Source organism: Priestia flexa (genome assembly GCF_021441905.1).
Lineage (GTDB): Bacteria > Bacillota > Bacilli > Bacillales > Bacillaceae_H > Priestia > Priestia flexa.
In genome coordinates this window covers 2586948-2817633 of record NZ_CP090431.1, presented here as the reverse complement: position 1 = coordinate 2817633, position 230686 = coordinate 2586948, and the positions used below count along the sequence as shown (strand labels likewise).

General features: G+C 38.8%; 230 protein-coding genes, 3 pseudogenes and 1 other annotated feature (2 of these 234 only partly in view). Of the genes and pseudogenes, 224 read left to right on the top strand and 9 right to left on the bottom strand.

The genetic code is table 11. The features are described 5' to 3' along the window. From LZP85_RS14470 to LZP85_RS14450, 5 genes are all read left to right on the top strand, one after another. Positions 1-581 carry the 3' portion of a metallophosphoesterase gene (locus LZP85_RS14470; protein WP_224839984.1) on the top strand. 193 nt of this gene lie to the left of the window's left edge, so only the last 581 of its 774 coding nucleotides appear in the window; its start codon lies off the left edge, out of view; the stop codon is at positions 579-581. A 108-nt stretch (positions 582-689) separates the two neighbouring features. Next, a complete protein-coding gene (locus tag LZP85_RS14465) occupies positions 690-1610 on the top strand; it encodes a MerR family transcriptional regulator (RefSeq protein WP_119542506.1) in 921 nt (306 codons plus the stop codon). 122 nt (positions 1611-1732) lie between these two features. Beyond that, entirely contained in the window at positions 1733-2338 is a 606-nt protein-coding gene (locus tag LZP85_RS14460) for a genetic competence negative regulator (RefSeq protein ID WP_061784716.1), read from the top strand. A gap of 313 nt (positions 2339-2651) precedes the next feature. Further along, a complete protein-coding gene (locus LZP85_RS14455; RefSeq protein WP_175384180.1) occupies positions 2652-3920 on the top strand; it encodes a Glu/Leu/Phe/Val family dehydrogenase in 1269 nt (422 codons plus the stop codon). A gap of 158 nt (positions 3921-4078) precedes the next feature. After that, complete coding sequence (locus LZP85_RS14450; protein ID WP_119542507.1) at positions 4079-5047, top strand: YpdA family putative bacillithiol disulfide reductase; 969 nt, start codon at positions 4079-4081, stop codon at positions 5045-5047. Positions 5048-5077: 30 nt separating this feature from the next. On the opposite strand, the gene LZP85_RS14445 is transcribed toward LZP85_RS14450, so the two are convergent. Then, on the bottom strand, positions 5078-6049 hold the full coding sequence (locus LZP85_RS14445) for an asparaginase (protein ID WP_119542508.1): 972 nt from the start codon (positions 6047-6049) through the stop codon (positions 5078-5080). Positions 6050-6178: 129 nt separating this feature from the next. Here LZP85_RS14445 and prsW point away from each other — a divergent pair, with 129 nt between their 5' ends. From prsW to LZP85_RS14395, 10 genes are all read left to right on the top strand, one after another. Beyond that, positions 6179-6829 carry a glutamic-type intramembrane protease PrsW gene (gene prsW, locus LZP85_RS14440; RefSeq protein ID WP_025908365.1) on the top strand — a complete coding sequence of 217 codons (651 nt, stop codon included), beginning with the start codon at positions 6179-6181 and terminating at the stop codon, positions 6827-6829. A 143-nt stretch (positions 6830-6972) separates the two neighbouring features. Continuing rightward, a complete protein-coding gene (gene sleB, locus LZP85_RS14435) occupies positions 6973-7965 on the top strand; it encodes a spore cortex-lytic enzyme (RefSeq protein ID WP_374955872.1) in 993 nt (330 codons plus the stop codon). Positions 7966-7979: 14 nt separating this feature from the next. Then, positions 7980-9329 (top strand): germination protein YpeB, encoded by a 1350-nt coding sequence (gene ypeB / locus LZP85_RS14430; protein WP_119542509.1) that lies wholly within the window; start codon positions 7980-7982, stop codon positions 9327-9329. A 171-nt stretch (positions 9330-9500) separates the two neighbouring features. Continuing rightward, positions 9501-10151, top strand: coding sequence for a flagellar brake protein (locus LZP85_RS14425; protein WP_025908368.1), 651 nt, complete (start codon positions 9501-9503; stop codon positions 10149-10151). A 69-nt stretch (positions 10152-10220) separates the two neighbouring features. After that, on the top strand, positions 10221-10397 hold the full coding sequence (locus LZP85_RS14420) for a YpfB family protein (protein WP_160169862.1): 177 nt from the start codon (positions 10221-10223) through the stop codon (positions 10395-10397). Positions 10398-10517: 120 nt separating this feature from the next. Continuing rightward, positions 10518-11198, top strand: a complete 681-nt coding sequence (gene cmk / locus LZP85_RS14415; protein ID WP_119542511.1) for a (d)CMP kinase — start codon at positions 10518-10520, stop codon at positions 11196-11198. Further along, positions 11195-11776, top strand: a complete 582-nt coding sequence (locus LZP85_RS14410; RefSeq protein ID WP_025908370.1) for a lysophospholipid acyltransferase family protein — start codon at positions 11195-11197, stop codon at positions 11774-11776. The genes cmk and LZP85_RS14410 overlap by 4 nt, the downstream gene beginning before the upstream one ends. Positions 11777-11938: 162 nt before the next feature. Next, the gene (gene rpsA, locus LZP85_RS14405; RefSeq protein WP_206782089.1) at positions 11939-13075 is read left to right on the top strand and encodes a 30S ribosomal protein S1; all 1137 of its coding nucleotides are present in this window, start codon (positions 11939-11941) and stop codon (positions 13073-13075) included. A gap of 12 nt (positions 13076-13087) precedes the next feature. Next, positions 13088-14137 (top strand): type 2 isopentenyl-diphosphate Delta-isomerase, encoded by a 1050-nt coding sequence (gene fni, locus LZP85_RS14400; RefSeq protein WP_226639364.1) that lies wholly within the window; start codon positions 13088-13090, stop codon positions 14135-14137. Between the two features lie 168 nt (positions 14138-14305). After that, the gene (locus LZP85_RS14395; protein ID WP_076512197.1) at positions 14306-15514 is read left to right on the top strand and encodes an MFS transporter; all 1209 of its coding nucleotides are present in this window, start codon (positions 14306-14308) and stop codon (positions 15512-15514) included. Positions 15515-15824: 310 nt separating this feature from the next. On the opposite strand, the gene LZP85_RS14390 is transcribed toward LZP85_RS14395, so the two are convergent. Next, on the bottom strand, positions 15825-15962 hold the full coding sequence (locus LZP85_RS14390) for a YpzI family protein (protein WP_064484030.1): 138 nt from the start codon (positions 15960-15962) through the stop codon (positions 15825-15827). Positions 15963-16081: 119 nt separating this feature from the next. Between LZP85_RS14390 and LZP85_RS14385 the strand changes: the two genes are divergently transcribed. The 35 genes from LZP85_RS14385 to LZP85_RS14215 all read left to right on the top strand — a co-directional run bounded on the left by LZP85_RS14385 (position 16082) and on the right by LZP85_RS14215 (position 46603). Beyond that, positions 16082-16699 (top strand): YphA family membrane protein, encoded by a 618-nt coding sequence (locus LZP85_RS14385; protein ID WP_119542512.1) that lies wholly within the window; start codon positions 16082-16084, stop codon positions 16697-16699. A 251-nt stretch (positions 16700-16950) separates the two neighbouring features. After that, complete coding sequence (der, locus tag LZP85_RS14380) at positions 16951-18261, top strand: ribosome biogenesis GTPase Der (RefSeq protein WP_119542513.1); 1311 nt, start codon at positions 16951-16953, stop codon at positions 18259-18261. Between the two features lie 17 nt (positions 18262-18278). Then, a complete protein-coding gene (locus tag LZP85_RS14375) occupies positions 18279-19319 on the top strand; it encodes an NAD(P)H-dependent glycerol-3-phosphate dehydrogenase (protein WP_119542514.1) in 1041 nt (346 codons plus the stop codon). A 248-nt stretch (positions 19320-19567) separates the two neighbouring features. Continuing rightward, positions 19568-19774, top strand: a complete 207-nt coding sequence (locus LZP85_RS14370) for a DUF2768 domain-containing protein (protein WP_025908377.1) — start codon at positions 19568-19570, stop codon at positions 19772-19774. Positions 19775-19798: 24 nt separating this feature from the next. Then, entirely contained in the window at positions 19799-20524 is a 726-nt protein-coding gene (locus LZP85_RS14365) for a hypothetical protein (RefSeq protein ID WP_061785455.1), read from the top strand. Positions 20525-20752: 228 nt separating this feature from the next. Beyond that, positions 20753-22231: a stage IV sporulation protein A gene (spoIVA, locus tag LZP85_RS14360; RefSeq protein ID WP_025908379.1), complete on the top strand. Its 1479-nt coding sequence runs from the start codon at positions 20753-20755 to the stop codon at positions 22229-22231. A 424-nt stretch (positions 22232-22655) separates the two neighbouring features. Next, entirely contained in the window at positions 22656-22928 is a 273-nt protein-coding gene (gene hbs, locus LZP85_RS14355) for a non-specific DNA-binding protein Hbs (RefSeq protein WP_025908380.1), read from the top strand. A 148-nt stretch (positions 22929-23076) separates the two neighbouring features. Next, positions 23077-23643 carry a GTP cyclohydrolase I FolE gene (gene folE / locus LZP85_RS14350; RefSeq protein ID WP_076512199.1) on the top strand — a complete coding sequence of 189 codons (567 nt, stop codon included), beginning with the start codon at positions 23077-23079 and terminating at the stop codon, positions 23641-23643. Between the two features lie 24 nt (positions 23644-23667). After that, on the top strand, positions 23668-23898 hold the full coding sequence (gene mtrB, locus LZP85_RS14345) for a trp RNA-binding attenuation protein MtrB (protein ID WP_025908382.1): 231 nt from the start codon (positions 23668-23670) through the stop codon (positions 23896-23898). Between the two features lie 220 nt (positions 23899-24118). Continuing rightward, the gene (locus tag LZP85_RS14340; protein ID WP_224839982.1) at positions 24119-24913 is read left to right on the top strand and encodes a heptaprenyl diphosphate synthase component 1; all 795 of its coding nucleotides are present in this window, start codon (positions 24119-24121) and stop codon (positions 24911-24913) included. Between the two features lies 1 nt (position 24914). Next, a complete protein-coding gene (locus LZP85_RS14335; protein ID WP_119542516.1) occupies positions 24915-25622 on the top strand; it encodes a demethylmenaquinone methyltransferase in 708 nt (235 codons plus the stop codon). An 81-nt stretch (positions 25623-25703) separates the two neighbouring features. Further along, positions 25704-26669: a heptaprenyl diphosphate synthase component II gene (hepT, locus tag LZP85_RS14330; protein ID WP_119542517.1), complete on the top strand. Its 966-nt coding sequence runs from the start codon at positions 25704-25706 to the stop codon at positions 26667-26669. Positions 26670-26779: 110 nt separating this feature from the next. Further along, positions 26780-27229 (top strand): nucleoside-diphosphate kinase, encoded by a 450-nt coding sequence (ndk, locus tag LZP85_RS14325; protein WP_025908386.1) that lies wholly within the window; start codon positions 26780-26782, stop codon positions 27227-27229. A gap of 147 nt (positions 27230-27376) precedes the next feature. Next, positions 27377-28150, top strand: coding sequence for a CheR family methyltransferase (locus LZP85_RS14320; RefSeq protein ID WP_025908790.1), 774 nt, complete (start codon positions 27377-27379; stop codon positions 28148-28150). 127 nt (positions 28151-28277) lie between these two features. Continuing rightward, complete coding sequence (aroC, locus tag LZP85_RS14315; RefSeq protein WP_234561768.1) at positions 28278-29450, top strand: chorismate synthase; 1173 nt, start codon at positions 28278-28280, stop codon at positions 29448-29450. Then, complete coding sequence (gene aroB / locus LZP85_RS14310; RefSeq protein ID WP_206782084.1) at positions 29450-30538, top strand: 3-dehydroquinate synthase; 1089 nt, start codon at positions 29450-29452, stop codon at positions 30536-30538. Before aroC ends, aroB begins: the two co-directional genes overlap by 1 nt. A gap of 253 nt (positions 30539-30791) precedes the next feature. Next, complete coding sequence (gene trpE / locus LZP85_RS14305) at positions 30792-32309, top strand: anthranilate synthase component I (RefSeq protein WP_061785462.1); 1518 nt, start codon at positions 30792-30794, stop codon at positions 32307-32309. Then, positions 32302-33324 carry an anthranilate phosphoribosyltransferase gene (gene trpD / locus LZP85_RS14300; protein ID WP_119542521.1) on the top strand — a complete coding sequence of 341 codons (1023 nt, stop codon included), beginning with the start codon at positions 32302-32304 and terminating at the stop codon, positions 33322-33324. Before trpE ends, trpD begins: the two co-directional genes overlap by 8 nt. After that, positions 33317-34084: an indole-3-glycerol phosphate synthase TrpC gene (trpC, locus tag LZP85_RS14295; protein WP_025908795.1), complete on the top strand. Its 768-nt coding sequence runs from the start codon at positions 33317-33319 to the stop codon at positions 34082-34084. Before trpD ends, trpC begins: the two co-directional genes overlap by 8 nt. After that, positions 34074-34715, top strand: coding sequence for a phosphoribosylanthranilate isomerase (locus LZP85_RS14290; RefSeq protein WP_061785465.1), 642 nt, complete (start codon positions 34074-34076; stop codon positions 34713-34715). Before trpC ends, LZP85_RS14290 begins: the two co-directional genes overlap by 11 nt. Continuing rightward, positions 34693-35907, top strand: coding sequence for a tryptophan synthase subunit beta (gene trpB, locus LZP85_RS14285; protein WP_119542522.1), 1215 nt, complete (start codon positions 34693-34695; stop codon positions 35905-35907). The genes LZP85_RS14290 and trpB overlap by 23 nt, the downstream gene beginning before the upstream one ends. Continuing rightward, the gene (gene trpA / locus LZP85_RS14280) at positions 35894-36709 is read left to right on the top strand and encodes a tryptophan synthase subunit alpha (RefSeq protein ID WP_025908798.1); all 816 of its coding nucleotides are present in this window, start codon (positions 35894-35896) and stop codon (positions 36707-36709) included. The genes trpB and trpA overlap by 14 nt, the downstream gene beginning before the upstream one ends. Before the next feature lie 4 nt (positions 36710-36713). Then, positions 36714-37817, top strand: a complete 1104-nt coding sequence (gene hisC / locus LZP85_RS14275; RefSeq protein WP_119542523.1) for a histidinol-phosphate transaminase — start codon at positions 36714-36716, stop codon at positions 37815-37817. Positions 37818-37881: 64 nt separating this feature from the next. Continuing rightward, positions 37882-38982: a prephenate dehydrogenase gene (locus LZP85_RS14270; RefSeq protein WP_234561766.1), complete on the top strand. Its 1101-nt coding sequence runs from the start codon at positions 37882-37884 to the stop codon at positions 38980-38982. A 475-nt stretch (positions 38983-39457) separates the two neighbouring features. Beyond that, positions 39458-40714 (top strand): tetratricopeptide repeat protein, encoded by a 1257-nt coding sequence (locus LZP85_RS14265; RefSeq protein WP_025908802.1) that lies wholly within the window; start codon positions 39458-39460, stop codon positions 40712-40714. Positions 40715-40811: 97 nt separating this feature from the next. Further along, entirely contained in the window at positions 40812-41360 is a 549-nt protein-coding gene (locus LZP85_RS14260) for a ReoY family proteolytic degradation factor (RefSeq protein WP_119542525.1), read from the top strand. Between the two features lie 91 nt (positions 41361-41451). Beyond that, positions 41452-41910, top strand: a complete 459-nt coding sequence (locus LZP85_RS14255; protein WP_119542526.1) for a YpiF family protein — start codon at positions 41452-41454, stop codon at positions 41908-41910. A 207-nt stretch (positions 41911-42117) separates the two neighbouring features. Further along, positions 42118-42627: a Rieske (2Fe-2S) protein gene (locus LZP85_RS14250; protein ID WP_025908805.1), complete on the top strand. Its 510-nt coding sequence runs from the start codon at positions 42118-42120 to the stop codon at positions 42625-42627. Between the two features lie 3 nt (positions 42628-42630). Then, the gene (gene qcrB, locus LZP85_RS14245) at positions 42631-43305 is read left to right on the top strand and encodes a menaquinol-cytochrome c reductase cytochrome b subunit (RefSeq protein WP_025908806.1); all 675 of its coding nucleotides are present in this window, start codon (positions 42631-42633) and stop codon (positions 43303-43305) included. 57 nt (positions 43306-43362) lie between these two features. Then, positions 43363-44133 (top strand): menaquinol-cytochrome c reductase cytochrome b/c subunit, encoded by a 771-nt coding sequence (locus LZP85_RS14240; RefSeq protein ID WP_025908807.1) that lies wholly within the window; start codon positions 43363-43365, stop codon positions 44131-44133. Between the two features lie 119 nt (positions 44134-44252). Continuing rightward, complete coding sequence (lhaT, locus tag LZP85_RS14235) at positions 44253-44861, top strand: lipoprotein heptaprenylglyceryl N-acetyltransferase LhaT (RefSeq protein WP_119542527.1); 609 nt, start codon at positions 44253-44255, stop codon at positions 44859-44861. Positions 44862-44924: 63 nt separating this feature from the next. Beyond that, the gene (gene ylbD / locus LZP85_RS14230) at positions 44925-45338 is read left to right on the top strand and encodes a YlbD family protein (RefSeq protein WP_119542528.1); all 414 of its coding nucleotides are present in this window, start codon (positions 44925-44927) and stop codon (positions 45336-45338) included. Positions 45339-45344: 6 nt separating this feature from the next. Beyond that, complete coding sequence (locus LZP85_RS14225; protein ID WP_025908810.1) at positions 45345-45581, top strand: YlbE-like family protein; 237 nt, start codon at positions 45345-45347, stop codon at positions 45579-45581. 97 nt (positions 45582-45678) lie between these two features. Beyond that, positions 45679-46068, top strand: coding sequence for a hypothetical protein (locus tag LZP85_RS14220; RefSeq protein WP_119542529.1), 390 nt, complete (start codon positions 45679-45681; stop codon positions 46066-46068). Positions 46069-46156: 88 nt separating this feature from the next. After that, positions 46157-46603, top strand: coding sequence for a YlbF/YmcA family competence regulator (locus LZP85_RS14215; protein WP_025908812.1), 447 nt, complete (start codon positions 46157-46159; stop codon positions 46601-46603). A 3-nt stretch (positions 46604-46606) separates the two neighbouring features. Here the strand turns inward: LZP85_RS14215 and LZP85_RS14210 are convergent, their stop codons facing one another. Further along, complete coding sequence (locus LZP85_RS14210; RefSeq protein WP_025908813.1) at positions 46607-46927, bottom strand: hypothetical protein; 321 nt, start codon at positions 46925-46927, stop codon at positions 46607-46609. A 64-nt stretch (positions 46928-46991) separates the two neighbouring features. On the opposite strand from LZP85_RS14210, the gene LZP85_RS14205 reads away from it, so the two are divergent. Next, on the top strand, positions 46992-47267 hold the full coding sequence (locus LZP85_RS14205) for a YlbG family protein (RefSeq protein ID WP_025908814.1): 276 nt from the start codon (positions 46992-46994) through the stop codon (positions 47265-47267). A gap of 335 nt (positions 47268-47602) precedes the next feature. Here LZP85_RS14205 and LZP85_RS14200 read toward each other — a convergent pair whose 3' ends face one another. Then, positions 47603-47992 (bottom strand): DUF7147 family protein, encoded by a 390-nt coding sequence (locus LZP85_RS14200; RefSeq protein WP_025908815.1) that lies wholly within the window; start codon positions 47990-47992, stop codon positions 47603-47605. A gap of 424 nt (positions 47993-48416) precedes the next feature. Here LZP85_RS14200 and rsmD point away from each other — a divergent pair, with 424 nt between their 5' ends. Next, positions 48417-48983 (top strand): 16S rRNA (guanine(966)-N(2))-methyltransferase RsmD, encoded by a 567-nt coding sequence (gene rsmD, locus LZP85_RS14195; RefSeq protein WP_076512214.1) that lies wholly within the window; start codon positions 48417-48419, stop codon positions 48981-48983. 32 nt (positions 48984-49015) lie between these two features. Then, positions 49016-49501 (top strand): pantetheine-phosphate adenylyltransferase, encoded by a 486-nt coding sequence (gene coaD / locus LZP85_RS14190; RefSeq protein WP_025908817.1) that lies wholly within the window; start codon positions 49016-49018, stop codon positions 49499-49501. Positions 49502-49572: 71 nt separating this feature from the next. On the opposite strand, the gene ylbJ is transcribed toward coaD, so the two are convergent. Continuing rightward, entirely contained in the window at positions 49573-50796 is a 1224-nt protein-coding gene (gene ylbJ, locus LZP85_RS14185) for a sporulation integral membrane protein YlbJ (protein ID WP_119542530.1), read from the bottom strand. 233 nt (positions 50797-51029) lie between these two features. Here ylbJ and LZP85_RS14180 point away from each other — a divergent pair, with 233 nt between their 5' ends. Together LZP85_RS14180 and LZP85_RS14175 are read left to right on the top strand one after the other, a co-directional pair. Continuing rightward, positions 51030-51833: a patatin-like phospholipase family protein gene (locus tag LZP85_RS14180; RefSeq protein WP_119542531.1), complete on the top strand. Its 804-nt coding sequence runs from the start codon at positions 51030-51032 to the stop codon at positions 51831-51833. Further along, positions 51817-52848 carry a SepM family pheromone-processing serine protease gene (locus tag LZP85_RS14175; protein WP_025908820.1) on the top strand — a complete coding sequence of 344 codons (1032 nt, stop codon included), beginning with the start codon at positions 51817-51819 and terminating at the stop codon, positions 52846-52848. The genes LZP85_RS14180 and LZP85_RS14175 overlap by 17 nt, the downstream gene beginning before the upstream one ends. Before the next feature lie 25 nt (positions 52849-52873). Here LZP85_RS14175 and LZP85_RS14170 read toward each other — a convergent pair whose 3' ends face one another. Continuing rightward, positions 52874-54082, bottom strand: a complete 1209-nt coding sequence (locus LZP85_RS14170; protein ID WP_025908821.1) for a nucleotidyltransferase — start codon at positions 54080-54082, stop codon at positions 52874-52876. A 165-nt stretch (positions 54083-54247) separates the two neighbouring features. On the opposite strand from LZP85_RS14170, the gene LZP85_RS14165 reads away from it, so the two are divergent. The 4 genes from LZP85_RS14165 (at position 54248) to LZP85_RS14150 (ending at position 56681) form a co-directional block, all read left to right on the top strand. Further along, positions 54248-54769, top strand: a complete 522-nt coding sequence (locus LZP85_RS14165) for a YceD family protein (RefSeq protein WP_025908822.1) — start codon at positions 54248-54250, stop codon at positions 54767-54769. Between the two features lie 61 nt (positions 54770-54830). Further along, the gene (gene rpmF / locus LZP85_RS14160; protein WP_025908823.1) at positions 54831-55004 is read left to right on the top strand and encodes a 50S ribosomal protein L32; all 174 of its coding nucleotides are present in this window, start codon (positions 54831-54833) and stop codon (positions 55002-55004) included. 168 nt (positions 55005-55172) lie between these two features. After that, positions 55173-55943 carry an enoyl-CoA hydratase/isomerase family protein gene (locus LZP85_RS14155; protein WP_234561764.1) on the top strand — a complete coding sequence of 257 codons (771 nt, stop codon included), beginning with the start codon at positions 55173-55175 and terminating at the stop codon, positions 55941-55943. A gap of 132 nt (positions 55944-56075) precedes the next feature. Then, positions 56076-56681: an RsfA family transcriptional regulator gene (locus LZP85_RS14150; protein WP_206782082.1), complete on the top strand. Its 606-nt coding sequence runs from the start codon at positions 56076-56078 to the stop codon at positions 56679-56681. Between the two features lie 96 nt (positions 56682-56777). On the opposite strand, the gene LZP85_RS14145 is transcribed toward LZP85_RS14150, so the two are convergent. Beyond that, positions 56778-57245 carry an N-acetyltransferase gene (locus LZP85_RS14145; RefSeq protein WP_242529394.1) on the bottom strand — a complete coding sequence of 156 codons (468 nt, stop codon included), beginning with the start codon at positions 57243-57245 and terminating at the stop codon, positions 56778-56780. A 233-nt stretch (positions 57246-57478) separates the two neighbouring features. On the opposite strand from LZP85_RS14145, the gene LZP85_RS14140 reads away from it, so the two are divergent. From LZP85_RS14140 to pyrE, 42 genes are all read left to right on the top strand, one after another. Further along, entirely contained in the window at positions 57479-58813 is a 1335-nt protein-coding gene (locus LZP85_RS14140; protein WP_119542532.1) for an acetyl-CoA carboxylase biotin carboxylase subunit, read from the top strand. 16 nt (positions 58814-58829) lie between these two features. Beyond that, positions 58830-59042: an acyl-CoA carboxylase biotin carboxyl carrier protein subunit gene (locus LZP85_RS14135; RefSeq protein WP_076512220.1), complete on the top strand. Its 213-nt coding sequence runs from the start codon at positions 58830-58832 to the stop codon at positions 59040-59042. Between the two features lie 13 nt (positions 59043-59055). Beyond that, complete coding sequence (locus tag LZP85_RS14130) at positions 59056-60600, top strand: acyl-CoA carboxylase subunit beta (protein ID WP_025908829.1); 1545 nt, start codon at positions 59056-59058, stop codon at positions 60598-60600. 210 nt (positions 60601-60810) lie between these two features. After that, complete coding sequence (locus LZP85_RS14125; protein ID WP_206782081.1) at positions 60811-61704, top strand: 2-dehydropantoate 2-reductase; 894 nt, start codon at positions 60811-60813, stop codon at positions 61702-61704. A gap of 6 nt (positions 61705-61710) precedes the next feature. Continuing rightward, positions 61711-62094 carry a DUF3397 domain-containing protein gene (locus tag LZP85_RS14120; protein WP_061784798.1) on the top strand — a complete coding sequence of 128 codons (384 nt, stop codon included), beginning with the start codon at positions 61711-61713 and terminating at the stop codon, positions 62092-62094. A gap of 88 nt (positions 62095-62182) precedes the next feature. After that, positions 62183-63805 (top strand): bacillithiol biosynthesis cysteine-adding enzyme BshC, encoded by a 1623-nt coding sequence (gene bshC, locus LZP85_RS14115; RefSeq protein ID WP_119542534.1) that lies wholly within the window; start codon positions 62183-62185, stop codon positions 63803-63805. A 331-nt stretch (positions 63806-64136) separates the two neighbouring features. After that, positions 64137-65072 (top strand): 16S rRNA (cytosine(1402)-N(4))-methyltransferase RsmH, encoded by a 936-nt coding sequence (rsmH, locus tag LZP85_RS14110; RefSeq protein ID WP_025908833.1) that lies wholly within the window; start codon positions 64137-64139, stop codon positions 65070-65072. A 36-nt stretch (positions 65073-65108) separates the two neighbouring features. Next, entirely contained in the window at positions 65109-65468 is a 360-nt protein-coding gene (ftsL, locus tag LZP85_RS14105) for a cell division protein FtsL (protein ID WP_025908834.1), read from the top strand. A 4-nt stretch (positions 65469-65472) separates the two neighbouring features. Beyond that, positions 65473-67752 (top strand): penicillin-binding protein, encoded by a 2280-nt coding sequence (locus LZP85_RS14100; protein WP_119542535.1) that lies wholly within the window; start codon positions 65473-65475, stop codon positions 67750-67752. A 68-nt stretch (positions 67753-67820) separates the two neighbouring features. Continuing rightward, positions 67821-69737 carry a stage V sporulation protein D gene (locus LZP85_RS14095; RefSeq protein ID WP_119542536.1) on the top strand — a complete coding sequence of 639 codons (1917 nt, stop codon included), beginning with the start codon at positions 67821-67823 and terminating at the stop codon, positions 69735-69737. Between the two features lie 230 nt (positions 69738-69967). Beyond that, on the top strand, positions 69968-71437 hold the full coding sequence (locus LZP85_RS14090; RefSeq protein WP_119542537.1) for a UDP-N-acetylmuramoyl-L-alanyl-D-glutamate--2,6-diaminopimelate ligase: 1470 nt from the start codon (positions 69968-69970) through the stop codon (positions 71435-71437). A 58-nt stretch (positions 71438-71495) separates the two neighbouring features. Further along, positions 71496-72470 carry a phospho-N-acetylmuramoyl-pentapeptide-transferase gene (gene mraY / locus LZP85_RS14085; protein ID WP_025908838.1) on the top strand — a complete coding sequence of 325 codons (975 nt, stop codon included), beginning with the start codon at positions 71496-71498 and terminating at the stop codon, positions 72468-72470. Then, positions 72471-73820, top strand: coding sequence for a UDP-N-acetylmuramoyl-L-alanine--D-glutamate ligase (gene murD, locus LZP85_RS14080; RefSeq protein ID WP_119542538.1), 1350 nt, complete (start codon positions 72471-72473; stop codon positions 73818-73820). It abuts the gene before it with no gap. A gap of 54 nt (positions 73821-73874) precedes the next feature. Continuing rightward, entirely contained in the window at positions 73875-74981 is a 1107-nt protein-coding gene (gene spoVE / locus LZP85_RS14075; protein ID WP_061784804.1) for a stage V sporulation protein E, read from the top strand. A gap of 381 nt (positions 74982-75362) precedes the next feature. After that, on the top strand, positions 75363-76268 hold the full coding sequence (murB, locus tag LZP85_RS14070; protein WP_025908841.1) for a UDP-N-acetylmuramate dehydrogenase: 906 nt from the start codon (positions 75363-75365) through the stop codon (positions 76266-76268). A 131-nt stretch (positions 76269-76399) separates the two neighbouring features. Further along, entirely contained in the window at positions 76400-77173 is a 774-nt protein-coding gene (locus tag LZP85_RS14065; protein ID WP_119542539.1) for a cell division protein FtsQ/DivIB, read from the top strand. A 377-nt stretch (positions 77174-77550) separates the two neighbouring features. After that, on the top strand, positions 77551-78855 hold the full coding sequence (gene ftsA, locus LZP85_RS14060) for a cell division protein FtsA (RefSeq protein WP_025908843.1): 1305 nt from the start codon (positions 77551-77553) through the stop codon (positions 78853-78855). Positions 78856-78896: 41 nt separating this feature from the next. Then, positions 78897-80054 (top strand): cell division protein FtsZ, encoded by a 1158-nt coding sequence (gene ftsZ, locus LZP85_RS14055; RefSeq protein WP_025908844.1) that lies wholly within the window; start codon positions 78897-78899, stop codon positions 80052-80054. Between the two features lie 203 nt (positions 80055-80257). Continuing rightward, complete coding sequence (gene spoIIGA / locus LZP85_RS14050) at positions 80258-81178, top strand: sigma-E processing peptidase SpoIIGA (RefSeq protein WP_025908845.1); 921 nt, start codon at positions 80258-80260, stop codon at positions 81176-81178. A gap of 29 nt (positions 81179-81207) precedes the next feature. Next, complete coding sequence (gene sigE, locus LZP85_RS14045) at positions 81208-81927, top strand: RNA polymerase sporulation sigma factor SigE (RefSeq protein ID WP_025908846.1); 720 nt, start codon at positions 81208-81210, stop codon at positions 81925-81927. A gap of 147 nt (positions 81928-82074) precedes the next feature. Beyond that, complete coding sequence (gene sigG, locus LZP85_RS14040) at positions 82075-82854, top strand: RNA polymerase sporulation sigma factor SigG (RefSeq protein WP_025908847.1); 780 nt, start codon at positions 82075-82077, stop codon at positions 82852-82854. Positions 82855-83044: 190 nt separating this feature from the next. After that, complete coding sequence (locus LZP85_RS14035) at positions 83045-83299, top strand: YlmC/YmxH family sporulation protein (RefSeq protein ID WP_025908848.1); 255 nt, start codon at positions 83045-83047, stop codon at positions 83297-83299. 75 nt (positions 83300-83374) lie between these two features. Then, the gene (pgeF, locus tag LZP85_RS14030; protein WP_234561762.1) at positions 83375-84199 is read left to right on the top strand and encodes a peptidoglycan editing factor PgeF; all 825 of its coding nucleotides are present in this window, start codon (positions 83375-83377) and stop codon (positions 84197-84199) included. 7 nt (positions 84200-84206) lie between these two features. Then, positions 84207-84881: a YggS family pyridoxal phosphate-dependent enzyme gene (locus LZP85_RS14025; RefSeq protein ID WP_035320310.1), complete on the top strand. Its 675-nt coding sequence runs from the start codon at positions 84207-84209 to the stop codon at positions 84879-84881. Positions 84882-84904: 23 nt separating this feature from the next. Beyond that, positions 84905-85378 carry a cell division protein SepF gene (locus LZP85_RS14020; protein ID WP_078989341.1) on the top strand — a complete coding sequence of 158 codons (474 nt, stop codon included), beginning with the start codon at positions 84905-84907 and terminating at the stop codon, positions 85376-85378. 6 nt (positions 85379-85384) lie between these two features. Then, positions 85385-85654, top strand: coding sequence for a YggT family protein (locus tag LZP85_RS14015; protein WP_234561760.1), 270 nt, complete (start codon positions 85385-85387; stop codon positions 85652-85654). A gap of 48 nt (positions 85655-85702) precedes the next feature. Beyond that, positions 85703-86476 carry a YlmH family RNA-binding protein gene (locus tag LZP85_RS14010; protein ID WP_061784808.1) on the top strand — a complete coding sequence of 258 codons (774 nt, stop codon included), beginning with the start codon at positions 85703-85705 and terminating at the stop codon, positions 86474-86476. A gap of 84 nt (positions 86477-86560) precedes the next feature. Beyond that, the gene (locus tag LZP85_RS14005) at positions 86561-87055 is read left to right on the top strand and encodes a DivIVA domain-containing protein (RefSeq protein ID WP_061784809.1); all 495 of its coding nucleotides are present in this window, start codon (positions 86561-86563) and stop codon (positions 87053-87055) included. A gap of 68 nt (positions 87056-87123) precedes the next feature. After that, positions 87124-87346, top strand: a binding site (T-box leader). Positions 87347-87418: 72 nt separating this feature from the next. Beyond that, entirely contained in the window at positions 87419-90190 is a 2772-nt protein-coding gene (gene ileS / locus LZP85_RS14000) for an isoleucine--tRNA ligase (protein ID WP_119542541.1), read from the top strand. A gap of 179 nt (positions 90191-90369) precedes the next feature. Next, positions 90370-90663: a conjugal transfer protein TraR gene (locus tag LZP85_RS13995; RefSeq protein WP_025909059.1), complete on the top strand. Its 294-nt coding sequence runs from the start codon at positions 90370-90372 to the stop codon at positions 90661-90663. Between the two features lie 79 nt (positions 90664-90742). Beyond that, a complete protein-coding gene (gene lspA / locus LZP85_RS13990) occupies positions 90743-91213 on the top strand; it encodes a signal peptidase II (RefSeq protein ID WP_025909058.1) in 471 nt (156 codons plus the stop codon). Further along, positions 91210-92124, top strand: coding sequence for an RluA family pseudouridine synthase (locus tag LZP85_RS13985; RefSeq protein ID WP_119542542.1), 915 nt, complete (start codon positions 91210-91212; stop codon positions 92122-92124). Before lspA ends, LZP85_RS13985 begins: the two co-directional genes overlap by 4 nt. Before the next feature lie 192 nt (positions 92125-92316). Continuing rightward, complete coding sequence (pyrR, locus tag LZP85_RS13980) at positions 92317-92859, top strand: bifunctional pyr operon transcriptional regulator/uracil phosphoribosyltransferase PyrR (protein WP_025909056.1); 543 nt, start codon at positions 92317-92319, stop codon at positions 92857-92859. A gap of 155 nt (positions 92860-93014) precedes the next feature. After that, on the top strand, positions 93015-94325 hold the full coding sequence (locus LZP85_RS13975; protein WP_061784609.1) for a uracil-xanthine permease family protein: 1311 nt from the start codon (positions 93015-93017) through the stop codon (positions 94323-94325). 238 nt (positions 94326-94563) lie between these two features. After that, entirely contained in the window at positions 94564-95502 is a 939-nt protein-coding gene (locus tag LZP85_RS13970) for an aspartate carbamoyltransferase catalytic subunit (RefSeq protein WP_119542543.1), read from the top strand. Then, entirely contained in the window at positions 95465-96754 is a 1290-nt protein-coding gene (locus tag LZP85_RS13965) for a dihydroorotase (RefSeq protein ID WP_234562261.1), read from the top strand. Before LZP85_RS13970 ends, LZP85_RS13965 begins: the two co-directional genes overlap by 38 nt. Continuing rightward, positions 96739-97824, top strand: a complete 1086-nt coding sequence (locus LZP85_RS13960) for a carbamoyl phosphate synthase small subunit (RefSeq protein ID WP_025909052.1) — start codon at positions 96739-96741, stop codon at positions 97822-97824. The genes LZP85_RS13965 and LZP85_RS13960 overlap by 16 nt, the downstream gene beginning before the upstream one ends. Then, on the top strand, positions 97824-101036 hold the full coding sequence (gene carB / locus LZP85_RS13955; protein WP_025909051.1) for a carbamoyl-phosphate synthase large subunit: 3213 nt from the start codon (positions 97824-97826) through the stop codon (positions 101034-101036). Before LZP85_RS13960 ends, carB begins: the two co-directional genes overlap by 1 nt. Further along, positions 101033-101806, top strand: coding sequence for a dihydroorotate dehydrogenase electron transfer subunit (locus tag LZP85_RS13950; RefSeq protein WP_025909050.1), 774 nt, complete (start codon positions 101033-101035; stop codon positions 101804-101806). Before carB ends, LZP85_RS13950 begins: the two co-directional genes overlap by 4 nt. Then, positions 101803-102744 carry a dihydroorotate dehydrogenase gene (locus tag LZP85_RS13945; RefSeq protein WP_078989347.1) on the top strand — a complete coding sequence of 314 codons (942 nt, stop codon included), beginning with the start codon at positions 101803-101805 and terminating at the stop codon, positions 102742-102744. The genes LZP85_RS13950 and LZP85_RS13945 overlap by 4 nt, the downstream gene beginning before the upstream one ends. Beyond that, entirely contained in the window at positions 102716-103438 is a 723-nt protein-coding gene (gene pyrF, locus LZP85_RS13940; RefSeq protein ID WP_025909048.1) for an orotidine-5'-phosphate decarboxylase, read from the top strand. Before LZP85_RS13945 ends, pyrF begins: the two co-directional genes overlap by 29 nt. After that, positions 103435-104088: an orotate phosphoribosyltransferase gene (gene pyrE / locus LZP85_RS13935; protein WP_025909047.1), complete on the top strand. Its 654-nt coding sequence runs from the start codon at positions 103435-103437 to the stop codon at positions 104086-104088. The genes pyrF and pyrE overlap by 4 nt, the downstream gene beginning before the upstream one ends. Positions 104089-104142: 54 nt before the next feature. On the opposite strand, the gene LZP85_RS13930 is transcribed toward pyrE, so the two are convergent. Then, positions 104143-105852: an Rqc2 family fibronectin-binding protein gene (locus LZP85_RS13930; protein WP_234561758.1), complete on the bottom strand. Its 1710-nt coding sequence runs from the start codon at positions 105850-105852 to the stop codon at positions 104143-104145. 142 nt (positions 105853-105994) lie between these two features. On the opposite strand from LZP85_RS13930, the gene LZP85_RS13925 reads away from it, so the two are divergent. The 17 genes from LZP85_RS13925 (at position 105995) to spoVM (ending at position 123739) form a co-directional block, all read left to right on the top strand. Continuing rightward, positions 105995-108673, top strand: coding sequence for a calcium-translocating P-type ATPase, SERCA-type (locus LZP85_RS13925; RefSeq protein WP_206782076.1), 2679 nt, complete (start codon positions 105995-105997; stop codon positions 108671-108673). A gap of 152 nt (positions 108674-108825) precedes the next feature. Then, positions 108826-109701, top strand: coding sequence for a YicC/YloC family endoribonuclease (locus LZP85_RS13920; protein WP_206782075.1), 876 nt, complete (start codon positions 108826-108828; stop codon positions 109699-109701). A gap of 56 nt (positions 109702-109757) precedes the next feature. Continuing rightward, entirely contained in the window at positions 109758-110018 is a 261-nt protein-coding gene (gene remA, locus LZP85_RS13915; RefSeq protein ID WP_025909043.1) for an extracellular matrix/biofilm regulator RemA, read from the top strand. Between the two features lie 13 nt (positions 110019-110031). Then, positions 110032-110646, top strand: a complete 615-nt coding sequence (gene gmk, locus LZP85_RS13910) for a guanylate kinase (RefSeq protein ID WP_025909042.1) — start codon at positions 110032-110034, stop codon at positions 110644-110646. After that, complete coding sequence (gene rpoZ / locus LZP85_RS13905; protein ID WP_025909041.1) at positions 110647-110868, top strand: DNA-directed RNA polymerase subunit omega; 222 nt, start codon at positions 110647-110649, stop codon at positions 110866-110868. Positions 110869-111018: 150 nt separating this feature from the next. After that, entirely contained in the window at positions 111019-112236 is a 1218-nt protein-coding gene (gene coaBC, locus LZP85_RS13900; RefSeq protein WP_119542547.1) for a bifunctional phosphopantothenoylcysteine decarboxylase/phosphopantothenate--cysteine ligase CoaBC, read from the top strand. Next, positions 112233-114647 (top strand): primosomal protein N', encoded by a 2415-nt coding sequence (gene priA, locus LZP85_RS13895; RefSeq protein ID WP_119542548.1) that lies wholly within the window; start codon positions 112233-112235, stop codon positions 114645-114647. The genes coaBC and priA overlap by 4 nt, the downstream gene beginning before the upstream one ends. Before the next feature lie 69 nt (positions 114648-114716). Further along, on the top strand, positions 114717-115190 hold the full coding sequence (gene def / locus LZP85_RS13890) for a peptide deformylase (RefSeq protein WP_061784601.1): 474 nt from the start codon (positions 114717-114719) through the stop codon (positions 115188-115190). A 9-nt stretch (positions 115191-115199) separates the two neighbouring features. After that, positions 115200-116138 (top strand): methionyl-tRNA formyltransferase, encoded by a 939-nt coding sequence (gene fmt, locus LZP85_RS13885; RefSeq protein WP_119542549.1) that lies wholly within the window; start codon positions 115200-115202, stop codon positions 116136-116138. Further along, entirely contained in the window at positions 116131-117471 is a 1341-nt protein-coding gene (gene rsmB, locus LZP85_RS13880; protein ID WP_119542550.1) for a 16S rRNA (cytosine(967)-C(5))-methyltransferase RsmB, read from the top strand. Before fmt ends, rsmB begins: the two co-directional genes overlap by 8 nt. Positions 117472-117473: 2 nt before the next feature. Beyond that, positions 117474-118568 (top strand): dual-specificity RNA methyltransferase RlmN, encoded by a 1095-nt coding sequence (rlmN, locus tag LZP85_RS13875; RefSeq protein WP_234562259.1) that lies wholly within the window; start codon positions 117474-117476, stop codon positions 118566-118568. A 4-nt stretch (positions 118569-118572) separates the two neighbouring features. Continuing rightward, positions 118573-119316: a Stp1/IreP family PP2C-type Ser/Thr phosphatase gene (locus LZP85_RS13870; protein ID WP_025909034.1), complete on the top strand. Its 744-nt coding sequence runs from the start codon at positions 118573-118575 to the stop codon at positions 119314-119316. A gap of 5 nt (positions 119317-119321) precedes the next feature. After that, positions 119322-121283, top strand: coding sequence for a Stk1 family PASTA domain-containing Ser/Thr kinase (gene pknB, locus LZP85_RS13865; protein WP_182840801.1), 1962 nt, complete (start codon positions 119322-119324; stop codon positions 121281-121283). Between the two features lie 13 nt (positions 121284-121296). Continuing rightward, entirely contained in the window at positions 121297-122178 is an 882-nt protein-coding gene (gene rsgA / locus LZP85_RS13860) for a ribosome small subunit-dependent GTPase A (protein ID WP_119542552.1), read from the top strand. Between the two features lie 2 nt (positions 122179-122180). Continuing rightward, positions 122181-122831: a ribulose-phosphate 3-epimerase gene (gene rpe / locus LZP85_RS13855; protein WP_025909031.1), complete on the top strand. Its 651-nt coding sequence runs from the start codon at positions 122181-122183 to the stop codon at positions 122829-122831. 88 nt (positions 122832-122919) lie between these two features. Next, entirely contained in the window at positions 122920-123573 is a 654-nt protein-coding gene (locus LZP85_RS13850; RefSeq protein ID WP_119542553.1) for a thiamine diphosphokinase, read from the top strand. An 85-nt stretch (positions 123574-123658) separates the two neighbouring features. Next, positions 123659-123739 carry a stage V sporulation protein SpoVM gene (gene spoVM, locus LZP85_RS13845; protein WP_016765421.1) on the top strand — a complete coding sequence of 27 codons (81 nt, stop codon included), beginning with the start codon at positions 123659-123661 and terminating at the stop codon, positions 123737-123739. A 55-nt stretch (positions 123740-123794) separates the two neighbouring features. Here spoVM and rpmB read toward each other — a convergent pair whose 3' ends face one another. Further along, positions 123795-123983, bottom strand: coding sequence for a 50S ribosomal protein L28 (rpmB, locus tag LZP85_RS13840; RefSeq protein WP_025909029.1), 189 nt, complete (start codon positions 123981-123983; stop codon positions 123795-123797). 251 nt (positions 123984-124234) lie between these two features. On the opposite strand from rpmB, the gene LZP85_RS13835 reads away from it, so the two are divergent. The 106 genes and pseudogenes from LZP85_RS13835 to LZP85_RS13310 form a co-directional block, all read left to right on the top strand. Beyond that, a complete protein-coding gene (locus LZP85_RS13835; RefSeq protein WP_025909028.1) occupies positions 124235-124597 on the top strand; it encodes an Asp23/Gls24 family envelope stress response protein in 363 nt (120 codons plus the stop codon). 16 nt (positions 124598-124613) lie between these two features. Next, positions 124614-126278, top strand: a complete 1665-nt coding sequence (locus LZP85_RS13830) for a DAK2 domain-containing protein (protein WP_119542554.1) — start codon at positions 124614-124616, stop codon at positions 126276-126278. 232 nt (positions 126279-126510) lie between these two features. Next, positions 126511-127542: a PTS sugar transporter subunit IIC gene (locus LZP85_RS13825; RefSeq protein ID WP_119542555.1), complete on the top strand. Its 1032-nt coding sequence runs from the start codon at positions 126511-126513 to the stop codon at positions 127540-127542. A 197-nt stretch (positions 127543-127739) separates the two neighbouring features. Beyond that, the gene (gene sdaAB / locus LZP85_RS13820; protein ID WP_025909025.1) at positions 127740-128402 is read left to right on the top strand and encodes an L-serine ammonia-lyase, iron-sulfur-dependent subunit beta; all 663 of its coding nucleotides are present in this window, start codon (positions 127740-127742) and stop codon (positions 128400-128402) included. A 117-nt stretch (positions 128403-128519) separates the two neighbouring features. Next, positions 128520-129407 (top strand): L-serine ammonia-lyase, iron-sulfur-dependent, subunit alpha, encoded by an 888-nt coding sequence (sdaAA, locus tag LZP85_RS13815; protein WP_025909024.1) that lies wholly within the window; start codon positions 128520-128522, stop codon positions 129405-129407. Continuing rightward, entirely contained in the window at positions 129400-131448 is a 2049-nt protein-coding gene (recG, locus tag LZP85_RS13810; protein ID WP_119542556.1) for an ATP-dependent DNA helicase RecG, read from the top strand. The genes sdaAA and recG overlap by 8 nt, the downstream gene beginning before the upstream one ends. 116 nt (positions 131449-131564) lie before the next feature. Beyond that, positions 131565-132128 (top strand): transcription factor FapR, encoded by a 564-nt coding sequence (gene fapR, locus LZP85_RS13805; RefSeq protein WP_025909022.1) that lies wholly within the window; start codon positions 131565-131567, stop codon positions 132126-132128. Positions 132129-132149: 21 nt separating this feature from the next. Then, positions 132150-133145 (top strand): phosphate acyltransferase PlsX, encoded by a 996-nt coding sequence (plsX, locus tag LZP85_RS13800; protein ID WP_119542557.1) that lies wholly within the window; start codon positions 132150-132152, stop codon positions 133143-133145. 17 nt (positions 133146-133162) lie between these two features. Further along, positions 133163-134107, top strand: a complete 945-nt coding sequence (gene fabD, locus LZP85_RS13795) for an ACP S-malonyltransferase (protein WP_025909020.1) — start codon at positions 133163-133165, stop codon at positions 134105-134107. A gap of 1 nt (position 134108) precedes the next feature. After that, positions 134109-134849, top strand: coding sequence for a 3-oxoacyl-[acyl-carrier-protein] reductase (fabG, locus tag LZP85_RS13790; RefSeq protein ID WP_025909019.1), 741 nt, complete (start codon positions 134109-134111; stop codon positions 134847-134849). A gap of 105 nt (positions 134850-134954) precedes the next feature. Then, a complete protein-coding gene (acpP, locus tag LZP85_RS13785) occupies positions 134955-135188 on the top strand; it encodes an acyl carrier protein (protein ID WP_025909018.1) in 234 nt (77 codons plus the stop codon). 180 nt (positions 135189-135368) lie between these two features. Continuing rightward, entirely contained in the window at positions 135369-136115 is a 747-nt protein-coding gene (rnc, locus tag LZP85_RS13780; RefSeq protein WP_025909017.1) for a ribonuclease III, read from the top strand. A gap of 100 nt (positions 136116-136215) precedes the next feature. Next, on the top strand, positions 136216-139776 hold the full coding sequence (smc, locus tag LZP85_RS13775; protein WP_119542558.1) for a chromosome segregation protein SMC: 3561 nt from the start codon (positions 136216-136218) through the stop codon (positions 139774-139776). Between the two features lie 18 nt (positions 139777-139794). Continuing rightward, positions 139795-140790 (top strand): signal recognition particle-docking protein FtsY, encoded by a 996-nt coding sequence (gene ftsY / locus LZP85_RS13770; RefSeq protein ID WP_061784593.1) that lies wholly within the window; start codon positions 139795-139797, stop codon positions 140788-140790. A 127-nt stretch (positions 140791-140917) separates the two neighbouring features. Next, positions 140918-141250 (top strand): putative DNA-binding protein, encoded by a 333-nt coding sequence (locus tag LZP85_RS13765; RefSeq protein ID WP_025909014.1) that lies wholly within the window; start codon positions 140918-140920, stop codon positions 141248-141250. A gap of 12 nt (positions 141251-141262) precedes the next feature. Beyond that, positions 141263-142606, top strand: a complete 1344-nt coding sequence (ffh, locus tag LZP85_RS13760; RefSeq protein WP_119542559.1) for a signal recognition particle protein — start codon at positions 141263-141265, stop codon at positions 142604-142606. A gap of 135 nt (positions 142607-142741) precedes the next feature. Beyond that, the gene (gene rpsP, locus LZP85_RS13755; protein ID WP_025909012.1) at positions 142742-143014 is read left to right on the top strand and encodes a 30S ribosomal protein S16; all 273 of its coding nucleotides are present in this window, start codon (positions 142742-142744) and stop codon (positions 143012-143014) included. Positions 143015-143025: 11 nt separating this feature from the next. Further along, complete coding sequence (locus tag LZP85_RS13750; protein WP_025909011.1) at positions 143026-143256, top strand: KH domain-containing protein; 231 nt, start codon at positions 143026-143028, stop codon at positions 143254-143256. Between the two features lie 104 nt (positions 143257-143360). Next, positions 143361-143747, top strand: coding sequence for a YlqD family protein (locus tag LZP85_RS13745; protein WP_061784592.1), 387 nt, complete (start codon positions 143361-143363; stop codon positions 143745-143747). Between the two features lie 9 nt (positions 143748-143756). Next, positions 143757-144275, top strand: coding sequence for a ribosome maturation factor RimM (gene rimM / locus LZP85_RS13740; protein WP_119542560.1), 519 nt, complete (start codon positions 143757-143759; stop codon positions 144273-144275). Further along, the gene (trmD, locus tag LZP85_RS13735; protein ID WP_119542561.1) at positions 144275-145009 is read left to right on the top strand and encodes a tRNA (guanosine(37)-N1)-methyltransferase TrmD; all 735 of its coding nucleotides are present in this window, start codon (positions 144275-144277) and stop codon (positions 145007-145009) included. The genes rimM and trmD overlap by 1 nt, the downstream gene beginning before the upstream one ends. A 189-nt stretch (positions 145010-145198) precedes the next feature. Beyond that, positions 145199-145543: a 50S ribosomal protein L19 gene (gene rplS / locus LZP85_RS13730; RefSeq protein WP_094912604.1), complete on the top strand. Its 345-nt coding sequence runs from the start codon at positions 145199-145201 to the stop codon at positions 145541-145543. A 121-nt stretch (positions 145544-145664) separates the two neighbouring features. Beyond that, on the top strand, positions 145665-146216 hold the full coding sequence (gene lepB, locus LZP85_RS13725; RefSeq protein WP_025909006.1) for a signal peptidase I: 552 nt from the start codon (positions 145665-145667) through the stop codon (positions 146214-146216). Between the two features lie 33 nt (positions 146217-146249). Next, the gene (gene ylqF, locus LZP85_RS13720; protein WP_061784590.1) at positions 146250-147116 is read left to right on the top strand and encodes a ribosome biogenesis GTPase YlqF; all 867 of its coding nucleotides are present in this window, start codon (positions 146250-146252) and stop codon (positions 147114-147116) included. Between the two features lie 116 nt (positions 147117-147232). After that, complete coding sequence (locus LZP85_RS13715; protein WP_025909004.1) at positions 147233-147997, top strand: ribonuclease HII; 765 nt, start codon at positions 147233-147235, stop codon at positions 147995-147997. Between the two features lie 19 nt (positions 147998-148016). Then, a complete protein-coding gene (locus tag LZP85_RS13710) occupies positions 148017-149537 on the top strand; it encodes a hypothetical protein (RefSeq protein WP_226639494.1) in 1521 nt (506 codons plus the stop codon). Then, entirely contained in the window at positions 149534-149812 is a 279-nt protein-coding gene (locus LZP85_RS13705) for an EscU/YscU/HrcU family type III secretion system export apparatus switch protein (protein ID WP_025909002.1), read from the top strand. The genes LZP85_RS13710 and LZP85_RS13705 overlap by 4 nt, the downstream gene beginning before the upstream one ends. 112 nt (positions 149813-149924) lie before the next feature. Then, complete coding sequence (gene sucC / locus LZP85_RS13700; RefSeq protein ID WP_025909001.1) at positions 149925-151085, top strand: ADP-forming succinate--CoA ligase subunit beta; 1161 nt, start codon at positions 149925-149927, stop codon at positions 151083-151085. An 18-nt stretch (positions 151086-151103) separates the two neighbouring features. After that, entirely contained in the window at positions 151104-152006 is a 903-nt protein-coding gene (gene sucD, locus LZP85_RS13695; protein ID WP_025909000.1) for a succinate--CoA ligase subunit alpha, read from the top strand. A gap of 61 nt (positions 152007-152067) precedes the next feature. Next, a complete protein-coding gene (gene dprA / locus LZP85_RS13690; protein ID WP_226639496.1) occupies positions 152068-152958 on the top strand; it encodes a DNA-processing protein DprA in 891 nt (296 codons plus the stop codon). Between the two features lie 154 nt (positions 152959-153112). Then, positions 153113-155187, top strand: a pseudogene (topA, locus tag LZP85_RS13685) (type I DNA topoisomerase). A 240-nt stretch (positions 155188-155427) separates the two neighbouring features. Beyond that, positions 155428-156732 carry an FADH(2)-oxidizing methylenetetrahydrofolate--tRNA-(uracil(54)-C(5))-methyltransferase TrmFO gene (gene trmFO / locus LZP85_RS13680; RefSeq protein WP_025908997.1) on the top strand — a complete coding sequence of 435 codons (1305 nt, stop codon included), beginning with the start codon at positions 155428-155430 and terminating at the stop codon, positions 156730-156732. 64 nt (positions 156733-156796) lie between these two features. Further along, positions 156797-157699, top strand: coding sequence for a tyrosine recombinase XerC (gene xerC, locus LZP85_RS13675; protein WP_119542568.1), 903 nt, complete (start codon positions 156797-156799; stop codon positions 157697-157699). Positions 157700-157717: 18 nt separating this feature from the next. Next, the gene (hslV, locus tag LZP85_RS13670) at positions 157718-158260 is read left to right on the top strand and encodes an ATP-dependent protease subunit HslV (protein WP_025908995.1); all 543 of its coding nucleotides are present in this window, start codon (positions 157718-157720) and stop codon (positions 158258-158260) included. A 15-nt stretch (positions 158261-158275) separates the two neighbouring features. Further along, entirely contained in the window at positions 158276-159676 is a 1401-nt protein-coding gene (gene hslU / locus LZP85_RS13665) for an ATP-dependent protease ATPase subunit HslU (RefSeq protein WP_025908994.1), read from the top strand. Positions 159677-159710: 34 nt separating this feature from the next. Next, complete coding sequence (codY, locus tag LZP85_RS13660; RefSeq protein ID WP_025908993.1) at positions 159711-160490, top strand: GTP-sensing pleiotropic transcriptional regulator CodY; 780 nt, start codon at positions 159711-159713, stop codon at positions 160488-160490. A gap of 480 nt (positions 160491-160970) precedes the next feature. Further along, a complete protein-coding gene (gene flgB / locus LZP85_RS13655) occupies positions 160971-161363 on the top strand; it encodes a flagellar basal body rod protein FlgB (protein WP_025908992.1) in 393 nt (130 codons plus the stop codon). A gap of 2 nt (positions 161364-161365) precedes the next feature. Continuing rightward, the gene (gene flgC, locus LZP85_RS13650) at positions 161366-161815 is read left to right on the top strand and encodes a flagellar basal body rod protein FlgC (RefSeq protein ID WP_119542569.1); all 450 of its coding nucleotides are present in this window, start codon (positions 161366-161368) and stop codon (positions 161813-161815) included. A gap of 11 nt (positions 161816-161826) precedes the next feature. Next, positions 161827-162123, top strand: a complete 297-nt coding sequence (gene fliE / locus LZP85_RS13645) for a flagellar hook-basal body complex protein FliE (RefSeq protein WP_025908990.1) — start codon at positions 161827-161829, stop codon at positions 162121-162123. A 70-nt stretch (positions 162124-162193) separates the two neighbouring features. Next, on the top strand, positions 162194-163783 hold the full coding sequence (gene fliF, locus LZP85_RS13640; protein WP_234561756.1) for a flagellar basal-body MS-ring/collar protein FliF: 1590 nt from the start codon (positions 162194-162196) through the stop codon (positions 163781-163783). Positions 163784-163803: 20 nt separating this feature from the next. After that, positions 163804-164814, top strand: coding sequence for a flagellar motor switch protein FliG (gene fliG / locus LZP85_RS13635; RefSeq protein WP_373688722.1), 1011 nt, complete (start codon positions 163804-163806; stop codon positions 164812-164814). Further along, a complete protein-coding gene (gene fliH, locus LZP85_RS13630) occupies positions 164807-165601 on the top strand; it encodes a flagellar assembly protein FliH (protein ID WP_061784581.1) in 795 nt (264 codons plus the stop codon). Before fliG ends, fliH begins: the two co-directional genes overlap by 8 nt. Further along, entirely contained in the window at positions 165576-166895 is a 1320-nt protein-coding gene (fliI, locus tag LZP85_RS13625) for a flagellar protein export ATPase FliI (RefSeq protein ID WP_025908986.1), read from the top strand. Before fliH ends, fliI begins: the two co-directional genes overlap by 26 nt. Continuing rightward, positions 166892-167335: a flagellar export protein FliJ gene (gene fliJ / locus LZP85_RS13620; protein WP_025908985.1), complete on the top strand. Its 444-nt coding sequence runs from the start codon at positions 166892-166894 to the stop codon at positions 167333-167335. Before fliI ends, fliJ begins: the two co-directional genes overlap by 4 nt. Positions 167336-167343: 8 nt before the next feature. Next, positions 167344-167964, top strand: coding sequence for a MotE family protein (locus LZP85_RS13615; RefSeq protein WP_119542571.1), 621 nt, complete (start codon positions 167344-167346; stop codon positions 167962-167964). Between the two features lie 13 nt (positions 167965-167977). Continuing rightward, positions 167978-169165, top strand: a complete 1188-nt coding sequence (locus tag LZP85_RS13610) for a flagellar hook-length control protein FliK (protein ID WP_226639498.1) — start codon at positions 167978-167980, stop codon at positions 169163-169165. A 9-nt stretch (positions 169166-169174) separates the two neighbouring features. Then, positions 169175-169606, top strand: coding sequence for a flagellar hook assembly protein FlgD (gene flgD / locus LZP85_RS13605; protein WP_025908982.1), 432 nt, complete (start codon positions 169175-169177; stop codon positions 169604-169606). Between the two features lie 25 nt (positions 169607-169631). Then, the gene (gene flgG / locus LZP85_RS13600; protein WP_025908981.1) at positions 169632-170495 is read left to right on the top strand and encodes a flagellar basal body rod protein FlgG; all 864 of its coding nucleotides are present in this window, start codon (positions 169632-169634) and stop codon (positions 170493-170495) included. A 55-nt stretch (positions 170496-170550) separates the two neighbouring features. After that, positions 170551-170760 carry a flagellar FlbD family protein gene (locus LZP85_RS13595; protein ID WP_025908980.1) on the top strand — a complete coding sequence of 70 codons (210 nt, stop codon included), beginning with the start codon at positions 170551-170553 and terminating at the stop codon, positions 170758-170760. 3 nt (positions 170761-170763) lie between these two features. Beyond that, entirely contained in the window at positions 170764-171195 is a 432-nt protein-coding gene (gene fliL, locus LZP85_RS13590; RefSeq protein ID WP_119542573.1) for a flagellar basal body-associated protein FliL, read from the top strand. A gap of 30 nt (positions 171196-171225) precedes the next feature. After that, positions 171226-172221 (top strand): flagellar motor switch protein FliM, encoded by a 996-nt coding sequence (gene fliM / locus LZP85_RS13585; RefSeq protein WP_061784579.1) that lies wholly within the window; start codon positions 171226-171228, stop codon positions 172219-172221. Next, positions 172218-173345, top strand: coding sequence for a flagellar motor switch phosphatase FliY (gene fliY / locus LZP85_RS13580; RefSeq protein WP_061784578.1), 1128 nt, complete (start codon positions 172218-172220; stop codon positions 173343-173345). The genes fliM and fliY overlap by 4 nt, the downstream gene beginning before the upstream one ends. 22 nt (positions 173346-173367) lie before the next feature. Then, a complete protein-coding gene (locus LZP85_RS13575) occupies positions 173368-173730 on the top strand; it encodes a response regulator (protein ID WP_025908976.1) in 363 nt (120 codons plus the stop codon). A 64-nt stretch (positions 173731-173794) separates the two neighbouring features. Then, positions 173795-174427, top strand: coding sequence for a flagellar biosynthetic protein FliO (locus tag LZP85_RS13570; protein ID WP_119542574.1), 633 nt, complete (start codon positions 173795-173797; stop codon positions 174425-174427). Then, entirely contained in the window at positions 174420-175088 is a 669-nt protein-coding gene (gene fliP / locus LZP85_RS13565) for a flagellar type III secretion system pore protein FliP (protein WP_025908974.1), read from the top strand. The genes LZP85_RS13570 and fliP overlap by 8 nt, the downstream gene beginning before the upstream one ends. A 9-nt stretch (positions 175089-175097) precedes the next feature. Beyond that, the gene (gene fliQ / locus LZP85_RS13560) at positions 175098-175367 is read left to right on the top strand and encodes a flagellar biosynthesis protein FliQ (protein ID WP_025908973.1); all 270 of its coding nucleotides are present in this window, start codon (positions 175098-175100) and stop codon (positions 175365-175367) included. Positions 175368-175369: 2 nt separating this feature from the next. Further along, positions 175370-176146, top strand: coding sequence for a flagellar biosynthetic protein FliR (gene fliR, locus LZP85_RS13555; protein WP_206833499.1), 777 nt, complete (start codon positions 175370-175372; stop codon positions 176144-176146). A 2-nt stretch (positions 176147-176148) separates the two neighbouring features. Next, a complete protein-coding gene (gene flhB, locus LZP85_RS13550) occupies positions 176149-177231 on the top strand; it encodes a flagellar biosynthesis protein FlhB (protein WP_025908971.1) in 1083 nt (360 codons plus the stop codon). 38 nt (positions 177232-177269) lie between these two features. Next, positions 177270-179309 (top strand): flagellar biosynthesis protein FlhA, encoded by a 2040-nt coding sequence (gene flhA, locus LZP85_RS13545; RefSeq protein WP_119542575.1) that lies wholly within the window; start codon positions 177270-177272, stop codon positions 179307-179309. Continuing rightward, on the top strand, positions 179306-180385 hold the full coding sequence (locus tag LZP85_RS13540; protein WP_226639500.1) for a flagellar biosynthesis protein FlhF: 1080 nt from the start codon (positions 179306-179308) through the stop codon (positions 180383-180385). The genes flhA and LZP85_RS13540 overlap by 4 nt, the downstream gene beginning before the upstream one ends. After that, the gene (locus LZP85_RS13535; RefSeq protein ID WP_119542577.1) at positions 180378-181247 is read left to right on the top strand and encodes a MinD/ParA family protein; all 870 of its coding nucleotides are present in this window, start codon (positions 180378-180380) and stop codon (positions 181245-181247) included. The genes LZP85_RS13540 and LZP85_RS13535 overlap by 8 nt, the downstream gene beginning before the upstream one ends. 10 nt (positions 181248-181257) lie before the next feature. After that, positions 181258-182310 (top strand): protein-glutamate methylesterase/protein-glutamine glutaminase, encoded by a 1053-nt coding sequence (locus tag LZP85_RS13530; RefSeq protein ID WP_206782070.1) that lies wholly within the window; start codon positions 181258-181260, stop codon positions 182308-182310. A 12-nt stretch (positions 182311-182322) separates the two neighbouring features. Beyond that, positions 182323-184323, top strand: coding sequence for a chemotaxis protein CheA (locus tag LZP85_RS13525; RefSeq protein WP_206782069.1), 2001 nt, complete (start codon positions 182323-182325; stop codon positions 184321-184323). Positions 184324-184370: 47 nt separating this feature from the next. Then, positions 184371-184802 (top strand): chemotaxis protein CheW, encoded by a 432-nt coding sequence (locus LZP85_RS13520; protein ID WP_025908965.1) that lies wholly within the window; start codon positions 184371-184373, stop codon positions 184800-184802. After that, entirely contained in the window at positions 184789-185448 is a 660-nt protein-coding gene (locus LZP85_RS13515) for a chemotaxis protein CheC (RefSeq protein WP_119542580.1), read from the top strand. The genes LZP85_RS13520 and LZP85_RS13515 overlap by 14 nt, the downstream gene beginning before the upstream one ends. Next, on the top strand, positions 185441-185929 hold the full coding sequence (locus LZP85_RS13510; RefSeq protein WP_061784570.1) for a chemotaxis protein CheD: 489 nt from the start codon (positions 185441-185443) through the stop codon (positions 185927-185929). Before LZP85_RS13515 ends, LZP85_RS13510 begins: the two co-directional genes overlap by 8 nt. Before the next feature lie 55 nt (positions 185930-185984). Beyond that, a complete protein-coding gene (locus tag LZP85_RS13505; protein ID WP_025908962.1) occupies positions 185985-186749 on the top strand; it encodes a FliA/WhiG family RNA polymerase sigma factor in 765 nt (254 codons plus the stop codon). 17 nt (positions 186750-186766) lie between these two features. Next, on the top strand, positions 186767-187306 hold the full coding sequence (locus LZP85_RS13500) for a hypothetical protein (protein ID WP_119542582.1): 540 nt from the start codon (positions 186767-186769) through the stop codon (positions 187304-187306). A gap of 158 nt (positions 187307-187464) precedes the next feature. Beyond that, positions 187465-188184, top strand: a complete 720-nt coding sequence (rpsB, locus tag LZP85_RS13495) for a 30S ribosomal protein S2 (RefSeq protein WP_025908960.1) — start codon at positions 187465-187467, stop codon at positions 188182-188184. Positions 188185-188287: 103 nt separating this feature from the next. After that, on the top strand, positions 188288-189169 hold the full coding sequence (gene tsf / locus LZP85_RS13490) for a translation elongation factor Ts (RefSeq protein WP_025908959.1): 882 nt from the start codon (positions 188288-188290) through the stop codon (positions 189167-189169). Positions 189170-189247: 78 nt separating this feature from the next. Then, positions 189248-189970 carry a UMP kinase gene (pyrH, locus tag LZP85_RS13485; RefSeq protein ID WP_025908958.1) on the top strand — a complete coding sequence of 241 codons (723 nt, stop codon included), beginning with the start codon at positions 189248-189250 and terminating at the stop codon, positions 189968-189970. 2 nt (positions 189971-189972) lie between these two features. Then, complete coding sequence (gene frr / locus LZP85_RS13480; protein WP_025908957.1) at positions 189973-190530, top strand: ribosome recycling factor; 558 nt, start codon at positions 189973-189975, stop codon at positions 190528-190530. 139 nt (positions 190531-190669) lie between these two features. Further along, positions 190670-191452 (top strand): undecaprenyl pyrophosphate synthase, encoded by a 783-nt coding sequence (locus LZP85_RS13475; protein ID WP_119542583.1) that lies wholly within the window; start codon positions 190670-190672, stop codon positions 191450-191452. A gap of 17 nt (positions 191453-191469) precedes the next feature. Further along, complete coding sequence (locus LZP85_RS13470) at positions 191470-192261, top strand: phosphatidate cytidylyltransferase (protein WP_119542584.1); 792 nt, start codon at positions 191470-191472, stop codon at positions 192259-192261. A gap of 77 nt (positions 192262-192338) precedes the next feature. Next, positions 192339-193490 carry a 1-deoxy-D-xylulose-5-phosphate reductoisomerase gene (gene dxr / locus LZP85_RS13465; protein ID WP_025908954.1) on the top strand — a complete coding sequence of 384 codons (1152 nt, stop codon included), beginning with the start codon at positions 192339-192341 and terminating at the stop codon, positions 193488-193490. 76 nt (positions 193491-193566) lie between these two features. Beyond that, a complete protein-coding gene (gene rseP, locus LZP85_RS13460) occupies positions 193567-194826 on the top strand; it encodes an RIP metalloprotease RseP (protein ID WP_025908953.1) in 1260 nt (419 codons plus the stop codon). A 117-nt stretch (positions 194827-194943) separates the two neighbouring features. After that, positions 194944-196644 (top strand): proline--tRNA ligase, encoded by a 1701-nt coding sequence (locus LZP85_RS13455; RefSeq protein ID WP_025908952.1) that lies wholly within the window; start codon positions 194944-194946, stop codon positions 196642-196644. Positions 196645-196798: 154 nt separating this feature from the next. Beyond that, positions 196799-200593: pseudogene (locus tag LZP85_RS13450) on the top strand (PolC-type DNA polymerase III); the annotation flags it as partial. Between the two features lie 749 nt (positions 200594-201342). Continuing rightward, positions 201343-203283, top strand: a complete 1941-nt coding sequence (gene ltrA / locus LZP85_RS13445) for a group II intron reverse transcriptase/maturase (protein ID WP_326490227.1) — start codon at positions 201343-201345, stop codon at positions 203281-203283. Between the two features lie 115 nt (positions 203284-203398). Beyond that, positions 203399-203914: pseudogene (locus tag LZP85_RS13440) on the top strand (helix-hairpin-helix domain-containing protein); the annotation flags it as partial. Positions 203915-204307: 393 nt separating this feature from the next. Then, on the top strand, positions 204308-204778 hold the full coding sequence (rimP, locus tag LZP85_RS13435) for a ribosome maturation factor RimP (RefSeq protein ID WP_025908947.1): 471 nt from the start codon (positions 204308-204310) through the stop codon (positions 204776-204778). Positions 204779-204819: 41 nt separating this feature from the next. Next, a complete protein-coding gene (gene nusA / locus LZP85_RS13430; protein ID WP_025908946.1) occupies positions 204820-205935 on the top strand; it encodes a transcription termination factor NusA in 1116 nt (371 codons plus the stop codon). 12 nt (positions 205936-205947) lie between these two features. Next, the gene (gene rnpM / locus LZP85_RS13425; protein ID WP_025908945.1) at positions 205948-206223 is read left to right on the top strand and encodes an RNase P modulator RnpM; all 276 of its coding nucleotides are present in this window, start codon (positions 205948-205950) and stop codon (positions 206221-206223) included. Continuing rightward, entirely contained in the window at positions 206220-206528 is a 309-nt protein-coding gene (locus LZP85_RS13420; RefSeq protein ID WP_078989371.1) for a YlxQ family RNA-binding protein, read from the top strand. Before rnpM ends, LZP85_RS13420 begins: the two co-directional genes overlap by 4 nt. 20 nt (positions 206529-206548) lie before the next feature. Further along, positions 206549-208591 carry a translation initiation factor IF-2 gene (gene infB, locus LZP85_RS13415; protein WP_061784567.1) on the top strand — a complete coding sequence of 681 codons (2043 nt, stop codon included), beginning with the start codon at positions 206549-206551 and terminating at the stop codon, positions 208589-208591. After that, complete coding sequence (locus LZP85_RS13410; protein WP_061784566.1) at positions 208588-208866, top strand: DUF503 domain-containing protein; 279 nt, start codon at positions 208588-208590, stop codon at positions 208864-208866. The genes infB and LZP85_RS13410 overlap by 4 nt, the downstream gene beginning before the upstream one ends. Before the next feature lie 115 nt (positions 208867-208981). After that, positions 208982-209347 carry a 30S ribosome-binding factor RbfA gene (rbfA, locus tag LZP85_RS13405; protein ID WP_025908941.1) on the top strand — a complete coding sequence of 122 codons (366 nt, stop codon included), beginning with the start codon at positions 208982-208984 and terminating at the stop codon, positions 209345-209347. A 101-nt stretch (positions 209348-209448) separates the two neighbouring features. Continuing rightward, on the top strand, positions 209449-210363 hold the full coding sequence (gene truB, locus LZP85_RS13400; RefSeq protein WP_076512248.1) for a tRNA pseudouridine(55) synthase TruB: 915 nt from the start codon (positions 209449-209451) through the stop codon (positions 210361-210363). Positions 210364-210391: 28 nt separating this feature from the next. After that, positions 210392-211348: a bifunctional riboflavin kinase/FAD synthetase gene (gene ribF, locus LZP85_RS13395; RefSeq protein ID WP_025908939.1), complete on the top strand. Its 957-nt coding sequence runs from the start codon at positions 210392-210394 to the stop codon at positions 211346-211348. Positions 211349-211494: 146 nt separating this feature from the next. Continuing rightward, positions 211495-211764: a 30S ribosomal protein S15 gene (gene rpsO, locus LZP85_RS13390; protein WP_025908938.1), complete on the top strand. Its 270-nt coding sequence runs from the start codon at positions 211495-211497 to the stop codon at positions 211762-211764. Between the two features lie 171 nt (positions 211765-211935). Further along, positions 211936-214062 carry a polyribonucleotide nucleotidyltransferase gene (gene pnp, locus LZP85_RS13385; RefSeq protein WP_025908937.1) on the top strand — a complete coding sequence of 709 codons (2127 nt, stop codon included), beginning with the start codon at positions 211936-211938 and terminating at the stop codon, positions 214060-214062. Between the two features lie 120 nt (positions 214063-214182). Beyond that, entirely contained in the window at positions 214183-215154 is a 972-nt protein-coding gene (locus LZP85_RS13380; protein WP_076512249.1) for a polysaccharide deacetylase family protein, read from the top strand. A 71-nt stretch (positions 215155-215225) separates the two neighbouring features. Then, positions 215226-216470 carry a M16 family metallopeptidase gene (locus tag LZP85_RS13375; RefSeq protein WP_025908935.1) on the top strand — a complete coding sequence of 415 codons (1245 nt, stop codon included), beginning with the start codon at positions 215226-215228 and terminating at the stop codon, positions 216468-216470. A gap of 390 nt (positions 216471-216860) precedes the next feature. Beyond that, entirely contained in the window at positions 216861-217094 is a 234-nt protein-coding gene (locus tag LZP85_RS13370) for a YlmC/YmxH family sporulation protein (protein ID WP_035320336.1), read from the top strand. 230 nt (positions 217095-217324) lie between these two features. Next, a complete protein-coding gene (gene dpaA, locus LZP85_RS13365; RefSeq protein WP_234561754.1) occupies positions 217325-218224 on the top strand; it encodes a dipicolinic acid synthetase subunit A in 900 nt (299 codons plus the stop codon). After that, a complete protein-coding gene (locus LZP85_RS13360) occupies positions 218224-218817 on the top strand; it encodes a dipicolinate synthase subunit B (RefSeq protein ID WP_025910560.1) in 594 nt (197 codons plus the stop codon). The genes dpaA and LZP85_RS13360 overlap by 1 nt, the downstream gene beginning before the upstream one ends. A gap of 185 nt (positions 218818-219002) precedes the next feature. Continuing rightward, positions 219003-220046 carry an aspartate-semialdehyde dehydrogenase gene (gene asd, locus LZP85_RS13355; protein WP_061784560.1) on the top strand — a complete coding sequence of 348 codons (1044 nt, stop codon included), beginning with the start codon at positions 219003-219005 and terminating at the stop codon, positions 220044-220046. Positions 220047-220086: 40 nt separating this feature from the next. Continuing rightward, complete coding sequence (gene dapG / locus LZP85_RS13350; RefSeq protein WP_025910558.1) at positions 220087-221313, top strand: aspartate kinase; 1227 nt, start codon at positions 220087-220089, stop codon at positions 221311-221313. A gap of 80 nt (positions 221314-221393) precedes the next feature. Further along, complete coding sequence (gene dapA / locus LZP85_RS13345) at positions 221394-222266, top strand: 4-hydroxy-tetrahydrodipicolinate synthase (RefSeq protein ID WP_025910557.1); 873 nt, start codon at positions 221394-221396, stop codon at positions 222264-222266. 152 nt (positions 222267-222418) lie between these two features. Continuing rightward, positions 222419-224080, top strand: coding sequence for a ribonuclease J (locus tag LZP85_RS13340; protein ID WP_078989376.1), 1662 nt, complete (start codon positions 222419-222421; stop codon positions 224078-224080). Between the two features lie 307 nt (positions 224081-224387). Then, on the top strand, positions 224388-225149 hold the full coding sequence (locus tag LZP85_RS13335; protein WP_025908581.1) for a ClpP family protease: 762 nt from the start codon (positions 224388-224390) through the stop codon (positions 225147-225149). After that, complete coding sequence (locus LZP85_RS13330) at positions 225146-225355, top strand: YlzJ-like family protein (protein ID WP_025908582.1); 210 nt, start codon at positions 225146-225148, stop codon at positions 225353-225355. Before LZP85_RS13335 ends, LZP85_RS13330 begins: the two co-directional genes overlap by 4 nt. Positions 225356-225492: 137 nt before the next feature. After that, complete coding sequence (locus tag LZP85_RS13325) at positions 225493-227847, top strand: FtsK/SpoIIIE family DNA translocase (RefSeq protein ID WP_234561752.1); 2355 nt, start codon at positions 225493-225495, stop codon at positions 227845-227847. A gap of 367 nt (positions 227848-228214) precedes the next feature. Then, positions 228215-228940: a GntR family transcriptional regulator gene (locus LZP85_RS13320; RefSeq protein WP_025908584.1), complete on the top strand. Its 726-nt coding sequence runs from the start codon at positions 228215-228217 to the stop codon at positions 228938-228940. 128 nt (positions 228941-229068) lie between these two features. Beyond that, positions 229069-230148, top strand: coding sequence for a BMP family lipoprotein (locus LZP85_RS13315; protein ID WP_100346939.1), 1080 nt, complete (start codon positions 229069-229071; stop codon positions 230146-230148). A 129-nt stretch (positions 230149-230277) separates the two neighbouring features. Further along, positions 230278-230686, top strand: partial view of an ABC transporter ATP-binding protein gene (locus LZP85_RS13310; RefSeq protein ID WP_206782064.1) — the beginning only. The gene runs 1121 nt beyond the window's last position; the window shows 409 of its 1530 coding nt (coding positions 1-409); the start codon lies at positions 230278-230280; its stop codon lies beyond the right edge, outside the window.

Here is a 230686-nt window from a genome sequence, read left to right as displayed (position 1 = left end):
TAATTGAACAAGTAAAGGGACATATTGATTTTGTTGTTATTGGAGGAGACCTAGCGGAAAAAGGTGTCTCGCCACAACAGATTGAAGCGAATATCAAGCAGTTAAGACAGCTAGGTTCTATTTACTTTGTATGGGGAAATAACGACTATGAAATTAATCAACAGAGTCTAGCTGCTCTTTTCAAAAAGCATGAGGTAGTAGCTTTAAAAAACGAAGCAATTTGTATCGAGAAGGAAGGGGTTTCTTACAATATTGTAGGAGTTGATGACTTGTCAGAAGGGCAATTAAACATTAATCAAGCTTATAACGGTGTAAATCAACAACATTTCACACTGTTGCTTAGCCATAATCCAGATGCAGTCTTTGAAGTGGAAAAACAGCGTGTTGACTTAATGCTTAGCGGTCACACCCATGGTGGACAAATCCGTTTGCTTGGGTTTGGCCCTTATGAATTAGGTGGACTTAAAACGCATAAAGATATAGTTTACTTTGTGAGCAATGGGTATGGAACTACTTCTTTACCTCTTCGTTTGGAAGCCAAAGCCAAGGCGCATGTTCTAACAATTACTAGAGCAAACTAACTTTAAGCGTCTTTTGAACATAGCATATACAGATTTTACACAACGTGTAACTTATCCTATAATGCAAGTAATACGTTATAGTTCACGAAGAGTCGTTGGAGGTTACATATGGCTTCACAAGAAGGAAAGTATAATATTAAAGCCATCTCAAACATGGTCGGAATCCAACCCGGAACGTTGCGTGCATGGGAGCGTCGTTATAAAATATTTAACCCTGTGCGAAACGAGTCGGGTCATCGTTTGTATACAGAGGCAGATTTTAAAAAATTAAAGTGGTTAACAGATAAAGTGAGCAACGGCTTTACTATTAGTCAAGCTGTCTCATTGTTAGAAACAGAGAGCGCAAACGTTCACCAAACTGCTGACCAAAGTGAAGTGGAAACACCTCAACGTTTAAAAGATCAAATTTTACATCATTTATTATCTTTTGAAGAAAGTAAAGCACAAGAACTAATCAATCATGCTTTTAGCTTATATTCCGTGGAGCAAGTAGTAATTGATATACTAGGTTCTTTATTAGTTACAGTAGGAGATATGTGGGAAAAAGGTAAGATTACAAGTGCCCATGAACACTATGCTACGCAGTTACTGAAAACAAGAATCAGCATGTTATTTTATTCTCTTCCTTCAAGTGGTTTATTACCAAAAGCCATCGCGGTGTGCGGTCCAAATGAAACGCATGAAGTAGGGCTGCTTGTTTTTACATTGTTCTTGAGAAGAAAAGGGTTTGAAGTTATTTACTTAGGGAGCAGCATTGAAGAAAGAGATATTTATCTCATTTTAAAAGAAGTGGATCCAACCTTCTTCTTTATGTCCTGTACAATGATGGAGAATGCTAAGAAAACCGTTGATTTGGCATGTGATGTGCAAGGAGAGTTTCCACATTTAAAAATTGGTCTTGGTGGCTTTGTTTTTGAAATGTTAGACGGGAAAGATAAGGAAAGAGTTTCTTCGTTTTTATTAGGTAATTCAAAAAACGAATGGAATGAATGGTTAACTGAAAAATTAGCCGAACATCATAATCAATAGGCTTGTTTTTAACTGTGTAAACCTGTAAACTCGTAAGTAAACATCACGAACCGTTTTCTAGAAGGTACATATACTGCATTATCAAACCATGTGGTTATGAGTGCAAGCGGGGAGGGACGCAAATGAGACTTGAGCGTTTAAATTATAATAAGTTAAAAGTCTTTGTCACGTACGATGATTTAAAAGAGCGAGGGCTCACAAAAGAAGATTTGTGGACTGATACATTTAAGGTTAAACAGCTGTTTCGTGAGATGATTGAGCAGGCGTCCAAAGAATTAAATTTTGAACCGACAAGCTCGCTTTCAGTAGAGATTTTTTCCCTTCAAGCTCAGGGGATGGTCGTGTTTGTGACGAAACAAGATAGTCAAGATGAAATGGAAATTATTGATGAACATGAAGATATGTACGAAGAATTTATCGAGATGCAAGTGATGTTGGATGAAAGTCACGATTTATTCTTTGAATTTCAAACGTTTGAAGACGTTATTCAATTGGCAAAACGAATTAATCAATATTATGATATTGAAACTATTCTCTATTCGTTTGAAAATCGGTTTTATGTATTAGTAGGAGAAGAAAAACTGACGATGAAAGAGATCGGGAATATTATAGCGTTGTTAGCGGAATATGGAAGTCCCTCTACAATTACGAAACATCGGGTACAGGAGTATGGAAAGCAGTTAATTCATAATCAAGCTCTTTCGTACATTGCAGATACTTTTTCATAAACTTAGAGCTAAGGTACATTCAAATGTAACAGCTCCTTTTGTTGCTGTGGGTGTTACGTAAACCTACGGCAATAAAGGGAGTTTTTTTGGGGATTCATCCCACGCAATTCTATAAGAAATGCTAAAAATTATGAGGATTACACAATTAATTGGAAGCGTTTTCGTTTTGTCCTACAAAATATCATAAAACTTTCATATTTCCCTTTGCATAGCAAAAGTAAGGGTGTATACTATGTCATGAAAGATGCACCAAATTAATGAATTACTAATTTTTTGATCCACTTTAGGAGGTTTACAGATGGTAGCCGACAAAATGCAAGAGAGCAAAAGCAATCGACAAGAACAGAAAAATGATGTGTTAAAATCTACTCAAACGGTCATACATAAGGCGTTGGAGAAATTGGGCTATCCTGAGGAAGTATATGAATTGTTAAAAGAACCGCTTCGCATGATGACAGTGAAAATTCCTGTCAAAATGGATGATGGTTCGGTTAAAATCTTTACAGGTTATCGCGCTCAGCATAACGATGCTGTTGGCCCCACAAAAGGTGGAATTCGCTTTCATCCAAACGTAACCGAAAAAGAAGTAAAAGCTCTTTCTATTTGGATGAGCTTGAAATGTGGAATTGTAGATTTACCTTATGGCGGGGGGAAAGGCGGAATTGTGTGTGACCCTCGTAATATGTCATTTGGAGAATTAGAAAAGTTAAGTCGTGGATATGTAAGAGCAATTAGTCAAATTGTAGGTCCAACAAAAGATATCCCAGCACCAGACGTATTTACGAATTCGCAAATTATGGCCTGGATGATGGATGAATATAGTCGAATTGATGAATTTAATTCACCAGGTTTTATCACAGGTAAACCGCTTGTATTAGGAGGTTCTCACGGACGTGAAACAGCAACAGCTAAAGGGGTTACAATCTGTATAAGAGAAGCGGCTAAAAAACGTGGAATTGATTTAAAAGGTGCAAGAGTCGTGGTGCAAGGGTTTGGAAATGCTGGAAGCTTTTTAGCGAAATTTATGCATGATGCAGGTGCTAAAATTATCGGTATTTCAGATGCATATGGTGCTTTGCATGACGAGAACGGTTTAGATATTGACTATCTATTAGATCGACGAGATAGTTTTGGTACGGTAACAAAGTTATTTAATACAACAATTAGTAACAAAGAATTATTAGAGCTGGATTGTGATATTCTTGTTCCAGCAGCAATTGAAAACCAAATTACAGAAGAAAATGCTGATAAGATTCGAGCAAGTATTGTTGTGGAAGCAGCAAATGGCCCAACTACGTTAGAAGCAACCCGTATTCTGTCTGAGCGTGGCATCTTGCTTGTGCCTGATGTATTAGCTAGTGCTGGAGGCGTTACGGTTTCTTACTTTGAATGGGTTCAAAACAACCAAGGGTATTATTGGACAGAAGAAGAAGTAGAAGAAAAGCTAGAAAAAGTAATGGTTAAATCATTCAATACTATTTACGAAACGTCGACAACGCGTAAGGTAGATATGCGCTTGGCTGCTTATATGGTAGGCGTGCGCAAAATGGCGGAAGCATCACGTTTTAGAGGCTGGATTTAATAAGTAGAAAGATTTGCGTATTTATAGAAAATCTCCTATCATAAGATAGGAGATTTTTTTGTGCGTAAAGATAATTAATTTAGTTAGTAGGAAAGAATGGAGTTGGAAAAGAGCTTGGTATAACGCTAAAGTTCGTTGGAAGTAAAGGAGTGAGCAGTTTGAAAAAAGAAACAGCAATTATTATCGGAGGGGGACCCTGTGGACTTTCTGCAGCTTTGGAATTGCAGGCGGTCGGCATCAATGCTCTTATAATTGAGAAGGGGAATATTGTAAATGCTATTTATAATTACCCTACCCATCAAACGTTTTTTAGTTCGAGTGAGAAGTTAGAGATTGGAAATGTTCCGTTTATTACAGAAAACAGAAAACCTGTGCGAAATCAAGCTCTTGCGTATTATCGTGAAGTAGTCAAACGCAAAAATCTACGAATTCACTCATTTGAACTTGTAACACATGTACACAAGAACAACCAAGGACAGTTTGTTGTCACCACCTCAAAGGGTGAATACGAAGCAGAGCATGTTATTGTTGCAACTGGCTATTATGATTCACCAAACTATATGAGCGTTCCTGGTGAAAATCTACCGAAAGTCCATCATTATTTTAAAGAGGGGCATCCATACTTTAATCAAGATGTGGTTGTCATTGGCGGAAAAAACTCTAGTGTGGATGCAGCATTGGAACTAGTAAAGGCGGACGCTCGCGTGACGGTAATTTACCGAGGATCAGAGTATTCAAAGAGCGTAAAACCTTGGATTTTACCAGAGTTTGAAGCCTTGGTTCGAAACGGCACCATCGAAATGATTTTTGATGCAGTTGTAACTCGTATTGATGAGCATACGGTAACGTATTCAAATGGAAAAGAAGAAATTACAATTCCAAACGATTTTGTCTTTGCGATGACCGGTTACCATCCAGATCATTCATTCTTAGAGAAAATGGGCATTGAGATTGATTTTGAATCAGGTCGTCCGCTGTTTGACCCTGATACAATGGAAACGAATGTGCAAGGTATTTTTATTGCGGGAGTAATTGCAGCAGGAAATAATGCAAATGAAATTTTTATTGAAAATGGGCGTTTTCATGGAAGGCAAATTGCTGAATATCTAGCAAGTAGACAACCATAAAGGTATTGTGCCTTTATGGTTGTCTTTTTATTAATGATGAAAGATCTCTTGGATTTCTTCTTGGTTTGAAGAGCTTTGAAGAGCAACTAACAGTTTAATTCGGGCTTTTTGGCCGTTTAGTCCATTTGAGAAGATCATGCCTAATTCTTTTAAATGTTTTCCTCCACCTTCGTATCCATATACATCTTGTGCAATCCCATTAAAGCAACGAGATACCAATACAATTGGAATGTTTTTATCCAATAGTTGCTGTAAACCCTGTAAGGTGCGTGGAGGTAAGTTTCCTTGACCAAGAGCTTCAATAATCAAGCCATCAATATGTAAAGATGCCAGTGATTGAAAAAGTTGTTCATCCATACCCGCATAAGCCTTCAGTAAAACGACCTGCTTGTCAATGTTATCTACAGGGTAAAATTCGTGCTCTGTTGGCATATGATGAAAAGATATTTCTTGCTTTGTCACAATACCAATTGGTCCGTATTGAGGGCTTTGGAAGGTAGCTACATTACTTGTATGTGTTTTAGTCACATTCTTAGCTGTGTGAATTTCATCGTTCATGACAACGAGAACGCCTTTTCCTTTAGCTGCATCACTTGAAGCAACGCGAACTGCAGAAATAAAATTATAAGGTCCGTCTGATCCAATTTCATTGCTAGAGCGCATGGCACCTGTTAATACAATTGGAATATCTGTTTTAGTTGTTAAGTCCAGGAAGTAAGCAGTTTCTTCAAGCGTGTCAGTACCATGTGTAATCACGACGCCATCAATTTGATCGGTCTCAATCTTTTGCTCAATTTTTTTTGCTAACGTAAGCATTTCTTTTGGCGTAATATGGGGCGAAGGTAAATGAAACGCTTCTTCAACAATTACATTTGCTAAGCTAGCGATGGAAGGTGTGGAGTGTTGTAAAGGATTATGATCATCAGGTTTTACTGATCCAGTTTGAGCATCTTCTTTCATTGAAATAGTTCCACCAGTGTGAATGATATAAAGAGTTTTCATAATGACATCCTTTCGTTATCAAATTGTTAAAAGTCTTTGCTACTTTCAATTAGGTAGTAGATAAATGATTTTCTTTCTAACAATAACATGATACGATGGAAAAAAACAGATGAAAAGAGGCGCTGCTTTATGTTGGCGATTTTATCTGCAGGTATTGCGCCTGGACTAGCTTTACTGAGCTTTTTTTATTTAAAAGATGAGTATGAAACTGAACCCATTTCAATGGTCTTAAAAACTTTCATTTTTGGCGCGATGCTTGTGTTGCCGATTATGTTTATCCAATATGTGCTTCAAGAAGAAAATTTACTTCATTCCCCTTTTGTAGAAGCGTTCGTTTCCACTAGCTTCTTGGAAGAATTTTTTAAATGGTTTATTTTATTTTTTACAGTATATCAACACATTGAGTTTGATGAGCATTATGATGGCATTGTATACGGTGTTTCTGTTTCGTTAGGATTTGCTACTGTTGAGAATATTTTTTACTTGTTTGCTAACGGTTTAGAATCAGCAATTGGTCGAGCGATTCTACCGGTTTCTAGCCATGCCTTATTTGGAGTTATTATGGGTTATTACTTAGGAAAAGCAAAATTTTCAAAAGGAAATGAAAAAATAAAATGGACGCTCTATTCAATCGGTACACCATTTTTATTACATGGTATTTATGATTATATTATTATCACCATGGATAATTGGATTTTTATTATTATTCCATTTATGATTTATTTATGGTGGTTGGGATTACGCAAAGTAAAGCAAGCGAAAAAAGTGTTTATTGCCTAATAAAAAGACGTAGCTTCTTCATAAGAAAGCTACTTTTTTTTTGTTTATTTGAGCAAATTTCTCCTAGCCTGTATAAAAAAACATCCTTTACAAAAAATACTCTTATCATCTTATCACTTACATACGATGTAGGAGGTTATGGAATGTTTTTAATGGGACGAATTACAAAGTATATTTGTTCAGCTTGCGTATGTTCTTTATTAGCAATAACAATGATTAATCCGCAATCTTCATCAGCATTTACCAATCAAGTCATTCAACAGGGCGCAGTAGGGGAAGACGTTATTGAATTGCAGTCTCGCTTACAGTACATCGGCTTTTATAATGGGGAAATTGACGGTGTTTTTGGATGGAGTACGTACTGGGCACTTCGAAATTTCCAGTATGAGTTTGGTATAAAAAAGATTGATGGATTAGCCGGAGCGCAAACCAAACAAAAGTTAGCAGACGTAACGAAATACTATGAGTATCATGTAAAGACTGAGTTGAAAAAAGGAAATAAATTTACCCATTACGGTGGAGTTCCAATTGATAAACAAAAAGGTTCTTCAGCAAAGTCTAGTCAGAACAATGTACAAAAAAATGCAAAATCACAATCCAAAAGTCAGCAACAACAGCCGACAGGTCAACAGTCACGAGGACAGCAGCAATCAGAAGGTAGAAATAATAATCAAGCTACTCCTCAACAAAATCAAACTAACAAAGCTGCTACTAATGGAGGCAGTGAACAACAGCAAGAAAAAGCGCAAAAGCCAACAGCTTTAAATGTTCCAAATGGATTTTCACAAAATGATATACAGCTAATGGCTAATGCTGTATATGGAGAAGCGCGAGGCGAGCCGTATAACGGACAGGTAGCGGTAGCAGCTGTTATTTTAAACCGAGTTAACAGTCCAACATTTCCAAACACAGTAGCAGGCGTTATCTTTGAACCGAGAGCCTTTACTGCCGTAGCAGACGGACAAATTTGGCTAGAACCAAATGAAACGGCAAAAAAAGCTGTATTGGACGCAATTAACGGCTGGGATCCAACTGGTAATGCAATGTATTACTTTAATCCAGATACAGCAACTAGCGCATGGATTTGGTCACGACCGCAAATTAAACAAATCGGTAAACACATTTTCTGTAATTAAGAGAGGTGATAATAATGATTCGAACAATTTTAATTACAATTTTAGCAGTTGGTGTGGTAGGAGTCGGATATTGGGGGTATACAGAGCATCAAGAAAAAGATGCTGTTTTATTACAAGCCGAAAATACGTATCAACGAGCGTTTCATGATTTATCGTACGAGCTTGATTTATTAAATGATAAAATCGGCGGGACATTAGCGATGAGTTCTCGAGATCAATTATCGCCAGCGCTTGCAGAAGTATGGCGTTTAACTTCAGAAGCGCATAGCAATGTAGGACAATTGCCATTAGCGCTGTTACCTTTTAATAAAACGGAAGAGTTCTTATCCGATATTGGCGATTTTGCATACGAGGTAGCTGTTAGAGATCTCAGTAAATCACCGCTTACAGATAAAGAGTATAAGACATTGAACTCTCTGTATGAAAAGTCATCTGAAATTCAGAACGAAATGCGTACAGTTCAGCATTTGGTTATTGATAATAATTTAAGATGGATGGATGTAGAGCTAGCTTTAGCAACAAAAGAAAAGCAGGGTGACAATACCATTATTGATGGCTTGAAAACTGTCGAAAAGAGCATGGATTCCTATGCTGAATCAGACTTAGGTATTACAAATACATCAAACGAAGAAGAGAAAAAAGCATTTGGCCAGCTTAAAGGTCGTGAAGTAGATGAAAGAGTTGCCAAAGAAGTAGCACGATCGTTTTTAGATTTAAAAGGAAAAGAAGAAATGCACATTGTGGAAAGTGGTAAGGGGGCTAATTATCCTTTTTACAGCTTAACAATTAAAGACCCTTCAACAAAGCAAGAGATTTATATGGATATTACGAAAAAAGGTGGATATCCGATTTGGGTATTAGAAAACAGAGACGTCAAAAAACAAAATATTAGCCTAAACGAAGCAATGGAAAAAGCCAATAAATTTTTAAAAGATCATCGCTTTGAAAGCCTTGTAATGTCTGAAAGCGCTCAGTACGATAATCTTGGTGTCTTTACATTTGTTGAAGAAACTGAAAGTGGAGTGCGTATTTATCCCGATGCTGTAAAGATGAAAATGGCGTTGGATGATGGAACGGTAGCTGGCTTCTCAGCAAAAGAGTTTTTATTACGACATCGTACAAGGGACATTCCTGAACCAACGATTACAAAAGAAGAAGCTAAATCAAAATTAAATCCAAACCTTAAAGTGATGGAAGATCGCTTAGCCATTATTGAAAACGACTTACAGGAAGAAGTATTGTGTTACGAATTTCTTGGTACAATTAATGACGATACGTATCGAATCTTTGTAAATGCAAAAACAGGATTTGAAGAAAAAGTAGATAAATTACAAAACGCTGAACCAATCTATGACGAAGTTTAATCGAAAAGCCTTCAAGTATGCAAAATACTTGAAGGCTTTTTTATTTTATATAAGGAATCATGTTATTTATTGGAGGTTAAATGAGTATATAAGACTAAAAATATGTTTACAAATTAAGTATATTTTACTATTTTTAATAGTAGGAATACTAATAAAATGGGGGGCTTTTATATGATTAAAGTTGGAATGCCGCTTAACTTAGAAAGTGAAGAAGATCAAATCACCTATCGATGTAAAGTGGTTGATTGTACAGAACACAAACTGATAATTGATTATCCATTTAACGAAAAGACCAAAAAAACAGCTTTCCTAATGAAGGGAACAAAATTAAACGCCATGTTCGTAGGGGAAGATAAAGCCGTTTATGGATTCTCAACAGAAGTAAAAGATCGAGCAATTAAAGATATACCTGTTATTGAATTAGACTATCCGGGAGACGATTCTTTAGAAGCTGTACAGAGAAGAAATTTCTTTCGAGTTCCTGTAACGCTAACGGTAGTTATGGAGAAATATGGTGAAGCGAAAAACTCCTTGCAGAGCTTTACGAGAGACTTAAGTGCCGGAGGGGTTTGTATTAACCTGTCTGAAAGAAGTGATTTTAAAGTGAATGAAGAAGTTAAGGTAGGCTTATTACTAAAGCATGAAGAGGAAGAGGTAACTCTTGAACTGCAAGGTAAGCTTGTTCGTGTTGAACAGCCAATTAACGAACAGCAAGGGCAGCTATCCGTAGAGTTTTTGAGTCCAAATATAAAAGCAAAACAGCTACTAATGCGCTATACGTTAAAGCGTCAGCTCGAGTTAAGAAGAAAGGGATTGTTATAAAGTAAGTATAAATTAAACCTGTTCGTTCCAAACTAGTATGTAAATACAATAATGGAATGAGAGATTAACATGAAGCGGATTGAAAGCTTATTAGTGAAATTTGTTATTGTTCAGTTCTTCTTTTTGTTTGCTGCTCAGGCTCTTTTATTTTACAGCGAACATACAACCTATTTTTCAAAGGTTATACAGTATGAAGGAGTAGCAAAAAATAATTTCAACAAAATTATTGAAACGTTCGACCAGTAAAGCGGCGATATGATAAAATAGAAACAATGATTAAAAAAGCAGGGGGCAACCTGCTCTTTTTTTTCGTGTAAAAAGAAATTAATGAAAAATATGTTCTTGTTAGCACGTCAAGGAGGATTTATGGAAAAGCAAATTTCAATTGCTATTGATGGACCTGCTGCAGCTGGGAAAAGTACAGTAGCAAAGATTATAGCAGAAAATTTATCATATATTTATGTAGACACAGGTGCGATGTATCGTGCCCTTACGTATCAAGCCCAGCAGCAAGGGGTTAAATTAGAAAGCGAAGAAGCGTTACTTCGTTTATTAAATGAAACAGAGATTGAACTTAAACCTTCTGAAAATGGACAGGTTGTTAGTGTAAATGGTAAAGAAGTAACCAACGAGATCCGTTCAGCAGAGGTGACAAATTCAGTATCAATCGTTGCTAAACACCGATCAGTGCGTGAAGAAATGGTCGTTCGACAGCAGAAGTTAGCTCAAAATGGAGGCGTTGTAATGGATGGGCGTGACATTGGTACGCACGTCCTTCCCCATGCAGAAGTGAAAATCTTTTTACTTGCATCAGTGGAAGAGCGAGCTCAGCGTCGTCATGAAGAGAACGTGAGAAAAGGTTTCCCATCTAATCTAGAACAGCATAAAATTGACATTGCTCGTCGAGATAAAATTGATTCAGAGCGTGAAGTCGCGCCTTTGAAAAAAGCAGATGATGCAATTGAAATTGATACAACAGCATTGTCAATTGAAGGTGTCGTTGAAAAAATACTTTCTATTACGCATGAAAGGGTTGGAATGCTGTGAGCTTTTATACATTTGCACGTTCAGTAGTACGCGGTATATTAAAACCTGTTTATCGTTATGAAGTAATTGGTACAGAGAATATCCCATCAGAAGGTGGGGTATTGCTGTGCTCAAATCATATTGATAACCTTGATCCCCCTACCGTAGGGATTACATGCCCTCGTCCGATTTCGTTCATGGCCAAAGCAGAGTTGTTTGATGCACCCGTCTTAAAAACCATTTTACCTAAATTAGAAACATTTCCAGTAAAGCGCGGCGTGGGAGATCGTGAAGCTCTACGAAAAGGATTAGGAATTCTAAAAGAAGGAAAAGTGCTTGGCCTTTTCCCTGAAGGAACAAGAAGTAAAGACGGTAAACTAAAAAAAGGGTTAGCGGGAGTAGGTTTTTTTGCACTGCGTTCTACAGCTGATGTTGTACCGTGTGCAATTATTGGTCCATATAAAGCATTTTCTAAAGTGAAAGTAGTGTATGGAAAGCCATTAGATATGTCAGAGTTTAGAGAACGCCGTGCATCTGCTGATGAAGTGACGGAAGCAATTATGAGTGAAATTGCTAAATTGATTGAAAAATACCAATAGTTAATAAGCTTTTCGCTTGACAAAAGATTCTATTTATTAGAAGTTAGTAACAAAGAGAGTTTTTTCTATACAAAAATAGATACAAGGATATATAGTGATAAGAGCTTCGCTGCTTTTTATCTGAAAATATATTGCTGCTAGATATTGAAGGAGGAAAAGACGATGGTAGAAGATATGAATCAAGTAGAAGTAAAAGCATTAGAAGTTGGCGAAACTGTAACTGGAACTGTAACGAAAGTTGAAGATAAGCAAGTTCTAGTTGAAGTTGCCAACAGCAAGCTAGATGGTGTTATTCCAATCAGTGAATTATCAAGTTTACATATTGAAAAAGCAAGTGATGTAATTAAAGAAGGTACAGAGATTCAAGCAAAGGTAATTAAAGTTGAAGAAGAGCTATTAGTCTTGTCTAAGAAAGCAGTCGATGCAGAAAAAGCTTGGGATGATTTAGAAGAAAAACTAAGCACAGGCGAAGTGTTTGAAGCTGTTGTAAAGGAAGTTGTTAAAGGTGGATTAGTAGCAGACATTGGTGTGCGAGGATTTATCCCTGCATCTTTAGTTGAAGCGCATTTTGTTGATGACTTTGCTAGCTATCAAGACCAAACGTTAACGGTTAAAGTCGTAGAACTCGATCGTGAAAAAAATCGTATTATCCTATCACACCGTGCTGTTGTTGAAGAAGAAAACGCGCAAAAGAAACAAACAGCTCTTAGTTCTTTAGTGGAAGGTCAAGTACTGGAAGGAACAGTGCAGCGCTTAACAGACTTTGGAGCTTTTGTTGATGTTGGAGGCGTTGATGGTCTTGTTCACATCTCTCAACTTTCACACGAGCGAGTAGAAAAGCCTTCTGATGTAGTAAAAGAAGGAGATAGCGTAAAGGTAAAAGTACTATCAGTTGATAAAGGAAACGGACGTATTTCTTTATCAATTAAAGATACGCTTGAGGGACCATGGGACAATATTTCTTCAAAGCTTAAACAAGGTGATGTAGTCGATGGAACTGTTCGCCGATTAGTATCGTTTGGAGCTTTTGTCGAGGTATTACCTGGTGTAGAAGGGCTTGTACACATTTCTCACATTTCTCACAAACATATTGGTACTCCTCATGAAGTATTAACTGAAGGAGAAAAGGTTACAGTAAAGGTATTAGATGTGAGCGAAAGCGAACGTCGAATTTCATTAAGCATTCGTGACCTTGAGGAAGAAGAGCCGGTGGATTATGGTGACTACAATATTCAAGAAGAATCAAAAGGTTTTCAGTTAGGCGACATGATTGGAGATCAATTAAAAAAACTAAAATAATGGTGATGTTTGGTGAGTAGAGCGAAACGAAAAATCGATCACATTCATCATGCGATTCAAACCGGACAACATCGCTTACACGGACTCGACGACATTCAGTTTGTGCATAACAGCTTGCCAGATAAAAGTGTAAAAGATGTCCAGTTAAATACAAAGATTGGCGAACTTTCACTGAGTTCGCCAATTTTTATCAATGCAATGACTGGAGGCGGCGGGTTAGAGACGGAAGAAATTAACCGTTCTCTAGCACGAGTTTCTAGCGCTTGTAATTTAGCGATGGCTGTAGGTTCGCAGATGGCTGCGATTAAAAACGAAGAAGAAGAAAAAACATATCGAGTAGTAAGGCAAGAAAACCCCGCTGGAATCATCCTTGCTAACCTTGGAAGCGAAGCGACAGTGGATCAGGCAAAGCGGGCTGTTGATATGCTTGAAGCCAATGGGATGCAAATCCACTTGAACGTAATTCAAGAGCTAGTTATGCCAGAAGGAGATCGGGACTTTACGGGAGCTTTAAAGCGCATTGAACAAATTGTGAATGCCTTAGATGTACCTGTTATAGCAAAAGAAGTAGGTTTTGGGATGAGCGCTGCGGCAGCGACTAAACTAAAAGAAGTCGGCGTGAGTATTATTGATGTTGGGGGTTACGGCGGTACGAATTTTTCGAAAATCGAAAATGAGAGGCGTGAGAATCATTTTCATTTTTTTAACGATTGGGGAATTTCAACCGCAGCATCTTTAGCAGAAGTATCACAGAGTGTAGGCGGTATTTCAATTATCGGCTCTGGAGGTATTCAAACAGCAATGGATGTAGCCAAATCGCTCGCTTTAGGTGCTTCAGCAACTGGATTAGCTGGGCGTCTACTGTCTGTTTTAATGGATTCAGGTATAGAAGCTGTTATCGAAGAAGTTTTAGAACTCCATGAAGAATTAAGGTTCATCATGGTTGCATTAGGTACTGGTTCTATTTCAGAGCTTCAGCAAGTTCCGCTTGTTATTACGGGAAAAACTTATGATTGGCTATGTCAGCGACCAGTGTCGATTGAAAAGTTTAATAATAGATAGCCAAAACAACAAAACAAGCATACGATACCGTGTGCTTGTTTTGTTGTTTTGAATCGGATTTTCACTATCATAGTAAAAAAAGCAGGCAGAAAACCTGACAACTTGGATGAAATAACAAACGTTTATTATGTATAATAGTCTGAAAATACAGAAAAAAGAGGTGTGGTTATGAAAAAAGGACATCCTGTACTGACCATTTTTCTATTCTTTTTAGGCTGGGTTTTCATGTATGCAGATCGCAATATTTTATCTCCGGTGATGGGAGATATTGGAGAGCAGTGGGGGCTGACAAAAACAGAGCTCGGGTTAATGTCTACGGTGTTTTTTGCCTCCTATGCAGCTATGCAGATTCCCACGGGCTTTTTAGCAGATCGTTTTGGAAGAGTGAAGGTGCTTGTTATTGGATATATCTTATTTGGGGTAGCAACCTTTTTAACTGGCTTGGCTACGACGTTCGGCATGTTTTTACTAATGCGTGCACTAACTGGCCTTGGAGAAGGTACTTATTATGGATCACAGTACGGTATCTCTTCAAGCATCACTTCAGAAAGATATCGAGGGCTTGTGTCGGCATTGATTAACAGCGGTATGGCATTTGGTATTTCACTAGGTTTTATCGGCTCATCGTATATTACATATACGCTTGATAAAGGATGGCAGTTCACTTTTTATCTTTTTGCTGTACCAACTATAATTGTAGCTATTTTAATTGCACTGTTTGTGGAAGATGGGAGAGCAAAGGAGAGTAAGGTACAAGCAAAAGAAAAAGAACCACTGCGGAAACTATTTACGAAAAACCATATTCTAGTGTACATTTTAATCTTTTGCTCACTTTACGGTTTTTTTGGAATGCTAACATGGCTACCGTATTACCTACAAAGCTCTAGGGGTCTTGAAGCTTCGGAAACAGGTATTATTGCTTCATTAGTACCTTGGGCATCTATTCCTGGAGCCATTTTCTTTGGCTACATGTCCGATCGAATTCAAAATAAAAAAGCATTGATTGTTAGTTTGTCAATTGCTGGGGCACTATGTCAATTTTTTATCCCCTACACAAATAGCTATGTTTGGCTGTTAGTTGGACTCATAGTGTATGGGCTGATTGGGAAATTAGCGTTAGATCCAATCCTCATTTCATACATTGCATCTATTACGCCATCTACAATGTATTCTAAAGTGTATGGATTCTTTAATTTTAGCGGGATGCTTTCATCTATTTTTGCACCATATATCACTGGTTATTTTGCTGATCGCTCAGGAAGCATGGAGTTAGGATTTTATCTATCAGGTGGACTTCTCTTAATTGGAGCGCTACTCTTTTTGCTTACAGGACAACAGAAATCTGTTTATTCGGTTTCGAATCCTGTTTTAAAATGAAAATACGAGGCTAGGACATAAGTATTTAAGCCAATATTATATCCAAACTATTGAGGGGTAACCCTTTTTATAGTTTGGCTTTTTTGTTAATTGGAAAACCAATTTAAAAAACTAATGGAATGGAGCGGCGTAGGACAAGTAAATCATGCGGAAACTAGAGGGAAGGCTGAGACCCCGCAGTGCGGCGAGGATGCTCAGACTCCTTCCCGCGGACAGCGAGTGTCTGCAGCGCAATGGAACGGACTGGTTGCTACAACCTAAATTGTTTAGAAACGTCACGATTCGTCTTTGAGAAAGAATCATCAGCCTCTTATCTTTGTCCATTGGTATCTCTCCCTTCTTCAGGGCTTTGTAAACTAGTTGCACCTGGATAATGCAAGCCTTGGTCGCGATCTGATTCAACTCGCTTTGATTTCTTTAGCTTTTTCTCTTGACGGTCTTTTCCCATAATTTTCACCTCCTTATTTAGATTCATTATAGGTTTACCGAAGTTTGTGTTTCTATGCTTATGCAAAGGGTTAATTTTTGTAAAACTGATACATAATGAAGAAATAGGGAGTTGAGAAGATGGAAGGTTTTCTATTCTATTGGTTTGCTTGGATTGGATGGGTCATTTCAACATTTTTTTTGCATAAAACGTGTTTACGGTGGAAGGTGTCGATGTTGTTGTTGATAAGCATTATGCTATCAACAACGTCCGTTTGGATAGGTCCATTTTTCGTTAGCTATACTTATCTTTTCTTATTAGTTATGGTGTGTGTAGATAGTTCAAGGCTTAAAACTTCAAAGCAATTATACGTATTATTTATTTCACTGATTGTCATGTTTGCTTATGTAGGCTTTTGTTTGTTAGAACTGTATGATCCAGTATGGATTTTTGTGAACCGACAATGGCTGTTAACAGCTATTATTTTATATATTGTTTTTCTTCTAGTAAAAGATGATCACATGCGATGTATCGTTATTTTGCTAGGATTGTTAGGGGGAGATTTTCTATATAGCTTAATAGTCACGAATATCTCAATGCCGCATCCTGTGGGACAGCCAATGCTCCTTGACCTTGTAGCTACTGTACTAATGCTTCTTTTTATTTGGAAAGTTGTGCGGTCCCTTGCATCACAGTTCGATTGGTTGTTAGGAAAATTCCAGCGTCAAAAGCATAGTCCGGTCAAGCCTAATAATTGATTTTCTGAAAAATTTGTTGTTGTGAAGCAGCTTTTTTGATAGAATTGTTTGATTGAGAGAGTACTCTTAATTGTTGCATACATGTAAATAACATATTGACTAGTAGGCAATAATTTGAGGTCATGCATGTTTGCATGACCTCGGTTTTTGAAAATGAATGATCTTATCTATTAAAAATATTCAATTGTGAAACGAATAAGCAAAAGGTTGCTATTTATACATAGAACAGATCAAAGAAAGGAAAGATTCGCATGCCAAAACCAATTATTGCGATTGTAGGCCGACCAAATGTTGGGAAGTCAACGATTTTTAATCGAATTGTAGGAGAGCGCGTATCAATTGTTGAAGATATTCCAGGCGTAACGCGCGATCGTATTTATAGCTCAGCAGAGTGGCTTAATATGGACTTTAATATCATTGATACAGGAGGAATTGATATTGGAGATGAGCCGTTTTTAGAGCAAATTAAGCAACAAGCTGAAATTGCTATTGATGAAGCGGACGTTATTATCTTTTTAACAAATGGACGAGATGGTATTACATCAGCTGATGAAGAAGTGGCAAAGATTCTATACAAATCTAAAAAACCTGTTGTATTAGCAGTCAATAAAATTGATAACCCTGAAATGAAAGAATTAATCTATGATTTCTATGCTTTAGGGTATGGAGAGCCATTCCCTATTTCAGGAACGCATGGTTTGGGCTTAGGAGACTTATTAGACGAAGCAGCTAAGCATTTCCCAAAAGATGAAGATGAAGACTATGGAGACGATGTTGTTAAGTTTTCTTTGATTGGTCGACCAAATGTTGGGAAATCATCACTTGTAAATGCTGTGCTAGGTGAGGACCGCGTTATTGTAAGTAATATTGCAGGTACGACTCGTGATGCGATTGATACAAAGTTTACAAAAGAAGAACAAGAGTATGTTGTTATTGATACAGCTGGTATGAGAAAGCGCGGTAAAGTATACGAAAGCACAGAGAAATATAGTGTGCTTCGTGCGTTACGAGCGATTGAACGTTCAGATGTTGTCTTAGTTGTATTAAACGCAGAAGAAGGAATTATTGAACAAGATAAAAAGATTGCCGGTTATGCACAAGAAGCAGGTAAGGCAGTTGTTATCGTTATCAATAAGTGGGACACAGTAGAAAAAGACGATAAGACGATGAAAAAGTTTGAAGAAAACGTTCGTGAACATTTCCAATTCCTAACGTATGCGCCAATTGTCTTTTTATCAGCGAAAACAAAAAAACGTACGCATACGCTTTTACCAGTTATTAATATGGTAAATGAAAATCATGCAATGCGTGTCGAAACAAGTATCTTAAACGATGTGATCATGGATGCAGTTGCGATGAACCCAACACCAACACATAACGGTAAACGTCTTAAAATTTATTACGCAACGCAGGTAGCGATTAAACCACCTACTTTCGTTGTGTTTGTAAATGATCCTGAACTACTTCACTTCTCTTATGAGCGTTTCTTAGAAAACAAACTGCGCGCAGCGTTTGGATTTGAAGGAACACCAATTCGAATTATTGCTCGATCACGAAAATAAAAAGGAGTGCAGATAACATGGAGAAAATTGCGGTATTAGGTGCAGGAAGCTGGGGCACAGCTTTGGGCTTTGTATTAGCGGATAATGGTCATGATGTACGTATATGGGGACATCGCCAAGAAATAATTGATGGTATTAATGAAATGCATGAAAATAAAAAATACCTTCCCGGCGTAGAGCTTCCAATGACTATGCGAGGCTACACATCATTAGAAGAAGCAATTCTTGGAGTAGAAACAGTTATTCTAGCTGTTCCAACAAAAGCAATTCGTGAAGTGTTACAAAGCCTTGGAGAGGTTGCGACCAATCCGTTAACAATTGTTCATGTTAGTAAAGGAATTGAACCAGATACGCTGCTTCGCATCTCTGAAATGATTGAACAAGAAATGGAGCCTGCTAAATTACAGGACGTAGTGGTTTTATCTGGACCAAGTCATGCAGAGGAAGTAAGTAGAAGACAGCCTACTACTGTCACTTCGTCCTCTAAGAATATGAAAGCAGCCGAAAAAGTACAAGATTTGTTTAATAATCACCAATATTTTCGCGTATACACAAACCCAGATGTAATAGGGGTAGAAATTGGTGGGGCGTTGAAGAACATTATTGCATTAGCTGCTGGAATTACTGACGGCCTTGGTTATGGTGATAATGCTAAAGCTGCACTTATGACGCGTGGATTAGCAGAAATTGCGCGACTTGGTAGCGTATTAGGTGCAAACCCACTTACGTTTTCAGGATTGACTGGAATCGGTGATTTAATCGTAACGTGTACAAGCGTACATTCAAGAAACTGGCGTGCGGGGAACATGCTAGGCAAAGGTCATAAATTGGAAGAAGTGCTAGATAATATGGGGATGGTAGTAGAAGGTGTTCGGACAACGAAAGCTGCCCACCAGCTAGCTGAAAAATATGATGTAAAAATGCCAATTACCCAAGCGTTATATGATGTACTGTTTAATGATGTTAGTGCAAAAGCAGCTGTAGATTCTTTAATGTCTCGTACGAAAACTCATGAAATGGAAGATTTAGCGAACATTTTAGGAGAACGAAAGAACTAACTTGCAAAGAAATGTAGAAAAAATAGGCAATTGGTGATGCGGAATCACTTGTAGTTGCATAAAATAACATGTAAATAAAGATGAGTGGAACTCTTCATGGGAATATTTAGTTGTAGCCGAAATAAAGTGCCCCCTTTATTTCGGCTTTTTATTTGGAGTCAATTAATAGAATCCTTAAATTCCCTCTTTTTACACGAAATATGGACTTCCTATGCTATAATGAGAGCAAGAAGGGGAGTGGGTGAGCGGTGTCGCCAGCGTTATTAAAAATGTGGATTTCACTTGGTTCAATTGTATTTATGTTTATTTCTGTGTTTTCTATTTATTTGAGTCGTTACAAAATTAAAAATGTTATATTTAAATATGTACTCGCTTTCATTGCCTATACATTAATGATTATTGCGGGATTCATTATGGTGCTTGTTGTCTTTAGTGGACCAACACCTGGAGCATAACAAAAACTGATAGGGTGAAGTTTAATGAGAAAAATCTTACTATTTATAATTTTTTGTAGCATAACATTCTTATTATCAGCTTGCTTATACCCTGAGGCTAATCTATCTCAAAATCAGGTGCCTTATAAAGATCAGCTTGCAGCTGTGCAACAAGCGGTTGATGACTTTCAAAAAGATAGCGGAGGATTATTACCAATTAAAACAAGGGATAACAATACGCCTATTTATCAAAAGTATCCCATTGAATTTAACAAGCTCAGCCCACGCTATATGCAAGAGCCACCCGGTACAGCGTTTGAAAGCGGAGGCGTTTTTTCATATATGCTGGTGGATGTAGAGGAGAATCCAACCGTTAAATTAATAGATTTACGAATGGCTGAACAAATCAAAGAGGTAAATATTCATCTGAATCTATACAGACAAAAACATAGTGGTTATGCGCCATTTAAAGAGGTCATTGCCGATGGTGTTTTTTCTATTGACTATAAAAAATTAAACATGAAAGAGCCACCTACAGTTGTAAGTCCTTATAGCGGTCAATTACTTCCTCTTGTATTAAATGGGAAAGGTGAGCTGTTTGTAGATTATTCATCGGACTTATATGAAGTATTGCAAAAGCATAAACATACATATAAAGAAGGAGAAGATATCCGGAATCTTCTAGTTGAGCATTCTTCTTTTGTTCCGGCTTATTCATTGCCCTATACCATCGACGAAAAAACAAATGAGCCAATATTTTTAGAAAAATGAGTCATGAACCCTTTCTCGCTGAATAAAATTCAGAGAGAAGGGGTTTTCTCTTTCTTATAAGAAATTTTAGCCTAACTTGTGATTGAGTCAGCATGTGCATGAAAAAAATTATAAATTTTTCTATCGAAAGTCATATTTTAATAGGACAACGTCATAACTATATAATGTCCTAATTTACTCTCGCAATGGATGTCATATCCTATGAACTCATAGATCGGAGGGGATCTTTTGGAAAAGGTAGATGTGTTTAAGGATATCGCCGAACGTACAGGAGGCGATATATATTTAGGGGTAGTTGGTGCAGTAAGAACAGGGAAGTCAACTTTTATAAAGAAGTTTATGGAGCTAATGGTATTACCTCACATTGAAAATGAAGCAGAGCGAGCACGAACGCAAGATGAATTGCCTCAAAGTGCAGCAGGAAAAACGATTATGACAACTGAGCCCAAATTTGTTCCAAATCAAGCGGTTAGCGTACAAGTGGACGATGGGCTAGATGTTAACATAAGATTGGTAGACTGTGTAGGATATACAGTTCCAGGTGCGAAAGGTTACGAGGATGAAAATGGTCCTAGAATGATTAATACTCCTTGGTATGAAGAGCCGATTCCGTTTCATGAAGCTGCTGAAATTGGCACTCGAAAAGTAATTCAAGAGCATTCTACAATCGGTGTTGTTATTACAACAGACGGCACAATTGGAGATATTCCACGCCATGACTATCTAGAAGCGGAAGAGCGAGTAATCAATGAATTAAAAGAAGTAGGAAAGCCTTTTATCATGGTTATTAATACCGTTCAGCCTTACCACCCAGATACGGAGAAGCTAAGAGTAAATCTTAACGAGAAGTATGACATTCCAGTGTTGGCCATGAGCGTGGAAAGTATGCGTGATACAGACGTTCTAAATGTGCTAAGAGAAGCCCTATATGAATTCCCTGTGCTAGAAGTTAATGTTAACTTGCCGAGCTGGGTTATGGTATTAAAAGATAAGCATTGGTTACGTGAAAGTTATCAAGAAGCAGTTCAAGAGACGGTAAAAGATATTAAAAGATTACGCGATGTTGATCGGGTAGTGGCTCAGTTTACAGAATTCGAATTCATTGAGCAAGCTCGATTAGCAGGGATTGAAATGGGGCAGGGAATTGCTGAGATTGATTTATATGCTCCGGATGACTTATATGATCAAATCTTAAAAGAGGTTGTAGGTGTTGAAATTCGTGGTCGAGACCACCTATTACAGCTTATGCAGGATTTTGTGCATGCTAAAATGGAGTATGATCAAGTATCAGATGCGCTTCGTATGGTGAAGCAAACTGGGTATGGGGTTGCGGCACCATCTTTAGCAGATATGAGCCTAGATGAGCCGGAAATTATTCGTCAAGGATCTCGTTTTGGAGTTCGCTTAAAAGCCGTTGCACCTTCAATTCACATGATTAAAGTGGATGTAGAATCTGAGTTTGCTCCAATTATCGGTACAGAAAAACAAAGTGAAGAGCTGGTCCGTTATTTAATGCAAGATTTTGAAGATGACCCACTGTCAATTTGGAATTCAGATATCTTTGGTAGATCATTAAGCTCTATTGTAAGAGAAGGTATACAAGGAAAGCTTTCGCTAATGCCGGAAAATGCACGCTACAAACTAAAAGAAACGCTAGAGCGTATTATCAACGAAGGCTCAGGTGGTTTAATTGCGATTATTTTATAACATTGATTAATAATAGACGGTTGCAGGCTCTTTTAATAAGGAGCCTTTTTCTTATGTTTAAAAGCTGAAGGTTGGAAAATGTTGGATATTATCAGAACGAATAAAGGGTAAAAAGTATGTGAAAGAACATATGTTTCTGTTTTTTACTATATAACGATTTTCTGCTTGCTATGCTATTAGCGATATGTTAATCTTTTAAAAGAAATCGATTGGACATACTAGTTTTGGTATGGAAGTCTCCGAGACAAAATGAAAAACGTTGAATTATTCATAACAATCGTTTATTATTAGGCTTGTTGATACATAGGTTATGTATAATATTCGTTAATTTTGTTAACAAATGAGATATCGTCGATTACTAGATTCCTTTTGTAATGGGATTTTAGTTTTTATATGATCCGATTTTTGGGAGGAGGTGAATGGCATGAACAAGACAGAATTAATCAATGCTGTTGCAGAAGCGAGTGAGCTTTCAAAAAAGGATGCTACAAAGGCAGTTGATGCTGTTTTTGATACAATCTTAGATGCTTTAAAAGACGGTGACAAAGTTCAACTAATTGGTTTTGGTAACTTTGAAGTACGTGAGCGTGCTGCGCGTAAAGGTCGTAACCCTCAAACGGGTGAGGAGATTGAAATCGCTGCAAGCAAAGTTCCTGCATTCAAACCAGGTAAAGCTCTTAAAGACGCTGTAAAATAATATTTACATAAAATGTCTATTTTTATAGTCATAATACAAGAGCTTTGAAAGGTCGCATATTTTGCGACCTTTCTTTTTTGCCTTTAGTACATACATATGCTAGAATTTTTTTAACTACGTCGTAATGCAACGAATGGGAGGCTACAGGATGTCAGCTGTAAATAAAGAACAAATCGAACAAGCAGTAAGGCAGATTTTAGAAGCGATTGGAGAAGATCCAAATCGAGAAGGGCTATTGGATACACCAAAGCGCGTAGCTAAAATGTATGAAGAAGTCTTTTCGGGATTGAACGAAGATCCAAACGAACATTTTAAAACTATATTTGGCGAGGAACACGAAGAGTTAGTTTTAGTAAAAGACATCAACTTTCATTCAATGTGTGAACATCACTTGGTTCCTTTCTATGGAAAGGTTCATGTTGCATATATTCCAAAAGGTGGTCGCGTAACTGGATTAAGTAAGCTTGCACGTGCAGTGGAGGCTGTCTCTAAGCGCCCACAGCTTCAAGAAAGGATTACGTCTACAGTTGCTGATTCTATCGTGGAAACCTTATCTCCTCATGGAGTCATGGTTATTGTAGAAGCTGAACATATGTGCATGACAATGCGAGGCGTTCGGAAACCAGGAGCTATGACCGTTACATCAGCGGTTCGAGGAGTATTTGAGCACGACCAAGCAGCACGCGCAGAAGTATTATCATTAATCAAGTCGTAATTGGCTAGATATGGAGGGAAAATTATGGCACAAAAATCGAATCCGGAATACATCGTCATCAAAGCAGTGGAAGATGGTGTAAATGTTATTGGTCTAACAAGAGGTGCAGATACACGATTTCATCATTCTGAAAAGCTAGATAAAGGCGAAGTGATGATTGCTCAATTCACAGAGCATACGTCAGCAATTAAAATAAGAGGCAAAGCACTTATCCAAACGGTTCATGGTGAGGTTGAATCCGACGTTAAAAAATAAGCAGGAGTTTCCTGCTTTTATTTTTATGGTATACACGACCATTTCAAGTGAAGTGAATAACAACATGTAAAGAATGGAAAAAATAAAAATGCGATAAAATCAAATCATAACCTAGCCGTCGATTATGATTTTAAAGGTTAAATTAACCTTTAGTTATGGTATAATTGACACTATCGAATTTACTTTGGAAAAAGCAGTGACTGAAAGGGAGACAAGGGTGATGAATGTGCAAAACATCTACGATACGGTTGCAGACATGAAAGAACAAATTCATGCTGAGTTGAGTCATCCATATGTTCAAAAATTTATTCATCATCCAACTGTAGATGAAAATAAATTATTATACATATGCTCGTTTTTAACGACTCTTTCACTTGAACAGCAAAAATGGAGTCGCTGTGCGCTGTCAGTTATGCTTGTGCAAACTGCACTAGATACCCACGACCTGGTCTCTACTCAAGATGTTGATAGTGAAGGAACACAACTGCACAAGCGACAGCTAACAGTATTAGCAGGTGATTATTATAGCGGTTTGTATTACTATTACTTAGCACAAACGGGGCAAATTGACTTAATTAAGGTAATTGCTTCGTCTATTAAAGAAATTAATATTGCTAAAATCCACATCTATCATAACCAAACACAAGACGTACAGGATATGATGACGAATTTCTTTACGGTTGAATCATCGCTTATTAATTCCTTATGTGATTACTTTAATTGTCCGGAGTGGCGAGAGCTTTTAGAACATGCCTGTCGTTTAAACGCTATTTCAACCCAGCTAATAAAGTTGGCAAAACAAGAAGCCTCGATTTTATTAGACAATTATTATAAAAATGGAATGAAAAGCATTGGAATTCAAGAAGCGCTTTATGCTTCAAGTGAACCATCAATTGCTGTGGTAAAGCAATACCTAGCAGCAGGTTCACCTTTCATTAATGAGCCGTTAAAAGAGCATTTATACGAGATGATTGGCAGCTTAGAGCGTCTTAAAAATGTTGTAGGAGAAGGATAGTATGCAGCAATCAAAAGAAGAGCGTGTGCATGGAGTTTTCGAGAAAATATATAAAAATTATGATCAAATGAATTCAGTAATTAGCTTTCAGCGTCATAAAGCATGGAGAAAAGATACGATGAAGCGAATGGACGTACAGCCAGGGACAACTTCACTGGATGTGTGCTGTGGAACAGCTGATTGGACATTAGCTATGGCTGAAGCTGTAGGTCCAACTGGTAAAGCTGTTGGGCTTGATTTTAGTCAAAACATGCTGAAGATTGGGCATGAAAAAGTGAACCAATCATCATTTTTAAATGTTGAATTATTGCATGGTAACGCAATGAATTTACCGTTTGAAGATAACTCATTTGATTATGTCACAATTGGCTTTGGTCTTCGAAATGTTCCTGACTATATGGCAGCATTGAAAGAAATGTACCGAGTAGTAAAGCCAGGTGGGAAAGTGGCATGTTTAGAAACATCTCAGCCAACCATGATTGGTTACCGACAAGCGTACCTTTTATACTTTAAATATATTATGCCTGCATTTGGGAAGCTATTTGCTAAAAGCTACGATGAATATTCATGGCTTCAAGAATCAGCGCGCGATTTCCCAGGCCCAAAAGAACTGGCTGAAATGTTTAAACAAGCAGGATTTGAAGACATTGAAGTTAAAACCTATACCGGTGGAGTAGCTGCAATGCATTTAGGGTACAAACGAGTATAGAGACAATTGTAATAAATATTAATGTGTAAAGTAGTGTAACATCGAACGATTGAAATGAATTTATAATGCTAGGTGAGTCCAATGAAATTAAAAATGATGTATACTTTTCTAAACACGGATATTGCACTAATTGAAAAAGAATTAGAGCAAAGGATTGAAACAAAAGAGGCATTAATTACAAATGCATCTCTTCACCTTTTACAGGCAGGGGGAAAAAGAATTCGCCCTGTCTTTGTTTTATTAGCCGGCAAGTTTGGCTCTTATGATGTCAATCAGATTAAGCATGTCGCAGTAGCCCTTGAGCTGATACACATGGCGTCTTTAGTTCACGACGATGTGATTGACGATGCGGATATGAGACGGGGTAAGCCAACGATTAAAGCCAAGTGGGATAATCGAATTGCTATGTATACGGGGGATTATATTTTTGCGCGTGCGCTTGAAACTATTACTAAAATTGAACAAGTGGATGCTCATAAAATCTTATCTGATACGATGGTTGAACTAACGCTAGGTGAGATTGAACAAATTAAAGATAAATATGATTTAAATCAAGACTTGCGTACGTACTTGCGTCGTATTAAGCGAAAAACAGCGTTGTTAATTGCAGCAAGCTGTCAGCTGGGAGCAATCGCGGCCGGTGCTCCAGAATCTATACATAAAAAGCTATTCCTGTTCGGTTACTATGTGGGAATGTCGTTTCAAATTACAGATGATATTTTGGATTTTACGTCTTCGGAAGAAAAGCTTGGTAAGCCGGTAGGAAGTGATTTGCTACAGGGGAACATCACACTGCCTGTTCTTTACGCATTAGAGGATCCAGATTTCCGTCTTAAAGTTGAGAGGTTATTTGTAGCAGACGATCAAACGGAGCTTATTTCTGAAATTATTACGTATATTACTTCTTCTGACGTAATTGATCGCTCTGTTAAAGTAAGTGAGCGTTACCTTGAAAAAGCCATGATCATCTTGAAAGAGTTACCAGATAATAAAGCGCGTAAAGCGTTATACCAGATTGCTAAGTACATTGGTAAAAGAAAATTTTAAAAAAATATTTTTGGTACGTTGTAAAACAACCTAAAGAGTGGTAAGATTTTCTTGAGTGTGATTACGCTTTCATTCGCTTTACATATCATAACTTCAGGGGTGGAGAGAAAATGATACAACAAACTTTTTTAATGGTCAAACCAGACGGGGTACAAAGAAGTATTGTGGGAGAGATTGTATCTCGCTTTGAAAAAAAGGGGTTTCAATTAGTAGGCGCAAAGTTAATGCACGTATCACAAGATTTGGCTGAAACACATTACGGAGAACATCGCGAAAAGCCATTTTTTAAAGAGCTAGTTGACTTTATTACATCAGGACCAGTATTTGCAATGGTATGGGAAGGGGAAAATGTCATTGCAAATGCACGTCAAATGATGGGGAAAACAAATCCTCAAGAAGCGCTTCCAGGTACAATTCGAGGAGACTATGGGCTTATTGTTGATAAAAATGTTATTCATGGTTCAGATTCTCCAGAGAGTGCCCAACGCGAAATTGCGCTGTTTTTCTCAGAGTCAGAGGTAGTATCATATAACAAACAGCTAAATAGCTTACTTTATTAAGCAGACAATTAGACAATTACCACGAAAAAAAGCAAATGAATCTAATTCATTTGCTTTTTTCTATGGAGAAATTTAACATCGATAAACGAGATTCCGATATAATGGAATAAAAAGAAATATGTAATATGATAGATAGGGGTCTTATTTATGACAAATGAATATGAAGAGTTTGTTCGCAAAATTAAGCTGAAAACAGGTATCGACTTGTCGTTATATAAAGAGGCACAAATGAAACGAAGGTTAGTATCTTTATATGAAAAGAAAGGGTTTACTAGCTTCCATACCTATTATCAAGCCCTAGCTTATCAAGAGGATTTATTGACTGAATTTTTAGATAGAATCACAATTAATGTTTCAGAGTTTTATCGAAATCGAAAGCGTTGGGAAGTGTTAGAAGAAACGATTCTACCTCAGTTAACAAAGGGGAACGAAACGCTAAAAGTCTGGAGCGCGGCATGTTCTACAGGAGAGGAACCATACACATTAGCGATGGTTTTATCTTCATACTATCCGCTTTCACACATTAAAATTTTAGCCACAGATTTGGATGAAACGGTTATTGAAAAAGCCAAAATAGGGTTGTATGCAGAAAAATCACTACAAGAAGTGCCGGTACATATAAAAAACAAGTATTTTACTAGTCAAGGATTGTTTTACAAAGTAAACGATGAGATTAAAAAGACGGTTACTTTTAAGAAACATAATTTACTTGCGGATCCCTTTTCACAACAGTTTGACTTAATTGTTTGTCGCAATGTGCTTATTTATTTCACTGAAGAGGCAAAGCATCAGCTTTATCAGAAGTTTTCGGATTCATTGAGAAAGGGAGGCGTCTTTTTTGTGGGAAGTACAGAGCAAGTATTTCAACCTCAGAAATATGGATTGGAAGTAGTAGATACGTTTTTTTATCGCAAATTATAATAGGGGCAGTAAAGAGTGCGTTCGCTTTTTTTTGTGTGGTGAAGTAACATAGAGTATGGTATAGTCATATTTAAAAATAAAAATTCAGACGATTTCCTGAAAAATACATAATAGTGGAGGTAGAAAGATGAGATACTTAACAGCAGGAGAGTCGCATGGCCCACAATTGACGACCATTCTAGAAGGTGTTCCAGCAGGGCTACCTTTAACTGCGGAAGATGTAAACACAGAGCTTGCGCGTAGACAAAAAGGACATGGAAGAGGGCGTCGTATGCAAATTGAAACCGATCAGGTAGAAATTGTGAGTGGCGTTCGCCATGGCTACACGCTTGGATCTCCTATTGCGCTGGTTGTTGAAAATAACGATTGGAAGCATTGGACAAAGATTATGGGCATTGAGCCAATTTCTGAAGAAGAAGCCGAAGACGTAAAGCGAAAAATCTCACGCCCACGACCTGGACATGCAGATTTAAATGGCGCAATTAAATATGGACATCGCGATATGAGAAATGTATTAGAGCGTTCCTCAGCACGTGAAACAACGGTTCGCGTTGCGGCTGGTGCAGTAGCAAAGCAAATTTTAGCTCAGTTTGGAATTAAAGTGGCAGGACATGTGCGTGAAATTGGGGGAATTAAAGCTAATCCTCCAGCATATGAAACTCTTGAACAACTCCAGGAAGTTACAGAGCGATCACCGGTTAGGTGTTTTGATGCAGCTGTTGAAAAAGATATGATGCAAGCGATTGATGATGCAAAAGAAGCTGGAGATTCAATCGGCGGAATTGTTGAAGTCATCGTGGAAGGTATGCCAGCTGGTGTTGGTAGCTATGTACACTATGATCGTAAATTAGATGCTAAAATTGCTGCGGCTGTAATGAGTATTAATGCGTTTAAAGGGGTTGAATTTGGCCTTGGTTTTGAAGCTGCTCGAAAGCCTGGTAGCGAAGTTCATGATGAAATTTTGTGGGATGAAAAAAATGGATACACAAGACGAACAAACCGTTTAGGTGGTTTTGAAGGTGGGATGACTACGGGAATGCCTATTGTTGTTAGAGGTGTTATGAAGCCAATCCCAACGCTCTATAAGCCATTGAAAAGTGTTGATATTGAAACGAAAGAACCATTTGAAGCAAGTATTGAACGTTCAGATAGCTGTGCGGTTCCTGCAGCTAGTGTCGTAGCCGAAGCAGTTGTTGCGTGGGAGTTAGCATCTGCAATCGTAGAACAGTTTGGCCAAGACCAAATTGAAACGATTGCTGAAAATATTAAGCAGATGCGTGAATATGCGAGGGGATTTTAATGGAACAAATTCAAATTGAAACCAAGTCTAAAACATATCCTCTTTATCTAGGTGAAAACATTCTATCTAAACTTCCATCAGTTATCGAAAGCGTAAAGCCAAATGCTTCACAAATTTTAGTGTTAACAGATGAAGCAGTAAACGAGTGCTACGGAGATAAAATGATGGACGCTTTATCTTCGTATTCAACGGTTTATAAATACGTACTGCCTAGCGGTGAACAAGCGAAATCCTTCGAACATTACTATGCGTGTCAAACGTTTGCTTTAGAAAAGCAGCTGGATCGTAATGCTCTTATTATTGCATTTGGAGGAGGGGTAATTGGAGACTTAGCTGGCTTTGTTGCAGCAACTTATATGCGTGGTATCTCATTCATTCAGGTTCCAACAACCCTGCTTGCCCACGATAGTGCAGTCGGTGGAAAGGTAGCAATTAATCATGAACTAGGAAAAAATATGATTGGTGCGTTCTTTCAGCCAGAAGCTGTCTTTTATGACATTGAATTATTAAATACCTTACCTGAAAAAGAATGGCGTTCCGGTTTTGCTGAAGTGATTAAACATGCGTTAATTCATGACGTGGAATTCTATCAATGGATGAAAACAACGATTAAAACGTTAAGTGATTTACGAGAGAATGCATTAATCCACGCGCTTAAAAAAGGAATCTCTGTTAAAGCAGCGATAGTGAAAGAAGATGAAATGGAAGCGGGTGTTCGAGCGCATTTAAACTTCGGACATACGTTAGGTCATGCCATTGAATCAGAATGTGGATATGGGAAAATTAGCCACGGGGAAGCGGTAGCAATTGGAATGCTTTTCGCTATGGATGTAAGCAACGCTTTAGGAAAAACAGCGTTTCCAGTATCCGAAATTGCTTCATGGTTTAAACAGTTTGGTTATCAAACATCGATTCCTTCACACTTAGAAAAAGAACGTTTATTAAAGAAAATGCAGGCTGATAAAAAGTCTAAGCAAAGTGACGTGTATATGGTCTTGCTCGAAGAAATTGGTCAACCTTATGTTCAAAAGGTGGAAGATGATCTTATTTTAAACCTGTTAAGTCAGCAATTAGAGAATTCTAATTAAAAAAGTCTCATGGTTGACAATTTTTAGATGAACGTAATACAATGTAGATAGTTTAGAGTTAGTAATAAGTAGTTTAGTTGAGTTTAGGGTAGACGAGAATGAGATAGTTGAGAAGAGCTGAGTCTAGTTAAAATATGACATTCGTTTACCCAAAGGCATGCTTTTTTTGATATGCCTTTGGGTTTATTTATAATATCTTCTAAAAACACCTCACTATTTCTCATTCTCCATTTGAAATGGAGGAATGAATCACATGACAAACACGTATACTTCCTTTCTGGAAGACTCTTCACACTTTTTAACAATTCCTATCACAAAGACGTTATATGTTGACAGCTTGACCCCAGTTGATCTGTTTCAGCGGGTGCAGGATGAAGCAGTCTATTTACTTGAAAGTAACGATGATACATCACCTTGGTCCAACTATTCATTTATTGGACTAAATCCTTTTTTATATGTTGCGGAAGAAAACGGTGAGTACATCATTAAAGACCGCTATTTACAACCGCGGTTTTCAGCTTCTAGCTTTAAAAATGCTGTTCAAACAGTGGATGAGCATTTTAAAGTAAAGCTTCCTAATCTGCCGCTTCCCTTTAAAGGTGGTGCAGTTGGTTTTATTAGTTATGATGCGGTTTCACAAATTGAAAAAGTACAGGTCAATAAAGAAAATGACTTACAGATGCCAACATTTCATTTTATGTATTGCGAAACGCTATTAGCATACAATCACCAATCAAAAGAGTTAGTTCTTCTCCGCTATGTTCAGCTTAACGAAGGGGATACAGAGGCAGAAAAAAGTAAAAAGTATCAGCTTGCAGTTGAAGATATCAATTCGTATGTTAATCAAATAGTGAATCCCTCAACAAACAAGTTACCGCTTGTCTTTAATTCAGAACAAAAAGACGTAACGTTTAAAGGTGTAACTTCTTCGTACGAGAAAGAGCAGTTTATGAACGACGTTAACAAAATTAAAGAGTATATCAAAAGCGGTGACGTCTTTCAGGCGGTTTTATCCCAACGTTTTCAAGTTCCAACGAAAGCTTCTGGGTTTGATATTTACAGAGTATTGCGACTAGTTAACCCGTCTCCTTATTTATTTTATGTCAAAGTAGACGGTGTGGAATTAATCGGTAGCTCTCCAGAAAAGCTTATTGGAATCGAAAATGGTGAATTAGAAATTCATCCTATCGCTGGAACAAGACGTAGAGGACGGAACGAAGAAGAAGATCAGCATATGTACGAAGATTTAATCCAAGATGAAAAAGAACGTGCTGAACACTATATGCTAGTCGACTTAGCGCGTAATGATATTGGAAGAGTAGCTAAATACGGTAGCGTACAGACACCGGTATTAATGGAGCTGGTTAAATTTTCACACGTCATGCACTTAATTTCTAAAGTAACGGGAACTATTAGCCCAAGCGTTCATCCAATTGATGCTTTGCTAGCTGCCTTTCCAGCTGGGACAGTATCAGGTGCGCCAAAGGTGAGAGCCATGCAAATTTTAAATGAAATTGAACCTGTTGCACGTAATGTATATGCAGGAACCGTTGCTTATTTAGGGTTTGATGGAAATATTGATTCTTGTATTGCCATTCGAACAATTGTCTTAAAAGATGAAGTAGCTTATGTACAGGCTGGTGCTGGTATTGTAGCAGACTCTAAGCCAGAGCTAGAATGGAAAGAAACCCGTAACAAAGCGAGTGCCTTAATTAAAACGATTCAAATCGCTCAAGATATCTACGACAAAAAGGAGAATGTGTATGTTTAAAGAACTGCTATCAAAATGCTTAAATGGCGAAACGTTATCAGCTGTAGAAGCACAAGAGCTTATGAATGACATTATGAATGGGCAAGTTCCACCTACACAAATTGCAAGTATCCTTACTTTGTTAACTTACCGAGGCGAAACAGTTGAGGAAATCGTCGGCTTTGTTAAAGGGATGAGAAATAACATGAACACAATCTCCATTAGGTATGAAAACGTGATTGATACATGTGGAACTGGAGGAGATGGGGCGTCAACGTTTAATATTTCTACAGCAAGTGCTATTGTGGCATCAGCAGCTGGTGTAAAAGTAGCAAAGCATGGCAATCGTGCCGTTTCATCAAAAAGCGGAAGTGCGGATGTACTAGAGAGATTAGGAGTGGATATTCAAGGAGAGAAGACTGAAGTTGAAGAAGCGCTTGAACGTGTCAACATGTCATTTCTATTCGCTCCTCTTTATCACCCAGCTATGAAGCATGTTGCTCAAACACGCCGAGAATTAGGGTTTCGTACAGTTTTCAATGCGCTGGGTCCTTTAGCCAATCCCACAAATTGCAGCAAGCAGGTAATTGGTGTGTATTCAATCGATTTAGCAAGAAAGCTTGCGCAAGCTTTAGTACAGCTTAAAGCTAAACATGTACTGCTAGTTTGTGGTCGAGATGGTCTAGACGAAATAAGCGTAACGACTGAAACAGACGCAGTGGAAGTGAAAGATGGGCGCGTCGTAGAGTATATGCTGTCTCCTGAATCACTAGGTGTCCAAAGGGGAACTATGAAAGAGCTTATAGTAAATGATGCGGCAGAAAGCGCAGCTCTTATTCAATCAATCTTTAAAAACGGTGAGAACAAAATTGCACAGTCAGCGGTTGCTGTGAACGCAGCAGCTGCCATATATGTAAGTGGTGCTGTTCAAACACTAGAGCAAGGAGTCGTTGAAGCGATGCGAATCATCGAAAGCGGTCAGGCATTCGAACAGCTCCAGCGTTTAAAATCTGAAGAGGTGGTTAATCATGCTTAACAAAATTATTGAAACAAAAAAACAAGAAGTAGCAAACTTAGTGCTACCAGATCCTGTTCAAGTAGAGAAAGTGTCATTCTTAGAAGCTCTTGCAAATTCAAACCGCATGCTTTCACTGATTGCAGAAGTGAAAAAAGCATCCCCTTCAAAAGGACTGATTCAACGAAACTTTAACCCTGTTACGATTGCTAAAGCGTACGAAGCAGGAAAAGCAGACGCCCTCTCAGTTTTAACAGATGAGCAGTATTTTATGGGCCACCGGGCATATTTGACTGAAATAAAACAAAACGTAAATCTTCCTGTTTTGAGAAAAGACTTTATTATTGATGAGCTTCAAGTTGAGGAAAGTGCTCGCATCGGTGCAGATGCTATTCTATTAATTGGAGAAGTCCTTGAGCCTGTACATTTAAAGGAGTTATATGAACAAGCAGGTGAGCTAGGGCTTGATTGTTTAGTTGAGGTTCATTCAGCTGAGACATTAGAACAAATTTTACGCGTGTTAACACCACAGATTATTGGCGTTAATAATCGTAATTTGCGCACGTTTGAGACATCCATTACCCAAACAAAGGATATTGCTCCCCTTATTCCAAAGGATAGCTTATTTGTTAGTGAAAGCGGAATTTATGAATATAAAGACCTTACTTATGTAAAAGAAGCCGGTGCAAAAGCAGTTCTAGTTGGAGAGTCATTAATGAAACAAGATAATCAGCAAGCAGCGATTGGAAATCTATTCGGAGAAACCAGTCATGCACATTAAGTACTGCGGTATCCAAACAATTGAAGATTTTCAATTAGCAAAGGCTGGACTTGCTGATTACGTAGGCTTTATCTTTTATTCGAAAAGTAAGCGGTACGTTACGCCAGAAAAAGTTCAGGTTATGAACTGTTCAGGCTTTGAAATGAAAAAAGTGGGCGTGTTTGTGAATGAAGCTCCTAGCGAGGTATTAGAAACAGCGGTGAAAGCAGACTTACAGGTGATTCAATGTCATGGAAATGAATCACCTGAAGAACTTATTTTTTATAAAAATGTTGGCTATGAAGTTTGGAAAGCTTTGCCTCATGGTCCACAGACGCTACAAGCCATGGAGCGTTATAAAGGCGTTGTTGATGGCTATGTAATTGATAGTAAAGTCAAAGAACAATTTGGCGGAACGGGCGTTGCGTTTGACTGGAATTTTGTCCCGGCCTATACCAATACGGCTCGCTCTTATAGCAAGAAATGCTTTATTGCAGGTGGAATCACAGAATCTAATATTGATAGCTTAATGTACTATCACCCAGATGGTATCGATCTATCAAGTGGAATTGAAAGTGACGGTAAAAAAGATCAACAAAAAATAAAGCGTATCGAAAGGAAGATTTTACATGACATACAATCATCCAGATGAATTTGGTAGATTTGGAGAATTTGGTGGAAAATATGTACCTGAAACGTTAATGAAACCATTGGAAGAAGTAGAGAAAGCTTTGGATGAAGCTATGCAGGACCCAGCTTTTAAAGAAGAGTATTTATTTCTTCTTAAAAATTATTCAGGAAGACCTACAGCCCTAACTTATGCAGATAACTTAACAAATAAACTGGGTGGAGCGAAGATTTACTTAAAACGCGAAGACTTGAATCATACTGGGGCTCATAAGATCAATAATGCGATTGGACAAATTTTGTTAGCAAAGCGCATGGGGAAAAAGAAAATCATTGCTGAAACAGGTGCTGGTCAGCACGGCGTGGCTACGGCCACGGTGGCTGCTAAGTTTGGTATGGAATGCAAAGTGTTTATGGGAGAGGAAGATATTGAGCGCCAAGCATTAAACGTATTTCGTATGAAACTATTAGGAGCAGAAGTTATTCCAGCTACTTCAGGCACAAAAACCTTAAAGGATGCAACAAATGAAGCGATCCGTTACTGGGTTCAGCACTGTGAGGATCATTTTTATTTAATTGGTTCCGCTATTGGTCCGCATCCTTATCCAAAAATGGTTCGTGATTTTCAAAAAATTATTGGAGAGGAAGCAAAACAGCAGTTTCTACAGGCGGAAGGCAAGCTTCCTAATACGGTAATTGCTTGTGTTGGTGGTGGTAGCAACGCGATCGGGATGTTCTACGACTTTATTAAGGACGAAAGGGTAGAGCTTGTAGGAGTAGAAGCTGGAGGAAAAGGTGTTCATACACAGCTTCACGCTGCCAAAATGGAAAAAGGAACTAAAGGCGTTATTCACGGGACGTTAACGTATCTACTGCAAGATGAAAATGGTCAAATTACAGAGCCTTATTCGATTTCAGCAGGACTTGACTATCCTGGAATTGGCCCAGAGCACTCTCACTTATCTTCAATAGGAAGAGTAAGGTATGAAAGCGTAACGGATGATGAGTCGATTGAAGCGCTTCAGCTACTCTCGAAAACAGAAGGAATTATTCCAGCAATTGAATCAGCACATGCGCTTGCTAAAGCATTTGAGGTAGCAAAAACTAAGACAAAAGATGAAAGTATTTTGATTTGTTTATCAGGCCGAGGGGATAAAGATGTTCACACTCTTATTAATTTATTAGAAAGGAAGGAAAAAGAATATGAGCACATTTAAGCAGCGATTACCGAAACATGATACGCTATTTATTCCTTTTATTACAGCCGGAGATCCGCATGAAGATGTCACGATAGAGCTAGCTTTAGCTTTGCAAAAAGAAGGAGCTTCTGTATTGGAGTTAGGCGTTCCATATTCCGACCCTTTAGCGGATGGACCGATCATTCAAGCGGCTTCTAGCCGTGCACTTGCTCAGGGAATGTCTATATCAAAAGCAATTAAACTTGTGCCAAAAATGAGAAAAAAAGGAGTGGAAATTCCGATTATTCTCTTTACCTATTTTAATCCTGTGTTACAATTAGGTTTAGAATCCTTTTTCGCTTTAGTGCGAGAAAATGAAATTGATGGTGTATTAATTCCTGACTTACCCTATGAAGAAAGTACAGAGATTCGCACCCTTGCTGAGCAAAACGAAGTAGCTTATATTTCAATGGTTGCTCCAACATCTAAAGAGCGTATTGAAAAAATCTCCAAAGATGCAACAGGCTTTTTATACTGCGTATCATCCCTTGGCGTAACTGGAATTCGAGAAACGCTTCCTGAGGACTTAGATTCATTTTTAAAGGAAGTTAAGGCTTCGACGTCCATACCCGTTGCTGTGGGGTTTGGTATTTCAACAAGCCACCAGGTTGAAGTATTAAAAGAATACACGGATGGTATTGTAATTGGTAGTGCAATTGTTCACAAAGTTGCGGAACTTCAATCGGTACTTTTAAATAAGGAGACAAGGTCAGAAGGAATAGCAAGTTTTCAAGCGTATATAGCGTCCATCGTTTCACCGATACAAAAATGCGAGGTGTAACAAGTTGAAAGTAAAAGAGCAATTATTAACATTATCTCCATATAAGCCAGGCAAGCCCATTGAGGAAGTTAAAAAAGAATACAACTTAGAAACTGTTGTGAAGCTAGCATCTAATGAGAATCCGTATGGCTGTTCAAATCGCGTGAAGGAAGCTATTTACGAAGAGCTTAACCATATGGCACTTTATCCAGACGGCTATAGTGCAGAATTAAGAACAGCACTGGCTGAATATTTACATGTCAAAGATGAGCAGCTTATTTTTGGGAACGGTTCAGATGAAGTTATTCAAATTATTTGCCGTGCCTTACTATCACCAGAAACAAATACGGTCATGGCAACGCCGACATTCCCTCAATACCGTCACAATGCGGTAATTGAAGGAGCTGAAATTCGTGAGGTTCCGCTTCGAAACGGTGACCACGACCTGTCGGCAATGTTAAGCGCAATTGATGAACAAACGACTGTCGTTTGGGTATGTAGCCCCAATAATCCAACCGGTACCTATGTAAAGCAAAAAGACCTGATGGAATTTATTAAGCAAGTTCCAAAGCATACGCTGATTGTTATGGATGAAGCATATTATGAATACGCAGCACAAGAAGAGGACTTTCCACAAACTGTAGATCTACTGGATGAGTACGAGAATTTAATTGTGCTACGTACGTTTTCAAAAGCTTATGGATTGGCTTCACTTCGAATTGGGTACGGCATTGCAAATGAAGCATTATTACAAAGAATAGAACCTGCTCGTGAGCCGTTTAATACAAGTCGTATGGCTCAAAAAGCGGCGGTTGAAGCTTTGAAAGATCAAGACTTTATTAATGAGTGCAAGCGTAAAAATGAAGATGGTTTACAGCAATACTATGCATTTTGCGAAAAGAACGGTTTGAATTACTATCCTTCTTACACTAACTTTGTACTAATTGATTTTGGTCAACCAGGCGATGAAGTATTCCAATTTCTATTGGAAAGAGGGTATATTGTTCGTTCTGGCAACGCATTAGGCTTCCCTACATCTGCACGGATTACAATTGGGACAAAAGAGCAAAATGAACAAATTATTCAATTACTTCAAGAGTATGTGAGTAAACATAAATCATTTGCATAATAATGTAGAAATGAGAGTGTGAGATCACACTCTCATTTCATATGTGAAATACGAGGTGACAAAGGTGACAGGAACAGTTTTTGTAATTGGGATGGGCCTAATTGGTGGTTCGTTAGCGTTAAATATAAAGAATACATATGAATCAATGCATATTATTGGTTACGATATTAATGAAGAGCAGGTAAAGCTAGCAAAATCGCTAACTGTTATTGACGAAATAAGTAGTTCAATTGAAGCCGGAGCTAAAAAAGCTGATTTCATTGTTATTGCTGTGCCTGTTACACAAGCCGTTCAAGTTGTGCAAGAATTAGAAAGTATTCCTTTGAAAAAAGAGGTTATTGTTACGGATGTTGGGAGTACAAAAGAACAAATCGTTCAAACAGCTTCATGCTTACTTTCAAAAGGGGTTCAATTTATTGGCGGTCATCCAATGGCTGGTTCTCATAAAAGTGGTGTCGCAGCATCTAAAGCTCACTTGTTTGAAAATGCAATGTATGTGTTAACTCCTTCTCCTCATACGGAAAAAGAGGCTGTTAATAGACTTAAAAAATTACTGGCAGGTACAAAAGCTAATATCATTGTTCTTTCACCAAAAGAACATGATAAGCTTGCAGGTGTTATCAGTCATTTTCCTCATATCATTGCAGCTAGTCTTGTGCATCAAGCAGAGCATTATCAGCAAGGAAATCCTCTTGTTTCTAAGTTAGCAGCGGGTGGTTTTCGTGATATTACTCGAATTGCATCGAGCAGTCCAGCGATGTGGAGAGATATTTTACTTCATAATCAAGATGCGTTACTTCAAATGTTCGATTATTGGCTAGATGAGATGCACGATGTGCGTAGTATGATTGAGAAGAGAAATGCTGAGAATATCTATGCGTATTTTTCTCAGGCAAAAGAATTTCGCGATCAGCTTCCGGTGCGTTCAAAAGGAGCGATACCCTCTTTTTATGATCTATATGTAGATGTTCCTGACTATCCGGGTATCATTTCAGAAGTAACAGGATACCTAGCAGAAGAAGAAATTAGCATTACAAACATCCGAATTCTAGAAACGCGCGTAGATATCTATGGTGTTTTAAGACTTAGTTTTCAAACCGATGAAGATCGTAAAAAAGCAAAAGTGTGCTTAGAGGGCCGAGGTTATCAAACGTTTATTTCATAATGTAGTTGCAAGAGACTGAGATATAAGTAGTTCAGTCCTTACTATACCTGAACGATTGAGAGTTCATAACTTTTAATCGTTCAGGTTTTTTTGGTTGATTGTGAAAACAATGTTGGAAACAGGGTGGAATGGAGCGTAGGACACTCGACTCCTGCGGGAAAGAGAGGGAAAACGGAGATCCCGCAGCGCAGCGAGGAAGCTCAGGTTCCTCCCCGCGGAAAGCGAGTGACCGTAGCGCAATGGAACGAACGTGTTGAGACAAACCAAAGAGATGGGAACAGCGAGTGTTCGTCTTTTAGAAGCAATCATTTTGTTATGTCCCAAACTCTTATTATTCAATCCGTTTTGTTGAACAAAACAGTAATCTCATTTATTATAGGGACTACTAACAAATTTGTTTATAACCATTAGTAAATACAATCGATCATACTAAGTGATGAAAACATATAGACGAAGTGATAAAGGAGATTATAGGATGACGAAATTAGATCGTGCTATACGATATGTAGAGGAAAATGAAGTTGAAAAAGGGTTAGCGCTTATCAATGAGCTGAAGCATGAAGCAACCGACGAAGAAAAGTTTCTAATGGTTGAGCAGCTTCACGAATGGGGACTTGTAAATGAAGCGTTACCTTTAGTAGACGAGTTAATTAAGAAGTATCCATCTGAAGGTGAGCTCCATTTATTAAAAGCAGAGATTTTAATTGATTTAGAGGAAGAAGAAGAGGCTATTCACATCTTAAGTCAAGTAGCAACGACTGACTCAAATTACGTAGCAGCTTTAATCTTGATGGCGGATTTATACCAAATGCAAGGTTTAACGGAAGTAAGTGAGCAAAAGCTACTTGAAGCAAAACGCCTGTTGCCAACTGAAAAAGTAATTGATTTTGCACTAGGTGAATTCTACAGCAGTCAAGGAATGTATCAGCAATCTATTCCTTATTTTGAAGAGGTATTAAAAACAGATAAAGAACTAAATGGAATTGACTTAAGACAGCGTCTGGCAGAAAGTTTAAGCGGAGTTGGGAAATTCGAAGAGGCTCTACCGTATTTTCATGATGCGTTACAAGACAAGCTAGAAATCAACACGTTATTCGAATACGCATTTTCAGCGTATCAAGCTGGGCATTATCAAACAGCTATTGAGAAGTTTGTAGAGTTAAAAGAGTTAGATCCTCAATACCATTCTTTGTATTTATATTTAGCAAAATCATACGAGCACGAAGAGTTGCTTGAAGAAGCTGCAGCTGCAGTCAATGAAGGAATTTCTCAAGATGAATTTCAAAAAGAACTCTATTTCTTTAAAGGGAAAATTGCGTTGAAGCGCGGTATAGAAGAAGAGGCAGAAGCTGCTTTTAAACAAGCCATTGCATTGGATCCGGGATATGTTGAAGCAATTTTAACATTATCTAAGCTATATATGAGCCAGGAGAAATATGAAGAAGTCATTGAATTAATTACCCATGCTAATGAATACAATGAGCATGACCCAAACTTTGACTGGGATTTGGCAAAAGCTTATCAGGAAACGGAAGAATATGAAAAAGCAGCAACTCATTATGAAGCAGCATCTCGCGTTTTCTTAGATGAATATGCGTTTCTTGAAGAGTACGGCTATTTCCTACTGGAAGAAGGAAATAGAGAAAAAGCCAAAGAAATGTTTAAAAAATTACTAGTCTTAGATCCATCATCAGTTGAAATTCAAGACATATTATTTCAACTGGAAGAATAAATAATAGTTCAAAGGATTTTCTAATTGTCATGTGGAATATTAATCTGTAAAAGGTGTTTAAGACCTGTGATTAAACACAGAGGAGGGAAGTGAGACTATGACGACCCCTGTTACTGTCAACGAAAAGAAAGAATTTGTTCGCTGGTTTTTAACAAATTATCAATTGAAACGCCGAGAATGTGTATGGATTTTAAACTATTTAATGAGTCATGATCAACTGATGCAGCGCGTTCACTTCGTAGAGCAAGCACAGTTTTGTCCTCGAGGAATGGTCATGTCAACACATTGTGTAGAAGACCCACCGTTTCGCTTTTATAAAGAAAACATCATGACAACGGATGCAGAAAAATCATTTCATGATATTCGATTAAATCGTGATGAAGACATTTATATTCAGCTTAATTTTCGCTCATTATATTCATCAACACAATATGTTGCGGTGTTAGAAGAAAACCCATATATGCCCAAAACAGTGCAAACAAATGAAAAGGATCGGCTCTTTGCAGAGCAAGTGTTGGAACAGTCCATTCAACGCTTCCAACGTTCAAAGATTATGGAGCTAATTGATAAAGCATTAGACGAAAATAACAGAGAAGAATTTGAGCGTCTAACGACATATTTAAATAAGCATTACCAAGCAAAATAATTCAAAAAGAGATTGGCTACAGTAGCAGTAAAGTCAATCTCTTTTTCCATATGTAAAAAGAGATGTACAGCAATGACGGGGTGAAATGTAAATGAAATGGCATGTGAAAGACGTTGAATTATATCTACAATCTAAAGAATATGTAGATTCAATTATTATTCCGCTGATTCCAATTGATTTTGGAGCAGCCATGAAAACAACCGCAGCAATGAACGAGTACACAACGATTATTACATCAGAATTAGAAAGACAATTTAAAGGACGAGTTCTACTAGCACCAAGTTTTACATACTTAAAGCAATTAGGAGCTCAACATGCTCTCAAGAATCTGATAGATTGGAAGAATCAAGTGAGTATTAGCGAGACAAAGCATATTTTTTTCTTAACGAATGACCGTGACTGGATTGCTTATGATCAAGAGCTAGAATCAAAGTTAATATGGATTCCAACGCTTCCTTTAGAGCATATGGAAGAAGCTCATAAGCAAAGAGTAGTTGCAGATCAAATTGAACAAATTATTCCAGATTTCTTGGAAAAGTGGAAAAGCTAAACCTTAATAAGATAAGAATGGAAGCGTAAACAAAAAATAACCAAAAAATTTAGAAAAATAAAGGTTATTTCCATGTTTTAGGGGTTGCTTATATTGACCTTGCATGCATATTGATATATCATGAAAATGTCCTAGTTTAATAGAATAAATCATCATGTTTCCACACTATGTTCAAGGGGCTGAGCTTTTAATAGAGGGGGGAATATCATGAGTGAGAAAGACCATCGGGTATCAAGACGACAGTTTTTAAACTATACTCTTACTGGTGTAGGAGGGTTTATGGCTGCCGGTATGCTCATGCCAATGGTAAGGTTTGCGGTTGATCCAGTGTTGAAAAAAGGGGTAGACCAGGATTTAGTGGCTGTCGCACAAGTGGATGACATCACAGCTGAACCGAAGCGTGTTGACTTTAAAGTAAATCAAGTTGACGGTTGGCATGAGTCGGAAGAACCGCGTTCAGCTTGGGTTTACAAAGATAAAGATGGAGAAATTGTAGCTCTATCACCAATTTGTAAGCACTTAGGCTGTACTGTTAACTGGGCTGGTGACAAAGCACATCCAAACCAGTTTTACTGTCCGTGTCATGACGGAAGATATTACAAAGACGGAAAGAACGTAGCAGGCACTCCACCGATGGGTCCGCTAGATGGATACGTACAAAAAGTAAAAGATGGTACATTGTATCTTGGAAAAGCCAAACCACGGGGAGGGGCATAGAGCATGCTAAATAAGATCTATGATTGGGTAGATGAGCGGCTTGATATTACCCCATTATGGCGTGATATTGCCGATCATGAAGTACCTGAACACGTCAATCCAGCTCACCACTTTTCAGCGTTTGTTTATTGTTTTGGTGGCCTGACGTTTTTTGTAACCGTTATTCAAATTTTATCTGGTATGTTTTTAACGATGTACTATGTACCGGATATTAAAAATGCATGGGAATCTGTTTATTATTTACAAAATGAAGTTGCATTTGGTCAAATTGTTCGTGGTATGCATCATTGGGGAGCTAGCCTTGTTATTGTCATGATGTTTCTACATACACTTCGGGTTTTCTTCCAAGGAGCATATAAAAAGCCAAGAGAACTAAACTGGATTGTAGGAGTTTTAATCTTTTTCGTTATGTTAGGTTTAGGATTTACAGGCTATTTATTGCCATGGGATATGAAAGCGCTATTTGCTACAAAAGTAGGGCTACAAATAGCTGAGTCCACGCCAATTATTGGTCAACAAATAAAAACGTTGTTATCAGGACATCCAGATATTGTTGGTGCCCAGACGCTTACTCGATTCTTTGCGATTCACGTCTTCTTCTTACCTGGTGCTTTGCTGGGATTAATGGGTGCTCACTTCTTAATGATTCGTAAACAAGGTATTTCTGGTCCACTATAAGTTAAAAAATTTAATTTATATGTGAGAAATATGTGAAGAAAGGGAGGGAGAATCGGCATGCATCGTGGTAAAGGGATGAAATTCGTCGGTGACTCACGTGTACCTGCTGAAAGAAAACCGAATATTCCAAAAGACTATTCGGAATTTCCAGGTAAAACGGAAGCATTTTGGCCAAACTTTTTATTAAAGGAATGGATGGTAGGTGCGGTCTTTTTAATTGGTTATCTTTGTTTAACTATCGCGCATCCTTCTCCATTGGAGCGGATTGCAGATCCGACTGACACGGGATACCTGCCATTACCAGACTGGTATTTCTTGTTTTTATACCAGCTTTTAAAGTATACGTATGCTTCAGGTCCATATAACGCTATTGGAGCCTTTATTATTCCAGGTATCGCTTTTGGTGCGCTCATGCTTGCACCGTTTCTTGATCGAGGTCCTGAAAGAAGGCCAGCAAAGCGCCCGCTAGCAACAGGCTTTATGTTATTAGGAGTAGCCGCGGTATTTTACTTAACGTGGGAGTCAGTTGTAAGTGTGGATTGGGAAGCAAAAGAAGCTCAGGGAGAAATCCGTGAAGAAGTAGCGATTGATACGGAAGCAGACGGCTACAAAATTATGCAAGAGCAGACGTGCTTAACCTGTCATGGTGAAAATCTTCAGGGAGGACCTGCAGCGCCAGCGCTAACAGGATTAGATTTATCTGCTGAAGAAATCGCAGATATTGCTAAAAATGGTCAAGGTAGTATGCCGGCTGGCATTTTTAAAGGTTCGGATGAGGAGTTAAAGACGCTGTCTGAGTTTATAGCAAATATAGGGAAAGAAGAATAAAAAAATACCTATTTATAGCTTCGCTATGAATAGGTATTTTTTTTTATGGAAAATAACTTTATAATGATGAAGAAATTGTTATATCGTAATTCATATGAAGCGAAAGAGAGGTGTTCACGTTGAGTTGGTTTTGGTATACGTTAAAAGATAAGCGTTTTTTAACACTTTTACTAATCGTCAACATCTTGGGAACAATCTATGGTTATATTTGGTATGGGAATCAGCTGTCACAAACTCCTGCTCGTTTCCTTTTGTTTGTTCCAGATAGTCCGACAGCAAGCTTGTTTTTTGTTATTGTTTTAATTGGTTTTTTATTAAAAAAACAACTTCCACTATTTGAAGCTTTAGCAATGATTACGCTATTTAAATATGGAATTTGGGCAGTTGTAATGAATCTCCTTGTCTATTTGACAACAGGGCAAATGGATGCCATCATGCTTATGCTTATGGGATCACACGGTGCTATGGCTGTTCAAGGTTTATTGTATTCACCGTTTTACAGAATTAAGCTTTGGCATTTAGCAATTGCGGCTGTTTGGACTTTACATAATGACATTATCGACTATGTGTTTTTTATGATGCCAAGGTATAGCATGCTAAATGACTATATCCCTCAAATTGGTTACTTTACGTTTTGGTTGAGCATCTTTTCAATTTTGTTAGCATACATATTAGCGGTTTTACCGCTTCAAAAAAACAGCATGCTTATGAAAAAAATTAAAAAATAGGCGAACCAAACAAGCCCTCATATTCTACACTATAGTAGGCTAATATGTATGAGGTGAGTGACTGTGAACGAGACAAAACGAGAGGTTCATCCATCTGTTGTAGAATTTAAAAACTTTGTTAAAGCACATCCAAAGCTAGTGGAAGAAGTTCGAACGCAAAGAAAAACGTGGAAAGAGCTATATGAAGACTGGTACTTATTCGGGGCTGAAGATTCCATATGGGATACTTATCGCTCTGAAGGTGAGAAAACAGAACCAGAGACGGCAGAAGAAGCAGAGAGTAAAAAAGACATCATGTCCACAATTGTATCATCCTTCAAAAATATGGACTTAGATCAAATGCAAAATCATATTACAAATATTAATTCAGCCATTACCAATATCCAGCAGGTGTTGCAGCAATTTCAATCACCAAAATCATTAACGCGCAGCAAGCCATCTGGTCCAAGAAATCCATTTGGCTTTCGGAAGGACTAGGAGATTATGCGGGAAGATGTATATGAGTATATCCGCTCTAAGCCAAAACTGAATGAATTCATTCGGGAGCAGCCGATGTGGTATCGTCGCTTGACAAGAAACCCAGATGAATTAGAAAAGTTTGACTTAGAGTCAAAAACCTATTATAAGCAGACGATTCCTCATAAAGTTGAAAAATTTTCAAACTCTATTCAGATGGCAAACATGATGTTTCACATGTTTCAGTCGATGAGAAATCAATAATTTGTTAGAAAGCTTCGTCTTTGCGAAGCTTTTTTTTGAGTAAAAAAGAACCCTAGTGCGAAAGCTAAGCATAAAACATTTGCAAAGGATGATCTGAATGCGTGTTATATTATGCTTGCTAGCTTGTATCTTTTCACTTGTAGGGTGTCAGAATGATAAGCCAAAGCCGGAAACAAATAAAGAAATGGTAAGCTTTTCAGGCCAAGCTGCCATGGAAACGATAGGTACAGAGAAACAATTAGTAGTACATCAGCATGTAAGAGGTGCCAATGTATATGTGGAATGTATTATTAACGGATTTTCATTTAACGATGGTAACGGTTTTCTTGAAGTGAAAGTTGACGGTAAAGCAATCAATCCTATTACGCAAGCTGCTTTTGTCATTAAAGCACTGCCAAAAGGTTCTCATCAAATTACGATTGAGCTGATGAAAAATGAGCAAGAAAGTTACGATTTAAAAGAATCTTTTACAATTAAAATTGTATAAATGAAAAGAACATGTAATAAAATGTTGCATGTTCTTTTTCTTTTGAAACTGAAACATGATAAGATAAAGCAGGAGGTGTATATTTACGATGCTCACAACAATGAGAACAATTGAGCTACTTGATGAGTCTGATGCGCTAGCAAATATGGTTTTGCATTCGGACGTAGCTGAACATTATCGCGAATGTTTAAATAGATTAAATAAAGACACAGAAGCACAGAAATTAATTGCTGAATTCGGTAAAATGAAAGAGCAATACGAAGATGTCCAGCGGTTTGGTAAATATCATCCCGATTATAAATCCATTACAAAGCAAATGCGCGATATTAAGCGCTCTGTAGATTTACAGCATACGATTGCTGCGTTTAAAAAAGCGGAAAATGAGCTACAAAAGCTTTTAGATGAGATTAGTGTTATTATTGGACAATCTGTGTCAGAACATATAAAAGTTCCAACAGGCAATCCATTTTTCGATACAGGAAGCAGCTGTGGCGGAGGATGTGGAGCCGGTGGAAGCTGTGGCTGTAGCGCCTAAGCGTTACAACCTCAGTCGCGTACAATCGGTACCGCACACGTTTCCACAACAGAATGATTTTCTTTGAGGAACAAAGAAGCGGTGACGGTAGACGTATATTGAAGTGGCGTGGCGAACAAACTCCGTTTGCCACGTTACTTTTGCATTTGTGGTAGCTGTCTCAGAGGCTATATGAATCCATTTTTCAATTTGATGCCGATCACCTTTGCTTGATGTAATGTAAAGGAACGGAACATGCGTAATTTCTTTTTTTTCTACTTGTTCAATTAATTTATTCCTAGTAAAATGAGAAAAAAAGGAAGACCAAACGTCATCTAACGTCATACATAACTCACCTACTTCAGTTTCATATAAAACTATTTTAACCTATGTAAAAGGGGAAGCTATTATGTTTGTTAATCGTCAAGGACTTATTGCATATGTGCATTCTGTGAAGCAAGCAAAAGCACTTCGTAAGTATGGAAATGTACAGTATGTTTCAAGAGAACTAAAATACGTTGTGTTGTATTGCAATCAGGATGGAATTGAAAAGACAATGGAGCGTATTCAGTCGCTACCTTTTGTGAAAAAAATATTGCTTTCTTACCGACCAGAATTAAAAACTGAATTTGAAAATTCAAAGCCCGATAAAGCAAAAGAGTACGACTACAAGATTGGTATATAGTAAAAAGAGGCTGGGACATAAGTAGTTCAGTCCTTACTATACCTGAACGATTGAGAGTTCATAACTTTTAATCGTTCAGGTTTTTTGTTGATTGTGAAAACAATGTTGGAAACAGGGTGGAATGGAGCGTAGGACACTCGACTCCTGCGGGAAAGAGAGGGAAAACTGAGATCCCGCAGCGCAGCGAGGAAGCTCAGGTTCCTCCCCGCGGAAAGCGAGTGGCCGTAGCGCAATGGAACGAACGTGTTGAGACAAATCAAAGAGATAGGAACGGCTAGTGTTCGTCTTTTAGAAGCAATCATTTTGTTATGTCCCAAACTCTTTTTTATGTACGTTTATTGCAAGGGTGAAATATATCGGTTCATACGCAAAATGCCAATTAAATGTTGGTAATAAAGTTCTGTTTCTGAAAACATTGTAGACGGCTTAACGTCTAATACAATTATATTTTTATCTAAGGAATTAGCTAATTGTTCAAACAGCTCGACGCGTTTATTTGCTTTCGTTTCTGATAGAGTAATTCCTTCTCGACAAACATAAAGAGGCTGGAATTTCCCTTCAGTTGTTGGATGTAACACAACAACGAACGATGCTTTTGGCTGATTGTCTATCACGGTACGCAGCATGATAAAGTGCTGTAGGCGGTGCGTATTGTGCTTTGCAATTTCGAATAGTTCATAGATATCTGAGTAACCTTGTCCAAGCTCAATAAAACGTTGAATCATCCTTAATCTCCTTTCGTTTTATTTACAGTCAAGTTTAATGTAACATTGAATTTTTGCAGAGTAAATAAAAAAAGCCCTGTAACTACGCATCACAGGGTCCTTCAATTAAGCTCATGCAATCTCAGTATAGATTGCATTGTTGCTTACGAAGGCAAAGGGAGAGGAGAAACCGGAGGAAGAACTTATGGGGAAACGTAAGCCTTCTCCGCGGTTGGCAACAACATCGGTTCGATGATGTTGTTGGTAAGTAGTATGTCCTCTAATTCTTGTTTTATACATACTGGGAGTAAAACTTCTATTCCTGTCATTGTTTACGTCGCTTTGTACCATAAAAATGGAAAAAGTTTATTTCCGCTAGTTTTTATAGTTAATTTTGTGTTAGGATAATGAAGAATAAGCAAGTAAAAGTAAGGTAGTGATAGACATGAGAGTAGTAGCTGGAAGCTGTAAAGGGCATTCGTTAAAAGCAGTCCCAGGTAATTCCACTCGTCCTACAACAGATAAAGTAAAAGAAGCTATTTTTAATATGATTGGTCCTTTTTTTGAAGGTGGAATAGCTCTTGACTTATTTGGAGGCAGTGGAGGCTTAGGTATTGAAGCGCTAAGCAGAGGAATAGACCGAGCAATTTTCGTAGATCGAGACGGTAAAGCTATTCAAACGATAAAAAGTAATTTGCAAACATGTAGTTTACAAGAGCAAGCAGAAGTATATCGCAACGATTCTGAAAGAGCACTAAAAGCCATCATTAAGCGAGAGCTACAGTTTGACTTAATTTTACTCGACCCACCGTACAAGGCACAAAAGTTGAAAGCGCTTATCGAAACAATTAGTAAGCATAAACTGTTGCAATCCTCAGGTGTCATCGTTGCAGAACATGCAAATGACGTAGTGCTTCCAGATGAAATTAATGAGTTCGAAAAGATAAAAAGTGAAAACTATGGAATTATCGGTGTATCAATTTATACATATAAGCAACCTGAAGAAGTATAACAATTGTTTTACGTAAGAGAAAGGGGATTTTTATGGGGAGCATAGCAGTTTGCCCAGGGAGCTTTGATCCTGTAACGAACGGTCATTTAGACATTATTAAGCGAGGCTCAAACGTGTTTGATACGTTGTATGTTGTTGTATTAAACAACTCATCCAAGAACCCATTGTTTACAGTGCAAGAGCGAATTGAACTACTAAAGCAAGTAACAGAATCGATTCCAAATGTAGTAGTAGAATCGTATAGTGGCTTGCTGATGGAATATGCAAAACAAAAGCAAGCTAGCACTATTTTACGCGGTTTACGAGCGGTATCGGATTTTGAATATGAAATGCAGATAACATCTGTAAACCGTGTGTTAGATAAAGAGATTGAAACATTGTTTATGATGACGAATAATCAATATTCTTTCTTAAGTTCTAGCATTGTAAAGGAAGTTGCTAAATATGGTGGCAATATATCAGAGCTTGTGCCTCCGGTTGTGAAAGAAGCGCTCTCTAAGAAGTTTTCAGCTAATTGATAGAACGCCATTACATTCTTACGCAAACGTTTATTTTAGCTTGCTATAGGAATGGATGGCGTTTTTGTCGTTTATTTTAGCGGAAAGTGACGTTTCATATATAACAAGGAATAAGTGAATAGCAATAAAATGGTAAACGTTGGCCCATATAGGGTGCAAAATTCAAAGTAGATTTGGCTCCAGCTCGTTGTGCCTTCCTGTAAAAAAGTAGGCAAAGCGTGTGGAGACCACTGAGCCTGAGATAAAATATTTTGTTCAAAAGGCTTCCATGCTAAGATAGCAAGGATACTAGCAAATAGTCCGTGCATCAAGCGTGCACAAAAAAATGGGAAAAATCGGATATCTGTTTCAGCAAGAATACTGGCAACTTGAGCGTGAACAGAAAAACCACTGAAGCCTAGGATAAAGCTAACAATAATGACTTGTTGAAATAGGGTGGATTCTGCTGTTTGGCTAGTCAATTGACTGCCCATTGTGATTTCAAAAAGTCCTGATATAAAGGGAAGGCTTAGTGCCGTTGAAAGTTGAAGTAAACTAAATAAATATGAAAGACTACTGCTTATAAACGTTGTAATGTTCATGACAAACAGCAGCTTGTTTAAAACAGAAAATAAAATAATAAATCCACCGATCATTAATAAAGATTGAACTGATGATAACACAGCATCACCTAAAAGCTTACCAATGGGCCTTTGATCTTTTATGCGGGCTTCGTGCATTTCTTTAAAGGCTTGAATAAGAGACGGACGCTGAGCGGAAGCAGAATATGTTGTATCAGCCTTTTTTCCGTAAAAGCGCATAACAAGTCCTACTAGAATGTTTCCGAGATAGTGTGCAAAAGCAAGGATTATCCCCACTGCTGCGTTGCTAAAAAAGCCGACCGCAACTGCTCCAAAGATAAATATAGGGTTTGAGGAGTTGGTGAAAGAAACAAGGCGTTCAGCTTCCGTTTTTGATAACTGTTCTTCTTGCCGTAATCGAGCGGTGATCTTTGCTCCGGAAGGGAATCCAGAACCCATTCCCATTGCTAACGCAAATCCTCCGACCCCTGGAACTCGGAATAATGGGCGCATCAAAGGTTCTAATATTGATCCGATAAAGCGGACAACTCCGAATCCAATCAATAATTCGGAAAGAATAAAGAAAGGCAATAATGATGGAAATACGACCTTCCACCATGTATTTAATCCTCGCACTGAGGCTTCCAGTGCTTCTTTTGGATAAGTGAGTAAGGCAAAGGTAAGCGTTAAAGCGGTTCCTCCTAACACAATCGTTTTTAACATGGATTTATTCAATTCTATTCCCTCTCCTTTTAAACTGCATACGATACAGCGGGTACATGTCCTATATATCAATATACGAATTGGTTAGTCCAATTTATGCTAGTTAATCGTTTAGACCACGTTTTCTTTCTCTACTTTCTTGGTTAAGCTAAAGATAAAAATGATTATTTACGTGCTCAAGTTTCACTTTATAGCGGCAGACGTATATACTGAATAAAACAAGTGATTAGTAAGGGGGCCTAACTATGAAAAGCCCAACGATTGGATTAGCATTGGGGTCAGGAGGGGCAAGAGGGTTTGCTCACCTTGGGGTCATTAAAGTTCTGGTGGAAAACAATATCCCTATTCACTATTTGGCGGGTAGCAGCATGGGTGCTTTGGTTGCGGCTATGTATGCATCTGGTACGGAAATGAGTCAACTATATAAAATGGCACTTACCTTTAAAAGAAAATATTATTTAGATTTTACAATCCCTAAAATGGGATTTATTGCGGGGAATCGTATTAAATCCTTGGTAAAAGCCCTAACCAAAAATAAAAAGATTGAAGATTTAAATATTCCAGTTGCCATTGTGGCTACGGATTTAAAAGCTGGGGAGAAAGTCATTTTCAAAACGGGCTCAGTTGCACAAGCTGTAAGAGCAAGCATTTCCATTCCGGGTATCTTTGCACCAGAGAATGTAAATGGACGCTTGCTAGTAGATGGCGGGGTCATCGATCGGATTCCGGTATCCGTTGTACGAGAGATGGGAGCAGATATTGTGCTTGCAGTCGATGTCTCTCATGTGAAAAGAAATGCAGAAATCACATCAATTTTTGACGTTATTTTACAGAGCCTAGATATTCTTCAAGACGAGCTTGTAACAAATCGAGCAATTGCGTCTGATGTAATGCTTCGCCCTAAAGTAGAAACGTTTAGTTCGCGAGCGTTTACAAATATTAAAGAAATTATTGAAATCGGTGAACAAGCTGCAATTGAGCAGCTACCGTTTATTCAAGAAGCTATTGAAAAGTGGAAGGAGAATCACACAGGTGAAGAAAAGAGTTAGAATTTTATCCTACATAGCATTAGTGCTAACAATTGCTATGTTATTTTTTTATCCCTTACCTTATTATATTACAAAGCCTGGCATAGCACAGGAGCTAAAGCCTATTATTAATGTGCAAGGAGGGTATGAAGAGCAAGGGGCCTTTATGTTAACCACGGTTCGAATGGGAAGGGCGACGCCTTTATCATATGCTATGGCTCATATTCAAGACTTTCATCACTTGTATCCTGAAGAAGATATTTTGCAGCAAGGAGAAAGTGATAGCGATTATACGGTAAGGCAATTACATATGATGGATACGTCCAAAGATGCGGCCGTCATTGTTGCATACAATGCGGCAAACAAAGAAATTAAGTTTGAGAATAAAGGTGTTTATATTGTTACAGTAGTACCGGATATGCCTGCTTATGGCAAGCTTAAAATTGGCGATATTGTAAAGGCAGTAGATGGTCAAACTATTGAGACAGCAGAGGAGTTAATTGAATACGTAGCGAAGAAGAAAAAAGGGGATAAGGTTGCGATAACCATCTTACGAAATGATGAAGAAAAAATAGTAGAGCTTCCTCTAGCCTCATTTCCAGATGATCAAACGCGCTTTGGGTTAGGAATATCCTTAGAAACCAGTCGCGAAGTGGACGTAGAGCCAGATGTAGAGATTGATACTGAAAAGATTGGTGGACCTTCTGCAGGCTTGATGTTTTCACTTGAAATTTATAATCAGCTTGTAAAAGAAGATATAACAAAAGGACATAAAATTGCGGGTACGGGGACTATTAACGATAAAGGGATTGTAGGTCCTATTGGAGGAATTTCTCAAAAGATTGTGGCCGCGGATAAAGAGGGAGCAGAAGTGTTTTTTGCGCCTAATCAGCAAGGAGCGGCTAATTCGAACTATAAGGAAGCCGTACAGGCGGGAGCAAAAATTGATACCGATATGAAAATCGTTCCAGTTGATACGTTTAATGATGCGATTGAATATCTAGAAAAGTTGGATAAAGTAAAAAAGGCGGAGTGAGTCGGTGCCGACTTACTCCGCCTTTTTAAATCATGATCGGTGGCTGCGTATACTCTTGTTTTAAAAACTGAGAGCGTATGGGCTCTTGTAAAGGTGAACTATAGATATTTGTAGCTTTTATATCAAGTGATAAGTCTACGTGTTTACATTGAGATACAGTGGATACAATAGGAACAGACACGTCTTTTTTTATTTGTTTCATATACAGCCTGCCGATTTGAGATATGCCCAACAATCGAATATAAGCGGTTGAAGGCGACTTGGATAGTTCATTTTTTTTTGTGTTCGTCAAAATGTGAACACACATCCGTTGAAGGCGTGTACGCGTATAGCGCTTTGTCTTTACTTTACTTAAAAAGTCTTCAAAGGATAGTGCTTCTTTTATGGCGTTTAATAAGCGATATTCAATACCTTCTTCAATTTCGTAAATGGCTTGAAGAGACTCGGGTGAATGGGTCATGAGCTGATACTTTAAAAATGGAAAATAGAGCTCCCAGTTATGTAAAAAGCCAATTTGTGTTTGATAATCTTTTAGACCTTGAATAACAGGGTTAGGCATATAGCGTGATAAGTCCTTAACATCAATGATATCTTGGAATAAAGCATGACGAATACTTGTTGCGCTTGTAATTTCCGTCTCAGAAAGCATTTTATCGTGATAATGGGATTGAATTCGAGTAATCGTATGTGGTTTAATAGATGCATGCTGTTTTTCAATAGCCTTTACATAGCTTACGCCTAAAATGTTGTTTGGTTGTTCCATATTTAAACCAATTTGTTCATTAGTAATGTTTTTCATAGCAAGGGAAAGAGCTTTTGGGTAGCTATTTCCAACTTTTAAATAGCTTTGTACATGCTCATCTATAGCGTGTTCATGCTCCTTTAAAAGTCTGCTGAATTTAAGAAAAGACTGCGTGTTTCCATGTTCGCTGCCGAAGCATACATACGAAGCTTTAAGATGTTCTAAGATGGCTACAGCACCGTTTGCAAACGTATCAGCTTGCTGAGTAGAGAATGCATAAGGTAGTTCAATGACAAGGTCGGCACCAGCTTTTAGAGCCATTTTCGTACGAGCCCACTTTGATACGACAGCAGGTTCACCGCGTTGCAAGAAGTGACCGCTCATCACTGCGATAACGCAATCAGCATTTGTTTCTTCTTTTGCACTTTGCAAATGATAATGATGGCCATTATGAAAAGGGTTGTATTCAACTATAATTCCTACAGCTTGCATAATGAGTCTCCTTTTATTAAATTTTCAAGTGCTATTGAACAGTTTTAGCGTAAGGATTATGAAAAGAAAAAAATAAATTTAAGTACATTATAGTGTAAAGAAAAAATATTGACAAATAATCTTGTGAAAGCTATAATAACCTTTGTTGCCTTGAGGTGATTAACAATGAAATGGACAATACATCAGTTGTACCAGTTGCAAAATAAAGGATTAACTTTTGACGAAATCGTAGACGGTAAGGAATTTGTTAATACCGATCCACAGATTCGTCGCATGTCAGATGTACATGTGAAAGGAAGAGCTGATATTAGTTCTTCAAAAGTCACATTTCATCTAAAAATTTCTGGAGAAATGACATTGCCTTGTGCTCGTACATTAGTCGATGTTCCGTATCCTTTTTCTATTGAAGCAACGGAAACTTTTCTGTTCAATAGTGATGCCGATTATGAAGATGACGGTGAAATGAGAGTCGTTGAAGGTGAAGTAGTGGATTTAATTCCACTTATTAAGGAATTAATTATTGTGGAAATTCCTCTTCAAGTTTTTAGTGATGATCAACAACAGAAAGGTGCTGCTCCTCAGTCAGGAAAAGATTGGGAAGTTGTAACGGAAGAAGAGCAACAGGAAAAAGTCGATCCACGTTTAGCGGTATTAGAAAATTTCTTTAAAAACAAAGAAAATAACTAACGAGAAGATCCGGCTTTCGGGCCTTCATATGATTAAAAACTCTTTTAAGGAGGTGGGAATAATGGCTGTACCTTTTAGAAGAACATCTAAAATGAAGAAAAGAACGCGTCGTACGCACTTTAAACTACAAGTTCCTGGTATGGTAGAGTGCTCAAATTGTGGCGAGATGAAACTATCACACCGTGTATGTAAGGCTTGTGGTACTTACAAAGGAAATGACGTAGTAAACAAATAATGCAAAAATAAAAGACCCTTCAACAGGGTCTTTTATTTTTGCATTAAAACGTTCTTTAAGGTTTGTGATGACTGCTTTTCTAAGGGAAGATGCAGGAGTTTATATTTCGCTTCTCGAATTCTTTACTTATGAAAAAGTTGAGTGAAGATGAAAAAGGGGGAACAGACATTGGTAAAGACAAAGTTTTTTGTAGATAACAACGGCATTAGCACATTTGTTATTAATCGCCCCGAGAAACGAAACGCTGTGGATTATGAGGTGATGACTTCTTTAGAGAAGGCTATATCTGAAGTGAAAGCGAATCCTCATATTAAAGCGTTGGTAATTACAGGAGCGGGTTCACAAGCCTTTTGTAGTGGTGGAGACATTTCAGCTTTTCATGCCCTTGAAACAGCGGCTGAAGCGGAGAGTATGTTAAAGAGAATGGGAAGAATTTTATATGAATTGCTTATATTACCAAAACCCACGGTAGCTTTATTAAACGGCACAGCAGTTGGGGGCGGGTGTGAAATTGCGATTGCTTGTGATTTTCGCATCAGCGCAGCTCATAGTGAGTTTGGTTTTATACAAGGAGACTTAGGTATTACAACGGGTTGGGGAGGCGGCACGATTTTATTTGAAAAGCTTCGTTACTCAGATGCAATGGAAATGTTGACAAGCTCTCAAATCTACAGCGTGGAGCGTGCCAAGCAGGTCGGCTTTTTATCTTATGTAACGTCATACCAAGAGCTAGCGATGCGCTGTGAAGAGTGGTTGCTTCCAATTATTACAAAGCCTAGCGCTGTGCTGACTGCATATAAGCAAATGCCGATTGCAAAATGGAGCCAAGTTGGTTTGTGGGAACGAATGGAAGCAGAAATTGATCATTGTAGCTTGCTTTGGGAAAGTGAAGAACACAAGCAAGCGGTTAATAATCGACTTCAAAAGAAGGCTTACTAAAGCTGATTGCATGAATAAAGTATCTTGAAAAAGGCAAGTTAAGAATTTCTGCCTTGAGAAGTTGAACAATAGTCTATCTTATCTAGTAGTTGCATACTTATTTAATAAGTACGGATAAGGAGGGATAGAAAAATGACTTCTTCTCGTCAAGATGCATGGACTCAAGATGAAGATTTACTACTAGCTGAAATTGTATTGCGTCATATACGTGAAGGTGGCACACAACTTGCTGCATTTGAAGAAGTGGGAAAGAAACTTTCGCGAACATCAGCAGCTTGTGGCTTTCGCTGGAATTCTTTTGTGCGCAAACAATACAAAACTGGTATTGACATAGCGAAGATTCAACGCAAACAGCTAAAATCACGCGTGATCACAAAAGATGAAGAACAGCCCGTGCGCTTCTCATATATAGATGGTCAATCGATTACGTCGTTAAGTGAGGTTATTCGTTACTTAGAGTCGATTGAACAAATTCAGCAGCAGTCGAGTGAGTTGCTGGAAGCAAATGAGGAGTTGCAGTATAAACTTGAACAGTTACAGGAAAAAGTAACGGTTCTTGAAAAAGAGAAAAAAGTGTTGGAAAGTAACTTATATACGGTGGAAGAAGATTATAAAGCACTGATTGAAATTATGGAAAGAGCTCGTAAGATGGTTGTTCTAAAAGAAGATGAAAAAAGTAGAAAAGTTAAATTTCAAATGGAGAAAAACGGTAATTTAGAACGAGTTGAAAATAAATAATAAAGCGTAGCACTTCATTTATATAAAAGCCCTTGACTCTTTATCGCGGTGTAGCTCAAAGATAGAGAAGGTTCAAGGGCTTTTTTATATTATCTATTATTTTGAGGTTGATACGCCTTCTGGACACCAAAGCATTGGGTTTTCTCCTAAATCTCGCTCTAAATCATAAGCAGCCGGAACAAAGCCCATTTTTGTCCAAAACTGATTAGAATGAACTCGTGGGTTTGTTTTAATAGGCAAGTTAAAAGATTTAGCGTATTCAATTAATCTCGTACCTAGTCCTTTTGATTGGAATTCTTGGAGTACTTCGAGTTTCCATACTTCAAGGTAAGGCTGGTGTGGCTTGAAGTAGTGATCATGCTTTTTAGACTGTCGGTATAAACTCATTCGAGCTACAAGACGATTTCCAATGTAAATACCGTAGAATGGAGAATGAATTTCGTTTTCAGATATTTGGGCATTTAATTCTTCTAACATGGACAATTCTTGGAGCCCGTATTGCTTAAACTGCTTAAATTCTTCAAGTGTTTTATAGTTAATTCGCAACTGCTGTACCTCATACATTATCAATCACTCCTTAGAAATGAGCTGCTTGTATAGCATATGAATAAATTTTTAAATATAGGATAGATAGATGAGAATAAAAAAAGTAAGCGTTTACAAAAAAACAAAGGGATTTTAAGAAAATTGTAGAATTATACGTTTTGGGAGATTTTTTTCTCTTTTAGTCTTATCATACCATGGTTTTGAATAGACTTGAGAATATTTTATACTGCAGCGAAGGGAGAAGAAATACAATGAAAAAAGTTTTAATCGCTAATCGAGGCGAAATTGCTCATCGTATTATTAAAACTTGTCATACGATGAATATACAAACTGTTGCTGTTCACTCTACAGCCGATGAAAATCTACCTTATGTTAAAGCTGCTACATTTGCTTATGAAATTGGAGAACCTCCTGTTCAAAAATCGTACTTAAATATTGAGCGCTTGTTAGAAATTGCTCATCAAGAAAACGTTGATGCAATTCATCCAGGCTACGGATTTTTATCGGAAAATAGCACATTTGCCAAGCGCGTGGAAGAAGAAGGATTTGTTTTTATTGGACCATCGCCAAAAGTTATAGCGGATATGGGTGATAAAGTAAGGGCTAGAAAAATTATGAAAGAAGCAGGCGTTCCCGTTGTGCCTGGAAGCGAAGGGGCTGTAGCTGATATTGAAGAAGCGTGTGAGATAGCTCAAGCTATTGGTTATCCCGTTATGTTGAAAGCTAGCGGTGGCGGTGGAGGCATTGGAATGGTACGCTGTGATGATGAAAAATCACTGCGTACGACATATGAATCCACAAAAGCGAGAGCTAAAGCATATTTCGGCCATGAAGAAGTATTTATTGAAAAGCTAATCACGGATGCAAGGCATATAGAAGTTCAAATTTTTGGAGACCAGCTTGGAAATGCAGTGCACCTTTTTGAACGAGATTGTTCCGTACAGCGTCGCAACCAAAAAGTGATTGAAGAAGCCCCGGCAACGTCGCTATCTATTGATACAAAACAACGTATGTATGAGACGGCCGTCGCTGCTGCTAAGGCAGTTCAGTATTATAATGCTGGCACTATTGAATTTATTGTGGATGCGCAGGAAAATTTCTATTTCTTAGAAATGAATACTAGACTTCAAGTTGAACATCCCATTACAGAGCAAGTGACGGGACTAGACCTTGTAAAGTGGCAACTCTTAGTTGCTAGAGGCGACGCGCTACCTTTGCAACAAGAAGAGGTTCAGCTTACCAACCACGCGGTAGAGTTTCGAGTATACGCAGAAGACCCTGTAACGTTTTTACCGGCTCCTGGACAAATTACGCAGTTTTCGCTTCCAGAGCGTTCTTATGTTCGAGTGGATGCAGGTTATGATAGCGGAGACAAAGTAACACCTTTTTATGATCCAATGATTGCGAAGGTTATTGTCACTGGTCGTACGAGAGAAAACGCAATTGAGCTTGCTAAAGCATATTTTACTGAGGCATCAATTGAAGGGGTTAAAACAAACTTACCGTTGTTTAAACAATTATTAAATGCAGAGCAGTATGTAGCTGGAAAATACAATACAGCGGTATTGACAGAAGTTTTGAAATAAAAAAGGAGGACTAAAAATGAAAGAAACGACAGCAACGATGGCGGGAATGGTGTTAAATATTCATGTATCAGAAGGAGATTCTGTGACAAAAGGTCAGGTATTAATTATTCTTGAATCGATGAAAATGGAAATTCCAATTGAAAGCAGTGAAGAAGGAATAGTTGATGCAATTTTAGTCGGTGTAGGAGACTTTGTAAATGAAGGCGATGTATTAGTGACAATTTCTTAAAAGGAGTGAGCGTATGATACATACAAATGATTTACAAAAGCGTTATGAAGATAAATGTGAAGAAATTCGAGCAGGTGGAGACGCAAAATATCATGAAAAGTTAAAGCAACAAAATAAACTATTTGTTCGAGATCGTTTGGCTTTATTGTTTGATGAAGGTGAGTATAAAGAAGACGCGATGTTTGCTAATAATCAAGCTAAAGGCTTACCAGCTGATGGTGTTGTTACAGCCATCGGCAAGGTGAACGGTCAAACGGTATGCGCAATGGCGAACGATTCAACAATTAAAGCAGGGTCTTGGGGAGCAAGAACAGTTGAAAAGATTATTCGTATTCAAGAAACTGCTGAAAAGCTGCAGGTACCAATGCTATATTTAGTTGACTCAGCAGGAGCTCGAATTACGGATCAATTAGACATGTTTCCGAACCGACGAGGGGCGGGGAAAATCTTTCATAACCAAGTGCGTATGTCGGGGGTAGTTCCGCAAATCTGTTTATTATTTGGTCCTTCTGCTGCAGGAGGAGCTTACATTCCTGCGTTTTGTGATATCGTCATTATGGTTGATGGAAACGCTTCAATGTATTTAGGATCGCCACGAATGGCTGAAAAGGTTATTGGAGAAAAAGTGACGTTAGAAGAGATGGGTGGTGCTCACATGCACTGTAGTGTGAGCGGTTGTGGAGACGTGCTTGTTTATTCTGAAGAAGAAGCAATTTCAAAAGCAAAATTGTACCTTGGTTATTTTCCTCAAAGCTTTCACGAAAAGCCAGCTGTGCTTGAAGGGAAGTTACCTGTTAAGACGTCCAAAACACTAGGAGAGTTAATTCCTGAAAACCAAAACGTTCCGTTTGATATGTATGATGCAATTGATACGTTAATTGATGAAGGAACATTTTATGAAATTAAGAAGTTATTTGCACCCGAACTCATTACAGGTCTTGCAAGGATGGATGGCAAAGTTGTTGGTATTATTGCAAATCAGCCAAAGATAAAAGGTGGCGTACTTTTTGTTGACTCCGCTGATAAAGGGGCGAAGTTTATCCAGCTATGTGATGCATTCCATATTCCGCTTTTATTCTTAGCTGATGTACCAGGTTTTATGATTGGAACAAAAGTGGAAAGAGCAGGTATTATTCGTCATGGTGCAAAATTGATTTCTGCTATGAGTTCTGCGACTGTTCCAAAAATCTCTGTGGTGGTGCGCAAAGCATATGGAGCTGGACTATATGCTATGGCAGGGCCAGCATTTGAACCGGATTGCTGCATTGCCCTTCCTACAGCACAAATTGCCGTAATGGGACCGGAAGCAGCGGTTAACGCTGTTTATTCCAATAAAATTAATGAGATTACCGATCCAAAAGAGCGAATGCTGTATATTAAGCAGAAGCAACAAGAGTACAAAGAGCATATTGATTTATACACGCTAGCTTCCGAGATGATTATTGACGATATCGTGCCAGCTAATGACCTTCGCCAAACTTTAATTGAACGATTTGCTTATTATGAAACAAAAACAATAGCTGAAGTTCGAAGAAAACACCCTGTATATCCAGTGTAACGAACAAAAATGAATAGTATAGAAAAGCTAGGTGAGTATTTCTTGCCTAGCTTTTTATGTGAAGAGATGTTGTTTTAATGATTAAAAATATTTGCTAAACTAATAGAATCTGTGCTACTTATGTAAAGGTAAGTGTTCAATATCTTACATTGTTCATGAATGGTTTAGGTATATGGTAAGAAAACAAACTAATAGAATGAGGAAAGCCTAATGAAGATAGCAGTAATTGGAGGGGGCGCAATCGGCCTTTTGGTGAGCGCATACTTGGCTGATCATGCTCAAGTTACTCTGTATACGAGAAGAAAAGAGCAAGCAGACCAAGTGCGTGAACATGGAATAAAGCTAAAGCGTAAAAAAAATGTGAAAAAGGTAAAGGTGGATGCGAAGGTTTTAAGACTTGATGAAGCCTTTGTGCATTATGAACTAATTGTGGTAGCAGTTAAGCAATATAGCATTAAAGATATTATTCCTTACTTAATGAAGGCTCCAAAGCATACATCGGTATTATTCCTTCAAAATGGAATGAGTCATGTTACATTGGCAAAACGTCTTCCTCAGCGTACCATCTATTTAGGAGTTGTTGAGCATGGTGCGATGAAAGAAACAGATGATGTGGTGACTCATTCAGGAGTTGGCATCACGCGTGTTGCTTTGTTTAAAGGAGGGGATTTAATTTCCTTTCAACGGTTTCATTCTGATGTGTTTGCATTTATGCAGGAGAATGATTGGTATGAAATGCTTATTCAAAAGCTTGTTGTGAATGCAGTAATCAACCCTTTAACAGCTCTTTACCGAGTGAATAACGGTGAAATCATACATAATTCCTATTTTTATAAAACAGCGAAAGCCGTTTTTAATGAGCTGCATGCTGTGTTACGATTAAAAGACCCAACAGCCTATTGGAATCGAGTAGTAGATGTTTGTGAAAAAACAGCTCAAAATCATTCATCAATGAGGAAAGATCTTCAACAGCAAAGAAAAACAGAAGTTGAATCGATATTAGGCTATATTTTAGAAGAAGCGGCTAAGCGCCAAATTAATACTCCTATTATCCACTTTGTATATAATGGAATATTAGGGTTGGAAGATAGTGAAGGAAGGTGACCGTGAATGGGGAGCTTAGTTGTAAGCATCTTGGCTACGTTTATTACGCTGCCAGTAGTAGGTTTTTTTGTATTATACACTCTACTCAAAAAAGTGATGAAAAATCGGCGTAAAGCAGTTCACATCTCTACATATGTCTCAACAATTTTTTTAATTGTATCCACGCACTACTTTGCGAAGCAAATTTTCAACCAGTCTTTTTTGTGGCTGATTATTTTAGTGCTGCTCGTTTTGGCGATGATTGTGATGCTTATAAACTGGCAGGTGAAGAAAGACTTACAGCTGAAAAGAATGACAAAAGGGATGTTTCGAATCAGCTTCTTTTTCTTTTTGTTTTCACATGTGTTATTAGTTGTTAGCGGCCTAATCTTTGAATTATTAAAGTTATGAAGCATGTTACTAGACGTGTCGAGAAACAATATGGATAATGAAGCTAGGTAAACTGAACAAGTATTAGTTATAGAAAGGAAGTTCTTTCATGGAGATTACAGATGTCTCTTTATCAGCAACGAACAAGTTAACAGAAGAATATATACAAGGTAGCAACCAAGCTATGTCATACTTTCATTACAATATACATAAAAGTGATGTTTATAAAGAGCGCTTACATGATCTGAAAAGCTATACTCATCCAAGAGAAGAGCTTGTTGAGTACTTGACGGGATTCAATAAGAAGCTAAATGCGTCAAACAAAACCTTGGAGAACATTGAACAGCTTCGTGACCAAGACAGTGTTGTCGTGGTAGGTGGTCAGCAAGCAGGGCTTTTGACAGGACCTCTATACACAATCCATAAAGTTATTTCAATCATTTTGTTAGCGAAACAGCAAGAAGAAGCGCTGGGAGTACCTGTACTACCAGTATTTTGGATTGCAGGAGAAGATCATGATTTTGCTGAAATTAATCATGTCTATGTGGAAGAAAAAGGGCAAATGCTTAAAAAAACGTTTAAGCAGTCGCTGAAAACCAAAGATATGGTTTCCAATGTTAACATAAACCAAGAAGCCTGTAGTGAGTGGATTGATAGCTTGTTTCAACTGTTTGGTGAAACAGAGCATACAAAAGAAGTATTGTCCTTTTTAAAATGCTCGCTTCAGCAATCTCAAACCTTTACCGATTTTTTTGCGTATTTAACGACAAAGTTGTTTACGGAGTATGGCTTAATTTTAATGGATGCTGCTTCGGAAGAAGTGCGTAAAATTGAATCCTCGTTCTTTATTCAGCTAATCGAGCAAAATGAAGCCCTTTCTCAGTCCGTTATGGCTCAGCAGAAAAAGTTAAGCGATGACTATAAAAAGGTGATTGACGTTGGAAGTGAAACAGCACATCTTTTCTATTCTCATGAGGGAAACCGTATCTTGTTAGAGAGAGATGAAGCTCAGAATTTTAAAGGGAAGCAAGATGAAGTGTCTTTTTCAAAAGAAAACCTTATTCAGATTGCAAAGCAAAGTCCACATTTATTAAGCAATAATGTAGTGACGCGTCCGTTAATGCAAGAATATCTGCTTCCAACATTAGCTTTTGTTGCTGGACCTGGTGAAGTAGCGTATTGGGCAGAGTTACAGCAAGCGTTTAATATCTTTAACTTTACTATGCCTCCGGTTGTTCCTCGCCTATCTTATACGTTAGTAGAGCGTAACATTGCTAAATATTTAGAAGAACTAAATATTGATTCAGAAAAAGCAGTTGTACAAGGAGTAGCTACAGAGCGAGAAGCATGGCTACATGCAGAAGTTCGTAATCCTTATGAAGGATACTTTAATGAAGCGAAAGAAAAAATAGAAGAAATTCATAAAACTCTTCGTGAAAATGTTCAAAAAGAAGACAAAACGTTTGAAGAAGTTCTATTGAAAAATCGAGCAATTCTTCAAAAGCAAATGGAGACTGTTCAAAAAATTGTCGAATCTAAACAGCTCATTAAGCATGATGTAACGCATACGAAATACAATAAAATTGAGTGTGCGCTTCGTCCTAATGGAGCTCCTCAAGAACGAATCTGGAACGTCGCTTATTATTTAAATAAATATGGCATGCAGTTCGTGTCACAATTACTCAATGAGGAAGTCGAATTTAATCATCATCTAAAGGTCTGTTATCTCTAATAAAATCCTGCTGCAAAGCAGGATTTTTCTTTTATAAAAGAGAAACAGTGTACATACACAAAGCAACCAAACAAATCCTGAACAGTTATTTTTTACAAACTCTAAAACACATCGTAGCACCTTACTTTTTATGCCAGGAATATGTCTCGTGTTTAACAAAATAAAACCTTTTGTAACAGAAAGACAAAATTCTACTTAATTCTTGTATAAATAGCTGAAAAAATGTTGAAATTTGATATATAATGAAATGGTATTAAAAATGTATAAAATTTACCTTTATTTCAAGGTGTTTATACATAATTAAGTAGTTTAAAAAGAAGTAGGTGTCAACATGTTTAATCACACAACTGTTTTGCTAAAAGAAGCAGCAGAAGGCTTAAATATTAAGCCTGACGGAATTTATGTAGACTGTACGCTTGGCGGAGCAGGTCATAGTGAATATATCGTCAAGAAGTTATCTGATGAAGGTAGGTTAATTGCATTTGATCAAGATGACATTGCAATTGAAAATGCAAAGGGAAAATTAGCCCCTTATCTAAATCGAGTAACGCTCATAAAAAGTAATTTTCGCTATTTAAAAGAAAAATTAGAAGAGCATGGAATCACAGAAGTAGACGGGGTTTTATTTGATTTAGGTGTTTCATCTCCACAGTTAGATACCCCGGAGCGTGGCTTTAGCTTTCACCATGATGCCCCTCTTGATATGAGAATGGATACGAACTCAAGCCTTTCTGCTTATCATATCATCAATGAATGGCCTTATGAAAAGCTTGTGAAGATTTTCTTTCAATATGGTGAAGAGAAATTCTCCAAGCAAATTGCTAGAAAAATTGAGTCATATCGTGAGCAAAAGGCAATTGAAACAACTCTGGAGCTTGTTGACATTATCAAAGACGGTATTCCCGCTGCTGCACGTAGAACGGGTGGGCATCCAGCAAAGCGTGTGTTCCAAGCAATTCGTATTGCTGTAAACGATGAACTTCAAGTGTTTGAAGATGCAGTTGAACAAGCAATGAACGTAATCAGCGTTGGTGGACGAGTGAGCGTTATTACTTTTCACTCGTTAGAAGATCGTATTTGCAAAGTAGCATTTAAAAATGCGAGCACAGTCCCACAGCTTCCACATGGATTACCAGTTATCCCAGAAGAATTCCAACCGAAAATGAAGGTAATTACGCGCAAACCAATTGTGCCTTCTGAAGAGGAAGTGGTTGATAATAAGCGAGCTCGTTCTGCGAAGTTAAGAATTATTGAGAAATTAAAGTAAGCGTAACAGGCAAAGAGAAAAAAGGAGGGGATTGTGTTGAGTAATGTAGCGTATCAAGTTAAACCTAACACGCAACATGAACAACAAAAGCAGCCGGTTCGTAAAGTTGTAAAAAAGTCGAAACGAAAGATTTCGGTCGGTGAAAAGTTTGTTTATACAGGTACACTTGCACTTATGCTTTTTGGTGCAGTTCAAATGATTTCTAATCAGGCAACGCTTTACAGTACAAATGCAGAAGTACAGGCGTTGGAATCAAACATCCAAAAACAAGAAACAAAAAACAATGAGTTGAAGCTTCAGGTAACAGAGCTAAGTGCGTATGAGCGAATTTGGGCAAAAGCAAAAGAACTAGGACTAAGTTTAAACGAAAATAACGTTAAAGTAGTCGAAAATTGAACCAATGAAAATGCCTAAGAAAAATAGCAATATTAGTACAGGAGCAGCAATATTGATTGTAATATTTGCATTGCTCTTTTTTGTATTAACAGGAAGGTTCTTTTATATACAGGCCACAGGAAAAGCTGAAGGTCAAGCTTTAGCCGAAATCGCACAAAAAAAATATACGAGAGAAACAACCATTGAAGGACAGCGTGGAACGATTTATGATCGTAACGGAGAAGCTATTGCACACGACACGGGAGCATATACGGTTGTAGCAATTTTAGACCCAGACCAAACAAAAGATAAAGACAAGCCAAAGCACGTAGTAAATACGGAAAAAACAGCAAAAGAATTAGCGCCGTTGCTCAACATGAAAGAGGAAGAATTACAGAGCTTGTTAGATAAAGGTGTAAAAAAAGGCTCGTTTCAAGTAGAACTTGGTCCCGGGGGACGAGATATTAACAATACGACTAAGCAAAAGATTGAAAAGCTTAAGTTACCTGGTATTACGTTCTTGCGAGATGCGAAGCGTTTTTATCCAAACGGAGTGTTTGCCTCTCACATTTTAGGCTACGCACAAAAGAATGATGAAGGAAAAATCGTTGGGAAAATGGGGATAGAACAAGTCTATGATAAGCAGCTAACAGAAGAAGATGGAAAAGTATTCTATCAAGCTGGTCAAAATGGAATTAAGCTTCCAGATCCAAAAGAATCAATTGTCCCTCCAAAAAACGGTGACAATATTTACTTAACCCTTGATGAAAAAATTCAAACGTTTGTAGAAGATGCTTTGACAAACGCTCAAAAGGAATACGATCCAGATAACATTATGGCTGTAGTTGCAAATCCAAAAACGGGCGAGATTCTAGCAATGTCTACGCGACCAACGTTTAACCCAAACGTTCGTGATATTACAAATTATCGAAACCCTATTATTGAAGACAGCTTTGAGCTTGGGTCTACAATGAAAATCTTTACGCTCGCCGCTGCGATTGAAGAAGGTGTTTATAACGGCGAGGATATTTATCAATCAGGAGCTTACAAAGTTAGCGAAAAAGATGCGCCAATTCGTGACCATAACGGTGGTAACGGATGGGGACCCATTACGTTTGACGAAGGCATTCGACGTTCGTCAAACGTTGCCATTGCGATTCTAGCCAACGAAAAGCTTGGGACAGAAAGGCTCTTTAATTACTTAGAGGATTTCGGATTTATGAAAAAAACGGGAATCGATTTGCCTGGAGAAGCTTCTAGTAAACTGATTTCTAAATATCCAAGGGATCGAGTGACGACTGCATTTGGTCAGGGGTCAGCATTCACTCCAATTCAGCAAATTCAAGCTGCTACTGCCATTGCAAACGATGGTAAAATGATGAAGCCTTACGTCATTGAAAAAGTTGTAGATGGTACAACGAACAAGGTGAAAAAAGAAACGAAGCCAGAAGTGGTAGGGAAACCTATTTCAAAACAAACGGCCAATGAAGTACTTGATATCCTTGAAAGTGTTGTATCTGAGGATGATGGTACTGGAAAAGCGTATGCTATTGAAGGCTATGACGTGGCTGGCAAAACAGGAACGGCTCAAATACCAAATCCGAACGGAGGAGGATATTTGCATGGACATGGTAAAAACCTATTCTCATTCATGGGGTTTGCACCAGCGAAAGACCCCGAGCTAGTGGTTTATGTAGCGGTCCAAAATCCAAAACTAACTCCTCAAGAGTCAGGTTCAGCTCCGCTTTCGATGATTTTTAATCCGGTTATGAAAAATAGCTTACAAGCGTTAGGAGTTAAGCCTAAAGAAACAGATGAAGAAAAGCAGAAGCAAAAAAGCACATCTTCTGAAATTAAACTTGATAGTTATGAAGGTAAATCAGTAGGTGACGTCAAGAAAGAATTAGAAGCAAAAGGATTAACGCCTGTCATTGTTGGAGAAGGCAAAAGCATCGATGACCAATTTCCTAAAGCAGCTCACACCGTTATTAGCGGAGAAAAGGTATTTTTACAAACAAAAGGTACACCAACGATGCCCGATATAACCGGATGGTCTCACCGCGATGTGATCCGATTTACTGAGTTTATGAATATAAAAGTTAGTGCATTAGACAGTGGCTTTGTTGTGACTCAAAGTATTAAACCTGGTAAAGCTGTTAAAGAAGGTAGCTATTTAGTGGTAGAGCTTGAACCTCCCGAATCCCTTTCGGAAGCTGTAGAAGTAAAGCAGAAAGAAGAAGAAGAGGTTCAAAGTAAAGAAGAGCAAGATAATTCAGACGAAAAACCAACTGAACCAACTGATTAGAAATACGTTCTATCGAATAGTGTACAAGCATATATTGGAACGAGCCGATTCAGAGGAGGTTCTATTATATGCGGGTATCAGGAGTAACTGTTCGCAAACGATTAGCAGCAGTTTTAATTGCGGGTTTTTTAATTTTTTTAATTATTGACACAAGGCTTGGGTATGTACAACTTTTCATGGGCGATGCGCTCACAGAAAAAGCTAAGGGGCTTTGGAGCAGAAATATCCCTTTTGAACCAGAGAGAGGGAAAATCCTAGATCGTAACGATGTACCACTAGCTACGAATAAAAGCGCTCCGACGGTTTTAATTATGCCAAGGCAAGTTGAAGATCCGGCAAATACAGCTGAACAGCTGGCAAAAGTGTTAAATACAACGAAAGAAAAAGTATATGAACAAATTACCAAGTCCGCTTCTAGCGTCTATCTACGCCCCGAAGGCCGTAAAATCTCACATGCTAAAGCAAATGAAGTGAGAAATTTGAATCTAAAAGGTGTGTATATTGCAGAAGATTCTAAGCGCCATTATCCATTCGGTAGCTATCTCTCGCATGTGTTAGGGTTTGCGGGAGTTGATAACCAAGGTTTAATGGGCTTGGAACTTTACTATGATAAGGAGTTAAAAGGTGAACAAGGTTCAGTTAAGCTCTATTCAGATGCAAAAGGAAAGAAAATGCCCAATATTGCAGATGATTACACAGAGCCGGTTGATGGACTGGATTTAAGGTTAACCATTGATTCTAGAGTAAATACAATTATTGAGCGAGAGCTCGATAATGCACAAACTACCTATAACCCAGATGGGATGATTGCTATTGCAATGAATCCTAAAACGGGTGAAATTTTAGGAATGTCAAGTAGGCCAACATTTGACCCTGCTGATTTCCAAACGGTTGACCCAGATGTTTATAACCGTAACCTTCCGATATGGAGTGCGTATGAACCTGGTTCCACTTTTAAAATCATCACCCTAGCAGCTTCTTTAGAAGAAAAGAAGGTTGATTTATTGAAGGACCAATTTTATGATGATGGAGCTGCAGAAGTGGGCGGTGCGAAACTAAGGTGCTGGAAGCGTGGAGGACATGGACAGCAGACTTTCTTAGAGGTTGTACAAAATTCTTGTAACCCAGGTTTTGTCGAACTCGGGGAGCGTTTAGGGAAAGACACGCTTTTTAAATACATCCGTAACTTTGGTTTTGGTGACAAAACGGGTATTGACTTACAGGGTGAAGCAAGAGGGATTTTATTTCCGCTCGACCGTGTTGGTCCAGTAGAACAGGCAACTACTGCTTTTGGTCAAGGGGTGGCTGTTACGCCTATTCAACAAGTTGCTGCCGTAGCAGCAGCTGTAAATGGTGGGACCTTGTATACGCCTTATATTGCTAAGGAATGGGTTGATCCCAAAACCGGAAATGTTGTTCGGAAAAATGAACCTGAAGCGAAGCGCAAAGTTATTTCTGAAGAAACATCAAAACAAGTTCGATTTGCTCTTGAGAGCGTCGTTGCTCAAGGGTCAGGTAAAAATGCGTTTGTAGAAGGATACAGAGTCGGTGGTAAGACGGGAACAGCTCAAAAAGCAAAAGATGGAAAGTATTTAGAAAATAATCATATTGTTTCATTTATTGGATTTGCTCCCGCCGATGATCCCGAACTAGTGGTATATGTAGCGGTAGATAATCCAAAAGGCACTACTCAATTTGGTGGAGTCGTTGCTGCACCAATCGTAGGAAAGATTATGGAAGATAGCTTGCCAGTGTTAGGTGTACAACCTCGTACAGGCCAAATTGAAAAGGAATTGACGTGGCTGGATACACCAATGATAAAAGTACCAAATTTTGTAGGGTTATCAAAAAAAGAGTTACAAGAGCAGTTAGTTAATTTAAAATTAGATGTGAGTGGTTCAGGGGAAAAGGTCATTAAACAATCACCGGAGGCTGGAACGAAGGTGAAAGAAGGCGAAACAATTCGAGTATACATGAGTAATTAAGTCATATATATATGAGTGATTACGTGGTACAATAGAAGATGTTTCATTTTATAGAATAAGTAATGGCATGACCCAACTCTTTTATTCTATTCGTTTTATTCACTATAAGTGGAACTATCTACTTGTATGTTTGAGACAATTAAGCCTTGAGGGAGTTCCCTCGTGGCTTCTTTTTCTGTAAAATGTTCAAGGTGATATTTCGCTTTACACATAGAGAGGACATGGTAACAATGGATTTAAGAAAGCTATTAGGACATTTACATGACTTCGTGCAAATTCCTGAAAACAACATTGAAATTACTTCAATTGAAATGGATTCAAGAGAAGTACAGCCGAGAGCACTGTTTATTTGCGTAAACGGTTATACGGTTGATGGACACGATTTTGCGCAAACAGCTGTCGAAAAAGGTGCCGTGGCTATTCTAGCGGAACGTCCGCTTGATGTGGACGTACCTGTTATCTTAGTCAAGAGTACCAAAAGAGCAATGGCTGTGTTAGCAGATGCGTTTTATGGCCACCCAACGCAAAAATTACGTTTAATTGGCGTAACGGGAACAAATGGTAAAACAACCATTACACATTTGATTGAACATATGTTTAAAGCGCAGCAAAAGAAAACAGGGCTCATTGGTACAATTGAAATCCGTATTGGCGATCAGTCGTATGACGTGAAAAATACCACGCCAGAATCACTAACTTTACAAAAAACATTTGGACAAATGGTAGAAGAAGATGTTGAAGTAGCAATGATGGAAGTATCTTCACACGCGCTTGATATGGGGAGAGTGCACGGATGTGACTTTGATGTCGCTGTGTTTACAAATCTGACTCAAGATCACCTAGATTATCATGAGACAATGGATGATTATCGTCGAGCGAAAGGGCTATTATTTGCTCAATTAGGCAATGCTTATTATAGCGACAAGCGCCCTAAGTTTGCGATTTTAAACGCGGATGATAAAGCATCAGAAGAATATATTCGCAGCACGGCAGCTACAGTCATTACATATGGCATTGATAATGAAAGTGATATACGTGCAAAAAATATTAAAATGACAAACGGTGGTACAACATTTACGCTTGTAACTCCTATGGAGAGCGTGGAAGTAACGATGCAGCTTGTTGGGAAATTTAGCGTATATAACGTACTAGCAGCAACTGCAGCTTGCTTAGTATCGGATATGCCACTGTCCGTTATTGTCGAGGAAATAACGAAATTACAAGGAGTCTCTGGTCGTTTCGAGTTAGTAAATGAAAACCAAGATTTTACGGTCATTGTTGATTACGCACATACACCAGATAGCTTGGAAAATGTGTTGCAAACGGTAAAGCAATTTGCAACAAATAATATCTATACTATTGTTGGATGCGGTGGAGATCGTGATCGCACAAAGCGTCCAATTATGGCGAACATTGCAGCTTCTTACAGTACGGAGGCTATCTTAACATCTGATAACCCAAGAAGTGAAGATCCAGAAGCCATTTTACATGATATGGAACAAGGGATTAAAACAGATAATTTCGTTACGATTGTTGACCGAGCAGAAGCCATCAAATTTGCGGTATCAAAAGCTCAGAAAGATGATGTTATTGTCATTGCAGGAAAAGGGCATGAGACTTATCAAATTGTTGGTAATCAGGTTCTGGATTTTGATGATCGTGAAGTAGCACGTAAAATGATTAGGGAGCGAAATTTGTAATGAATTGTTTGAAACAAAAACTAGGAAACATCAATACATTAAATGAGGAGGGAATGACATGCTAGAGCCAGCTATTTTATTAACCATCGGCTTAGCCTTCCTCATTACGGTTCTATTGTCGCCGGTATTCATTCCGTTTTTACGAAGATTAAAGTTTGGTCAAAGTATTCGCGATGAAGGACCAAAATCACACCAGAAAAAATCAGGAACGCCTACAATGGGCGGGATCATGATTTTACTATCAATCATTGTGGCAACGCTAATCATGGCTAATCAATATGCAGAGGTAACGTATCGTACGTTCCTGCTGTTATTTGTAACAATTGGTTTTGGATTGTTAGGGTTTTTAGATGATTTTATTAAAGTGGTATTAAAGCGAAATTTAGGTCTAACATCAAAGCAAAAGTTTTTAGGGCAAGTGGTTATTGCGATTATTTTTTATTTCATCGCTAGACAATTTGAATTTTCAACTGAAGTAACGATTCCGGGAATTCCAACGCCAATTGATCTTGGGTGGTTTTATGTTATCTTCTTAATTATCTGGTTGGTCGGCTTCTCAAACGCAGTAAACTTAACAGATGGTCTAGACGGTTTAGTATCAGGTACAAGCGCGATTTCCTTTGGTGCCTTTGCTGTTTTAGCATGGAATGCAGGTCAATTGGAGATTTCTATTTTTTCAGTCGCTGTTGTAGGCGCAGTTTTAGGCTTTTTAGTATTTAACGCATATCCAGCAAAAGTGTTCATGGGAGACACAGGCTCACTAGCTTTAGGTGGAGCTATTGCAACGATTGCAATTTTAATGAAAATGGAATTTTTACTTGTTATCATTGGCGGTGTTTTTGTTATCGAGACGTTATCCGTTATGATTCAGGTAGCATCATTTAAAACAACGGGCAGACGCGTTTTCAAAATGAGTCCATTACATCATCACTATGAGCTAAGCGGTTGGTCCGAGTGGCGCGTCGTTATGACATTTTGGGCTGTAGGATTATTGTTTGCAATGCTTGGAATTTACATTGAGGTGTGGATATAAGTGAAAACAATTGATGGTTATCAAAATAAACAAGTACTTATTTTAGGGCTTGCAAAAAGTGGTTTAGCAGCAGCAAAACTTGTAAAGAGTCTAGGGGCGAAAGTGGTTGTGAACGATCAGAAACCATATGATGAAAATGATGCAGCTCAGGAACTTGAAGCTATTGGCATTAAGGTGGTTTGTGGTCATCACCCATTAGAGCTACTTGATGGTGTGGATGTAATTATAAAAAACCCAGGGATTCCGTATTCTAACCCTCTTCTTCAGGAAGCATTAAAGCGCAAGCTCTCAATTATTACTGAAGTAGAACTAGCATATCAAGTTAGCGAAGCGCCTTTCATAGGGATTACGGGGAGTAACGGAAAAACAACAACCACTACGTTAATTTATAAAATGCTAGAAGAAGATCGTAAAAACCCGCTAATTGCAGGTAATATTGGTACAGTGGCTTGTGAAGTGGCGCAGGAAGCAAAGTCAGAAAACGTTATTGTAACGGAACTTTCTTCATTTCAATTGATGGGCATTGAAACTTTTAAACCCAAGATTTCTTTATTTTTGAACCTATTTGAAGCGCACTTAGATTATCACGGTACGAAGGAAGAGTATGCGCAAGCGAAAGCCAATATCTTTAAAAATCAAACACAAGATGATTTTGCTGTGGTTAACATGGATGATGCAGAAGTGAGGAAAGTAAGCGAAGGTATTGCTGCACAAATTGTGCCGTTTTCTGTTAAAGAAGAAGTAAAAGATGGTGCATACCTGCTAAACAACCAGCTATATTTCTGTAACGAAGCGGTTATGAATGTAAAAGATGTTGTCTTACCAGGTAAGCATAATTTAGAAAATATTTTAGCTGCAATTGCGGTCGTTAAGCTGTTGGGTTGTTCAAACGAAGCGATATATCGAGTGCTTACAACGTTTGCAGGCGTTAAACATCGCGTTCAGTATGTGACAACCATTAACAAGCGTAAATTCTACAACGACTCTAAAGCTACCAATATATTGGCAACAACAGTAGCGCTGTCTGCTTTTACACAGCCGACCATTTTATTAGCCGGTGGATTGGACCGAGGTAATGAATTCGATGAATTAAAACCATCCTTGGAACATGTGAAAGCTGTCATTACATTTGGTGAAACCGCACCAAAAATTGAGCGCGTCGCAAAAGAAGCAGGAATACAAGTGGTTAAACGTGTCGATAATGTTAAACAAGCAGTAATTGAAGCATATGACTGTTCAGAAGAAGAAGATGTTGTACTATTATCTCCAGCTTGTGCAAGCTGGGATCAGTTCAAAACTTTTGAAGAACGTGGAGACATGTTTATCAAGTCTGTGCATAAACTGAAATAAGGGCTTGTCTAGACACCTAGAAAACAAGAGCCCTAATCTATTGTTTCGAGGTGCATGACATTGTCGACGAAAAGGTCTACGCCAGATTTTTTTCTTATAATCGTTACACTATCTCTTTTAACGATTGGGCTTATTATGGTTTACAGTGCAAGCGCAGTATGGGCTACATATAAGTTTGAGGATTCATTCTTTTTTGCCAAGCGTCAGCTTTTATTTGCTGGGTTAGGTATATGCGCTATGTTTGTCATTATGAACATTGACTATTGGACATGGCGAACGTGGTCCAAAACGCTTGTCATTATTTGTTTTGTACTATTAATATTGGTTTTAATTCCGGGTGTAGGTTTGGTAAGGAACGGTTCTCAAAGTTGGATTGGGGTAGGCGCTTTTTCAATTCAGCCCTCGGAATTTATGAAATTTGCAATGATTACCTTTTTAGCCAAATATTTATCGGAAAATCAAAAGAACATAACATCCTTTAAAAAAGGGATGGTACCAGCTTTATCTTTTGTGTTCCTGGCTTTTGGTATCATTATGCTTCAGCCAGATTTAGGAACAGGAACAGTACTAGTGGGAACATGTATCGTTATGATTTTTGTCTCAGGGGCTCGTATTAGTCACTTTGTAGGCCTGGGTTTACTTGGCATAGGAGGATTTGTTGTACTTGTATTATCTGCTCCTTATCGAATTAAACGAATCACTTCGTTTTTAGATCCATGGGAAGATCCGTTAGGAAGCGGCTTTCAAATTATTCAGTCCTTATATGCAATTGGGCCAGGAGGACTTTTAGGATTAGGGTTGGGGCAAAGCCGGCAGAAATTTTTCTACTTACCAGAGCCTCAGACAGATTTTATCTTTGCAATTCTGTCAGAAGAGCTTGGTTTTATCGGAGGCTCATTGGTTTTAGTACTATTTAGCTTGTTATTATGGCGTGGTATACGAGTAGCGCTAGGTGCGCCCGATCTATACGGTAGTTTCTTAGCACTTGGGATTATTTCAATGATTGCCATTCAGGTTATGATTAATATTGGAGTAGTAACTGGATTGATGCCAGTTACCGGTATTACACTGCCGTTTCTAAGTTATGGAGGTTCTTCACTGACTTTAATGCTTGCTGCAGTAGGAGTATTGCTGAATGTTAGTCGCTACTCTCGCTATTAAAGATACCATATTAACTTAACGATAAACCTAATGATAAACCGTCAATGAAACCTATGAAAAATAGGTGTTAATTGGCGGTTTATTTTGTTTCTTTACAGGTGTATGATATTTTTGAATGAAATGTTTTAAAAATGTAATGTTGTCATAACCAAATCTACTGTCAACTATGATATGATGTGAAAGATTGAGTATTTTTTTATAATAAGCTAGCAAATCCTGTTTACATAGGTTATTGCATGAAATATATTAAAACAATTGATAAAATAATATTGAAAGCTTCACTAAAATCTAAAATAGACGTACATTCTTTAGGTGAATGTCATACGATAAATAAATGTAATGATGGATGACAACAGTAAAAATGGTTAGTAGGAGGTTCTTATGGAAGCGTTAGTAAAAGAATTAATGGAATTAAATATTGGAAGAGTTCGTGAAAATGAACCGTTGTCCAAACATACAACAATGAAGATTGGTGGACCTGCCGATGTACTTTTGGAACCAAGCTCTGTAGAAAATCTAAAAATAGCAATGGACATTATTCGTAAACATAACGTGAAGTGGAGAGCTATTGGACGCGGCTCTAACCTATTGGTATCGGATAAAGGAATTGAAGGTGTTGTCATTAAGTTAGGAGCAGGACTTGATGATTTACAAATTGACGGAGAGCGCGTTACAGTAGGGGGAGGCTACCCTAGCATTAAACTTGCTACTGTTATTACAAAGCAGGGTTTATCAGGCCTTGAGTTTTCAAGTGGTATTCCAGGTTCAGTGGGCGGTGCAGTCTACATGAATGCAGGTGCTCACGGTTCTGATATGTCACAAATATTAGAAAAAGCGTATATTTTATTTGAAGACGGAACGTTAGAATGGCTTTCAAATAAAGAGATGAAGTTTTCTTACCGCAACTCAATTTTACAAAAAGAGCGCCCAGGGGTTTGCGTGCAGGCAGTTCTACAGCTAAAGAAAGGAACTCGCGATGAAATCGTAGGAGTTATGCAAAAGAACAAAGATTATCGTCGTGAAACACAGCCTTGGAACTTCCCTTGTGCAGGTAGTATTTTCAGAAACCCACTACCAAACTATGCGGGAGATCTAATTGAGAAGTCTGGCTTAAAAGGTTATTCAATTGGTGGAGCCCAAATTAGTGAAATGCACGGTAACTTCATTGTAAATACGGGTAACGGCACGGCAAGCGATGTCTTGGCATTGATTGATCATGTGAAAAAAACAATCAAAGAACGCTTTGACATTGACATGCATACAGAAGTAGAAATAATAGGTCGTTAATAACAAAACGATGCAAAAACTAAGGGGATGGACCTTGATTCTATGCTATAATCAAGGTATTCTAACAAGAAAATGGGAAAATGAGTGAGGGAAAGCAGGGCGCTTTCTCACCAGGGTAAGGGTGAAACAAAATGGATAAAGATAAAAGCAAGTTAATTGTTCTTGAAGATCGCGTGCCTAAGCTCAAAGAGCAGCGTAAGCATAAAACAAATAGGCGGCTTATCTTTTATTTATCACTCTTTTTCATCCTTATTCTATTCATTGTATATTCGCAATCATCCCTAAGTAATATTTCAAAAATTGAAGTTATAGGGAACGAATATGTGGGTAGTAAGGATGTTATAAAAGCAAGCAACCTAACAAATAAAACAAGCTATTGGGAAGTCGATAAAGATCAGGTAAGCGAGCTGGTAGAAAAGCATCCTGAAATTCAAACAGCGACGATTATTAAAAGCTTTCCTAATAAGGTAACAATTAAAGTGAAAGAATACGAGCGCACAGCATACGTATTTTCAAACGGTACATATTTCCCCGTCAATGAAAATGGAAAAGTTCTTAAAGCAATCAAAAGTAGCGAAATGATATCAAGTGCTCCTTTGCTTGTAGAATGGAATGACCCAGAAGCTATTCAAGAGATGGTACAGGAACTAGCCAAGACGCCGGTAAGCCTTGCAAGTTCTATTTCAGAGATTTACTATACGCCTACTAAAGCAGAACCTCTCCAAGTTGAAGTGTTTATGAACGATGGTAGAGAAGTGAGTGCAAAGATAAAAAATTTCTCAGAAAAAATTGTGTACTATCCAGCTATTGTAAAAGAGTTAACGCCAGAACAACAAGGCGTAATTGATTTGGAAGGAAACTCTTTTACACCCTATAAGAAAAATGAACAGAAAAGCGATGAATAGCCGTCAACCCTTTCGTTTGATGGCTGTAACAGCGAGTGCAGAACGTGGTATAACCTTAATGTGTTAAAAAAGATAACATAATTAGGTAAACGTTGAAATTTCGCTTTTCTAGCTTTCATTCATGGTGTAGACTTATAGTTATAGTAAATAGTTATTCTATGAAAAAATATACGTTCGGTATAAAAACGTATTTGAATCAATTAATTGAATGAAATTGAAAGACTAACATGAAAAAGTCGAAAAAAATTGAATTTACAAAAGGGAAAAAGCTTAGTTTGTTGAATATTTTCATATAATAAAAGCTAAATCGAAAGTTTGTTGTTCTTCTGACGTCAAAGTAGTAAAGATGTGTAGAATGTAAAAGGAGGTGCCAAAGAATGAACAGCAATGAAATATACGTTAGTTTAGACATCGGTACATCCAGTGTGAAAGTAATCATCGGAGAGATGAGTAACGATTCATTGAATATCATTGGTGTGGGGAATGTAAAGTCACACGGGTTAAAAAAAGGTTCTATCGTTGATATAGACGCAACAGTTCAATCAATTAGAAAAGCAATAGAACAAGCTGAAAGAATGGTTGGCATTACAATTAAAAAGGTAGTCGTGGGCATTAGTGGGAACCATGTGTTTTTACAAGATTGTCACGGTGTCGTGGCGGTATCAAGTGAAAATCGTGAAATTGCTAATGAAGATATTCACCGAGTAATTGATGCAGCACAAGTTATGTCCATTCCACCTGATCGTGAAATCATTGATGTTATTCCGAAGCAGTTTATCGTAGATGGATTAGAGGGAATTAATGATCCTCGTGGGATGATTGGCGTACGCTTAGAAATGGAAGGCACAATTATTACGGGGTCTAGAACGGTGTTACATAACTTATTACGCTGTGTAGAGAGAGCCGGTTTAGAAATCAGTGATATTTGCTTACAGCCACTTGCCTCTGGTTCAATTGCTTTGTCTCGCGATGAAAAAAACCTAGGAGTTGCACTGGTTGATATCGGCGGAGGCTCTACTACTATTGCTATCTTCGATCAAGGGCATTTAAAAGTGACGACCGTAGTAGCAATTGGTGGAGAACATATTACAAAAGACTTATCAATTGGGCTTCGAACATCAACAGAAGATGCAGAAGCTATTAAAATTAAGCATGGACATGCTTTCTATGACCATGCATCAGAAGAAGAGGTATTTAGCGTACCTATTATTGGTAGCGATCAGCACCAGCAGTTTAATCAACTCGAAATCTCTGATATTATCGAAGCTAGATTAGAAGAGATCTTTGAGATGATAACGCAGGAAGTGAACCGTTTAGGATACAAAGATATTCCTGGTGGTTTTGTTCTAACAGGTGGTGTTGTAGCAATGCCAGGCATTTTAGAGCTAGCACAAGTTGTGTTAAAAAACAATGTGCGCATTGCTGTACCTGATTATATTGGAGTTCGTGAGCCGCATTACACAACGGGTGTAGGTCTCATTAAGTTCGCTTATAAAAATGCAAAAATTCAAGGGCGTGAAATTGGAGCCCCAGTTGTGGAAGAGCAAGTATTTGAGGAAGAGTTTGTTCCAGCAGCGAAACCTCAGCAGCAACAAGCACAGCCACAGCAGTCAAATGAGAAGCCAAAAAAGAAAAATGACCAAAATTTAATGAAGAAGTTTTTTGGATACTTCTTTGATTAACGTTACGGATTGGTAATTTCGATGAATTAGGAGGAACTATCATGTTGGAGTTTGATACAAGTGTAGACCAATTAGCAACGATAAAAGTAATCGGTGTAGGGGGCGGCGGTAACAACGCAGTAAACCGTATGATTGAACACGGTGTTCAAGGCGTAGAGTTTATTGCGGTTAACACAGATGCCCAAGCGTTAAATTTATCAAAAGCAGAAACAAAAATGCAAATCGGTGCTAAGCTTACTCGCGGTCTTGGTGCTGGAGCCAATCCGGAAGTAGGAAAAAAAGCAGCGGAAGAAAGTAAAGAACAAATTCAAGAAGCTTTAAAAGGTGCAGACATGGTGTTCGTTACTGCAGGTATGGGTGGTGGAACAGGAACTGGTGCTGCTCCTGTTATTGCTCAAATCGCAAGAGAACTCGGCGCTTTAACAGTAGGCGTTGTCACACGTCCGTTCACATTTGAGGGGCGTAAACGTTCTACTCAAGCAGCTGGTGGTATCGCTTCTATGAAAGAAGCTGTCGATACGCTAATCGTTATTCCAAACGATCGCTTATTAGAGATTGTAGATAAAAACACGCCAATGCTGGAAGCATTCCGTGAAGCAGATAATGTGCTACGTCAAGGTGTACAAGGTATCTCTGATTTAATCGCGGTACCTGGACTTATTAACTTAGACTTTGCTGATGTAAAAACAATTATGTCTAACAAGGGTTCTGCTTTAATGGGAATCGGTATTGCAACAGGTGAAAATCGTGCGGCTGAGGCAGCCAAAAAAGCTATTTCAAGTCCATTACTTGAAACGTCTATTGACGGTGCTCAAGGTGTACTGATGAACATTACAGGTGGAACAAACTTAAGCCTTTATGAAGTTCAAGAGGCAGCTGACATTGTTGCTTCTGCATCAGACCAAGAAGTAAACATGATTTTCGGTTCTGTTATCAATGAAAACCTGAAAGACGAAATTGTTGTTACTGTTATTGCAACAGGCTTTAGTGATCAAGACCTGTCTCAAGGTAAGCCAGGACGACCATCTTTAACAGCTAACCGTGTGCAGCAACAGCAACAGCCTGTGGCTCCGCCAAAGCGTGAAGTGAAGCGTGAAGAGCCTGTTCAACAAGAATATTCTCGCCCAACGCAGCCTCAATCATCAGATGATGCTTTAGATATTCCAACGTTCTTACGTAACCGAAATCGTAGACGCTAAAAAAACGTGCTGATCTTAAAAGAGATCAGCGCGTTTTTCTTTTTTCTTTATTCTTTGCTCAATAGATAAAGAATGACAAATATCGGATTATTTCCTCAAAAATACTGCTTGTTTCCCCCCATGAAATGACAGACTTTCTACTAGATTATGCTTTATACTAATTTTTAACAAAAGAGATTAAGAGGAATGGAGAGGTTCAATCAGTGCCAATCTATTTAGATTTAATCTGGATTCTTAATTTTGGATTAGATACAATTTTGTTGCTTTTATGCGCAACGGTTTTAAAGCGGCAGTTTAAATGGTGGCGACTGTGCTTAGGGGGATTTATTGGCTCTTTAATTGTACTTCTTATGTTTACTCAATTTTCTGATATTATGCTGCATCCCGCAGTTAAAATTCTGTTCTCCCTCATTATGGTGTTAGTAGCTTTTGGGTATAAGCGTCTTCGCTTTTTTATTGAAAACTTATTAACATTTTATTTTTCAACGTTTGTCGTAGGTGGTGGGTTAGTAGGAATTCATTTTTTGTTTGATCAACAATATTTGCTGGTAGATGAAATGGTGAGTACACAGCCACAGTTTGGAGACCCTATCAGCTGGTTATTCGTATGCTTAGGCTTCCCTATTCTAGCCTACTTCTCAAAGGCTAGAGTTGAAGATATGAAGATGAAAAACATTACGTTTGATCAGCTAGCGGATGTGAAGATTAGTTTAAACGGTGTAGAAATTCATACAAAAGGTCTTATTGATAGCGGTAACCAGCTTGTTGATCCATTAACGAAAACACCTGTTATGATTGTTGCAGCATCCTTACTTGAAGAAGTCCTTCCTTCCTCGCTGCTTCAATTAAGTAAAAATGTCCAATCATTTTCGCATGATGAGGATATTGATCATGACTGGTATGCGAGGGTGAGATTTGTGCCGTATAGAAGTGTCGGACAGTCTAATCAGCTATTGTTGGCTCTAAAGCCAGATCATGTAACCATTGTTCATAACTCCCAAGAAATTCATGTTGAAAAGGTGTTGGTTGGAATTAGCCATACAACATTATCGGTTGAAGGACAATATGAATCAATTATTCATCCCAAGCTATTAGTCATTGGAGAAGTCAGCTCAGCTTCTTAATTTGAACAAAAATAAAAGGGGGAAATTGAATGTCTACATATCGTATTCGGCTACAGTTATGGTGGTACAAGTTATTAATTAAATTAAAAATTAAAACAGATGAAGTATATTATATTGGTGGGAGCGAAGCATTACCGCCACCTCTAACAAAAGATGAAGAAGAAGTGTTACTGAAAAAACTTCCTTCTGGTGATGAAGCAGCAAGGTCTTTACTAATTGAGCGAAACTTACGCCTAGTTGTCTATATTGCACGTAAATTTGAAAATACGGGGATTAATATTGAGGACTTAATTAGCATTGGGACAATAGGCTTAATAAAAGCAGTAAATACATTTAATCCAGAAAAGAAAATCAAACTAGCTACGTACGCATCGAGATGTATTGAAAATGAAATTCTCATGTATTTAAGACGAAATAACAAGATTCGTTCAGAAGTTTCGTTTGATGAGCCGTTAAACATTGATTGGGATGGGAATGAGCTTTTACTTTCGGATGTAATGGGAACGGAAGAAGATATCATTACAAAAGACTTAGAAGCGAATGTAGATAGGAAGCTGTTATTAAAAGCTTTACATCAACTTAATGATCGTGAAAAGCAAATTATGGAGTTGAGATTTGGATTAGCAGGTGGGGAAGAGAAAACGCAAAAGGATGTAGCGGATATGCTTGGTATTTCTCAATCGTATATTTCACGATTAGAAAAGCGAATTATTAAAAGGCTCCGAAAAGAATTTAATAAAATGGTGTAACAAAATGCGGTAACAAGTAGGCGTTCTGACTCTGCTGTTACCGCATTTTGTTTCAGGAATAAAATGTAAGAATTTTGAATGTGCATATTTTTTCCTTTCAAGGAGATACTGAACTCAGAACATCATCTCCTGTGAGGAGGGAAAGAATTGACAAGAAATAAAGTAGAAATTTGTGGAGTAGATACTTCAAAGCTTCCTGTATTGAAGAATGATGAGATGCGCCTTTTATTTAAGGAGCTGCAAGCTGGTGATGAAACCGCTCGTGAGAAGTTAGTGAGTGGTAACCTACGTCTTGTTCTAAGTGTAATTCAGCGTTTTAATAATCGCGGAGAATTCGTTGATGATTTATTTCAAGTGGGTTGTATTGGCCTCATGAAATCTATTGACAACTTTGATTTAGGACAAAACGTAAAATTTTCTACATATGCTGTTCCGATGATTATTGGAGAAATTCGCCGCTACTTGCGAGACAATAACCCAATTCGGGTATCAAGATCATTAAGAGACATTGCATATAAGGCACTCCAAGTTCGAGAAAGATTAATGAGTGAAACATCAAAAGAGCCAACTGCAGAAGAAATAGCCAAAGTATTAGAAGTTCCACATGAAGATATTGTATTTGCGTTAGACGCTATTCAAGACCCAGTATCATTATTTGAACCTATCTACAATGATGGAGGAGATCCTATTTATGTGATGGATCAGCTTAGTGACGAGCGAAATCGCGATTCTACTTGGATTGAAGAAATAGCCTTACAGGAAGGGATGCGTCGACTAAATGAGAGAGAAAAACTAATTTTACGAAAACGCTTCTTTCAAGGAAAGACTCAAATGGAAGTGGCTGATGAAATTGGGATTTCACAAGCACAGGTATCTCGTTTAGAAAAAGCAGCCATTAAACAGATGAATAAGAACATTCAAAGCTAATATTTTTGGCTTCATACGTATGATAAACCGCCGCATGGATCAGTCTGTGCGGCGGTTTGTTTGATAGAAGAAAAAGCGCGTAAAATTACCTTTTCTTTCATGAAATCACTCAAGTTTAAATATACATATACAAAGAGATTTCTACGTTTTTTAAAATGACGTGTTGGCTAAGAGAATAGGGGGAATAGGGATGTTAAAGATTTCTGAATTTCAAATTAAAGATGTGGTTAACGTAGCAGACGGCAAGCGCCTTGGACATGTAGGAGATATTGATATTGATTTAGCCACTGGTAAAATTCAAGCGATTGTCATTGGGAACTCAAGAATGCTTGGTTTTTTTGGGAAAGAAGAGGAAATTGTCATTCCGTGGCGAAATATCGTAAAGATTGGTTCTGACGTTATTTTAGTACGCTATAAAGACAGCTACGAACTTGAAGAGAATTAATGTATTTTTATAAACAGCTATTCTCAATCTGTGGTACAATATTTGAGAACAATAGATAAAGGGTGTGTCACATACATGAATAAAGCTGCTTTTACAAAAAGCCATCATGAATCGTTTATGTGGCTTCGTCCGTGGATGGGTGAAAATAGTCAGCTGTTAAGTGGCTTTACGACTAAAAACGGTGGAATAAGTGAGCCTCCGTTTACTTCATTCAACCTTGGACTGCACGTACATGACAACAAAGAACACGTTATTTTAAATAGAGAACTATTAGCTAACCATCTAAATATGCCCTTATCGAATTGGGTTTGCGCTGAACAAGTACATAATTCGGTTGTACAAAAAGTAACGCGTAAGCAATCAGGAAAGGGAATGCATGCTTATGAAGATGGAATTGCACAAACAGATGGAATTTATACAAATGAATCAAACGTCTTGTTAGCACTATGCTATGCAGACTGTGTACCTCTATATTTTTATGCTCCAAATCATCATATGGTAGGGCTAGCTCATGCTGGATGGCAAGGAACAGTTAAAGATATTGCGGGTGAGATGATTCGAAAATGGGTACAGGAAGAGCAAATACCTGTTGAAGATATTTATGCTGCTGTAGGGCCAGCGATTGAATCATGCTGCTATATTGTCGATGACCGCGTCATTTCAGCAGTGAATGAAGTAGCGTCGTCAGCGGACGTATATGTGCAAATTTCTCCGAATCAATATCGACTAGATTTGAAAAAACTAAACGTTTATTTGATGAAAAAAGCTGGTGTTAATGAAGCAAATATTACCGTTTCATCCCATTGTACAAGCTGTGAAGATGATCTATTCTTTTCGCATCGTCGCGATCAAGGTAAAACCGGTCGTATGTTTAGCTTTATAGGTTTTAAGGAGGATTGACTACATAGTGACAGCAAGCGTAGCAAGCAATTTAGAACAAGTAAAAGAACAAATTAACCTAGCCTGTGAGAAGGTAGGGCGTCACCCAGAAGAAGTAAGGGTTGTAGCCGTAACAAAATACGTTTCTACTGAGCGCGCACAAGAGGCCGTAGAAGCAGGCCTTATACATCTAGGAGAAAATCGTGATGAGGGCATGACGGAGAAGTATGAGGAAATTGGTGACAAGGCCACATGGCACTTTATTGGAACGCTCCAAACACGTAAAGTGAAAAATATTATCAATCAAGCATCGTATATTCATTCGTTAGATCGTTTATCGCTAGCAAAAGAGATTAATAAGCGAGCGAGTAAGCCAGTAAAATGCTTTGTACAGGTAAACGTTGCGGAAGAAGAATCTAAGCATGGGCTATCAGCAGATGAGGTTGTTCCATTTATTCAAGCATTAGAGGAATACCCAAATGTTCAAGTTGTTGGGTTAATGACAATGGCTCCTCATACGGACGATGAGAAGGTATTAAGAAATTGTTTTAAAGATTTAAAAAAGCTACAGCAAGAAATTCAAACTCTTAATTTACGCTATGCTCCTTGCCAAGAGCTTTCAATGGGAATGTCAAATGATTACCAAATTGCTATTGAAGAAGGAGCAACATTTATTCGATTAGGAACCACACTGGTTGGTTAAGAACGTTAAGGAGGTGTCAGGCGATGAGTATGAAGAATCGTTTTAAAAATTTTTTTGCCATGGATGATGAGACAGAAGAGTACGTAGAAGAACGATATGAACAAAAAGAATATGACAATGAACCTGCTGCTGTTCAACCTTCTAAGACGCAAAAGCAAGTTAGCAGTCAGCAGCAACAGCAAAATGTTATAAGTTTGCAAAGCGTACAAAAGTCATCGAAGATGGTCTTATCTGAACCACGCGTTTATGCCGAAGCCCAAGATATTACCGATCATTTAAAGAACCGCAAAGTCGTTGTTGTCAATTTACAGCGAATTCAGCGTGATCAAGCAGTAAGAATAGTCGACTTTTTAAGCGGAACGGTTTATGCTTTAGGTGGTGACATTCAAAAAATCGGAACCGATATTTTTTTATGTACGCCAGACAATGTCGATGTTAGTGGTAGCATTTCAGATATGCTCACTGAACATGAAACAAGCAACGTAAAGAGGTGGTAACCGTATATGGAAATCGTACTTAGGATTTTGCTCCAGTTAATCGAGATTTATTCATGGGCGCTCATTATTTACATTTTTATGTCATGGGTTCCCGACATTCGCGCATCTCGATTTGGACAAATACTGGGAAGCATTTGTGAACCTTACCTTGAGCCGTTTCGACGAATCATTCCTCCGCTTGGAATGATTGATCTCTCACCACTGGTAGCTATTCTTGTGTTACGCTTTGCAAGTGGTGGACTCGTATCGCTATTTAGAATGTTAGGGTTCATATAAAAAGGAATCATTTGATTCCTTTTTTACATACGAGCAAGGAGAGTAGACATGTCTATTTATCAACATTTTCGAGAAGAAGAACGAGCATTTATTGACCTCGTATTAGAGTGGAAAGAAGATGTTCTTAATCAATATAGCCCAAAGCTGACGGACTTTTTAGACCCACGCGAGCAGCAAATTGTTTCAGCTATCATTGGAACAGAAGGAGAAGTGCTTGTTTCGTTTGACGGTGGAAGTGAACAAGGAGAACGAAAGCGAGCGCTTTTATATCCTGATTATTATGAGGTGGGAAATGAAGATTTTCAACTGAGCTACTACGAGCTGCACTATCCTAGTAAATTTGTTACGGTTGAGCACCCTCAAGTGTTAGGAGCATTAATGTCGCTTGGGTTAAAACGGTCAAAGTTTGGTGATGTTTTGGTACAAGATGAGCGCATACAGCTGGTTATTGCCGATGAAATATCTTCTTACGTGGAAGCAAACTTCACGTCAGTGGGTAAAGCCAAAATATCTCTTGTAAAAAAAGACCGCACAGAGTTACTTCAAGTTCAAAGTGAATTTCAGGAAAAAACGTATACTGTATCATCCATGCGGTTAGACGTTTTACTATCTACCATTTACAATTTATCTCGTCAAAAGGTGCAGCCGTTTATTGGAAGTGGAGCGGTAAAAGTAAATTTTAAAACGGTTGAACAGCCTTCTTTTGAGTGCAAAGCAGATGATATACTTTCACTAAGAGGTTTTGGTCGAAGTAAAGTTATATCAGTTGAGGGGAAAACAAAAAAAGATAAGTGGCGAGTAATTGTAGGGAAACAACAATAACAAAAAATGTAAGCAGGAAACAAAAAAAATATGTCGAATATTCCATTACAAACAATGTAATGAGACAACGTGGAGGTGGCCTACATGCCTTTAACCCCTTTAGATATTCATAACAAAGAATTTAATCGTGGGTTTCGTGGATATGATGAAGACCAGGTCAATGAATTTCTTGACCAAGTAATTAAGGATTACGAATTAATTATTCGTGAGAAAAAAGAATTAGAAGCGCGAGTAACTGAGCTTACTGAAAAGGTAGGGCATTTTACTAACATCGAAGAAACGCTGAATAAATCAATTTTAATTGCTCAAGAAGCAGCAGAAGACGTAAAGCGAAACGCAGAGAAAGAAGCGAAGCTAATTGTAAAAGAAGCGGAAAAGAATGCTGACCGCATTATCAATGAAGCTTTATCAAAGTCTCGTAAAATTGCGATGGATATTGAAGAGACGAAAAAGCAGTCAAAAGTATTCCGTACGCGTTTTAAAATGTTAATTGAAGCCCAGTTAGAAATGTTAAACAGTGATGATTGGGATCAATTAATGGACTATGAAATGCCTGCGTTAGAAGAAAAAATTGACTAGTCAAGACAGAACCTTGACTTCTTTCGTTTTGTTGTCATATAATTTGGTAACAGATGAAATTTCATACGTATAGTACGGAGATAGGGACAGTAGTTTCTTACATGATTACGTTTAGCGAACCGAGGAAGGTGAGAGCTCGGTCTAATCTAAGAAACGAATATCACCCTGGAGTATTGCTGCTGAAACGAAGTAAGCAGCGACGTGTTATTCACGTTACGAATGCTGAGAGGACAAACGGAAGTGCTGTTTGTCTACAAGGGTGGTACCGCGGGAGACCTTCTCGTCCCTTTTTGGGATGAGAAGGTCTCTTTTTGTTGTAGCTATATACGGAATGAAATTTACGATTTTATGGAGGTTAGAACTTTGGAATATAAAGATACGTTATTAATGCCGAAAACAGAATTTCCGATGCGTGGAAATTTACCAAATCGTGAGCCACAAATGCAAGAAAAGTGGGCGGGAATGGACATTTATGCAAAAGTTCAAAAGCGTACAGAAGGTCGTCCATTATTCGTGTTACATGATGGCCCTCCTTATGCAAATGGTGATATTCATATGGGGCATGCACTGAATAAAATCTTAAAGGACTTTATCGTTCGCTATAAATCCATGTCAGGTTTTTGTGCACCTTATGTACCTGGTTGGGATACGCACGGTTTACCGATTGAAACAGCTTTAACAAAGAATAAAAAAGTCAACCGTAAAGAAATGAGCGTTGCTGAGTTCCGTAAGCTTTGCGAACAGTATGCATGGGAGCAAGTGGAAGGTCAACGTGAACAGTTCAAACGTTTAGGTGTGCGTGCTGATTGGGATAACCCTTATGTGACGCTTCAGCCTGAATACGAAGCTCAGCAAATTAAAGTATTTGGAGATATGGCGAAAAAAGGCTATATCTACAAAGGACTAAAACCAGTTTATTGGTCTCCATCTAGTGAATCAGCGTTAGCAGAAGCTGAAATTGAATATTATGATAAGCGCTCTGCGTCTATTTACGTGGCGTTTAATGTAAAAGATGGTAAAGGCGTAGTGGAAAGTGATGAGAAATTTATCATCTGGACAACAACGCCATGGACAATGCCGGCAAACTTAGCTATTGCTGTAAACCCAGAGCTTCAATATAGCGTGGTTGCAGTAGATGGAGCTAAATATATTGTGGCATCAGAACTGGTTGAAACCGTTGCAAAAGAGATTGAATGGGTTGAATATGAAGTAGTACGTACTATGAAAGGTGCTAAACTTGAGCACGTAGTAGCAGAACATCCAATTTACAAACGTGATTCTCTACTCGTTTTAGGCGATCATGTTACAACAGATGCTGGTACTGGGTGTGTTCATACGGCTCCAGGACACGGAGAAGATGACTTTATTGTTGGTCAAAAATACGGTTTAGGTGTACTGTGTCCAGTTGACAGCAAAGGTCATATGACAGAGGAAGCGCCTGGATTTGAAGGCTTATTCTATGATAATGCGAACAAGGCCATTACTGAAAAGCTTCAAGAAGAAGGCGCCCTGTTAAAGCTATCATTCATCACGCATTCATATCCACATGACTGGCGTACGAAAAAGCCGACAATTTTCCGTGCAACAGCGCAATGGTTTGCATCAATTAAAGACTTCCGTAAAGAGCTATTAGAGGCAGTAGAAAAAACACAGTGGGTTCCTGCTTGGGGAGAAACTCGTCTTTACAACATGGTTCGTGATCGTGGAGACTGGTGTATTTCTCGTCAACGCGCATGGGGCGTACCAATTCCTGTGTTCTATGCTGAAAATGATGAGCCTATTATTACAGACGAAACAATTGATCATGTATCAGAGCTGTTCCGTCAGCATGGTTCAAACGTATGGTTTGAGCGTGAAGCAAAAGATTTATTACCGGAAGGCTTTACTCATCCTGGTAGTCCAAACGGTCATTTCACAAAAGAAACGGATATTATGGACGTATGGTTTGATTCTGGATCTTCCCACCAAGCTGTACTTGAAGAGCGTGAAGGGTTACAGCGTCCGGCTGACCTTTATCTAGAAGGGTCTGACCAATATCGCGGTTGGTTTAACTCAAGTTTATCTACAAGCGTTGCTGTAACAGGTGAAGCACCTTATAAAGCTGTTTTAAGCCATGGTTTTGCTTTAGATGGTGAAGGTCGTAAAATGAGTAAATCACTTGGTAACACGGTTATTCCAGCTAAGGTTATGAAACAATTGGGTGCAGATATTTTACGCTTATGGGTAGCGTCTGTTGACTATCAGGCAGATGTACGCGTATCTGATAACATCTTGAAACAAGTAGCTGAAGTATATCGTAAAATTCGTAATACGTTCCGCTTCTTATTAGGAAACCTAGCAGATTTCAATCCACAAACGGATGCGATTTCAGTAGATCAGCTTCGTGAAGTAGATCGTTACATGCTAGTTAAGCTCAATAAATTAGTGGATAAAGTGAAGAAATCATACGATGCATATGAGTTCTCAAGTATTTATCATGCAGTTCATAATTTCTGTACGATTGATATGAGTTCGTTCTATTTAGATTTTGCAAAAGACGTATTATATATCGAAGGTGCAAACAACGTAGAGCGTCGTAGCATTCAAACCGTTCTTTACGAAACGCTACTATCTCTAACAAAGTTAGTATCTCCAATCCTTTCTCATACAGCTGATGAGGTATGGGTTCATATTCCAAACGTAGAAGAAGAAAGCGTCCAGCTAGTTGATATGCCAGAAGTGAAAGAAATTGCTGGTGCAGATGAGCTCGAGAAAAAATGGGATGCGTTTATGGAACTCCGTGACGAAGTGTTAAAAGCACTTGAACAGGCTCGTAATGAAAAGGTAATCGGAAAATCTCTTGAAGCTAAGTTGACTCTATATCCAAACGCTGAGACGAAGCAATTGTTAGCGTCTATCTCAGAAAACGTAGGTCAATTGTTTATCGTTTCAGGCTTAGAGGTTGCTGGTGACGTAGCAGATGCGCCGGAAACTGCACAGCGCTTTGAGCACGCAGCAATCGTTGTGACACCTGCTGAAGGAGAAAAATGTGAACGTTGTTGGACAGTTACAACAACAGTTGGTTCAGACTCAGCTCATCCAACATTATGTGCAAGATGTGCAGATGTGGTGAAAACGAACTACGTTCAGCAGTAAAGCGGAAAAAGCACGCTCTTTATGAGCGTGCTTTTTTTGGAAAAAAGACTGTACGAAATTCCCAACACGTATTGTTATGAGGTTTTTGAAGGAAGGAAAAACTTGTCGTGTTGCAATCGTCTCAATATCGGTAACGATAAAATCAATAAGATTGATTTCATCGATAAGGAGGCGGTTTAATGTACGAGCAGTACCTTTCAATTGGACAAGAACTATCAGTTATAAAGGAAGAACTACAAGAACGCCTAATTCAATATGATGGTAATACGAATGAGATGAAATATGAACCCTATAAAGAACGATACGTTATTGATATGATTAAAGCAGATTTAAAAGATGTAGAGCGAGCTTTAGCAAAGCTTGATGTCGGAGCGTTTGGAATCGATGAAAATACGGGGGAACAAATGTGTATTCACAAATTAAAAGTCATCCCAACCGCCAGAACGGAACAAGATTTATTTGTTTTATGGTAAGAAGCGAGAAAAAATATAAAATATATGCTAAAATGCTGTAGTATGGATTCGTTTGACTTTACGGCAGGAGGAAACGGCTTTGTTTTATTATATGATTGCTTTGGCTATTATTATTTTTGACCAGTTAACAAAGTGGATTGTAGTTAAAGAAATGGAACTTGGTGAAAGTATTCCGGTTATTGACAACTTTTTGTATATTACTTCACATCGAAATAGAGGAGCAGCTTGGGGCATTTTACAAGGACAAATGTGGTTTTTTTATGTTATCACCATTATTGTTGTCATAGGGCTTATCGTGTATATTCGGAAGATAAATAAAGCGGATAAGTGGCTTGGAGTAGCGCTTGGACTGATGTTAGGTGGAGCAATAGGGAACTTTATTGACCGTGTTTTTCGCCAAGAAGTGGTGGATTTCGTTAATACATACATTTTCACATACGATTTTCCAATCTTTAACGTTGCGGATTCAGCATTGGTAGTTGGTGTTGGTATTATGTTTATCCTCACGTTATTTGAAGGAAAGCAAAAGAAGGAGAGCACGAAAGAATGAGCGTAGTTGAAATTGTTATTGAAGAAGGACAAAAAAGTGAACGTATCGATAAGGTATTAGCAACTGCTAATACAGAATGGTCACGTTCACAGGTTCAGCAGTGGATTAAAGATGAGTTTGCAAAAGTAAACGGCGATACGGTAAAAGGAAACTATAAATGTAAAGTTGGGGACGTTGTTACATTAGAAGTGCCTGATTTAAAAGAACCGGACATTGTTGCCGAAGAAATGGACCTAGATATTTATTATGAAGATGAAGACGTGCTAGTCGTAAACAAGCCTAGAGGTATGGTTGTTCATCCAGCTCCAGGTCATTATACTGGGACCCTTGTAAACGGCTTAATGGCTCACTGCAAAGATTTATCTGGCATTAACGGAGTAATGAGACCAGGGATTGTACACCGTATTGATAAAGATACGTCTGGACTGCTAATGGTGGCAAAAAATGATATGGCTCATGAATCACTTGTAAATCAGCTCGTTGCTAAAACAGTAACGCGACGTTACAAAGCGATTGTACACGGCGTTATTCAACATGATCATGGTACAATTGATGCACCAATTGGCCGCGATAAGCAAGAGCGTCAAAGTATGACTGTTACGGATGATAGATCTCGCGATGCCGTAACGCATTTTACAGTATTGGAACGCTTTAAAGATTTTTCATTAGTGGAGTGTAAGCTTGAAACGGGAAGAACGCACCAAATTCGCGTTCACATGAAGTACATTGGTTTTCCTCTTGCAGGAGACCCAAAGTATGGGCCAAAAAAGACGCTTCCTATTGAAGGACAAGCACTTCATGCTGGCGTGTTAGGTTTTGTTCACCCTCGTACAAACGAATATATTGAGTTTGAAGCACCTGTACCAAAAGTATTTGAAGAAATGCTGGAGCTACTTGAAAAAAGAAGTTGACAAGAAGTAATGAAACTGTCATACTGTAGATAACTTAATGAGAACCTTTAAAGACAGTCCCGTGAGGCTGAGAAGGAAACGTACAAAACGTGGGGTTTTTCTACCCTTTTCTACAGATAAACGTAGGCGTTTTAATCCTCTCACCTTAGCGGTAGAGGATTTTTTTTATGTCATAATTGGGGTGAAGAACAGATGAATGTAAAAGCAACTGTACTAGATGACCAAGCAATTCGTCGCGCATTAACAAGAATCGCGCATGAAATTATTGAAAAGAATAAAGGCATTGATAACTGCGTGCTTGTTGGAATTAAGACACGCGGAATTTATATAGCAAAGCGTCTAGCTGAGCGCATCGAACAAATTGAAGGAAAAACGCTACCGGTTGGAGAGCTAGATATTACGCTTTATCGAGATGATTTATCAAAAGTAACGAATAACGATGAGCCGCTTGTAAAGGGGTCGGATATTCCGACGGATATTACAAGCAAGAACGTCATACTGGTTGATGACGTATTGTACACGGGTCGTACGGTTCGTGCAGCGCTGGATGCGCTCATTGATATCGGCAGACCCGAGCTGATTCAGCTGGCTGTGCTTGTGGATCGAGGCCATAGAGAGCTTCCAATTCGTGCAGACTACGTGGGGAAAAACGTACCAACAGCGAAGTCAGAAAAAATTGCCGTTCAGTTAGCAGAAGTTGATGAACTGGACCAAGTAGCTATTTACGAAAAATAATATACACGCCCTTTTAAAAGGTAGTCCCGTGAGGCTGCAAAAGGGGGAAACACTGCGTGAAGCGAATGATTCGTCATGTTGCTTCATGCTGTGGAAACCTCTTTGCGCACTTGTGTAAAGAGGTTTTTTTATGGGCGTAAAAGGAGAAGAGAAGAATGAAACAACAGATTGTACTTGATATACACGATCGACCAAGTCCGGTAAAATGGTTAGCCCTTAGTATTCAGCACCTGTTTGCGATGTTTGGAGCGACGATTTTAGTTCCGTTCCTAGTAGGATTAAGCCCGGCAGTAGCACTTGTATCAAGTGGAGTGGGGACACTGGCATTTCTACTGATTACAAGAGGGCAAGTACCCGCTTACCTTGGGTCATCCTTCGCGTTTATCGCACCAATTATTTCAGCGAAAGCAACGCTTGGACCTGAACAGGCCATGGTCGGTTGTTTCCTAGCAGGGCTAGTATACGGAATTGTAGCCCTTGTTATTAAAGGAACAGGAATTAACTGGGTTATGAAGCTATTGCCACCGATTGTAGTAGGGCCCGTTATTATTGTGATTGGCTTGGGCTTAGCTAACACGGCTGTAAGCATGGCGATGAATGATGCTGATGGGAATTACAGCAGTCAGTACCTGCTTGTCGCGCTTGTTACGCTCGCTATTACGGTTATTTGCTCAGTATACTTTAAAAACATAATTAGCTTGATTCCAATCTTCATTGGAATTGTTGGTGGCTATCTGTTTGCCTATACACAAGGCTTAGTAAGCTTAAAAGAAGTAAAAGAAGCACCATTCATTGCAGTCCCAGATTTTTATATCCCATTCGTGTCCTACACGCCATCGATTTCGCTAGGTATCATTCTAGTAATGGTCCCTGTAGCGGTAGTGACGCTTTCAGAACACATTGGACATCTGCTTGTGTTAAATAAGATTGTCGATCGTAACTACATCGAAAAGCCAGGTTTGCATCGTACGGTGTTAGGTGATGGAGTTGCAACGATGCTTGCAGGTTTAATGGGAGGTCCTCCGAATACAACATACGGTGAAAACATCGGCGTACTTGCAATTACAAGAGTGTTTAGCGTTTTTGTGCTAGGAGGAGCAGCGGTCATCGCCATCTTGTTTGGATTTAGTGGAAAAGTGACAGCGCTGATTTCGAGCGTACCTTCACCAGTCATGGGCGGTGTATCAATCCTCTTGTTTGGAATTATTGCCGCATCAGGACTGCGCATGATGGTTGACGGACAGGTTGACCTTGGAGATAAACGCAACTTAGTCATCGCATCCATCATTCTCGTATTAGGAGTTGGAGGAGCGCACCTGGAGCTTTCTGAACAAGTACAGATCGATGGAATGGCACTTGCAACTATTGTAGGAATCATCTTAAACCTTGTACTACCAAAATCGAAAGAGCAAGAAGCTGTGACTTCAGAAGTAGAAGAAGTACAAGAAAATCAAAAAATTTCATAAACGCCTTTTAAAAGAAATCCAGAGAGGTTTCCAAGGGTGTAGTACAGCGCGTCAAAGACGATGCTTGTTTTCTCACACCCTTTCTATATCAAGAAAGGGTGTTTTTTATTCCACTTACACTGCTAAATAACGTTTAACAAGTTTAACTAACAATCAGTAGAGATGAAGAAAGTCTTCACTGATGGAAGTTCAATTTTATAAAAAGTGAATGAGATGAAACAAAATGGAGGGAATCGATATGAAACATTTAGTGACAGTCTCAACGCTAGAAGTAAATGAAATTCTACAAATCTTAAGTGATGCTGAAAACTATCGAGTAAATCAACGAGGGTGGTACCCGAAGGAAAAGATGTTTGTGGCAAACCTATTTTTTGAAGCGAGCACGAGAACGCGCTGCAGTTTTGAAATGGCTGAGCAAAAGTTAGGTTTAACAACCATCCCTTTTGAAGTGACAACGTCAAGTGTCCAAAAAGGAGAAACTCTTTACGACACCATTGAGACGCTAGCAGCAATTGGAGTTCAATCGGTGGTCATTCGCCATCCAGAAGATCGCTATTATGAAAAACTTCAAGAACAAGTATCGATTCCAATTCTTAATGCAGGGGATGGCTGTGGTCAGCATCCAACGCAGTGCCTGCTGGATTTACTCACAATTCAGCAAGAGTTTGGGTCTTTCAAAGGCTTAAAAATTGCCATTATGGGGGATTTGAGGCATAGTCGCGTTGCCCGTTCAAACGCTGAAATGTTAACAAAGCTAGGCGCAACGGTTTATTTCGCTGGACCAGAAGAGTGGCGAGATGAGTCAAATCCATATGGTACATATATAGGCGTGGATGAGGCTATACAAACTGTTGATGTGGTGATGTTACTTCGAATTCAGTTTGAAAGGCATTCAAAGAATCACTCTACTTTAGAGGAAGAATATCACAGTCGCTACGGCCTTACGGTTGAGCGAGAGAAAAGTATGAAAGATGGCAGCATTATCTTACACCCGGCTCCAGTCAACCGCGGGGTAGAAATTGCGGATGAACTAGTTGAGTGTCAACGCTCAAGAATTTTTAAACAAATGGAAAACGGCGTTTACATCCGAATGGCTGTTTTAGCACGATCATTACAATCAGTTGAAAGGGGAATGAATGATGAAAACAATTATCAAAAATGCTACATGGTTAACTGAGGGAAAGCGTGAAAGAATTGAATTAAAGATTGAAAATGGCATAATCACTGAAATTGCAAGCGAAATTCCCGCAACGGATGAAGAGGTTATTGATGCAAACGGTCATTTAGTAGCACCAGGTTTTATTGATGTGCATGTTCATTTAAGAGAGCCTGGTGGAGAAAAGAAAGAAACAATTGAAACGGGAACGTTAGCAGCTGCCAAAGGTGGATTTACCGCAATTGCAGCTATGCCAAATACCCGCCCGGTACCAGATACTGTTGAACAAATGGAATGGCTGAATAAACAAATTGAAGAAACAGCCCATGTACGTGTGCTACCTTATGCATCCATTACAACTCGTCAGCTTGGAAAAAATCTTACAAACTTTGAAGGGTTAAAAGAAGCCGGAGCATTTGCTTTTACAGATGATGGTGTGGGTGTCCAGTCGACAGGAAAGATGCTAGAAGCAATGAAAAAAGCTGCTGAACTAGACAAAGCAATTGTTGCACATTGTGAAGATAATGAACTTATTAACAAAGGGTGTGTACATGACGGAAAGTTTGCAAAAGAGCATGGGCTTAACGGCATTCCATCTATTTGTGAAGCCGTGCAGATTGCAAGAGATGTTCTACTAGCGGAAGAAGCAGGCTGTCACTACCATGTATGTCATGTAAGTACAAAAGAGTCCATTCGTACAATTCGCGATGCGAAAAAAGCAGGCATTCGCGTAACTGCCGAAGTAACGCCGCATCACCTTTTATTAAGCGAAGAAGATATTCCATCGCTTGATGCTAACTTCAAAATGAACCCGCCACTTCGCGGAAAAGAAGATCAACAAGCGCTAATTGAAGCGTTATTAGACGGAACGCTTGATTTCATTGCAACAGACCATGCGCCGCATACGGCTGAAGAAAAAGCGGAAGGGATGGAGCTTGCTCCGTTTGGAATTGTTGGGCTTGAAACCGCGTTTCCAATTCTTTATACAAACTTAGTTTTAAAAGGAGTCATTACATTAGAGCAGCTCATTTCGTACTTAACGAATAAGCCGGCAGAAACGTTTAAGCTTCCATACGGAACGCTTGAAGTTGGAAAACCAGCAGATTTGACGCTCATTGATTTAGAAACAGAAAGAAAGATTAATCCAGCAGAATTTGTATCAAAAGGTAAAAATACACCATTTACAAACTGGTCTTGCAAGGGCTGGCCAATCATGACATTAGTAGAAGGTAAACAAGTATGGGAGGATGTTAAAGTATGCAACGTCAACTAATTTTAGAAGATGGAACAGTATTTATTGGAGAAGGATTTGGCAGCGAAAGAGAGATGACGGGAGAAGTTGTCTTTAATACAGGCATGACGGGATATCAAGAAATTTTATCAGATCCCTCTTACTGCGCACAAATCGTCACTTTAACATATCCTATGATTGGAAATTACGGAATTAATCGCGATGATTTTGAATCGATTGAACCAGCTGTGCATGGTTTAATTGTGAAAGAAGTTTGCGAAGTCCCATCAAATTTCAGAAGTGAACTTTCAGTTGATGAGTTTTTGAAACAAAAAGACATTCCTGGTTTAGCTGGAATTGATACGCGTAAACTAACGCGTAAAATTCGCCAGCACGGTGCGCTTCGCGGTCGAGTATGCGGGATGGACGTGAACGTAGAAGAGGTAGTTACAGGTCTTAAAAACTACAGCTTGCCAACAGATTCAGTTAAAAAAGTATCAACAACAAATGCATATCCAAGCCCAGGACGCGGTCAAAAAGTAGTACTAGTTGACTATGGAATGAAGCACGGGATTCTTAGAGAATTAACGGCTCGCCAGTGTGACGTCATCGTAGTTCCTTACAACGTGACTGCAGAAGAGGTTCTTCGCTTGAACCCAGATGGGATTATGCTGAGCAATGGACCTGGAGATCCAAAAGATGTGCCGGAAGCTATCGATATGATTAACGGAATTTTAGGAAAAGTACCTTTGTTCGGAATTTGTTTAGGACATCAATTATTTTCATTAGCCTGCGGGGCAGATACAGAGAAAATGAAGTTTGGTCATAGAGGTTCTAATCATCCTGTAAAAGATTTACGAACAAATAAAGTTGCTCTTACTTCTCAAAACCATGGCTATACGGTGCGTGAAGCATCACTAGAAAACACGGATTTAGAAGTTACGCATATCGCGTTAAATGATGGAACAGTTGAAGGAGTTAAACATACGAAGTATCCAGCGTTCACCGTACAATATCATCCAGAAGCATCACCTGGACCAGAGGACGCAAACGGATTATTTAATGAATTTATGGAACTTATGAAAAACAATCAGAAAGTAGGTAATTGCTAATGCCAAAACGTCAAGATATTCAAACTATTTTAGTAATCGGATCAGGTCCAATCGTCATTGGTCAAGCAGCAGAATTTGATTATGCTGGTGCACAAGCATGTATTGCATTAAAAGAAGAAGGGTACAAAGTTATTCTTGTAAACTCCAACCCTGCAACGATTATGACGGATTCCGAGATGGCAGATAAAGTATATATCGAACCTCTAACGGTTGAGTTTGTAAGTTCAATTATTCGTAAAGAGCGCCCAGATGCGTTACTCCCAACACTTGGAGGACAAACGGGACTAAACTTAGCTGTTGAGCTTCACAACACAGGTATTTTAGAAGAATTTAACGTTGAAATTCTTGGTACAAAGTTATCAGCTATTGAACAAGCAGAAGATCGTGAGCAGTTCCGCTCTCTAATGAACGACCTAAACCAGCCGGTTCCAGCAAGTGAAATTATCCATACGCTTGACGAAGCATATTCATTCGTTGAACAAGTAGATTATCCAGTTATTGTTCGTCCAGCATACACGTTAGGCGGAACAGGCGGCGGTATTTGTCATAATGAACAAGAGCTCATTGAAATTGTCACAAGCGGTTTGAAAAACAGTCCGGTAACGCAATGTCTATTAGAAAAAAGTATTGCTGGATTTAAGGAAATTGAATATGAAGTAATGCGTGATGCAAACGATAATGCAATTGTTGTATGTAACATGGAAAACTTTGACCCAGTAGGGATTCACACGGGTGATTCTATCGTTGTAGCACCAAGTCAAACGTTAAGCGATCGTGAATATCAGCTATTACGAAATGCTTCACTAACGATTATTCGAGCATTAAAGATTGAAGGTGGATGTAACGTTCAGCTAGCGCTTGACCCAGAAAGCTTTCAATACTATGTCATTGAAGTAAATCCGCGCGTAAGCCGTTCTTCAGCACTTGCATCGAAAGCGACAGGATATCCAATTGCAAAGCTAGCAGCTAAAATTGCTGTTGGATTAACTCTAGATGAAATGATGAATCCTGTTACAGGAAAAACGTATGCATGCTTTGAACCAGCGCTTGATTACATCGTATCAAAAATTCCACGCTGGCCGTTTGATAAATTTGAATCAGCTAACCGTAAGCTTGGAACACAAATGAAAGCAACAGGCGAAGTAATGGCAATTGGTCGTACGTTTGAAGAGTCACTTCTAAAGGCTGTTCGTTCGCTAGAAGCAAATGTTCATCACTTAGAGCTTAAAGACGCGCATGAGTTTAGCGATGAAATCATTGAAAAGCGAATTCGTAAAGCAGGCGATGAGCGTTTATTCTACATCGCTGAAGCGATTCGCCGCGGCGTAACGATCGAGCAGATCCACGATTGGAGTAAGATTGACTTATTCTTCTTAGTGAAGCTTGAACGAATAATTGCATTTGAAGCTGTGTTAAAAGAAGAGATTCATAATATTGAAGTGTTACAGAAAGCAAAAGAAATGGGATTTGCAGATGATACCATTGCGAAGCTGTGGAATCAATCAGAGCGTGAAGTATATGATTTCCGCAAGCAAAATGGCGTAACACCAGTTTATAAAACAGTTGATACATGCGCAGCAGAGTTTGAATCAAGCACACCTTACTTCTATGGGACATTTGAAGAGGAAAACGAGTCAACCGTAACGGAGCGCAAGAGTGTGATGGTGTTAGGATCTGGTCCGATTCGTATCGGTCAAGGAATTGAATTCGACTATGCGACGGTGCATTCCGTATGGGCAATTAAAGAGGCTGGTTACGAAGCAATCATTGTTAACAACAATCCAGAAACCGTTTCGACTGACTTCAGTATCTCAGATAAATTATACTTTGAGCCGCTTACAGTAGAAGATGTAATGCATATTATCGACTTAGAAAAGCCAGAAGGTGTGGTTGTTCAGTTCGGTGGACAAACAGCTATCAATCTAGCAGAAGAGCTTGCAGCAAGAGGTGTAAAAATCTTAGGAACATCTCTAGAAAGCTTAGATGCAGCCGAAGATCGTAAAAAGTTTGAAGCAACGCTTGCTCGATTAGATGTACCGCAACCCTTAGGTAAAACTGTAACTTCAGTTGAAGAAGCAGTCGTTGTTGCAAGTGAAATCGGCTATCCAGTTCTTGTTCGTCCTTCTTATGTACTAGGTGGACGTGCAATGGAAATTGTATACAAAGAAGAAGAGCTGCTGCATTACATGAAAAATGCAGTAAAAGTACACGCAGACCACCCTGTTTTAATCGACCGTTACTTAACGGGTAAAGAGATTGAAGTAGATGCAATCTCTGATGGTGAAACAGTGGTTATTCCAGGAATTATGGAGCACGTAGAGCGCGCAGGTGTCCACTCAGGTGATTCAATTGCAGTCTACCCTCCTCAAACATTATCAGAGGAAGTAAAAAACACGATTATCGACTATACAACAAGAATTGCGAAAGGCTTAAATATTATCGGACTGCTGAACATTCAGTTTGTTCTATCAAAAGGTGAGGTTTATGTACTAGAAGTAAACCCACGCTCAAGTCGTACGGTACCGTTCTTAAGTAAAATTACGCGCATTCCAATGGCTAATGTTGCGACAAAAGTGATTTTAGGAACAAGCCTAAAAGATCTCGGCTACGAGTCTGGTCTACATCCAGAAGAAGAAGGCGTGTATGTAAAAGTACCGGTGTTCTCATTTGCGAAGCTACGCCGTGTTGATATTACGCTTGGACCAGAAATGAAGTCAACGGGTGAAGTAATGGGACAAGATTCTACGTATGAAAAAGCTCTTTACAAAGGCTTAATTGCGTCGGGAATGTCAATCAAACCATACGGCTCAGTACTGATGACGGTAGCAGATAAAGACAAAGAAGAAGCAACAGAGCTTGCAAAACGCTTTGCCAATATCGGTTATCAAGTTATTGCAACAGAAGGAACAGCAGAAGTATTCGAAAAAGAAAACATTCGCGTGAAAGTGGTAAACAAAATTCACGACCAAGATCATAACCTACTTGATGTCATTCGCACAGGTGAAGCGCAGCTTGTGGTTAACACATTAACCAAAGGTAAGCAACCGGCTCGTGATGGATTTAAAATTCGTCGTGAAGCAGTTGAAAATGGCGTACCTTGCTTAACGTCACTAGATACAGCAGAAGCAATTCTACGCGTACTTGAAACAATTAGCTTCCACACCGTACCGATGAAAGAAGCGCGCCCGGCTCGTGAGGTGACAACTGTATGAAAAAACATGAAATGATGCAAGTCGTCAAGCAGCGTCCTTTAACTCATAACGTTTACGAATTAACACTGAAAGGCGAGCTTGTTCGTTTCATGAATGAGCCTGGTCAGTTCGTTCACATTCGCGTTGAGAATCAGTATTTACCCCTTCTAAGAAGGCCGATTAGCATCGCTGAAATTAACCAACATGCAAATGAGTTTAAGATGATTTATCGTGCGGAAGGTGCAGGAACAAAGCTACTTGCTAGCAAGCAGTCAGGCGAAGCAGTAGATGTGTTAGGACCTTTAGGTCACGGGTTTCCGACAGATGTGCTAGAAAGTGGGAAAACAGCTGTATTGGTAGGTGGAGGGATTGGAGTTCCTCCTCTATACGAGCTGTCCAAACGCTTAATGGCAAAAGGAATCAAGGTTGTTCATGTACTTGGATTTCAGTCAGCTGCGGATGTGTTTTATGAAGAAGAATTTAACGAACTAGGAGACACGCATATTGCAACGGTGGACGGAACTTTGGGTACAAAAGGGTTTGTAACGGACGTAATTGATCGACTTCAACTGCCGTACGACACAATGTTTTCTTGTGGCCCAACGCCCATGCTACGTGCTTTAGAAGCAAACTATAGCGATAAGCCCCTTTATATTTCATTAGAGGAAAGAATGGGCTGTGGAATTGGAGCTTGTTTTGCATGTGTATGTCGTCAAGCTGAAGAGTCTAATGCATATAAGAAAATTTGTAGTGATGGACCCGTTTTCCAAGCAGGGGAGGTGCTTTTATGAACATGCTTCAAACGAAATTACCAGGATTAAATTTAAAAAATCCCATCATGCCAGCTTCGGGATGCTTTGGGTTTGGAAGAGAGTATGCACAGTTTTATTCATTGGATACGCTTGGAGCTATCATGATTAAAGCTACAACTGCGGAAACAAGGTTTGGAAATCCAACACCGCGCGTGGCAGAAACCCAAGCAGGGATGCTAAATGCAATTGGATTACAAAACCCAGGGTTAGAAAAAGTTATGTCAGAAGAGTTAGTATGGCTTCAAAAATACGATGTACCCATTATTGCAAACGTTGCAGGTGCATCTGTTGAAGAGTACGTAGAAGTGGCAAAGAAGATTTCAACTGCTTCAAATGTAAAAGCATTAGAGTTAAATATTTCATGTCCAAACGTAAAAGAAGGTGGCATCGCTTTTGGCGTTGATCCAGTGATTGCTGCTCGCTTAACAAAAGCGGTAAAAGAGGTATCGGAAGTGCCTGTATACGTTAAGTTATCTCCGAACGTGTCAAATATTGTAGAGATGGCTACAGCAGTAGAAGCAGCGGGAGCAGATGGATTAACGATGATTAATACGCTTTTGGGAATGCGTCTTGATTTAAAAACGGCACAGCCAGTGTTAGCAAACGGAACTGGCGGATTATCAGGTCCGGCAATTAAGCCAGTAGCTATTCGTATGGTGCATGAAGTAAGCCAAAAAGTAAATATTCCAATCATTGGAATGGGTGGAGTGACGACGGCTGAAGATGCGCTGGAATTTTTATACGCAGGTGCGAGCGCAGTTGCAGTAGGAACAGCAAACTTTGTAGATCCTTACGTCTGTCCAACTATCATCGATGAGCTGCCAAAATTAATTAATTCTTTAGGGTATGAGCATGTATCTGAATGTGTAGGAAGGAGCTGGAAAAAACATGAAAAAGCCGTTTATCATTGCTCTTGATTTTTCATCACTTCATGATGTGAAAAATTTTTTAGCACCGTTTCAAGGAGAGTCTCTTTATGTGAAAGTAGGAATGGAGCTTTTCTATAAAGAAGGGTTAGCAATCGTTTCTTATTTAAAAGAGCAGGGACATGAAATTTTTCTAGACTTGAAGCTTCATGATATTCCGAATACAGTGAAAAATGGAATGAAATCATTGGCTTCTCTAGACGTTGATTTAGTGAACGTTCATGCGGCCGGAGGTACACACATGATGCAATCGGCTCTTGAAGGGCTGGAAGCAGGTACTTCTGCTGGTAAACAGCGCCCGCTATGCATCGCAGTGACTCAGCTCACAAGCACATCTGATACAATGTTGAAAGAGCAGCAGCTTATTACACATTCAATGCAAGAAGTTGTAACACATTATGCTTCTCTTGCTCATCAAAGCAAATTAGATGGTGTGGTGTGCTCAACTCATGAAGTGCCAAGCATACGTAAGGCTGTAGGTAAATCGTTTTTAACCGTAACGCCTGGAATTCGAATGGCGCTTGATTCAAATGATGATCAAGTACGAGTAGCAACACCTGAGCTTGCGAGAGAATACGGAGCAAGTGCTATTGTAGTAGGACGCTCTGTGACAAACGCAAGCAATCCAGTAGAAGCTTATTACCAAATGTTAAAGCAATGGAAAGGGGAGCATGTATCACAATGACAAACTTACGAAAAGAAATCGCCAAACAACTAATTGATATCCAGGCAGTTAGCCTTCAACCAGATCACCCATTTACATGGGCTTCTGGAATTAAATCTCCCATCTATTGTGATAATCGCCTAACGCTATCTTATCCAGGTGTTCGAAAAGAGATTGCTAAAGGTTTGCAAAGTTTGATTAAAACATATTTTGCAAATGCAGAAGTAATTGCAGGAACGGCAACGGCTGGAATTCCACATGCAGCGTGGGTGAGCGAAGCGCTTGAGTTACCGATGTGCTATGTTCGCAGTAAAGCGAAGGGACATGGTCGTGGTAACCAAATTGAAGGAAAAGTAAAAGAAGGTCAAAAGGTCGTTGTAATTGAAGACTTAATCTCAACTGGGGGCAGTGTTCTGACAGCAGTGAATGCGTTAAAAGAACAAGGCTGCAACGTACTGGGTGTCGTATCTATCTTTACATACGAACTGGAAAAAGCGCGTCAGTTATTTAAAGAAGAAGGTTTGCAGGTTTACTCATTAACGGATTATTCAACGCTTGTAGAAGCGGCAAGTGAAGCAGGGTACATCCAGGAAGCTGCAATGAAAAAGCTCTTTAAATGGAGAGAAAACCCTTCAGATCCAGCTTGGATGACAGCTGAAGAAACGGTTTAACCTAAATGAAAAAGCGTGTCCATGATATGACGGACACGCTTTTTTATGCTGAAATTAATCTCTTAATTTTAATACAAGCTCTTCATTTGGCGTTACGTAAACCGTTTGCTGATTGTCGTAAGTAACAAAACCAGGTTTAGCACCATTCGGTTTCTTTACATGGCGAATCTTTGTAAAGTCAACCGGTACGGAGCTGGAATTTTTCGCCTTGCTGAAGTAAGCTGCAAGGTGAGCAGCTTCAAGAATGGTTTCTTCTGTTGGCTCAGCGTCACGAATAACGACGTGGGACCCAGGTATATCTTTTGTATGAAACCAAAGATGGTCTCTGGCTGCCAGCTTATTCGTTAAGTATTCGTTTTGTTTGTTGTTTTTGCCGACCAAGATAATGGTACCGTCACTTGCTTTATATTGCTCAAGCGTTGGAGTTGAATTCTTTTGCTTTTTATTTTTCTTTTGCTGGCGATTGCGTAGATAGCCTTCTTCTACAAGCTCCTCGCGAATTTCAGCAATATCTTTGTGAGAAGCTGTCTCCATTTGCTGCAGTAAAGATTCAAAGTAGACAATTTCTTGTTGGGCTTTTTCAATTTGTTCATGAACAATTGCTACTGAATTCTTTGCTTTTTGATATTTAGTAAAGTAGCTCTGCGCATTTTGAGCAGGCGTTTTTTGAGGATCAAGCTCAATTGTTAGCGTCCCACCCTTTTCATCATAGTAGTTTATGACATCAACGGTTGTATCTCCTTTTTTAACGAGATGTAAATGCGACGTTAAAAGCTCTCCTGCAAGTTGGTATTCACCAGCTTTTTCAGCCTGCTGTAGCGTTCTTTGCAACTTATTAATTTTCTTTTCATTTTTCTTTTTTTCAGTTGTCATGAACTGAAGTAAATCATGTGCTTGTTGCTTAACACGATCGCGCTCTGCTTTTCCATAATAGAAGCGGTCTAAAAGTTCACTAATGGTTGGGAACGTCTTTTCTTCACCTTGTAAGTGGCTAAGAGACAGAAGGTGAAAGTAATCTTTTCCTTGCACCGAAGTGAGGGTTGGCTGCATGTCGCCGTTTTGAATGGCACTCATTGTATTGATAAACGCTTTGGGTAACGTAGTTTGATTGGCCAGACCAGCGCGATAGACAATTTCATTGGCAAGCAACGGTGAGAGCCCAGCGAAAGCTTGAACGAGCTGATTGCCAATCTTTCCACTGTTGAAGTCTAAACTTCTTAAAACCATTTCTTCATCCGCTTCAAAAGGATCTAGCTTTTCTTGATTTGGTGGCAGTACATAAGTTGCACCAGGCAGTAGCGTACGGTGACGATTTAACGCCATTGGAATGTGCTTGATGCTATCGATAATGACATTTGTTTCTTTATCCACAAGCATGATGTTGCTGTGGCGACCCATAATTTCAATAATAAGCTGCTTAGATGTTACATCTCCAATTTCGTTGCGACCTTTTGTTTCAATAACGAGAATACGATCGAGCCCTAGCTGGTAGATCCGTTCAATAATATTTCCTTCTAGATGTTTACGAAGAAGCATGCAAAACATTGGCGGTTCAGCCGGGTTTTCATATGTTTCATTTGTAAAGTGAATGCGTGCGTAATTGGGGTGAGTTGAAATAAATAGCTTTCGATTTTCCCCCTTCGCTCGAACTTGTAAAATTAGTTCATTTGGAAATGGTTGATAGACTTTTGCGATTCGACCGGATGTTAATGCGTTATCTAATTCTTGTAAGATTCCGTATGTAAAGATTCCGTCAAATGACATGTTGTTCACATCCTTTAATGTTTCAAAAATAGTCCTTCGTAAAAGTATAGCATTTTTTAGGACGAGTCTGAATAAGCATACGATATAACATTGTAACAATCTATGTGACTCATTTACAAACAAAAGGGTGTGAAGGAATGCGATGAAATGGTATGAGCTGAGTGAGCGAGCAACATTAGAAGTGACAAAAACAGATAAAGAAAATGGATTAACTGCAAAAGAAATCGCATTGAGGCAAAAGCAAGAAGGTTTCAATGAGCTTGCTGAAGGTGAAAAGCAGTCTGCGCTGCTCGTATTCTTGGAACAGTTTAAAGATTTTATGGTTTTGGTTTTATTAGCAGCTACGCTAATATCGGGCTTATTAGGAGAGTATATTGATGCTATTGCCATTATTGCGATTGTCGTGATTAATGGGTTTCTTGGATTCTTTCAAGAACGTCGTGCTGAAAAGTCACTTAATGCACTGAAGGAATTATCGGCGCCGCAGGTACTTGCTTTACGAGACGGTAAGTGGTCAAAGACTCTTTCTAGAGAACTGGTAGTGGGAGACATTGTCAAGTTTGGAAGTGGTGATCGGATTGGTGCTGATATTCGTCTTATTGATGCTAAAAGTTTAGAAATTGAAGAATCAGCGCTGACAGGTGAATCTGTCCCTGTTCCAAAGTATACGCGCGTATTAGAAGGAAATGAAATTCCACTTGGAGATCAAGAGAACATGGCGTTTATGGGGACGCTTGTGACGCGTGGAAGCGGTGTTGGAGTTGTAGTAGGGACAGGTATGAAGACTGCCATGGGACAAATCGCCGACTTATTACAAAATGCAGAAGCAGTCATTACCCCACTGCAACGAAAACTTGAGCAGCTTGGGAAAATTCTCATTATTGTTGCGCTTTTATTAACTGTTCTTGTAGTGGGAATTGGTGTCTTGCAAGGGCATGATTTATATACGATGTTCTTAGCAGGCGTATCACTAGCCGTTGCTGCAATTCCAGAAGGATTGCCAGCAATTGTAACCGTTGCTTTATCATTGGGCGTTCAGCGAATGATTAAACAAAAATCCATTGTTCGGAAGCTTCCAGCTGTTGAAACACTGGGCTGTGCATCTGTTATTTGCTCAGATAAAACGGGAACGCTTACTCAAAACAAGATGACCGTTACTCACTTGTGGTCAGGTGGGAAAACATGGAATTTATCTGGAACAGGCTATGACCCAAGCGGTACGTTTTCTGCTGAGGGGAAAGAAGTTAATGTTAGTCGAGAAAAACCGCTGCAGCAGCTGTTGCTGTTCGGCCTATTATGTAATCAAACAACGGTTACAAAAAAAGACAAAGATTATGTAGTCGATGGTGATCCTACAGAAGCCGCTTTAGTTGTAGCCGCAATGAAAGCGGACTTTACCCGTCAAAATGTAAAAGGAGACTTTAAAGTTATTGAAGAGTTTCCCTTTGATTCTACTAGGAAGATGATGAGTGTGGTGATAGAAGGCAAGGATAACAAGCGCTATGTGGTGACAAAGGGTGCACCAGATGTTCTACTAACAAATAGCAAGTCAATTGTATGGGAAAACCGTCATCAACAGCTGTCTCCTAGCGGTCGTGAAGAAGTGCAAAACGCCATCCATTCTCTAGCGAGCCAGGCACTTCGAACGATTGCGGTTGCTTATCGCCCGCTTGAATCGTACGAAACCATTACTACTGAACAAGCAGCTGAAAAAGAGCTTGTGTTTTTAGGATTTCAAGGGATGATTGACCCTCCACGACCTGAAGTAAAGCAGGCTGTAAAAGAATGCCGAGATGCTGGCATTAAAACGGTTATGATTACAGGAGATCATGTGATAACCGCTGAAGCGATTGCCAAGCAGCTCGGGATTTTACCAAAGGGAGGACGAGTACTAGAAGGCCATACGTTAAATACAATGTCACAGTCGGAGCTTGAAGACGTAGTAGATGATGTATATGTTTATGCACGCGTATCGCCTGAGCATAAATTAAAGATTGTTAAAGCGTTACAAGCAAAAGACCACGTTGTGGCTATGACAGGTGACGGTGTAAACGACGCACCTGCAATTAAAGCAGCCGACATTGGCATAGCAATGGGAATTACAGGAACGGACGTTGCTAAAGAAGCCTCAGCGCTGGTGCTACTAGATGATAACTTTGCAACGATTAAATCAGCGATTAAAGAAGGGCGAAACATTTATGAAAATATTCGAAAATTCATCCGATACCTACTTGCTTCTAACGTAGGAGAAATACTTGTAATGTTGTTTGCCATGATTCTAGCTCTGCCGCTTCCATTAGTACCCATTCAAATATTATGGGTCAACTTAGTGACGGATGGCCTTCCGGCGATGGCATTGGGGTTAGATCAACCTGAAGACGATGTAATGAAGCGTAGACCAAGGCATCCAAAAGAAGGGGTGTTTGCACGCGGACTTGGTTGGAAGGTAGTGAGTAGAGGGTTTTTAATTGGAATAGCGACCCTTGCTGCGTTTATTATTGTCTATGATAACAACCCTGATAACTTACAGTACGCTCAAACCATAGCATTTGCTACGCTTGTCATGGCCCAGCTAATTCATGTGTTTGACTGTCGAAGTGAGAAGTCCATTTTCGACCGGAATCCTTTTGAAAATCTTTACTTAGTTGGTGCGGTTATTTCATCAATTTTGCTAATGCTAGTTGTTATTTATTATCCACCTTTACAACCAATCTTCCATACGATGGCTATTGCGCCAAGGGAATGGTTAATTATTTTAGGTTTAGCAAGTGTTCCAACATTTTTATTAGCGGGATCACTTTTAACAAGAAAAAAATCGTAATTAATGATATAGTAATAAAGCACTGGTGGAAGCATACGGTTTGCTTTCACCAGCTTTTAATGAGTGAGGTACATTGCTTTTACTCTTTTTTTGAGTAACACTTTCTTTTATTTCTTTTTTTTTGTAAGATGTACATAGTGGATGTGATGATAATGATAAGAAGTATGACAGGTTTTGGCCGAGGACGAGCAGATAATGACGTTCAAGCGGTAACGGTAGAAATGAAATCGGTAAATCATCGCTTTTGTGAAATTACTGTGCGAATGCCAAGGCAATTAATGGAAATTGAAGATAAAATAAAAAAAATCATTCAAACATACATAAAACGTGGTAGAGTAGAAGTATTTGTTACGATTTCAGGTGAAGGATTAGCTAAAAAGACGTTACAAACGGATTGGGAGTTGCTAGGTGAGTATATGAAAGCTTTCCAAGAAATTAGCGAGCGTCACCAGCTTTCCAAGTCTGTTGAAATTCAAGATATTCTGCATATGCCTGACGTAATGACGACTTCTGAAGAAGAAGTAGACCAAACATCAATTCACCAGCTGGTTTTTACAGCGGTTGAACAAGCAGTAGGTCAGCTGCTAACGATGCGTGAAAAAGAGGGGCAAGAATTATATCAAGATTTAGTTCAGCATCTCACCAACATCCAGCAGCTTCGCGACGAAGTAGAATCGCTTGCACCGACTGTTAGTGAGCAATATGAGGATCGCTTGAGAAAAAGATTAACCGACTATCTTGAAGGTACAATCGATGAACAGCGAGTGCTAGCAGAAGTGGCTATTTTCGCTGAAAAAGCCGACGTTAATGAAGAATTAACCCGTATTCACAGTCATCTTACTCAGTTCTTTCAAACAATTGATACAACCGATGTTATCGGGAGAAAGCTTGATTTTCTTGTGCAAGAGTTAAATCGAGAAATGAACACAATTGGAGCGAAAGCGAATAATGGTAAGATTGCTCAATGTGTCATCGATATGAAAACGCAGCTAGAGCGTTTGAAAGAACAAGTTCAAAATATTGAATAGTTACTAGTAGCCTTCAGAATAGACGGACACAATATGGATACAGTAGGGGGCTTTGTATGAGCGGTAAATTAATTAATGTTGGATTTGGAAATTTTATTTCTTCTAATCGCATCATTTCTGTCGTTCAGCCGGAATCAGCACCAATTAAACGAATTGTGCAAGAAGCGAAGGATCGCGGAAGTTTAATTGATGCCACGCAGGGAAGAAAAACCCGAGCTGTGATTGTAATGGACAGTAATCATATTATTTTAGCTCCTGTTCAACCGGAAACTGTAGCACAAAGGCTTGTGAATAAAGAAGAATTAGTAGAAGGGTAGGGCGTATAAACCAATGATTGAAAGAGGTTTATTAATCGTTCTTTCCGGACCGTCAGGTGTTGGAAAAGGAACGGTAAGAAAAGCATTATTTGAACAAGAAGATATTAAACTTCAGTACTCTATTTCAGCAACAACGCGTCGTCCACGTGAAGGCGAAGTTGATGGTGTGGATTATTTCTTTAAAGAGCGCGAAGAATTTGAGCACATGATTGAAAATAAAAAGCTTCTAGAGTGGGCAGAGTACGTAGGGAACTACTACGGTACACCAATTGACTACGTTGAAGAAACGTTAGCTTCAGGGAAAGATGTCTTTTTAGAAATTGAGGTTCAAGGTGCTCTTCAAGTGAAAGAAGCATTTCCAGAAGGATTGTTTATTTTCTTAGCACCACCAAGCTTATCAGAGTTGAAGAGTCGTATTGTAAACCGCGGTACAGAAACAGAAGATTTAATTAACAACCGTATGCGCGTAGCAAAAGAAGAAATTGAGCTTATGGATGCATACGATTATGTAGTAGAAAATGACAAGGTAGAAAATGCATGTGCACGTATTCAAGCAATTGTCACGGCAGAGCATTGCCGCCGCGACCGTGTATCTGCACGCTATAAAAGAATGTTGGAGGTAGAATAAATGCTTTATCCGTCAATTGATTCATTAATGCAACGTTTAGATTCTAAATATACGCTAGTAACAGTAGCTGCAAAGCGCGCACGTCAACTTCAAATGCATAATGATACAACAATCCAAAGACCTGTATCTCATAAATTAGTAGGTTGTGCATTAGAAGAAATCAACTCAGAACAACTTACGTATACGCACGTACCTTCAAAAGATGAGAATGAAGAAAGATAATTGTTAAAATAACAACCTATTCGCAGTAGGTTGTTATTTTTTTCTGTTAGAAAGAGGGTTTGTCAAAATCAACTTCTATTCTTGAACATGTTATAATATGGACATTGTAAAGGTTGTTCAGTAGATAAAAAGATGGGAGTATGGGTAACGATGTTGAAAGGAAAACGAATTTTATTATGTGTTAGTGGTGGAATTGCTGTTTATAAGGCATCGGCTTTAACCAGTAAGTTAGTACAAGCAGGAGCCGAAGTGAAAGTCATTATGACAGATTCTGCTCGTGAGTTTGTTACGCCGTTAACATTTCAAGCACTTTCAAGAAATCCTGTATACACAGATACATTTGATGAAAAAGATCCGGCTGTTATTGCACATATTGACTTAGCAGATTGGCCAGATTTAATTCTTGTCGCACCTGCTACTGCTAATATGATAGGGAAATTAGCAAATGGAATTGCTGATGATATGATTTCAACTACTCTTCTTGCTGCCACAGCTCCAGTTTGGATTGCTCCAGCAATGAATGTTCATATGTACGATCATCCAGCTGTAAAAAAGAACATGCAAACATTAGCTTCATTTGGCTATCAGTTTGTGGAGCCTGGAGAGGGTTATTTAGCATGTGGTTATGTTGGGAAAGGAAGGTTAGAAGAACCTGAAACAATTGTTAGTCTTCTACAGTCTTATTTTTATGACCAAAAGCCACCTCAAGCGCTAAAAGGTACGAATGTTTTAGTTACAGCAGGGCCAACGGTTGAACGAGTGGATCCTGTACGTTTCTTTACTAATCGTTCGACTGGGAAAATGGGCTATGCTATCGCAGAAGAAGCAGCGAAGCAAGGAGCCAACGTAACGCTTATATCTGGGCCAACACAGCTGACGCCACCCGTTAACGTCAAAACAGTTCAAGTCGAGAGTGCACAGCAGATGTTTGAAGCGGTGATGAAGCATTATACGGATATGGATGTTGTCATTAAATCCGCGGCAGTTGCTGACTATCGTCCAAAGCATGTTCATCAGCAAAAGATGAAGAAGCAGCCGGGAGAGGCAGTACTAGAGTTGGAGCGCACTACTGACATTTTAAAAACGCTCGGAGATTATAAAGATTACAATCAGGTGCTCGTTGGATTTGCAGCAGAAACAGAACAGGTAGACTTATATGCTCAAAAGAAGCTCGAAAGCAAAAATCTAGATATGATTGTCGCTAACAACGTAACAAGTGAAGGTGCAGGTTTTGGAACAGATACGAATATCGTAAAATTTTATAAGCGAAACGGTGAGCAAAGGCAGCTTCCTCTTATGTCTAAATCATCTGTCGCTAAAGTTTTATTAGAAGAAGTGAAGCAGCTGCTAGAGAGTGTTCGACAATGAATTTTGCTAGCGTAATTGTTGACGTAGCAGCGAAGCAGACGGACCGAGCATTCGATTACTCGATTCCTCAACAGTGGAGAGAGATTCTTGTCCCAGGAATGCGGGTAATCGTTCCGTTTGGCCCGCGCAAGGTGCAGGGGTTTGTTGTAGACGTTAAATTAGAAACAGATGTAAAGCGAACGAAGCCAATCGCTGAGCTGCTTGATTTAACACCTGTGTTAACGCCTGAACTATTAGAGCTAGGTCATTGGCTCACTGAAAAAACGCTTTGCTTTAAAATATCTGCTTTTCAAGTAATGCTCCCTGCTGCGATGAAAGCAAAATATGACAAAAAGATATTGCTTCAATCAGGAGTAGAAAGTTCACAGCTTCACTCAAAGGTTCAGCCGTACTTTCAACATACTTCCGAAGTGATGTGGAGCGACATTGAGAAATCAGAGTCTGTAAATAGCTTTTATCGTGATATTCAAAAAGGACTCTTAGAAGTTGTATATTTAGTCAAAAGTAAAGGGAATAAAAAGACCGTGAAAGCTCTTCGTTTAGCTCAGCCGCCTGAACATGTCAAACAGCTGCTCCAAGAGTTGCCTAAACAAGCTGAAAAGCAAAAGCAAGTGCTTGAATTTATGCTTGTGCAAGAAGAAGAAGTAGCACAAAGAGACATTATGACTGTGCTTAACGTAACGAGTGCACCTATTAAAGGATTAGTTTCAAAAGGATTGCTTCACGAGGTTGATATGGAGATTTATCGAGACCCGTATGCCAATCGTGATTTTATTCCTTCAAAACCTTTTCCGTTAACAGATGAGCAATCGGCTGCTATCAAGCCAATCCTGCGCGATATTGAGAACCATGAACACGATGTTTTTCTCATGTATGGTGTAACTGGAAGCGGTAAAACGGAAGTATATTTACAGTCAATTGATCAAGTGTTGAAACAGGGGAAAGAAGCAATTATGCTTGTTCCAGAAATATCACTAACGCCTCAAATGGTCAAAAGATTTAAAGAGCGATTCGGTTCGAAGGTAGCCGTGATGCATAGCGGTTTGTCGGCCGGTGAGAAATACGATGAGTGGCGTAAAATTCAGCGCAAAGAGGTATCCGTAGTCGTAGGGGCAAGGTCGGCTATCTTTGCTCCGTTTCAACATGTGGGCATCATCATCATTGATGAAGAGCATGAAACGAGCTATAAGCAAGAGGAGAATCCCAGGTATCACGCGCGCGATGTGGCAATTAAACGCGCAGAATTTCACAACTGTCCAGTAATTTTAGGAAGTGCAACCCCGACACTAGAGTCATTTGCACGTGCTCAAAAAGGGGTTTATAAACTTCTGCCACTACGCGAACGAATGAATAAATCAGCTCTTCCAAAAGTAGATATTGTAGATATGCGTGAAGAGCTCCGCGATGGAAACCGGTCAATGTTCTCTACGCTTCTTCTTGAAAAAATACGTGAGCGCCTTGAAAGACGAGAACAAATTGTATTGTTCTTAAATAAGAGAGGGCACTCATCTTTTGTTATGTGCCGTGACTGTGGATATGTTCCTTCGTGTCCGCACTGTGAAATTTCATTGACATATCACCGCTACCAAAACCGAATGAAATGTCATTACTGTGGCTATGAAGAGCCAACTCAAACGGCTTGTCCAGAGTGCGAAAGCGACCATATTCGCTTTTTTGGATCAGGGACGCAAAAGGTGGAAGAAGAGCTTGGAAAGGTGTTGCCTGAAGCGTCTGTCATTCGAATGGATGTTGACACAACAAGCCGAAAAGGGGCGCATGAAAAGCTCCTAACAAAGTTTGGAAATGGAGAAGCGCAGATTTTATTAGGTACGCAAATGATTGCTAAAGGTTTAGACTTTCCAAACGTAACGCTTGTTGGGGTGTTATCAGCAGATACGATGTTGAACCTTCCTGACTTTCGAGCTGCTGAAAAAACGTTTCAGCTCCTTACACAAGTAAGCGGAAGAGCGGGACGTCACCACTTGCCTGGTGAAGTCGTTATTCAAACCTATGCTCCTGAGCATTACAGCATTCAGTTAGCAAGTCAGCACGACTATGATACTTTTTATCTTGAGGAAATGAAGCTTAGACAAGCTCATCGTTATCCACCGTTCTTTTATTTGGCGTTGGTAACTGTCTCACATGAAAATGTGGCAAAAGTGGTGTCTGTGACTGGGAAAATATCGCAGTATTTAAGACAAAAGCTCTCTCCGCAAGCCGTTATTTTAGGACCTGTTACCTCTCCAATTGCTAAGATAAAAGATAGATATCGATATCAATGCATGATAAAATACAAGCTGGAACCGAATATGATACCAGCTTTAAAATATGTAGTGAACCAGTACCAAGATCAAATGCAGCAGGAACAATTAACGATTACGATTGATTTACACCCTTATTCAATGATGTAAATCGACAACTAAAACGTTAAATGACTGCAGTTTTGGATATAAATAGAAAGAGTTGAAGGAGGGAGTAATTTGGCTAAATTAAAGCTAGTTTACCATCCCGATGAAGTATTAGAGACAAAATGTGAACCTGTCACAGTGTTTGATAATAAATTAGCTAAGTTAATCAATGGCATGTATGATTTAATGCTTGAAGCAGATGGAGTAGGACTTGCTGCTCCACAGGTTGGTGTATTACAGCAAGTAGCAGTGGTTGATATAGGAGATCGACACGGAAAAATTGAATTGGTTAACCCAGTCATTCTTGAAAAGCATGGTCAACAAACTGGTCCTGAAGGCTGCTTAAGTTTTCCGGGCCTTTTTGGTGACGTAACTCGCGCTGATTATGTGAAAGTACGAGCACATAATCGTCGTGGAAAAGTATTTGTAATGGAAGCAAAGGGTTTTTTAGCTCGTGCCATTCAGCATGAAATTGACCATTTACACGGGGTACTTTTTACTGAGAAAGTATCGCGTTATTATGAAGATGGAGAACTAGAAGGGTAGGAATTTAAAATGAAAGTCGTGTTTATGGGAACACCGGATTTTTCCGTACCGGTATTGCAAACTTTAATTAAAGATGGATATGAAGTAGTGGCCGTTGTAACACAGCCTGATCGTCCAAAAGGAAGAAAAAGAGTTATGACTCCACCACCAGTGAAAGTAGAGGCACAAAAGCATGGCATTCCAGTGCTGCAACCAGAAAAAATTCGTTTAGAAGAAGCGTACAGTGAAGTATTGGCATATAACCCTGACTTAATTGTAACGGCAGCGTTTGGACAAATTTTACCAACACCAATTTTAGAAGCGCCGAAATATGGCTGTATTAATGTCCATGCATCGTTGCTGCCTGAGCTTAGAGGAGGAGCACCGATTCATTATTCTATTTTACAAGGGAAGCCCAAAACTGGCGTAACGATTATGTATATGGTCGAAAAGCTAGATGCCGGTGATATTTTGACGAAAGTCGAAGTGCCTATTGAAGAAAAAGACCATGTTGGAACACTGCACGATAAACTAAGCGAAGCGGGAGCTAAATTATTATCTGAAACTATTCCAGCCCTCGTATCAGGTAATCTAACGCCAATAAAGCAGAACGAAGATGAAGCTACATTTGCGTTTAACATAAAGCGCGAACAAGAAAAAATTGATTGGACGCGAAGCGGTGAGGAAATTTATAACCACATCCGCGGTCTTCACCCTTGGCCAGTGGCGTATACGACGCTAGATGGTCAAGTGATGAAAGTTTGGTGGGGAGAAAAAGTTGCTGCAGAAGGAGATCCGGGGAAGGTAGTATCCCTTGAAAAAGATGGATTTATCGTGGCGACAGGAAACCGTACAGGAATTAAAATTACAGAGCTTCAACCATCTGGGAAAAAGAGAATGGAAGCCGCGCAGTTCTTACGCGGGAATGGCATTGAAGTAGGAGCTATGTTAGGAGCTCATAATGAGTAAATATAACGTTCGTGATATCGCGCTTGATATTTTACTTTCGATTGAAAAAAATCAGGCTTTCAGTAACTTGTTGTTAAACAAAAGTATTCAAAAGTACGGTGTTCAAGGGAAAGATGCCGGTCTCTTAACAGAGATTGTATATGGTACAATTCAAAGAAGAGATACGCTAGACTATAGTTTGGCTCCATTTTTAGCGAAAGCCAAAAAGCTTCAGCCTTGGGTCAAAGTATTGCTTCGTTTGTCTCTTTATCAGATGCTGCACTTAGATCGTGTACCTGATCGCGCAGTTATTCATGAAGCAGTAGAAATTGCTAAGAAGCGTGGCCATAAAGGAATTGCTTCGATGGTGAATGGTGTTTTACGTAATGTGCAACGAAACGGAGTTCCAAGCGTAGAAGAGATTAAAGATCCTATCGAGCGCTTATCGGTAGAAACGAGTCATCCTTTATGGTTGGTAAAACGATGGGTGGAACAATATGGATTGGACAAAACGCGTGAAATTTGTTTAGCTAATCTAATGTCCCCTAAGCAAACGCTTCGCGTAAACACAGCGAGGTTCACTATTTCTGAAGTAGTTGCTCAGCTTAAAGAAGAAGGTATTTCTGTAGAAAGCGGTGAGCTTGTTGAGGAAGCTTTAGAAGTTCAAAAAGGAAATGCTGCATATACAGATGCGTTTAGAAAAGGGATGTTTACTGTACAGGACGAAAGTTCAATGCTTGTCGCTCATGCTCTTGGTGTCGAACAAGGAGAAATGATATTAGATAGCTGTGCAGCACCAGGTGGGAAATCAACTCATATCGGTGAAAAGCTTAACAATACGGGACAAGTCATTTCTTTAGATATTCATGATCATAAAGTCAAGTTAATTTCTGAGCAAGCAGAGCGCTTGCAGCTTACGAATGTTTCACCAACGGTGCAAGATAGTCGTAAGGTGGCAGAGCGCTTTGAAGCGGAAACGTTTGATCGCATTTTAGTCGATGCTCCGTGCTCAGGATTCGGGGTTATGCGAAGAAAGCCGGATTTAAAGTATGTTAAGACCGAGCGTGACGTTCAGCAATTGGCAAAAATCCAGCTTGATATTTTATCAGCTGTTGCGCCACTTTTAAAAAAGGGTGGGACGCTTGTATACAGTACATGTACGATTGATCGTGATGAAAATGGAGATGTAGTGGATGCATTTCTCGATAATCATGCAGAATTTATGGTAGACTCTACCTTGGCAGAACGCATGCCAGAAAAGCTTAAACAAAACGTTAAACATGGACAAATTCAACTGCTTCCAAGCGAGGAAAGCGATGGGTTTTATATTGCATGTTTACAAAAGAAGGTGTAAAAATGGAAGGAACTGTTAGTAAAAGAACGAAAGATACAAAAGTGGAAAATAAAAAACCGTCAATTTACTCATTAGAACTACATGAGTTAGAGGCATGGTTAGTATCTCAGGGAGAGAAAAAATTCCGTGGGAAACAGATTTTTGACTGGCTATATGTAAAGCGTGTAACTGAATTTGACGATATGTCAAATTTGTCAAAAGGACTGCGTGATAAGTTAAATGAAGCGTTTGTTTTAACTACGTTAAAAACAGCTGTTCAACAAACTTCTGCAGATGGAACAATGAAATTTTTATTTGAGCTTCACGATGGTTATACAATTGAAACAGTGCTTATGCGCCACGAGTACGGAAACTCAATCTGTGTAACAACACAAGTTGGCTGTCGCATTGGCTGTACGTTCTGTGCATCTACGCTTGGTGGATTAAAGCGTAACTTAGAAGCTGGTGAAATTGTTGCTCAAGTAGTGAAAGTACAAAAAGCGCTTGATGAACAAGGAGAACGCGTAAGTCATGTCGTAATTATGGGTATTGGTGAACCGTTTGATAACTACGATCAAATGATGGGCTTCTTAAAAATTATTAATCACGATAACGGTCTTAATATTGGTGCGCGTCATATTACGGTATCAACAAGTGGAATCATCCCTAAAATCTATAAATTTGCTGATGAGCAAATGCAAATTAATTTTGCCATTTCACTACACGCACCAAACAACGATATTCGTTCAAAATTGATGCCTATTAACCGTGCGTACAAGCTACCTGATTTAATGGAAGCAATTAAATACTATACGGACAAAACAGGTCGTCGTATCAGTTTTGAATATGGTTTGTTTGGTGGAGTAAATGACCAGGTGGAACATGCTGAAGAGTTAGCAGCGCTTATTAAAAACATTAAATGTCACGTGAATTTAATTCCTGTGAACTATGTTCCAGAGCGTGATTACGTTCGTACACCGCGTGAACAAATTTTTGAATTTGAAAGTACGTTGAAAAAACATGGTGTTAACGTAACAATTCGCCGTGAGCAAGGTCATGATATTGATGCAGCTTGTGGTCAATTGCGTGCGAAGGAGCGTAAAGAAGAGACGAGGTGATTGTATGGAAACTGTCTTTATGACAGACCGAGGGAGAATACGTCAACACAATGAAGATAACGGAGGGGTATTTTTGAATGCTCATGGCCAGGTGCTTGCAATTGTAGCAGATGGTATGGGAGGTCATCGCGCTGGAGATGTAGCCAGCGCGATGGCAGTTCAAAAATTGCAAGACGTCTGGACGAGTAGCCCAGTTATAAATGAACCGAATGATGCTACTATTTGGATACGTGAACAAGTGATGAATGTAAATGAAGCTATTCATCAACATGCAAGTGAACATGAAGAATGTAAAGGAATGGGCACAACCATCGTATTAGCTATTTGCACATCCGAATTTTGTACAATTGGTAATATTGGAGATAGCCGGGGCTATTTATTCAGTGAAGATGGTTTTAGGCAAATTACAGAAGACCATTCCCTTGTCAATGAGCTGGTGAAAAACGGTCAAATTTCACGAGAAGATGCGGAACATCATCCTCGCAAAAATATTTTATTACGTGCATTAGGTACTGAAGAAAAAGTAGATCTTGATGTAAAAACAGTTGAAGTTGAATCAACGGATTTATTATTATTGTGTTCAGATGGACTTTCCAATAAAATAAGCGAAGAGAAGCTCCAAGACATTTTACAACCTGGAACGTCCCTAAACGAAACAGGTACACACTTAATTACATTAGCTAATGAATTAGGTGGAGAAGATAATATTACACTAGCAATTGTGGACTTTACATCTGAAAGTGGGTGAGAACGTTGCTAATCGGGAGACGGCTAAACGACCGTTATAAAATTCTACATGTCATTGGTGGAGGTGGCATGGCCAACGTTTATTTAGCACGTGATATGATTTTAGATCGCGACGTGGCAATTAAAGTTCTGCGGCTAGATTTTGCTAATGACGATGCTTTTATTAAGCGTTTCCACCGTGAGGCACAATCTGCAACAAGCATTGCTCATCCAAATATTGTGAGTATTTATGATGTTGGAGAAGAAGAGGACATCTACTATATTGTAATGGAATATGTCCCTGGAATGACCTTAAAGCAATATATTTTACAAGAGTCACCGCTATCTTTAGAGAAAGCGATACATATTATGACTCAAATTACATCCGCAATTGCTCATGCTCATCAATATGGAATTATTCACCGAGATATTAAACCACAAAATATTCTAATTGACCATGATGATACGGCAAAAGTAACGGACTTTGGAATTGCCGTGGCTTTAAGCTCAACAACTATTACACATACAAACTCTGTATTAGGGTCTGTTCATTATCTATCTCCAGAACAAGCAAGAGGAGGTCTAGCGAATAAAAAGTCCGATATTTATTCATTAGGCGTTGTTTTATTTGAATTGTTAACTGGGCGAGTACCATTCTCGGGAGAGTCTGCTGTTTCCATTGCACTAAAGCACTTACAAACGGAAACACCCTCACCAAGGAAATGGAATCCTTCTATCCCACAAAGCGTAGAAAACGTTGTATTGAAAGCAACAACAAAAGACCCTTTTTATCGCTATAATACGGTAGAAGAATTTGAAGAAGATTTACGCTCTGCTATTCATCCCACTCGACACAATGAACAAAAGTTTATTGTACCAGATGATGATGAAGTAACAAAAGCAATTCCAATTATAAAAGATGAGCCGTATGGTCATGAATTGGAAAAGACGGCTGTTCGTAAACCTTCTAATACACATCAAAATGAAGTAGAATCTAAGAAAAAGCCTAGAAAGAAAAGTAAAGTTATTTTAACGCTTGCGCTCATTTTTTTATTGTTAGCGGCAGCGAGCGTCGCTGCTGTGACTTTTATTCCTTCTTTACTATTGCCTAAGGATATTACGGTTCCTGATTTACATAATGAAGACTATGAGTCAGCCGTGACTGAGCTTGTATCATTAGGGTTTAATGTGAAAGATCCAAAGGATATAGCTGATGACGAAGTACAAGAAGGAGATGTGGTTAAAACATCACCTAAAGCGGGAAATGTGGTAAAAGAAGGTACAGCTGTTATTATCTATCGAAGTACTGGGAAAGCAAAAGTAGCGTTTGATCGCTTTAATGGCCGAGATGTAAGTGAAGTTCAAAAGCTGCTTGAAAGTCAGAATTATCGTGAAGTGCGAACAATTGAAATCGACAGTGAGGAGCCTAAAGGAACAATATTAGATCAAAGTCCAAAAGAAGGTGAAGAGGTTGTTCCAGAAAGCACGGCCGTTACGTTATGGATAAGCAAAGGACCTCCGGAAATTAAAGTGAAGGATTTCTCAGGATGGACGGAAAAAAGCGTTCGAGATTATGTAGCAGAAGAAGAATTTGAAATTGCAGTAGAAAACGAATATTCTGATACTGTTGAAAAAGGTTTGGTTATTTCTCAAACCCCGAAAGCTGGTTCGGTTATTAAAAAAGGTGATAAGCTAACGTTTAAAGTTTCCTTAGGGAAGGAAGAAGTACCTCCTCAAACTGTCAATGTACAAGTAACAATTCCCTATGAGGAAAAGAATAGTGAAGGAGAAAATCCTGAGCAAAAAGTAGAGATTTACGTAGAAGATGCAGATAATACAATGTCTGTGCCTATTAAAGAACTAACAATTACAGAAACGGTTACTGAATCATTCGATGTGTTAGTGAAAGAAGGCGAGCCAGCCAAGTACAAAGTAGTTCGAGATGGTCAAGTAATTGAAGAAAAAGCTGTAGAATATCCAGAAGAATGATAGGAGTGAGGTTATGCCAGAAGGAAGAATTATTAAATCCTTAAGTGGATTTTATTATGTTCTTCATGATGGACAAGTAACCCAGTGTCGCGGAAGAGGAGTGTTTCGAAAGAACAAAGTCACTCCATTAGTAGGCGATGAGGTAGTATTTCAAGCTGATAATGAGCTTGAAGGGTATATACTTGAAATTAAAGAACGTAAAAATGAGTTAGTTCGACCGCCAATCTCAAACGTTGATCAAGCGTTGTTAGTATTTTCAGCTATCGAGCCTGATTTTAGTACGGTGCTTTTGGATCGCTTTTTAGCTTTGGTAGAGTCAAATGATATTCAGCCGGTTATTTGTATTTCAAAAGTTGATTTGTTGTCAGAGAAACAAAAACAATTAATTGAGCAATATGCCGAAGATTATCGTAAAATAGGATATGAGGTAATTTTAACATCAACCGTAACGGAAAGTGGTATTGCAGAAATTAAGCCGCTGTTTGAAAATCAAATAACGGTCATTGCAGGACAATCAGGAGTTGGTAAATCTTCGTTACTAAACGTTTTAAAGCCTGAGTTAGAGCTGAAGACAAATGATATTTCAACATCTCTAGGGCGAGGAAAGCATACAACCAGACATGTAGAGCTTATTTCATTTGGTGAAGGACTCGTAGCAGATACACCGGGCTTTAGCTCCTTGGAGTTTCTAACTCTAGAGGTAGAAGAACTTTCTCACTGCTTTCCAGAAATGTCTCGCTTAAGTGAAGACTGTAAGTTCAGAGGATGTCTGCATGTGAAAGAACCAAAATGTGCAGTTAAGCAGGCAGTGGAGAACCAAGCAATTCCTGCTTACCGTTATGAGCATTATTTGCAGTTTGTTGAAGAAATCAAGCAAAGAAAGCCGAGGTATTAAACATGACAAAAATTGCACCTTCCATCTTATCAGCTAATTTTTCTAAATTAGGAGAAGAAATTCGTGAAGTAGAAGCTGGTGGAGCTGATTATATTCATGTGGATGTAATGGATGGCCATTTTGTTCCTAACATTACAATTGGTCCTTTAATTGTAGAAGCAATTCGTCCAATTACATCTCTTCCGCTAGATGTTCACTTAATGATTGGTAACCCTGATGCGTATATTCCGATGTTTGCAAAAGCAGGTGCTGATATTTTAACTGTGCATGCAGAAGCTTGTACACATTTACATCGTACAATTCAATTGATTAAAGAACATGGTATGAAAGTTGGAATTGCGTTAAATCCAGCTACTCCAATTGATGTTGTAAAGCACGTGTTAGAAGACATCGACCTAATTTTATTAATGACGGTTAATCCAGGTTTTGGAGGCCAAAAGTTTATTAATAGCGTACTACCGAAAATTGAACAAATCTCGCAGCTTATTGAAATTCGTCAGCTATCTATTGAAGTGGAAGTAGATGGTGGAGTAAACGAAGAAACAGCAAAAAAATGCGTAGAAGCTGGAGCAAACGTTTTAGTAGCTGGCTCAGCTATTTATGATCAAGAAGACCGCGCAGCGGCAATTGATCGAATTCGTTCAACTATATAAAGAGTCTACAAAAGTTGCCAAAGGAGGAGTGAAATCTGCTTTTCCTTGGCAACTTTTTTAAATAATTCATAAATAGAAAGGGTGGCTTATCATTATTATTCATATTTTGGCAGGAGGTCCGGATAATTATGTGCCGGAACTTCACAAGTGGAAGGCATGTGATAAGTGGATAGGTGTAGATCGCGGTGTGTTCACTCTTCTTGAGCAGGGGATTATTCCTGATGAAGCGTTTGGAGACTTTGACTCCATCAATGAAGAGCAGCTGAAGGCTATTCAGGATCGGCTGCAAGATTTACATGTTTATCCTTCTGAAAAAGATGCAACGGATTTAGAGCTTGCGGTTGAGTGGGCTGTGTCTAAAAAACCTGCGTACATTCGGGTTTTTGGAGCTACGGGCGGTAGAATTGATCATATGTTTGGAGCCATTCAGCTTCTGTATAAAAGCCTGCAAGAAAACGTGAAGGTAGAGCTAATTGACAAGCAAAATAGCATTCAATTGTTCTCTCCTGGAACGCATGAAATTGAAGTAAGAACTCAAGCGAAATACGTCTCGTTTGTTCCTTATGCTGGCGGTGTTGAAAACCTTACGCTAACAGGCTTTAAGTATCCCCTAACAAACCACTATGTAGAACTTGGCTCTACTTTATGTATAAGTAACGAACTTCTTGCACAAAGAGGTACTTTTTCATTTACTACAGGCATATTAATGATGATAAGAAGCAATGATGCAGATTGCTTGTAAAAGACTTTAATAATGTTGATGGAAGAATGGATGAAGGTAGTCCATTAAAAGTAGATGAATGGTGGAAATGGTGAGGAGGAGTAGTATGAAATTTTATACGATTAAACTTCCAAAGTTTTTAGGTGGTATTGTAAAGGTCATGCTAAATTCATTTAAAAAAGATTAAAAAGCAAGATAATAAAAGAAGCACCATATACATGGTGCTTTTTCGTTATCGAAAATTAAACGCGCTCAACTTTACCTGATTTAAGGGCTCTAGCTGATACGTATACACGTTTTGGTTTACCGTCCACAAGGATACGTACTTTTTGAACGTTAGCACCCCATTTACGCTTTGTAGCGTTCATAGCGTGAGAACGTGCATTACCTGAACGAGCTTTTCTGCCAGTGATTACACATTTGCGTGCCATAGTTTTCCCTCCTAACACAAAAAAACTACTCAATTCTGCTTTTTGAGAAATACTATATTAATTTATCACAGCATTCTTTATAATGCAATACTTCTCAACAAAAGCTTTCAAGAAATTTTCCTTGACATATAAATTGAATGTATGTTCAATAATAAAGAGAGTTAAATTTGGGTAATTAGGGAATGTTCTTTTAAAAAGAGATTGATTATAGTAAAATATTTATTAGCCTATGTATAGAAAGGGGAAAAAGTATGTCCATCGAAATGAAAACTAAGTACGGTCAAATTGATATCTCCACAGACGTAATTGCAACGATTGCTGGAGGGGCAGCTATTGACTGCTATGGCATCATCGGCATGGCTTCTAAGAATCAAATTAAAGATGGTCTTACTGACATTCTTCGTAAAGAAAACTTTACACGCGGTATTATCGTAAGGCAAGAAAATGATGAAGTACATATTGATATGTATATCATTGTTAGTTATGGAACGAAAATCTCAGAAATTGCTCATAACGTACAGACTAAAGTGAAATATACGCTAGAACAAACAGTGGGTCTAACGGTTGACTCAGTAAATATTTACGTGCAGGGTGTTCGTGTAACGAACGTGTAATTAAGGAGGAAGATTCGTGTCAATGACAACATTGAACGGAAAGCGTTTTGCGGAAATGGTGCTTCAAGGAGCACAGCATCTGTCAAACAATGCTGACTATGTAGATGCACTAAACGTTTTTCCAGTTCCAGATGGAGATACAGGTACCAACATGAACCTGTCGATCACATCAGGTGCTAAAGAAGTAAAAAGAAATGTATCAAATCATATTGGACAAGTAGGACAAGCTTTATCAAAAGGCCTATTAATGGGGGCGCGTGGTAACTCAGGCGTGATCTTATCACAGCTTTTCAGAGGTTTTGGCAAAGCGATTGAACAAAAAGAATTTATTACGACAGTAGACTTTGCACACGCGCTTGAGATGGGCGTTGAAACAGCCTATAAAGCTGTTATGAAGCCAATTGAAGGTACGATTCTAACCGTTGCAAAAGATACGGCTAAAAAAGCAGTTGAAGTAGCTGAAAAGCAACCAGAAATGATTCCATTTATGGAAGAAGTGCTAAAAGCATCAAAAGCCTCTCTTGATCGCACCCCAGAATTACTGCCTGTTTTAAAAGAAGTAGGCGTTGTAGACAGCGGTGGACAAGGCTTAGTTTTAATTTATGAAGGATTCCTAGCAGAGCTAAAGGGAGAAAAGCTTCCAGGTGTACCTCTGGCAATTCCATCAATGAATGAGCTTGTAAACGCTGAACACCATAAGCACGCTCAAAGTCATATGAACACTGAAGACATCGAGTTTGGGTACTGTACAGAATTTATGGTTCGGTTAGAAGCAGACAAAATGGAAAAGCACGCATTCTCAGAAGAGACATTTCGCCAGGATCTAAGCGAATGGGGCGATTCTTTATTAGTTGTGTCTGATGATGAAGTCGTAAAAGTGCATATTCATGCTGAGCATCCGGGTGAAGTATTAAATTATGGTCAGCGCTACGGTAGCTTAATAAAAATGAAAATTGAAAACATGCGTGAACAGCATAGCGAAATTGTTTCGAAAGAAGCACCTGCTCCTGTAAAGGCTGAGAAAAAGCCATACGGTATTGTGACGGTTTCAATGGGAAGTGGCATTGCAGAGCTGTTTAAAAGTATCGGAGCTACTGTTGTAATTGAAGGTGGCCAAACGATGAATCCAAGTACAGAAGATATTGTCAAAGCAATCGAAGAAACACATGCTGAAAAAGTGATCATCCTTCCTAATAATGGTAATATCGTGATGGCTGCAAATCAAGCTGCGTCTGTAGTAGGAGATCACGTTGCCGTTGTTCCTTCTAAAACAGTTCCACAAGGAATGACAGCGCTTCTATCGTTTAATCCTCAATCAGATCTAAATACGAACGAAGAAGCGATGACAGAAGCCCTTGGTCATGTGAAGACGGGGCAAATTACGTACGCTGTACGTGATACCAATATCGACGGCTTAGAGCTTGCAAAAGGTGACTTTATGGGAATTGCTGAAAAGCAAATTGTTGTAAAGGATACTGAAAAGCTTGAAGCTGCTAAAAAGTTACTGCAACATATGGTTGATGAAGACTCAGAAATCATCACGATTTTGCAAGGTGAAGATGTAGCTGATACAGAAATGGATGAGTTAGTATCATTTGTTGAAAGTCAATTTGAAGATGTTGAAGTTGAAGTCCATAAAGGTGGGCAACCATTATACTCATATATCTTTGCGATTGAATAATATAAATGCAGGTTAGTTTTATGACTAACTTGCATTTTTTTATTGATTTTTAAACTATCAGAATTTACAGAATACGAACATTTTGTTTTATATTTGTTATTTTGTTCGTATAAATAGTTCTTTCGGTTGAAAAGCCCACTATATTGTGATAATTTTTAAAGGGGCGTACATCGTGCGTTACTTTAAAGTGAATACTTAAGTGAAGATGAATGCAGCATAGGGGGAATTTACAATGGAGATTTTGAAAGGTACGGCACTGCTTTTATTGGTCTTATTTTTATTTTGGCTTTTCAGTAACAAAGCACCGTATGGGATGAAAGCTATGGGTGCTTTGGCAAGCGGTGCCGTTGCGGCGTTTCTCGTTGAAGCATTTCAACTGTATGTGGGTGGCGATTTATTAAACATCAAATTTTTAGGTGAAGTAGGAGAAGCTGCTGGGGGGATGGGTGGCGTCGCTGCTGCTGCGTTAGTAGCGTTGGCACTAGGCGTATCTCCCGTTTACGCATTAATGATGGGGGTTGTCTGTTCAGGATTAGGCCTGTTACCTGGCTTCTTTGCTGGCTATATCATGGCTTTTGCTATGAAAGTAGTAGAGAAAAAAGCGCCTGCAGGTTTAGATTTATTGGGAGCAATTTTAGTTATTGCACCGTTAACACGCTTAATCGCAACAGGGATTTCGCCTTTGGTGGATGCCACGCTATTGAACATTGGTTCCATCATTAAGGAAACAGCAAATGCTAATCCAATTCTAATGGGAATTATACTCGGTGGCGTTATCACGGTTGTTGCTACGGCACCTCTAAGCTCAATGGCTTTAACAGCTATGCTTGGCTTAACGGGTCTTCCGATGGCAATTGGTGCACTAGCGGTTTTCGGTTCGTCATTTATGAATTATGTATTATTCGATCGTTTGAAATTTGGAGATCGTCGTACCACAATTTCAGTAGCTGTAGAGCCATTAACGCAAGCTAATATAATATCGGCTAACCCAATTCCAATTTATGTAACAAATTTTGTTGGTGGAGCAGTAGGTGGTGTCATTGTTTCCCTATTTGGATTGGTAAACGATGCGACAGGAACAGCTACTCCTATTGCCGGTTTAGCAGTTATGTATGGCTTTAACGATCCAATAAAAGTAACAATTTGCGCAGCACTATGTGCAGTTGGTGGAGCAGTTATTGGGTATATTGGTTCAATCGTGTTTAAAAACTTTAATATCAAAACAGTTGCAGAGCTTGAACAAGAAACAAAAGAAGCAGCATAACTCAAAAGCTGACTCGAATGAAGAGTCAGCTTTTTTTATCGGAGAATAAAGAGAAAAATGTTAGCTTATTATTTCGAATTTTAAAACTTTATTATAACGAATTTCTAGGGTTCCAAAAATAGAAAACGTCAAGTAACATATAAAGTGATAGCGATAACATTAAAGTTTAATATCCTTTTTACAGGGGGAGAGTAACCATGAAATATAAATCCGTATTCGATATTATTGGTCCAATTATGATTGGTCCATCAAGTTCACATACAGCAGGTGCTGCGCGTATTGGTAGGGTAGCAAGAACGTTGTTTGGCAAACAGCCAGAAAAAGTCATCGTCTCACTTTATGGATCTTTTGCTCAAACATATAAAGGCCATGGGACAGATGTAGCAATCATTGGAGGGGTATTAGATTTTGATACGTTTGACCCTCGAATTCCTGAGTCTCTTACATTAGCTAAACAAGCGGGCATGGACGTGACGTTTATTGAAGAAACAGCGATTACTGATCATCCAAACACGGCGCGCGTGCGAATGATTGATGGTGATAAAGAAATTGAAGTTGTTGGTATCTCAATTGGTGGTGGTAAAATTCAAATCACAGAATTAAATGGATTTGAGTTAAATTTATCAGGCATGAATCCTGCTATCCTTGTTGTACACAACGATCGTTTTGGAGCGATTGCAACGGTGACGAATATATTAATGAAGCATTCTATTAACATTGGCCATATGGAAGTATCTCGAAAAGAAAAAGGACAGGTTGCATTAATGGCCATTGAAATGGACACAAACATTGAAGATGCAGTAATTGAAGAGCTACAAGGATTACCGCACATTATTAAAGTGACAAGAATGGTTGAGTAGCGTACTGCTTTTTATGCCTTTTGGGAAAAAGGAAGTAATCTATCGTTTAAATAAATGCTTAGTAAGATGATATTGGGTTAGATAGAATGACATCATGTTGTAAAATGGGAGGATACTATGTTTCGAAATGTAGCGGAATTAGTAGAGTTAGCAGAAAGTAAAAAGGTCAAAATAGCGGAAATTATGATTGAACAAGAAGTAGAAGTTACTGGCTTAAACCGTGAAGAGGTCTTTGAAAGAATGGATCGCAATTTAACGGTTATGGAAGAAGCGGTAGAGCGTGGGTTAAGAGGCGTTCAGTCCGTTACTGGTCTAACAGGTGGCGATGCTGTTTTAATACAAAAGTATATTGAAAGTGGAAATGCTTTATCTGGTAATTTAATCTTAGATGCAGTAAGTAAAGCGGTAGCAACGAACGAAGTAAATGCTGCGATGGGAACGATTTGTGCAACACCGACAGCCGGTTCAGCTGGAGTGGTGCCTGGAACGTTATTTGCAGTGAAAAATAAATTAAATCCAACGCGTGAAGAAATGATTGAATTTCTATTTACATCAGGAGCATTTGGATTTGTTGTGGCAAACAATGCTTCCATTTCAGGTGCAGCAGGAGGGTGTCAAGCTGAAGTAGGGTCAGCGTCTGGCATGGCAGCGGCAGCGATTGTAGAAATGGCGGGTGGTACACCTAGTCAAGCAGCTGAAGCAATGGCAATTACGCTTAAGAATATGCTAGGATTAGTATGTGACCCTGTAGCAGGATTAGTAGAAGTACCGTGCGTAAAGAGAAACGCGATGGGCGCTGCGAATGCAATGATTGCTGCTGATATGGCGTTAGCAGGTGTTACAAGTCGAATTCCGTGTGATGAAGTAATTGATGCAATGTATCGAATTGGTCAAACAATGCCAGTAGCGTTACGAGAAACTGCACAAGGAGGCTTAGCGGCAACACCAACAGGTCGCGAGCTAGAAGCAAAGATCTTTGGTATTGCATTAAACAAAAGTGAATGAATTAAATAAAATTTCCATTAAAACCATTAAAGGGATTGGAGAAGAGACAGCGACTCTTCTCGAAGAAATGAAGATACAATCTGTACAAGATTTACTTGAGCATTTTCCTTATCGCTATGAGGACTATGAGCTGAAAGATTTAGCGGATGCTAAACATGATGAAAAAGTAACGGTAGAGGGAAAGGTTCACAGCGTTCCCTCTCTTACTTATTACGGAAAAAAACGGTCTCGATTAACCTTTCGCTTGTTGGTTGGTCGTTATCTTGTTACCGTTACGTGCTTTAACCGACCTTATTACAAATCAAAGCTTGAAATTGATCAAATGGTTACTGTGACGGGAAAATGGGATCAGCACCGCCAAACGATTACTCTTCAAGAACTACAGTTTTCACCTTTCAAAAAAAATCAAACCATTGAGCCGGTTTATTCCACAAAAGCAGCGCTTACTGTAAAAGCAATTCGTAAGTTTATCACCCTGGCTTTAAATCAGTATGGAAGTCAAATTGAAGACATGCTCCCTTTATCGCTCCGAAATCGATATAAGTTAATGGCACGAGAAGATGCGGTGCGAACGATTCATCTACCTCGAGACCATAGCGATTTAAAACAAGCGCGCAGGCGATTTGTATATGAAGAGTTTTTGCTGTTTCAGCTAAAGATGCAGGCGCTTCGAAAGCGTGAGCGAGAAGAAACGGCTGGTATGTCTCAAGTGTTTCAATCAAGCGATTTAGTTGAGTTTACAAATCAACTGCCATTCCCGTTAACAAACGCTCAAAAACGAGTAGTGAATGAAATTACTGCTGATATGAAGTCGCCTTATCGAATGAATCGCCTATTACAAGGAGATGTAGGTTCAGGTAAAACGGTTGTTGCTGCCGTTGCGCTATATGCAACGGTATTGGCAGGGCATCAAGGTGCTCTAATGGTTCCAACTGAAATTTTAGCCGAACAGCATGCTGAATCCTTAAGTGCCATGCTTGAAAAAGTTCAAGTGCGCGTCGGGTTGTTAACGGGTTCAGTTAAAGGGAAAGCAAGGCGTGAGCTTCTGCGACAAGTTCAGGCCGGAGAAATAGACGTGTTAGTCGGTACTCATGCGCTCATCCAAGATGAAGTAGTGTATAAAAGTCTTGGTCTTGTCATTACGGATGAGCAACATCGCTTTGGTGTAGGTCAGCGTAGAGTTCTTCGTGAGAAAGGTGAAAGTCCAGATGTATTATTTATGACGGCGACTCCTATTCCAAGAACGCTTGCCATTACTGCTTTTGGTGAGATGGACGTGTCGATTATAGATGAAATGCCAGCTGGTCGAAAAGCAATCGAAACGTATTGGGTAAAGCATGATATGCTAGAGCGTATTTTGCAATTTGTCCAGAAAGAACTGAGTGAAGGACGGCAAGCCTACGTAATTTGTCCATTGATTGAAGAATCAGAGAAGTTAGACGTTCAAAATGCCATTGATGTTCATAGTACCCTTGTTCAATATTTTAAAGGGCAATGGAATGTAGGACTGATGCATGGGCGCTTAACACCAGATGAAAAAGAAGAAGTCATGAAAGAGTTTAGCGTAAACAATGTGCAAATTCTTGTTTCGACAACGGTTGTTGAAGTAGGGGTGAACGTTCCAAACGCCACGGTTATGGTCATCTATGATGCGGAGCGCTTTGGACTATCACAGCTCCATCAGCTTCGCGGGCGAGTAGGAAGAGGAGACGCGCAGTCGTATTGTATTTTGTTAGCAGATCCAAAGTCTGAAGTTGGAAAAGAGCGCATGAATATTATGACGGAGACAAATGATGGTTTTGTATTATCAGAAAGAGACCTTGAGCTTAGAGGGCCTGGGGACTTTTTTGGCCGAAAGCAAAGCGGGATGCCTGAGTTCAAAATAGCGGATATGGTCCACGATTATCGAGCGCTTGAAGTAGCCCGTACAGATGCTACTGAGCTTGTGAATTCGGAGGCGTTTTGGCAAGATGAGCAATATCAGTTGATGCGTTCTTATTTGGAAGCAACAGGTGTATTAGCAGGTGAAAAATTTGATTAATAGTCAGTGAATCGGCGTTGCAATTGAGGTGTAACTTTACTAAAAATGTTGCATTTCAATTGCAATGATTATATACTGCTATTAGTACCTAGTATTAAAAGTTCGGATGGTGTGTTATGAAGCGTAATAAAAGAGATCGACAGCTGTTATTAAAAGCTACAATTGACGAGAATCCATTTATCACAGATGAAGAATTAGCCGACCGTTTTTCAGTTAGCGTACAAACAATTCGCTTAGACCGCCTAGAATTGTCTATCCCTGAATTACGCGAGCGAATTAAATATGTAGCTTCTAAGAAATTAGAAGATGAAGTGCGTTCTCTGCCTATTGAAGAAGTAATTGGGGAAATTATCGATATTGAACTAGACCAATCCGCTATTTCCATCTTTGATGTGCGTGAAGAACACGTTTTTCAACGCAATCAAATTACAAGAGGACATCACTTGTTTGCTCAAGCAAACTCACTTGCAGTAGCGGTTATTAATGATGAATTAGCATTAACAATTGAGGCTACAATTCGCTATCATCGTTCTGTAAAGATTCATGAGCGCGTGATAGCAAAAGCAAAGGTTCTGTCTACAGATGAAACTCGAACAATCGTAGAGGTAAATAGTTTTGTAGGACAAGAGCAGGTGTTTTCAGGAACGTTTAATATGTACCGATCTACATCTGATAAATAAAACTAAAGGATGAGAAAGAACATGAAAATAGCAATTGATGCTATGGGAGGGGACAACGCTCCCAAAACGGTTATTGAAGGTGCAGAATTAGCCATTCAGCAGTTTGAAAACTTACATATTACACTTGTTGGTAATGAAGTTGAAATAAAGAAGTACCTAACAAATCCAGAACGTATCACAATTCTTCATACTGAAGAAGTAATTGAAGCAACAGATGAACCAGTTCGTGCAGTACGCAGAAAGAAAAATGCATCAATGGTGCTTATGGCTACTGAAGTAGCTGAGGGGCGTGCTGATGCATGTATTTCTGCAGGTAACACGGGTGCTTTAATGACGGCTGGGTTATTTGTTGTTGGTCGTATTAAAGGAATTGAGCGTCCTGCTCTAGCTCCGACGCTGCCAACTTTGGACGGCAAAGGTTTCTTAATGCTAGATGTAGGAGCTAACGTTGATGCGAAACCTGAGCACCTTGTACAATATGCAATTATGGGCTCGGTATACGCAGAACAGGTAAGAGGTGTTCAATCGCCTAAAGTTGGGCTTTTAAACGTTGGAACGGAAGAGAAAAAAGGTAATGAGTTAACAAAGCAAACGTTTAAATTGCTTCAAGAAACCAACATTAACTTTATCGGAAACGTAGAATCACGAGATCTTTTAAACGGCGTTGCAGACGTTGTAGTAACGGATGGTTTTACGGGTAATGTTGCATTGAAAACTATTGAAGGAACGGCACTTTCACTATTTTCAATGTTAAAAGCAGAGTTAATGAGTAGTTTTAAAAGCAAGGTAGCTGCTTCCGTGTTAAAGCCTCAGCTTAAAGGGCTAAAAGCAAAAATGGACTATAGCGAGTATGGCGGCGCAGGCCTGTTCGGTCTAAATGCACCGGTTATTAAAGCTCATGGTTCGTCAGACGCTACGGCCATCTTTAATGCGATTAAACAAACCGTAAATATGGTAGAAAATAACGTATCTTCTACCATTCAAGCTTCCGTTGAAAGTGAAGAAAATAACGAATAAACGAGGAGAGAATAAGAATGGGGAAAATAGCTTTTATGTTTCCAGGCCAAGGCTCACAAGCCGTAGGTATGGGGCAAGACTTATATGAGCAATCTGAAGAAGCAAAGCAACTTCTTTCAAAGGCAGATGAAGTGCTAGGCTTTTCATTATCAAACCTTATGTTTGAAGGTCCACAAGATGAACTGACGTTAACGTATCATGCGCAACCTGCTCTTGTTACTGCTAGCACAATGCTTTTAAACGAGTTTAACAAGAGTGGGATTACACCTGATTATGTAGCAGGTCATAGTTTGGGAGAATACAGTGCGTTAGTAGCAGCTGGAGTAATGTCTTTTGAAGATGCTGTTGTTGCTGTAAACAAGCGTGGACGCTATATGGATGAAGCTGTTCCTGCTGGTGAAGGAACAATGGCTGCCATTTTAGGAATGAGCGCTGAAGAGTTAAAAGCTGTAACGGACGAAATTACGGCTTTAGGAGCTTCTGTCCAGCTTGCTAACATTAATTGTCCAGGTCAAATTGTAATTTCTGGAACAGCAGAGGGTGTTGAAAAAGCGAGTGAACTTGCGAAAGAAAAAGGAGCAAAACGAGCGATTCCTTTAGATGTAAGCGGACCGTTCCACTCTAGCTTAATGAAGCCCGCTGCTGCTAAACTGCAGGATACGCTTAGCATAATGGATTTTAAAGATGCGAAAGTTCCTGTTGTAGCTAACGTAACGGCGCAGCCAACAATCCAAAAAGAAGCTGTACAAGCGCTATTAATTGAACAATTATATTCTCCAGTTCGCTGGCAAGAAACGGTTGAGTTATTGCTTGCTGAAGGCGTAGATACATTTATTGAGATTGGTCCAGGAAAAGTATTATCAGGGCTTGTGAAGAAGGTGAATCGCCGTGCTACGGTTTATTCAGTGAGTAATGTTGAAACGTTACAAGCAACAATTGAAGCAGTGAAAGGGGTAGAATAAAATGTTAGAAGGAAAAGTAGCGGTTGTTACAGGAGCGTCTCGTGGAATTGGACGTGCGATTGCGCTTGAATTAGGAAAGCAAGGAGCTAAAGTAGTTGTAAACTATGCAGGTAGCGAAGCGAAAGCACTTGAGGTCGTTGATGAAATTAAAGGTTATGGAACAGATGCCATTGCGATTCAAGCAAACGTAGCGGATGCAGATTCTGTTCAAAGCATGATTAAAGAAGCAATTTCAACGTTTGGCTCTTTAGATATTTTAGTAAACAATGCTGGTGTTACAAGAGATAACCTGCTAATGAGAATGAAGGAAGATGAGTGGGATGATGTTTTATCAACAAACCTAAAGGGCGTGTTTTTATGTACGAAAGCAGCAACTCGCCAAATGATGAAACAACGTCATGGACGAATCATCAACATTTCATCTATTGTGGGTGTTAGCGGAAACGCAGGACAAGCAAACTATGTAGCTGCTAAGGCTGGTGTTATCGGATTAACAAAAACATCTGCAAAAGAGCTTGCAAGTCGTAATATTACAGTAAATGCAGTGGCACCAGGGTTTATCGCAACTGATATGACGGATGAGCTTCCAGAAGAAGTAAAAGCTGAAATGCTAAAGCAAATTCCACTTGCATCCTTTGGTGATCCACAAGATATTGCCAATATTGTTTCATTCTTAGCTACAGATGCAAGCCGCTATATTACGGGACAAACCATCCATGTTGACGGCGGAATGGTTATGTAATATCTTAAAAGAATTGAAAAGTAAGGGTTTTGACAAATTTTATTATTCAGCCATAGTATTTTAAAGGAAAATCTACTATAATGACTTGAGGGGAGGTGAAGAACAATGGCAGAAGTACTAGAGCGCGTAACAAAAATCATTGTTGATCGTCTTGGTGTAGATGAAAGCGAAGTGAAATTAGAATCTAATTTCAAAGAAGATTTAGGTGCTGACTCTCTTGATGTAGTTGAGCTTGTAATGGAGCTTGAAGATGAGTTTGACATGGAAATCTCTGATGAGCAAGCAGAACAAATCGCAACTGTTGGAGATGCGGTTAATTACATACAGAGTCAAGTTTAATTCTGTTGTATCATTAAAAGCCCCGTTAATAGCGGGGCTTTCTGTGTTTTTTGCGTTATTTTTGAAAAAAATAATTTTTTTTTCAAAATGCGATGTATCTTTTAGGATACCTCGTTTTATAATGGGTTATGTTATGAAAAAAACTATGAACTAATTGTGGCTGGTAAGCGGAGGTATTTTATGCCTAAACATTATTCGAATCGAGACCGAAAAAATAATTCTCAAGTAGTAAAAAACTTTAAACAGTTTCAAGAAGAAATCAACGTGACGTTTGAAAATGAAAAGCTCTTATTTCAAGCTTTTACACATTCATCGTATGTGAATGAGCATCGTAAAAAACCTCATGAAGATAATGAGCGTTTAGAATTCTTAGGGGATGCCGTGTTAGAGTTGACTGTCTCACAATTTCTATTTAAAAAATACCCAATGATGAGCGAAGGAGAACTGACAAAGCTACGTGCAGCCGTAGTGTGTGAGCCATCTCTTGTGACTTTCGCAAATGAGCTCGAATTTGGTAAACTAGTGTTGCTCGGTAAAGGTGAAGAAATGACGGGTGGCCGTCAACGTCCAGCTTTACTGGCGGATGTATTTGAAGCATTTATTGGTGCATTGTATTTAGATAAAGGAATTGAAACAGTAAATCAATTTTTAACAAAAGTTGTATTCCCGAAGATTAATGAGGGTGCTTTTTCTCATGTGATGGATTTTAAAAGTCAGTTACAGGAAATTATTCAACGAGATGGGTTTGGTCAGCTAGAGTACAAGGTGCTACAAGAAAAAGGCCCGGCTCATAATCGTGAATTTATGTCACGTGTATCACTTAATGGTGAAGAGCTAGGTGTTGGAGTTGGTAGATCTAAGAAAGAAGCTGAGCAAAAAGCGGCTCAAGTAGCCATCTCGAAAATAAAAGCGTCGAATGCAAAGTAAAAGAGAGTATTAGTCTGATGTAGGAACGAGTCCCCCCAAGCAACGAATGGTTGTTGCAAAGGGGGATTTACTATGAAAATAAGGAAAAGGGGGAATCTATATGTTCCTCAAGCGTTTAGATATTACTGGCTTTAAGTCATTCGCTCAGAAAGTATCAATTGACTTTGTACCAGGGGTTACAGCAGTTGTTGGACCAAACGGTAGTGGTAAAAGTAACATTACAGATGCAATTCGCTGGGTAATGGGCGAGCAGTCTGCAAAGTCACTGCGGGGCGGGAAAATGGAAGACGTTATTTTTGCGGGAAGTGAATCAAGGCGTGCTGTTAATGTAGCAGACGTAACGATTACGCTAGAAAATGACAATCAGTTCCTACCGCTTGATTATCATGAAGTAAGCATTACAAGGCGAGTAAATCGCTCAGGTGATAGTGAATTTCTTATTAACAACCAACCATGTCGTTTAAAAGATATTGTGGATTTATTTATGGACTCAGGTTTGGGAAGAGAAGCTTTTTCCATTATTAGTCAAGGTAAAGTTGAAGAAGTTCTCAGCAGCAAACCAGATGAGCGTCGTAAAATATTTGAAGAAGCAGCGGGCGTTTTAAAGTATAAAACGCGTAAACGTAAGGCTGAGTTAAGGTTAATTGAAACACAAGAAAACTTAAATCGCGTGCTTGACATTTTACATGAAATTGAGGGACAGTTAGAGCCTTTAAAAATACAGTCTTCCATTGCAAAAGATTATTTGCAGAAAAAAGAAGAATTAGAACAGATTGATATTGAAGTAACGGTTTTTGAAATTGAAGAGCTTCATGGTAAGTGGGAAGCGCTTAAACGAGACATAGCATCTCATCAGCAAATGGAGCAATCGCTTTCTGCCAACATTGGAGAGCGTGAGCAAGAGATTAATTGTTTACGCGTGTATATTCAGCGTGCGGATGAGGAAATCGACGCGCTACATAAACACCTTCTTTTTGTTAGTGAAGAAGTTGAAAAGCTAGAAGGTAAGAAAGAAGTGTTAAAAGAGCGTAAAAAGAACGCTTCGCAAAATAAAGAGCAGTTAGAGCGACTTGTAAAAGAGTATACTCAAACAAAAAAAGAGTTGCTGATAGCGAAGCAAAAAGAAGAGAATGACTTAACTAATTTTGAAAACGACGTTGCTAAAACGCGTGAAGAAGTAGCCGAACAAGAGCGTCTGTTTGCAACGTATAGTGAAAACCTGGATGAGCAGTTAGAGCAGTTAAAAAGCGAATATTTTGAGTTGGCAAATGCACAGACAGCTTCTCGAAATGAGATTGCTTTTCTAGAGCAGCAAAAGCATCAAACGTCTGAAAAAGAAGCGCGGCTTTTAAAAGCAAACGAGCAATATGTTCAGCAACGAGTGGATCTGGAGCGGAAAAAAGGAGCTCTTATTGATAAACTGCAAAACTTTCAACAAGAATTGCAGGATGCCACGCGTCAATTAAAAGAGCAGCTTGCAAAGCTCGATTCCCTGCGAGAGGAATATCGAAAGCAAGAGTCAACCCTGTATCAAGCCTATCAATACGTCCAGCAAACAAAGTCTAGAAAGCAAATGCTTGAAGAGATGCAGGAGGACTATGAAGGGTATTTCCATGGTGTAAAGGAAATTTTAAAAGCGAGAAGCCAGAAGCTTCACGGGATTGAAGGAGCTATTGCTGAACTAGTTAGCGTGCCGAAAGAGTATGAGACAGCGATTGAAATTGCGCTCGGTGGTGCAACTCAGCATATTGTGACGTCTGATGAGCAGAGTGCGCGACAAGCAATTAGCTTTTTAAAACAAAATCATTACGGACGCGCTACATTTTTACCATTAACATCCGTGCGTTCGCGTTTTATACCGCCACAAACCATTTCGTTAATTGAAACTCACGATACGTTTGTGGGCGTCGCTTCTTCGCTTGTAAAATATGATGAGAAGTATCGTAGTATTGCAGAGAACTTGCTTGGTACGGTTATTATTGTAAAAGATTTAAAAGGAGCAAATGAGCTTGCTAGACTGATTCAGCATCGCTACCGCTTTGTTACTTTAACAGGAGACGTGGTGAATCCAGGCGGGTCCATGACAGGTGGATCGGTTAAGCAAAAAACCAATTCATTGCTTGGTCGTCAGCGAGAACTTGAAACAATTACTGCGAAGCTGAAGGAAATGGAAGAAAAAACGCTTCAACTTGAGAAAAATGTGAAAGCTAAGAAAGAAACGATTGAAGAGTTGGAACAAGCTATTGGTAAAGAACAGTCTTTTGTTAAGCGTCTAGAAGAGCAAGAAAAAGCGTTAGATCGAGATGTGAAGCAAGTAGAAATTGAAGAGCAAGCGGTAAACGATCGATTAGCGATGTATGATCAAGACATGGTTAGCTTTAAAAGCGATCAAGAACATTTGATCAAGCGAATTCAAGTGTTAGAAAAGCAGCTAGGTGAAGCAAAAGAACAGACTTCAGAGCTAGAGGGAGTTATTGAAGAGCTTACTCATCGTAAGCGTACGCAACAAACTTCCCGAGAGGAAGTGCGCCAGAAGCTAACCGAAGTAAAAGTAGAGCTGGCTGGACAAGAACAGTCTCTTAAAAATAAGCGTGAAAAATATGATCGTATTTGCTTTGAGCTAAATCAAACAACGAAGCGCTTAGAAGAAGTAACAGAAGACTTGGCACTTTTAACGAATGAGATGACATCAAATGATTCTGGAGAGCTTTCACTAGAAGAAGCGGCTGCAGAAAAGGTTAAAGAAAAAGCAGAAACGTTGAAGAAAATGGATGACTGTCGGGCAGAGCGCTTGAAATCACAAAACAAGCTAGAAGATGCAGAGCGCTTTGTCAAAGAGTTGCATCGCCAGCATAAGCAAATTGCAAATGCGTTAAAAGACGAAGAAGTAAAACTGAACCGAATTGACGTTGAGTTAGACAGTCGTTTACATCAGCTGAATGAAGAATATCAAACGAGCTTTGAAGCAGCAAAAGCTTCGTATCAGCTAACGATTCCAATTGACGAAGCTCGTAAAAAGATTAAGCTTATTAAGTTAGGTATCGAGGAGCTTGGTACGGTTAACTTAGGGTCTATTGAACAATATGAGCGAACAGCAGAGCGCTATGAGTTTTTAAGCAACCAGAAAAATGATTTAGATGAAGCTAAAAACACGCTTTATCAGGTTATTGATGAAATGGATGAAGAGATGAAAAAGCGTTTCTCTGATACGTTCTACCGAATTCGGGAAGAGTTTAACCATGTATTCCAGTCTCTATTTGGTGGAGGAAAAGCAGAGCTGAAGCTAACAGATGCGACGGATCTGTTGAACACTGGGGTGGACATTATTGCCCAGCCTCCAGGTAAAAAACTTCAAAACTTAGGGCTTCTTTCTGGAGGAGAACGGTCTTTAACAGCCATTGCTCTTCTCTTCTCCATTTTAAAGGTTCGTCCTGTACCGTTTTGTGTATTAGACGAAGTAGAAGCAGCTTTAGATGAGGCGAACGTGCACCGTTTTGCTACGTACTTAAGAAGTTATAGTGAGCAAACACAGTTTATTGTCATTACGCATCGTAAAGGAACAATGGAAGAAGCAGATGTGCTGTACGGCGTAACAATGCAGGAATCGGGAGTTTCAAAACTTGTATCCGTACGCTTAGAAGATTCGAAGCAATATGCTTAGTAGAAAGGGTGTTAAAACATGAGCTTTTTTAAGCGATTAAAAGAAAAGATTACAAATCAAACAGACTCCGTTACTCAAAAGTTTAAAGATGGACTTTCAAAAACGCGCGATTCGTTTTCAGAACGCGTCAATGATTTAGTTTCTCGCTATCGAAAAGTGGATGAAGAGTTTTTTGAAGAGTTGGAAGAGATTCTAATTGGCGCAGACGTTGGCGTTTCGACTGTTATGGATTTGATTGATGAATTAAAAGATGAAGTAAAACGAAAGAACATTCAAGATCCTCAAGAAGTTCAAGCGGTCATCTCTGAAAAATTAATTGATATCTATGAGTCAGGCGAGGAACAGCTGGCAGGCCTTAATATGCAGCAAGATAGCCTTACTGTTGTTCTGTTTGTTGGTGTTAATGGCGTAGGGAAAACGACAACAATTGGTAAAATTGCTCATAAGTTTAAGTCAGAAGGCAAGAACGTTCTGATGGCAGCAGGCGATACGTTCCGTGCAGGTGCTATTGAGCAGCTTGAAGTATGGGGCGAACGCGTTGGAGTAGATGTTATCAAGCAATCAGCTGGGTCAGATCCAGCTGCTGTAATGTATGACGCTATTCAGTCAGCAAAAGCTCGTAAAGCAGATATCTTACTATGTGATACAGCGGGTCGTTTGCAAAATAAAGTGAACTTAATGAAGGAGCTAGAGAAAGTAAAACGCGTAATTGAGCGTGAAGTGCCTGGAGCTCCACATGAAGTGCTACTTGTGTTGGATGCAACAACTGGGCAAAACGCTCTTAGCCAAGCTAAAATCTTCTCAGAAGCAACAAACGTAACGGGAATTGTTCTGACAAAGCTAGATGGTACTGCAAAAGGTGGTATTGTGTTGGCTATTCGAAACGAACTGAACTTACCAGTGAAATTCGTAGGGCTAGGGGAAAAGATGGACGACCTTCAGCCGTTTGATACGGAACAATACATCTATGGGTTATTTGCTAATGCGGTAGAAGATGAAGTGCAAAACAGTTAATTTAAAAACGCGATGAAGCCTTTCTTCGTCGCGTTTTTGCTGTTAAGGAAAAAACTTGACATTCTAATTGCTTCTTTGTAAACTAAAGACATGTAAAGGCTTTTCACTTAACAAGGGGGGCGGTCGTATGTTAGAAAAAACGACGCGAATGAACTTTTTATACGACTTCTATCAAGCGTTGCTTACACCAAAGCAAAGAAGTTATATGTCTCTTTATTATTTAGATGACTATTCCCTAGGTGAAATAGCAGAGGAATTTGATGTGAGTCGTCAAGCAGTTTATGATAATATAAAACGTACAGAGCAAATGCTTGAACAATATGAGGAAAAGCTATTGTTATTTCAACGGTTTCAAGAGCGTCAATCAATTGTTCAACAACTAAAAAATGAACTGACAGGCGAACTTGAAACAAACAACAAGCTTTCTTCTCTTCTTGATTCGCTCGAGAAATTAGATTAGGGGGCGGCATATATGGCATTTGAAGGATTAGCCGACCGTTTGCAAAGCACGTTACAAAAGCTAAAGGGAAAAGGTAAAGTAACTGAAGCAGATGTTAAGGAAATGATGCGTGAGGTACGCCTAGCCCTTTTAGAGGCGGATGTAAACTTTAAAGTAGTAAAAGACTTCATTAAGCGAGTAAGTGAGCGCGCAGTAGGTCAAGACGTATTAAAAAGCTTAACGCCTGGTCAACAGGTTGTTAAAGTTGTACAAGAAGAATTAACAGCACTGATGGGCGGCGAACAAAGCAAAATTGCAGTGGCTCCAAAGGCTCCTACGGTTATTATGATGGTAGGACTTCAAGGTGCAGGTAAAACGACAACTACTGGTAAGCTAGCTAACCTACTGCGTAAGAAACATAACCGCAACCCATTGCTTGTAGCAGCTGATGTATATCGCCCTGCGGCGATTAAACAGCTTGAGACGCTTGGAAAGCAGTTAAGTATGTCTGTTTTTTCACTGGGAGATCAAGTAAGTCCCGTTGAAATTGCAAAGCAGGCCATTGCTTATGCTAAAGAAGAGCATCATGATTATGTATTAATTGATACAGCCGGACGTTTGCATGTAGATGAAAATTTAATGGAAGAGTTAGAGCAAATTAAAGAGCTCACAAACCCTCATGAAATTTTCTTAGTTGTCGATGCAATGACGGGTCAGGATGCTGTAAACGTAGCTGATAGCTTTAATAAACAGCTTGGCTTAACAGGTGTGGTATTAACGAAGCTAGATGGAGATACGCGCGGTGGTGCGGCTTTATCAATTCGTGCAGTTACCAATACACCGATTAAGTTTGTTGGTTTGGGTGAAAAGATGGATGCAATCGATGCATTCCATCCAGAGCGTATGGCTTCTCGTATCTTAGGAATGGGAGACGTTCTTACGCTGATTGAAAAAGCGCAGGCTAACGTAGATGAAGAAAAAGCTAAAGAGCTTGAAGCGAAACTGCGTACGCAGTCGTTTACATTTGATGACTTTTTAGAGCAGCTTGCTCAAGTTCGTCAAATGGGGCCGTTAGATGAACTTATTGGCATGCTTCCAGGTGCTAATAAAATGAAAGGCCTCAAGAACTTACAGGTAGATGAAAAGCAAATTAGTCATGTAGAAGCGATTATTCGTTCCATGACAAAAGCTGAAAAAACAAATCCTGAAATCATTAACGCTAGTCGACGAAAACGCATTGCAAAAGGTAGCGGTCGATCGGTTCAAGAGGTTAACCGACTATTGAAGCAGTTTGAAGACATGAAGAAAATGATGAAGCAAATGACAAACATGTCTAAAGGGAAGAAAAAGGGCATGAAATTACCTTTCTTTTCTTAATTTGTCACTAAATTTAGTTGTAAAAATAAACAGAATAAAATATTTTTTATACTGTTAAGAAAAAAACCTTTACAAACATTTTATCTTTTTGATATTATATTATCTTGTTGAAACATATTCGGAGGTGCTTTAAAAATGGCAGTAAAAATTCGTTTAAAACGTATGGGAGCTAAAAAATCTCCTTTCTATCGTATCGTAGCAGCAGACTCTCGTTCACCACGTGATGGACGTTACATCGAAGTGGTTGGGACTTACAATCCAGTAGCTCAACCAGCTGAAGTTAAAATTGATGAAGAGTTAGCTCTTAAATGGTTACAAAATGGTGCAAAACCATCTGATACAGTACGTAACCTTTTCTCTAACGAAGGCATCATGGAGAAATTCCATAACGCTAAATTAGGAAAATAATTATACTCGCGATGACATCACTAATTGAAACGATTGTTAAGCCACTTGTTGATTATCCAGATGAAGTCCGAGTGAAAGAAGTAAGTGAAGAACATCAAGTGACGTACTTCATTGAAGTTCACAAAGAAGATATCGGAAAGATTATTGGAAAGCAAGGGCGGGTTGCCAAAGCGATTCGGACTGTTGTCTCTGCGGCGGCATCGCAATTAGATAAAAAAGTGCATGTGAAAATTCAAGAGTGAAAAAAGGGAGAGGGATAACCTCCCCCTTTTTTTTATGTAACTACTTCTCAAATGACGGATAGAAATGGTTTAATAAGAATCGTAGGATGAAGAGGAGGGGTTTGATGCAAATTATTCAAAAGGTTGTTGTGAAGCAAGTTGTGACGGAAAGCAGCAAGGCGTTACTACATAATCGTTTCTCTCAGCGAAAAGTCGAGCTGCAAAAAGAGTTAGAGCAGCTTAAGTTTCAACTGAAACAAATAGAGAAAACAAAAAAAACTCAATCATCTTTGCTTCATACCCAGTTTGAAAAAGAGCGTTCATCCAGACTTGAAAAAATAGACGTAATTGATTTTCAAATTGAGCAGCTAGAGCGCCTGGCGTTAGGAAGTGAACTTGTTGAATCAGAAATGGATTCGTTGCTTGAAGTGAAAATCGGTGATAATTGGAATGATATAAAGCAAAAAAAAGAGATTGTAATCAAAGACGGCATTGTCGTTGAAATTCGATAGAGGTGAACAATGAATAATTGGTTTAAAGTAGGTAAAATTGTTAATACACATGGGATTAAAGGTGAAGTGCGCATTATCTCAACCACAGATTTTGCAGATGAACGCTACGAAGTAGGAAACAAACTTTATTTGTTCCAAGAAAAGCAAACTGAACCTGTTGAGGTAGTTGTGGCTACGCATAGAAAGCATAAAAATTTTGACCTTGTATCATTTGAAGGGTATCCAAATGTAAATGACGTTGAGAAATTTAAGAACAGCATGGTGAAAGTATCGGAAGATCAATTGTCTGAGCTTGAAGACGGTGAGTTTTATTTTCATGAAATTATTGGCTGCATTGTTAAAACGGAAGAAGGTCAAGAGCTTGGGAAGATAAAAGAAATCTTAATTCCTGGTGCGAATGATGTGTGGGTTGTAAAAGGAAAAGATGGAAAAGAGATTTTAATTCCTTATATCGACGCAGTTGTTCAGGAGATTGATGTTGAGAATAAAGAAATTATTATTACAGTAATGGAAGGGTTATTAGACTGATGAAGATTGATGTCCTGTCTTTATTTCCTTCAATGTTTGAAGGAGTGTTTGGTGAATCCATTTTAAAAAAAGCGCAAGAAAAGCAAGCCGTAGAGTTAAACGTGGTGAATTTTAGAGGATACTCAGCGAATAAGCATCAAAATGTTGATGACTATCCGTATGGCGGCGGAGCAGGGATGGTGTTAACACCTCAGCCAATTTTTGATGCGGTAGATGCGCTGACAAAAGACTCTAAGCCACGCGTTGTTTTACTGTGTCCACAAGGAGAGCGCTATACGCAAAAAAAAGCAGAAGAGCTAGCGCAAGAAGAGCATCTAATCTTTGTATGTGGTCACTATGAGGGATATGACGAGCGAATCCGTGAGCACGTTGTAACTGATGAGATTTCAATTGGTGATTATGTGTTAACCGGTGGAGAGCTAGGGGCAATGGTTGTAATTGACAGCGTAGTACGTCTATTGCCAGGCGTATTAGGGAATCAGGATTCGGCTGTAAAGGACTCGCATAGCACAGGGTTGTTAGAACACCCACATTATACACGTCCTGCTGATTTCAGAGGATTTAAGGTTCCTGATGTCTTAATGAGCGGTGACCATCAAAAAATTGCAGCATGGCGTGAAAAAGAGTCTCTCAAGCGAACGCTGCTAAGAAGGCCAGATATGCTAGAACAGCTTGAGCTTTCTTCACAGCAAAAGAAAATAATAGCTGAATTGCAAAATGAAGAAAGTGAATAAGACGAAGAGTTCCCAATGTGTTTTAAAAGATACAGAAAAATAATTTCTCTTATTGCATACGCCACGAGAGTGTGCTAAGATAAATCTTGTGGCTTGAGCTGATAGGCTTTTGTCACTTATAACGATGTTCCGCTGCAATGATCTATAAGCATTGTTATGAGCGTCTGTTGGAAGGAGTTGAAACACGCGATGCAAAAATTAATCGAAGAAATTACAAAAGAACAACTTAAAACCGATCTTCCTACGTTCCGTCCTGGTGATACTGTACGTGTACACGTAAATATCGTTGAGGGTAGCCGTGAACGTGTTCAGGTATTTGAAGGTGTTGTTATCAAGCGTCGTGGTGGTGGTATCAGCGAAACATTTACAGTACGTAAGATCTCTTACGGTGTAGGTGTAGAGCGTGCATTCCCACTTCATACGCCAAAAATTGCAAAAATCGAAGTAATGCGCCGTGGTAAAGTACGCCGTGCGAAACTTTATTACCTACGTGAATTACGTGGTAAAGCTGCGCGTATTAAAGAAATTCGATAATCGTGAAGGGGAGCTTGTTAAACAAGCTCCTTTTTTCAAATCTTTTTTTATAATTATTAGGTGTTTCAGTGACTTTCAGATACAATAAAAGATGTAGTATATAAAGGTTGGGGGACTGAGAATGGCCCGAGGAAAAAATGAATTTTTTGAATGGATTAAAGCCATTGCTATTGCTGTTTTATTAGCTGTAGTTATTCGCTACTTTTTATTTGCGCCGATTGTAGTAGATGGATTATCAATGATGCCAACTCTACATGATCAGAACCGCATGATTGTAAATAAGTTTTCGTATAAAATTGGGGATCCTGATCGTTTTGATATTATCGTCTTTCATGCAGATGAACAAAAGGACTACATAAAGCGAATTATTGGTCTACCGGGTGATCATATTGAATATCGTGATGATGTTTTATATGTGAACGGAAAGCCGTATGAAGAACCATATCTTGATGAATATAAAAAAGAAGTTATTGATGGTAACTTAACAGAAGATTTTACCCTAGAAGGTTTAACAGGTGAAGGAGAAGTACCTGAAGGCCATTTGTTTGTAATGGGAGATAATCGTCGCTACAGTAAGGATAGTAGACAAATTGGGTTTGTAAGTATGGATCAAGTACTTGGAAAGACAAGCTTAGTTTACTGGCCGCTATCTGAAGCTCGACTATCTAATTAAAAAATGTAGTAATTGATAAAAGGTGAGTAGAACATGACAATACAATGGTTTCCGGGACATATGGCGAAAGCGAGACGTCAAGTTACGGAAAAACTAAAATTAATTGATATTGTATATGAGCTAGTAGACGCTCGTATTCCACAATCATCAAGAAATCCAATGATTGATGAGATTATTGTAAATAAGCCTCGCATTGTCTTATTAAATAAAACAGACAAAGCGGATCCGCGCATGACAGAAGAATGGTTGCGTTACTATCGTGAACAGGGTGTACAAGCGTTAGCGATTGATGCACAGGCAGGAAAAGGGATGAAACAAATTGTCTCTTTATCAAAAGAAATTCTCCATGAAAAATTTGAGAGAATGAAAGCAAAAGGAATTAAAAAACCTCGTGCGATTCGAGCGATGATTGTTGGAATTCCCAACGTAGGAAAGTCTACGCTTATCAACCGCTTAGCAAGCAAAAAGATTGCCAAAACAGGAGATCGTCCTGGTGTGACTCAAGCACAGCAATGGATTAAAGTGGGAAGTGAGCTAGAGCTTTTAGATACGCCAGGAATTCTTTGGCCGAAGTTTGAAGATCAAACGGTAGGCTATAAATTAGCGACAACAGGTGCAATTAAAGATACAATCGTTAACATGCAGGACATTTGTGTTTATGCACTTCGCTTCCTTTCTCGCTATTATCCCGTTAATCTTAAAGAGCGTTATGGTCTTGAGGAGATACCAGAGGATATTGTTGAGCTTTTTGATGCGATTGCAGCAAAAAGAGGTTGTATTATGAGCGGTGGAATGGTTGATTATGATAAAACAGCCGAACTGGTGCTGAGAGAGATTCGAACGGATAAGCTAGGAATGCTAACGTTTGATGATCCAGCTGAGCTTTCGTCAGAAGAATAGGCTGTAAAAAAAGTTAAGGTCGCTTTTTACCTATGTAAGGTAAAGGCGGCTTTTTTATTGATTGAAAATAATAACAGAACAGTCGATATAGAAGGATAGTAAGGAGAGAGGAAAAGATGAAACTAAACATTAATGACATTAAGCAGGCGTTGCAAGCAATCGACAACCTTCAGGATCCCTTATTTGCGCAGTATGAGCAAGATGAGCGCAAGGGTGTACAACAAGCTGTTGTACAAAGAAAGAAACAAATACAAGCCTCTGAGAGCTTAAAAGAGCAATTCTATCAAATGTTAGCATATGAAAACAAACTGTATGACCAAGGCTTACAGTTTATTGCAGGAGTTGATGAAGTAGGGAGAGGACCTTTAGCAGGACCGGTAGTTGCCGCCGCAGTTATTTTGTCTAGGGACTTCTTTTTACCTGGATTAACAGATTCTAAAAAGTTATCAGAAGCCAAGAGAGAAGAGTTTTACGAACAGATTTGTCAGCAAGCAGTAGCAGTTGGTGTTGGAATTGTAGATGCAGCAACTATTGATAAATTAAATATCTATCAAGCAACGAAAAAAGCCATGTTAGAAGCAATCGAGGGATTATCTATTGAGCCTCAAGCCTTATTAATAGATGCTATGGAGTTGCCGCTTAATATTCCGCAGGAGTCTATCATTAAAGGTGATGCCACAAGCATTTCTATTGCAGCAAGCTCTGTGGTTGCAAAAGTGACAAGAGACCGAATGATGAAGGAACTAGCTTTAATTTATCCCGAATATGGATTTGAAAAGCATATGGGATATGGTACAAAGCAACACTTAGAGGCAATTGATACCTATGGAATTTTAAAGGAGCATCGCCGTTCTTTTGCACCTATTAAAGAGAAAATATAAGTGGTAAAGAGGGGGAAGAATGATGAAAATTTCAGGTTTTCAACAGCTTTTCTCAGCATCTAGTCATAGTACCAGGTCGTTTACACTTACTGCTGGCGATCATGTTCTTGGACGGGTGCTCAAACTTTTTCCGAAACAAACAGCACTTTTAAAGCTCAACGGAATGACAATGGTAGGAAAATTGGAAGCCCCATTAATAGTTAGACAAAACTACTGGTTTCAAGTTACTTCGACAGAAGGAGAATTGCCGCACTTAAAAATGATTTCGCCCATCAAACAAGGTTCTGAATTAGTTGAATCATTAGTGCAAGAACTGAGAATTGAAGTGAATAAAGAGAGCAAAAAGTGGTTGTCTAATCTTGTAGAACAAGGACATGCGCTTACTAAAGAAAAGGTAAATAGCCTCGGTAATATTCTTGCAAAAGAGAGCTTGACAGAACAAACGAAGGAAATTCTAACCTATATGTTAAAGCTGCGTCTTCCCTTGTCTAAAGAAGTGTTCGATGCATTGAAAAATGTTATGGGAAGCAGTTCTTTTTCAAAAGAGTTACAAGCGATTAAAGAATATAATCCAAACTCAGGGCTTGGAAAGGTAATTGATTCAATCTTTTTTCAGTCTAGCGGTGCTCAAAATGAACCTTTTAAAAAAACATTCGTGAATTGGTTACAAGCGACGAATCATAACGAAAAAGCCTATCAAATGCTGCAACATTTGAATTTGTTTCCTAAGAGTAAAAGGGAAGAAGACGTATTAAGTGTAGCCTCACGCTTATTTACCTTACAGCAAAGCGAAGTGAAAGCTGTATTCTTAGCCAAGGTGCAAGAATCTTTTCGTGAAGGTTTTGACATGGTGCGTCAGCTATCACAAGAAGTGTACGAACAGGCTGGGGAGTATGAAGCATTCTCGAACGCATGGAAAGCAATTGACCAGTACTCTAATAGCGAGGTAATCAAACAACTAATGGGAGTACAGCGCTTAACAGCTTTCTTTCACGCGTTTGGATTATCACAAGAAGGTGGAGGAGCACTTCTGAACCTTTTAGCTGCAGAAGTCAAATCGGTCGACGATGCAGGTATTCGAGAGAAAATTGAGCTGCTTATATCTCGAATAACTGGTTTTCAACTTCTATCACAGGCCAATGGTCCACTGTCTAACTTCTACATGGAAGTTCCACTGTTAGTTGGCAAACAGTGGAGAGATGTTTCTATACAATGGAGTGGTCAAAGACAAGAAAACCAAGGGGTTAATCCTAATTATTGTCATATTTTATTTTATGTGAACCTTGAAGCGTTACAAGACGTTGTCATTAGTGTAAATATCCAAAATCGAATCATTACTTTGCAGATAATAAATCAATATGCCGACCTGTTGAAAGAGAGCGGTGAAAAGTTTACAAAAAGCTTAGTAAAAAAGCTGGAAGAGTTGGATTACCAGCTATCAGGAGTTAGTTATCGTCCTTTGAAACAAGGAAGTTCAATTGAAAAGAAAATGTCTACATCGTCTTATTCGTATAGAGGAGGAGTTGACTTTTTGATATGAGCATAAATGATAGAAAACAAAAGGCGGTTGCGCTAACGTATAATCAAGAAAGAGATGAGGCGCCTAGGATCGTTGCCAAAGGAAGTGGAGAAGTTGCAAAGCGTATCATTGAACAGGCACAGGAGCATAACGTTCCTGTTCAAAAAGATGCTTCTTTAACCGAGCTAGTAAGCACGCTAACTATTCATGAAAAGATTCCAAGCGAGCTTTATGAAGTGGTGGCAGAGGTTTTTGCGTTTGTTTATCAGCTGGACCAAGAGATAAAGAAAAAATAATTTTCCAATTATTTTAATATTTTTTAATTGAATAGTAGACAACTAGACAATTATTTTTATACAATGAAAGCGCAGTCTATTTTATTGGTTGATTACGTTAGGAGGATGGGAAATGAATATCCATGAGTATCAAGGGAAAGAACTCCTAAGAAAATATGGAGTAGCAGTACCTAATGGTAAAGTAGCATATAGTGTAGAAGAAGCGGTTGAAGCTGCTAAAGAACTTGGATCTCAAGTTTCAGTTGTTAAAGCGCAAATCCATGCTGGGGGACGTGGAAAAGCGGGTGGTGTAAAAGTAGCGAAAAGCTTAGATGAAGTTCGTACATATGCACAAGATATTTTAGGTAAAACGCTCGTTACGCATCAAACAGGTCCAGAGGGGAAAGAAGTAAAGCGTTTACTTATTGAAGAAGGTTGCGATATTAAGAAAGAATACTACATTGGTTTAGTATTAGATCGCGCTACTTCTCAAGTTGTATTAATGGGTTCTGAAGAAGGTGGTACGGAGATTGAAGAGGTAGCGGAAGCAACTCCTGAAAAAATCTTCAAAGAATACATTGATCCAGCAATTGGTCTACAAGGTTTCCAAGCGCGTCGACTCGCGTTTAATATTAATATTCCAAAAGAATTAGTAGGTAAGGCAGTTAAGTTTATGGCTGGTTTATATACTGTATTTGTTGAAAAAGATTGTTCAATCGCTGAAATCAACCCACTTGTTGTAACAGGCGATGGAAACGTAATGGCACTTGATGCGAAGCTAAACTTCGACTCAAATGCACTATATCGTCAAAAAGATATTTTAGAGTATCGCGATTTAGATGAAGAAGATGCGAAAGAAATTGAAGCGTCTAAATATGACCTAAGCTATATTTCATTAGATGGAAACATCGGTTGTATGGTAAACGGTGCTGGACTTGCTATGGCCACAATGGACATCATTAAGCACTATGGCGGAGACCCGGCTAACTTCCTTGATGTTGGGGGCGGCGCTACAGCTGAGAAAGTAACAGAAGCGTTCAAAATTATTCTATCTGACCAAAATGTAAAAGGGATTTTTGTTAACATCTTTGGTGGAATTATGAAGTGTGATGTAATTGCAACTGGTGTTGTAGAAGCGACAAAACAAGTTGGCTTAAGCTTACCATTAGTTGTGCGTTTAGAAGGAACAAACGTAGAGCTAGGTAAGAAGATTCTTCAAGAATCAGGGCTGAATATCACAGCAGCTGAGTCAATGGCAGACGGCGCACAAAAAATCGTTTCACTAGTGAAATAGAAAGGCTGGGGGATAGGAATGAGCGTATTTATTAATAAGGACACAAAAGTAATTGTACAAGGTATAACAGGCGGAGTAGGTCTTTTCCATACAACGCAGATGTTAGAGTACGGCACACAAATCGTCGGTGGTGTAACGCCAGGTAAAGGTGGTATGGAAGTTGAAGGCGTTCCCGTTTTTAATACGGTATTAGAAGCCAAAGAAAAAACAGGTGCTACAGCTTCTGTTGTTTACGTGCCACCTGCGTTCGCGGCTGATTCAATTATTGAAGCAGTTGATGCAGAGTTAGATCTTGTTATTTGTATCACAGAAGGTATTCCTGTATTAGATATGGTAAAAGTAAAGCGCTATATGGAAGGCAAAAAGACTAGACTTGTAGGACCAAACTGCCCAGGTGTTATTACGCCAGAAGAATGTAAAATTGGTATTATGCCAGGATATATTCACAAAAAAGGTCATGTTGGTGTCGTATCACGCTCTGGTACGTTAACATACGAAGCAGTACATCAACTTTCTGAAGCGGGAATTGGTCAATCAACAGCTGTTGGTATCGGTGGAGACCCGGTTAATGGTACAAACTTTATTGATGTTCTAAAAGCCTTCAATGAAGACGAAGAGACGTATGCTGTTATTATGATTGGTGAAATTGGTGGTACAGCTGAAGAAGAAGCTGCAGAATGGATTAAAGCAAACATGACAAAACCTGTTGTAGGGTTTATTGGTGGGCAAACAGCACCTCCAGGGAAACGTATGGGCCATGCTGGTGCCATTATTTCTGGTGGAAAAGGAACGGCTGCTGAAAAGATCAAAACAATGAATGAATGCGGTATCAAAGTCGCTGAAACGCCGTCTGTAATGGGTGAGACATTAATTAGCGTGTTAAAAGAACAAGGTTTATTAGAAAAATGTAAAACTCATTAAAGCATAAAAATAGTCCTCCTTGCTGAGGACTATTTTCTATGCCATAAAAGGAGTCGATGATATGGATGAGTTGCGCAAAAAAATAATTCACTTATCACATTGTCAGCTATTGACTTGGAAGCAAATCTTTTCGTTTCTTCAGCATGATTCTTCTCTTCAACATCTGTACAATTATTCTCCGAATGACCTTCAGCAAATCCTTCAGGTTCCATTCAATCGAGCATGTCAAGTGAAAAAATATTTGCAAACTATTCCAATACAAGATATTCTAAATAAATATGAAGAGCAAAGTATTTACTGTATAACAATTATTGATGATGAATATCCCCATTTATTAAAAAATATCTATGATCCACCTTGGGTTTTGTTCTGTAAAGGAGATTTGTCATTATTTCAGTATAAAGATTGTTTAAGCGTGGTTGGAACAAGACAGCCTACTCAGTATGGATATAATGCTATACAATCGGTTTTAGCTCCGTTGCTTCATAATCAATTTGTAATTGTAAGCGGATTAGCTTTGGGTATTGACACAGCTGCTCATCAGCTAGCCATTGCTAAACAAGCAAAAACTATTGCAGTTTTAGGAAGTGGCTTTTATAATATCTATCCAAAGCATAATCTTCCATTAGCAAATGAAATTGCTCATAACCATTTATTGGTGTCAGAGTATCCGCCACCGACTAAACCAGCCAAGTGGCACTTTCCAAAGCGGAATCGAATTATTAGTGGCTTGACAAGTGGTACAGTTGTGGTTCAAGCTAAAGAGCGAAGTGGTTCATTTATTACAGCTGATCAAGCACTTCAACAAGGAAGGGAAGTATTTGCTATACCTGGCCCTATTACAGATGATGCTTCAAAAGGAGTAAACAAACTGATTCAAATGGGTGCGAAACTTGTACAGAACCCTACAGATATAATAAGTGAATTACATCGATTCCAAAGTCATAGGTAATTTTTTATTTGGAAAGATGTATGATTTGTAAGATGAAAGAGTATTACTGAAACATAACGAAATTTAGAGAAAAGTATTTGATACAATATGATAAAAAAAAGATTAATTAATAATAATGAAGGTTTTATTTTACCTCTTGAGGAGGAGCAAATAGATGTCTGACTACCTAGTAATTGTAGAATCGCCTGCTAAGGCCAAAACAATTGAACGCTATTTAGGAAAAAAATATAAAGTGAAAGCATCGATGGGACATGTTCGTGATTTACCCAAAAGTCAAATGGGCATTGATACTGAACATAACTATGATCCAAGGTATATTACCATTCGTGGTAAGGGACCGGTACTGAAAGATTTAAAAACAGCAGCTAAAAAAGCGAAAAAGATTTATCTAGCAGCCGATCCAGATCGTGAAGGTGAAGCCATTGCATGGCACTTGGCTCATAGCCTAGATGTAGATATTGCATCAGACTGTCGCGTTGTATTTAATGAAATTACAAAAGATGCAATTAAAGAGTCTTTTAAACATCCACGTGCAATCAATATGGATTTAGTTGATGCGCAGCAAGCAAGACGTATTTTGGACCGATTAGTGGGATATAACATTAGTCCATTACTATGGAAGAAAGTGAAAAAAGGATTAAGCGCTGGACGTGTTCAATCGATTGCAGTACGCTTAATCATTGATCGTGAAAAAGAAATTACGGACTTTGAGCCGGAAGAGTATTGGACGGTACAAGCAACTTTCCAAAAAGATAACGATCAGTTTGAAGGATCGCTAATTGAGTACAAAGGGAAGAAAGCAAACCTTTCCAATGAAGAAGAAGTAAAAGCCATTCTTCAAACGATAGAAGGTAACGAGTTTAAGATTTCAAAAGTAACAAAAAAGAAAGAAAACGAAATCCAGCTCCTTCCTTTACAACTTCTTCTCTTCAACAAGAAGCAGCACGAAAGCTGAATTTTAGAGCAAAGAAAACAATGATGATTGCTCAGCAGCTATACGAAGGTATTGATTTAGGGAAAGAAGGAACCGTTGGTTTAATTACGTACATGCGTACCGATTCAACCCGTATCTCTGAAACAGCGCAAGAAGAAGCAAAAGAGTACATTTTAAACGCATATGGCAATGACTATTTAGCACAAGAAAAGAAAAAAGAAAAGAAGCAAACCAACTCACAAGATGCTCACGAAGCAATTCGTCCTACTTCGGCAATGCGTAAACCTGCAGATGTGAAGGAATTTTTATCAAGAGATCAGTTTCGTTTATACAAGCTTGTTTGGGAACGCTTCTTAGCAAGCCAAATGTCTTCGGCCGTAATGGATACAATGGCTGTTGATTTAAAAAATGGTGACGTAACGTTTCGAGCAAATGGGTCAAAAGTGAAGTTTCCTGGGTTTATGAAGCTATATGTAGAAGGTAGCGATGACCAAGTCGAAGAAAAAGAAAAGCAGCTTCCAAACTTAGAAGAAGGGGAAACAGCTTATTCAAAAGATATTGAGCCAAAGCAGCATTACACACAGCCACCACCGCGTTATACGGAAGCGAGATTAGTTAAAACGCTTGAAGAATTAGGGATAGGAAGACCGTCCACCTATGCACCAACGCTTGATACGATTCAAAAACGCGGATATGTTGCTTTAGAGAACAAGCGCTTTGTACCAACGGAACTTGGTGGGATTGTGCTAGAACTTATTTTAGAATTTTTCCCTGAAATTTTAGATGTTGAATTCACAGCTAAAATGGAAACGGACCTTGATAAGGTGGAAGAAGGAAGCGTACAGTGGGTTAAGGTTATTGACGAATTTTATCGCGATTTTGAAAAGAGGCTTGAAAAAGCAGAAAAAGAAATGCGTGAAGTAGAGATCAAAGACGAACCTGCTGGAGAAGACTGTGAAGCTTGTGGATCACCAATGGTATTTAAAATGGGACGCTATGGAAAGTTCATGGCATGTTCAAACTTTCCAGAATGTCGTAATACAAAGCCAATTGTCAAAGAAATTGGCGTAAAGTGCCCGACGTGTGAAGAAGGGAACATCGTAGAACGTAAGTCCAAGAAAAAACGTACTTTCTATGGCTGTGATCGTTTTCCAAGCTGTGAATTCATTTCTTGGGATAAGCCAATTGCTAGAAAGTGTCCAAAATGTGAGAGCTTACTTGTAGAGAAAAAGCAGAAAAAAGGAACGCAAGTAGTTTGCACAAGCTGTGATTATAAGGAAGAAACGCAGCAATAAGAAGTGCGATTAGTTATTTGGAATAAATTGTAACGATGAATGATTGATTTTTATGAAGGATATAAGTGCGACGACATGAGGTAGTGTGCTAAAATGGAAACGTTCTTAGCGACTCATTTACATGGCGTCGTATTTTTTTGAGAAAAAAAGTAGCAGCGAGTGGAGATAAACGATTAAACAAACAGAAAAAAGGTATGTTATAATACTTCTTTGTTTGATATTTTAGTTGGAGGATTGAACATGACAGAACAAGTAATTAACGTAATTGGTGCTGGTCTTGCTGGAAGCGAGGCCGCTTGGCAAATTGCGAAAAGAGGATTAAAAGTAAGACTTTATGAAATGCGTCCGGTAAAGCAGACACCAGCGCATCATACAGATAAATTTGCAGAATTAGTATGTAGTAACTCACTTCGTGCCAATACTTTAACAAATGCAGTTGGAGTATTAAAAGAAGAGATGCGTAAGCTAGACTCAATTATTATTGAATCAGCAGATGCGTGCGCAGTTCCGGCAGGTGGCGCTTTAGCTGTAGATCGTCATGAGTTTGCAGCGCGCGTAACGGAAAGTGTAAAAAATCACCCGAATGTCGAAGTTGTACACGAAGAAATTACGGAAATTCCAAAAGGCCCAACAATTATTGCAACAGGTCCATTGACATCAAAAGATTTATCAGAACAGCTACGTACTTTAACAGGTGAAGACTATCTTTATTTTTATGACGCGGCGGCTCCAATCATTGAAAAAGACAGCATTGATATGGACAAGGTATATTTAAAATCACGTTATGATAAAGGTGAAGCAGCTTATTTAAACTGCCCAATGACAAAAGAAGAGTTTACGAAGTTTCACCAAGCATTAATTGATGCTGAAGTGGTACCTTTAAAAGAGTTCGAAAAGGAAATCTACTTTGAAGGTTGTATGCCAATTGAAGTAATGGCAGCGCGTGGAGAAAAAACGATGTTGTTTGGACCACTTAAGCCTGTAGGGTTAGAAGATCCCAAAACCGGTAAACGACCTTACGCTGTTGTACAATTACGCCAAGACGATGCAGCAGGAACGCTTTATAATATCGTTGGTTTCCAAACGCACTTAAAGTGGGGAGCTCAAAAAGAGGTATTAAGCTTAATTCCTGGCCTTGAAAATGCTGAAGTTGTTCGCTACGGAGTAATGCACCGCAATACGTTCATTAACTCTCCGAAACTACTTCGCCCAACTTATCAATATCGCGAACGTGAAGACTTGTTCTTTGCTGGTCAGATGACGGGAGTAGAAGGCTATGTTGAATCTGCTGCTAGCGGTCTAATGGCTGGAATGAATGCAGCCCGTTACGTTTTAGGAGAAGAGTTAGTTGTCCTACCTCAAGAAACAGCAATTGGAAGTATGGCTCACTATATCACGCATACAAATGCTAAAAATTTCCAGCCGATGAACGCAAACTTTGGCTTGTTTAAAGAGCTAGAAGTCCGTATTAAAAACAAAAAAGAGCGAAATGAAGCGCTCGCTACAAGAGCATTAGAAACTATTCAGAATTTTACAACAAAATAATGAAATTGTTTGCAAGGGCTACTGAATTGTGATAATATTTAGTAGCCCTTGTGAGGTGATATGAGTGGAATTTGTTAAAGTTTCTTTAAATTCCTTCCTAGAATATTTACAAATTGAAAAGAACTATTCACAATATACAGTTGATTGCTATGAAAAAGATATTGAGTCATTCATCTCTTTTTTAGAAGCAGAACAAATACAAAATTTACAAGATGTTACATATGCAGATGCAAGACTGTTTTTAACAAGGTTATATGAAAAGTCATATTCAAAAAAATCAATGTCGAGAAAGATTTCATGTTTACGAAGCTTTTATCGATATTTGTATCGTGAACAAATAGTGGTTGAAAATCCGTTTGCGCTTGTTTCATTGCCGAAAAAAGATCAGTATACGCCACGCTTTCTTTATGCGGAAGAGCTGATGAAACTGTTTGATTTAAATGATCTTACTACGCCGCTTGGCCAGCGTAATCAAGCGCTCCTTGAATTAATGTATGCTACGGGAATTCGTGTGAGCGAATGCGCAGCCATTCAGCTTAGTGATATTGACTTTTCACTTCAAACGCTTCTTGTGCATGGAAAAGGAAAAAAACAGCGTTACGTTCCATTTGGTAAATATGCAAAAGACTCTCTTCATACATATATACAGAATGGGCGAGTGCAGTTGAAAAGCAAAAGCGCTACCAATACGAATGCGCTCTTTTTAAATAATCGCGGAACAACATTGACGGATAGAGGTATTCGCTTAGTTATTGAAAAACTCATGAATAAAACGGCAGAGAACATACATATTAGTCCTCACGTTTTACGTCATACTTTTGCTACGCATTTATTAAATGAAGGAGCCGACTTACGTACGGTTCAAGAGCTACTTGGTCATGAAAATTTATCCACAACTCAAATATATACGCATGTAACGAAGGATCGGTTAAAAACAGTATATATGAATCATCATCCTCGTGCATAGAAGGAGGAGTTAGTTATTATGTCTACATTTCATGCTACAACGATTTTTGCCGTTCAACATAATGGTCAATGTGCTATGTCAGGTGATGGGCAAGTGACGTTTGGAAATGCTGTTGTGATGAAACATACAGCTAAAAAAGTACGTCGCTTATTTCAAGGACAGGTTTTGGCTGGATTTGCAGGTTCAGTTGCTGATGCGTTCACACTGTTTGAAATGTTTGAGAGTAAATTAGAAGAGTATAACGGCAATTTACAGCGCGCATCAGTTGAATTAGCAAAACAATGGCGAAGTGATAAAGTTTTACGCAAACTAGAAGCTATGCTGATTGTGATGAACAGAGATAGCTTACTATTGGTTTCGGGAACAGGTGAGGTCATTGAGCCTGATGATGGGATTTTAGCTATCGGTTCTGGTGGGAATTATGCATTATCGGCTGGCCGTGCATTAAAACAGCATGCCGGAGAACATTTAACTGCAAAAGAAATTGCAAAAGCTGCTTTGGATGTTGCAAGTGAGATTTGTGTGTATACGAATAATCAAATTATTGTAGAAGAACTGTAGGAAAGGGGATTTTCTATGAATTCTCATTTAACGCCTCGACAAATTGTTGAAAAGCTTGATCAATATATTGTTGGCCAAACAAGTGCAAAAAAAGCGGTTGCGGTTGCGCTAAGGAATCGCTATCGACGTAGCTTATTAAACGAAGCTTTGAAAGACGAAGTTGTTCCCAAAAATATTTTAATGATTGGGCCAACTGGTGTTGGTAAAACAGAGATTGCGCGCAGGCTTGCAAAGCTTGTTGGTGCACCTTTCGTTAAGGTAGAAGCAACAAAGTTTACAGAGGTTGGCTACGTTGGTCGTGATGTAGAATCGATGGTTCGTGATTTAGTTGAGACATCCGTTCGTTTAGTGAAGGAAGAAAAAATGGTTTCTGTATCCGACAGTGCTCAAAGAAATGCCAATAGGCGTCTTGTTGAGCTTTTAGTTCCAAGCAAGAAAAAGCAGCAGACATTTAAGAATCCATTTGAAATGATTTTCTCCAATAATTCACAGCAAGCCGATACTCAAGCAGAACAAGAAGAAGAAGTAAATGTTGAAACAAAGCGCAAGCAAATTGCCCATCAGTTAGCCCTTGGAGAACTTGAGGATCATTATGTAACAATTGAGGTAGAAGAACAACAGCCTTCTATGTTTGATATGCTGCAAGGTTCGGGTATGGAACAGATGGGGATGAATATGCAAGATGCTTTAAGTAACTTTATGCCAAAGAAACAGAAAAAGCGTAAACTTACGGTGAGAGAAGCTCGTAAAGTGTTAACAAACGAAGAAGCTCAAAAGCTAATTGATATGGATGAAGTAACGCAAGAAGCAATTCATCGTGCAGAACAGTATGGAATTGTCTTTATTGATGAAATTGACAAAATTGCTCAAAAGAGCGGTAACTCATCTTCAGCGGATGTATCACGTGAAGGTGTACAACGTGATATTCTACCAATTGTAGAAGGTTCTACAATTGTAACAAAGTATGGAGCAATTAAGACAGACCATGTTTTATTTATTGCTGCAGGAGCGTTCCATGTTTCCAAGCCTTCGGATTTAATTCCGGAATTACAAGGGCGTTTTCCAATTCGTGTTGAGTTGACAAAACTAACGGTAGAAGATTTTATGAGTATTTTAGTTGAACCAGATAATGCACTATTAAAACAATATGTAGCATTATTGGAAACTGAAGGTATACAAATTGAATTTTCTGACGATGCTATACGTAAGATTGCAGAAATTGCCTTTCAAGTTAACCAAGACACGGATAACATTGGGGCAAGAAGACTTCATACTATTCTGGAAAGACTGCTTGAAGACCTATCATTTGAAGCGCCAGAAGTTACGTTAGAAAAGATTGTTATTACTCCTCAATACGTGGAAAGTAAGTTAGAGAAGATTGCAAAAAATAAAGATTTAAGTCAATTTATTTTATAGGTATAGAATAGAGATTTCAGGAGGAACAAAGATAATGGATTTATTAGGAAAAACTAGAAAGATTAATGCGATGTTACAAAAGGCTGCGGGTAAGCCCGTAAACTTTAAAGAAATGGCTGAAACTTTATGTGAAGTTATTGAATCGAATGTATTTGTTGTTAGTCGTCGCGGTAAGTTATTAGGAATCGCAGTTAAGCAACAGATTGAAAATGACCGCATGAAAGGCATGTTAGAAGCGCGTCAATTCCCAGAAGAGTATACACAAAACTTATTCAACATTTCTGAAACATCTTCAAACTTAGATATTAATAGTGAATACACAGCGTTCCCTGTTGAAAACAAAGAGCTTTTTGAAGCTGGTTTAACAACAATCGTTCCAATCATCGGTGGAGGGGAAAGATTAGGTACGCTAGTATTAGCTCGTTTAGATCGTAACTTTGCAGATGATGATTTAATTCTAGCTGAATATGGTGCAACTGTAGTCGGTATGGAGATTCTTCGTGAGAAAGCAGAAGAGATTGAAGAAGAAGCGCGTAGCAAAGCGGTTGTTCAAATGGCAATTAGTTCACTATCGTACAGTGAATTAGAAGCAATCGAGCATATCTTTGAAGAGCTAAACGGTAATGAAGGTTTATTAGTAGCAAGCAAAATTGCTGACCGTGTAGGGATTACACGCTCTGTAATTGTAAATGCACTTCGTAAGCTTGAAAGTGCGGGTGTAATTGAGTCGCGTTCTTTAGGAATGAAAGGAACGTACATTAAAGTATTAAACAGCAAGTTTCTTGTTGAATTAGCAAAATTGAAATCAAACTAATCGTTAGAATAAAGAGATCTTTGATTAGCAGTCAAAGGTCTCTTTTTTTTGTTAAGATCGCCCTCCTAAAAAAGTACCTCTTTTATATAAAATGCGAGTTAATAGAACTATTACCATTTTTAATTAAAATATAAAAAGTCCATAAAGAACTAGTTAATTTGAATAAATATAATTCTTTGAGACTATACAAAAAAACGATTAACTTTGATGATTTTAGTGTTTAAGAATTAATTAAATTACTTTTAATGTAATTTATTAGAGTCTTATTAATTATATTTAGTGTATTTTGTCGAAAAAAGCGCCCGGATTTATTTTGAAGGTGTTAAAATAGATTTGTAAATTCAATGATAAATTTTAGTAATGTAGTACAAAAGTTGCTTATTAGGTATAGACAAGAAGCATACTTTTTTTTACAATAGGCTTTATGGTAGAAAAGTCGAAATTTGTCAGAAAATTAAACGCGGTAAGTAGGTGTCCTATATGAGTTTATTTTCAGGAACAATTCAGTCATTAGAGCAAGGTCTGAATTATTCAACGCTTAAGCAGCAAACAATTTCTCAAAACATTGCAAATGTAGATACGCCAAACTATAAGGCTAAAGATGTATCTCGGAAGAATCAATTTCAATCAGAGCTTCAATATTCATTGAAAGCATACCGTACGAACGAAAAACATATTGAATTCTCAAAATCATCCGAACAAGCAGCTGTTATTTCAAGAACAAGTCATACATACCAAGAAAACGGCAATGGGGTTGATTTAGATAAAGAAATGACGACAATGGCAGAAAATCAAATTTACTATGAAGCATTAATTGATCGACTTAACGGTAAATTTAATTCTCTACAAACTGTCATTAGAGGAGGTAAGTAGAGGTGTCAATATTTCAAAATCTCAGCATATCTGGGTCAGCTTTAACTGCTAATCGACTACGAATGGATGTTATTTCTTCTAATATGGCGAATGCCGAAACAACAAGAAGTGAACTTGTAAATGGAGAATGGCAGCCGTATCGCAGAAAAGTGGTTTCGCTCCAATCAAACGGTGGTCCAAGTTTTTCTTCGTTGCTACAAAATGAAATGAGTAAAGGGTCAGCGGGCGGTGTGAAAGTTAAGTCCATAACAGAAGATCAATCTCCTTTTAAGCTTGTGTATAACCCAGCGCATCCTGACGCAAATGAAGATGGGTATGTTCAGCTTCCCAATGTGGATCCATTAAAAGAGATGACAGATTTAATTGGTGCAACAAGATCCTATGAAGCAAATATTACGGTGTTAAACGCAAATAAAAATTTATTATTGAAAGCATTGGAAATAGGAAAGTAAGGTGAAGCAGTATGATTCAAGGGATTCAACATCAAATGCCTGTACTAACTGAGAAAATATCGAACACAGGAACCGTTAAAGAAGCTCACGGTCAATTTTCAACTTTTTTAAAAGAGTCGTTAAACCAAGTAAACAACGCACAAAAGGCATCAGATCTAGCCACAGAAAAGTTAGCTCGTGGAGAAAAAATTGATTTACATAATGTCATGATTGTATCACAAAAAGCCAGTATTGCGATGCAGACGACAATTGAAATACGTAATAAAGCTGTTGAAGCATATCAAGAAATGATGCGTATGCAAATGTAGTAAACGGTTTTAGCTAAAAAGCGGTTATTTCATCCCTAGATAGAAAACAAGCAATAGCCGGAGGATTGTAATGAATGAAAAACTAGCACTCTATAAAAATCAAATAGGTGCGTTCTGGTCAAAGCGCACTAAGGTTCAAAAAGGTTTGATCATCGGCGGCCCCTTGGCGCTGCTAATTGCCCTTATTGCTATTTCTTTAGTAGCAACCAATGAGAAGTTTGTTCCCCTTTACAGCAATTTATCTGTACAGGAAACAGGTCAAATTAAAGCGGAGCTGGATACAAGAAAAATACCTTCTGAAATCTCAGAAAATGGAACGGTTATTTCAGTACCGGAACGACATGTTGACTCATTAAAGGTGGATCTTGCTGCACAAGGTATACCAGACAGTGGGAGCATTGATTATTCTTTCTTTGGGCAAAATGCTGGATTTGGTATGACGGACAATGAGTTTAACGTTGTTAAATTGGAAGCTATGCAAACCGAAATAGCTAATCTGATGAAAAATATCCAAGGTGTCAATAATGCGAACGTGATGATTACCTTGCCAGAAGAAAGTGTTTGGGTGAAGGACCAGCAAGGAGAAGCTTCAGCATCAATTGTTTTAAATACACAGCCAGGCTACAAATTTGATGAGGGACAAATAAAATCTCTCTATCATTTGGTTTCAAAAAGTGTTCCAAATTTACCTACTGATAATATCGTAATTATGAATCAAAACTTTGAATATTTTGACTTGAAGAGCAGTGACGAAATGTCTAATTCATCTAGTTTTGCTACTCAGCATGGTATTAAAAAGGAAATTGAACGTGATGTTCAGCGCCAAGTTCAACAAATGTTAGGTAGATTAGTTGGACAAGACAAAGTAATGGTTTCAGTTACAGCTGATGTTGACTTTACACAGGAAAATCGAGAAGAAAATTTAGTGGAACCTGTAGATAAAGAAAACATGGAAGGAATCGCAGTAAGCGTGGAGCGAATCAATGAAACGTTTACGGGAAAGAAACCTGAAGATGGTGGGGTTGCAGGAACCGGTGAAGAAGATACAACCAACTATGTAGAAAGTGGAAGTACCGACAGTGGAGACTATGAAAAGGCAGAAGAACGAATCAACAACGAAGTAAATAGAATTCGTAAAGAAATTGTAGAGAGTCCTTATAAAGTTCGTGACTTAGGAATCCAAGTAATGATTGACCCTTCTAATGCAAACGGTGAAGTTGAACTAGCAGAGAATTTAGAGGATGACATTCAGCAAGTTTTAAGCACGATTGTTCGTACGTCAATTTCAAAGGATGAACAAGGTGCTGAGTTAACTGATAATCAGGTTGCAGACAAAATTGTAGTCTCCGTACAGCCATTCCAAGAACAGAAAGTAGCCGCTAATCAACAGCAAAGCGGAATCCCAACATGGCTATATTTTGTAGGTGGTGGCTTATTACTAGTTATTCTTGCACTACTATTCTTATTGTTAAAGCGTAGAAAAGATTCTGAAGAAGAGTTCTATGAATATGAAGAAGAGTATGAAGATTCAGTTGAAACCATTCAAAAGCCTCCTGTCCTAAGTGAAGAGCAGCAGTCAAGGAAACGTCTAGAAGAGCTTGCAGGTGAGCAGCCAGATGAATTCGCAAAGCTATTGCGCACGTGGATTAGTGAGGAGTAGGAGGGAGTATAGTGGCGAAAGTGGTAAGTAAAAGTGAATTAACAGGTAAGCAAAAAGCAGCTATTTTATTAATTTCCCTTGGTCCTGATGCATCCGCTTCCGTCTATAAGCATTTAAGCGAAGACGAAATTGAACAGCTAACGTTTGAGATTTCTTCAATGCGAAAGGTAGAGCCTGCGGTTAAAGAAGCTGTTTTAAAAGAATTTGAGCAAATGACAATCGCTCAGAATTATATTGAAAAAGGCGGCATTACTTATGCGAAAGAAGTGTTGGAAAAAGCTTTAGGTCCTGAACAAGCAATAATGGTTATTAATCGTTTAACTTCATCTTTGCAAGTTCGACCATTCGATTTTGCGCGTAAAGCAGAACCAATGCAGCTTTTAAATTTTATTCAGCATGAGCACCCGCAAACGATTGCTTTGATCTTATCATACTTAGAGCCAGCTCAAGCTGGGCAAATTTTGTCATCTTTACCTCAAGAGCGTCAAGGTGATATTGCGAGAAGAATTGCTACAATGGATAGCACATCTCCAGAAGTCATCAGTGAAGTAGAACAAATTTTAGAAAGAAAGCTTTCGACAACGGTGACGCAAGATTACACCCATACTGGTGGAATCGAGACGGTGGTTGAAGTGTTAAATGGCGTGGATCGTGCAACAGAGAAAATTATTATTGATACTCTAGAAATTCAAGATCCAGAGCTTGCGGAAGAGATTAAACAGCGTATGTTTGTCTTTGAAGATATTGTGACGTTGGATAACCGCTCCATCCAGCGTGTCGTTCGTGAGGTTGAAAATGAAGACTTGCTATTGAGCTTAAAAGTAGCAAGCGAAGAAGTAAAAGATATTATATTCCGCAACATGTCCAAGCGAATGGTAGACACGTTTACAGAAGAAATGGAGTATATGGGACCAGTCCGTTTAAAAGATGTGGAAGAAGCTCAGTCTCGCATTGTGGCGGTTATTCGTAGATTAGAAGATATGGGAGAAGTAGTCATTGCAAGAGGTGGAGGAGACGATATTATTGTCTAGTATCATTAAATCTACCTATGCAAATCACGTACATGATTCAGCCAAAACAATCGAAATCAAGCCATTATTTAGTGGGAGAAATTTGATCAATTCAAATGGTCAGACAGCAAAGAATGAATGCCCTGACAAAATTCTTACTGAAGCAAAAGAAGCGTCTACACGTCTTTATGAAGAAGCTGAAGCAAGACTATTAGAAGCAAGACAGCAAATTGAAGCAGAGCGACAGCAGTGGGAGAATGAAAAAATACAGCTATATGAAGCAGAGAAGAAAAAGGGTTTTAACGCTGGGTATAGTGAAGGTCAACAGGCTGGATATGAGGACTATACATCGCTTATAGAAGAAGCCCGTACTGCTGTTAACGTAGCTAAAAAAGATTATACCGATTACCTTTCTCAAGCTGAAGAGGTTATCTTAGAGCTTGGCTTTACACTTGCTGAGAAAGTCATTGGGCAAAATCTTCAACATAAAAATGAGAAAAGTTTTGTATCACTGGTTAAGCACGCAATAAAGGAAGTTAGAGAGAGCAAAGAGCTTCGAGTCTTTGTGGCACCTTGCCATTATGAAATGGTTTGTGAAAATAAACAGCAATTGTTCGATATATTGAATGGAGAAGCTAGCTTATTCATATACGCAGATGAAAATTTGACAGATGAACATTGCATTATTGAGTCGATGTATGGAAAGCTCGATGCATCGGTTGATAGTCAGTTAACGGAGCTAAAAAAGAAATTGAAACTACGTTTAATGGAGGAAAAGCAAAGTGAAAGTGAAGCAGCTTATTCCTGAGATAGCTCATATCTCTTCGTTTAAACGATATGGGAAAGTTAACCGAGTTATTGGAATGATGATTGAATCACGAGGACCACAAGCTTCCATTGGTGATGTTTGCTATATCCACTTAAAGGATACTTGTGAGCGAATTCAAGCAGAAGTAGTTGGATTTAAAGATGAACATGTCATTTTAATGCCCTATACATCTGTTCGATATATTGGACCTGGTTGCATCGTGGAAACAACTGAAAAACCGCTTCAAGTAAAAGTAGGACCTGAGCTAATTGGTCAAGCACTAGATTCCCTAGGAAATCCACTTGATGGAACTAGCTTACCTAGCTATCTTCCATCAGTGTTAACTGAACAGGAACCTCCTAATCCATTGCAACGCCCACCAATTTCTGAACCAATTGAAGTAGGGGTTCGAGCAATCGACAGTTTGCTTACAGTTGGCAAGGGTCAGCGGATTGGAATCTTTGCAGGAAGTGGAGTTGGGAAAAGTACGCTTATGGGAATGATTGCGAGAAACACGAATGCAGATATCAACGTCATTGCATTAGTAGGGGAACGTGGTCGAGAAGTCCGTGAGTTTATTGAGAGAGACCTTGGTTCGGAAGGTTTGAGAAATTCAATTGTCGTTGTCGCAACTTCTGATCAGCCTCCACTATTACGAATGAAGGCGGCTTATACAGCTACATCTATTGCAGAATACTTTCGAAGTCAAGGGCTTAACGTCATGATGATGATGGATTCCGTTACGCGCGTTGCTATGGCGCAGCGAGAAATTGGTTTAGCAGTGGGAGAACCTCCCACAACCAAAGGATACACACCATCGGTTTTTGCTTCATTACCTCGCCTATTAGAAAGAACAGGTACTACTGAACAAGGCTCTATTACGGCATTTTATACGGTATTAGTTGACGGTGATGATATGAACGAACCGATTGCTGATACGGTTCGAGGAATTGTTGATGGGCATATTGTATTGGATCGGAATTTAGCTAATAAAGGTCAATATCCAGCCATTAATGTGCTCAAAAGTGTTAGCCGCGTTATGAATCATATTGTAGAAGCAAATCATAAAATAAGTGCTGAAAAGCTACGGTTATTACTTTCTACATATATTGAAGCAGAAGACCTTATTAATATCGGAGCTTACAAAAGAGGGTCCTCTGCTGAAATTGATGAAGCAATTTTATATTATCCAGAACTTATTTCATTTTTAAAGCAAAAAACGAGTGAACATCCCACGCTTAAAGATAGCGTAGAGATACTAAAACAGCTCTTTCAGAAAGGTGAACGAACGTGACGTATCAGTTTAAGTTAGCAAAAGTCATGACGGTTAAGCAAGATGAAAAAAATCGTTTATTAGCTCAATATAACGAATCAGTTCAATATTTCGAGCAAGTCGGGCAGAGGCTTTACGATAAGCTCAAGCAGAAAGAAGAAATGCTTGAACTTCAGGCAAAAAAGCTTAAAAGTGGTTTAGCGGTTAGCGAGATTAAATTTTTTCAACAAGCGCTTGAAAGCATTGAGGCGACGATTGCCAGGCTCCAGCGAGACGTCATGTTGGCGCGACAGCAGATGAGTATGAAAGAGCTGAAGCTTCAAGAAAAAAATATTGAGTGCAAAAAGTATGAAAAGCTTAAAGACAAAAGCTATACAAGCTACCTAAAAACTCAGGGTGATGCGGAAAGTAAGCAAATGGATGAGATTTCTCTGCAACAGTTTATGCTACACAGAAATTAGGTGAGAAGATGGCTAGAAAAAAGCAAGATGAATATGAAGAAATAGAAGAAAAAAGAAATAGTAAGTGGCAAGTCTTCTTGTTTATTATTTTTATACCCCTGCTGTTTATTATTACAGCTATTTATATTGGTCTAACAATTAGTGGAGTCGATGTTCAAGAGAAAATCTCGTCGGTAACTTCATCTCTTCCTTTAATAGGAGACAATAATGAAAGCTTAAAATCTACTAATCAGCAACAGGCGAATAAAGAGTTAGAAAATCAAATAAAGAGCCTGAATGAAAAGCTTCAAAAGAAAGAAGACAATATTAGAAGTTTAGAAGAAAAAATAACGGCTAAAGAGCGCGAGATTGATGAGTTAAAAATTAAGATTAGAGATTCAGAAGATGAGAAAGATGTTGCTAGTCAAGAACAAGACGGTGGAGACGATAAACAGAAAGACATTGTCTCTACTTATGAAAAGATGAACCCGACGAAAGCAGCTCTCATTTTTACCGAATTAAAAGAAAATGAAGCAATCTTGCTGCTAAAAGCGTTAAAAACGGATGCACGCACGAAAGTCTTAGAAAAGATGGACCCTGCCGTTGCAGCTCGCTATACAAGCTTACTAGCTGAGCCGTTAAGTGAGTAATGGAGGTGAAAGAATGAAGGTAGCTATGCAGCCTATGCTTCCAGTTATGAATGAGAAGCAAAACGTAGATCGTACAGTTAAGAAAGAACATCCTTTTTTATTTCAAGCAATGCTATTCGGAGAGCTGGAAACGACTGATAATCTCAGCACGAACAGTCATTCTATTAGTCATCCTTTGAACAATCAAATGATGAACGTAGATGATAACGAAGATTTGGCTGAATTCTTGGCGCTTCTTGAGCTTCATTTAGAAGAAGGGAATGTTGAAAAGATAGAAAATGAAGAGCAAAGTATTTTGTTTAAGCCTTTTGTTGATCTTATTCAACAGCTCCCTACAAGCGGAGTAAAAGAATCTAAGCTGAAGCAATTGCTTTCCAATGCTACGAATTTGCAGGCGTACTTAGCGGATGTCACATTGCCAGAAAGTGCAAAAAATTTCGTTAAGGAATTTCAACAGTTTTTTCAAACCTTGCGAGAGCTTGTTCCAGTGGAATCCAGTCAACTAAAAGCATTGCAAGAAAAGCTGCAGCAGCCTGAGATACAATCTGTTCAGTTTTCTCGTAAAGAAATGAAACAGCTTATTGAACTGATTACACAAAAAATTGCTTCAGCAAGTGATAATCACTCACTGCCAACTAGACAATTAATAAGCATGGAAACGGATGAGTTAGGTAAGCAAAAAACTCCTGTTGATAAAGCGACGTTTGTACCGGGTGAAATGAGTAAGTTGCAGCAGCTATCGTTTCATGTAAATACGAATTTGCCCAAAGATATGCAGGCATCACAGGTGATGAAGCAGGTACAAGAGCTATTAGTGAAAGCTTCTTTTCAGCATAATGCGTCTCAAACGAAGCTAGTTTTAAAGCTCTTCCCTGAAAGGCTAGGCTCCATTCAAATTGAACTAGTGCAGCGAAACCATGAGACTGTCGCTCGTATTATCGCATCATCTGCTCAGACAAAAGATCTCTTAGATACTCAGCTAGGGTCTTTGAAACAAACGCTTATTAGTCAGCAGGTGCAAGTAGATAAAATTGACGTTTTTCACACAGCAGAACAATGGATGACTAACGGCGAAGAACATCAAGAACAAAAGCAGCAAGAAAAACGAGTTGAAGAAAAAGACGAAAAAGACGAAAATGACGAAACTAATCAAATCTTTTCTCACTCATTAGAAGAAGCGTTAATTAACTACAATGTGTAGGTGATGTATATGACAAATAAGGTTCAGTCTGATTTGTATTTGGCAAATCAGCCCGTGCAGCAAAAGCAAACAGGAACAAGCTCGCTTGGAAAAGATGACTTCTTAAAGATTTTAATTACTCAATTACAAAATCAAGATCCAACTAGTCCTATGGAAGATAAGGAGTTTATTTCTCAAATGGCTCAGTTTTCAACACTAGAACAAATGACAAATATGAGTACATCGATGGAGAAATTTTTACAAGTAGTTCAAAGTGAATCTCCAATTCTAAAAGGTAGCGAGCTTATTGGTAAGACGGTTTCTTGGGTAGATGAAACGAATAAAGAAAGCGAAGCTGTTGTGAAAGCCACTTCTGTAAAAGACGGCAAGCTTACTTTTATGTTAGATGATGAGTCTCATACAACTTTAACTCTTGACGATATTTTGTCTGTCACTCGTTGAACACTATAAATAAGGGGGAAGTTACATGTTACGTTCAATGTATTCTGGAATTAGTGGAATGAAAAATTTTCAAACCAAGCTAGACGTAATCGGTAATAATATTTCAAATGTTAATACGTACGGATTTAAGAAAGGGCGTACAACGTTTAAAGACTTAGTTAGTCAGCAAATAGCAGGAGCGAGTGCACCGGGAGCGGATCGAGGCGGAGTGAACCCAAAGCAGGTAGGGCTTGGGTCTCAAATTGGAACAATTGATACGATACATACTTCTGGAAGCATTCAGCCAACAGGTCGCCCACTTGATCTAGCTATTTCAGGAGAAGGATTCTTTACTGTAGCTAATGGGGCAGATGGCCAAACAATTGATAGACCACTGTATACACGAGCAGGTAATTTTTATTTAGATGAAGGTGGAAACATCGTAACAGCTGAAGGCCTTTACCTTATTGGTTCTGTTTATGACGTTAATGGAAATGAAACGGAGTTTATAGGGGCAATAAATATTCCAGATACAGCTAAAAGTTTTAGCATTGGTCAAGATGGAGTCGTAAATTATGTTGATTCAGACGGTGCTTTACAAATAGCGGGTAGAGTTCGATTAGCAAAATTCTCAAACAATGATGGCCTTGAAAAGGTAGGAGGTAATCTCTTTGCTGAAACAGCCAATTCAGGTAGCGCAAAAGTTGATGGTACAGAATTTTTTGATTTAAGTGAACCGGGAGTAAACGGAACAGGAACGCTTGTATCGAGTGCTTTAGAGATGTCTAATGTTGACTTATCGGAAGAATTTACGGAAATGATTGTATCTCAGCGTGGTTTCCAAGCGAATACTCGAATCATTACAACTTCTGATGAAATCTTACAAGAACTTGTCAACTTAAAACGATAAACTGATAGCCTAGGAGGAAAGAAGCTGAGCTGATCAGCTTGGCTTTTTATCAATTATGGTGACTTTAACAAGGTTAAATGGAAAGCAATTTACGCTAAATGCAATTTACATAGAGCAAGTGGAATCGTTTCCTGACACAACTATTACATTAACCAACAATAAAAAGTTGGTTGTAAAAGAGTCGATTGCTGAAGTGAATGAAAAGGTATGCGCTTATTATCAATCGATTAATGTGTTAGGACTTCGGCGCGATATGGAGGAATAAGCTGTGTTTAAAAATAAGTTAGTTGGCACTATGATCATTATTTTATTGTCTTTAACATTGATTGGGAGTGTTGGGGTCATTATCACGCTAAAGTTAGCAAGCGAGCCGGCGGCTGAAGCTGCGCCTTCCATTGATGAAGTAATTGATTCATCTGTTGACATTGCTGATATTAAAACAAATTTAAAAAGCAATAATTATATTAGCCTATCATTTAAAATTCAAATGGATAGCAAAAAAGCAGCTGAAGAACTACAGAAAAGAGAGTTTCAAGTAAAAGACATTATTATTAAAGAACTATCGGAGATGACAGCTGAAGATTTCGAGGGAAAAAAAGGTTTAGAAGCGCTTGAAGAGCGAATTTCAAAACAGATCGATAGCTCGATGGAGACTGGGCATGTGGTGAAGATTTATACGACCTCCAAGGTTCTACAATAATGGAAAAATGGCAGGTAGGAGGTGAGGTTTTTGGCCGGTGATGTATTGTCTCAAAACGAGATTGACGCACTGTTGTCTGCGCTGTCGACAGGAGAGATGGATGCGCAGCAGTTAAAAGATGAAAACACGAAAAATCGCGTCAGGTCCTATGATTTTAAAAGAGCCCTACGGTTTTCAAAAGATCAAATTAGAAGTTTAACAAGGATCTATGAGAACTATGCGAGATTATTAACAACATTACTTTCAGCTCAACTGCGAACAATCACACAGGTTTCAGTTGTATCAGCAGATCAAATTCCTTATGAAGAGTTTGTTCGCTCGGTTCCGAGCATGACGGTCTTAAATGTCATGTCAGTCGAACCTCTGGATGGCAGAGTAATTATGGAAGTAAACCCGAATATTGCATACGCGATGCTAGACCGTATTTTAGGTGGCAAAGGAGAAGCAGGAAATAAAAAAATAGATAATTTAACAGAGATTGAAACAAAACTACTTCGTAATTTGTTAGATAAAACGCTGGATATTATGGAAGAGGCATGGAGTTCAGTTGCTGTGATTAATCCAGAAATGGAAGAATTTGAAGTTAATCCACAATTTTTACAAGTTATATCACCAAATGAGATTGTTGTAGTCATTTCGCTGAGCGTACAAATTGGTGAAGAAACAGGCATGATTAACTTATGTATCCCACATGTTACGCTGGAGCCTATTATTTCAAAGCTATCAGTGCATTATTGGATGCAATCATCTAAAAAAGAGCCAAATGAATTAGAGGTTGAGCAGATTCGAACACAAGTTCAAGGTGCAACCGTTCCTGTTGTTGCGATGCTAGGACAGACTGATATATCCATTGAGGATTTCCTTTCTTTAGATAAGGGAGATATCATTCGCTTGGACCGAGGTGTTAATCAACCTCTCATCGTTCAAGTTGGAGGTGTACCGAAATTTAGTGCGCAGCCAGGACAATTAAAAAGGAAATTGGCGATTCAAATTTTAGATCAGTTTAAGGGGGGAACGTCGTTATGACAGGAGATATGCTTTCTCAAGATGAAATCGATGCATTGCTAAAAGGAACGTCTTCATTAGACCCTATGCCTTCAGATAGCAACCTAGAAGAAAGTGAAATTAGTAAACACTTTACAGAGATGGAACGCGATGCGCTTGGTGAAATTGGCAATATTTCATTTGGTAGCTCTGCTACTGCATTGTCAACCTTATTAAATCAAAAAGTTGACATTACAACGCCTTATGTTTCGTTGATTCATAAAGAAGAGCTGAAAGAAGAATTTCCCAATCCGCATGTTGCGGTAGAAGTTCATTATACAGAAGGAATTTCAGGTCGAAACTTACTTGTTATTAAACAAAGTGATGCAGCTATTATCTCTGATTTAATGCTTGGTGGAGACGGTGAAAATCCAGGAGAATTACTAGATGAAATTAAACAAAGTGCCGTTCAAGAAGCGATGAACCAAATGATGGGTTCAGCAGCGACATCTATGTCTACGATTTTTCAAAAGAAAGTAGATATTTCGCCACCAAGCCTTGATATTTTAGATCTTCCAGAAGGAGAAGGCACGAACTTATTAGAAGGGGACGATGTGCTAGTTAAAGTTTCATTCAATCTAAAAGTTGGCACGCTAATCGATTCTAATATTATGCAATTGTTATCTCTTCCTTTTGCAAAAGGGTTAGTAAATGAACTGCTGAATCCAGTTGCGACCGCAGAAGAAGAGAGTGAACTTGTTCAAGAAATGCCATCTCAACAACCTTTGCAAAATCAAGTGAGTGAATCACTGCAACAAGAACCAGTTATGCCTGCAGCTCCTGTTAATGTTCAACCTGTTGCTTTTTCATCTTTTGATGGAAATGAAATACCATCACAGTCCGAAACAAATAATTTAGACATGTTGTTAGATATACCACTTCAAGTAACTGTAGAGTTAGGGCGTACAAAACGAACTGTTAAAGAAATTTTAGAGATGTCATCGGGGTCAATAATTGAGTTAGACAAACTTGCTGGTGAGCCGGTCGATATTTTGATTAACAGCAAGCTAATCGCTAAAGGTGAAGTAGTGGTAATTGATGAAAACTTTGGCGTTCGCGTGACGGATATAGTTAGTCAACGTGATCGTATTAATAAATTAAAGTAACTTTATATAGGGGGAAAATAAAATGAGTAAACGAGTATTAATTGTAGACGATGCGGCATTTATGCGCATGATGATTAAGGATATTCTTGTGAAAAATGGATATGAAGTTGTGGGGGAAGCTGCTGATGGAATGCAAGCTATCGATCTTTATAAAGAGCATCAGCCAGACCTCGTAACAATGGATATTACAATGCCGGAAATGGATGGTATTACGGCTTTAAAAGAGATTAAGCAACTGAATCCAGCTGCGAAAGTAATTATGTGTTCAGCAATGGGACAACAAGCAATGGTTATCGATGCAATTCAAGCTGGTGCAAAAGACTTTATTGTGAAGCCATTTCAAGCAGACCGTGTGCTTGAAGCCATTTCAAAAGCTGTAGGATAAAGAAAAAAGTGGAGCAGCTGCTCTGCTCCACTTTGTATTATGAAAAGGTAAGAGGTGGCAAACGTTGCTGCGATATATCGTATTTATTTTAGCTATCGCTGGAAGTCTGTTGTTTCAAAATAGTATAAGCGTGCAAGCGGCAGAAACATCGGATTCAGTGAAAGAATGTATAGAAAATCCAAGCGCTTGTGAAAAAGAGTTGGACCCTAACACAGTTGGTGATAGTGATACCAATCAAGGTGCGACTATTTCCGCTGGTGAAGTGGTGAAAATGTTAGTTGCTTTTGCATTTGTTATTGGCTTATTGCTAGTTGTCTTAAAATTTGTGAAGTCAAAAGGAAATGTATTAAAGCAAAATCAGTTGGTGGAAAATTTAGGTGGAACTAACCTTGGGAATAGTAAATCGGTTCAAGTTGTTAAGGTCGGTGAGCAGCTGTTCGTTGTAGGTGTAGGAGAAAATATTGAGCTGCTTTCAGAAGTAGTTGGAGAAGACAAGGAGCAGTTGTTAAAGAAGTACGAAGATCAACGCAGTGATGGTGAATATAAAGTGGTTCTTCCATCACTATTTGAACGAAAAGAAAAGGAAGCTATTTCAGTTGAAAGTATGAAATCTTTTACACAATCGTTAAATCAGATGATGAAAAAGCGGAAAACCAAGTTGGAAGAATTAGAAAGGAACCGTAAGCAACATGAATGAAGTGATGGAGATTTTTAATGCTAGTGATGCTGAAAATGTATCAACCTCAATCCAATTATTGCTGCTTTTAACGGTTCTATCAATTGCTCCAGGTATTTTAATTTTAATGACATGCTTTACTCGAATTGTTATTGTTCTTTCGTTTGTTCGAACGTCATTAGGCACTCAGCAAATGCCTCCCAATCAAGTACTGTTAGGACTCGCTTTATTCATAACATTCTTTGTTATGGCACCGACGTTTTCACAGGTGAATAAAGAAGCTTTGCAGCCTTTATTTAATGAAGAAATTAATTTAACAGAAGCGTACGATCGAGCATCTCTTCCTATGAAAGAGTTTATGAGTGCTCATACAAGGCAGAAAGACTTAGCGTTATTTTTAGAATATGCAGAGATGGATAAACCAAGTTCAGTAGAAGAAATTCCATTAACGGCATTGGTTCCTGCATTTGCAATTAGCGAATTAAAAACAGCCTTTCAAATCGGCTTTATGATCTTTGTTCCGTTTCTTGTCATTGATATGATTATTTCCAGCGTATTAATGTCGATGGGGATGATGATGTTACCGCCAGTGATGATTTCTCTGCCGTTTAAAATTTTGCTTTTTGTCTTAGTAGACGGTTGGAATTTAGTCGTTAAATCATTATTAATAAGTTTTCAATAGGTGAAAAACATGAATGGAGAATTTGTCATTTCGTTAGCAGAAAAAGGCGTATATACAATCTTAATTGTGTGTGGTCCACTTTTGCTATTAGCACTCGTTGTCGGTTTGCTTGTCAGTATTTTTCAAGCGACAACTCAGATTCAAGAACAAACCTTGGCCTTTGTGCCAAAAATTGTAGCGGTACTTGTAGGAATTGTATTTTTTGGGCCATGGATGTTATCTAAGATGGTGTCATTTACGTATAATATCTTTTCAAACCTACATAGGTATATCGGATAAAGATGGTGGAGCTAATCAGTGTTTATCCGGCATTTCTCTTAATTTTAGTACGATTGTCCGCTTTCTTTATTACAGTACCGCTTTTTTCATATCGTACAGTTCCAACTTTTCACAAAGTAGGGCTAGCGGCAGCTTTATCACTTGTTGTAGTCACAACACTAGATTTTCCAATTATTCCACTTGATGATCGCTTTTTGCTTCTTGTCATTAAGGAGTGTCTCGTTGGAATTTCGATGGGGTTAATTGCATATATCGTAATCATGGCAATTCAAATTGCTGGTGGGTTAATTGATTTTCAAATGGGTTTTGCTATCGCTAACGTGATGGATCCGCAAACGGGTGCTCAAAGTCCAATTACCGGTCAGTACCTTTATATTTTTGCCCTGCTCTTTTTATTATCGACCAATGGTCATCATTTGTTAATAGATGGAGTTTATCATAGTTATGAAGTATTAAAGATTAACGATCTTTCATTTTCAGTTGGAACCGAACTGTTTGTGACGACAATTATTAAAACATTTAGCATGATGTTCCTATTAGCGGTTCAAATGTCGCTCCCGGTTGTTGGCGCGTTATTTCTTGTTGATATAGCACTAGGAATCGTCGCAAGAACGGTACCTCAGCTTAATATTTTTGTAGTAGGATTTCCGCTCAAAATCATCGTGGCGTTTATTTTTCTAATCGTGGTTATGGGAAGTATGTTTTATATGATGCAGCTAATCTTTGAATACATGCTAGAGGCGATGCGAACGATGGTTCATTTACTAGGAGGAGTATAAAAATGTTTCTCGTTCGGTTAGATTTGCAGTTTTTTGCGGGAGAAAAAACGGAAAAGGCAACGCCTAAAAAGAGGCAAGACTCTAGAAAAAAAGGACAAGTAGCAAAAAGTCAAGACGTCACGACAGCCATTATGCTACTTCTTGTTTTTCTCTATTTTATATTCGGAGCTCGGCATACGCTTGAAAAGATGATGCTCATTATAAAGGAATCTTTTCAGACATATATGCTAACGGAAGTTACGGAAGAAAGTGTGTTTATTTTGCTACGAGACCTTCTTCCTGAAATTGCATATGCACTCGGACCTATTATGCTCGTTGCCTTGGTAGGTGCGCTTGCAGCTAATTATATGCAGGTGGGTGTCCTCTTTTCAGCTGAACCCCTTCAGCCAAAATTGGAGAAGGTTGATCCAATTAAAGGGGCTAAAAGAATTTTTTCAATGAGAGCCATTGTAGAACTATTGAAATCAACGTTAAAGATCGTCTTAATTGGTGCCGTTACGTTTGCTGTATTATGGATTAACATTGACGAGGTTCTCATTTTATCTCATCGGAGCATCGGAGACAGTCTGGTATCGCTAGCAAAACTAGTGTTGCAAATGGGCCTTGCAGCCTCTTGTGTTCTACTTTTATTATCTGTTCTTGACTACATGTACCAAAAGTTTGATTTTGAAAAAAACATTCGGATGTCAAAGCAAGATATTAAAGAAGAAAATAAAAATGTTGAAGGAGATCCACTCATCAAATCTAAAATTAAGCAGAAACAACGTGAGATGGCGATGTCTAGAATGATGCAAGAAGTGCCGAAAGCGGATGTTGTCATTACGAATCCAACTCATTATGCAATTGCTTTAAAATATGATGAAGATAAAATGGATGCTCCATACGTGGTGGCAAGCGGGGTAGATTTTGTAGCTCAAAAGATAAAAGCCGTTGCAAAAAGCCATGAAATCATTATGGTAGAAAACCGACCTTTAGCAAGAGGCTTATATGAACAAACGAAAGTTGGCGATGTGGTGCCCGAAGAGTTTTTTAAAGCGGTAGCTGAGATTTTAGCGTATGTGTATCGCATTCAAAAAAAGGTATAAGTATTGAAGATTATAAGAAATAAGGAGAGAAATGATTCATGTCTGCAAGAGAGTTACCAGTTGTTATAGGTGTTGTACTCATTATTGTTATGCTTGTTATTCCGCTCCCGTCTTGGTTGTTGAGCGTGTTAATTATGGTAAATATATCTCTTGCACTGCTTGTTTTGCTTGTATCAATGAACATGAAAGAGCCGCTTGAGCTATCTGTTTTTCCATCGTTATTGCTTGTGCTGACACTTTTTCGCTTGGGGTTAAATGTATCCACCACAAGAGCTATCTTAGGTGAAGGTAATGCCGGCGGTGTGGTAGAGACATTCGGTAACTTTGTTATCGGTGGGAATCCACTTGTAGGATTTGTTGTTTTTGTTATTTTAATTATCATTCAGTTTTTAGTTATTACAAAAGGAGCTGAGCGCGTTTCAGAGGTAGCTGCACGCTTTACTCTTGATGCAATGCCAGGAAAACAAATGAGCATTGACGCTGATTTAAATGCAGGAATGATTTCCGAAAAAGAAGCCATTCAAAGGCGTGAGAAAATTCAGCGTGAAGCGGATTTTTACGGATCAATGGACGGAGCCAGCAAGTTTGTAAAGGGAGATGCAATTGCTGGTATTGTTATTACACTAATTAATATTTTATTTGGCATCATTATTGGAATGATGCAAATGGGTATGAGCATTGGAGAAGCATCCCAAACGTTTACTTTATTAACAGTTGGTGATGGGTTGGTCAGTCAGATTCCAGCATTAATGATTTCCACTGCTACAGGTATTATTGTAACAAGAGCAGCTTCTACAGGGAATTTAAGTCAAGATATTACGGGACAGCTATTTGCGTTTCCTACAATGCTATATGTTACTGGAGCGACTATTGCTGTTCTTGGTCTCATTACGCCAATCAATGATTTATTAACACTTCCATTAGCACTTTTACTAGCAGCAGGAGGTTATTACTTATCTCCTAAAAAAGCAAAACTTCTTTTAAACGAAGAAGCCGCATCAGAAGAAGAAGTGCCAGCTGATGATATGAAAAGTCCTGAGAGCGTTGTGAATTTATTGAGCGTAGATCCTATCGAGTTTGAATTTGGTTATGGTCTTATTCCTTTAGCAGATACAAATCAAGGAGGCGACTTGTTAGATCGTATCGTTATGATTCGCCGTCAGCTTGCTTTAGAGCTTGGCTTAGTAATTCCTGTTGTAAGAATTCGCGACAATATTCAACTACAGCCAAACGAATATCGGCTAAAAATTAAAGGGAATGAAATGGCAAGAGGTGATTTATTGCTCGATCATTACTTAGCAATTAGTCCTGGAATGGGTGACGATATGATAGAAGGCATTGATACAATTGAGCCTGCCTTTCAAATGCCAGCCAAGTGGATTAATGAAGCAACTAAAGAGCAAGCAGAGATGTTTGGGTATACCGTAGTAGATCCGCCTTCAGTGGTATCAACACATATTACAGAAGTAATTAAAGCATATGCTCACGAGCTAATAGGTCGCCAAGAAACTAAACAATTAATTGATCATGTAAAAGAGTCGTATCCAATCTTAATTGAGGAGGTTACCCCATCTCCACTCTCAGTAGGAGAAATCCAGCGAGTATTAGCTAAATTATTAAAAGAGCAGGTATCGATTCGGAATTTGCCAGTTATCTTTGAAGTACTAGCTGACTATGGAAAGATGACATCTGATACGGATCTATTAACAGAATATGTTCGTCAAGGATTATCTAGGCAAATTACCACCCAGTATGCTGCTGGAGAACAGCTGCTTCGCGTCATTACGCTATCGGGGAAGGTTGAAAAAGTACTAGCTGAAGGAGTTCAACAAACAGAACATGGGAACTATTTATCATTGGATCCATACGTTTCCCAAAACATTGTGGAACATATTGTAGCTCAAGTTGATGGGGCAGGGTTTCAAGATCAAACACCGATTGTTCTTTGCTCACCAGCTGTACGGATGTATGTCCGCCAGCTAACAGAAAGATATATACCTCAAGTTGCGATTTTATCATATAACGAACTAGAAGCAAGTATTGAAGTTCAGAGCGTTGGAGTGGTTGATTTATCATGAAGGTAAAAAAATATGTGGCATCTTCAATGCCGGAAGCAATGAAAGTTATTCGAGCAGAGCTTGGTCCAGAAGCGGTGATCTTAAAGTCGCGTTCTGTTAAAGTTGGTGGATTTATGGGTGTCTTTACTAAAAAGAAGTTGGAAGTAATTGCTGGGGTAGACGACCAAGTAAAAAAAACTAAAAAATACGTTAAAAACCGTACAGATGAACAGCTTATGAAGCAGGTTGATGAATTAAAACAGCTTATTGCAACGGTGCACCCATTAAGAAATACTGTTGTTGAATATCCGTTGCTTGTTCAAAAAGTTATTTCATATTTGCAACATCAAGAGATCGAAGAACGATTGTTAAAAGAAGTAAGAGATAAAGTCATGGAGTTATATTATACAACACCTTCGCTAGGCGATAAGCAGGTGGTTGAATGGCTGAAAAGCTGGTTTGAAGATTACCTATCATATTCAGAACGTTCAAAAGTATTTCAAAAGAAATATATTAACGTTGTTGGTCCTACAGGCGTTGGTAAGACAACAACGCTAGCAAAATTAGCTGCGTCGTGTATTTTAGAACAAAATAAAAGAGTTGCGTTCATTACAACTGATACATATCGTATTTCCGCTATCGATCAGTTAAAAACGTATGCGTCCATTCTGAATGTTCCAATTGAAGTTTGCTATAACAATGAAGATTTTCAGCAAGCGCTTCAGATATTTAATGAATACGATATTGTGTTCATAGACACAGCGGGGCGGAACTTTTTAGACAGCCAATACATTCATGACCTCCACAATATGATGTCGTTTAATGAACACATGGAAACCTTTTTAGTGTTAGCAGCGACGGCAAAAATGGCTGATTTACGTAAAGTTTACCAACAGTTTAGTAGTATACCAATTGATTCAATTATTTTGACAAAGCTAGATGAGACCACAACATTTGGTCCAATTATTAATGTGCTAACGGAGTGTCAGCTGCCAGCTGCTTTTATGACGATTGGACAAGGTGTCCCTGACGATCTAGAGAAATATACTGCTGAAAAAATAGTGGATTATCTGTTTGGAGATTGGAAACATGAATGATCAAGCAGCAGCTTTAAGAAAAAGGGTAGCAGCGGTCAAACATGGTTCTAATCAACGGACGGAGGCTAAGACATTAGCAGTCATTAGTGGAAAAGGCGGAGTTGGAAAGTCTAATTTTTCGCTGAACTTTTCATTGTCTTTACAAGAGAAAGGATATCGGGTGCTGCTTTTTGATATGGATATTGGAATGGGCAATATTGACGTATTAATGGGAATTGCTTCGACCTACACTATCGTGGATATGTTAGAGAATAAATGGCCCATTCAGCGTGTCATCAAACAAGGACCAAAGGGTCTTTCATATATTGCAGGAGGCTCTGGAATTACTTCTTTATTTGAGTGGAAACAAAATGATTTGCATTATCTAATTGATCAATTTAACTCCGTTTCTCAAGATTATGACTACTTAATTTTTGATATGGGAGCAGGAATGACAGAGGGCGTCATTGCTTTTTTAAAGGCAATGGATGACATGGTGCTCATTACTACGCCTGAACCAACATCAATTACGGATTGTTACGCTGCATTAAAGTTCTTACATTTATATGATGTGAATGCTTCTTTTAAGATGGTAGTAAATAAGTCACTTTCTATTAAAGAAGGTGTAAACACGTATGAACGCTTTAATCAAGCAGCTAAACAGTTTTTGAAGTGCTCAATTGAATTGTTAGGAACAATAGCGGAAGACCGCTGCGTTTCTCATTCGGTAAATAGTCAGGTTCCATTCATTTTACAATATCCAAAAGGCAGTGCAAGCCAAGGAATTAAGAATATTGTAAATCAATATGCAACATCGTCTAGTACCAGAAATCACAGCGTTGGATTTGTAGCCAAGCTGAAGAAGTTATTTCTCGAAAGGTAGGGTTTGCTAGTTGAATAAAATTAAAGTATTAATCGTTGATGATTCAGCGTTTATGAGAAAGGTTATTACTAGTTTACTAGAGGAAGACGGTAGGTTTAACGTAGTGGGGACAGCTCGAAACGGCGAGGAAGCACTAAAGAAAGCTGTGCTATTGAATCCACATGTTATGACACTTGACGTAGAGATGCCTGTGATGAACGGATTAGAGATGTTAAAAGAATTAATGAAAATTAAGCCAACTCCTGTTGTAATGTTGTCTAGTACAACGTTTGAAGGAGCAAATAATACATTTTTAGCGATGGAGTATGGAGCAGTTGATTTTGTTGCCAAACCTTCAGGTGCTATTTCACTAGATATCGACAAAGTAAAAGATGAGCTATTAACAAAACTCTATATTGCGAGCAAAGCAAATCTTCCTTTCAATTCAAAAGAATCAATTAAAGACAAGCCTGTGAAATCATCAATGGTAAGGGGAGACCGAAAGCCGTTAAAGAAAGTGGTTTGCATCGGTACATCAACCGGAGGGCCAAGAGCATTACAAGAAGTTCTAACAAAGCTTCCTGCAACGATTCCAGTCCCTATTTTAATTGTTCAACACATGCCAGCTGGTTTTACGAGTTCACTAGCAGCTAGATTAGATCGGTTAGCTGCTATTTCGGTAAAAGAAGCAAGAGATGATCAAAAGTTAGAACCAGGATGTGCGTATATTGCACCCGGAGGCTACCATCTAACCGTAAAAGAATCTAAAGAAGGATTAATAACTGTTTTGGATCAGTCGTTACCGGTAAAAGGGCACCGACCATCAGTTGATACTTTGTTTCAGTCGCTTGCAGATTGTCCTAACTATGAAAAAGTTGCGGTTGTATTAACTGGAATGGGAGCAGATGGAACGGAAGGCGTTATTCATATGAAAAGCAAAGGGCAAACCATAGCGATTGCCGAGTCGGAAGAAACGGCTATTATTTATGGAATGCCAAAGTCTATAATCGCCACAAGGTTAGTAGATGAAATACAGCCATTACATTATGTAGCAAATCGTATTTTACATTACGTGCAGAAATAGGGGGAGCACTCAATGGATATGAGTCAGTATTTAGAAGTATTTATTGAAGAGAGTAAGGAACACTTACAGAATATTAATCAACAGTTGTTAGAGTTTGAAAAGGATGTTAATAATCTTAGTTTTGTAAATGAAATTTTCCGTTCAGCTCATACGTTAAAAGGAATGTCAGCAACGATGGGGTTTGAAGATTTAGCGAACCTTACTCATAAAATGGAGAATGTACTAGATGCGATTCGTAACCAGCAATTAAGCGTAAATACACGCGTTGTCGACTTAGTGTTTGAATCAGTGGATGCTTTAGACGTCATGGTGGAGTCAATCGCCACAGGTGGTGACGGAGGATATGATGTACAAGAGATTGTAACGAAACTCCAGGCTTTAGAAAGCGGAGGATTAGAAGTGGCAGCAGCTACAGAAAGTAAAGTCGTATCACCTAGCATTGTATATGATGAATTTGAAACGGACCTTCTAAACCAAGCGTTACAACAAGAATTCTTTGTATATGAGGTAACCGTTACATTAGATGAGCGCTGCTTATTAAAGGCAGCGCGAGCATATATGGTATTTGACGTGTTTGAGCAAGCTGGTGAAGTGGTTAAGTCAAACCCATCAGTTCAAGATATAGAACAAGAACAGTTTGATCAACAATTTACGGCTGTATTGGTATCAAAAGAAGAGGAAAGTTCGTTAAAAGAGCAGCTGATGCAAATCTCTGAAGTAGAGCATGTTCAGATTAATACTGTGGAGCCAAAAGAAAATGTAGCAAACGATAGTGAAAAACAAACGTCACGCCCTCAACAGTCTAATACAGAGCGTGCTGATGACCTTAATGTCAAAGAAACTGCACCAGCAAAAACTGCACCTATTAATAAAACAATCCGAGTGAACATCGATCGCTTAGATAGCTTAATGAATTTATTTGAAGAGCTAGTTATTGATAGAGGGCGCCTTGAGCAGATTTCAAAAGACTTAAATAATCAAGAGTTAGAGGAAACTGTTGAGCGGATGTCACGTATCTCTGGAGATTTGCAGTCTATTATTTTAAACATGCGTATGGTTCCAGTCGAGACTGTTTTTAATCGTTTTCCACGTATGGTTCGTCAACTAGCAAAAGATTTAGGGAAAGAAATCAACTTGCAGATTATCGGTGCTGAAACAGAGCTTGATCGTACGGTTATTGATGAGATTGGTGACCCCCTGGTCCACTTGCTTCGCAATGCGCTAGACCATGGGATTGAAATGCCGGACGTGCGTGAACAGAATGGGAAAAAGAGGGAAGGTACAGTTCGACTGAAAGCATATCATAGTGGTAATCATGTGTTCATCGACCTTGAAGATGATGGTGCAGGGATTGACCGCGATAAAATTTTAGAAAAAGCCTTGAAAAAAGGAATTGTTTCAGAAACAGGTGCTCAAGGTTTAACAGATCAACAAGTATATGATCTTATGTTTGCATCTGGTTTTTCCACAGCCGAACAAATTTCTGATGTTTCAGGGCGTGGTGTAGGGCTTGATGTTGTCAAAAATACAATTGAGTCCTTAGGTGGAACGGTGACAATTGATTCAATACCAGGCTATGGATCTACTTTTTCTATCCAACTACCCTTAACATTATCAATCATTTCAGCGTTGCTTGTTAATATGCAAGATGAACGCTATGCACTTCCATTGTCATCTATCATTGAAACAGCACTTGTAAATAAAAAAGACGTTATGAAAGCTCACGGGCAAGAAGTTATTGATTTCCGAGGGAAAATCATACCGCTATTAAACCTAAAAAAGCTGTTTGACGTACCGGAAATTTCTGAGGAAAAAGATGTTTATCCTGTTGTGATTGTACGAAAAAGTGATAAGACAGCCGGTTTAATTGTTGACTCGTTTATAGGTCAGCAAGAAATCGTTTTAAAATCATTAGGCAATTACTTAACTTCTCCGTTTGCCATTTCAGGAGCAACAATTTTAGGTGATGGGCAAGTAGCGTTAATTATTGATTGTAATGCTTTAATTAAATAATAATGTTTGGGAAAACAACGTTTTAAACCGTAGTGGAGGAGAGCGAAATGGAGACAAAATTCATTGTATTTCAGCTGGGGAACGAAGAGTATGGAATTGCAGTAGAGCAGGTTAAATCAATTGAGAAAATGCAACATATCACGCGAGTCCCTCGAACAGAAAAGTATGTGCGCGGCGTCATCAACCTACGTGGAGTAGTAATTCCAATTCTAGATTTGAGAAAGCAGTTTGGCTTGCAAGAGCAAACTCATACAGATCATACACGAATTATTATTGTCATAATAAACGATATTGAAGTTGGCTTAATCGTAGACGCAGCAAACGATGTGTTAGATATTTATGATGACCATATTGAACCAGCACCTGAAGTCATTGAAGGTATTGAAGCTGATTATATAAGCGGTGTTGTAAAAGTAGAGGAGCGTTTAATAGTACTAGTGAATTTAGGAAAGGTTTTAGGTTTGGATGACCAAGAATAAAACCAACTTAGACAATTTGAAGTTTGACGCAATCCATTTAGATGTTTTGAGAGAAATAGGCAATATTGGAGCTGCTAATTCAGCCACCGCCCTTTCTCATTTAGTAAAAAAAAGAATTGAGATGCAGCTTCCAAGCGTAAAAGTTACTGATATAAACGAAGCGGTTGAAGAAATTGGAGGTCCTGAGCGAGTAGTAGTGCAGCTATTATTACAGATTAAAGGAGATATTCAAGGTAGCTTGTTTTTTCTATTATCAGTAGATGATACGAAGACATTACTAGGCTATTTATTAGATGAACCTTCAATAGAAATTGAAAGTTTGAATTTCCTTGAATCAGAATTAATGCGGTCTACGCTATGTGAAATAGGGAATATTTTATGTGGGTCCTATTTAACTGCTCTTGCAGATTTAACAAACCTTCATATCTACCCTTCATTACCAGCTGTTTGTGTAGATATGCTTGGTGCTACGATGACGAGTGGATTACTGGAAGAAGGGTATCAGATGGAATCGGTTTTAATAATTGAAACAACGTTACAAGAACAAGCGCACTCTTCCGTTATGAAAGGGAATTTCCTCCTTGTTCCAGACAACGATTCTATTCAACCATTATTTCAAGCATTAGGAGTACCATTGCATGGATAAGCATATTGTAAAAGTTGGTATTTCAGATATGAATGTTGTGCAAGGACCTGATTTAATTCGCACAGCAGGATTAGGCTCGTGCGTAGGAGTTGTATTATATGATGACATCTTAAAGGTAGCGGGTCTAGCTCATATTATGCTGCCGGATTCTCGGCATGTGAAAGAGTCATTCAACCGGGCTAAGTATGCAGATACAGCCATTATTGATTTGATTGAAATGCTCGTACATTTAGGTGTAAATAAAAGACGCTTATGTGCCAAAATAGCAGGTGGTGCGCAGATGTTTCAATTTACTTCAAATAATGATTTTATGAAAATTGGCGCTCGAAATATTATAGCTGTGGAGCAGGAGTTAAAACAGCATCATATTAGGTTAATATCAAAAGATGTGGGAGGAACAAACGGCAGAACAATTGAATTCGATCCCACAACTTCACGACTAATGGTTCGAACGGTAAACAAAGGTGTGGTTGAAATCTAGCCAGTAAGCTAAAAGGGTAGCTATTTATTGTACGAAAGAAGGGGGAGAAGCCGTCATGACAAGTGTAAATGTAATGGATGAAAAGAAACGGTGGGAAAAATGGTCAAAAGAACGAGATGAAGAGGCTGGTAATTTGCTTGTGAAGCAATATATGCCGCTTGTCAATTACCATGTGCAACGAATTGGAGTGGGTTTACCTCGAAATGTACATAAAGAAGAGTTAAAAAGCCTTGGCTTAATGGGGTTGTATGATGCACTTGAAAAATTTGACCATAAACGTGATTTGAAATTTGATACGTATGCATCGTTCCGTATCAGAGGTGCTATTTTAGACGGATTAAGAAAAGAAGATTGGCTCTCTAGAAGCGCACGTGAAAAAGCCAAAAGAGTGGAGCATACGATTGAAAAACTTGAACAACATTATTTACGAAATGTTACTGTTCAAGAGATTGCTAGTGAAGTAAAGATGACAGAAGAAGAAGTCATTCATGTGATGAATGAAGGTTTTTTCGCTAATGTTTTATCAATTGAAGAACCAATAAAAGAGCATGATGAAGGTGATCACCAATCGTATACAATCCGTGACGAGAGAATGATTACTCCTGAAGACCATCTTTTAAAAGAAGAATACTTTGCGGAACTGGTTCGGGTAATTGAAAAGCTTAATGAGAAAGAGCAGCTTGTCATTTCATTATTTTATAAAGAAGAATTGACGTTTACTGAAATTGGACACGTTTTAGGTTTATCCACATCACGTATTTCACAAATACACTCAAAAGCTTTGTTCAAACTAAGAAATACGTTAAATAAAATGATGTAGGTTAGAGGGATTTTACAATGTATATCTTATTAATGATTAGCTTTGTTTTACACAGTGTGACGCTTCTAGTTGTTTGGCGGTTGCGTCAGCAACTGTATTCGGTAAATGCTTTAGAAAAAAAACAGCGTGAAATAATAGAGGAAATGGATAGCACAATGGCGACTTATTTAGCGGAAGTGGATGCTCAAAACGATGCTTTTCTACTAAAGGTGCAGCAAAGAATGAAGCGAATAGAAGCTGAACAGCCAGGTGTGTCTATAACAAAACGACCTTCTGATGAGGAAGGGAAAGAAAAGTTAGATATTGCTTATCAAAAAATAGATTTAAAAAGCGAACCACAAGAGTCTTTTGCAGAACTTCTTCAACAAGAGATGACCGAAGAAGTTGAAAGAAGTGAAAACGAACTGACAAAGGAAGAAGCTGGTAAATTATCTAGAAATGAAGTACAAGAAATTGCGCTTTCTCTGCAAAAAAAAGGTTTAACAATCGAAGAAATTGCGAAAAATCTATATAGAGGGAAAACTGAAATTGAGTTATTGTTGAAATTTCAACAATAAACTGCATTTTAGGCTTGCTTGTGAAAAGTGAGTGTGCTATATTTGTTTTTGGTGTTAATACACACGCTCATTGATTTAGTCATTGGTGCTACACTTTGTAGTTTTGGCTAAAGATGAAATGAGCGGAGGATAATCAAAACCATTAGGAGGAAAAACACATGTCAGTAATTTCAATGAAACAATTACTAGAAGCTGGTGTACATTTCGGTCACCAAACTCGCCGTTGGAACCCAAAAATGAAGAAATATATCTTCACTGAGCGTAACGGTATCTACATTATCGATCTTCAAAAAACAGTTAAGAAAGTAGAAGAAGCTTACCGCTTCGTTAAAGAATTAGCTGCTGATGGCGGTACTATGTTATTCGTAGGTACTAAAAAGCAAGCTCAAGATTCTGTTAAAGAAGAAGCAGCTCGCGCTGGTATGTACTTCGTTAACCAACGTTGGTTAGGTGGTACATTAACAAACTTCTCTACAATCCAAAAACGTATTAAGCGTTTAAAAGACATCGAAAGAATGCAAGAAGACGGTACTTTTGAAGTACTACCTAAGAAAGAAGTAGTTCAACTTAAAAAAGAGTTAGAGCGTCTTGAGAAATTCTTAGGCGGTATCAAAGATATGAAACAACTTCCTGATGCATTATTCATCATCGATCCTCGTAAAGAGCGTATCGCAGTAGCAGAAGCTAAAAAATTACACATCCCAATCGTTGGTATCGTAGATACAAACTGTGATCCAGACGAAATTGATTATGTAATCCCTGCAAACGATGATGCAATTCGTGCTGTGAAACTTTTAACTTCTAAAATCGCTGATGCAATCTTAGAAGCAAAACAAGGTGAAGAAACAGCAGTTGAAACTGAAACAACTACTGCTTAATTCCACGAAAGGTGATAAGAGGGAATAGCCTTTTATCACCTTTTTTTGAAAAGATTTAATTAATTGATATAGAGTACATACCCAAATAAGGAGGCTATTTATTATGGCAATTACAGCTCAAATGGTAAAAGAATTACGTGAAAAAACTGGCGCTGGTATGATGGATTGTAAAAAAGCATTAACTGAAACTGGCGGTGACATGGAAAAAGCAATCGATTTCTTACGTGAAAAAGGTATTGCTAAAGCGGCTAAGAAATCTGATCGTATCGCTGCTGAAGGTTTAACTTACATCGAAACACAAGGTAACGAAGCAGTTATTCTTGAAGTAAACTCTGAAACAGATTTCGTTGCGAAAAACGAAGGTTTCCAGAAGTTAACAAAAGAACTTGCTGCACATATCTTAGCTAACAAACCAGCTAACGTTGAAGAAGCTGTTGCTCAAAAAATGGAAAATGGAGCTACTGTAGAAGAGCACATTAACTCAGCAATCGCTACAATTGGTGAAAAACTTTCTCTACGTCGTTTCGCTGTAGTAAGCAAAACAGATGCTGACGCATTTGGTGCTTACTTACACATGGGTGGACGCATTGGTGTATTAACAGTATTATCTGGTACAACTGATGAGCAAGCTGCAAAAGATGTTGCAATGCACATCGCTGCTATCAACCCTAAATATGTATCTCGTGACGAAGTTTCTGCTGAAGAGACTGAGCGTGAGCGTGAAGTATTAACACAGCAAGCATTAAACGAAGGTAAGCCAGAAAAAATCGTTGCAAAAATGGTTGAAGGTCGCTTAAGCAAATTCTTCGAAGATATCTGCTTATTAGATCAAACATTTGTTAAAAATCCTGATCAAAAAGTTCGTCAATTCGTTGAGAGCAAAGGTGCAACAGTAGAGAGCTTTGTACGCTTTGAAGTAGGAGAAGGTATTGAGAAGCGTCAAGACAACTTTGCTGAAGAAGTAATGAGCCAAGTTAAAAAGTAAGAATGTGATTAAATGGGGAACACTCTGTGTTCCCTTTTTCAAAAAAATGGATCTCACCGTTGACGATGGAGGTTAGGCATGAGTCAAGCAAAATATAATCGTATTGTATTAAAATTAAGTGGCGAAGCATTAGCAGGAGAAGACGGATTTGGTATTAATCCTTCTATCATTAAGTCGGTTGCAGAGCAAGTGAAAGACGTTTATGACTTAGGCGTTGAAGTAGCAGTAGTCGTTGGTGGTGGAAACATTTGGCGTGGTAAAATTGGTAGCGAAATGGGAATGGACCGTGCAGCTGCAGATTACATGGGCATGCTTGCAACTGTTATGAATTCACTAGCACTTCAAGATAGCTTAGAGAACATTGGAGTACAAACTCGCGTTCAAACATCTATCGAAATGAGACAAGTTGCTGAACCATACATAAGAAGAAAAGCGGTTCGTCACCTTGAGAAGAAACGCGTTGTAATCTTTGCAGCAGGTACAGGAAATCCTTACTTCTCTACTGATACGACAGCTGCGTTGCGTGCGGCTGAAATTGAAGCAGATGTAATTCTAATGGCGAAAAATAATGTTGATGGCGTATACAATGCTGATCCGAAACTAGTTCCAGACGCAGTAAAGTATGAAACATTAACATACATTGATGTCTTAAAGGATGGACTAGCTGTAATGGATTCGACTGCTTCTTCTCTATGCATGGATAATGATATTCCGCTAATCGTCTTCTCGATTACGGAAGAAGGAAACATCAAACGTGCCGTAACAGGCGAAAATATTGGAACAATTGTAAGGGGGAAATAATGATGGCAAAACAAGTGTTGCAAGATGCAAAGGAAAGAATGGAAAAAGCACTTCAGTCATATAGTCGTGAATTAGCTTCAATTCGTGCTGGACGTGCGAGTGCTTCATTATTAGACCGCGTGACGGTTGAATATTATGGTGTTCCAACACCAATTAATCAACTTGCACAAGTTAGCGTACCGGAAGCTCGTATGTTGGTAATCCAACCTTATGATAAATCACAGCTTGGTGAAGTGGAAAAAGCAATTATGAAATCTGACCTAGGCCTAACGCCAACAAGCGATGGTTCAATCATCCGTTTATCAATTCCTGCTTTAACAGAAGAGCGTCGTAAAGAGCTTGTTAAAACAGTGAAGAAAGCGTCTGAAGATGCGAAAGTAGCAGTTCGTAATATTCGTCGTGATGCAAACGATGACCTTAAAAAGTTAGAGAAAAACGGTGAAATTACAGAAGATGATCTTCGCGGATATAGTGATGATATTCAAAAGTTAACGGATGACCACATTGCTAAAGTTGATAGCGTGACAAAAGATAAAGAGCAGGAAATTATGGCGGTATAAGTCATTTCAATGTAAAATATATTGTAAAAGACCCTCTATTGTTTACAGGGGGTTTTTTTGTTAATAATGTGTAGTAAGACAAAATATCGAATGACAAAGAACAAAATGTCAATGAGAACATACAACGGGGGACCTTTGCATGTTAAAAAAAATTCAAGCATGGAAAAAAAGTCAAGATCCAGGAACACAGTCTCTTGAGGAACGAAAAGAGCGAGTGAAGAAGCAGGCTGTACCAGAACATATTGCAATTATTATGGACGGTAATGGGCGCTGGGCACAAAAAAGAGCACTTCCTAGAATGATGGGACATCATGAGGGAATGAAAGTCGTTCGACAAATTACAAAAGCAGCAAGTCAATTGGGCGTTAAAGCGCTAACTTTATATGCTTTTTCAACAGAGAACTGGAAACGACCAAAGGTGGAAGTAGAATTCCTTATGAAGTTACCTGAGGAATTTTTAACGACTTTTTTACCGGAGCTGATTGAAGAAAATGTTCAGGTGCGCATTATGGGAGATAAGAGTGAACTACCTTCTCATACATTACGTGCAGTTGATAAGGCAATTGATGAAACAAAAGATAATACAGGCCTTATTTTGAACTTTGCACTTAATTATGGAAGTCGACATGAAATCGTTAAGGCTGTCCAGGCTATTGCGAAGGATGTTGAATCTAACAATTTAAATCCTTCTGAAATTAATGACGAATTGTTTTCTTCGTATTTAATGAGTAAGAGCTTACAAGATCCAGATTTGTTAATTCGAACAAGTGGTGAACTGCGCTTAAGTAACTTTATGCTTTGGCAGTTAGCTTATACTGAATTTTGGTTTACAGATGTATTATGGCCAGATTTTAAAGAAAATCATTTAATTGAAGCAATTGAGGCGTTCCAAAATCGTGGGCGTCGCTTTGGTGGAGTCTAAGAGGGTGTTGAACTAACATGAAACAAAGAATCATTACAGCCATTGTTGCACTAGCGGTGTTTATTCCTATTGTCATGATTGGTGGCATGCCATTTACTGCTTTAATGTATTTGTTAGCAACAATTGGTGTTGTTGAACTGTTAAATATGAAAAAAATCAAACCATTGTCTTTTCCCAGCATTATCAGTTTCCTACTAACGTGGGTGTTTTTACTACCAAATAGCTCAGATGTTGCATTTCAAATGGTAAGTGAACATAAAGTAGAAGTAGCTTTATTTGCTACGCTGTTATTATTAATGTATACAGTAGTTGTAAAAAATGTATTTACATTTGATGGCGTAGGTTTTCTTTTATTAACGACCATTTACGTAGGGCTAGGCTTTCACTACTTTATTGAAGTTCGTGCAGAGCATGGGTTAACATATTTATTTTTCGCATTTCTTTTAATTTGGGCAACTGATTCTGGCGCTTACTTTATCGGACGAGCAATGGGGAAGAGAAAGCTGTGGCCTGAGATTAGTCCTAATAAAACAATTGAAGGTTTTGTTGGTGGAGTAGTATGTGCATTAGTAGTTGCGGTTATTTTTAAAGTCACGTCGGGCATTGAGCAGTCCATGGGCGCAGTACTTTTAATTGGAATCATCATCTCTTTGTTTGGACAAATGGGAGATTTAGTACAGTCGGCATTTAAACGACATTATGGAGTAAAAGATTCAGGTAAACTCTTACCGGGGCATGGAGGAATACTAGACCGATTTGACAGTCTGCTATTTATTATGCCAATTCTGGCGTTTCTTTTATCTCTCTAGTAGAACCATAATTAAAAATAGCTAAGGCTTGTCTACTCAGTAAAAACATGTCTTTGAAGTAATGGGAGTGAATATATTTGAAGAAACTTTCTTTATTAGGTGCTACAGGTTCGATTGGACTTCAAACAGTTGACGTTGTTCAAGCTCACTGTGATTCTTTTGAACTTGTAGCTATGTCATTTGGTCGAAATGTACAAGAAGCACGCAAGATTATTCAAGTATGTAAGCCATCTCTTGTCTCACTTATGAACAAAGAAGACAGTGAAACACTGCAGGCGGAGTTTCCAAACGTAACGTTCATGTATGGTGAAGAAGGTTTGGTGGCGGTAGCCACACACCCGGAAACGGAAGTAGTAGTGAATGCCGTTGTGGGAAGTGTTGGATTAGTACCAACGCTTGAAGCGATTAAAATGAGAAAAACAATTGCGTTAGCCAATAAGGAAACGTTAGTTACAGCAGGCCATATTGTTATGAGTGCGGCTAAGGAGTATGGAGTGGACATTTTACCAGTAGATAGCGAGCATTCAGCTATTTTTCAAAGCCTTCAAGGGCAAGATGATAAAGCAATCGATCGTTTAATCTTAACAGCTTCTGGTGGTAGCTTCCGAGATAAAACAAGAGAAGAGTTAAAAGGTGTAACCGTTCAAGAAGCGTTAAATCATCCAAATTGGTCGATGGGCGCAAAAATTACAATTGACTCAGCTACTATGATGAATAAAGGACTAGAAGTCATTGAGGCACGCTGGCTTTTTGATATTCCGTATGAACAAATTGATGTATTATTACATAAAGAAAGTATTATTCATTCAATGGTGGAGTTTGCTGATACTAGTGTAATTGCACAGCTTGGAACACCAGATATGCGCGTGCCAATTCAATATGCGTTAACCTATCCAAAACGCTTACCGCTGCAGGGCACAGATCGTTTAAGCTTGGCTGATATTGGACAGCTACACTTTTCGAAAATGGATCAAGACCGCTTTAGATGTTTGCGTTTTGCTTTTGAAGCAGGTAAAGTAGGCGGTACGATGCCAACGGTTTTAAACGCAGCAAATGAATCCGCTGTTCAGGCCTTTTTAGATGGGGCTATTACGTTTTTAGAGATTGAAGATGTGATTGAACGAGCAATGAATGAGCATCAGGTTATAAAAAATCCTTGCTTGTCTACAATAAAAGAAGTAGATTTAGAAACAAGAAAACTTGTAAACCTTTTAGCTCGTACTAATTAAAGTTAGTATGATAACTTAAGAAGGCGTACATTTCTGATTAACGTTTCACCTTATCATAAGAAGGGGGGCATACTCATTGAATACGGTCATTGCGTTTATTATTATCTTTGGTGCTCTTGTCTTTTTCCATGAGTTAGGGCATTTAATTTTTGCGAAACGAGCTGGAATTCTATGCCGTGAATTTGCTATCGGCTTTGGGCCGAAAATTCTTTCGTTCAAACGAGATGAAACAGTCTATACAATTCGCTTATTGCCATTAGGTGGATTCGTACGTATGGCCGGGGAAGATCCGGAAATGATTGATGTGAAACCGGGTCAGGTTATTGGCTTACTGTTTAATAATGATGAAAAGGTAGAAAAAGTCATTATTAATAATAAAGAGCAATATCCAGATGCTAGAGTGATTGAAGTAGAGCATGCAGACTTAGAGCATGAAATGGTTATTAAAGGATATGAATCAGAAGATGAAGAACGATTACACACCTTTAGAGTAGCTGAAGAGTCGTACTTTATTGTTGATGGTGATGAGGTTCAAATCGCACCGTACAGTCGTCAATTTGCTTCCAAAACATTGGGACAACGTGCTATGGCTATCTTTGCAGGTCCTTTAATGAACTTTGTGCTAGCTTTCGTTATTTTTGTGGTACTAGGGATTTCACAAGGCTATGCAGTTGATAAGCCGGTACTTGGTGAATTAACAAAGGACGGCGCTGCTATTGAAGCGGGCTTGAAACAAGGTGATGAAGTACAAGCAATTGATGGTGCAGCTGTTTCGACATGGCAAGATGTTGTTGAAGTCATCCGTAAGCATCCAGAGCAAGAGATTACGTTCACTGTTAATCGCGGTGATGAAACGCGTGAAATAGAGGTAACACCGGATAGTCGTGAAATGGGAGAAGAAAAAATCGGTTTAATAGGTGTGTATGCACCTGTTGAAAAGTCGGTAATTGGCTCTATCACAAACGGCGCAACTGAAACAGCAACGTGGATGAAAGAAATTGTGACTGGGTTAGGAAAGCTAGTGACAGGACAGTTTTCACTTGATATGCTTTCAGGTCCTGTTGGTATTTATGCAGCTACTGACCAAGTGGCACAGTCAGGTATTTACTACCTAATGAAGTGGGCGGCTGTTTTAAGCATCAACTTAGGAATCGTGAATCTATTACCTATTCCGGCTTTAGATGGTGGACGTCTCGTGTTCTTTGCAGTTGAAGCAGTACGGGGTAAGCCGATTGATCGTCAAAAAGAAGGTGTAGTTCACTTTATTGGATTTGCGTTACTTATGCTATTAATGCTTGTAGTAACGTGGAATGACATTCAAAGTTTCTTTTTATAAAAACAAATAGGGAATACGTGATGAACAAAGGTAAGCCCCTGTAAATAGGGGCTTACTGTGGTTGTAAAAGCGTGATAAACTATGAAAATAGAGAAGTGAGTAAAGAGGTGCAAGGTTATGAGACAAAGTGCAACATTAATTCCTACATTAAGAGAAGTACCTGCTGATGCAGAAGTAAAAAGTCATCAGCTTTTAGTGAGATCAGGCTTTATTCGCCAAAATGCTAGTGGTGTATACAGCTTCTTACCTTTAGGTAAAAAAGTGCTTCAAAAGGTTGAAGAAATTGTAAGACAAGAAATGGAGCGTGCTGGCTCAGTTGAATTGCTAATGCCTGCACTTCAACAAGCAGAGTTGTGGAAAGAGTCTGGCCGTTGGTATTCATATGGACCAGAATTAATGCGTATGAACGATCGCCATAGCCGTGAATTCGCTTTAGGCGCAACGCATGAAGAAGTTATTACAAGCTTGCTTCGTGATGAAGTAAAATCATACAAAAGATTACCTTTAAACCTATATCAAATCCAAACAAAGTTTCGTGATGAAAAACGTCCGCGTTTTGGACTATTACGTGGTCGTGAGTTTGTGATGAAAGATGCTTATTCTTTCCATGCTTCACAAGAAAGCTTAGACGAAGTGTATGATAAGATGTACGAAGCATACAGCCGCATTTTTGAGCGTTGCGGATTAAACTTCCGCGCAGTTATTGCAGATTCAGGGGCAATGGGTGGAAAAGATACGCATGAGTTTATGGTGCTATCTGAAATCGGTGAAGATACAATTGCTTATTCAGATACATCTTCTTATGCTGCAAATATTGAAATGGCTCCAGTCGTAACGCAGTATAAGAAATCAAACGAAGCACCTGTTGAACTTGAAAAAGTAAATACGCCTGATGCGCGCACAATTGAAGAAGTTGCGTCGTTTTTAAATGTCGAAGCATCATCATGCATTAAGTCGCTGCTATTTAAGGTAGATGATCGCTTTGTGTTGGTCTTAGCTCGTGGAGATCATGAGATTAATGATATCAAAGTAAAAAATTATTTTGAAGCAACAGTTGTTGAGCTTGCAACGCCAGAGGAAGCAAAAGAAGTGATGGCAGCTCAAATTGGTTCACTTGGTCCTATTCAAGTAAGCGAGAAGATTGAAGTAGTCGCAGATCATGCAGTAAAAGCTGTTGTAAATGGCGTATGCGGAGCAAACGAAGATGGTGTTCACTACCAAGGCGTGAATCCAGAGAGAGATTTTACAGCAACATATGAAGACTTCCGCTTTATTCAAGAGGGAGACGCTTCTCCAGATGGACAAGGTATTATTAAGTTTGCTAAAGGAATCGAAGTGGGTCACGTATTTAAATTAGGTACGCGCTATAGCGAAGCAATGGGCGCAACATACCTAGATGAAAATGGCCGTTCTCAGCCAATGATTATGGGCTGTTACGGAATTGGTGTATCGCGTACATTAGCAGCGATTGCTGAGCAGTTTAATGACGAGAAAGGTTTTGTGTGGCCTCAAGCTGTTGCGCCTTATCATGTCCATGTTATCACGGTAAATGTGAAAAATGATGAGCAGCGCGAGCTTGGTGAAACGTTATATAACCAGCTATTAGATCGTCGTGTAGAAGTGCTGCTTGATGATCGACAAGAACGTGTAGGAGTTAAATTCGCAGATTCAGATCTAATTGGAATTCCAGTGCGCGTTACGGTTGGTAAACGTGCCTCAGAAGGAATTGTAGAAGTGAAAATGCGTCAAACAGGGGAATCATTTGAAGTCCATGTTGATGAAGTAGAATCGAAAATTATGGAAATGTTAGCTAAGTAATTTACGCTAATTTTAAAATCGCTCAATGCAAATATGACAAGTTTCGTATTTGCAGTTGAGCGATTTTCGTTTGATTTTATAAGCATTGCGTCAACAGCCGATGCTAGGTTTATGTTAAAATGAAGTGCATTATTTTTTAAAGGAGGCAGAAGTTTTGGGAGAACAAACGCTAGGAAAAAAAGAGCGTTTTAAGCTACTGCTGCAGCAGTTAGAGTTAACGAGTGACCAAGTTGTTCCTTATTTTGACCAAGCCTCAATTGAGAAGGTAGTCATTAATAAAGAACAAAAAAAATGGCACTTTTACTTTCAATTTCAACGAGTGCTTCCGTTTAATGTGTATGAGCTTTTTCAAACACGTATTCGGTCAGCTTTCTCACATATAGCAAACGTCTCTTTTTCTATTACGGCAGAGACGAAAGAATGTACACAGGACGACATTCAAAGCTACTGGCAACATTGTATCAGTGAACTTCAAGGTATTTCGCCTTTACTTATGTCGCTTTTACAAGGACAAAGGCCAACGCTAAATGGTGTAAAGCTAGTATTAAATGCAAGACATGAGGCGGAAGGAACGGCTCTGCGAAAAAAATATGGTCAGCTAATTGCCGACCAGTATTCGTCCTATGGTTTTCCACAGATGCAGCTGGTAACAGAGGTTGTGCATTCTGAGGAAGCTTTTCAACAGTTTGTTGAGCAGCGCAAGCAGGAAGATACAGAAAAAGTGCTTCAGGCCATTACTGAAATGCAGAATAAAGAAAACGATAAAAGTGATGGGCCAGATTTACCAAAAGGTCCGCTTACAATCGGTTATACAATTAAAGATGAAGTGGTCTCACTTGATACCATTGTTGATGAAGAGAAGAGAATTGCTGTACAAGGCTATGTATTTGATGCTGAAACAAGAGAGCTTCGAAGCGGCCGTACGCTATTAATCTTTAAAATTACAGACTATACAAATTCCATTATGATTAAGATGTTCTCACGCGATAAAGAAGATATTCCACTGCTTCAAGCAATTAAAAAAGGCATGTGGGTGAAAGTACGAGGCAGTGTACAAAATGATACGTTTGTACGCGATCTTGTTATGATTGGAAACGATGTGAATGAAATTTCACCAATTACAAGACAGGATAAAGCTTCTGATGACGAAAAGCGTGTTGAGCTTCATCTCCATACACCGATGAGTCAAATGGACGCTGTAACATCGGTGAGCACATTGGTTGGTCAAGCTAAAAAGTGGGGACATAAAGCCATTGCCGTAACGGACCATGCTGTAGCACAATCTTTCCCTGAAGCATACGGTGCGGGAAAGAAAAACGGGATTAAAATTTTATATGGTGTCGAAGCAAATCTCGTGGATGACGGTGTGCCGATTGCATATAATCCTCAAGATGTTTCGCTTCCAGATGCCACGTATATCGTATTTGACGTAGAAACAACTGGTTTATCAGCCGTGTATGACACGGTCATTGAGCTGGCTGCTGTTAAAATGAAAGAGGGAGAAATCATTGATAAGTTTGAAAGCTTTGCTAACCCGCATCACCCTCTTTCAGCTACAACAATTGAATTAACGGGCATTACAGACGATATGGTCCAAGATGCGCCTGATGCTTCAGAGGTATTAAAGAAGTTCAGCGATTGGATTGGAAATGACATTTTAGTTGCACATAACGCGAGCTTTGACATGGGCTTTTTAAATGCAGGATTACAGCGAGCTGGATTTGAAAAAGTGCAAAATGGTGTGATTGATACCTTAGAGCTAGCAAGGTTTTTATATCCACATATGAAAAATCATCGTTTGAACACGTTAGCGAAAAAGTTTGATGTAGAGCTAGTCCAGCATCACCGTGCGATTTATGATGCTGAAACAACTGGTTATTTACTAGTCAAAATGTTAAAAGATGCGTTTGAACGTGATATCTTAAATCATAATCAGCTTAACGATTATATGGGAGAAGGGAATGCTTACCAGCGCGCACGCCCGTATCATGTAACGATGTTGGCTCAAAATGAAACAGGCTTAAAAAACTTGTTTAAGCTCATTTCAATGTCTCATTTAAACTATTTCTATCGTGTACCGCGTATCCCGCGTTCCAAACTTCAAAAGTTTCGAGAAGGGATTTTAATCGGGACTGCTTGCGACCGCGGTGAAGTATTCGAAGGAATGATGCAAAAAGGTATCGATGAAGTGCAAGAAGCGGCAGAATTCTATGATTACATTGAAGTACAGCCGCCTGAAAACTACAAGCACCTCATCGAACTAGAGCTGGTGCGAGATGAGCGAGCGTTAAAAGACATTATTAACAATATTGTGAAGCTCGGTGAAAAGTTAGAGAAGCCTGTAGTTGCTACTGGAAACGTTCATTATCTGAATCCAGAAGATAAAATATATCGAAAAATATTAATTAGTTCACAGGGTGGCGCTAATCCGCTTAATCGTCATCAGCTACCGGACGTTCATTTCCGCACAACAGATGAAATGTTGGAGTGCTTCTCATTTTTAGGTGCTGATAAAGCCAAGGAAATTGTCGTAGCCAATACGCAAAAAGTTGCTGATATGATTGAAGAAGTTAAGCCGATTAAAGACGACTTATATACGCCGAAAATTGAAGGTGCCGATGAAGAAATGAGGGCGATGAGCTATGCGATGGCTAGAAGCATCTATGGAGACGATTTGCCTGAAGTTGTTGAAGCAAGGTTGGAAAAAGAGTTAAAAAGTATCATTGGTCACGGCTTCGCGGTTATTTATCTAATTTCTCATAAGCTTGTAAAGAAATCGCTAGATGACGGCTATCTCGTTGGGTCGCGTGGTTCTGTCGGATCTTCATTTGTAGCGACGATGACGGAAATTACCGAAGTAAATCCACTGCCGCCGCACTATGTTTGCCCTTCATGTAAGCATTCGGAGTTTTTTGATGACGGTTCGGTAGGTTCTGGATTTGACCTCCCTGATAAAAGTTGCGTCGAATGTGGCACTCCGTATAAAAAAGACGGACATGACATTCCGTTTGAAACGTTCCTTGGTTTCAAAGGAGATAAAGTACCGGATATCGATTTGAACTTCTCTGGTGAATATCAGCCAAGAGCGCATAACTATACAAAAGTGCTGTTTGGAGAAGACAACGTATACCGTGCTGGAACAATCGGTACCGTTGCAGAGAAAACGGCGTATGGATATGTAAAGGGATACGCTGGAGATCATGAATTGCATTTGCGAAATGCAGAAGTTGATCGATTAGTAGCAGGGTGTACAGGAGTAAAACGAACAACAGGTCAGCACCCTGGAGGAATTATCGTTGTACCAGACTATATGGATATCTATGACTTTACACCAATTCAGTTCCCAGCAGATGATCGAAACTCTGAGTGGCGTACAACTCATTTTGACTTCCACTCTATTCATGACAATCTCTTAAAGCTTGATATTCTAGGGCACGATGACCCTACGGTTATTCGTATGCTACAAGACTTAAGTGGAATTGATCCAAAGACCATTCCGACAGATGACCCTGAAGTCATGAAGATCTTTAGCGGAACGGAATCTTTAGGTGTAACAGAAGAGCAGATTATGTGTAAAACAGGAACTCTTGGTATCCCTGAATTCGGTACTCGATTTGTTCGCCAAATGTTGGAGGATACAAAACCATCTACGTTCTCAGAACTTGTTCAAATTTCTGGGCTATCTCACGGAACGGATGTATGGCTAGGAAATGCGCAAGAGTTAATTCGTAATAATATTTGTAACCTAAGTGAAGTAATTGGCTGTCGTGATGATATTATGGTGTATTTAATTTATCAAGGGTTAGAGCCTTCCTTAGCGTTTAAAATTATGGAGTCAGTTCGTAAAGGGAAAGGGTTGACCCCTGAATTCGAAGAAGAAATGATTAAAAACGGCGTGCCAGATTGGTACATTGATTCGTGTAAAAAGATTAAGTACATGTTCCCGAAAGGTGCGACACGTTGCTCGTTTAACCCCAACAGAAATGTTGGATAAAGACAAGCCCGTGTAGATACAAAGACAGTAAATCTACATGAGAACTACATGAAATGAGTCGGAGGCGTGAAATCCCCTCCTACCGTAACAGGATACGGTGAAACCCCCTGAGCACCGCGACTTGCAGGAATGGTCTCCTGGCTTGAACTGTAAGAGAGCTCGCTAAGGTTCGTCTTAAAAGCGTGACACGTAGACGTGAGTAAAGGCGGGGGTCCCAAAAAGTGGCTATGGTGAGGCAACGAATCCTCGTATGGAAAGGCTCGTAAGGACAACTCAGTTGAGAAGCTGAGGCTATCGCTTGCGATGGAACATTTGCGGATTACCTATCTTTTGGGGGAATATCTGCGTTCAACCATTAAAGGTTGTTCGGCTGAAGTCTTTAAACTCCTGTTAGATTAAGCTAAATGTCGGGTCAGAGAGGACACCTAAGGTCACCACTAAAGAAGGGATAATTTCATGTGGAACGTGTGAAGGGTGTAGGATGGATGGCAGGAGCCAAGTGAAATCCCTGAGAGTAGGAAATGACTCTCTTCATACACCTGGCGGCAGCCCGTAGTAGTGTTGAAGCTTCTGTAATGGAAGTGGAGCGAAGGGGCATAGTCGGACTCAAGAAAAGGAGCAACCAACATTCACTAACTGCTAAGAAATTCCGTTGAGAGTAAAGTACCGAGATGCAAGTATCCTTGTGAAAGGAGCGAGCATCTATAAAACTTAGCATACCGAAATCGGAAGAGGAGTTTCAAACTCTCAGAGATACAATATACGCGGTAACGAAAGCTGCAATCGCTGAGAGAAAGCAACCTAAGTTCCAAGGAATTATTGAAGTAGCTAGAAGCGAAGTTGTAGTTTTAACTGCGATTCATAAACTCAAAAGTAATAAAGGTAGTGAGACACCTGGCGTTGATGGACAAACGATGAGAATTAACATTCTTCAGAAGGATTTCAAGGAAGTCCTTGAGTATGTCCAAAAGAATTTTGATAATTATCAACCTGAAATGTTTAGGCGTGTGCATATCCCAAAGGATAATGGGAAAACAAGACCACTTGGTATTCCTGCAATTGCAGATAGAATTGTCCAAGAATGTATCCGAAGTGTCATTGAACCCATCTGTGAAGCACATTTCTTTGAACATTCATATGGGTTTAGACCGTGGAGAAGCACCGAGAACGCATTAGCAAGACTTGGTTTCCTCGCTCATAAAACAGGACACCACTGGGTCATTGAAGGAGATATATCCAAATTCTTTGATAACGTGAATCACAATAAACTGCTGAAAATACTTTGGAGTTTTGGTATTACCGATAAACGAGTTCTAATGATGATACAAGCAATGTTAAAAGCGGGAGTAATGGAGGAGATTGTGAAGAATGAACTAGGCACTCCTCAAGGGGGAATTATTTCTCCTCTTTTGGCAAATGTCTATCTCACCCCTTTTGACAACTTTGTTACTAGAGAATACGAGAGGAAAGTTCTCAGGAAAAATTACAGCTCTGGTCAAAGAAGCCTTGTATTGCGCGGATTATCAGGTAAGCCACGTCTTAAGTTAAAAACAGCCTATCTCGTGAGGTATGCTGATGACTGGGTCGTGCTGACCAATACGAAGGAAAATGCAGAAAAACTCGTATACAGGTATGAAAAATACTTGAGAGAAGAGTTAAAATTGCAATTATCCTTAGAAAAGACAAAGATAACCGACATTAGGACAACACCAATCAGTTTTCTTGGTTACAAATATAAGCTTGTGAGAGGAAATGCAGAAAAAGGGTACATTACTAGGTCGAAGCCGAATGAGGAAAAACTCGCTAAGAAGGTTGCGCAGCTTCTTAAGGACATCAAGCTCCTCAAAAAGTGCAAAGACATTGAAACCTTAATCAGTGACATCAATATTATCAATTCAAAGATAAGAGGGCTGGTTAACTATTATCAAGTCACCACTTGGGGCTCGGAAATATTTAAACAGTATAATTATCGGGTTAGATGGGCGGCGTACAGAGCAGTACGACGGAGGCTAGGTGCTAAAAGTGCAAAAGGCAAGAAAAAGATAGTCGACTGGGTTCCTGCTAATAAATGCACAAACCTAACAGAGCTTCATGCTAATTACAAAACTGCCTTACCTGCTGTTAAATATAAAGACCATATTATTGGTGTCACGGACCTTGCATTTATCAAACGAGTTGATCCTGCATTGTTTAATCAAGAGGAAACGCCCTTTACCTTGCAAGGAAGGGAGCTGCACCTCAAGAGAACAAGAAAAAAGCCAAGATTATATAGACTTGATTGGATATTCGGAGCAGACGCAATGGCTACGAAAAGGTTGCTTGGAAATAGAAACAAAAGTAAGCGTAGAAGGAAGCTCTATAACTTTGAATTTTTCCTTAACAGGGCTTACGCATTTAATCGTGATAAAGGCAAGTGCAGGATATGCAGGGAAGATATCGCGCCTTATGAAATTGAAACACATCATGCAAACCCTGAATTGCCTGCCGAGCAGGTAAACAGGGTAACGAACCTTGTGTCCCTTCATAATAAATGTCATAATGACCTGCACAATCTCACATTAAATGAAGACAAGCTTCTTAGCTTAGGTTATAAGCAAAAACAAATTAAAAAGATACTTTCATTTCGGGAAAAATTAGTGAAGTAACATTTGGTTGTTGTTCGATGGAACGCCGTATGAATCGAAAGGTTCACGTACGGTGTGAAGCGGGGGAAAATGGAACCCAAACAGGTGAGGCTGAGGGGAATATTACCTATCGCTACCCCATGCAGCAGCATACGTTTTAATGGCTGTACGTATTGCGTATTTTAAAGTTCATCATGCGCTTTTATATTATGCAGCATATTTCACAGTACGCGCCGATGACTTCGATATTGACACAATGATCAAGGGTTCGACTGCTATTCGGGCGAAAATGGAAGAAATCAATGGTAAGGGACTTGATGCTTCTCCGAAAGAGAAGAACTTATTAACAGTGCTTGAACTTGCGCTTGAAATGTGTGAGCGTGGCTATTCATTCAAAAAAGTTGATTTGTATGAATCGAGTGCAGATGAGTTTATTATTGATGGTACATCGTTAATTCCACCATTTAATTCCATTCCAGGATTGGGTACTAATGCGGCTTTAAATATTGTGAAAGCTCGCAAGGATGGAGAGTTTTTATCAAAAGAAGATCTACAGCAAAGGGGAAAAGTATCAAAGACAATTCTAGAGTATTTAGACAATCACGGTTGCTTAGAAAGCTTGCCAGATCAAAACCAACTTTCACTTTTCTAACATTTGCATAAAATAAGCGGTTATGATATAGTGAATGTGGAAATGCTAAGGATACGGACGAGTAAAGAGTGGGGAAACCCGCTCTTTCTTATTGATATGAACTTACGAACTAGTAAGGAGTATGGGAAACGAATCGGCGGTTAGCATGATTCGTTTTTTCTGTACGTGCATGCTTTTTGACTCGAGACGTTCTAGCATCGAAACTTAAGTACCGGACTGTATCACGGCGATATGAATTGAAAACATTCATTATTATTTTCATCATTCTTACTCATTAGTATATCGTGCGTATGTACCAGCTTCATACTAGGTATTGAAAGGACAGTATCAAATGTGTCCACTCTTTTTTAGATAAGAGACATAGATTTTGTTGTCTCGAAAGGAGGATTAGAAATGGGCAAAAGCGTAAAAGAAACAGTAGAAGAAATGGTTACACCAATTTTAGAAGAAATGAACTTAGAGCTAGTGGAAATAGAGTATGTAAAAGAAGGGCGCGATTGGTTCCTTCGAGTTTTTATTGATTCTGAAACGGGTGTAGATATTGAAGACTGCGGAGCTGTAAGCGAAAAGCTTAGCGAGAAAATGGATGAAGTTGATCCAATCACACATAACTATTTTCTTGAAGTATCCTCTCCAGGTGCTGAGCGACCTTTAAAGAAGGACAAAGACTTTGAACGTTCAATCGGTAAGCATGTATACATAAAAACATATGAGCCAATTGAAGGAGCAAAGGAGTTTGAAGGCGAACTAGTAGCATTTGACGGTACAACAGTAACGTTATCAATTCGCATTAAAACACGTACAAAAACAGTGGAATTACCATATGAAAAAGTTGCGTTTGCTAGGCTGGCAATTGTGTTTTAACGCATTAGCAACTAGTGAATATTAAAGGGGGATTAACCAAAATGAGCAGTGAGTTATTAGATGCCTTGGTAGTTCTTGAAAAAGAAAAAGGCATTAGTAAAGATGTTATTATTGAAGCGATTGAAGCAGCGTTAATTTCTGCTTATAAGCGCAATTTTAATCAAGCGCAAAACGTGCGTGTTGATTTAAATTTAGATCGAGGAACAATGCGCGTATTCGCACGTAAAGACGTTGTAGATGAAGTGTATGATCCACGCTTGGAAATCTCAGTTGAAGAAGCCCAAGGGATTAATCCTAACTTTCAATTAGACGACGTTGTAGAAATTGAAGTAACGCCAAAAGACTTCGGTCGCATTGCTGCACAAACAGCGAAGCAAGTTGTAACACAGCGCGTTCGTGAGGCAGAGCGTGGCGTTATCTATTCTGAGTTTAGCGATCGTGAAGAAGACATCATGACAGGAATTGTTCAGCGTCAAGACTCACGCTTTATCTATGTAAGCCTTGGGAAAATTGAGGCTCTATTGCCACAAAGTGAACAAATGCCCAACGAACAATATAAACCACATGACCGTATTAAAGTGTATATCACAAAAGTGGAAAAAACAACAAAAGGTCCTCAAATTTACGTTTCAAGAACACACCCTGGATTACTTAAGCGTTTATTTGAAAAAGAAGTACCAGAAATTTATGATGGTACAGTTGAATTAAAGTCAGTTGCACGTGAAGCTGGCGATCGTTCTAAAATCTCTGTTCACTCAGAATATGCTGAAGTAGATCCAGTCGGTTCTTGTGTAGGACCAAAAGGTCAACGTGTTCAGGCTGTTGTGAATGAATTAAAAGGTGAGAAAATTGATATCGTTCGCTGGTCAAATGACCCGGTAGAATTTGTGGCAAATGCATTAAGTCCATCAAAAGTATTAGAAGTAATGGTGGATGAAGAGGAAAAAGCAACAACGGTTATCGTGCCAGATTACCAGCTGTCATTAGCAATCGGTAAACGTGGACAAAATGCACGTTTAGCAGCTAAGTTAACAGGATGGAAAATTGACATTAAGAGTCAATCCGAAGCCGAGCAAGAAGGTATTTATATTCAAAAAAGTGATGACATGTTAGTGAGTCAACATGCATTTGATTCAGACGAAGATGACATGGAATAAGAGGTGAGCCAAATGAACAATCGTAAAAAAGTCCCGATGCGAAAATGTGTGGCCACTGGTGAAATGATGCCTAAAAAAGAGCTAGTACGCGTTGTACGCTCTAAAGAAGGTGAAGTTTCGGTTGACTTAACGGGTAAAAAGTCCGGGCGCGGTGCCTATTTAAGTAAAGATAAAGAAGCCATTTTATTAGCAAAAAAGAAAAATGTCTTATCTACTCACTTGAGCGCACCGATTGAAGATGCAGTTTATGATGAATTGTTGACGCTTGTAGAGAAGGAGAAGCAATGACATTGAATAATGAAAAGTGGCTCTCTTTTTTAGGACTTGCAAATCGAGCACGTAAATTAATTTCTGGTGAAGAGCTTGTAATAGGAGAAGTGCGCAAAAAAAAAGCAAAGCTTGTTCTTTTAGCCGGTGATGCATCAGATAACACAACAAAAAAAGTCATCGACAAATGCACGTATTATCAAGTTCCGGTTCGAACCGTTGTGGATCGCTACGTTTTAGGAGAAGCAATCGGTAAAGATGCACGTGTTGTCGTTGCAGTGATGGATAGTGGCTTTGCCAAAAAGCTAATCACGATGCTCGATTAATCTTTTTGGGGGTGAAAATATTGAGTAAAGTTCGCGTACATGAATATGCAAAACAATACAATATTTCAAGCAAAGACGTTATAGAAAAATTAAAAGAAATGAATGTTGAAGTGTCTAACCACATGACAACGTTAGAGGATGAGCATGTGAAAAAACTAGATGCAGCACTAAATAATAATTCAAAACCAAATAATAATGATAAAAAAGGCAACAAAAAGCCAGCAAAACCTGCTGCCAACAAAGGTGGAAAAGGTAATAGAAAGCCTCAGGGAGGAAAAGGAAGACCGGCTCCGGCACAACCAAAAGAACTTCCTGAAAAAATCACATACTCTGAAAGTTTAACAGTTTCTGAATTGGCAAAAGAGTTAGGCAAAGAGCCTTCAGAGATTATTAAAAAGCTGTTCATGGTTGGGGTTATGGCAACAATCAACCAAGAGCTTGAAAAAGAAGCAATTGAATTAATTGCTGGTGAGTATGGCGTAGAAGTGGAAGAAGAAGTTGTGTTAGACGCAACTGATTTTGAAGCAATGGAAATCATTGACGATGAGAAAGACCTTCAAATTCGTCCACCAGTTGTTACAATTATGGGTCACGTAGACCATGGTAAAACAACGCTATTAGATTCAATTCGTAACACGAAGGTAACGGCTGGAGAAGCTGGTGGAATCACGCAGCATATCGGTGCTTACCAAGTTGTGGTAGAAGAGAAGAAGATTACGTTCTTAGATACACCAGGACATGCCGCGTTCACAACAATGCGTGCGCGTGGAGCAAAAGTAACAGATATTACAATTCTTGTTGTTGCAGCTGATGATGGTGTAATGCCACAAACAATTGAAGCAATTAACCACGCGAAAGCTGCTGAAGTACCAATTATCGTAGCTGTTAATAAAATGGATAAAGAAGCAGCAAACCCAGACCGCGTTATGCAAGAACTAATGGAACACGGATTGGTAGCGGAAGAATGGGGTGGCGATACAATCTTCTGTAAGCTATCTGCTCTATCAGGAGAAGGTATTGACCAGCTTCTTGAAATGATCCTATTGGTAAGTGAAGTAGAAGAATTAAAAGCAAACCCAAATCGTCGTGCTGTTGGAACGGTTGTCGAAGCACAGCTTGATAAGGGCCGCGGTTCAGTAGCTACTTTACTTGTTCAAAATGGAACACTAAAAGTTGGAGATCCAATCGTTGTCGGAAACACGTTCGGTCGTGTTCGTGCAATGGTAAACGACATCGGTCGTCGCGTGAAAGAGGTTGGTCCTTCAACTCCAGTTGAGATTACAGGTCTAAACGATGTACCGTTAGCTGGTGACCGCTTCATGGTGTTTGAAGATGAGAAAACAGCTCGTCAAATCGGTGAGCTACGTGCTCAAAAGCAGCTTGAACAACAGCGTGGTGAAAAAACGCGCGTAAGCTTGGATGATTTATTTGAGCAAATCAAGCAAGGTGAAATGAAAGACTTAAACTTAATCGTAAAAGCTGACGTACAAGGTTCTGTTGAAGCTTTAGCAGCATCTTTACAAAAGATTGATGTTGAAGGCGTAAACGTACGCATCATTCACACTGGTGTAGGTGCAATTACAGAATCTGATATCATCTTAGCAACAGCTTCTAATGCAATCGTAATTGGATTTAACGTACGTCCAGATGCAGGTGCAAAACGCACGGCAGAAGCTGAAAAAGTAGATATTCGTCTACATCGTATTATCTACAAAGTGATTGAAGAGATTGAATCAGCGATGAAAGGAATGCTTGATCCTGAGTTTGAAGAAAAAGTTATTGGTCAAGTTGAAGTTCGTCAAACGTTCAAAGTATCTAAAATTGGTACAATTGCCGGCGGTTACGTCACAGAAGGTAAAATTACGCGCCACAGCAGCATCCGTTTAATTCGTGATGGTATCGTTATCTTTGAAGGTGAAGTTGATGCCCTAAAACGATACAAAGATGATGCAAAAGAAGTAGCTCAAGGCTACGAGTGTGGTATTACAATTAAAAACTTCAATGACATTAAAGAAGGCGATGTTATTGAAGCATATGTAATGGAGCAAATCGATCCTAAGTGATTGGATTAGTGGAATGTGAATGTTTAATTTATAACGCGGCCTCACTAAAGGATAAGCGAGCGGTTTTACAGCGGATTTTAATGCGCCTAAAACAAAAGTATAATGTATCGGTATCCGAAACAGATTTTCAAGATGTGTGGCAGCGTACAAAAATTAGCATAGTTGCAGTTTCATCTAGTCGCATCGCAACGGAACAAGAATTACAAAAAGCAATTGCTCTAATGGATTCTTTTCCAGAAATCGAACGCACTATTACAACCTTTGATTGGTTATAATACCGATTATAAGCAGAAAATTTTTCTGTTGATGAAGTGTTGGAACCAATTGGGTTTTTCAAGCTGATTTAATAGCAGTCAGCCTGTTGAAGTGGTATAAAAGGGGTGACACAGTATGAAAATTAGAGCAACTAGAGTCGGTGAACAAATGAAAAAAGAGCTAGGTGAGATTTTAAATCGAAAGATTAAAGATCCACGCATCGGCTTTGTAACGGTTACGGACGTTCAGGTTTCAGGCGATTTGCAGCAAGCAAAAGTATATATCTCTGTATTAGGAGATGCTGAGCAGCGTGAGAATACGTTAAAAGGTCTTGCAAAAGCAAAAGGCTTTATTCGCTCAGAGATTGGTCAGCGCATTCGCTTACGTAAAACACCTGAAATTACATTTGAATTTGATGAGTCAATTGATTATGGTAATCGGATTGAGTCGTTACTTCATGAAATTAAAAAAGAAAGCAACGATGAGCAAGACCATAATTAATGGATGATTAGGGTGCTCAAATGAGCATGATAAAGGGTGTCTCAACAAGTACATGTGCTTTTTGAGGCACCTTTTTTATGGAGGAAAAGGAGTTGAGTAAGTTGGATGGTGTTTTAGTTTTAAATAAGCCAGCGGGGATGACGTCTCATGACTGTGTCTTTAAAGTTAGAAAGCTACTAAAAACAAAAAAAGTAGGTCATACGGGCACGCTTGACCCAGATGTAACAGGTGTACTCCCCATCTGTATCGGTCGCGCAACCAAAATTGTAGAGTATTTAACAGGTGCAACAAAAACGTATGAAGGGGAAGTCACTATTGGTTTTTCTACCACGACGGAAGACTCATCTGGTGATGTGGTGGAAAGAAAAGAGATAAATGCGACGTTTACGCGTGCTCAAATTGAAGAGGTTCTTAAATCCTTAACGGGGACGATTGAACAAGTTCCTCCCATGTATTCAGCCGTAAAAATTAATGGTAAAAAGTTATATGAATACGCAAGGCAAGGGATTGAGATTGAAAGACCTGCGCGTACTATTCAAATTTATCAGTTTGAACTTCTTGATGACCGAGATGTATTTACGGGCGAAAACATTTCATTTCGCTTCCGTGTGACCTGTAGTAAAGGAACGTATGTTAGAACACTTGCTGTTATGATCGGTGAGAAACTTGGTTACCCGTCTCATATGTCTTATTTAAAAAGAACAGGATCAGGTCAGTTTTCTTTAGAGGATTGCTTAACGTTTGAACAGATTGAACTAGCAGTAGAAGAAGGAACAATTCAATCACTTTTACATCCTATTGAGCGTGCGCTCTTTCATTTGCCGAAATTCAAAATAAATGATACATTAGCAGAGAAAGTGAGAAACGGTGCGGTATTACCATGTCCAGAAGATGAATCTTTACTCGAGGGGCAATTTCTAATGGTGGATTCAGCTGGAAAATGCATGGCGATTTATGCGCAGCATCCCACAAAAAAACATTTAATTAAACCGGTAAAAGTCTTAGCAATCGACTGAATTGGTTAAGGAAAAGGTGAAGTGCGTTTTGGAAACGATAGAGATTCGACATCCACATCATTTAGGACGAGAGGTTGTACAGCGTTCTGTTTTAGCTCTTGGATTTTTTGATGGTGTACATTTGGGGCACCAGCAAGTGATTAAAACAGCAAAGCAAATTGCTGATGAGAAAAATGTAGCGAGCGCAGTGATGACTTTCACACCTCATCCATCCGTCATTCTTGGGAAAAACGTTCAGCACGTTGATATGATTACACCTTTAGAAGAAAAAAAACGACTTATTAAAAAACTGGGAATTGACTTTTTATATATAGTGCATTTCGATCGGGCGTTTGCATCTTTATTACCACAAGAGTTTGTTGATCAGTATATTATCGGCTTAAACGTAGAGCATGTTGTAGCAGGATTCGATTATTCATATGGTAAGCTAGGAAAAGGGACGATGGAAACGTTACCTTTTCACTCTCGTTCACAGTTTACGCAGACGGTCGTAGATAAGCTAACAACAAATGAAGAGAAAGTAAGCTCAACGTTAGTTAGACAATTCTTAGCTGATGGTGAAATGGAGAAAGTGAAATTGCTGCTTGGACGTAATTATGAAGTAGAAGGAACGGTCGTTCATGGTGAAAAAAGAGGCAGGCAAATTGGGTTTCCAACGGCAAATGTTTCCTTAGCCGCTGATTATCTCCTGCCAAGAACAGGCGTATACGCAGTGGAGTTAGAGCTAAATAATCAATGGTATCAAGGAGTATGCAATATAGGATATAAACCAACATTTCATGAAGACTTAAAAAAGCCCACAATTGAAGTGCACCTTCTATCATTTAATAAGCAAATTTACGGTGAGCATGTAAGAGTTCGTTGGCATAAGCTCATTCGTAGTGAGCGCAAATTTTCTGGAATTGAAGCGCTAATTGAACAAATTTCATTAGATAAAGAAGAAGCAAACCAGTACTTTTTAGGTGTTTCAAAAAACGTACAATAAACTAAAAGAAAAAGCAGAGATTTTCTTGCTTTTTTGAAAAGAAAGTAGTAATATAACACTTGTATGCAAAACAACCATTGCTTGGCATGACGATTCACCAACGTCTTGCTCGGTAACTGGGGTTTATAAACAAGGAGGTGAATAGGATGGCTATCACACAAGAGCGTAAAAATGAAATCATTAATGAGTACAAAACTCATGCAAACGATACTGGATCTCCAGAGGTTCAAATCGCTGTCCTAACAGAGCAAATTAACAATCTAAACGATCATTTACGTACTCACAAGAAGGACCACCACTCTCGTCGTGGGCTTCTAAAAATGGTAGGTAGACGTCGTAACTTACTTAACTATCTTCGTAACAAAGACGTTACTCGTTATCGTGATCTAATCAACAAGCTTGGTTTACGTCGATAATAAGAAGAAAGCGGGAGCATTCCCGCTTTTTTAGTATGTACATTTAGATGTTTTGAAAAGATGCTACATAATGTGAAAAAAGCTATTGTTTTTTAGTATTTCGTTTATAATAAAACTATCACATTTATTTACATACATATATTTTATATGTAGAGAGGGGTACTCGTCGATATGGAACAAGAAAAACGAGTGTTCTCCATGGAACTAGCCGGTAGAAGGCTAGAGGTTGAAGTTGGTCAATTAGCAAAGCAAGCTAACGGAGCAGCACTGATTCGTTATGGAGACACAGTAGTATTAAGCACGTCAACAGCTTCAAAACAAGCGAAAGACGTAGATTTTTTTCCTTTAACAGTTAACTATGAAGAGCGTTTATACGCAGTTGGTAAAATTCCAGGTGGATTTATTAAGCGTGAAGGTCGTCCAAGTGAGAAAGCTATTTTAGCTAGCCGCTTAATTGACCGTCCAATTCGTCCGCTATTCGCAGATGGATTCCGTAACGAAGTACAGGTCGTAAGTGTTGTAATGAGTGTAGATCAAAACTACTCGTCTGAAGTTGCCGCTATGTTTGGTTCTTCTTTATCACTTTCTATCTCTGATATTCCATTCGAAGGCCCAATTGCTGGGGTTATCGTAGGGCGTGTAGACGGTAAATTTGTTGTAAATCCAGGTGTAGAAGACCAAGAAAAAAGCGATATTCATTTAACGGTTGCTGGAACAAAAGACGCTATTAACATGGTTGAAGCTGGTGCAGATGAAGTACCAGAAGAAGTGATGTTAGAAGCAATTATGTTTGGACATGACCAAATTAAGAAGTTAATTGAATTCCAAGAAGAAATTGTTGCAGCTGTTGGTAAAGAGAAAATGGAAGTGCAACTTTATACAGTAGATGCAGACTTAGAAAGACAAGTGCGTGAAATTGCAGAAGCAGACATGAACCGAGCTGTTCAAGTTCAAGAAAAGCATGCTCGTGAAGAAGCAATTAGCGAAGTAAAAGCAGCGGTAATTGCGCAGTTTGAAGAGCAACAAGTTGAAGCTGATGTATTAGGTCAAGTCAGTGAGATCTTATCTAAGCTTGTTAAAAGCGAAGTGCGTCGTCTAATTACAGAAGAAAAAGTGCGTCCAGATGGTCGAAGCATTGACGAAATTCGACCATTATCATCTGAAGTTGGCTTATTGCCGCGTACACACGGCTCTGGGTTATTCACGCGTGGACAAACGCAGGCACTTAGCATTTGTACACTAGGAGCGCTTGGAGATGTGCAAATTCTAGATGGCTTAAGCGTAGAAGAATCTAAACGCTTTATGCATCACTATAATTTCCCTTCTTTCAGCGTAGGTGAGACAAGACCAATGCGTGGACCTGGACGTCGTGAAATCGGTCATGGAGCACTTGGTGAACGTGCATTAGAGCCTGTTATTCCAACAGAAAAAGATTTCCCATACACAATCCGCCTTGTATCTGAAGTGTTAGAATCAAACGGTTCAACGTCTCAAGCAAGTATTTGTGCAAGTACGCTTGCAATGATGGATGCTGGGGTTCCAATTAAAGCTCCTGTAGCGGGTATTGCAATGGGTCTTATTAAATCGGGTGAGCATTACTCAATTTTAACTGATATCCAGGGAATGGAAGATCACTTAGGTGATATGGACTTTAAAGTAGCGGGAACAGCAAAAGGTGTTACTGCGTTACAAATGGATATTAAAATTGATGGCCTATCTCGTGAAATCTTAGAAGAGGCTCTTCAACAAGCACAAAAAGGACGCATGCAGATCTTAGATCACATGATTTCTACAATTAATACACCTCGTGAAGAGCTGTCTCAGTACGCTCCGAAAATCTTGACGATGGCAATCAATCCAGACAAGATTCGTGATGTTATTGGACCAAGTGGTAAACAAATTAATAAGATCATTGAAGAAACTGGTGTTAAGATTGATATTGAACAAGATGGTACAATCTTTATCTCATCAATTGACCAAGAGATGAACCTAAAAGCGAAGAAAATCATTGAAGATCTTGTTCGTGAAGTTGAAGCTGGACAAATGTATCTAGGTAAAGTTAAACGCATCGAGAAGTTTGGTGCATTTGTTGAAATTTTCAGCGGTAAAGATGGCCTTGTTCATATTTCTGAGCTTGCTGAAGAACGTATTGGTAAAGTGGAAGACGTTGTTGCTATCGGTGATGAAATTCTTGTAAAAGTAATGGAAATCGACAAGCAAGGTCGCGTTAACTTATCAAGGAAAGCAGTTCTGAAAGAGCAAAAAGAAAAAGAAGAGCAGGCAAAAGAAACAAAATAATTGCCTTGTTATTCCCCCACGCAGTCTAACTGATGTGGGGGTTTTATTACATTGGCTTGAAGACGCTGTTCTACCTTGTCCTTTTTCTACATACTTTGTATGGAGAAGGGGGAAGGATAAGTGAAACGTTCAATCATTCAATTTACTGCATTTTTATTTTTACTTGCAATTACATATAAATCAATTTATAATCCGTTTGCTACTGATTATGTAGAAGCATTTCAGACAACGGTTGAGCAAGCTGGTGTCGAAAGAAACGACCTATATCAGAAGATTGCCGAGAAAGCAAAGATATATAACGTTAAGCCTTCTAATGCAGCCATTGACCCAGTCTGGAAGAAAACGCCGGGTTACAATGGAATCGCTGTAGATGTAAAGGCTTCCTATGAGAACATGAAAAAAAGCGGTAAGTTTAATGAAGACAAGCTGGTTTATAAACAAATAAAGCCAAAGGTGCATTTAGATGATCTTCCATCTGAAGCTATCTATCGTGGACACCCTGAAAAGCCTATGGTATCGTTTACGATAAATGTGGCCTGGGGAAATGAATATTTACCAGATATGCTTCAAACTTTAAAGAAGCACGATGCAAAAGCAACGTTTTTTTTAGAAGGAAGATGGGTTAAAAATAACCCTGAGTTGGCAAAGATGATTGTAGATGAGGGACATGAAGTTGGAAATCATTCCTACTCGCATCCTAACATGGCTACATTATCATCAGGACAAATTGTTGATCAATTAAAGAAAACGAATGAAGTAATTACGGCTACTACTGGTAAGAAAGTAAAGTGGTTTGCGCCCCCAAGCGGTAGCTTTCGAAAAGAAGTAGTAACGTTAGCTTCAGAGCAAAAAATGAGTACAATTATGTGGACAGTAGATACAATTGATTGGCAAAAGCCAACAAAAGATGTGCTGATTAATCGCGTGATGAAAAAAATTCATCCAGGTGCAATCGTGCTGATGCATCCTACTGAGACTACAGCGAATTCATTGGATCAGCTGTTAACGGATATTGAGAAAAAAGGGTTAGATGTTACGACGGTAACGATGCTGCTTGATGAAGAAAGAATGGTCAGTTATCGTAAAGATTAACGGATATCAAGCGTATTTTTCTTATAAACGTATCTCATTAAAATGAAGCAAATGACAAAGGAGGAGTTAGCTTGATTACTCGACATACATGCAAAAATGGTGTGCGAATTGTGCTTGAAAATATCCCAACGGTTCGTTCGGTAGCGATTGGAGTTTGGATTGGGACCGGTTCTCGAAGTGAACATCCAGAAATTAATGGTGTCTCACATTTTTTAGAGCACATGTTTTTTAAAGGTACTAAGACACGCTCTGCTCGTGACATTGCAGAGAGCTTTGATCAAATTGGAGGACAAGTTAATGCCTTTACATCAAAGGAATATACTTGTTACTATGCAAAAGTGTTAGATGAACATTCCAATCAAGCGCTTGATGTGCTAGCAGATATGTTCTTTAACTCTGCTTTTGATGAAGAAGAGTTAGCTAGAGAGAAAAATGTAGTATACGAAGAAATTAAGATGTATGAAGATACCCCAGACGACATCGTACATGACTTATTAGGTAAAGCTGTGTATGGTGACCATCCGTTAGGATATCCAATTTTGGGAACGGAAGAGACGTTAAAAACGTTTAACGGTGATTCGCTTCGTAGCTATATGGAAAAAATGTACATTCCTGAAAATGTTGTGATTTCAGTAGCGGGTAACGTAGATGATTCTTTTATTAAAGAAGTTGAAAAGTATTTTGGTACATACACTTCATCATATGATGCCCATCAGTATGTACAGCCAGCTTTTCATACAAATCACATCGCTCGCAAAAAAGATACAGAACAAGCGCATTTATGCTTAGGTTTCGAAGGGCTTCCAATTGGTGGAAAAGATGTGTATAGCCTAATCGTTTTAAATAACGTATTGGGAGGAAGTATGAGCAGTCGCTTGTTCCAAGAGGTACGAGAGCAACGTGGATTAGCTTATTCGGTCTTCTCTTATCATTCTTCTTACCGTGATAGTGGCCTTGTGACTATTTATGGTGGAACAGGTAGCAATCAGCTTGATGTGCTGTATGATACAATTCAAGATACGCTTACAGAGCTTACAGACACAGGGATTACGGCGAAAGAGCTTGCTAACAGTAAAGAGCAGTTAAAAGGAAACTTAATGCTGAGTCTAGAAAGCACAAATAGTCGTATGAGTCGTAACGGAAAAAATGAACTAATGTTGGGTCATCATCGCTCATTAGATGAAATTTTAGATCTAGTTAACAATGTGACAATTGACAGCGTTAATTCATTGGCACGTTCTATTTTCAAAGATGATTTTGCACTATCTTTAATTAGCCCTAGCGGTGAAATGCCAAAAGGATTGAATAAAAAATAAGAGTACGAAAGCGGCTGGAACATAAGTATTTCAGTCAATGATCTATCCGAACTATTGAGAGTTAACGACTCTTTTATAGTTCGGATTTTTTGTTGATTAGGAAACTAATTTTAAAGAATTAGTGGAATGGAGCGTAAGGCATGTGACTCCTAGGGGGACTAGAGGAAGAGATGAGACTCCGCAGCGAGGAGGCTCAGATTCCTCCCTGCGGAAAGCGAGTGTCCGTAGCGGAATGGAACGAAACGAACCTGTTATTATAACCTAACTACCTTAGAAAAGACATAACTCGTCTTTGAGAAAGAAACATTTCGTTTTGTCCCACACTTTTTTATTTTCTTGTCATGTTTTTACTATGTTCATTGATAAACTAGTTATAAGGGGGAGAGGTTTATGAGGTTAAGTGAACTAAGCGGTAAGGAAATTGTGGATTTAAAGCGAGCTGAACGCCTTGGCGTACTGGGGCAAACGGACTTAGAATTTAATGAGCAGGGCCAAATAAAAGCGCTATTAATTCCTTCTATGAAATGGTTTGGTTTCCGAAAGCAGGGTAGTGATGTAAGAGTACCATGGTCTCATATTGAAAAGATAGGAACCGATATGGTTATAGTTAATTTAGAACAATAAGAAAATACATCGATTGAATAGTAGAAAAGCATGGCTGTTAGTAGCCATGCTTTTTTTGGACTCGAATATTTGTCATACAATGCGGAGAAAGATTCACCGATTCTCAGTTGTTTACATACTATGTTGAAGAAAATGCAATAGGTATCTAATGGTAATGAATGATTCTATGATATCTATAATTTTAAAGAACTAGACGTCTCTATTTAATATTAAAGAAGGTGAACAGACACATGTTAACGGATTTGCACATAGCTGTCATTGGTGGTGATGCAAGACAGCTTGAGGTCATACGAAAGCTCATCCAATTAGATGCAAAAACATCGCTTATAGGGTTTGATCAGCTTGATCACGGCTTTACTGGTGCGACCAAATATCAAATTGATGAACTAAATTTTTCCGATGTCGATGCCATTATTTTGCCTGTACCAGGTACAAATCATGAAGGGCAAGTCGATACCATCTTTTCAAATGAAAAAGTAATTTTAACAGAAGAGATCTTAGCTAGTACTCCTGCGCATTGTACCATTTATTCAGGAATTAGCAATGAGTATTTAAATAGCCTTGTTCAAAAGACAAATCGAACACTCATTCAGCTGTTTGAGCGTGACGATGTTGCTATCTACAACTCAATTCCAACAGTTGAGGGGACAATTATGCTGGTCATTCAACATACAGACTTTACAATACATGGAGCGAATATATCCGTTCTTGGATTAGGAAGAGTAGGAATGAGTGTGGCGCGCTCGTTTGCAGCATTAGGAGCAAATGTAAAGGTTGGTGCGCGTAAATCAGAGCATTTAGCACGCATTAGCGAAATGGGGTTAATACCGTTTCATTTAAACGATTTAGCTCAAGAAATAACGGATAGTGATATTTGTATTAATACGATTCCATATCCGGTTTTGACATCTAGTGTCTTAGCCAATATTCCAACGCATGCTCTTGTAGTGGACCTTGCATCAAAGCCTGGAGGTACTGATTTTCGCTACGCTGAAAAAAGAGGAATTAAAGCGATTCTAGCACCGGGACTTCCTGGAATCGTGGCACCAAAAACAGCAGGACAAATCGTTGCCAATGTCATTGTGACGTTACTGAAAGAAGCTGCTGATCAAAGGGAGGAGAAACAATAATGTCACTTAAAGGAAAACGAATTGGTTTTGGTTTAACGGGCTCTCACTGTACGTACGATGCAGTAATGCCAGAAATTGAAAAGCTTGTCAATTTAGGAGCAGAAGTAATGCCTGTGGTATCTTATACTGTTCAATCAACAAATACACGTTTTGGAGATGGAGAAGATTGGATTCGAAAAATTGAAGAAGTTACCGGGAACTCTGTTATCAATACCATTGTAAAAGCAGAGCCATTAGGACCCAAAATTCCACTTGACTGCATGGTGGTTGCTCCAATTACTGGAAATACAATGAGTAAATTTGCGAATGCTATGACCGAATCCCCAGTTCTAATGGCTGCAAAAGCAACGCTACGTAATAATAAGCCTGTTGTCTTAGGTATTTCAACCAATGACGCATTGGGTCTAAATGGTGTAAACTTAATGCGACTAATGGCTACTAAAAACATTTACTTTATTCCATTTGGTCAAGATGATCCTATTTCAAAGCCAAACTCAATGGTAGCTCGTATGCCGATGCTTTCTGATACGGTGTATGCGGCATTGGAAGGGAAACAAATTCAACCTGTTGTCGTGGAGCGTTTTCGCGATTAAGAAACAAAGTAGCGCGCCGCATCATAAAGTAATTTTAAGAATATATTTCTGTCAAAGGTGAAAAAAGAAGAGAAGATTTTAAAATCTTCTCTTCTTTAGCGCAATAAAATAAGGTATTATGTTAAAATAGTCAGTATATGCAGAAAAATGTTGAGTAGTTGAAAATTGTTGGAGGCGGTATTAAAATGACAAGAGAATTACATGTAGCAGTAGTAGGAGCAACAGGTGCAGTAGGACAACAAATGATAAAAACTCTACAAGAGCGTAATCTTCCAATTGGCAAATTAACATTATTATCTTCAGCTCGTTCAGCGGGTAAGAAAGTCACTTATAATGGAGAAGAAATAATCATTCAAGAAGCAAAGCCAGAGAGCTTTGAAGGAGTAGATATTGCTTTATTTAGCGCAGGAGGAAGCATTTCCAAGGCGTTAGCACCGGAAGCAGTGAAACGTGGAGCGATTGTAGTTGATAATACAAGCGCATTTCGTATGGATGAAAACGTACCTTTAGTTGTGCCAGAAGTAAACGAAGAAGCACTAAAAGCACATAATGGAATCATTGCAAATCCAAACTGTTCAACGATTCAAATGGTAGCAGCACTGCAACCACTGCGTGAAAAATACGGTTTATCTAAAGTGATTGTATCGACGTATCAAGCTGTTTCAGGTGCTGGTGCCGCAGCAATTAATGAATTAAAGGAACAAGCACAAGCAATCCTGGACGAAAAAGAATTCACGCCAGAAATTTTACCAGTTGGTGGGGATAAAAAGCATTACCAAATTGCTTTTAACGCTATTCCTCAGATTGATAAGTTCCAAGATAACGGCTTTACATTCGAAGAAATGAAAATGATTAACGAAACGAAAAAAATTATGAGCATGCCTGAACTACCAGTAGCTGCTACTTGTGTTCGCTTACCGGTTGTTACAGGACATTCAGAGTCAGTTTATATTGAAATTGAAAACAATGATGCAACGGTAGCTGATGTGAAAAAATTACTAGCTGATGCACCTGGTATCGTTTTACAAGATGACCCAGAGAATCAAGTATATCCAATGCCTGCAGACTGCGTAGGCAAGCGTGAAGTATTCGTTGGTCGTATCCGTAAAGATTTAGATCACGAAAATGGCTTCCATATGTGGATTGTATCTGATAACTTATTAAAAGGTGCAGCTTGGAATTCTGTACAAATTGCAGAGTCACTTATTAAGCTTGGCTTAGTAAAATAAGCGCAACTAGCGTGTTTCAGAGTATTAATGAGGTGTAAGTATGAAAATCATCGTCCAAAAATTTGGAGGAACTTCCGTTCGTAATGAACAAGGAAGAGAACGTGCTATTCATCATCTGAAAAATGCACAAAAAGAAGGTTACAAAGTAGTGGTAGTTGTATCTGCAATGGGACGTAAAGGCGAACCATATGCAACGGATACGCTGTTATCACTTGTGAATGGTAATAAGGCTTCTGTGAATAAACGAGAGTTAGATATGTTAATGGCTTGTGGAGAATTAATTTCTTCCGTTGTATTCACTAACTTATTAAACGAAAATGGCATAAAGGCTACAGCTCTAAATGGTGCTCAGGCTGGTTTTATCACGAATAGTGATTTTACTAATGCCAAGATTATTGAAATGAAATGTGACCGTATAATAGAAGAATTAGAAGAGTATGATGTCGTGGTAGTAACAGGCTTTCAAGGAGCAAACGAAAGCGGTGATACAACAACGTTAGGTCGAGGAGGTAGCGACACGTCTGCTTCTGCTTTAGGAGCTGCATTACAAGCTGAATACATTGACATTTTTACAGATGTCGAAGGGGTAATGACAGCAGATCCACGCATTGTTGAAGATGCAAGACCGCTATCGGTTGTGACATATAATGAAATTTGTAACATGGCATATCAAGGTGCGAAGGTTATTCATCCAAGAGCTGTTGAAATTGCTATGCAGGCCAAAGTACCAATGCGCGTACGTTCAACCTATGCTGACTCTGAAGGTACACTAGTGACTTCCCATAGTGCGGCTCAACAGCGTGGAAGCGATGTCCAAGAGCGTCTTGTAACAGGCATTGCTCACGTATCCAATGTGACACAAATTAAGGTATTCAGTAAGGACGGTTATTACGACACGCAGGCTGAAGTATTTAAAGCTATGGCTCAGGAAAAGATTAGCGTGGACTTTATTAATATTTCACCAAAAGGTGTTGTGTACACTATTACTGAAGAATCAACAGATAAAGCGATTGCGGTTTTACAAGAGCTTGGTTACGAGCCTTCTGTTATCCGCAATTGTGCTAAGGTATCTATCGTAGGTGCAGGGATTGCCGGTGTGCCTGGCGTAACGGCTAAAATTGTAACGGCGCTTGCAAGCGAAGGAATTCAAATTTTACAATCAGCTGATAGTCACACAACAATTTGGGTACTTGTAAAAGAAGAGGATTTGAAGAAAGCAGTTAATGCACTTCACCGTGCTTTTGATTTATCAAAAGTAACTCAATAAAGTAAACAGACTCCATCAATTAAATATTGTTGATGGAGTTGTTTACCAATGGAGATAATTGAACGTCAAGGAGTGAAGACATGATTGATTTTGGTAAAGTAGCAACGGCTATGGTAACCCCTTTTGATCATAAGGGAAACATTGATTTTGAAAAAACAACACAGTTAATTAACTATTTGATTGAGAATGGATCAGATTCTTTAATCATTGCTGGAACAACGGGTGAATCACCAACGTTATCCACAGAAGAAAAGCTAGCTCTATTTAGACACTCAGTTAAAGTAGCGGCAGGTCGTGTTCCAGTAGTAGCTGGAACTGGTAGTAACAACACGTATGCATCGATTGAGCTAACAAAAAAAGCTGAAGAAATTGGCGTAGATGCTGTAATGATCGTTGCGCCGTATTACAATAAACCAAATCAAGAAGGTTTATATCAGCATTTTAAAGCAATTGCAGAGAGCACAAAGCTTCCTGTGATGCTTTATAACATTCCAGGTCGCTCTGTTATTAACATGGAGCTTACTACCATTGTACGCTTGTCAGAGCTTTCAAACGTAGTAGCAATTAAAGATGCAAGCGGAGATCTTGACGCTATGACAGCTATTATTAACAATACAGCTGATGACTTTGCGCTTTATAGTGGCGATGACGGTTTAACGTTGCCGGTATTATCAATTGGTGGTAATGGTATTATTTCTGTGGCGTCTCACGTATTAGGTAACGAGATGCAAGCGATGGTATCAGCATTTGAGACGGGTAAAGTAAAAGAAGCAGCTCAACTACATGGTAAATTATTGCCTGTTATGAAGGCTCTTTTCTCTGCTCCAAGCCCAACACCTGTAAAAACGGCTCTGCAGTTTAAAGGTTTAGACGTAGGATCTGTACGTTTACCACTTGTTCCTTTAACTGAACCTGAGCGTGAATCATTACGAAAAATGCTTAACACGCTATAATAAAAAGCCTCCTCATTCATAAAAGAATGCAGGGGCTTTTTTTATTCATTAGAAAAGCATGGATGAAATTTCTTGTATTCCAATTCTGTCATCAGTTATAATGAAGACAAATGAGATTATGGACGGGTCTATGATTTTGGGAGGAAACGGAATTGGATAAAAAGACAGAAAATATTAAAATTTCAGCTTTGGGTGGTATAGGAGAAATCGGTAAAAATATGTACATCGTTGAGGTGAACGACGATATCTATGTACTAGATGCAGGAGCAAAGGTTCCAGGCGGGGATATGCTTGGAATTGATATGGTGATTCCTGATATTTCGTATTTAATTGAAAATAAGGAACGTGTAAAAGCTATTTTCTTAACGCATGGTCACGAAGAACAAATTGGTGCTATTCCATTTATTTCAAAAAAACTTGAAGTGCCCGTATATGGAACGGAATTTACCCTTGCGTTAGTAAAAGAAAGAATGAAAGAGGTTGGACTAAATAGTTTCTCATTGTTAAACGTTATCAGCTCATCGACACGTCTTTCGTTTGAGAACGTAAGCGTTTCATTTTTCCGAACAAACCACAGTATTCCTGACTCAGTAGGCATTTGTTTGCATACTTCACATGGCGCAATCGTACATACAGGAGACTTTATTTTCGATCAAAATCGTTTGTCAAAAAAACCTGATATTGGAAAAATGGCGATGATTGGTGAGCAAGGAGTATTGTGCTTGCTATCTGATAGTATCAATGCTGAAAAGCCTGGATATACAACATCTGAAGCTGTAATTGGTCAAGAGATTGCTTCGCTGTTCCATCATACAAAAGGACGAATTATTGTAGCGACATATAGCTCAAACATTCAGCGGATTCAGCAGGTAATTCAGGCAGTGTATGAAACCAATCGCAAGCTAGTTGTAGTTGGAAAAAGTATGATGAAAACAATTGAAATCGCAGTGGAACTTGGACACTTATCAATACCCGAAGATTTAATTGTCCCTGTGCAAAAGCTTCGCGATATTTCTGAGCACGAAACGGTTGTGCTAACGACAGGGCATCAAGGAGAGCCAATGGCAGCATTACATCGCATGGCCAAACAATCTCATAAATTTATTCAAGTGAAAAAAGACGACACGGTGCTAATTGCTGCAACACCAATTCCGGGCCATGAAGTAATCTTTGCAAAAGTAATCGACATTATTAGTCGCTTAGGAGCAAACGTCGTTCATAGCCAAAAGCAAGTTCACGCTTCTGGGCATGGCAGTCAAGAAGAACTAAAATTCATGTTGAATTTAATGAATCCTAAATACTTAATCCCTGTAAACGGCGAATATCGTATGCAAAAATCACATGAAAAAATTGCAAAGGAAATAGGCTTAGGTGATGATGAAATTTTTGTACTTGATAAAGGTGATGTAATTGAGTATAAAGACGGTCGCATGCAGCCATCAGGACGTATCTATGCAGGAAATACGTTAATAGATGGACTAGGTGTGGGTGACATTGGTAATATTGTCTTACGTGATCGTCGCTTGCTATCACAAGATGGAATTTTAACAGTGGTGGTTACAATCAATAAGAAGCAGCGTACTGTTGTGGCAGGACCGGAAATTATTTCTCGAGGGTTTGTATATGTAAGAGAATCGGAAGCTCTACTTACAGAGGCAGGAAAAGTGGTTGAAGAGATTTTAGCAAAGTGCATGGAAGAAAAAGTGATTGAATGGTCATCTTTAAAATTAAAAATGCGCGAAGCGTTAAATCAGTTTTTATATGAAAAAACAAGACGTAAACCGATGATTTTACCAATTATCATGGAAATATAAGAGTTAAGAGGCTGGAAGGTAAAAGCTAATGACATATCCGAGCTATTGAGAGTTAACTCTCAATAGCTCGGATTTTTTTGGTGAGTAGGAAAACAAGTTTAAAAAAGAATGGAAAGTGAGTGGCTGCAGCGCAATGGAGTAAACTTGTACTTTCAACCTAACTCGTTTAGAACAGTCAGAGTTCGCCTTTGAAAAAGAAGCATTTGGACTCTTTTTATTAAGAAACAGTATGAATTGTAAAAGCGATGGATTTAATAAAAAAGAAAAGCTCATACTAACAATATTATTGTTGGAAAGGAGCAAAATGATGTTTGAACCCAATGAAATGAATTCTTCAGAAACAGCACCACAGCAACCTGAAAAAGGTGAAGAGAATACTAAAGGTGGTATTTTGGATAAAATTCAGCAGCTAGGACAAACAAACGTTGCACAGATGCCACAGGATTCAAAGATTCACTGTTTAACAATTGTAGGGCAAGTAGAAGGGCATATGCAGCTACCGCCTCAAAATAAAACGACAAAATACGAGCATGTTATTCCACAAATTGTAGCGATTGAGCAAAACCCTAACATTGAGGGTTTATTAATTATTTTAAATACGGTAGGTGGAGACGTAGAAGCTGGTTTAGCAATTGCTGAAATGATTGCTTCTCTTTCAAAACCGTCAGTATCAATTGTGCTTGGAGGAGGACATTCAATTGGAGTCCCAATTGCAGTATCCACTCATTATTCCTTTATTGCTGGCACTGCTACAATGACAATACACCCAATCCGTTTGACGGGCTTAGTTATTGGCGTACCTCAAACATTTGAATACTTAGATAAAATGCAGGAACGGGTGGTCAATTTCGTTACGCATCATTCAAATATTACCGAAGAAAAATTTAAAGAGCTTATGTTTTCAAAAGGTAATCTAACACGAGACATTGGAACAAATGTTGTGGGAGCCGATGCAGTTGAATACGGATTAATTGATGAAGTTGGCGGGGTAGGTCAAGCTATTAAAAAGCTTAATGAGCTTATTGAACAGAAGGGTCAACATCAACAGGAGAACCAGTTATTGCAATGATTTTGTATACAATGATGCCCCAAGAGCTAATTTATCCCGATACAACACAAGCCGAGCTTCCAAAACAGAAAATGATGCAGTATAATGGCATTTCCATGCTTGTAGAAGAAAACGAATACAATCAACAGCAAATTGTCCGTATTTTAAGCACAGACCCTCAGCATTATTTAGACAAAAAATATTATCCTGGTCAAATTCTGTCGTAAGGATTTGAGTATAATTTTACTAAAACTATATGGTATAATAATAAATGAGTATGTTGCAGCCGAGTAATGGCTGCTTTTTTGTTCAGTTTATATGAATAAGAAAATCAACATAGGAAGACGTTGATTGGAGTGAGAACATGGCAAAGAAAAAGCGAAGAGGAAAATTTAAGAAAGAAGAATGGAAACGCATTGTCCGATTTGAACTCATAGGCTTATTATTATTAGCTATTACATTAATTGCGATGGCAGGGCTTGGTGCGGTTGGTCAGGCGCTTGTGCTGCTTGTTCGCCTTTTTATTGGTGAGTGGTACATGCTTATGCTAATCGGTTTGCTTGTGCTGTCAGGCTATATTATTTGGAAAAGGGCACTGCCACCGTTTATAACAAGACAACTAGTTGGTACATATTTAATTATTTTAGCAATTTTATTATTTAGTCACGTCACGCTATTTGAAAACCTTTCTAAGAATGGTACTTTTACTGATCCTTCAGTCATTTTAAATACATGGGATTTATACATGCTAGAAGCAACTGGGGAAGTAAATCGCAGTGATTTAGGTGGAGGAATGGTTGGAGCCGTTATGTTTGCGATGTTCTATTATTTATTTGACAGTTTAGGAACTGAGCTCATTGCTTCCCTCTTAATTGTGATTGGCGTGTTATTAATTACGGGACGTTCTTTACACGAAACGCTTCGAAAGGTATTAACGCCAATTGTCCGCTTTTTAGTCACGGAATTAAAAGAGGGTTGGGAAGATATTACAAATTGGGCTTCTAAAAAGAAGCAAACATCTAAAGGGAAGAAAAAGCGTAAACCAGCTGTGGAAGAAGAGGAGGAGAGTGATGAACAGGAAGTAGAAGCACCTGTCATTGCAAAGCAGCCTCCAATTATTGAGCACTTTGATTATGAAGAAGAAGCCGATTCACTTCCAACGTCTGTTCAGGCTCAGCCAGAACCTCAGCCACAGCCAACAGTTAAGCCTGTTCAACCAGTGGAAAAGAAAGAAAGCCCAGCTCAACAAGAAGAAAAGGCGCCTGTTATTTCATTTGTGGAAGCTGAAAACATGGAATATGAACTTCCACCTATCCGATTGTTAACAATGCCGAAGAAAAGTAATCAAGCAAAAGAGAAGAAGAATATTTATAAAAATGCTGAAAAACTAGAAAAAACGTTTCAAAGCTTTGGTGTAAAAGCCACGGTTGCCAAGGTTCACTTAGGACCTGCTGTTACCAAATATGAAGTATATCCGGATGTTGGGGTGAAAGTAAGTAAAATCGTAAATTTAAGCGATGACTTAGCTTTAGCTCTTGCTGCGAAAGATATTCGAATTGAAGCGCCTATTCCAGGTAAATCAGCAGTAGGTATTGAAGTCCCTAATGAAGAGGTAGCAATGGTTTCGCTTCGTGAAGTCTTGGAATCCAAAGACAAAATGGATCCTGATAAAAAGCTGCTAGTGGGGCTGGGAAGAGATATATCTGGCGACGCTGTCTTAGCGGAATTAAATAAAATGCCTCATATGCTTGTTGCCGGAGCGACAGGAAGCGGTAAAAGTGTTTGTATTAACGGAATTATCATTAGTATTTTAATGAGAACGAAGCCCCATGAAGTCAAGCTCATGATGATTGACCCTAAAATGGTGGAACTTAATATGTATAATGGTATTCCACATCTACTGGCACCCGTTGTTACTGATCCAAAGAAAGCATCTCAAGCTTTAAAGAAAGTCGTAAGCGAAATGGAGCGCCGCTATGAGCTCTTTTCACACAGTGGTACAAGAAACATTGAAGGCTATAATGATCTTGTGAAGCGCCACAATGATGACTCGGATGCTAAGCAACCGACACTACCTTACATTGTTGTTATTGTCGATGAGTTAGCTGACTTAATGATGGTTGCTTCATCAGACGTTGAAGATTCGATTACTCGTTTAGCACAGATGGCGCGTGCAGCAGGAATTCATTTAATTATTGCAACACAAAGGCCGTCTGTTGACGTTATTACAGGGGTTATTAAAGCGAATATTCCGTCTCGAATTGCGTTTAGCGTATCCTCTCAAACCGATTCTCGTACCATTTTAGATATGGGAGGAGCCGAGAAGCTGTTAGGCCGTGGAGATATGCTGTTTATGCCGGTCGGAGCTTCTAAGCCAGTACGTGTACAGGGAGCATTTCTATCTGATGAAGAAGTTGAAGAAGTGGTTGATTTCGTTATTGCTCAGCAAAAAGCGCAATACCAGGAAGAAATGATTCCAACAGACGCGCCAGAACAAGTGGAAGAAGTAGCGGATGAATTGTATGATGAGGCAGTTCAGCTTGTAGCAGAAATGCAAACAGCATCTGTTTCAATGCTACAAAGGCGCTTTAGAATTGGGTATAATCGCGCAGCTCGCCTGATTGATGCAATGGAAGAACGTGGAGTTGTCGGACCTTATGAAGGTAGTAAACCTCGAGCAGTACTTGTTTCACAACAAAACGAAGATGTTGGAACATAATTAAATGGTTAGAGAAGACGTAGAGCATATGCCCTACGTCTTTTTTTGTCATAAATGCTGTTATTTTTTTATAAAAAGGTATTATAAAAAAATGTGTTATCATATTTTGTTAGGTAAAATACGAATGTTATTTTTTAAAATTAATTATTTGTTTGTCTTTAATAAATAAATATTGAAATATGAGGTTGTTAGACATGCTTACATGCAACAAATAGGAAAAATCAATATTTTTTAAAAAATATTAAAATTTTTTACATAAAATTAATATAACCTATTTATTTATGTCGAAAAAAATGATATATTATTTTCGATTAAAGAGTCAAACATCAGAGGTCTGATGACTAGTTTAGGGTATGGAGGAAGTGTGATGTCTATTCGAGCGGATAATCGACATTTGTATTTACAAGTGATTGATAACATTAAACAAAACATTGAACGAGGAGTTTTTAAAGAAAAAGAGAGACTTCCATCAGAGTTTGATTTGTCAAAACAGTTAGGCGTAAGCAGAGCGACGCTGCGTGAAGCACTTCGCATATTAGAAGAAGAAAACGTCATTGTCAGAAGACATGGAGTAGGTACGTTTGTTAATGCTAAGCCAACGTTTCTTTCAGGTATTGAGCAATTAAATAGTATAACACATATGATTGAACAAGCTGGAATGAAGCCGGGTACCATTTTCTTATCATCAAATGTGCAAGTGGCTTCAGAAAATGACATAGAGCGTTTTGGCTGTCAAATCGATGAAAAAATGCTCTTTGTTGAGCGTGTGAGAACTGCAAATAATGAGCCGGTTGTATACTGCATGGACAAAGTTCCACAAGCAATACTACCTGAAGATTTTGAATATAAGCAAGAGTCTTTATTAGAAATTCTTGAAAAACAGGCTGGCAAACATATTTCATATGCAGTAGCTCATATTGAGCCGATCGGGTACCATGAAAAAGTTTCTCCCATTTTACAATGCAGTCCAGAGACAGCGCTTCTTGTACTGCGACAAATGCATTATGACCAATATGATGAACCGATTTTATATTCCATTAACTATTTCAAAGCAGATAAATTTAGTTTCCAAGTATTAAGAAAAAGAGTTTAATAGGTTTTAAGTTTTCGCAATTTTAGTAATGATTGTGCGCTGATTCTTTTAAGGAGGTGTTCAATACCAAGCGCGACGAACGTGAAGTAGAACTACGATTCTTTTACACTATTTGGGGGGTTAATAAAATGACAAAACGTAAATATGGAATGGCTTTATCACTTATGTTAGCAGCAGGTACATTATTAAGTGCCTGTGGATCTAGTGACTCAGAAAGCGGAAGCGGTGAAAAAGCGGCTTCTGATTTTAAAGTAGGGATGGTTACAGATACTGGTGGAGTTGATGACAAATCATTTAACCAATCAGCATGGGAAGGTCTTACAAAATTCGGGAAAGAAAATAAATTAGAAGAAGGTACAGGTTATAAATATCTGCAATCGGCTGAAGCTGCTGAATACCAAAGTAACTTATCAACGTTTGCTGAAGCAGGCTATAACCTTACGTACGGTATCGGTTTCTTACTGAAAGAGGACATTAAAAAAGTAGCTGGTCAATATCCAGAATCACATTTTGCACTAGTTGATGACACATTAAAGTCAGAAAACTTAGACAACGTTGCAAGCATTCTATTTAACGAAGAGCAAGGCTCATTCTTAGTAGGTGTAGTTGCAGCTAAACAAACAGCAACCAATAAAATCGGCTTTGTTGGTGGAGTAGAATCTCCGTTAATTAAAAAGTTTGAAAATGGCTTTAAAGCAGGTGTTAAAGCTGTAAACCCAGACGCTGAGGTAGTTGTTCAGTACGCGGAAGACTTCAACGCTCCAGAAAAAGGTTCAGCGATTGCATCAACAATGTATAGTCAAGGTGCTGACATTGTATATCACGCAGCAGGTGGTACTGGTAACGGAGTATTCACTGAAGCGAAAAACCGTGCGAAAAAAGGTGAAAAGGTTTGGGTAATTGGCGTAGACCGTGACCAACACCAAGAAGGTATGCCAGAAAACGTAACGCTAACATCGATGGTAAAACGTGTGGATATTGCGGTTGAAGAAGTAGCAAAACAAGCAAAAGACGGAAAATTCCCTGGTGGAGAAGAAGTAGTGTTTGGACTTCAAGAAGATGCGGTTGGTATTGCTCCAACTATGGATAATGTAACAGACGAGTCAAAAACCGCGGTTGAAGAGTACAAGCAAAAAATCTTAGATGGCGAAATTAAAGTACCAGCAACAGATGATGCATATAAAGAATTTGAGAAAACTCTTAAATAATTCTTCATATCACAACAGGATAGATATGAAAAAAGGCTAGTGAACCACTAGCCTTTTTCATAGCCTTTAAGATGATAAGAAATCCAAAATAATAGACTTTACTCTAGATACAAATAGGGAGTGAACATAGTGGAATATGTAATTGAAATGCTAAATATTCGTAAAGAGTTTCCGGGTATCGTAGCGAATGATAACATTACACTCCAAGTGAAAAAAGGAGAAATCCATGCTTTACTAGGTGAAAATGGTGCAGGGAAATCAACGCTGATGAACGTTCTTTTTGGGCTTTATCAACCTGAAAAAGGTGAAATAAAGGTCAAAGGAAAAGCTGTTAAAATTACGAATCCAAATATTGCAAATGACCTAGGAATTGGAATGGTTCACCAGCACTTTATGCTTGTGCAAAATTTCACGGTTACTGAAAATATTATCCTCGGAAATGAGCCTACAAAAGCAGGAAAGATTAACATTGCAAAAGCTGCTAAAGAGATTGAGGCACTATCAAATCAATACGGGCTTTCTGTTGATCCATATGCAA

Coding starts and splice junctions, on each gene's coding strand:
- LZP85_RS14320 (WP_025908790.1), top strand. CDS start 27,377: ATGACAAATGAATATGAAGAGTTTGTTCGCAAAATTAAGCTGAAAACA.
- trpD (WP_119542521.1), top strand. CDS start 32,302: ATGTTTAAAGAACTGCTATCAAAATGCTTAAATGGCGAAACGTTATCA.
- fapR (WP_025909022.1), top strand. CDS start 131,565: ATGAAGCGTAATAAAAGAGATCGACAGCTGTTATTAAAAGCTACAATT.
- carB (WP_025909051.1), top strand. CDS start 97,824: ATGCCAAAACGTCAAGATATTCAAACTATTTTAGTAATCGGATCAGGT.
- LZP85_RS13960 (WP_025909052.1), top strand. CDS start 96,739: ATGCAACGTCAACTAATTTTAGAAGATGGAACAGTATTTATTGGAGAA.
- cmk (WP_119542511.1), top strand. CDS start 10,518: ATGGAAAAGCAAATTTCAATTGCTATTGATGGACCTGCTGCAGCTGGG.
- pgeF (WP_234561762.1), top strand. CDS start 83,375: ATGAATAAAGCTGCTTTTACAAAAAGCCATCATGAATCGTTTATGTGG.
- spoVM (WP_016765421.1), top strand. CDS start 123,659: ATGAAATTTTATACGATTAAACTTCCAAAGTTTTTAGGTGGTATTGTA.
- rpmF (WP_025908823.1), top strand. CDS start 54,831: ATGGCTGTACCTTTTAGAAGAACATCTAAAATGAAGAAAAGAACGCGT.
- LZP85_RS13705 (WP_025909002.1), top strand. CDS start 149,534: ATGAGCATAAATGATAGAAAACAAAAGGCGGTTGCGCTAACGTATAAT.
- trpE (WP_061785462.1), top strand. CDS start 30,792: ATGACAAACACGTATACTTCCTTTCTGGAAGACTCTTCACACTTTTTA.
- LZP85_RS13745 (WP_061784592.1), top strand. CDS start 143,361: ATGCAAATTATTCAAAAGGTTGTTGTGAAGCAAGTTGTGACGGAAAGC.
- pyrE (WP_025909047.1), top strand. CDS start 103,435: ATGACAAACTTACGAAAAGAAATCGCCAAACAACTAATTGATATCCAG.
- spoVE (WP_061784804.1), top strand. CDS start 73,875: ATGACATTGTCGACGAAAAGGTCTACGCCAGATTTTTTTCTTATAATC.
- qcrB (WP_025908806.1), top strand. CDS start 42,631: ATGCTAAATAAGATCTATGATTGGGTAGATGAGCGGCTTGATATTACC.
- LZP85_RS14255 (WP_119542526.1), top strand. CDS start 41,452: ATGAAATGGCATGTGAAAGACGTTGAATTATATCTACAATCTAAAGAA.
- hbs (WP_025908380.1), top strand. CDS start 22,656: ATGAACAAGACAGAATTAATCAATGCTGTTGCAGAAGCGAGTGAGCTT.
- remA (WP_025909043.1), top strand. CDS start 109,758: ATGAGCGGTAAATTAATTAATGTTGGATTTGGAAATTTTATTTCTTCT.
- LZP85_RS14210 (WP_025908813.1), bottom strand. CDS start 46,927: ATGACGTTAGATGACGTTTGGTCTTCCTTTTTTTCTCATTTTACTAGG.
- aroB (WP_206782084.1), top strand. CDS start 29,450: ATGGAACAAATTCAAATTGAAACCAAGTCTAAAACATATCCTCTTTAT.
- LZP85_RS14465 (WP_119542506.1), top strand. CDS start 690: ATGGCTTCACAAGAAGGAAAGTATAATATTAAAGCCATCTCAAACATG.
- LZP85_RS13825 (WP_119542555.1), top strand. CDS start 126,511: ATGGAGATTTTGAAAGGTACGGCACTGCTTTTATTGGTCTTATTTTTA.
- pnp (WP_025908937.1), top strand. CDS start 211,936: ATGGAACAAGAAAAACGAGTGTTCTCCATGGAACTAGCCGGTAGAAGG.
- rpsA (WP_206782089.1), top strand. CDS start 11,939: ATGGTAGAAGATATGAATCAAGTAGAAGTAAAAGCATTAGAAGTTGGC.
- rsmH (WP_025908833.1), top strand. CDS start 64,137: ATGTTTAATCACACAACTGTTTTGCTAAAAGAAGCAGCAGAAGGCTTA.
- LZP85_RS13470 (WP_119542584.1), top strand. CDS start 191,470: ATGAAACAAAGAATCATTACAGCCATTGTTGCACTAGCGGTGTTTATT.
- gmk (WP_025909042.1), top strand. CDS start 110,032: ATGATTGAAAGAGGTTTATTAATCGTTCTTTCCGGACCGTCAGGTGTT.
- ypeB (WP_119542509.1), top strand. CDS start 7,980: ATGATTCGAACAATTTTAATTACAATTTTAGCAGTTGGTGTGGTAGGA.
- LZP85_RS14130 (WP_025908829.1), top strand. CDS start 59,056: ATGATACATACAAATGATTTACAAAAGCGTTATGAAGATAAATGTGAA.
- LZP85_RS14340 (WP_224839982.1), top strand. CDS start 24,119: ATGAATGTGCAAAACATCTACGATACGGTTGCAGACATGAAAGAACAA.
- LZP85_RS14385 (WP_119542512.1), top strand. CDS start 16,082: ATGGAAGGTTTTCTATTCTATTGGTTTGCTTGGATTGGATGGGTCATT.
- rnc (WP_025909017.1), top strand. CDS start 135,369: ATGCCTAAACATTATTCGAATCGAGACCGAAAAAATAATTCTCAAGTA.
- sucC (WP_025909001.1), top strand. CDS start 149,925: ATGAATATCCATGAGTATCAAGGGAAAGAACTCCTAAGAAAATATGGA.
- LZP85_RS14120 (WP_061784798.1), top strand. CDS start 61,711: ATGGGGAGCTTAGTTGTAAGCATCTTGGCTACGTTTATTACGCTGCCA.
- LZP85_RS14375 (WP_119542514.1), top strand. CDS start 18,279: ATGGAGAAAATTGCGGTATTAGGTGCAGGAAGCTGGGGCACAGCTTTG.
- rpsP (WP_025909012.1), top strand. CDS start 142,742: ATGGCAGTAAAAATTCGTTTAAAACGTATGGGAGCTAAAAAATCTCCT.
- fliY (WP_061784578.1), top strand. CDS start 172,218: ATGACAGGAGATATGCTTTCTCAAGATGAAATCGATGCATTGCTAAAA.
- lepB (WP_025909006.1), top strand. CDS start 145,665: ATGGCCCGAGGAAAAAATGAATTTTTTGAATGGATTAAAGCCATTGCT.
- LZP85_RS13515 (WP_119542580.1), top strand. CDS start 184,789: ATGACCAAGAATAAAACCAACTTAGACAATTTGAAGTTTGACGCAATC.
- trpB (WP_119542522.1), top strand. CDS start 34,693: ATGACATACAATCATCCAGATGAATTTGGTAGATTTGGAGAATTTGGT.
- LZP85_RS13995 (WP_025909059.1), top strand. CDS start 90,370: ATGTACGAGCAGTACCTTTCAATTGGACAAGAACTATCAGTTATAAAG.
- ftsZ (WP_025908844.1), top strand. CDS start 78,897: ATGTTGGAGTTTGATACAAGTGTAGACCAATTAGCAACGATAAAAGTA.
- LZP85_RS14250 (WP_025908805.1), top strand. CDS start 42,118: ATGAGTGAGAAAGACCATCGGGTATCAAGACGACAGTTTTTAAACTAT.
- LZP85_RS13710 (WP_226639494.1), top strand. CDS start 148,017: ATGATGAAAATTTCAGGTTTTCAACAGCTTTTCTCAGCATCTAGTCAT.
- aroC (WP_234561768.1), top strand. CDS start 28,278: ATGAGATACTTAACAGCAGGAGAGTCGCATGGCCCACAATTGACGACC.
- LZP85_RS14240 (WP_025908807.1), top strand. CDS start 43,363: ATGCATCGTGGTAAAGGGATGAAATTCGTCGGTGACTCACGTGTACCT.
- LZP85_RS13320 (WP_025908584.1), top strand. CDS start 228,215: ATGTCTATTCGAGCGGATAATCGACATTTGTATTTACAAGTGATTGAT.
- trpA (WP_025908798.1), top strand. CDS start 35,894: ATGAGCACATTTAAGCAGCGATTACCGAAACATGATACGCTATTTATT.
- pyrF (WP_025909048.1), top strand. CDS start 102,716: ATGAAAAAGCCGTTTATCATTGCTCTTGATTTTTCATCACTTCATGAT.
- LZP85_RS13950 (WP_025909050.1), top strand. CDS start 101,033: ATGAAAAAACATGAAATGATGCAAGTCGTCAAGCAGCGTCCTTTAACT.
- LZP85_RS13315 (WP_100346939.1), top strand. CDS start 229,069: ATGACAAAACGTAAATATGGAATGGCTTTATCACTTATGTTAGCAGCA.
- hslU (WP_025908994.1), top strand. CDS start 158,276: ATGAATTCTCATTTAACGCCTCGACAAATTGTTGAAAAGCTTGATCAA.
- LZP85_RS14365 (WP_061785455.1), top strand. CDS start 19,799: ATGAGAAAAATCTTACTATTTATAATTTTTTGTAGCATAACATTCTTA.
- flhA (WP_119542575.1), top strand. CDS start 177,270: ATGTCTGCAAGAGAGTTACCAGTTGTTATAGGTGTTGTACTCATTATT.
- LZP85_RS14225 (WP_025908810.1), top strand. CDS start 45,345: ATGCGGGAAGATGTATATGAGTATATCCGCTCTAAGCCAAAACTGAAT.
- ftsA (WP_025908843.1), top strand. CDS start 77,551: ATGAACAGCAATGAAATATACGTTAGTTTAGACATCGGTACATCCAGT.
- rlmN (WP_234562259.1), top strand. CDS start 117,474: ATGGAAGGAACTGTTAGTAAAAGAACGAAAGATACAAAAGTGGAAAAT.
- LZP85_RS13765 (WP_025909014.1), top strand. CDS start 140,918: ATGTTAGAAAAAACGACGCGAATGAACTTTTTATACGACTTCTATCAA.
- LZP85_RS14140 (WP_119542532.1), top strand. CDS start 57,479: ATGAAAAAAGTTTTAATCGCTAATCGAGGCGAAATTGCTCATCGTATT.
- LZP85_RS14170 (WP_025908821.1), bottom strand. CDS start 54,082: ATGCAAGCTGTAGGAATTATAGTTGAATACAACCCTTTTCATAATGGC.
- sdaAA (WP_025909024.1), top strand. CDS start 128,520: ATGTTTCGAAATGTAGCGGAATTAGTAGAGTTAGCAGAAAGTAAAAAG.
- LZP85_RS14035 (WP_025908848.1), top strand. CDS start 83,045: ATGTTAAAGATTTCTGAATTTCAAATTAAAGATGTGGTTAACGTAGCA.
- plsX (WP_119542557.1), top strand. CDS start 132,150: ATGAAAATAGCAATTGATGCTATGGGAGGGGACAACGCTCCCAAAACG.
- hepT (WP_119542517.1), top strand. CDS start 25,704: ATGAAATTAAAAATGATGTATACTTTTCTAAACACGGATATTGCACTA.
- dapG (WP_025910558.1), top strand. CDS start 220,087: ATGAAAATCATCGTCCAAAAATTTGGAGGAACTTCCGTTCGTAATGAA.
- rsgA (WP_119542552.1), top strand. CDS start 121,297: ATGCCAGAAGGAAGAATTATTAAATCCTTAAGTGGATTTTATTATGTT.
- LZP85_RS14145 (WP_242529394.1), bottom strand. CDS start 57,245: ATGTATGAGGTACAGCAGTTGCGAATTAACTATAAAACACTTGAAGAA.
- sigE (WP_025908846.1), top strand. CDS start 81,208: ATGTCTACATATCGTATTCGGCTACAGTTATGGTGGTACAAGTTATTA.
- LZP85_RS14390 (WP_064484030.1), bottom strand. CDS start 15,962: ATGGGAAAAGACCGTCAAGAGAAAAAGCTAAAGAAATCAAAGCGAGTT.
- dapA (WP_025910557.1), top strand. CDS start 221,394: ATGATTGATTTTGGTAAAGTAGCAACGGCTATGGTAACCCCTTTTGAT.
- trmFO (WP_025908997.1), top strand. CDS start 155,428: ATGACAGAACAAGTAATTAACGTAATTGGTGCTGGTCTTGCTGGAAGC.
- LZP85_RS14265 (WP_025908802.1), top strand. CDS start 39,458: ATGACGAAATTAGATCGTGCTATACGATATGTAGAGGAAAATGAAGTT.
- LZP85_RS14205 (WP_025908814.1), top strand. CDS start 46,992: ATGTTTGTTAATCGTCAAGGACTTATTGCATATGTGCATTCTGTGAAG.
- LZP85_RS14010 (WP_061784808.1), top strand. CDS start 85,703: ATGTCTATTTATCAACATTTTCGAGAAGAAGAACGAGCATTTATTGAC.
- LZP85_RS13610 (WP_226639498.1), top strand. CDS start 167,978: ATGAAGGTAGCTATGCAGCCTATGCTTCCAGTTATGAATGAGAAGCAA.
- fmt (WP_119542549.1), top strand. CDS start 115,200: ATGAAAGTCGTGTTTATGGGAACACCGGATTTTTCCGTACCGGTATTG.
- sdaAB (WP_025909025.1), top strand. CDS start 127,740: ATGAAATATAAATCCGTATTCGATATTATTGGTCCAATTATGATTGGT.
- LZP85_RS13360 (WP_025910560.1), top strand. CDS start 218,224: ATGTCACTTAAAGGAAAACGAATTGGTTTTGGTTTAACGGGCTCTCAC.
- LZP85_RS14215 (WP_025908812.1), top strand. CDS start 46,157: ATGCTCACAACAATGAGAACAATTGAGCTACTTGATGAGTCTGATGCG.
- LZP85_RS14135 (WP_076512220.1), top strand. CDS start 58,830: ATGAAAGAAACGACAGCAACGATGGCGGGAATGGTGTTAAATATTCAT.
- rsmD (WP_076512214.1), top strand. CDS start 48,417: ATGAGAGTAGTAGCTGGAAGCTGTAAAGGGCATTCGTTAAAAGCAGTC.
- flgG (WP_025908981.1), top strand. CDS start 169,632: ATGTTACGTTCAATGTATTCTGGAATTAGTGGAATGAAAAATTTTCAA.
- LZP85_RS14150 (WP_206782082.1), top strand. CDS start 56,076: ATGACTTCTTCTCGTCAAGATGCATGGACTCAAGATGAAGATTTACTA.
- LZP85_RS14200 (WP_025908815.1), bottom strand. CDS start 47,992: ATGATTCAACGTTTTATTGAGCTTGGACAAGGTTACTCAGATATCTAT.
- murB (WP_025908841.1), top strand. CDS start 75,363: ATGGAAGCGTTAGTAAAAGAATTAATGGAATTAAATATTGGAAGAGTT.
- LZP85_RS13330 (WP_025908582.1), top strand. CDS start 225,146: ATGATTTTGTATACAATGATGCCCCAAGAGCTAATTTATCCCGATACA.
- pyrH (WP_025908958.1), top strand. CDS start 189,248: ATGAGTCAAGCAAAATATAATCGTATTGTATTAAAATTAAGTGGCGAA.
- nusA (WP_025908946.1), top strand. CDS start 204,820: ATGAGCAGTGAGTTATTAGATGCCTTGGTAGTTCTTGAAAAAGAAAAA.
- ylqF (WP_061784590.1), top strand. CDS start 146,250: ATGACAATACAATGGTTTCCGGGACATATGGCGAAAGCGAGACGTCAA.
- bshC (WP_119542534.1), top strand. CDS start 62,183: ATGGAGATTACAGATGTCTCTTTATCAGCAACGAACAAGTTAACAGAA.
- rimM (WP_119542560.1), top strand. CDS start 143,757: ATGAATAATTGGTTTAAAGTAGGTAAAATTGTTAATACACATGGGATT.
- LZP85_RS13370 (WP_035320336.1), top strand. CDS start 216,861: ATGAGGTTAAGTGAACTAAGCGGTAAGGAAATTGTGGATTTAAAGCGA.
- pyrR (WP_025909056.1), top strand. CDS start 92,317: ATGAATGTAAAAGCAACTGTACTAGATGACCAAGCAATTCGTCGCGCA.
- LZP85_RS14125 (WP_206782081.1), top strand. CDS start 60,811: ATGAAGATAGCAGTAATTGGAGGGGGCGCAATCGGCCTTTTGGTGAGC.
- rsmB (WP_119542550.1), top strand. CDS start 116,131: ATGAGTAAATATAACGTTCGTGATATCGCGCTTGATATTTTACTTTCG.
- sucD (WP_025909000.1), top strand. CDS start 151,104: ATGAGCGTATTTATTAATAAGGACACAAAAGTAATTGTACAAGGTATA.
- LZP85_RS13535 (WP_119542577.1), top strand. CDS start 180,378: ATGAATGATCAAGCAGCAGCTTTAAGAAAAAGGGTAGCAGCGGTCAAA.
- fliE (WP_025908990.1), top strand. CDS start 161,827: ATGATTCAAGGGATTCAACATCAAATGCCTGTACTAACTGAGAAAATA.
- LZP85_RS14015 (WP_234561760.1), top strand. CDS start 85,385: ATGGAAATCGTACTTAGGATTTTGCTCCAGTTAATCGAGATTTATTCA.
- LZP85_RS13420 (WP_078989371.1), top strand. CDS start 206,220: ATGACATTGAATAATGAAAAGTGGCTCTCTTTTTTAGGACTTGCAAAT.
- fabD (WP_025909020.1), top strand. CDS start 133,163: ATGGGGAAAATAGCTTTTATGTTTCCAGGCCAAGGCTCACAAGCCGTA.
- flgD (WP_025908982.1), top strand. CDS start 169,175: ATGACAAATAAGGTTCAGTCTGATTTGTATTTGGCAAATCAGCCCGTG.
- trmD (WP_119542561.1), top strand. CDS start 144,275: ATGAAGATTGATGTCCTGTCTTTATTTCCTTCAATGTTTGAAGGAGTG.
- codY (WP_025908993.1), top strand. CDS start 159,711: ATGGATTTATTAGGAAAAACTAGAAAGATTAATGCGATGTTACAAAAG.
- rpmB (WP_025909029.1), bottom strand. CDS start 123,983: ATGGCACGCAAATGTGTAATCACTGGCAGAAAAGCTCGTTCAGGTAAT.
- fliP (WP_025908974.1), top strand. CDS start 174,420: ATGAATGAAGTGATGGAGATTTTTAATGCTAGTGATGCTGAAAATGTA.
- ftsY (WP_061784593.1), top strand. CDS start 139,795: ATGAGCTTTTTTAAGCGATTAAAAGAAAAGATTACAAATCAAACAGAC.
- ndk (WP_025908386.1), top strand. CDS start 26,780: ATGATACAACAAACTTTTTTAATGGTCAAACCAGACGGGGTACAAAGA.
- hslV (WP_025908995.1), top strand. CDS start 157,718: ATGTCTACATTTCATGCTACAACGATTTTTGCCGTTCAACATAATGGT.
- coaD (WP_025908817.1), top strand. CDS start 49,016: ATGGGGAGCATAGCAGTTTGCCCAGGGAGCTTTGATCCTGTAACGAAC.
- LZP85_RS13615 (WP_119542571.1), top strand. CDS start 167,344: ATGGCTAGAAAAAAGCAAGATGAATATGAAGAAATAGAAGAAAAAAGA.
- LZP85_RS14395 (WP_076512197.1), top strand. CDS start 14,306: ATGAAAAAAGGACATCCTGTACTGACCATTTTTCTATTCTTTTTAGGC.
- fliQ (WP_025908973.1), top strand. CDS start 175,098: ATGAATGGAGAATTTGTCATTTCGTTAGCAGAAAAAGGCGTATATACA.
- LZP85_RS13920 (WP_206782075.1), top strand. CDS start 108,826: ATGATAAGAAGTATGACAGGTTTTGGCCGAGGACGAGCAGATAATGAC.
- LZP85_RS13475 (WP_119542583.1), top strand. CDS start 190,670: ATGTTAAAAAAAATTCAAGCATGGAAAAAAAGTCAAGATCCAGGAACA.
- LZP85_RS13715 (WP_025909004.1), top strand. CDS start 147,233: ATGAAACTAAACATTAATGACATTAAGCAGGCGTTGCAAGCAATCGAC.
- rpoZ (WP_025909041.1), top strand. CDS start 110,647: ATGCTTTATCCGTCAATTGATTCATTAATGCAACGTTTAGATTCTAAA.
- LZP85_RS13750 (WP_025909011.1), top strand. CDS start 143,026: ATGACATCACTAATTGAAACGATTGTTAAGCCACTTGTTGATTATCCA.
- LZP85_RS14455 (WP_175384180.1), top strand. CDS start 2,652: ATGCAAGAGAGCAAAAGCAATCGACAAGAACAGAAAAATGATGTGTTA.
- LZP85_RS13925 (WP_206782076.1), top strand. CDS start 105,995: ATGAAATGGTATGAGCTGAGTGAGCGAGCAACATTAGAAGTGACAAAA.
- tsf (WP_025908959.1), top strand. CDS start 188,288: ATGGCAATTACAGCTCAAATGGTAAAAGAATTACGTGAAAAAACTGGC.
- LZP85_RS13505 (WP_025908962.1), top strand. CDS start 185,985: ATGACAAGTGTAAATGTAATGGATGAAAAGAAACGGTGGGAAAAATGG.
- LZP85_RS13455 (WP_025908952.1), top strand. CDS start 194,944: ATGAGACAAAGTGCAACATTAATTCCTACATTAAGAGAAGTACCTGCT.
- mraY (WP_025908838.1), top strand. CDS start 71,496: ATGCTAGAGCCAGCTATTTTATTAACCATCGGCTTAGCCTTCCTCATT.
- LZP85_RS14425 (WP_025908368.1), top strand. CDS start 9,501: ATGATTAAAGTTGGAATGCCGCTTAACTTAGAAAGTGAAGAAGATCAA.
- LZP85_RS14100 (WP_119542535.1), top strand. CDS start 65,473: ATGAAAATGCCTAAGAAAAATAGCAATATTAGTACAGGAGCAGCAATA.
- LZP85_RS13525 (WP_206782069.1), top strand. CDS start 182,323: ATGGATATGAGTCAGTATTTAGAAGTATTTATTGAAGAGAGTAAGGAA.
- LZP85_RS14420 (WP_160169862.1), top strand. CDS start 10,221: ATGAAGCGGATTGAAAGCTTATTAGTGAAATTTGTTATTGTTCAGTTC.
- rbfA (WP_025908941.1), top strand. CDS start 208,982: ATGAAAATTAGAGCAACTAGAGTCGGTGAACAAATGAAAAAAGAGCTA.
- dprA (WP_226639496.1), top strand. CDS start 152,068: ATGGATGAGTTGCGCAAAAAAATAATTCACTTATCACATTGTCAGCTA.
- LZP85_RS14260 (WP_119542525.1), top strand. CDS start 40,812: ATGACGACCCCTGTTACTGTCAACGAAAAGAAAGAATTTGTTCGCTGG.
- LZP85_RS13835 (WP_025909028.1), top strand. CDS start 124,235: ATGTCCATCGAAATGAAAACTAAGTACGGTCAAATTGATATCTCCACA.
- LZP85_RS13975 (WP_061784609.1), top strand. CDS start 93,015: ATGAAACAACAGATTGTACTTGATATACACGATCGACCAAGTCCGGTA.
- rpsO (WP_025908938.1), top strand. CDS start 211,495: ATGGCTATCACACAAGAGCGTAAAAATGAAATCATTAATGAGTACAAA.
- LZP85_RS13595 (WP_025908980.1), top strand. CDS start 170,551: ATGGTGACTTTAACAAGGTTAAATGGAAAGCAATTTACGCTAAATGCA.
- der (WP_119542513.1), top strand. CDS start 16,951: ATGCCAAAACCAATTATTGCGATTGTAGGCCGACCAAATGTTGGGAAG.
- fabG (WP_025909019.1), top strand. CDS start 134,109: ATGTTAGAAGGAAAAGTAGCGGTTGTTACAGGAGCGTCTCGTGGAATT.
- smc (WP_119542558.1), top strand. CDS start 136,216: ATGTTCCTCAAGCGTTTAGATATTACTGGCTTTAAGTCATTCGCTCAG.
- LZP85_RS13945 (WP_078989347.1), top strand. CDS start 101,803: ATGAACATGCTTCAAACGAAATTACCAGGATTAAATTTAAAAAATCCC.
- LZP85_RS13870 (WP_025909034.1), top strand. CDS start 118,573: ATGGAAACTGTCTTTATGACAGACCGAGGGAGAATACGTCAACACAAT.
- LZP85_RS13520 (WP_025908965.1), top strand. CDS start 184,371: ATGGAGACAAAATTCATTGTATTTCAGCTGGGGAACGAAGAGTATGGA.
- rpe (WP_025909031.1), top strand. CDS start 122,181: ATGACAAAAATTGCACCTTCCATCTTATCAGCTAATTTTTCTAAATTA.
- LZP85_RS14165 (WP_025908822.1), top strand. CDS start 54,248: ATGAAATGGACAATACATCAGTTGTACCAGTTGCAAAATAAAGGATTA.
- sleB (WP_374955872.1), top strand. CDS start 6,973: ATGTTTTTAATGGGACGAATTACAAAGTATATTTGTTCAGCTTGCGTA.
- asd (WP_061784560.1), top strand. CDS start 219,003: ATGACAAGAGAATTACATGTAGCAGTAGTAGGAGCAACAGGTGCAGTA.
- LZP85_RS13335 (WP_025908581.1), top strand. CDS start 224,388: ATGTTTGAACCCAATGAAATGAATTCTTCAGAAACAGCACCACAGCAA.
- LZP85_RS14095 (WP_119542536.1), top strand. CDS start 67,821: ATGCGGGTATCAGGAGTAACTGTTCGCAAACGATTAGCAGCAGTTTTA.
- priA (WP_119542548.1), top strand. CDS start 112,233: ATGAATTTTGCTAGCGTAATTGTTGACGTAGCAGCGAAGCAGACGGAC.
- LZP85_RS14460 (WP_061784716.1), top strand. CDS start 1,733: ATGAGACTTGAGCGTTTAAATTATAATAAGTTAAAAGTCTTTGTCACG.
- rpsB (WP_025908960.1), top strand. CDS start 187,465: ATGTCAGTAATTTCAATGAAACAATTACTAGAAGCTGGTGTACATTTC.
- LZP85_RS13510 (WP_061784570.1), top strand. CDS start 185,441: ATGGATAAGCATATTGTAAAAGTTGGTATTTCAGATATGAATGTTGTG.
- LZP85_RS14180 (WP_119542531.1), top strand. CDS start 51,030: ATGAAAAGCCCAACGATTGGATTAGCATTGGGGTCAGGAGGGGCAAGA.
- LZP85_RS14335 (WP_119542516.1), top strand. CDS start 24,915: ATGCAGCAATCAAAAGAAGAGCGTGTGCATGGAGTTTTCGAGAAAATA.
- LZP85_RS13985 (WP_119542542.1), top strand. CDS start 91,210: ATGAGCGTAGTTGAAATTGTTATTGAAGAAGGACAAAAAAGTGAACGT.
- dpaA (WP_234561754.1), top strand. CDS start 217,325: ATGTTAACGGATTTGCACATAGCTGTCATTGGTGGTGATGCAAGACAG.
- LZP85_RS13970 (WP_119542543.1), top strand. CDS start 94,564: ATGAAACATTTAGTGACAGTCTCAACGCTAGAAGTAAATGAAATTCTA.
- frr (WP_025908957.1), top strand. CDS start 189,973: ATGGCAAAACAAGTGTTGCAAGATGCAAAGGAAAGAATGGAAAAAGCA.
- flgB (WP_025908992.1), top strand. CDS start 160,971: ATGAGTTTATTTTCAGGAACAATTCAGTCATTAGAGCAAGGTCTGAAT.
- prsW (WP_025908365.1), top strand. CDS start 6,179: ATGTTGGCGATTTTATCTGCAGGTATTGCGCCTGGACTAGCTTTACTG.
- LZP85_RS14445 (WP_119542508.1), bottom strand. CDS start 6,049: ATGAAAACTCTTTATATCATTCACACTGGTGGAACTATTTCAATGAAA.
- rplS (WP_094912604.1), top strand. CDS start 145,199: ATGCAAAAATTAATCGAAGAAATTACAAAAGAACAACTTAAAACCGAT.
- LZP85_RS13325 (WP_234561752.1), top strand. CDS start 225,493: ATGGCAAAGAAAAAGCGAAGAGGAAAATTTAAGAAAGAAGAATGGAAA.
- coaBC (WP_119542547.1), top strand. CDS start 111,019: ATGTTGAAAGGAAAACGAATTTTATTATGTGTTAGTGGTGGAATTGCT.
- rimP (WP_025908947.1), top strand. CDS start 204,308: ATGGGCAAAAGCGTAAAAGAAACAGTAGAAGAAATGGTTACACCAATT.
- folE (WP_076512199.1), top strand. CDS start 23,077: ATGTCAGCTGTAAATAAAGAACAAATCGAACAAGCAGTAAGGCAGATT.
- fliR (WP_206833499.1), top strand. CDS start 175,370: ATGGTGGAGCTAATCAGTGTTTATCCGGCATTTCTCTTAATTTTAGTA.
- ffh (WP_119542559.1), top strand. CDS start 141,263: ATGGCATTTGAAGGATTAGCCGACCGTTTGCAAAGCACGTTACAAAAG.
- LZP85_RS13575 (WP_025908976.1), top strand. CDS start 173,368: ATGAGTAAACGAGTATTAATTGTAGACGATGCGGCATTTATGCGCATG.
- LZP85_RS14090 (WP_119542537.1), top strand. CDS start 69,968: ATGGATTTAAGAAAGCTATTAGGACATTTACATGACTTCGTGCAAATT.
- trpC (WP_025908795.1), top strand. CDS start 33,317: ATGCTTAACAAAATTATTGAAACAAAAAAACAAGAAGTAGCAAACTTA.
- acpP (WP_025909018.1), top strand. CDS start 134,955: ATGGCAGAAGTACTAGAGCGCGTAACAAAAATCATTGTTGATCGTCTT.
- LZP85_RS14290 (WP_061785465.1), top strand. CDS start 34,074: ATGCACATTAAGTACTGCGGTATCCAAACAATTGAAGATTTTCAATTA.
- mtrB (WP_025908382.1), top strand. CDS start 23,668: ATGGCACAAAAATCGAATCCGGAATACATCGTCATCAAAGCAGTGGAA.
- LZP85_RS14065 (WP_119542539.1), top strand. CDS start 76,400: ATGGATAAAGATAAAAGCAAGTTAATTGTTCTTGAAGATCGCGTGCCT.
- LZP85_RS13930 (WP_234561758.1), bottom strand. CDS start 105,852: ATGTCATTTGACGGAATCTTTACATACGGAATCTTACAAGAATTAGAT.
- LZP85_RS13965 (WP_234562261.1), top strand. CDS start 95,465: ATGAAAACAATTATCAAAAATGCTACATGGTTAACTGAGGGAAAGCGT.
- LZP85_RS14020 (WP_078989341.1), top strand. CDS start 84,905: ATGAGTATGAAGAATCGTTTTAAAAATTTTTTTGCCATGGATGATGAG.
- flhB (WP_025908971.1), top strand. CDS start 176,149: ATGTTTCTCGTTCGGTTAGATTTGCAGTTTTTTGCGGGAGAAAAAACG.
- LZP85_RS14220 (WP_119542529.1), top strand. CDS start 45,679: ATGCGTGTTATATTATGCTTGCTAGCTTGTATCTTTTCACTTGTAGGG.
- LZP85_RS13500 (WP_119542582.1), top strand. CDS start 186,767: ATGTATATCTTATTAATGATTAGCTTTGTTTTACACAGTGTGACGCTT.
- LZP85_RS14005 (WP_061784809.1), top strand. CDS start 86,561: ATGCCTTTAACCCCTTTAGATATTCATAACAAAGAATTTAATCGTGGG.
- fliF (WP_234561756.1), top strand. CDS start 162,194: ATGAATGAAAAACTAGCACTCTATAAAAATCAAATAGGTGCGTTCTGG.
- rnpM (WP_025908945.1), top strand. CDS start 205,948: ATGAACAATCGTAAAAAAGTCCCGATGCGAAAATGTGTGGCCACTGGT.
- LZP85_RS13540 (WP_226639500.1), top strand. CDS start 179,306: ATGAAGGTAAAAAAATATGTGGCATCTTCAATGCCGGAAGCAATGAAA.